Here is a 230,686-nt window from a genome sequence, read left to right on the forward strand (position 1 = left end):
TGAAATAGCTGCCCGCGCGGCTGCGAAGATTGACCGCTTTTCCGACGTAGATGACCCGACCGAGTCGATCCTTCATCAAGTACACACCGGGCTTTTGCGGAAATGTCTTGACCTTCTCATGCGGCGGAGTCATCGGCGGCGACACCGAAGAACTGTTCTGATCGCTGTTTTCTCGTTCCATGACGCGGCAATTCTACGCCTTCGACGAAGAATAAGTCACGTCGACTGTTGAGACAGAGACGGCATTTTTCGAACCGTCATGAGCTGATCCGCCAGCAGAAACGGAATCTCACTCACTTTTGAATGGACGAGTCGCTGCGAAAGTTGCCACAGTGAAACTTGCGACTTTGAGACTCTACTCGGTGCCGGCGTCGGTCGCATTTTTGGCGTTGGCAGCTTCGAATTCCTTCAGCATGGTGGTATCAACAACACACCGGAATCCATTGTGGAAGCTACTGGACGTGATTTCGCCCCGCATTCGTGCTCCGGTTCGGTAGCCGGTGCAGCTGTTGATATTGCAGAGGAATGATCCCCCTCGCTGGACTCTCTTCACGATTCCGGGTTCCTGGGGATCAACACTGAATTTCGGGCCTTTCGGATTTCGCAATGGCGAGTTTGAGTAGTAATCGATGTGGAAGTAGTCGTGACACCATTCCCACACATTCCCAGCCATGTCGTACAGCCCGAGCTCATTCGGCGGATAAGTCTTTACGGGCGAAGTCGTCAGAAAGCCATCTTCGTTCAGTCGGTTGGTGGGGAATTCTCCCTGCCAGAAGTTGGCCATGTATTTCCCGTCGGGGACGAGTTCATCTCCCCACGGATAGAGGAGGTCTTTGCCTCCACTACGGGCGGCGTATTCAAACTCAGCTTCGGTCGGAAGACGTTTTCCGACCCACTCGCAATAAGCAACTGCGTCGTCCCAGGTCACGTGAACAACCGGATGATCCATGAGACCCTCGAGATTCGTGTCCGGTCCGCCGGGTTGTTTCCAGTTGGCTCCATCGACCACCATCCAAACCTGATACTCCCAGTTCGGGACGCCAGTGATGAGTGAGTCGGGATCGAACTTGGAGTTGAAGCACATCGAGCCCGCTTTCAATGCTTCATCCGGGATGAGACTGACGTCGGCCCCGCTTTTGGCGAAGTCCTCACGAGTCGGAACTTTTTCAGCAAAGGTCACATAACCTGTGGCTTCGACGAACTCCTGAAACTGCCGGTTGGTCACAGGGGTTTCGTCCATCCAGAATCCGTCGAGTTCGACATCGTGAGCGGGATACTCATCCGGTTTGATTCGATTCGGATTCTCTTCACCCGGTTCCGGAAACGAATCGATCCCCATGCGGAAACGTCCTCCCGGCACCCAAACCATTCCTGCAGGTGCAGGTCGAGGAGCTTCCACGATGAGTGGTCTCGTATCGACAGACGGTGTCTTCGCAGAAGAGTCCTCCTCAGCAGCAGAGACCTCGGGAGGGGCTGCGTTGAAGTCGTCGTCGCGAGTTGTCGCGTCAGAACCAGTGGGAGCCAGGACGGCAGCCAGCAGCAGACAGCTGACCACGATCGTCGCAATCAAAAGGGAGTACACACTTTTCATGGGATGACGATACAGTTTGGGAAGATGTCTGAATGAAATCGAATATTATCATAGGAATCTGCGACGCAGTTGTCTTCCATTTCTCCCGGAATGCTTCGAGTTGAGAGCGCCGGGTGTATAATGATTCACAACGAATCGATGAGAGACAGCTTCTCCGTCGAAGAATTCCGTCGAGTTTGAATTCTGTCATTCTACAGTTTCCATTCACCTGGTTGAAAGACAACCCGTGTCAAACTCTGTTGATCCCAAATATCAGTCGACCGCCCCTGATGAACCGAACATCCACGAAGCGAGTGATGTCATCATCAGTTCAGACACCCGTCGGGAAAATCGCATTCCTCCCGGACAGACGCAGACTCGCAAGTGGCCGGTGCTTCACTACGGACACGTTCCCAAAATCGATTTGAAATCGTGGAGACTTCAAATTGACGGACTGGTGGACAATCCGCTGACTTTCACGCTGGAGGAATTTCAGAGTCTGCCGCGCGTCAAAGTCTTTTCCGACTTTCATTGCGTCACGCGATGGTCGCGACTCGGGAATTTGTGGGAAGGAGTTTCCGTCCGACATCTGATGGAACTTGTCGGAGTTCAAGATACTGCACGCTTTGTCATTGCGACCGGCTACGACTCCGGATGGACAACCAACCTGCCGCTCACGGACTTTGATGTTGAGGATGCGTTGTTGGTGGACCGTCATGACGGAGTCGAACTGGATGCGGATCATGGCGGGCCTGTGCGGTTGGTTGTTCCTCGACTCTACGCATGGAAGAGCGCCAAGTGGCTTCGGAGACTGACGTTTCTTGACGACGACCAACCCGGATACTGGGAGCAGGTTGGATACCACCTCCATGGCGACCCGTGGATCGTCAATCCGCAGAATCCCGACGGAGAACGTTTTCGCGATGATCCAGGCTGGCAAGGGGAGCGCCGCGAATAAACTCCCTGCGCGGTCACACGTTCTTTATCCACGCGCTCGTCAGGCACTTCTTGTTCAAGAAGCACTGATCAGCGAATCCACGTCACACTTCCGAAAGAGCGACTTGTGCGGAATGCAGCGGATTTACCGGTTCTCCAGCAGAAATCCTGAAGATCTTGACGTCGTATATTCGGAAAAACTGTCAGTGCATTCTCAGCTTTGAAATGATCAGTTTAATCCCCGTCGAGAATCTCATTGCAAGTCAACATTCTCAACGAAATAAGGGACAGTGAAGACTCGATCCAGCAATTGAGTGCGTGCATTTTCCTGCTCGCAGATTCACGAATTGATTTTGGTAGGAGCGCTCCTTAAAGTCATGAACGGACAATCTTCGTCCTTTCGTGGTGCAGCCGGCGCCTTTCGCATTTACGCCCTTTCGCACAACTGGTCATCCGATGAAGAGAATTGCTTCCAGTAAAATTCGAATCGCTTGTCTGGCCGTCGTTTCCTTCGTCGGTCTCATGCGAACCTCGGAAGCTCAAGTCTCGCGAGGATTCGACAGAACCGTCGAAGCAAACGCGCTATTCGCCGAAGTTGTTCGACAGCCCAGCTTGTGGGTCATGGAAGTTCAGTTGAAGCCCATCCGCATGGTCTGGGTCGATACGAAAGATCCAGTCACCGGTGAAGTCAAACCGACTGAAGTCTGGTACATGGTCTGGCGAGCCATAAATCGTCCGCTTCCCCCGGGAAGCACCGACGATTCGCAAGCGGTGAATACTCTCGATCCGCTTCCCGGACCGATGCAATTTATCCCGCAGTTCACACTCGTCACCTACGACAGCAAAGAATCGGAAGTTCCCAGCCAGATCATTGTCGACTCAGTCTTGCCGATGGCTGTGAAGCAAATTGAACAGCTTGAACGACGCACGTCTCCAACGCTTCTGAATTCTGTTTCAGCAGTTCAGGATGTGCCCTCCATTGTCGAGCCTTCCGCGGATGACCAACCCTGGATCTACGGTGTTGCAACCTGGACCGGAGTGGACCCAACGACAGACTTCTTCAAAGTCATTCTGCAGGGGTTTTCGAACGGGTACGAAAATCGGTCTGACGACCCGGAAAACCCGGATCTGTGGCGAAAGGTGATCATCCAGGAATTCTATCGTCCTGGTGACGAGTTCGATCCGAGCATCGTCGAATTCCAGTATGTCGGACAACCGATGTGGACTTATCAGCCTGACTCAAAGAAACCGGCTGCGAACACTCAATAGAAGCTGTCTCTTCGCGGCCTCTTGAGCCAACTGCAACGCTGAATCTCCCTGATTCCGACGAGCAAAACAGACAGGTCAGAGTAAACATTTTCAGGTGAGCACAGAGTTTCCACCGATCCTTCCTCGGCTAAAACTCCTTCTACTGCTCTTCGTCAGATTCCTCGTTTGCTTCAGGAACTCTACTGACTTCAACCTGAATCGATTTGCCGGGGCCATTCGCTTCGACGACGCGGAATTGGTAGCCCTCCCACTCGCACTCATCGTCGACTTCCGGGAAACGCTCAAACTTTTCGTAAAGAAGAGCGGAAATCGTCAGCAGTCCATCGTCGCGATCTTCGTAGTCGAACCCAACACGCTGGCCGAGATATCTCAGCGTTGTCAGACCCTCAGCGAGAAATCGATTCTCGTCGACCTGCAGAACGGGTTCCCGATCGAGAAGACGACGGGCTCGACTGGATTCCGGATTCAACAACGTATCGATGATGTCATCTTCCGTGATCACGCCAATCGCCTCGCCGAACTCATTGACCACGACAGCAGCATTGAGAATTCGAGTTCGAAGAGTCGAAAGCGTAGCCGAGACTCGCCCGCACCACGGAACATAGACAACTTCTTCAGAGATTGATTCGAGATTGGTTTCGGGGATGGCGTTCACGTCCCCCAGAGGAATGACCCGGCTGATCGATTCGGTTCCCGGGTCCATCAGAAACACATATTCGGTTCCGGGGCCAAATTGCTTGAGTTGAGCCAGATCGACCGGTGGGTAACAGGTCGCAAATGTTCCTCGCGGACGCATTAACTCTTCCGTCCGCATCTCCGACATTTCGAGAATACGACCGAGAATCTTCTGCTCCAGCAACGCCAGATCCCCACCGACTTCTGAAGAGTCGACCGCCCGTTCGATGTCCTCCACATTCAGGTACGGCTCCATTTTGAGCGAAGGAGCAATGGCCCGTCGGAAGGCGAGCGTCAGTGTACTCAGGGCGGGGAGAATGGGAGAAATCGCTCGGACCGCGAGTGCCAGCGGCCAACTGGCTGCAATCGCAATCGAATTTCGCAGATTGACAGCGATGCTTTTCGGAAAAATCTCGCCGAACAGAATCATGCCCCCGAGAGCAAACAGACTCAATACCCCAGCCGCCGTCGAGTGCCCGAATGAGACAAGTTTCTTCGCGGTCACAAAACTGATCGCGAAGTAAGTCAGGTTGATGATGAGATTCCAGAACAGGACGACCGTCAACAAACGGTCCGGTTGCCGCAAGAGCGTTGCAGCCAGTCTCGCACTCGGACCACCGCTTTTGAGCCGACGGATTTCATCACGCGTCAGATAGAAGAGTGCTGTTTCACTTCCAGAAAAGAATCCAGAACCGAGAATCAACAGTCCCATCAGAATGGCGCCGGGTGTCCAGATTGGTGATGTGTTCAGAAATTCGCTCATCCACGATCGTTTGTTGTCCTCCCCAAGGCAACGTCGAATGCACTCACCGCAGGGACGAGCATCGCAGCGACTGTGAATCCAAAGGGAACAACAACAGCCATGAAGACAGCTGCAGTGTCATTCAGCAGGAAGCTGACGATCGCATAGAACGTCAAAAATGGAAGCAGCCAGGCACTCGTCGTCAATGCGGTCGACGGATTCTTGTGAGTCAATGAGGACCACAACCCGAGCCCACCGCCAAACATAAAGAACGAGAACGGCACAAACTGAAGCGCGAACGATTTCCTCGCTTCCACGATCAAAAGCATGCAGACGAACACGCCGACAAACAGGAAAAAGAGTGTCCCCAGGCTGTTCATGATCGCCGACCGGGAATTACTGAACGTCAGACCGGAATGAAGGCCCAACGTCGTGGCGAAGACGACCAGAGTGAGATACCCCAGAAGGAGAAAGATCAACCCTTCGAGATTGTACTGCCCCTGTGCCCACGCCATCACCGCGAACACAACAGGCACGACGATGACTTCCTTCATATTGAACAACGCACCGCCGAGCTTTCCGAAGATGAACTCTTTCGCGGTCACTTCGGTCACGAGCAGCAGCTCGAGTGTCTGGCCATCTCGTTCAGACGTCAACGACGTTACCGCCTGGGCGTTGACAAGAATCAGCGCCAGCAGAGAGAGCAAAACGAACGCAACTCCGGAAGCTGTCATCACTCCTCGAATCAGAGGGGCGTCTTCCGGGATTCCTCGCAACCAGACGAGAGACGCGACCGCCACAAGAAAATAGGCAGCCTTGATCAGTCCGACCCGGTTTCCGTAAGCCTGAGTACAAATTTCCCGCCAGATGATCGGAGTGTCCCAAATCGTCCGGGAAGCTCGAACCGCAGTTGTCGCTCGATCCAGTTCCTCTTCCGCTTCCTGAGCGTCCGTCCCCTCAGCGACCAGTTGTGAAACCGAAACCGCGTCGACGTTCTCAGTCGTGAGGGTCTCAGACGCTGCGTTTTCGGCGTCTGGGGTCGTTTTTTCATCGACAGTGGTCAGAAAGACCGCTCTCGTCGGATTCCAGATTCGGACTCGCAGGCAGGTATATACCCACAGTGCAATCGCGAGCCCCAACAGACTCAACGACGAATGAATCGCTAAACTTGATGCACTTTCTCCATCCACTCTCACTGCCAGTGGTCGCAGAAGCGTCGACAGCGCATGAAATGGATTGAAGCTCAGAAAGAAGCGACCAACCAGTGTTTCGGCTCCGATCAGCGTTCCGAGAATCTGAACGGTCCCCAAAAAGATTCCGGCTCCCATGAGCGTAATGGCAATCGTCTGGAAGGTCTTGTCTCTCCAGAAAGCGACAAGCGCCCCCCAACTTCCGGCAGCGAGAGCAGCGACAACACACAAAATCTCAAACCACACGATCTGATCGATTGTGATCCCGCCCAAAATCGTCAACGACATGAGAACCGGGATCGATACCGCAATCATCGTGAAGACCGGAAGGAGACCCGCCAGCGTTTTGCCAATGACGAGTTCGGTGTTCTTCAAGTCGGTCATCAGCAACAGAATCAGCGTTCGTCGGTCCTTCTCCTGAGAGACGTTTCCAGCAGCGAACAGCAACGAAGCACCGGTGACGATGAGCAGTTGAACAAAGCACATCAGGTCGAAGACGAAGACCGAAAACCGTGAAATGTCCCCGATTCCCCGTGGAATTTCACTCGCAAACGTGCTCTGTGAACAGGTGAACATCAAAACGCACATCGCAGCAGCGTAGCCAGCTCTCAATCCGAAGTGCTGATATTTGCGGGGAGCGGTTGTCAGTTCGCGTGTGACAATGGGACCAGCGAGCACGGGAAAACTTTACTATCTCGTAGAATCTGGCGGGGGAACGCTTAACGATGCAGCGGAGTATAAGCCGTGCTGAATTGATTGGCTATGAGGGGGCGTTCAGAATTTCAAAGCCAGAGTTGATCAACTCATCTCGAATTCGTTGAAACTACTACGGTAGATACATACAGTGCTCAGATCGGGTTCCTGTTCGAATATTCCATTTTTTCCCAACGAACCGGAACTTTCAGTCGTGAATCGATGCTGGCCAGGTGGTCAGCTGAACAACATGACGAGCGATCTTTCATCAAGTCTTTATGCCGTCTTCATAACTCATTCGGTTCTTGAGGAGCCAAGGCTCCCGAACTTTGCCAGGAAATCCAATGTCAGATTCTGTCATCGAGATTCGCAATCTCTCGAAGGTCTACCGCGACTTTTGGGGTCGTGCAAAGGTCCGTGCTTTAAATTCCTTGAGCCTGGACGTCAAACGAGGCGAAGTGTTCGGATTGCTCGGTCCGAACGGATCAGGAAAGACAACGACACTAAAGCTTCTGCTCGGGCTTCTGTTTCCGACTGAAGGTCAGGTGCGAATTCTGGGCGAGCCCGCACACGACGTCGAGAAGAACGAACGGATCGGATATCTCCCGGAAGAGTCTTACCTCTACCGCTTCCTGAATGCCGACGAAACACTCGACTTCTACGGCAAGCTGTTCAAGATGACCAAAGCTGAGCGACGCGAACGGCGTGACGCTCTGATCAAGCGAGTTGGCCTCGAACATGCCCGCCGCCGCCAGTTGAAAGAATATTCCAAAGGAATGACTCGCCGAATTGGTCTCGCTCAGGCGTTGATCAATGATCCGGAACTGGTCCTCCTCGATGAACCGACCAGTGGACTCGATCCGCTCGGAACAGCGGACATGAAAGAGATGATTCGTGAACTGAAGAATGAAGGCAAGACTGTCGTCATGTGCAGTCACCTTCTCGCTGATGTTCAGGACGTCTGTGACCGAATCGCCATTCTGTTCCGTGGGGAACTGAAAGTGATCGGAAGCGTTCAAGAACTTCTCGAAGCCAAAGAAGAAACTCAACTCGTCACCAGTTCGCTCGACGACGCAACAATTCGCGAAGTCGAAAGTGTTCTCGAGAAACACGGAGCGAACCTGAAGAGTTTCTCGCATCCGACCTCCACCCTCGAAGAACTCTTCCTGCGAACAGTCAAGGAGAGCGAAGCCCGTCCTGGTCGACGATTCGAACCAGGAGAACGTCCATCAGCGACCACGGAATCCTAGTCCAGTCTCCTTGAACTTGAATCGTCGCTCCTCGTTCGCTTCGCAGAGAATTTATCATGGCTGTTGAACCACCAACATTTCAATTGGGGCTAGCCCTGCTGTATTGGCTGGCAGCGTTCACCTCCTGCTGTGTGATGGGACTGCTCGTCGGTTTCGTCGCATCGCTTGCCTCCTACGGACGGAACGGTCCTCGAGTCTTTCGCTCGACGCTGGCCCGTGGCTTCCAGGATCTCGTCAAAGTTTCCTGGCAACGCTGCCAGGCCCTCGCTTCGCTGACCTTCAAGGAAGCCACCAGTCGTAAAGCTTTCCTGATCGGCTTTCTGTTCATCCTGCTCTTTATGTTCGGCGGATGGTTCCTCTCGGAATCCAACGTTGAAAAACCAGCGATGCCTTACATCACCTTCGTGATGTCGGCAATCTATTTCCTTCTCAATATCATGGCCCTGCTGATTGCCTGCTGGGGTCTGCCTGCTGATATCAAAGCCCGTTCGCTGCACACCGTCGTCACGAAACCCGTGCGGCGCAGCGAAATCGTCCTCGGCCGAATGATGGGATACTCAGCTGTCGTCCTGATCGTCCTCGCTGTGACATCGATCTTCGGATACTTCTGGATTCAACGACAGGTCCCCGAACGCGCCAAAGACCAGTTGATCGCTCGAGTCCCGGTTTACGGAGAGATCCGTTTTCTGAGCCGTTCTGGCCAACCAGCGAAGTCGCTGACCAACGTCGGAGATTTGTGGGACTACCGAACTTACGTGGAAGGTCTCACACAAGCTCGTGCGATCTGGGAGTTCGACAGCCTCAACGTCTCTGAACTTCGGAAACAGGGATATGTCCGCCTGGAGCAGTCTTTCGAAGCCTTTCGAACATTCAAAGGCGACGTGTCCGATCAGGTCCGGTATCGAATCACGCTTCTCAATCCGGAGTCCGGGCTTCGAGTTCCGATGCCCGAGTCGTACGACGTGAACGAATTCAGTGAAGACCCGGAAGCATCGGTCGTGATCATCCCGGAAGAACTCACATACGTTGAGTCCTACGATGTCGACGCGGAAGAGAAGACTGTCAATCTCTTCGATGATGTCTTCGACGGAAACTCTCTCACGGTCGAAATCGCCTGTATTGAGAACGAACAGTATCTCGGTGTCGCCCGTGGAGACTTGTTCATCCGAATGCCCGACCGGCCGTTCTACGTCTCCTACATCAAATCGATTGCCGGACTCGGCATGATGTTGATCCTGGTTGTCGGACTCGGAACGACCGCAAGTTGCTTCCTGAAAGGTCCTGTGTCGACATTTCTGACCGGCAGCCTGATTGTTCTGGGGAATATTTTCTACGAGTTCGTCAAAGACATTTACAGCCAAAAAGTCGTACAGGGACGCGTTTTGGGTGGGGGAATGTTCGAGTCGATGTACCGACTGGTCACCCAGATGAACATGCAATCCCCACTTCCCGACAATGTCGGAACGGATATCATTAAGTTCCTGGACGAACGAGTGTTCAACCTGCTCTTCGTCGTCAATGCGGTGATTCCGAACTTCACGTACTTTAATACCAATCAGTACACCGCAAATGGATTCGACGTTCCCTGGATGGGAGCATTGGTTCCAAGTTTTTTGATCACAATCGGTTATTTAATTCCATTGATTATTCTCGGTTATTTCAGTCTTCAACTGCGGGAGCTTGAAAGCAAATGAACCAACTCACCGTTCGCCAACGGAAAATGGTTTATGCCGTTGTGGCTGGTCTTCTTGTCGTTCCGATCGTGTTTCTCGGGGCTCCGGCCGGCGAAGAAACCCGTTCCGGTGGAAAGATTTCCCAGCTTCGTCATGACTACGAACTGGGTGAGTCAAGCCTCGGCAATGTGGACCCAACCAGCGCAACCATGAACCTCGTCCTGCTCGGATTCCGAGGAGTTGCCGCCAGCTATCTCTGGCAGCAAGCCGAGCACTACAAGATGACGAAGAACTTCGCCCAGTTGCGCGATACCGTCGAGTCGATCATCCTTCTGCAACCCCACTTCAAAACCGTGTGGGAATTTCAGGCCTGGAACCTCGCGTACAATGTCTCCGCTGAGTGCGATGCTGTCGCCGATCGATATCGATGGGTGAAACAGGGAGCCAAGTTCCTGATTCGCGGAACCGAGAGAAACAAGAAAGTTCCCGAACTCCAATTCGGAACCGGACAGTTCATCGGATCGAAACTCGGTCTGGCGGACGAACGAGATGTCTATCGCAAATTCTTCGTGAGTGATCCCGATACAGACCTCTGGAACGGCGGTCCCGACGAAGAGCTGAACCCTGAAGGCAAGGACAACTACCTTGTTGCCCGGGACTGGTACCTCAAAGCCAACGACACTCTCGAAGAACCGGGAGTCGAACAGCATCGAATGGACCTCGCACTCTTCCTGGCCTACCCCTACCGGGCCTTGATTGATCATGCGAAGAACTTCCAGAAAGACGGAGTCGCGTCGCAGCTTGACGATGACACCACAGTCCAGGGAGAACAATCGCAAGCCCAGCGAGACGAAACCTACAATTCCTGGGCAGCTGAATGTCAGCAGAAATGGGCCGACGCCTACGACGAATGGACCAACATCTACGGGATGAAACGGATCGAGTCGAGCGGCGGCGGAACCATTGTTCTTGAGATCGACGACGCTGCGGATTCGGTCCTCGAAGAACTCGCCGAAAAAGACGACATGACGTTCGAAGACAAGAGTCGATGGCGAGACCGATATCGGAAGACGACTTCCTATCCGTACTGGAAACGCCACTGCGAAATCGAACGCCGCGACGAAATGACACGTGCTCGCTACTACTTGGCGGAAGGCCGCAGACTCTATCGCAACATTCAAGACTTTGAAGGATCACGCCAGTACCTTGAGCAGGGATTGGCCCTTCTGGAGTCTGTCTTCCAACAGTACGACACTGAGGAAGGCTACAACGTGATGATCATCGACGAAGGTGACACCGTCGAAGAAGCCCTCAAAGCGATGCTCATCTGGCGACAGGTCCTCGAACTTCTCGGGGAACCAATTCCCGAAGATTACCCACTCAAGCGACTTTGGGAAGATCCGAATTTCGAGTATCAGCGAGAAGACCTCAACCAACGATTCTTGCAGTGGCAGGGTTAATCGACGGTCGCAGCAGTTGCTCTGAAGGCGTTTCGCCAATTCATCAGTGACTCCTCAAGAGCGACTTCCATCCACAAGGCAAGTCCCGCAATCAGAAGGAGCCATTCGCAACAGCGGATGGCTCCTTCTTTATTAACGTCATCCAAAGCTCATGGATTTGCAAAGTTGGCTGAGTCCGTTCTCCGATTGACAAGCGTCCAAACGACGGAACGAATCGCGAGCATCGCGGACAACTTCAGAATTTCTTCGGCCCAGTTTGAGTCTCTTCCATGCGCTCGATACACTCGAATCATTCCAACAACAAAACGCACCAGCATTGGCACTTCGCTCACTGGAACGTTTTGACCTGATAGAAACTCCCTCTACGACGAGATACGTAATATGTTTGGCCTTGGTACACCGGAATTGATTGTTCTGGCAGTGATTGTCTTATTGCTTTTCGGAAGTCGTCTTCCTTCAGCGATGAGAAGCTTGGGAATGTCGGTCAACTCCTTCAAAAAAGGAATGAAGGAAACCGACGAAGAAGAATCCCCGAACAACCTCGATTCGAAACAGAACGACTGAATCACGAAACGCAGAGACTGACGACCTGTTGCCTCTGATTCGTGCATTGAGTTTTTCCAACGAGCAGGGTTGCAAGACTCTCTCTCCTCCAAGCTTCACTCCCCCGGCGCATCGCGCCCCCGCCTTCTCCTTCGAGAAACATGAATTGTCTTGCTGAGCAATTGATTCCTATGACAACTTAGAAAGTTGGGGCTCAAGATGAGCAATGCTGTTGGTCCACTGTTCGCATCCGTGGCTTCAAGTTACCTCGGACTCCATTGGATCGACTGGGCTGTGCTCGGCGTTTACCTTGTCGGGATCACTGCACTCGGCGTCTGGTCTTACCGCAAAGTGAACGACGCGACCGACTTCTTCATGGGAGGAAGACGGTTCGGAAAAGTCTTCATGATGTTCTTCGCCTTCGGAGCAGGAACGAGCAGTGAACACGCCACGAGTGTTTCGGCCGGTTCGTTTTTGAATGGACTGGCCGGGATCTGGTACCAGTTCTTGTGGCTCTGGGCGACGCCGTTTTACTGGATCATTGCTCCCGTGATGAGAAGAATGCGGGCACTGACCACCAGCGATTTCTTTGAAGCTCGATACAGCGTCTCAACTTCTGTGCTGTATTGTATTCTTGGAATCTGCATGTCGATCACCTTCATCTCCGCGTCGCTGTTCTTCGGAGCAAAGATGGTGACCGGGCTGACGGGAGGAGCTTTCCCGGTCGAGCTTGCCGTCGCTGCCATGACGACACTCTTCGTCATTTACGGACTTGCTGGCGGCTTGGGAGCAGCGGTCATCACCGATTTCGTGCAGGGAATTCTGACGATCATTTTCTCGTTCCTGCTGCTTCCTTTCGCCCTCTACTACGCAGCACAGGTGACCGGACTCGATTCCGGTTTCGAAGCACTCCATCAAGGTGTCCCTGGATTTTCCGGCGACGAAATGCTGAGCCTGACACTCACAGCTGAACTCGCACAGAAACTCGGCAAAGAACCCATCACCTGGTTTTACATCATCATGATGTCGGTGAATGCACTCATTGGAATTGTTGTTCAACCTCACATTATGGGCGTCTGCGGGGCTGGCAAGACTGAGTTCGAAGGACGTTTCGGATTCACTGTCGGAAACTTCATGAAGCGTCTCTGTACGATTGCCTGGACCTTCATTGGTCTGGCGTGCGTCATCATTTACCTGACTCCCGAGAGCGAGTTCATCACCGCAGAACGAATGGCGGAGCTGAATTCTGATCCGGCCAAAATGCGGGACTTCGCCGACAGTGTTTTCGGATATGCAGCACATGACCTGTTGCCGAGGATCAGTCCCGGGCTGGTCGGTCTGCTGTTCGCCTCTTTGCTTGCAGCCATTATGAGTTCCTGTGATGCCCACATGGTCATGGGAAGCGGACTGTTCACCGAGAACCTCTATAAGAAATTCATTCACCCCAATGCTTCCAAGACGACACTCGTCTGGGTTGGACGAATCTCCGGAATCGGGATCGTGGTGTTGGCGCTCTTGCTGATGACCCAATTCCGCGATGTGGTGCAAGTATTAACGCGATATGTGAATGCCATTCCGGCGTTTATCGGTCTCGCATTCTGGTTTGGAATCGTCTGGAGAGGATTTACATCGAAGGCAGTCTGGGTCTCGACACTTGTCGCTGCCGGATTGTGGTTCCTCACCACCGGTCACACTCCCCTCGCCTGGATCTCGCAGATGGGTGACTCTCCCATCATTCAGAGAAACATCGACTACTTCCCCGGGCTGTTTCGTGAATGGCTGTGGTCGGTCGTTCCGCAGACGAAATATGAACTCGAAGTCGTCCAGCAACTCGTCGTCAACGGCGTCCCAACCGAAGTGACGACGACACACGCGTCAACAAGCATTCCGTGGCAATATGCGATCTACCTGGGAGGTGGAGCACTTGCAGGAGTCATCACCAGTTTTCTGTCGGCGCGGACAAGCACCCCAAAACTGGATCACTTCTTCACTCTTCTCCGCACTCCAGTGAGGCTCGGTGAAAAAGTTGACGAGCCTTGCACACTCCCCGAAAATCCGCTGCCCAAAGAATCCGGAAAACTCATTCCGCTGCCTGACCTCGAAATCCCCAAACCATCCGTCGTCGGGATGGTCGGTTTCATCATTTCGTGGATCGTCGTCGGCATTCTCGTCGCCATCACCTGGCAACTCGCGCAACTGGGCGGATAGCCCCGTCACGAATGAGCTGACGAAACAGCCTTCTCTTTCGAATTAATGAATCGACCGATCCATATCGGAAAGAAGATCATCCCGATGAGGCCGAGGGACGAAAGGATCGCGCCGAGGAAATGACTTCGCGGACGGAACACCCAGCGAACGCGTTCGGGAACTTCTTCGTCTCCGCCGGTCAATTTCACGGTGCGATACAATTCCGAATCGAGTTCTTCATGAGAAGTGCAGACCCAACCGGGATAGTTCAGGTCGCGAAGTTCAAGAGTTCCTCCGGAAGAGTTGTTGACCTCAGCAATGACTTCATTGGGTGAGACGCTAAGCGTGACGACAGCGTCCGGGTCTTCAGGAACATGGCACCGGCCCGACGCGTCTGTTAACGAGTAGAAATAGAACGGTTCTCGTCGGCCAAAGGCTCGATTGAGCAATGCATCGACCGGTCGCGACTCGAGATTCACGTTCCACAAGGTTTCATTAAGGGGATGCTCTGACAGAATGTGAGTGACACCGAGTTGTTCCAGCCGTGAACGCTCCTCTTGAATGCGTTCAGGTGCCGCTTCCATCAGGTCGACACGAACCGCTTGTGTTTCGTAAATGGCAGGTCCCAGACCGAGATAAACCGGGAGCGAAGAGACGCCCAGCAGCGTGGGCATATTCTGTCCGGGGGCATAGAGACGGACATTGCCATCCAGCTGTCGAAAATATTCTCGCAGCTCACTCTCGTCTCGATATGTGATCGGAGGATCATCGAGAAGAGTCGCATAGAAGACTTGTCGCATCCAGAACGGGCTGCTCCCCACTTGAAACTTTCGACTCGCTACCCACAAATCGCCGACAACGATCAGCACAACAACGAGCCCGAAAACGTTCTTTGTTCGCTTCGACGAATTTCGTTGTGAAACAAGCGACTGAAATCCATTGCCAGCGAGAATGGCGACTGCGAACGCGGAGATCATTGAGTATCGCCCCGGCCCCCGAAAGAAACCGATTCCGGGAACGTCTGCCAGCCAGTAGGTCGGCCAGCCAGTCGCCATCAGCAAACCGACAACAAAGATCCCCCACCACCGCCATTGAACTCCCGACAGCTGTCCATGAGATCGAAAGAAGATTCCCAGAATCGCCAGGACAAGAGGCAGAATTCCGCAGTACACATACGCTTCCACCTGATTGGTTGAGTCGGGAACAGCGAGCCAGTTCGCTTCGACAAGGTATTCATCCGTGGTCATCTCTCCCGCGTACCAACTCCACGGAGTCCACAGCTGAGAAATCGCAGCTGGAGGCAGATGACCATAAGTTGGAGTGAACGCAACCGCTTCTTCCTGTCGCTGACTGACAGATTTCAGTTCCCAAGTGGGGATGATTTGAACGCCTGCGATTGCGAAACCGAGCATCAGTGCCCCAGCGATGGCGATCAGCTTCGTCACTTTCAATCCGGGCTGATCGGACTCTCTGCGCGAAATCAGCCAGGGCCAGACAGCGGCCAGTAGAATTGTGATGAACGCCAGATTGTAATGGCCGGCCAGCAAATTCAGCCCGAGGATCAGACTCATTGCCGCCAGCGACCAGCGATTCCTCGACTGTAAAAAAACAGTTTCCGCCCATAAGAAGGCGATGCTCCAGGCTCCACCCACAATCGCCCATTCCAGGCATATCCGAGCGGGGAACCAGCCATAGACGAATGTGACGGCAGCCAAGAGTGAAGGCCATCTGCCTAACCCGAGTCGGCGCGCAACTCCGTAAGTTGAAACGAACGCGATGACGTAGTGCAGCAACTGGGAGAAATTGTAGGCGGAGTTGATATCGAGAAACCGGTAAAGGATGAGGTACACCGGATAGAGCGCCCCCGTCTGGCTTTCCCCGAGAACGGGATATCCGAACCCGACGAGCGGATTCCAAAAGGGGATTTCCGTATTCGCGAGTGCGTCGGCGAGAACAGCTTTTTGTGGGAAGTAATACGGATATAAGTCTCCGCCGATGAGCCCTCCTCCCTCCCAAAGCGGCCACCAGAAGACCCATGTCAATCCGACTGCGAACAGCGCGACTACGCAAGCTGATATGGCTTTTTGCATTACGTCAACTCGGGACTTTTCAGCCCCTCTATTTCAGAGGATTTCAGGAAGTGCGGCACGCAAACTGCATTATTACGATTCGACAATTCTGTCGCCACATCCTCCCTCAACGAGATCTCACAACAGTCCTTGCCAATGCGTTCAGTGAGTCAAAACACTGGTGATTTCGCAGTTCATGAGAAACAGCGATTCGAGTATTGACAGGGTCCGTTGTGCTTTCGACAATCCTGGCTTGTAATTCGTACAAATCGGCATGAAGCCAAACACAATGAATGGAATCACACTCTTTCAAAGGACCGCTGTCGTCCTTCTACGAATTTTCCAACAACTGACGGAACGACAAATCTCTTAATCAAACCGCCACGGAGGCTCGGGTTCTCGGATCTGTGTGATGCAGCCCGAAGAACTTGACCATTGGAACCACCCTGCTCGCTTCAGTCTGAGAACGCTCTCTCTGACAGGATCGACTTCTGGAGTACATCTTATGTTACGTACAGCGACGGCCTGCATCCTAAGCCTGATGTGTTCAACTGCGCTCTGCCTGGACGATCAAAACGTCCTTTATGACTTCAGTGCCACATGGTGCGGTCCCTGTCAAAAAGTCGCTCCCGTCGTGGACCGCCTTCACCGAGAGGGACTTCCCGTCCGCAAAGTTGATATCGATCAAGAACGTGACCTCGCTGCCCGTTACGGCATCAAAGCTGTTCCAACTTTTGTGCTTGTGATCGATGGAAAAGAGGTCGAAAGACGTTCGGGATACATGTCCGAAACTGACTTGCGACGACTCGCCGGGAAAATTCCTCAATCGAGCGCAGCTCAGCCCAAAGGCTCGATGCTCGCAGAAAACCAGTCGAATGGACCATCCGGCATTGATCTCGGAACACCCGGAGCAATCCAAACACCTGCCGGCTCTTCCTCTGAAACGTCGCAACCCGCTGCCCAGCAAGACGATGCACCATCCGCTCTCGCGAGTTTGAACCCTTTCCGCAAGAAAGACGGGACGACCGAAGCTCTCGTGCGTGGCAACGACTCTCCAGCTGGCACCTCAGCAGATGGAACTTCTCAAAAAGCGAACGATCCGATGCAGGCCAGTGTTCGGATTCGAGTTTTCATTGACGGGAAGATCAATCTCGGATCAGGAACTGTGATTGCCAGCAAACCGGGACACACCGTGATCCTGACCTGCGGACACATCTTCCGAAACTTCCAGCAAGACTCGAAAATCGAAGTCGATTTCATTCGGGACGGAAAGTCAATTGAGCACGTCGCGACCGTTGAGAAATTTGACACCGAATCGGATCTCGGCATCATCGTCGTGAATACCGATCAGGCAATGCCCGTTGCACCCATTGCGATGCTGCCACACACTCCCGATGTTGGAGACTCAGTCGCCGGAATCGGTTGCAGTGCGGGAGACCTTCCGACCCGGAATGACATTCAGATCACAGCGATCGATCGCTATGAAGGCCCGAACAACATTGAATGTACTGGACTCCCCGTTCAGGGACGTTCCGGGGGCGGACTGTTCAACCATAACGCGGAAATCGTCGGCGTCTGTATCGCTGCGGATCGCGATCGTGAACGCGGTCTATATTCCGGGCTGCACGCGATTCATCAAATTCTCGACGAATGCCACCTGTCGCATCTCTACCAGCCTGCAACCCAGAACGCTCCCGAAATCCAATTTGCGGACGCGACTCGTCCATCGAATGGCCTGAATCAAGCTCAGCCGATGCCTTCAGATTTTGCCGCCACAGATACTCAGCCAGTGACGGAAATCGCGACCAATGCACCCTCCGCTCCTGTCGCTGCTGTGCAAACGACTCCAGCTCATGCCGCAACACCTTCTTCGATTCCATCTCAGCCGGTGGACCTTCAGGCGGGACGTCAGGAAGTCGTCGTGATTATTCGTGATCCTTCCAATCCAGAAGGAGCGAATCGAGTTGTGATCATCCACGATGCCAGCGAGAAATTCCTCTCGTATCTCAATGGAGAACTCGACCCCCAGAGTTCACAGCCTCAACGAATGATGTCATCCGCGATCCAAGTTCCGGAAGTTTCCCGTCAACTCCGCTCAGCGAGTGACGCATCATCCGTCGTCGCCAAGGGACTTCGCTATTCCGGAAGAACAGCTTCGCTGCAGCAGACATCACTTTCTCAGTCTTCTGGTCCTCAACGATTCGTCCGCAACCAACCTCGCGTGGCTCGATAAGACGGACTTGAGATTGACGAACCCAACAAATCAGTGTACGCTGATCCATTGACACTTCAACGCGGTCACCCCGCAGGAGAGCCATTTCTGAGCATCCCGTCATAAGCCCATTCCAGGAGGTCGGAATGAATCAAAACCCTCAATTGCGACGATGTACCGAGTTGGAATACATACTTCTCGGCGACTTGCGAGATCTCCTGGAAGAGCCAGCTGACAACGAAACGGCACGCTGGCTCATCGCGGTGCTTGATGCTCTCCTGGAGGCACTCCCCGAAGAATACTCCCTGAAAACAAGTCACGGGTACTTGTCAGACGTGGTCGAGTCCGTCCCTGAGTGGGACAATCGAGTGAACGCGCTGGAGGATGAATACTTCCGCTTGTTCCGACGACTGGGGCAGCTGCGTTCGCAAGTCGTACTTGGAGTCGACTTCCAAAGAGTCGCCAAGCAGGTCTCGATCGATCTCAAAGATTGGATGACCGCTTTTGTCTCTCATCATCAGCAAGAGAGAGAACTCGTTTCTATGGCGGCGACCTATGAAGTGGGCGGCAATGGCTGACGTTCTCTAGGACCGCCTTCGCCCCTGTGTTTTGCTGAATTGTACATTGAGTCAGAAACCGTTTCAGGACGCCACCAGGAAGATCTTCGCTATCGGAATGCGGTCATTCCCGCACGCGCGGGCCAGTCCACCGCAGGATCGTCTTCAATGCGGATGACCTATCGCGGAGTGGGAGACAGTGGTTGCGTGAATCGGAGACTCTGAACGAGGTCCAGGTCTTTCGATTCGAGCTGTTCAAGCAGTGTTGGCTCGATCGAGAAAACGAACGAGAACTGACGTCCCTGAGGGTTCACGACGAGATAATAGATCCACGACATCGGGATCTGGGCCGAAGCACTCGCCCCTTTCACTTCGTACTGACCATTCGCGACGACGCGATAAATCTTGCGGTCATCCCCCGTCTCGATTTCTTCCCGTTCTCCGAACTCCTGAAACTTGTCACCGAGCGAACTCTGAATGTCGTTTTCAAACTGCTCAAGCGGAATTCGTTCTCCGGGGGCAGCGGGAGGAAGCGGTGAGACGTTGCATTGAGAAACAAGACTGCCGTGCTCGACGAGTCGCAGAATTGAGACCGGGTTTGAGCCGCTTGCAACGGTTTGAAAGAGATGCCAGTCGCGGAGATGTGAGAGTTGCAGCCCCCATTCCGGAACGGTGAACGTCAGTTTCAACTGTGAAGGGTCAGGTTCGAAACCAATGGACTGCAGCAACTCGGGAGTGATCTCATCCTGAGAGGACGCAACTTTTCGAACGAGATTGGAAGTCACTTTCACATCCATCCCGGGATTGACGGTCCCGATATCTGCCAGAATCACATAGATGACCCGAGTCTGAGCGACGTGTGAAGTTCGACGGTCATAGATAACGGTCCCTTTGACTTCGACTTTCGTCTTCGCCCCGAGACGTTCCCCTTCAACGGTTCCGCTCAAACTGATTTTGGCCGAGATTCGATTGGCTTCGCTCAGCTTGCACTCAAAGTCTGACGTCTTGACGGCCTCGATCCCGGTGAGCATCTGAATGGCCCAGTCAGGGGGAGTCCAGCTGTCACCAATTTCCTGATCTGTTTCAGGGAGTAAGCCAATCACCGCCAACGGATCTCCTGGAAGTTCCAGCAGATCGAGACTGTCACGGGTCAAATTTCCGCTAAGAGGATAATTCTGCACACCCTCACGTCGACCGGCCGCCACAATCTTCCGCGTATCGGCTGGCAGAGTGGACTCGGTTCGGTAGTCATTGACATCGGTGACCAGATCGGCGCGTGAGAAGATTCTCAAGGATCGCAAGGCGAAGGCATCGCGTCCGGCAGGAGGCAACAGCTTCTCAAGAAACTGAAATCCTGCCTCAGCTTTGAGCGGAAGTCGATCTTTTTCCGTTTGGGATTTGGCCGTCACCACAGATCCCACGGTTTGAATCTGAGCCTGACAACTGAAGGCATGCTCAGAAAGATACGACTCTTTCAAAGAGATCGATTCACCGCGGAGTTCAGGGCAGAACGTCCCGCTAAACAATACGAATGTCACTGCGATCGCTGTTCGATACTGCGTTGATTTCCAACTCAGACCGTTCGACAGCAAGGAAAAGTTCGAATTGCGAGCCATCTGCCCTCCCTGGTACTCAAGATCCGGTGACTGACTCACCGACCGAGTCGAGACAAACTCATTCCACGCGAGAGATCGAGAGCTGAGGCCGCTCAAGTCGCTCGCGTATCGAAGAGGTTCGTCGATTATTCCTCTTCGTCTCCACCGACGGCGACTTTCGTGGCGTCTTCGTCTTCCCAGGACATCATTCGCTCATCGTCCACCTGAACGGAAACTCGATCTTCTTCCGCTGGTTCGATGACAGCGCCCCATTTGGCGAGTTCGTCGCCATGTTCGCCGGCAACAACGGTGAAATCATCGCGGATGGCTCTCCACCACTGAAGGTGAGGCCAGTCACGGCGGATGGTTTTGAGACAGGTCAACATTGCGCGACCATTGGCTCCAGCACTGAATCCAGCCCGATTAGCGACGGCCGAATAAGTTGCAATTTTATCTGCTCGCTTCAATTCCCAAAGAACCTCTGCGACAGCTGGAGCACGAGTAGAAGCCATAATCCGTTCCTTTTCTGAAACCCACTTTCCAAACAGTAATTTTACCCAATTTTGTCTACTTCTACGGTACTGAAATCGCATTCATCAGACAAGTAGGGACTTGTTCACACGAAATCATCCGCTGGTCATCTCGGATTCGAGACCCTTCAGCCCGTTCTTCAGGTTTCCCCGACATTCGTCTGAACTCGAAGCTTTGAATGAGCACTCAATTGGCTCGTGCCATCTGCTCGCGCGATTCGCAGTGAGCGATCGGGTTGGAAGCTCGAGAGATCGTTCGAAGAATTCTCTGACTGGTCAATCGTTCGCCTTTTCTGATGCGACGGAGATTCGGGCGTTTTGATTGATGAGAACTGACCAGAGAATCAACCTCGCGCGACCGGAGCACAAGGAAACAGCATCACGGAATGAGCAGGATGAGCCCCGCCGTGGCCAGCCCCTGAGCGGTCGCACCTCGCAAACTGAACGGAGGATACTCGCATGTGTAACATGCATGATCGCCCGGTTGAGTCTCCCCGAGAGTATAAACCGTTTCGTAAGAGGGATTTGCTCCGATCAGATAGGGAAGAATCGGAACTGTCCCTAAGAAGCGGACTCCGGAAAAGACTGGCTGACAGATGCCGTGAGAGAATCCGTGGCGTTCCAGGTTCGAATCTTCGAAGTAGAGCGGCTGATGATTCAGCAGCGACGCATTCCAATACTCTGTCGTCGCCGACCAGTTTCGTGAAGTTGCCGGAGGATGAGCACGTCCGTTGATTCCGGCAAACAGCACCTCTGCCCGGTTCTCGGGAAGCGACCCTTGGGGCGGAGTGATATCGAGTGAGATCTGACTCAGTGAGAGTTTGAAATCTCCTTCGACGGCCCGTGCTTCTTCCACCGAACCACCGGGCTCGATGGCTGCAGAGGAATTCAACACTCCGCCGTGAAACTCAGTTCTCGGAACGGTTTGAATGAAGTTGCCCAATGAATATCCGTTCGGCATGCAACCTTCGAGGTACATGCTGTTGTATCGCCAATTGACAAGTTTGTACTGCCAGCGACACATCAGAGACGGCTTCTCTCCGTAGGCAGCTTCGTAGCTCTCTTTCCAGCGTTTGAATTCGGAATCGGATTCCACAAAGCACCTGCCTGACTCGTGAACATCTCCAGTGGAACCACTCGCCCCCGCAGAATTTGGCTGTCCCATATACGGACAACAAGCCAGCGCTGCTGGCGATGGCCCAGCCACGCAGGAAGCCTTCTCTCCGTGAAAGCAAACCTTTCCAGAGCGGAGAACCGGCGGCGAGGAATGAGCGTCACAGGCAACGTATGGAGAACATTCTGGTTCACTCAACGCAGAGAGACACTCGTCGGAGAAGATGTCCCCAGCCTGCCCGATTTCACACAGACACAGCAGACTCCAGACACACGTCAACACAGCACTCGTTCTTCTCAGGACCCGTCCTGACTGGGATTGAGTGAGCATTTTGAAGACCTGTTGTCGAATATGAAGTGCAAGGTGAGCGAAACGACCGAACAGAGGCATAAGACACGCAATCCGTCCGGCACTGATTAGAATCGTCGAGCGGTTGCAGCGGAATGCAATAAGATTCCTACATCCGCTATCCTGTCCCTATCTCACCTTGTTTAACAGGCGAGCACCGTGTTGAACGGGCGCGGACTCGTCAAACAGGTCGAATTTGTTCTCCCGGCGACGTCAACACTATCCCCGAATGGATTGAAAGAGTGAAGATCTCTCAGTTCGCAGATTTTGGGATCGGTCCGGAAAACATCCCAACACGGAAAGTTGACGAATGTCACGCCGGCTGAATTTGGCCATCGACACAAAATCGTCGCAAATCACGACAGCTTGCCTTCTTGAAGCGGCCGCTCGCAAGCCGGGAAACGTGCATCCACAGGCTCAGTTCGACGACCTCACCTTCTCCAACTTCGAAACCGCGGCTCAGATCACCGGGCAGATTCTCGGAGACGAACAACGCTCTCTGTCTGTCGCTGCGCAGATTCTCTCGGTCGTGCGAAAAACGCGTGAACAAGTTCAGTCCAACGTGAACCTCGGAATACTGCTGCTCCTTGCGCCCATGGCAGCAGTGGAGAACCATTTGTCGCTGGAAGAGGGAATCCACGATGTGCTGGCAGCTCTCGATCCACGCGAAGCTTCGATCGTCTATCAGGCAATTCGCGAGTCACAGCCCGGGGGAATGGGAACTTCCCAGCAACAGGATGTCACTTCCGAGCCGACTCAGCCACTCGTCGCGTGCATGCAGTTTGCTGCCGCGAAAGACACCATCGCCCGGCAATACACGACAGATTTCTCCCTGATTCTCGGTCAGGGACGCGAACTGTTCTGTCAGTGGTGGGAGCGAACGCTGGACTGGGAAGTGAGCGTAATTGGAACTCAACTGGAATTGATGCATCGGGTTCCGGATACTCTCATCATCCGAAAATGCGGTCGTGAAACTGGAGAAATTTCCGCTCTCAAAGCTGCCGAAGTCCTTGAGAAAGGATGGCCAGACACGCAGCAAGGCAAGATCGCTCTCTCCGAATTTGACCAATGGCTGCGGGCCGATGGTCACCGGCGAAATCCGGGAACTACCGCTGATCTCATTGCAGCGATATTGTATGGAGCCATTCGCGACGGACACTGGGGTCCCCCTTCGCAGATCATGATTTCAGAAACGTAATCTCAACGAGTTCTCCATGTCACAGACACGCTCTTTTGCCGTCGATGTCACCAAGGATCATCTTGTCTTCTCAGCTGCGCACTTCATCACCATCGGTGACGATCTTTGCGAACGGCTGCATGGACACAATTGGCGTGTCGCGGCTCGCGTTGAGGGCGATCTCGATGGCAACGGATTCGTCTTCGATTTCATCGCACTTCGCGACGAACTCCAAAAATGGGTCGACCGACTCGATCACCGCATGCTTCTTCCGACTCAACACCGCCAGATTTCCGTTGAACCGGACGAAAAAGAAGTTCATGTCCGGTATCGGGACCGTCGCTGGGTCTTTCCGCTCGAAGAATGCGTTCTGCTTCCCATTGAACAGACGACTGCAGAACTCCTCGCCAGCTGGATTGCGGATCAGTTGATCGAGACTTTAGAGACGTCCCCGTTGACGAGTTTGTCGGTGAAAGTCGAGGAAAACTTCGGTCAATGGGCGACGTGTCGGGTCGAGTTTTAACAAGCTGATGCGGGAATTGAGAAGAGTTCGAAGGAACACCGACAACCGTTGATGCTGGACTCCGCATCCGTTATGAGTCCCTTTTGCGGGCACATTCGCGCCCAAAACGCTCATCTCGGGAATTGACGCGTTTCACTCGATTTCGTGCTTTCAAGAGCGAAATCGGTGGCGCATTCGTTCACTGAGCCGATTCATCCCAGTTCATTCACTTTCATTCAAAAAACGCTCTAAGGAGACAAGTGTGGTCGCACGGAATGGTTCCAACTCCGACGCAGACGGATCAGAAAACGGCGATCAGTTGCAGTTCGTCTCCATCAGTGGTGAAACGCGCCGCCGGTATTTGAACTATGCGATGTCGGTCATCATGTCTCGTGCGCTGCCGGACGTCCGCGACGGGCTCAAGCCGGTGCAACGGCGAATCATGTACACCATGTACCACGACCTGCGATTGACCGCAGATGCGAAGTACCGGAAGTGCGCGAAAATCGTCGGGGATACAACGGGGAATTACCATCCTCACGGAGACGAAGCTGTTTATGACGCTCTCGTCCGTCTCGCTCAGGACTTCACCTATCGAGAACCGCTTGTCGATGGTCAGGGCAATTTCGGCAACGTGATGGGACTTCCGGCTGCGGCCCGTCGATACACCGAAGCGAAGCTGACAGCGATCGCAGAACGGCTGATGTCGGAACTGCGGTACGAGACCGTCGAAATGCGTCCGACGTATGACGCCACGCGAGATGAGCCGACGGTTCTGCCATCGCAGTATCCCAACCTCCTCGTCAACGGATCTCAGGGAATCGCAGTGGGGATGGCAACGAACATGCCCCCTCATAACCTTGGTGAAGTGATCAAAGCGGCGATCTATCTCGTCGATCATCCCGAAGCGACGGTCGCCAATGTTCGGAAATATATCAAAGGGCCGGACTTCCCATTGGGAGGGCGCATCGTCACAGACTCGGTCGAGCTGCGCAAGATTTATGAAGAGGGTCGCGGAGCAATCAAGGTTCGTGGTGAGTGGAAGTACGACACTGAAAAGAAAAAGGAAATCAAGAACCGGCTGGTGATCCATTCGATTCCTTATGGGGTCGAAACCGGCGGGCTCGTCAACTCTCTGGGTGACATTCGCGATTCGCGAAAGCTTCCGCAACTCGTTGATGTTGCTGACGAATCGGACGGAGAACAGGGACTGCGGATTGTGTTGCACATCAAATCAGGGACGGATCCTGAAACGGTGATGTCGTACATGTATAAGCACACCCGCCTCGAGGAAAACTTCTCGTACAACGCAACCTGTCTCGTCCCGGATGAGCACGGAGTTCTGGTTCCGCACAGGTGTTCGCTCGTCGAGTTGCTTCAACACTTTCTCGACTTCCGATTCATTACGGTTCGCCGGCGATTCGAATATCTCCTCGCTCAACTGGAACGTCGAATCCATATTCTCGAAGGCTTCGTCATCATCTTCGATGACCTGGAAGAAGCCCTTCGAATCATTCGCAAGAGTACCGGGAAACAAGATGCGTGTCAGAAACTTGTGAAAGCGTTTCCGCTGGACGAAGAGCAGGCAACAGCCATTCTGGAACTCCAGCTGTACCGGATCTCGTCGCTGGAAATTGACAAAATTCGCGAAGAGCTTGAGGAAAAACAGGCCGAAGCAGCCCGGATTCGAAAGATCCTCAAGTCTGACGCCCAACTCTGGAAAGAAGTTCAGGCGGAACTGAAGGAACTCGGAGACCAGTTCAAATCGAAACGAAGAACAGCCCTCGGTTCCTCAGACGAAATCACCGAGTTCGACCCGCAAGCATATATCGTTCGAGAGAACACCAATGTTGTCGTGACGAATGAAGGCTGGGTCCGACGACTGGGAAAGATCTCTTCGGTCGCCAAGCTGCGCGTCCGAGACGGGGACGAAATTCTGGGCGTCTATCCGGGATCGACACTGGAGAACGTGATCATGTTCTCCTCTGACGGAACCGCTTACACGATTCCGATGGACCAGATTCCTCCCTCAACCGGGTACGGCGAACCGCTCTCAAAACACTTCAAGTTGAGTGACGGAGCCGCCATCATCGCGGGACTGACAACCGATCCGCGATTCACTCCTGAGGATGTTGAATACGAAGACTACCCGCCTGAGCCGTATCTTTTCATCGCGACAGCCCATGGCCAGGTCATGCGAATGTCGCTCTCTCAGTTCCGGGCTCCGTCGACGAAGAACGGTCGGAAATACTGTCGACTCGCCGCTGGCGACCGAGTTGTCCACGTTGAGGTGATGAACGAAGAAGACACGGTCTTTCTCATTTCGAAAGAAGCGAGACTCATCCACTTTGCCGTCGCGGATGTTCCCATTCTGAACAGTGCCGGTCGAGGAGTCCGCGGCCTGAAACTGACCGACGAGGAAGATCAGGTTCTCGCTGCAAAACGTCTCAGTCGCCCGAGTGACGTGTTAAAAATTGTCAACGAAAACGGCAAAGAGCTCAGCTTCGGACAAATGAAATACAACGTCACCGGACGTGGAGGAAAAGGAGTCAAAACGAGCCAGCGAACAGGCATTCAGGCTGTGATTCGCCCGGAAATTGAACTTGTCGACTGGACATCACTTGGCGAAGAATAGAATTGTGACGCTGTCTGAAACCCGACTGGAATCACTCCACGAAGAATTTATACACTCGTTATACAGATCACTTTACCCAAACTGAGACTCGAATGCTGCTTCACTTGTTGAAATCCAAACTCCACATGGCTGCGGTCACAGAAACGGAGTTGCACTATCATGGCAGCGTGACGATCGATCGCGAATTAATGGATGCTATCGGACTGCTTCCATATGAAAAAGTCCTGATCGCGAATTGCGAAAATGGCCAGCGGGCTGAGAGCTATGTGATCGAAGGCCCTCCCGGATCAAAAGTCGTCAAAATGAATGGCGCATTGGCACATACCTCGTCGATCGGTGACCGTGTCATCATCATTGCATTCGTTTCCGTCACAGAAGAAGAATCACGCAAACACGATCCGAGAGTCGCCATCTTGAATGAGCAGAACGAAATCATCGATCAGTTCATCGGTGAAATCTATCCGCAACAAGGTTCGCAGACACAACCACTCTCGTAGCGTATTTACTTTTTTCCGACTGAGCCTTGCAGGCCAACGACTTCGAAACAGATCATCTCAGAAACCGTTGGGGAGTTCTTCAGATGGCCTTCGAAAAGACGCGGCTCAGGATTGACGAAGACTCTGAAGATCGAAGGGAGTTCGAAACTGAACTCTCTGCCGCCGTTGCCTGTTTTGATGTCCGGCGTCTCACTCGGTGTGGCGGAGTCGCGGCCGATCCGTCACTCAAAGAGATTCAACATGTCTCGATCGAGAACCGAACACTCACTGCAATCGTAACGATCAACCTGACGGATGGAAGTCCGCGAGACTGCTCAGGATCGTGTTCTCAACCTCGCGTGACACGCAAGGAAAGTTTGTCAATCGAAATCGATCTGGATTCCGGACGAGCGGAATGGCAAACGATCGATGGAGTCGTGACAAGCCTGGACTGAAGTCCGTTTCTGTCACACTTCGCCGCGTCACACTTTGCACGAAAGACTCGTGCAAAGAGCACATGCTTAATCTCCGGTCGAATTTCCCGGAGCAGAATTGAGGTTTCTAAAGACGAACACCCCCAATTTCGAAGCCGTCAGGATGTCAACTCGCCCGTCGTCATTGATATCCTCTGCGAGGATTTGAACTCCGACGCCGGAATGTGAATCGACAAGATGAGGAATGAACCGAACGGCCCCGTCATCTCGTCGCTCTAATTCGAACCAGTAAACGACAGGGGGAGCGTTGGGCTCGATATCTCCGTCCGGCCCATGTGCCCACATTCGTTTTCCGGTTACGACATCGGTCAAACCATCGCCATTGATGTCGGCAAAATCCAAAGCATGAGGCTGAGTAAAAGCAACTCCAAACTCCTCTTCTCGGGAATGGTCCGACATGATCAGATGCTCGGGGAAGGACTTTTCCTCTCCGTCGTTTTCGTATCAGGCCAGGCCCCACTCATGGGCATTGATCGCAGAGACGACATCGGAATCGCCATCGCCATCCACGTCGAAAACGCCCATCTGTGCTCCGCCTCGATCGGTTGAAAAGAGCATCCGATGAAACGGCCAGGGCTGATCAAACTCTGTCGGTTGTTCGTACCAACCATCATTGATGACGTAATCAAGGCGACCGTCGTTGTTCAGATCCCCAACACCCTGACCATGATAAAACTGCGGCCAATCCTCGTTGTCCCCGATTGGAGAAAAGCCCCACGGTGCTCTCGGATCGCTCGAATCAGGCTTGAGAAATCCCCACTTCCCATCCCAATGAGTGACTAATTCGGGAGTGCCATCCTGATTCATATCGATGAGAACGGGAGATTCTCCCCGGACTCTTTCGAAGACGAAATGTCTTGGCCAGAGTCCGGACTCCTCACCCGGATTTTCATACCAATAGGCGGAGTGCTTGTGCACACGTCCAAGAACAAGAATGTCCGGCCGCCCGTCACCATTGAAGTCACTGACAAACGAAGACATGCTGTTGCTCGGACTTTCCTCCGGAGGCAACGGTACAGCTTCATAGAACTCGTTGGCTTTCGTGAACTCAGGCCCTTCGTACCAGAAAGGACCAGCCACGATATCGATGTGACCATCCCCGTTGATGTCGCCAGTGTCGACGCCATCGCAGTAGTAGCGGTCAGTCAGTTGCTGTTTGGAGAACTCTCCGCCAGACGCAGAGAAGGACACTCCCAGGAACAGGAGGCTCGTGAGAGAGCGAATCCAAAGAGAATGCTTGCTGTTGATTCGCGAAGGTTGTGTCGAACAATGCTCCGGGAAGCTTCTCACGATGTTCTCTCCAATAATGCTGGCGCTCTTAAGTCTCGGCGAGAGCATGTCACTCTTGCTTGTGCGTGCGCACAGACTGCCGGTTCCTCCGGTGAGACCACATGCGCATCGCGGCAATCAGGAGGCGAAGAGCCTCCGATCACAACTCGAGCGTTCAGCATACCTTGAGAGATGAAACGAGGCCAGCACCCCATCAGCCAACTTTGATCAATCAGCGCAGTGCCAACTGACTCAGAAAGCCGGGGTTGGGAGAGCCCCACATAGGTCCGATTTGTCTCGGCCGTCTTCGAATGCGCTCACACATTCACGATCAACGCACGGTCTTGGACCGTCTGACAGTGCTTAGACCGTCAGATCAGGTTGAGCTTGCTCGGCCGGTCTTGAGGTCGACGACAGCAGTTCTTGCAAAGCCCATGAGCTTCGAGACGATGGCTTTCGATTCGGAACCCAAATTCTCTCGCGACAGTTTCGAGAATTTCCTTGATTTGCTCGTTGTGGAATTCCGTCAACTCTCCGCACTTCTTGCAGATCAAGTGGTCGTGTTGCGGGTATCCGTAATCGTGCTCGTAAAGATCACGATCGTCCTGCCGGGCCACTTTGCGAATTAAACCAGCATCTTCAAGCTGTTTGATCGAGCGGTAAACGGTCGAGCGGCTGACTCGCTTGCCGTCGCTCCGTTGATCGAGTCGCTGAATCAGTTGATCGGCGTCAAAATGTTCGTGAGAAGCGAACACTTCTTCCACGATGATGGAGCGCTCGCGCGTCATGCGCAGTCGCTGCGTCGCCAGATATTCGCGGTATTTCTCCTTCGGGGAGATCGCTACCGAGACCGATTCCAGATCGGACACGATCGCTCCTTTCAATTCAAGCCAACAAGGCTCAATCCATCATGATGCGACCAAGCATTCGGTCGATCGCGAGATCAAGCTTCTCTGGGGTGTCATACGTTCCTGACTCGATTTCCGATTTAATTCGTGCCAATCGCTCGGCATGAGATTCTCCGGAACGCTCGACAGACTGCGAAGGAGAACTTTGAGAATCATGACCAGCCATAGAGTCCGATCGGTCGACTCGTTTTTGTTGACCGTCAGTCACTGACCGGTCGTTCCCAGATTCATTTTGGTCGGAAGTGGAACCTGTTTTTGAACGTCTCATGCCTTCATCATAGTCGAGGTGTGTCCCAATCATCAAGAACTTGCTGAAGCATTGTCCCATTGAATGCAGAACTGATGGGCAAGAAACGGTCTGAACTGGTGTGGATGCAAGTCGCATGGAATTTCTCCGAAACGACCGTCCTGGTGGAATTTCGCGTTTGAACGCGGCGTCATGCTTTTGATGTGATGTTCGCCTCATCCTCGAGGCTTCTCAGTACCGTTTTTATCGGTCGCAACCAGAAACACGATGAAGGCATTCGACGAATGTTCAGCTTTTTGAACTCTTTTCCACAAATTTTGCACGAATTACAGGACGAATCGCCTTCCCGACAGCCACTCACTGGGCGACCGGCCGATTTCAGCAGGTTGCAATTGACCTGATTTCGCGGATCGGATTAGATTTTCGCCGAGGCCACGTTCGTGGACCTTTTCCACAGATCCCTTCTCGAAAATCCGTCATGCAGATTTCAAGAGCGAATCGCCCCGCCTGGAGACAGCGTCTGGTCGACGCCGAAACCGGCTTTCGTATCGGCCTTCGAACCGACTCGACCCTTTTCATGTATCTGTTCGTCGGAATCGGCGTTCTTTTCTCTGGTTTCGTGTTCCGCTTGAGTGTCATCGAGTGGGCAATTCTGGTCCTCACATTCGGCCTGACGCTCTCTGTTGAACTGTTTCATCAGCTCTTGAAACTGATTGTCCACGAATTCCGGCATTATATCGGCCAGAACCTCAATCAGATCCTCAGACTCGGAACAGCTGCAGTCGTCGCCACAAATGTCTCGGCGATCATCGTGTTGCTCATCCTCTTCGGCAGCCGCATCGTCGAAGCAATTGGCTAACCGTTTTCCCCATTTCTTCGCACTCGCCGGGACTCGTTTCGCTCGAAGAATGCCGTCTTTCTCTCGTGAATCAGAACATTCTGTCCGGGAACCCGATCGGTTCTGAGTTGAGGATCTCCCAACTCTCGCCCGGCAAACAGCGCAAAGTCCCCCCGCGGGAACGTCATGTGCAGACGTCGAGATGGGGAATTTTCCGAGCATCCAGTATTCATGGATTGCGATTCGATTTCGCTTGTTCGCTGGAACAACGGATGGAATCGCGTTTAAAGTGTGTAAATCTGTTTCGGGCTGCGGGACCCCATCCTTCACCCAGAGAGACAGACTCAACCTCACCCTCGAAAATTCTCACCTGAAATCTCGACGACAACGAAGGACCCCGCGATGACTCGGATGATGACATGTCTGCTGACAGTTGTGTGTGCACAAATCAGCTTCGGACAAGACAGCCTCCAACCTCGAATGACCTTTCCAGTCAACGGTTATTCGATGACCCCACTCGAAGCCCCAGTCGGAGAAACCCCGTATCAATCACTGATCATGTTTCTATCCGCATCAGAAGGTTTCGCCCCGAACGTGAACGTGCAGATCCAACCCTATCCCGGCACAATGAAGGAATATTCAGACCTTTCGAAAGGACAGTTTGAGCAACTGAACTTCCAGGTGCTGAAAGAAGACGTCAAGGAAAACATGGCCCTTTGGGAGTACACCGGAACAACCCAGAACAAGACTCTGCACTGGTACACATCTGCTCACAAGCGAGATGGCAAGGTCTACCTCGTCACCGCAACTGCCCTCGAATCACAATGGGAACAGGCTGGCCCGAAGCTGAAAAAGTGCGTCGACAGCTTTCGACTTGATCAACCCAACGTGATTGGTGGACCCTCCAACTGAGACATTGCGGGATGCGAGTTCGGACACGAAGAACAAGCTTCTCGTGTCTTGCCGAACCGTCACGATTGAATCGAAAAGTCCGTGGTTGTTGATCTCAGTTGATCTCAACCGCGGACTTTTTCATTTCAGATCGCTGGCCCCATCGCTGAAGATGTTGCGACCGGCAACTTTCCTCGCAATCTCTTTGTCTTCGCGCGCGATGTTCGAAATCCTGTTCCCTCGAACAATCGTCAAGACAACAAGGCTGCGAGCATTCCCGAGAGCACGATTCCATCGAACGTTCCCGCTCCGCCAATCGACATGATCCCCACCGGAGTCTTGAGAACATCCCGCAGGTGCAACAGGTCAGCACCAATGACCGGCCCCGCGACTCCACCGATAAACGCGGCAGCTGTTCGTTCTTCCGGGGATGCTTCAGGCAGCAGAATCCACGCCGAAATCACGCAGAGGATCGGCGGAACCAGACCGGGCATCATGATTCCGATTCCTTCGACTGGACGGGCCGTCCGATAGCAGACTCCAATACTCAACCCCGCAACGATGAACGTTGCAAGAATCGCCGAGTTTCCGAATCCTGCCACCCGGACCGCCTGGTGAATCGCCAGAGCAACCGGAATCAAACATCCGCCAATATTGATGGCAATCTGTGTTCGCGAGAAGACTCGCTGATAGTCCCGCTCAAATGCCTGCCCGAGTGGACCGTACCTCACTTCGGGTTGCAGGTCGTCTCGTCGAAATTCATAGACCGGAACGTTAATAAACGACCCGAAAAAGACTCCGAGCACTGTCAACCCAGCGACTCCTGATGAGAGACCAAGCTTCGTCAAAATCGAACGCACGAGATCGAAAAGCAGCGACGGCAACAGGCACATCAACATCAGGATCAGAAAGAGGGGAAGACAGCCGATGAGGGTTGAAAGCGGGGATTGTGTTCGGCTTCGATATTCAAATTGAACTGGCATAGATCGTTCGGTTGTCTTTTTACTGCAAAGGGCGAACAATGACGTTTCGTTCGCCGAAAATTGTTCGCCTATCGAGTACTCATACTGACACAAAGAATTCAAGAAGATTGCTAACGAAAGATGGACTACTATCAAGTTTTAGGTGTTTCCCGATCGGCAACCAAGGACGAAATTCGCAAAGCCTTCAAAAAGATCGCCCGCGAGAATCATCCGGATGCCAAGCCGGACGACGATGCAGCAGCCAAGAGATTCAAAGATGCTGCCGAAGCGTACGATGTTCTCGGTGACGAAGAGAAACGAAAGAAATACGACCAGTTCGGCGAACACTGGAAGCACGCTCAAGGTGGAGCAGGACCGCAGCAGGGCAATCCCTTCCGAAGTGGCGGACCTGTCGATGTTGACTTGCGTGACATCTTCGGCGGAGGAGGAGCGGTCGACCTCGAGAGCCTGTTTGGAGGCATGTTTGGCGGAGGCGGAGCACGCTCGCGTCATTCTGCTCAGCCGATGAAAGGTCAGGACGTCACAACGTCAATTCAGGTCCCGTTTCAAACATCTGCCTCCGGGGGCGATTACGATCTGTCGATGCAACGTGGCGGAAAAGTGGAGCGACTGACGGTCAAAATTCCCGCCGGAATCGAGTCAGGAAAATCGATCCGCCTCGCCGGTCAGGGAGAACCCGGAAGAAATGGCGGTCCAAACGGGGATCTGCTGGTAACAGTCAATGTTGCTCCTCACCCCTATTTCCGCAGAGATGGAAATAACGTTTCGGTCGAGGTTCCGGTTTCCGTCTCCGAAGCAATTCTTGGTGCGAAAGTCGATGTCCCGACTCTCAGTGGGGAACAGGTCAGCGTAACACTCCCGGCCGGAACTTCTTCGGGAGCAAAACTCCGATTGCGAGGCAAGGGATTTCGCAATCCTCGAACGGGAACGACCGGGGATCAGTTTGTGATCATCAAGATCACTGTTCCGAAAGACATCGATGAGCAATCTCGGGAACTGATCGAACAGTTCGCGATGCTGAACCCGCAGTTCCCCCGCGACGACCAGTGGTAACAGCGGCTCCATCAATACGAGTGGCTATCAGTGCGTCGGACGCGGTCGAGTGTTGATCCAGAATCGACTGCAATACTCATCGAGTTCATGACGGTTCGATAAGCTGATCACTTCTCGAACTCCCGTCCACCGATCGGGTGTCAGTTCGATTTCAATTTGAAACGACTCCGTTGGAATTCGATCGAGGAAAGCTCTCGCGACGGCGAGTCGATACCGAAGTTGGGGATAAACCGGACAATAGCGTGTTTGGAACGACCATTTGTCGATCGAGAACTCCTCGGAATCGCTGAAGACCGGACCGGGAGTGAGGAAGTCCGAGAGACCTTCCGGAACCTCCTCTCCTTCGGCAGGAACAACTTCGATGCGCACTTTCTCTGGGCGGGAACAATAGACCGCCCAGGCAGGCCAGTGGTCATAGAGGCCCCAGTTTTCAAGGATCGGCAGTCCGACCAGCAGCCCGGTCATTGCAAAAGCAACTCGGTTGCGCCACGGATTGATCGTCTCAATCTGATCAACGATTGAAGAAGAAGCAGCACCTGAAGCGAAGAGCAATCGATTCTGCAGAATGAAATACAGGTTCCACCCCAGGACTCCGTATTCGTGATTCAGCCCCAGCGGTCCGAGCATCCAAATCAGAAGACCGTGCATCACGTACGACGCCCAGCGGCCCAGACTTCTCGTCTGCCGAAACGCGAGCAAGCCGCCAATTATCAATTCTCCGACGGGAAGCGACAACGCCATCCATCGACGCGACTCCGTTGACCAATAGTTGGTTTCAACTCCTAAGTTGTTCAAGCCAGCATTCAATAAAAGTTGACCGTGTGCGTCCAGAAAAGTCAGGTCCAGTTTTGAGACAGCAGAGTAGATATAAACGCTACAGATGAACCATCGATTGCATTTCAGTCCTCGCGAATCAGGAGCCAGCCACAGCAAAAGGCCGGAAGCAATGAACTGGAAAGTCCACGGCTGCAATCGGTGTTGATCGAGCAGCACAAGTCCCAGCGAAGCTGCATACAGAACTCCAGGAAAGACATCACGCCCGCGAATTGTGACGTTCGCAATAACTCCGAACGCTCCGATCACCACTCCGGCAAAGAGCACGTAATCGATCCAGAAGGGAACACCTGTCAGCAGCCCGAACCATGGGATTTGGGGATATCCGGGGCTCACCCAGAGTGGCCACGTCAACGCACACTGAAGTAGAAAGAAGACCGCGATGAGCCGTTGAAGTCGCGAGACAAGGGGCTTGTTCGGGGTCTCCGTGCGGGACAATTCGTTCATCTGAGTGTATTTCGCTGACACGTCACCTCTCAACTCACCTGATAGAATCTGAGAGATGGCTTTTCGTTGATCATTTGGGAAAAGGGATGCCACCTGCAGTTGGCGACACTATAATGAAAGTCGACGCCGTGTTTGGAGATTTTCATGCTCAGAAGCATCCAGTACTTCCTGATTGTCTGCTCGATCGTTGCACTCTGCGCGGAAACAGGCCTATCTGGCCCGCCGGGAAAACGCGGTCGCAGCTACCCACTCGTCTACGGCGCAACCGGTCGACCTTACGGACCAACTCAGAGCCACTATCAATATGAACGGCGATATGGTCGCCCATGGCACGGCGGCGGTTCGGGACGCGTCTATTCAGCGAGCGGTCGAGCAGTCTCCTATCCCGGTTACTCGTTCTATGTCGGCAACCCGTATTATGCCCCCGCTTATTACGGATGGGGTGCTCCCGGATTTGGAGTCTCATGGGGCGGATACAACGGTTTCTTTTATCCGCAATTTGCTCCCTGGGGTTATCTGTCTTATCAGGCATATCCCGACGCGATGCCTCCCAGCGTCGCGGAATTCGGACAATCAGGAACGATCGTCGACGATGCTGTCGCGAACGCCAACGCCAATCCCAATGTGAACGCTCCACTCTTTCAGCCGATCCCTCAATTGGATCCGATCGACCAGGTTCTCAACGCCAACAACTTGAACGACGACGAGCCGAAACGGCATGTCGCTGCGAAACCTTTCACCGCAATCGAACTTGAGCGAAGCCGTCGATTTGAAGCTCGCGGCGATCAGAAATTTGCACTCACAAACTATCTGGGAGCATCTGAGAATTATGAAAACGCGATGCGTGAAGCCCCCGGACTGGCATCACCTCGCTACCGAAACGCAATCACCTTGGCCGCTCGAAGTCGCTTTGACGAAGCAGTCGAAGAATTAAAAGCCGCGGTCTCGATCGACTCAACTTGGTTATTCTCTCCGGTCACGCTCGACGAAATGTTCGGCCCCCGCAATGAAGGGGAAAAACAGAGGGTCAAAACTCGCGTGGCAGAGTGGGCCAGTCGCGATGTGCGTGATCCGAACCGTTTGTTCCTGCTCGGCAGTTTGCTCTACCTCGATGGCGATTCCCGTTCAAAGAATCTCATCGAATCGGCAATCCGTTTCAGCGGAAGCCAGGAACACCTTGTGGCCTTCTTGCTCCCTCAACTTGACCAGGTGGAACAGCTTCCGAATCCAACTCCGACAGCAGTCGTGGCAGATCAGGATGCGATTCCGCAGAATGATCCCGAATCAGCTCCTCTTACGGAACCAGACTCCGAGGCGTTGAGTTTCCCCACAGAAGAGAACTCCAGTATCATTCCGCCACTTCCAGGCGATGTTGATCCTGTTGAAACTTCTTCTCCCGAACCAACATTAGGAGATTCCAAAGACGGTCCCCTACTTCTCCCTGCTCCATAAGCTGTTTTGGGCCAGCAAGTCTGAGGGGATGATTTTTCCCCCAGACCCGACTGATCATTTCTATGGCCACGTACTTCCGTAGACGCAGCAAGATCCATCTTCCCATCACGCTGAGTGTCAGCTTGATGGTGCTGAATGTCACTCTCATGATCTGCTGGATCATCGTGCTGGCGCAACGTTCGCTCTGGGGAGCACTGACGATCGGAGTCGTCGCGTTCACGTTGATTCTCGCCGGACTCTCCGCCTGGCTCGTGCTGACGCTGAAAGAAATTGGCCTCAACAATCGACAGGCCAACTTCGTCGATAGCGTCACCCACGAACTCAAATCGCCGATTGCATCTCTTCAGCTCTATCTGGAAACATTGCGAATGCGCAATCTCTCCGAAGAGAAGCGGGACGAATTCCACGGCGTGATGGCCAACGAGTTACGACGACTCGACAGCTTGATCAGTCAACTTCTGGAGGTCGGAAGACTCGACGCACTCGGAGACAATGACGAGCCGGCAGACATCGAAATCGCCCCGCTTCTGCATCAGTATGCAGAGACAGCGTGTCTGAACTGGAACGTCAAACTTGAGGACGTCTTCACCTTCGAAGTCGAACCGGTCCGCGTCAAAGCTAAAAAGATCGTGCTCGATCTCGTCTTTGCCAACCTCGTGGACAATGCAGTCAAGTACGCCGGAACTCCTCCGGAAGTCGTCATTCGAGTCAAACCGCACGGTCGAAGCCGTGTGATGATCCAACTCGCAAACAACGGAACCGGCATCTCACCAGACGATCGAAAAGATGTCTTCCAGATTTTCTATCGAGGAGGCAGCGAACTCGAACGTCGCCGAAAAGGGACTGGGCTCGGGCTGTATATTGTGAACACGCTGGTGAAGAAATCTCACGGAAGAATTCAAATCAAAGATCGATTGAACGGAAATCCGGGCTGCATGTTTGAGATTGAAATTCCGAACCGCACGTTCCCCGTTCCAACTGGAGCGATGTCGCTCGGAGGCTCCCGCAAAGATCTGATCCAGACTGAGCCGCCCGCAGCATCATGATTGCTTCCCGGAAAGAATGTTCTCGAATTGACGTCCCGTGCGCGGCATCGGAAGCTCCTCCAATTCCCGAAGTGTCTTCCACGCGATCTCGCCCCCGCTCGAACGGGTGGAGTCGGCCGTCTCCATTTCATGAGTGAAATCACAGCGCAGGCACAACAATCGAATTCGATAGCGCGTGACGGAATGTCGAATCTCAGTCACGAGTTCCAGATTTTCAACTTCGACCTGAAGCGTGCGAACAAGTTCATCCCGAACCGTGGCACTCAGCTTCTTCAAACCCTGCCGAGTCATTCGCGTTCGCGAACTAATGTCGGCAATTCCAAATCGAGGAAAGTCCCACATCCCAGCCCATCGTTTATCAGACTGCCGTTGCCGAACCAGGTATGTCTCCCCCGACCGAATCGCAACCGAGGCCTCGACAAGCTGCGTCACCTTCGGTCGTTCGCGTTTCCACGGAATCGAATTCTGACTCGAATCCGCAAACGCGCGGCAATGCGAACTGACCGGACATTGATCGCAAAGCGGCGAGGCCGGAGTGCAAACTTGAGATCCGAGTTCCATCAGTGCCTGATTCAACTCACCGGCGTTGCGCTGCGGCTGCAATCGTTCGGCGAAACTCCACAACAATCGTTCACCGGTTCGATCGCGAGGATCTCCGTCATAGCCCAGTAGACGGCAATACAGCCGAAGCGTGTTCGCTTCAACGATCGGTGCAGGCAGATCGAAAGCGAAAGAACGAATTGCGCCCGCAGTGTAACGGCCAATTCCCGGCAACGACTGGAGATCATCGAGCCCTTTGGGAAACTCCCCGTGAAACCGCTCACAGATTTCAACGGCTGCCTGTCTGAGATTTCGTCCGCGACTGTAATACCCCAGTCCTTCCCAAGCTTGCAGCACTTCTTCCTCACTCGCGGCCGCTAACGCTTCAACCTGAGGAAATCGAGCCAGGAACCGCTCGAAGTAGGGAACGACCGCTTTCACTGTCGTTTGCTGAAGCATGATTTCACTGACCCAAATCTGATACGGATCTCGCGTCTCTCGCCATGGAAGACTTCGCCCATGCTTGCGAAACCACGCTTTCAGCCTTCGCCGAAGAACGGTGACTTGTTGATCTTCGGGAAGGAATTGTTGGATGTCTTCCATGAACTCAGTGTGTCTGAATAACTCTCGGAAATGATCGTCGCAGCTTAAAGCAGATGAAGACACCACCATACCAAGTGATTCAACTCTGACGAGAGAACAGGCTCAGCCAAAGCAATCGGCGGGGGATGAACAAAGCCTCGATCCTCGATGAACAGTTTCGCTCGAGGTGCTCAATGGCTCACATCGGTTGCAGCCACATTGCCATTCGTGGCATCATGACTTGAAACCATCGCTCAACCTGCGGAGTCGTTCAGTCATGCCAGTCCGTTCGCGAAGTCAACGATTCCCCGTGCGTTCGATCATGCACCTCAGCATGATTGCCGCATTCGTGCTCATCTTCTCGCCGAAACAATCCCAGGCCGAAACCTATTTTATTGAGCCGATCTCAACCGAACTCCATCATCGTTTGCTTTCATCGAATGCCTCATTGTACGCAGTCGTGAACTGTAGCGACTCGCTCGAAGGGGGACAGGTCGACCTCGCGGAATTGGGGCTGCTCGGGTTGCTGAAGTCTCTCCGAGAGTTCCGCGAACAAGGGCACACTTCGATTCACATGTTTATCCGATTCGAGTCTTTCGAAAACAATAAGGACTCCGAGAAGTTCCTCGAACAGGCGCTGAAGAACATTTGTCGCAACGCCGGTTTCGAGGAATTTAAGACATCGATGACATGGACCTCTGTCTCATGGGAAGACCGATTCGGACCTGCCTCCGAGTTCGTCGAACCGGATGACAACAACGAAAATGGCGTCGGAGATTTTCATTCGAGAGCTTTTCCGTTACGCACGCGACTGTCGCGGTATCTTCTCGGAGACTTCGATTGCTTTGTGGAAATCCGACAGCCCATTGATACGACAATCAAAGAACTCTCTACATCGCTCCGAGATTCAATCAGAGCAAATATAGATGCTCTCAGTCTTCCGGAACGAAGGCGACTCAAATTTGACATTCGCAGCACCGAATTCGCGCGGGACAACGCTGACCATCTCTTTGGTCAAATCGCAGGAGTCTCTCCGGCCGAAATATTTGCGAAAGAGCTTGGCTTCAAAGAGATGATTTTCCGGCACTCTCCCGGACGAGGGGCTCCGGAGAAGTTATTGGGGAACCGACTGCCACCGGTTGAACTGACCTCGAACGATGGAGAGGCACAAACATTCGACGACCTTCGAGACGGAAAACCCGCATTGCTCACCGTCTGGTCAAATGCCGACCAGGAATGCCGAAAACTCGGCAAAGCGCTTCACAAACTCAATGGTGAGCGCCACGCCATTGCCGCTGCGATCTCATTGCCGGACGAGAAGGTCGCAAAGATTGCAGCCCAGACGAATTGGAAGTTCCCGGTCGTCTCAATCTCGAAGGAGAGTGCGCAGAAGGAATTAAACGTCTGGCACAACCCGACAACGTTCTTCATCAATTCGGAAGGAATCGTCGTCGGGTATTTCGTCAACTTCGAACCGGGGGACGAGCAATGGATTCAGGAGCAGATCACTGACCTGTTGAATCAATAGCCGGAACCGGGTTTTGCGTGGCGAAAGATCACCGACGGCTCAAGAGAACGATTTTCTCAACATGTCCAGACTCTTGGGAATCGCGGACTCGTGCCCTTCCTGCCCTTCGAACTCCAATGAGATATAGCCGTGATAATCGACTGACCGAAGGATCTCAGCGACGCGGTCGTAATCGATATCAATTGTGTACCACGTTCCGCCGCCGTAGTACGTTTTAGCTTGAACGAAGACCGCATACGGAGCGAGGATTTCGTACTGCTCGTATTGCCGCTCGAGGAAGTTGCCCGTATCGAGAGTCGCTCTTAACCAGGGCGATTGGATGGCGTCGATAATTCGGACAACCCCTTCCGCAGTACGTCCCAGCCCCCAGTGATTCTCCAGCCCGAGAACAACTCCACACTCCTCAGCTTTCTTCAGACATTGCTCGAGGCTGTCAATAACCCACTGAAACCCTTCATCTTCGGTGTAGCCATCGAGAATCGGTTCGATCCCCTTGTTCGCCATGAGATCGTCAAAACTTCCAATGGTTCCCCAGCGACCGGTATTCACTCGAATCGTCGGAATTCCCATGGCATAAGCCAATTCGATCTGATGCTTGGTCTTCTCTACATTCGCTTTGCGTTTTTCAGGATCGGGCGAGACGAACGATTGATGCGTTGAGAATCCACAAAGGTCGAGCCCATTCCGGAACGCTCGTTGTTTGATCTCCTGCAGCGCGGAATTCGATTCATCCGTCATCTGCACATGGAGGACTTCCACACCATCGAAACCCGCCTCAGCAGCCAGATCAATACAATCAACGATGGAGAGTTTTGTATCCGGGCGATAGCGCCAGTAAGAGTATGTCGACGTTGCAATTCGCGGCGTGCGACTGGGCTGCTTTTTCTGTTCGGCTGCTTGAGCAGGATCGAAACTGGCCCCTCCGACGACAGCCAGTGTTCCGGCGGCAGATGACGTGATGAGATTTCGACGCGTCAGTTTTCGTTCGCTCATAACAACTCCGGGTTGAAAGGATGTCGACTTAGATTAGCAACACCAAGCTATCAGCGGAAAGTCAGCGAACCGGATGTGTTTGATCCATTGAAAGTTGCCGATTTGATTCGCTTCAAAAATTCTCACCATCCATGAAAAAAACAGGTGGTTGGAAAGTTCCAACCACCTGTTGAATGATTCGTTTGCGAAATCCAAAGCTCCGAACTGAGCGTCGAAGAACCTTTGGACGTTTCGACTATCGTGAAAGGAAAGCCACGACCTGTCCCACGTTCACGGGAAGGCTCACTTCATCAAATGTTGGAAGTGAAGTGACGATTGCTTTCAACTCGCTGCGATCGAAGTTGATCCAGCCGCATTCTGGCTCGCCGGCAGCTTCGCTCAACTCTTTGTAGAGTTGCGACAGGTTCGGACGATTCTTGACCGTCACAACATCGCCAGCACGCACGATGAATGAGGGACGATCGACTCGGCGACCATTCACAAGGAAGTGCCCATGCACGATTCCCTGTCGGGCCTGCGGACGAGTCAATGTGAACCCTGCACGTCGAACGACATTATCCAAACGTCGTTCGCAGAGGATCATCAGGTTTTCCCCGGTGTTCCCCTTGGTGTGACGAGCTTTGTCGAAATAACGACGCAAGTGCTTCTCACGGAACCCGTAATAGAACTTGATCTTTTGCTTTTCGACCAGAGCCAACCCATAGTTGCTCGTCTTTCGTCGACGCTGAGCCATCCCTGGAGGATATTCTTTTCGCTCAGACGCACGAACAGCTCCAGCGCTTTCAAAGACTTGAAAACCTAAGCGGCGATTGATTCGGGCTTTTGGGCCGGTGTATCGTCCCATGGACTTTAGTTCCTGACTTGCCTCAACTTACGTCAAAATACGACAGACATTTCCCCTGAGAATTTGGGAAACGAGAATCATGTCAGTTGAAACCCTGACCGTCAAGTCTCTTCGCATTCCCCAAACTGATTTTGCCAGAAACTCTCTTCCATCGCTCTTCACAAAAGAAAACCGGCCGTCGCTGGCAGTAAACATACGAACAGTTCTTCGTTTCAATTCACGACGTTTCGGGGTTTCTCGCCGGTCAGCACTCGATAGCAATTCTGACTTCCCTTAATTCGCATGTCGTCCAGCCCCTCTTCGGAATAAAACGCAGCATGGGGATTGATGATGATCCGGTCGAATGCGGGGTGCGAAGGGTCTCGCCAGGCTTGCATGAGCGGATCGTTTTCCTCAGGAGGCTCGATCTCCAGAACATCCAGAGCAGCTGCTCGAAGATGGTCAGCCTCGATGGCTCTCAAGACAGCATGGGCATCGACAACGCCTCCCCGAGCAGTATTAACGAGAATCGATCCTCGCTTCATTTGGGCAATGGTCTCATCATTCAGGATGTGCTGAGTTTCTTCGGTTCGCGGACAGTGGGCACTGACCACATCGGAGATGGCGAGAAGATCGGCAAGATCTTCAATCCGCTCAATTCCCAGAGACTTGTCTCGTCCATCCGGTGCATAGGGATCGTAGTAGACGACGCGCATTCCGAGTGCCTTCGCACGCAGAGCGGTCGCTGTTCCGATTCTCCCAGCTCCGATCATCCCGAACACTCGCCCGCGCAGGCGATGCGTCGGCCTCACCTGCTCATAGACCCAAGGGCCTTCTCCTCGCTGCAATCGGCTGTTCATGAAATGCACACCGCGAGCGAGCGTCAGCATCATCCCGATCGCAGAATCTGCAACTTCTTCTGTTCCGTAATCAGGAACATTGGCAACATCAATTCCGCGTGAACGTGCGAATGCTCGATCGACGTTATCAAAGCCCACGCCACAGCGGACGATCAGTTTACAGTTCTCCAAACGCAAAATCGTTTTCTCGGACAGCGAGATGAAGTGGTAGAGCATGATCGCGTCAGCGTCTTCGATCTTCCCAACCAGATTATCTTCAGAAAACGCATTGAGCGCGACAGTGTCGGCGACCTCGCCGAGGATCTTTTCCTCGTGCGTGAGCGGAGGGTGGATGAAATCCGTGACGACGACTTTCGACCTGCTCATATTCAATACCTTACTGAAAACAATGGAATGTGCCGGGAGTGTACCGGCCGCGCAGCTTCCAAGAAACTCAAGCGTGTTTTGTCCGAACTGCCGTTCTCCTCCTGAGTGCACAATCCCGCACTCAGAGAACGCTCAGGATTCTCTGACTCCAATTGATAAGGAGTTGAGATCGTGTAGAGTAATGAACGAGTCACTCACTTGTGAGCCATGCACCTGATTGGGGAATTGGTTGTAGTAGAAAGTCCTGCATCCACAGAGCAAGATTTTTGCCCGTTGGATTGATCGAGTACATAACAACTGGCAACCGGCGCTCAAGGTGATTTGATCCACGGTCTGAAATCGATTCCTGAATATTTAACACCGGATGAGACATGATTCGTTCTCTCTCCTCGACGACTGTCATTCTGATTTTCCTTTTCGCCTGTCGGTCGGTCGATGCAACGAAAGTCGCCATTCGCTGTGCGGTGTGGTACGGGAACGAGATGAAGACCTACGGGATCGGTGGCTATCCTGTTTGCTTCAACAACGTGGACATGGGTTATGGCTCTCAGGAAATGCTCTTTTTCAAGACACGCGTCTTGTTTCCCGAGTTCTATATCGATTGGGAAGAAGGTCAGATGGACCCGAACCCTGAGACGAATCCGCTCGTACAATTGATTCGCCGGGAAGAAGTCAAAGGCTACCACTTCTATGGGGTTAAGATCTCGCGAGAGACGATCGCTGGGAAACCGCCCGGCCCCATTGAGAAAGATCAGCGAATATTATTTCCGAGTGATGTCCATGCATTGCGCCAAGTCTTAAAGCGTGCATGGGATCGTAAAATCCTCAAGCGTTTTGATTACAAACTGATTCAGATGGTCTACGAGCCTGATGAATTCGTCGACGATCCGAAAGCCCAGCGGATCGTTAAAATGATGGATGGCGTTTGCCTCGAGGTTCATCACTACAATATTTACTGGCCAATCACTGGATCGCCGTCGGGCCGCACCGAACCCAAAGATGTCGTTCGAGGCGCGAAGTGGACACTCCGCCAGCGGAACACTCAAGGAAAACGCCTGGAGTATGTTTTCTACTATGGCCCGTTCAAAGGGAAAGATTGCAAAGACAGCGACGGAAACGCATTTCGAGAATGGCTGATTCAATACTGGGATGCTGGCCTCCCCAAACGTCACCCTCACATGATTTACGACCTCAATGCATTTAAACATGCCTGCGGAAGCACAATTCCCGGGGGACCGGAAACGAATGACGATTCGATCCTTGGGTACTGTCGCTGGTTAGTCGAACAGGTGAAATAAACGCTATTCTAAACCGATCGGATTCGCAGCATATAGGACGTCGCACATCTTTATAGCTTGTCGTCGTCGACGTATCGCTTGATCAATCCGTTCGAGGGAACGGAATCTGGATCGAGCATTTTATGCGCAGCTTCAGCTCCAACGACCGGGAGTTGAGATGGATCGAGCAGCCCCACTTGAACCAGCGCCGAAGCCTGATCCCAATAGATGTGCTCTTCTTTCATCTTTCCATTCTCGAAGGAGATGATCACGACGAGGACAAGCTCAAGGCGTCGATTCGTCGGCGGGACACCCGGCAACAGCCAGTCGATTTGCCGAGAATGAGTACACCGAAAAACGAATTCGTCGACAAATCTGTCTTGGCCGACTGTTCTTGAAATCAGTTCGGTTTCGACATCCGGCGGATTGCGAGGAATGAAATAGTTTGCGTAAAAGTATTCGAGATGCTCTCGTCCCTTTCCGCCTGCCAGCGTCGGCACATGATTCACATATGGTTCGTCGACCATCGTTCCGCATGAAGCGATCGAATCTTTGTCTTCAAACTCCGCTTTGACATGATCTTCCCACAGTTGAACCATGTCTCGCTGTTCTTCGGTCAATTGACTTTGATCAAGTTCAAACATGCTTGCCACCTCTGGTATACGAATTCGCTGGTCTCCAATTGGAGCAGACAACAAGTGATGCGAGTGAAGCAAACGTTTGGGCCAGCCCATAAAAAACGAGACGCCGTTTCCGACGTCCCGTTTCAATTTATCAAAATTTCTGCCGGAGTGTTGAACCTTTAGTGATTCACACCTTCCTGCAATTTGTCCATCACGTCCTCAAGGTTGAAGCTGGCTGGCTTTTGTCGAGGTGGAAACTCTTTGAATGTTTCCAGGAACGTTCCAACATATTGCTGAGCCGGAACCAACAGGAACGCGTGGTCGAGCACCCAGTCATAATAAGTATTCGATGTGATGTCCGCTTGTTCATACGGGTCGGCATGCAGATCAAACATCTTCGGAAGTCGCAACGTTGTAAACGGCTCCGCCCAAATCTTGAGCGTTCCCTGTGCGCGCTGTTCCAGGAACACGAGCTTCCAGTTCTCGAACCGCAAACCGACGATCTGTCCATCGTCGTTGAAGTAGAAGAACGAGTTTCGTGGAGACTCTTCTTCTTCCCCGGTCAGGTAAGGCAGAATATTAAATCCATCGAGATGGACTTTGAACGACTTCCCACTCGCTTCATGTCCGTTGAGAAGCTTTTCTTTAATATCATCTTCACCTGCAGCAGCGAGAAGAGTCGGCAACCAGTCGAGACCACTCACGATCTCGTTCGAGATGCTGCCAGCCTCGATCTTTCCTGGCCAGCGAATCATCGCCGGAACGCGGAAGGCGCCTTCCCAGTTTGAGTTTTTCTCATTTCGGAACGGGCTGACAGCGGCATCCGGCCAAGTGTTTTTGTGAGGACCGTTGTCTGTTGTGTAGATGACGATTGTATTCTCGGTGATTCCAAGATCGTCGAGTTTGTCGAGAAGCTTTCCAACGTCGCCATCGTGCTCAAGCATTCCGTCTGCATACTCAGTTCGGGCAGTCAAACCGGGTTCGTCGCGGAGTTCTTCACGGACATGTGTTCGGAAGTGCATTCGTGTTGAATTGAACCAGCAGAAGAATGGCTTCTTCGCTTGGACCTGACGTTCCATAAAGTCAACGGCAGCGTCGGAGGTTTCGTCATCGACAGTCTCCATACGCTTTTTGGTGAGCGGACCGGTATCTTCAATCTTTCCATCAGCGCTTGACTTGATCACTCCACGAGGACCGTATCGCTTGCGGAACTCGGGGTCACTCGGGTAGTTCCGGTTTTCTGGCTCTTCCTCAGCATTGAGGTGATACAGATTGCCGAGGAACTCATCGAACCCGTGATTGGTGGGAAGAAATTCATCTTTGTCGCCGAGATGATTTTTCCCGAACTGGCCGGTAGCGTACCCGTGCGGCTTCAGCAGTTCAGCGATGGTTGGATCTTCTTTTTGAAGACCAAGATCCGCTCCCGGAAGACCGACTTTGGAAAGTCCCGTGCGATAGGTACACTGCCCGGTGATAAAGGTCGATCGACCGGCAGTACAACTTTGCTCTGCATAATAATCAGTAAAGAGCATTCCTTCCTTGGCGATACGATCGATGTTTGGAGTCCGATACCCCACCAAACCCATTGTGTAAGCGGAGATGTTGGACTGGCCGATGTCATCTCCAAAGATGACTAAAATGTTGGGTTTGTCCTGTGCTTGAGCGAACAAACCGCAGCTCAGCATAAGGAACAGCGTCAACGCGGATCGCGTGAACAGTCTCATAGAAATGCCTCTCTTGAAGATGACAGAAATGAAAGCCGCCTTGAATCAATCCGTGACAGTAAAGACTGACCATGAGCGACAGATGTGACTCGGATTATGTGAAGTTAGACAGGAGAAAAAAACCAACAACTCTCGTTGTCAAACTTTTTTCCGTCCTCCCTGCTTGAAAAACGGCAGAACATCTTTCGCAATCGGGCAGACATTCGGAATCGTTCATATCTTCGTTTCTAGAACGAATTCGTCGAAACTACAACAATCAGCACGATTCTTCTTTGGGAGTTCACAAATCAGACAGCAATCACATGAGCGGCTCTCTGGCGACTCCGAATCACATCTCAAGCAAGTTCAACAGTTGAACGAATGACGATTGCTGTGAGTGATCAAGAAAACAGCGAACTCAATATCAACACACGAACAGCAGGAAAGCGAATGAAGGTTTTGGTTCTCGGAGGAACAGGAGCGACCGGAAAACAGCTTCTCGATCAGCTTCTTGATCGGGGGCATGAAGTGCATGCCGTCGTGCGATCAACGACGAGTCTGACCGATGAACTCATCAAGAACGACAACCTTTCCTTGACTGAAGCGAGCGTGCTGGATCTCGATCAATCAAAACTTCAGGAACTTGTTTCCGGATGCGACGCCGTTGCATCTTGCCTCGGACACAACCTCTCGTTGCGTGGAATCTTTGGTCCTCCGTATCGACTGGTCACGGAGGCAGCCCGCAGAGTCTGCTCAGTCGTTCAGAATTCCAAATCGTCCCGGCCGCTCAAATTCGTGCTGATGAACACGACCGGTAATCGAAATCGAGATCTCAACGAACCGGTTTCCTTCGCGCAGCGATGCATCGTCGGATTGCTGCGATACCTCGTTCCTCCTCATGCAGATAACGAAGACGCTGCAGAGTATTTGAGATCAACGATCGGACAGTCGAACGACCAAATCGAATGGGTCGTTGTTCGACCGGACAGCTTGATCAATGAATCGAGTGTGAGCCCATACTCTCTTCACGCATCCCCCACTCGAAGTGCGATCTTTGATGCTGGGAAGACCAGTCGGATCAACGTCGCGAACTTCATAGCTGCGCTGATCGACACCGATGATCTTTGGCAAACATGGAAAGGAAAGATGCCGGTGATTTATAACTCGACGACATCTTCACCGGATGCACCGGAATCTCCTCAATCTTGACGAACATTGCTTACCGACGATCGGTGTCCGGCGTCAGAATTCCGATTTTCCAGTTGAAGTCCCCGTACCCTTTCAGGTGCTTGTCCTTTTCGAACATCCCCTGAAAGACGAATTGCAGCTTGTTCGGATCGATCGTCAATGTCTCGTCGTTGGTGAGACGAACGAGTTCCCCATGACTGACGTTGTCCGTCCAGGCTGTCACACCTTCCGCTGGTCGAATGTTCTTCCAACTTGCAAAGGGATGGTCCGCAGAATCGGCAAGCGGAGTCCAGTCCCCATCAAGTCGGTCAGCGAGATACGCTTTAAAATATCGACGGCCCTTCTGTTCAATCAGCGTGAGGAATTGAGTCGTCCCATCAATGCGGTATGTGTGACTCGCTTCGAAAATCTCTGCTTCGAGAGCCAGTTGGCAATCGTCGAACCCGTTCGGAAACTCTTCAAGACTCGTCTTCATTCTCCACATCTTTCCATTCAAGCTTGTGAAGAAAAGGTAGGCGTGAGTGTCATCGCAAATGACCCAATAATCGAGTCCGCCCACTTGTCGCGGATCGTCGGTGCCACCATCGAGCGCTGCCTTCGATTTCGTCCAGGAGTGTGGATCGCTGATGTCCTGAGTCGTCGAGTAAGCCACTCTCATCTTCTTTCCCGACGGATTCGCATCCTGATAGATGAGATACCACAACTTGTGCGGTCGAAAGTAGAACACCTGGGCGGCGCAAAAATAATTGCTGTCGCTGACATCAAGGAGTGTCCGCTCTGCGGTGTCCGCTTCCTCCCAATCTGAGAACGAACAGTATTCAATCGCCGACCGGCCCGGGAGTTTGACCGTCATAAACAGATGCCATGCTCCATCGTGGTAGACAACGGTGGGATCTTTCTGTGCGCGACTCGGTTCAACTTCGCGATCTTCAGGCGTGACGAGAGGCTTCGTATAGACCCAACTTTTCGGAGTCAGTTTCGACGGATTGAACTCTTCAGCGACTGACTGACTGACCGAGATCGCAGAGGCGGAGAAGCTGAGGCCGATGAACAACAGAAACATCTGACAGATTCTTTGACTTCGCGGTTTCGATTTCATGGATTCGGTTCTTGAGCAGAAATGGACATGCCTTCGCAAGTTTTCCCGATGAAACGGGATGAGAAACATGATAGCGAATTTCGACAAGGGCACAGGCGACAGCAACAGCGAGCCGTTCAATGACATGGGTTTGAAACGAAGATTCCTTCCGCGACACGATGTGGCCGCTTTTCGTCGATGACATCGGCAGCAAGAGCCGTTTTTCCGCGCTGTCATCATTGTACGTCGCACAACCAGTCGTTTATAAGTGGGAAGCGTTTCTCATGTTTTGCTGAATAGAATTGTGGATCACTTTATGAAGTCGCTCCTTTGTCTGGGAATCTGGTTCCTCTCCTTCGGCGGTTCGCTTGTAGCTGATGACCGGCCGAACATTGTCTTCTTCTTCACAGACGACCAAACAACCAGCACGATCGGTTGTTACGGAAACGAGATCATCCACACACCAAATATTGACCGGCTGGCACAGCAGGGAACTCGCTTTGAGAATGCCTTCGTCAGCCAGGCCATTTGCTGGGTCAGTCGAACAACAATTCTCACCGGACAAGTGGGGCGCAGCTACGGAACGCCCAGCGATCCTGAATCAACCCGTCCTGAAGTCGCACAGACTCTCTATTCCGACCTGTTGAGAAACAATGGTTATCGCACGGGATATTTCGGAAAGTGGCATGCAAAAATGCCGAAGGGTTATCGCCCGCAGGATCACTTCGACGACTTCGAAGCCATCGGCCGCAATCCGTTTTACAAGAAGCAACCGGACGGCAGCCTTCGTCACGAAACCGAAGTCATCGTCGATCGCGGAATTGAATTCATCAAGTCGCAGCCCGAAGGAGAACCCTTCGCGCTAAATATGTGGTTCAATGCCTGCCATGCGGAAGACTCAGACAGACGCCCGGGCATCGGTCATTTTCCGTGGCCGCGTGCCGTCGACGGAATGTACGAAGACATCACCATTCCTGCACCTCGTCTCAGTGATCCTGCCATCTTTGAAGCACTTCCCGACTTCCTTCAAACGACGATCAATCGCGAGCGGTTTTCCTGGAGATGGAACACCGACCAGAAATACCAAACAAACATGCGGGCCTATTACCGGATGGTCAGCGGAATCGATCGAGCCATCGGACGATTTCAGAAAGCACTCGAAGAAGCCGGTTTGGCTGACAATACGATCATCGTTTACTCTGCCGACAACGGCTATTACATGGGCAATCGAGGACTGGCCGGGAAGTGGTCTCATTACGACAACGCCCTCCGTGTTCCACTGATCATCGCCGACCCGCGAGTTTCTCCTGAACACAAAGGTCAAACGACGTCAGCCATCGCTCTCAACGTCGACCTGCCACCCACTTTTCTCGATTGGGCCGGTGTTGAAATCCCTTCTGACTATCAAGGTCACAGCTTGGCACCGATCGTGGGAGACGAAACTCCTGCAGACTGGCGGACTGATTCGTTTCACGAACACTTTGCCGTGCGATCGCGGATTCCGGCTTTCGAGGGAGTTCGCACGGATCGTTTCAAGTATGCGAGATACTTCGATCACGGCGGAAAAGAATTCCTTCACGATTTGAAGAACGACCCCGACGAACTGCACAATCTCGCCGACGATCCTCAACATCAAGAGATGCTCAAGCAATTACGTTCTCGAACAGATGAGTATGTGACAGCCTACGGCGGAGAACTCGATCCACTCAAGTCATTCGCTCCGTCGACTGTCCCCCATCCGGACGCTTCCGCAGAAGTCGGAGCCCGTGTGAACAAGGATGGGTTCGTCTCCGTCTTCGACGGAAAATCTCTTCGAGGCTGGTCAGGAGATGACGCTTACTGGTCCGTGGAAGATGGAGCATTGACCGGAGTGACAGACGGCTCGCTGAAAATGAACCGCTTTATCACCTGGAAAAATTCGACGATTCGCAACTTCGACTTGCGCGTGAAAGTGAAAGTGACTCCCGGAGGCAACAGCGGAATTCAGTATCGAGGAACATCTCGTCCCGACCTCGGACTCGACATCGTCACCGGCTATCAATGCGACGTGGTGGCAAACGTCCCCGAATACAACGGAATGCTCTACGAAGAGAAGGGACGACGAATCCTTTCGCACACAGGTGAACGAGTCATCATCGACCCACAAGGACAACCCTGGGTGATTGAAAAGATGCCGGTTGAGACATTCGCCCCGGACGAGTGGCATGACTACCGCGTTCTCGTGGAAGGCAACCACCATCAGCACTGGATCGATGGAGTCAAAACGGCGGACCTTATCGACCTCGACGAAGCTGGACGAGCACTCGAAGGAGTTCTGGCCGTTCAAGTCCATGTCGGACCAGCGATGAAGATCCAGTATAAGGACTTCAAAATCAAACACTTGCCGGACGATCTTCCGCTTCTTCAACCGGAAGACCATCCCATCCCGAACGGAGCTTATGGCGTGCGGCCGCAAGGCAGACTCCCCAAAGACTGGAAACCACCCGTCTACACCGCTCCATAAAGTTGAGATCCACCTGAAAGGGGAACTCGACTCCGATCGGGAGAGCAAACTGACACCAAAATCCTTCAACGAGCCGGACACACAGCGGAGGCCCGAAGCAGAACCCAGTCACAGCCAGAATCGATAGACCTCTCAATGAACGATGATCTGTATTGCGAATTTCTCGCTTTTCAGTCCCTGTAGTCATTGTGTCGAACGTCTCGCTTCGTTTTGATCACCCCATCACGGAGCCAAGAACATTCGACAGGAATGAGAATCACGATGTCAGAACCCCAAGCGTCTTTGCTTTCACCAGCCACGCTGACGAAGGATTTGACGGCAGGCGTGGTCGTTTTTCTTGTCGCTTTACCACTGTGCCTAGGAATTGCACTCGCCTCCGGAGCCCCGCTTTTCGCGGGTTTGCTCTCTGGAATTATCGGCGGGATCATTGTCGGCATCCTCAGCGGATCACATACCAGTGTGAGCGGCCCCGCGGCTGGATTGGCTGCAATTGTCGTTGCGCAGATTGATTCGCTCGGAAGCTTTGATGCATTTCTGCTGGCGCTGCTGATCGGTGGAATTCTGCAGATCGGGCTCGGAATCGCAAAAGCAGGCGCTCTGTCTGCGTTCTTTCCGACCAGTGTGATCAAAGGTCTTCTGGCTGCGATCGGCGTGTTGCTGATCCTCAAACAGATTCCTCACGTGTTCGGGCACGATTCCGATCCGGAAGGAGAAATGTCCTTTCAACAGCCCGACGATCACAACACCTTCTCGGAGTTCTTCACTCTCTTTTCAGGGGAAATTCACTACGGTGCAACAATCATTGGTCTGCTCTCGATCGCGATTCTCGTTTTCTGGGAGCGAATCAAACCACTCAAGAAAACTGGCATTCCTGCTCCGTTGATCGTTGTGCTGATCGGTGTTGGGATCCATCTCTTCATGCTGCGACTCGGCCAACCGTGGGCGATTGATCCCAGCCATCTTGTTCAGATCCCTGTTGCAGAAACTCCGTCAGACCTTTGGAACTTCCTGCGGTTTCCTGACTTTTCCAAGTGGGCCGATCCCGCGATTTATATCGGAGGAGCGACACTCGCCATCGTCGCTTCTCTTGAGACACTCTTAAATCTCGAAGCTGTCGACAAACTCGATCGTGAGGGACGCAACTCTCCCCCGAGCCGCGAACTTGTCGCTCAGGGAATTGGAAACGTCTGCTCGTCTCTCGTCGGTGGTCTACCGGTCACCTCTGTGATCGTTCGAAGTTCGGTCAATGTAAATGCGGGAGGCAAGACGAAGATCTCCGCGGTCTTTCACGGCGTTCTGCTGGTCATCTGCGTCGCGTTCTTTCCCGCCTACCTCAACATGATTCCACTGGCGGCACTTGCAGCCATTTTGTTGGTGACAGGTTTCAAGCTCGCCAGCCCAACAGTCTTTCGACAAATGTGGGCCGATGGACGCTATCAGTTCATTCCGTTCATCGTCACGATTCTCGCGATCGTCTTCACGGACCTGTTGATTGGAATTCTGGTCGGGTTGTTTGTCAGTGTCCTTTTCATTCTGAACAGCAACCTGCGCCGACCGATTCGAAGAGTTGTGGAAACACATCTTCACGGTGAGGTCATGACGATTGAACTTGCGAATCAAGTCAGCTTTCTGAATCGTGCTGCCCTTCAAAAAGTTCTCGACGAAGCTCCTCGCGGGACAAATATTCTGATCGATGCCAGCCAGTCAGATTACATCGATCCCGATATCCTGGGTTTAATCCGCGATTTCAAAACGAACAAGGCTCCGCTTCTCGGAGTGACCGTGAGCCTGCGTGGATTCCGAGAAAAGTATCTTCTCGAGGACGAGATTCAGTTCGCGGACTATTCCACTCGAGAACTTCAGGACCGCATCACGCCCGATCAGGTTCTTAAGATTCTACAGGAAGGAAACGAGAGGTTTCGGACAGACCACCGCCTTTCGCGCGATCTCGGTCGACAAGTCAACGCAACTTCCACAGGTCAAAACCCGCTCGCTGTGATCTTCAGCTGTATTGATTCCCGCGTCCCCGCCGAAATTGTGTTCGATGTCGGAATTGGCGACATTTTCAGCGTCCGGGTTGCAGGCAATGTCATCGGAACGAAAACGCTGGGCAGCATTGAATACGGCGTGGCTGTCTCCGGAGTCAAACTTGTCGTTGTTCTGGGACACACTCGCTGCGGCGCGGTGACTTCCTCTGTTCATTTTCTTGCGAACGAACAAGATGTCATGGCAGCCACGGGATGCCCACACTTGCACTCGGTCCTTGAGGAAATTGACCACAGTGTTTCACACGACGAAGCACGAAAGTTCAACCGTCTCGATGATGAGTCGAAAGACTCCTTCGTCGACGAAGTCGCCCGTCGAAATGTTCTGAAGACAGCCGACGAAATCGTTGCTCGCAGTGAACCGATTCGCAAAGCGGTGGAATCGGGACAAGCCATGGTCGTCGGGGCTCTTTACGATGTCAAAAGTGGAAAAATCAGTTTCTTCACTGAAGACTGACGAGCCGCCTGTTGACTGAGAACCAACCATTCAACAAAAGAACTCCGGAGGATTCCATTCCACCAGAGTTTTTTGAACTCATTGCACCATGAAGCGAAGCAGCATTATGCGCTAATATTATGCGATCATGTTGGATGGCTTCTTACGTCGCTTCAATCGCGATCCGCCGAAACCAAGGGCTCCGATTCCCATCAAGACCAGGCTTCCTGGTTCAGGAACAGGATTGGTGACTGGAGGAACTGCCGAATCTCCAACTGCGAAGATCAGAGTTCCGGTGTCGAACAGAGAAGGATCATTGACCGATTCTGCTCGGATATCAACGTAGTACAACCCAGCTGCTGAAAATCCGTAGTTGAAGTGTGAATGCGCCAAAGCCGCCAGCGTGATTGCATCTGGAGCAGTTGCGTCAAAGGTGGACATGAAGATGTCAATTCCACCCAACCCTGTTGATTGCCAGACCGAAAACTCACCCGGTCCGGTGACGCCTTCCAGGCTGAACTTCACGTCACCGAAGTTGGCAGGAACCTCTTCCGTTGCCAGCCCCACGAAAGGAACACCTGCAACATTGTTCTGCGGAAGAACCCAGGCGTCTCCAGTCCCTGCACCAAGACCAACACTGTTCAGCGGTGCTCCGGAAACCATCAGGCTGTCAGCGACTCGGATATATGCTTCGTCGAGCGCGTACTCCGATTCTGTCCCAGATGCTGTTCCATCAAGCACAGCATCACCACCGAAGTGGTAGTGAAGGTGCAAGTGGCCGTGGCTGCCGTGATCTTCATACTCAACGCCAATATCAGAATGCCCCGCGCTGTACTCGACCAACCCGGCTGACGCGCTCGTTGTCATGACGAGACTTGCCATGATACCCGCAAAAAATTTCCCAATCGTCACTCTCATTTGTTCTCTCTCAAAAATTGAACACAACAACCTCTTTTGCACACCTTGTGCAGTTGCACGACGATATCTCCCCGTTTCACCAAATGCAATCGCTTTGCATTTAAAAATGATATTTCGTATCGTTGTGTGAAGTTCAAGCTCAAGATTCCGTTCATGGAGCGACGAAATGTCCCCCTCACAGACCACCCCACCTTGTCGATTGTTCCGAAGACGCGGGTTCACGCTGATCGAACTTCTCGTTGTGATTGCAGTCATTGCCATCCTGATTGCACTACTCCTCCCAGCCGTTCAGCAGGCACGAGAGGGAGCGAGAAGAACACAGTGCCGCAACAACCTGAAGCAAATCGGCCTCGCCCTTCACAACTATCACGACATTCACCAATCATTTCCGTTCAGCTCGACCGGAAGCAAGATGAATGGATCGAGTTGCGGCAACGGTTTCTACAGTTGGCTTTCCTTGATCCTGCCTCAGATGGACCAGACCACGGTTCATGGAGCAATCAACTTCAACGTCGGGATGATGGACACGTGCGACCAGGCAGTTCCTGCCGACTACGCTCGACTGTCTATTTCTGACACCCACCCGAACGCACAGGCAGCTTCAACGACAATTGCCAGTTTCCTCTGCCCGTCCGATCCAGTTCGCCCGTCGGAATCAATGGGAACCGTTGGCGCAGCCCCGGGCAGTTACACAGCAAATTCCGGTTGGCCCGAGTTGACCACCGGTCCGACAGGAGAACATCCTCCGCTCCAGCAACAGAATGGATTCATCGGGCTGATGAATCCCAAGTTCCCTCAGCGATGGAATAAACCACGAATTACATTCAGTAGCGTGACGGACGGATTGTCGAACACGACGGCCGTCTCGGAACGGCTCATCAACAGCCTCACCACAACAGACGGACCGTTCGGAGTGCAATTCAACTTCGGCAATTCGCCTGTGAATGCCCTCTCTTACTGCGGAGCCAATACCGGCTCAGCTCGATCCCTTCCATTCTGGGTGCAGTACTGCGGAGCGGTCGATTACCCCGATCCGACTTACTCCATCGTTCAGGGAAGAAGCTGGATCTCCGGCTGGACATTCGCCGCCAACCACTACCTTCACACCATGCCGATCAACGACCGAAACTGCCACCTTTACGGCGGCGAAGGCTACGGAATGAACATCGCCACCCCAGGCAGCTACCACCCCGGCGGAGTCAACACACTCATGGGAGACGGCGCCGTCCGTTTCGTCAACGAGTCCATCGGCATGGAAGTCTGGTGGGCCCTCGGCAGCCGCAACGGCAACGAAATCCTCGGCGAGTTTTAGAAGCGACCACACTTCAAGATGGACGTGTGATGATGGCAAACACACATCGATTCAGGAACCGCTTGAAGGCGAGTAAAGTCATCTAGACCGACAGGCATTAGTGACTGCAATTGTACTGTTCACATTCGCTTGCCAAGTACAAACAATGAAGCAAAACGTGCCAACTAAAACAGGGAACACAATTTGTCGACGACAGAGACTCCACATCCCAGCAAAAACTGGAAGAAATTACTGATCGAAAAACTTCTTCAACTGTTTATTGATCGACTCGAGAGATTTTGCCCAACTAGCAATCCAGTTTTCACCAATCCGAACAGGGGGATCGCATTCGAAATTGAGACGGGTTCATCATAAGTGTACTCAGAACCTGCCAAATCACGGTATTCAGCGATGACATGGACGTTTGTCCCAAACATTGCTTCCCCTTTAAAGTCTGTGGTGACATCGATGTAGAACGGATTGAGACTGTTGACAACTGGAATTTGCAGCGGAAAATATTGTGGGCATTGACGGAAGTTTTCTCCGAGCGGCTCCAGACGAATTCTCACATCGAGTGCTGGAGCATTCGTCAACGCAACAACACCCAGCTGAATCACTTGCTCATTTTGAGGTTTTGGGCGGAATACATGAGCAATTCTAGGCTTTTGAAAGTATCGTTTGGACCAAATCGCCTCAACAATAAATTGCCTTGCTTTTACTGTATGAGCGCCTGCCCGAATATAAAATCGATAATCGTGAGCCATATGGGGACCGAGGGCACTTTCTGGAACTGAGATAATCGCAACGCAATTGCCTTATTCAAGAGTTCCTCGTCCAGCGGAATCTTCAATCAAAGTGATTTGATGTCCGGGTACTGGTTCCACTCTGTGGATTGCTTGATCTAACCAGTCTCGCAGACCTTGCCGCCCGACAGTGGTCGAAATCCCACCGTCAGCGTTTCCAGATTCATCAACCCCAACGACAAAGTGGCCGCCCCCCGAATTCGCGAATGCAGACATTGCGCACCAGATCTTTTCTTTCAGCTTGCTGAAAGGCGTGAGACTAGACTTAAATTTGCATTGTTGAAAACATCTCTGGAATCTGAGATGAGAATGCGCTAAAATCTGGTGATGAGTGATTCCCCACGAACGAATGTGTTGTTGGAAGTGGCAAAGCTGTCGCTTCGGATTGGACGCAAGTATGTCGAGCCGTATTCGCATGCGAAGATGCCACCCACAACTCACCCTGAACTTCCGATTTCCGTCGCCCCAACGCCATCGTTTCCTCCTTGATCAACTCCAACTGCTGAAAGATAATTCATCTCCCCCATCAATGCGAGTTTTTCAACGGGCTGCTAGACTGTTCTCATCCGCCCTGTCTTTACGGTTACCGTGTACGCGCCGGTACTCATTCCCCAGGAAGAAGGCTGCATCGACATACGCGATTCGCAGAGAACTTGAGAAGAAGATGTTTCGCCGCGCCAATGCGGAAGGACTCTCTTGAGCTCTGTCGCTTCAATAAGACTTCGCAATTATCGTGCAGCAATGATAGGATCAACGCTCCCGATTTTGTGAAAGGCGTCCCGCGAAGAGGCCATCCTGTGAGCGATTCTCATCACACGTCACCGACAACATTCCGTCGCGGTGGAGCGATCATCGCGGCCATCCTGTTTCTGTTGCTCGCTCTCTTTCTCCCGCTCATCATTTCGGGAATTGAACACTTTTGCTTTCAATCCGGTCACTTCGAAGATCTCTTGCGACGCTTGGGAGTTCATGATGAACTCGGAATGTTGTATCAACCTGTTTTGAAATGGGTGTTTCGAATTTAGATCGATCCCATTGTCCCTCCCAATCGATGAACTCATTTCATTCGAAGAAGGAAGAAGAACGTGTCCGGTGGGGCGATTGCGCGGAAGCCGTTTCGAAAATGAATGTGTCTCGTGAAAAACTTTGAGCTCTCTCCGATCAATAACGTTGTGTAAAATGACAGCCGCATCAACTGACATTTTGATCCATTGAAACGAGTTTCAGATGGCGATTAGCGATGAAATCGAACGACTTGCTCAACTTCGTGACCAGGGACGATTGAGCGACGCGGAGTTTCAGGAGGCGAAGGCGCAACTGTTGTCCGGAGCTTCGGTCGACGATCACACCAGTTCTGCGAATCAGATTTTCGGGTTGTCGCCAAAATCCTGGTGCATGCTGATGCACTTTTCGCAGCTTCTCAATTGTGCTCCAGGCGCCGGGATGATCGCGCCAGTGTGTATGTGGGTGCTCAGCAAAGATCAGTCCATTGAGGCGGACCGGCACGGGGCAGTCATTACGAACTGGGTGATTTCCAGTCTCATCTACTCGTCTGTTTTCGGGCTGTTGATGTTCGTGGTCATCGGAATCCCACTCATGTTCGCCCTCGTCATTGCATTAGTAGTCTTTCCGATCATCGGCGGAGTCAAAGCCTCGAACGGCGAACTTTGGCATTACCCGATGAGCATCGAGTTTATCACCGTTCCCGGCGGCGACGATGAATTCACCGAGGAAGATTCGTACTTCTAAACGACTCTCGCGGTTTCTCTGCTTTCGTAAGAGTTGTTCGCTTGTGAAACTCGCAACTCATTGAGAGCTTCGGTGAGTTGAATTTCAACGTCTTTGAATTTGCCGCCGAATCTGTTCGCAGGTCGATGAAGAAAGCCTCAGACCGTGCGCGAGATCTTGCAGATATTTTGATTCCCGCTCTGATGCGAGATCAACCACGATCAGCGAGAGCGAATAGACCTCCTGCTCCAGCCCGATCGGCACAGACCATGCAAACTCGCGGACATCGAGCGGCTTGTTGAATTCCGCTCGAAGAAAATCGATCGTTTCCTGATCAGGGCGGTCGAGGTGACTCAGAATGCTCTGCTGCTCTTCGCGGCTGACCTGGCCATCGCTCTTAGCTGCGTTGACCATCGCCTGAATGAGAATCATTGCTCGCTGTTGCTCATCAATCCGGTCTTCGTTCCCAAATGACGCGGAACCAAAGTCCGGCGAAAGCGGCCCACCGGGTTCGATCTGTGTTCGAGAAGTGCTTTGCGGTGCGGAAGGTGATCGCCTCGACGAAGTTCCTCCCCCGCTTGAAGTTCGACCGTGAGCGACATTCAGCATGTCTTCCAGATCTTTCGCCTGTTCTTCGATCGACTCAGTTGTCCGTCGCTGAGGAGTTTTCGGCTGCGGTTTGGGCCGGCTTCCACGACCGAACATGTCTTTGAGAATGTCCGCTCCTGATCCAGATCCCGAAGACTTCTTCTTCAACAGCCCGCCAAGAATGTCAATTGCGTCCATCTGCCACCTTCTTCCATCGTCACCAGGTTTTGAGAGGATCAGTCCGTCAGCGATGTCTTTGACTCTACATCCACGGTTTGAGATGTCAATTGACGAGTCATTTCTCAGTGAGCGCTTCGACCGGCGTTCCCCCCGGCAATCATCGACTTGTCCGGTTTCCCTCCAAGCAGAATGGCGATCCAGCGAGTGTCTTCGAATTCCTCTAACGCAATTTTCACCACCATCGTAAGCGGCGTCGAAAGCAACATCCCCACGGGCCCGAACACCCATCCCCAGAACAAGAGGGAGATGAAGACGATCAAAGGCGATAACCCCAACCCATGCCCCTGAAGACGTGGCTCAATGATACTCCCGAGAATCTGATTCACGACGAGATACAGAAACGCCACACCAACGGCCAGTCCGAGGCCGTTATCGACAAGCACCTGAGCGACAGCCGGAATTCCCGCAAGGACCGAACCGATATTGGGGATGTAATTGAGAAGGAAAGCGATAAAGCCCCACACGACCGCATTCTGCACTTCCATCAAGTGCAGCCCAAACCCGATCGACAACCCGGTGGCGAGACTGATCAGTGTTTTAATCCCGACGTAACGCCGAACATTAACGATGATCTGCGCCATCTTTTCGGCCCCCTTGCCTGATCGCCGATCAATCAGCGCCAGCTTGGTCGCCAACCAGCTACTCTCCGTTAACATGAACGCCACCAGAATCAAAACGAGAATTCCACTACTGAAAGTCACGATCACGCTGTCGAGCAAGTTCCGAAACATAAGCGTTGCTGTGGCTGGGTCCCATGCCGCTGCGAGTCCATCTTCGGAGATCTCGATTCCCCATTTGTCCAGCTGTTCAATGAGAACAAGTTCCTGTCGTCGTAGCTGTTCCTGAAAACGCGGCAACGTTCGAAGCACGCGACGCAAGGAGCCACCCACGAGAAATGGAATTCCTCCAAACAGTGAGATCAGCAACACCATCACAGCGGAAATCGCCAATGGGTATGGCATGCGTTTTGCCAGATACTGAAGGATCGGAACAAACAGCACACTCAAAAAGACGGCGAGCAAAAAAGGGATAATGAACGACGATGCCGCGCGCAGGCCGGCGATCGTCAAGACGAAGCCTCCGCTGTAGATCAACGCATTTCCATACGGAGAAAACTGAAATTCCTTGTCTCGCATTGTCTCGACTGTGATTCGTTTCGTCATTGAGTTGAAATTGCTGAGTTCGCAGCCAGAAGCGACTGAACACAATCCACTCCAGCGAACGGTAACCTACTCGAATCGAAATCTTTCCGCACCTGTGTTGAAACCGGAAATCAACTTTGAAGGAGTCCTTCCACTGCACGCATTTGAACAACCCATTGCCGATTGACCAGAGCAGAGAATTGCTCAGTCTCTTCGGCCTCACTGCTCGCAAAATGCGGGTTCTCCATTCCAGAAGAGTAAGACTTGCAACCATTTCGCAGTCGCCTGAGAATCAGGATCCAAAGAGGTCCCGATTCTTCACCGACTCATAACTCTCCACGGATTCTAGCAGTCAGGAAGTCTTCCAATGTCTGTCGCCAAAAGTTTGAGTCTCATCATCAACGGCAAAGCAGCAGATAATCCCGACTTGCGCACGGCTGTCGAGCAATGCCGATCAGAAGGGGCAGAAATCTCGGTCCACGTTACATGGGAAGCTGGCGATGGTGCCCGCTTCGCGAAGGATCTCGGTCAGCAGAAAGTTTCTCGACTTGTGGCTGTCGGAGGAGACGGGACCGTCAGCGAAGTCGTTCAGGGGCTCATGGAACTGGATGATGCTTCCTCGACATCCGTGGGGGTGATTCCATTTGGAACTGCCAACGATTTTGCGAACGGTTGCGGGATTCCGATCGGCGATCCGATGGCAGCACTGCAACTTGCGCTCTCTGCCTCTCCGGTCGCCATCGATATCGCCTGCTGCAACGATCGATGCTTTTTGAACGTTGCCAGTGGAGGATTTGGAGCCGAAGTGACGACCAACACTCCAGACGGATTGAAAAAGGCGCTGGGTGGCGCAGCTTATTCAATTGTGGGGCTCATCTCCGCACTCGGAGCATCGCCGGATCACGCGCGAATTGTTGACCCCGACGGAACAATCCAGCAAGACAACCTTCTCGTCGTGGCTGTTGGCAATGGGAGACTCGCGGGCGGCGGGTTTCAAATCGCTCCGAATGCACTCCTCAACGATGGTTTGCTCGATGTTCTCGGAATCGAAGATGTCGATGTCACTCGACTCGGACAGATCTTCAGCGAGATGAAAGAAATGAACGCCGAAACGAATGAATTCGTCCACTCATTTCAGCTACCGGCAGTTCGAATCGAGTCCAACTCGCAGATGCAGATGAATCTTGATGGGGAACCGTTTCGAGCGGAGGCGTTTGAATTTCGGATCATTCCGAAAGCGCTCAAATTTCTCCTTCCAGAAAATGCCCCCATTCAGCGTTAACAGAGACTCGACGAGCAATTCAAGAATCGTCCCAGCTTATGAACATGAAAGTGAGCGATTCGTCTTTGTCTCACTGTCGCTGAATAGCTGTCTTCGTTCGATTGCTCCACAATCTTTCTGTTTCCGCCCACATCAGCTGTCTTGAGCTGGCCGGGCGATCGGCTTCGTCATGTAAAGCCGCAAGAACCATTTCGCACCGTCCTGTCAAAAGCCAGCGGCGCCCAACTGGGCGTGCGCCGGAAATCGCTGCTACCCCGGCTCGCTTGCACACGTTATGCACCTGCGTTATAAATGCACAAGAAGCATGACTTGTCAAATTTCTCTTCTCATGGAAGTGCCAGGATGCCGAACCTCTCTCAAAAACTTCCGGTAACGATTCTCTCCGGATTTCTCGGCGCAGGGAAAACAACGCTCTTGAATCACATTCTGCGTAACCGAGAAGGCCGCAGAGTTGCTGTCATCGTGAATGACATGAGCGAAATAAATATCGACGCCTCATTGGTCCGAGGTGGAGAAGCTGCATTAAGCCGAACAGAAGAACAACTGGTCGAGATGACTAATGGTTGCATCTGCTGCACGCTTCGAGAGGACCTTTTGATCGAAGTCGCCAAACTGGCGCGTGATCATCGCTTCGACTATCTGCTCATCGAATCAACCGGAATTTCTGAACCGTTGCCTGTTGCAGAAACCTTCACGTTCGAAGATGAGAATGGTGTGTCGCTCGGAGATGTGTCGGAACTCGATACTCTTGTCACCGTCGTCGACGCGAGAAATTTCCCGAAAGATCTCGTTTCACTCGACGAACTCTGCGATCGAGAATTGGGACTCGATGAAAGCGACGATCGAGACATCTCCATGTTGCTGATCGATCAAATCGAGTTTGCAAACGTCATTCTGCTGAACAAAGTCGACCTCGTCAGCGAAGAGGAACAGCTTCGAGTTCAAGAACTTCTTCAAAAGCTCAATCCTTCCGCGAAGATCATTCCGACATCGCATTCCAGCGTTCCGCTTTCGGAAGTCATGCACACTCGGCGGTTTTCTTCAAACTGGACCGAGGAAAATGATCAGTGGATGTCCGCACCGCGAGAAGCTGTTGAGTCTGAATCGGAAGAATACGGAATCTCTCATTTTGTCTTCCGGTCTCGTCGACCATTTCATCCCGAGCGTCTGGAACGGGAGCTGAACAAAGACATCAACGAAGGACTTCTGCGTGGCGTTCTGCGAAGTAAAGGCTTCATGTGGATCGCGTCAAGAAATGATTGGGCGTGCGAATGGTCTCACGCTGGCTTGATGATTCAACTCGATCCTGCTGGCCACTGGTGGGCTGCGGCGAGCGATGAGGAATGGCCCGATGATCCGGAGTTTGTTGCAGATATTCAATCTCGGTTTCAAGGAGACTACGGCGATCGACGACAGGAACTCGTTTTCATCGGTCAGTCGATGAACGAAGACCACATTCGATCTGCCCTCAATGACTGCCTACTGACAGATGAAGAGTTTGCAACGGGACCAGAGGTCTGGTCAACGTACTCCGACCCTCTTCCCCTGTGGGAGTTCGAAACTGAAACAGTCGCCAACCCATCCTGAATTGAGGAAAGATTGGCCTTGATATGGGAGTGCGTATGAATCAGCAGGATCAGCACGTTTTCGACGTCATTGTGGTCGGAGCCGGGCCAGCAGGCATTGGTGTTGGTGTGGCACTGAGTGATGCTGAAATCGAAAATTACATCATCGTTGATCGCCATGAAGTTGGAGCTTCACTCGAACGCTGGCCAGCAGAGACACGTTTCATCACGCCATCGTTCGCAACGAATTCCATCGGAATGCTCGATCTGAATTCCATCGCGATCGGTGTCTCTCCTGCTTACAGCCTCGAAACCGAACATCCGACCGGAAGCGAATACGCTTCTCACCTCCGGGCAGTGGCAGACTACTTCGAACTGAAGGTCGAGACGGGAATTGTTGTTCAGAGAGTTGGCAAAGTCGATGATCTGTTCCTTCTCGACACTCCCGAAAAGACTCTTCGCTGCAAGAACGTAATTTGGGCAGCCGGAGAGTTTCAATACCCGAAGCTGAACAGTTTTCCCGGCGCGGAACTCTGTCGGCACACTTCGACAATTCGAAGCTATCACGAACTTGAAGGCGACGACTTTCTCATTGTTGGCGGCTATGAATCTGGAATCGATGCGGCATTTCATCTGGCCCAAATGGGGAAAGCGGTACGAGTAATCGATCATGCCTGTCCATGGGAGGACGAATCGTCCGATCCCAGTGTATCGCTTTCGACATTCTCGCTGGAACGAATCCGTGATGCGTGCTTCGAATCGCAAGTGGAACTGATTCCGGATACCGGAGTTGAAACGGTCGTCCGAAGGAGTGGCGAGTACGAAGTATCTCTGGATGATCAAAGCAAGCTAACAAGCCGCACTCAACCACTGCTGGCAAATGGCTTCGCCGGGAGTCAGACGGTGATCAGTGATCTGTTCGAGAAACGCGAAGACGGTTTTCCGGTTCTCAACGAGCACGATGAATCGACCATCACTCCCGGGCTGTTTCTCAGTGGCCCCATGGTGCGGCACGACAATCATGTCTTCTGCTTTATCTACAAGTATCGTCAACGATTCGCAGTTGTAGCCAAACAAGTCTCACAGACACTCGGCCTCAGCGGTGAGGGACTCGAAGTCTACCGAAAGTGGGGAATGTATCTCGATGACCTGTCTTGTTGCGGAGAGGAGTGTGTCTGTTGAGTGTTGATCTGATTGAAAAAAGTAAGCGCCCAACTGTTTTGGAGTCCGCCCTGACCTTCAATTGGGGAGGGCAAATGATTGCAAGCACCTGTTGGGTTCTGAGTATCTTCGCTTATGGAATTAGTACAGTAGGTGACTTATTTCAACTGGCCGCAGCGACTGCATGGATGATCTCCAATATCGCCGCTTTATGGGAAACGCAGAAGGAAGTTGCGTGATGATTGGCACGGAAGCCATTTTTCCGAACACTCACCTGTCGATTGTAAATCAGGCAGCTGCGCTCTTCAGCCAGCAAGTTTGGTGTTGGGGTCAGGATGTTATTTACCCGCAAGGGAACATCTTGATAAAGATGGGATTCGAACGGGTTCCCCCTCCAGAGAATCGAAGAGACTGTTCGAGCGTCTATTCGCTCAACGTGAATTCTTCTCAGCGAATCATCCTGCGCGGATTCGGAGTGTTTTGGGGAGACGACCAGAAAGGCGGGCTGTTGCTCCTGCGAGATCGTTTTGAAGCAAGGTATCTGAACGAATCGCGACTTCCCAAACCGTGCTGGTCTCTGCAGGATTTTCCCAATACCACCCGTCCAACCATTGAACAGCGTCCGGATTGCATCGCTCTGCTCATCGACCTGATCGATTGGATGCGTTGCTACGAACTCAGAACCCTTCGCGAATACGGCCTCAGCTATCGTCAGAAAGTTCTGAAAACCTGGAACGACGGTAAGCGACACGTCCTTCATCCGGAAGAGACTCCGGGCGCCTGGCGACGGTGCAGTCATCTCGTCGCTGACCAACCCGATCGATTCCTTCCTGTCCAAGTCCAACACGCTTGAGAACTTCCTGTTCCAGGCGATCTTCGCAGACCGTCGCTCAATTGGGTTGTCACCATGGATCACTCTGTTGTCCTCGCAAATGGCCCAAACCGGACGACTCCGGAGACCATCTTGCGATTCTCACCGATTGGTGAATGTCTTGCGATGTTAATGGGCGCACAGGCATTGTTCGTGGGAACTCTCTGGCTGACGCAGTGGTGGAACCCTTTAAGTTGGTTTGTTGCGAGCGCATCCGTTTGGTACGCACTGCGCACGATTGGTTGGATGCGTGGCAAGACGTTGACCGTCGTGATCTCAGCGACTCTTGCGACGGGACTCTATTTTTTCAGCTTCAGTTCGGCACTTCTGGAACTCCCCAACTGGCTGCAGAAGGGGCCGTTTTCGGTCAGTGCGCTGTCAGTTGCTCTCAGCATCATCTGTGTTCTTGACTGCTTCGAATGGCTCTGGCTTCGCGGCTGGACTCCCAACATGATTGCGTCATTTCTTCGTGAAACCGCATTGCATCCGAAGTCGTGGGGCTGGTTACTGGCTTCCATTCTTTTCGGATACATGGTTGTCGTCCCGGGAATCGATGCACTCCTGGAACCGTTTCGAGCCCCCGGTCCCACGTCGGAAGCACTTCCCGACATGACTTTCTCAGAAACCCTCCGGCTGAGAACGACCGAGTTGTTCATGGTCTGTTGGTTCTTTTCTCTCGGGGCAACGATCGGCAGTTTTCTCAACGTGATTGTCTACCGATCGCCTCGATATGAATCACTCATCCGAAAACGATCAGCGTGTCCCAGCTGCGGCCAGCGGATTGATGGAAGAGACAATATTCCTGTGCTCGCATGGATTCTTCTCAACGGAAAATGTCGAAACTGCTCCGCTCCGATTTCGATGCGTTATCCCGTTGTCGAAGCTGTGACAGGCGGCATTTTCCTCTTGTTGTATTTTGTGGAACTAATTTCGGGTGGACAAAACTTGCCCTCACGTTTCCCCAACTTGCACACCGGAGTCGTGTGGACTCTTCTCTATACGAAATGGGATCTCGTTGGTTATTACCTCTACCATTGCCTGCTGCTGATCTCCCTGCTCACTTGGGCACTCATCAGAATGGATGGTCAAAAAGTCCCGCTCCGAGCCATTGCAACGACATTTCTAATGGCAGGGGGACCACTCATCATCCGGCCAGAACTTCTTCTTGTCTCCTGGTCACCGGTGCAGCCTTCCCACTGGGAACTGACCGCTTCCCAAGCGATCCTGACCGCGATCATTGGTGCGTCCATCGGAGCGCTGATTGCAATTCTCGTGTTGAAGAGCCTTTTGCCGAGAACGACGAGCAACGGATACGAACGAGAATTCGTCGCAGGAGCCGCACTCATCGGAACCGTCATGGGATGGCAGGCGACATGCTCCATTATTGCACTCACTCTCTTGCTTCAGCTTCTCCAACACATACTCGCACTTTCTGGCTGGGGAGTTGCTCAAAGATGGCCGCTTACCGGTCTGATGCTTGTCGCCACCACTATTCAACTCTGTTTCTGGAGATGGATCGTGGAACACCTCTCCGCCTGCTGGCCCACCACGGGATTCAATTTGCTATCAATGATTGTCTGGGCAGCCACCTGCATCGGGTTGATCGTGCTGAACCGGAAGTTCGAGTCATCGAAGGCAACTTCAGCGCCCGAAATGATTTGACGAACAAGAGAGCGATCGTTCCAGAGATTTCGGGCAAGACATGACTTTCACCTGCGCGATCATCTTTTTGAAAGCCCGACTTCCCATTGCTTTTCATCACTCCGCGTTGCTCATTCACGAACTTGAGTGCGGCGGTGAACGCTTTCGAATTGCCGCCAACGTCGTCGCATACGAACCGAAGCGATCGCCCAAATTCTGGCAACGCAATCTGTCCTCAACAGATCTAGACACTCCAGATTTGTGAGCGACGCGCTCGTAACTTCACTCCTATTCTCCAAACAATCCTTGACGCGACAGCCCTTACCTGCATTGTACAGCTAAACAAGCATCAGGAAATCACACATTCAGTGAGCCGTAAGTCCACCCACAAAATTCCGGAGGGTATTCATGGACCAGTTGAATACACGAAACGTTCGACTCCCGCGTCTCGCACTCGTGCTGCGGTTGCTCTTTGCGTTTTTCCTGTTGGGATCGGGAATCATGACGATGGGCCTCGGCATCAACGGAATGCCTGCGAACGACTCACCAGATGCGATTGGCAGGTTCATGGCGGCGCTGCAAGAGACCGGCTACCTGATCTTTTGGGTCGGACTGTTCAAGGCAGTGACTGGCGGTTTGATGTTTTTCCCCCGGACAGCCCCGATCGCAGTCCTGATGTCGCTGCCGTACACCGTCAATATCCTGCTCTACGTGACACTCTTCGCTCAGAAATTCCTTGTCGTCGGCATTCCCGACTTCGCGGTGTCCGCACTGCTGATCTACTGCTATTGGGACTGGTATCGCCCAATTTTCGCTGGGCCGACACCTCAAGTTTCTCAGGAGGGCGAAAATGCACTTTGATTCCGAGTCGTCTCCGGGATTCGCAATCGGGCGAGTCTCTTATCTGATTCGCGCAGGGATGGCGGCGGTGTTGAAGGACGCCGGTTGGCCGTTCTCTCCGGAAGAAACGCAGACGTTGATCACGTTGTCAGATGCGGGTGCCCCACTCAGCATGAACGAACTGGCGTCGCTGATGATTCGTGATCCAACCACGGTGAAACGACAACTGAATCGGCTCGTCGATCACAAGTTCGTTCAGAGAACTGCCTCCGCCGACGATGCCCGCGTCGTCATGATCAGCTTGACGAAACGTGGTGAACAACAGCTGCAAACGGTGCTTCCCTCACTCGACAACCTGCGGAAAGTCACCCTCAAGGGCATTTCGAATGAGGAATTGAAAGTGAGTCTGAAAGTTCTGCAAGTGATGCAGAAGAACTTGTCCAACCATCTTTCCAAGGAATCAAATCATGGCTAAGAACTGCAAGCTTCATTGCTTTGTTGTCATCGCAGTGGCTGCTGTCACGACACCGGTCGTCTTCGGTCAGACGAAATTCGAACCGGCCAAAGCACTCAACATGCTCAACACGCAGGAGCAACAATTCGATAAAGGCGTGATCAAAGTCGCAGACAACGTCTTCACCGCTGTTGGTTTTCACGGCGCGAATACTTCGATGATCGTCGGCGATGACGGTGTCATTATTATCGACACTCTTTTCGGGCCGAGCAGCGCATCGGAAGCAAACAAGGCATTCCGAAAGTTCAGCGATAAGCCAGTCAAGGCGATCATCTATACTCACAGCCATGGGGATCACACTGGAGGTGCGAGCGCCTTTACTGGAATGGAACGCCCCGATGTTTACGCGACGGAAGATTTCGGCTCAGCCGAAGGTGCGAGCGCAGCGGTGGCTCCAGTCAAAGCGAAACGAAACGTCAGACAGTTTGGCCGAACGCTTTCCCCCACCGAAAGCACCAACCGTGGTGTTGCACCCTCCAACACCAACGACAGCGATCGAGGAGAAGGCTTTATCCCTCCGAATATTTCGATCCCGAACAGTGGACTCAAAACGACAATCGCGGGTGTTGATATTGAGTTTTACATCGGGCCCGGAGAAACCGACGACGCGATGTTCATCTGGCTTCCCAAGGAGAAAGTGTTGTTCTCCGGCGACAATTTTTACCGATCCTTTCCCAATCTCTATGCGATTCGCGGAACAGTCTATCGAGATGTCCTGAAGTGGTCCGAAAGCGTCGCAAAGATGGCCGAATTCAAACCACACGTTTTGGTTCCGGGGCACACCAAGCCGATTCAAGGAGAAGAAGCGACTTCTGCTCTTAGTGATTACAGCGAAGCCATTCGAAGTGTTTATGACCAAACCGTCGATGGCATCAACGCCGGCAAAAGCCCCGATCAGCTTGCACATGAAGTCCAACTTCCCGAACACCTGAAAAACAAGCCCTATCTGATCGAGTTCTACGGCTCGGTTCCGCATGCAGTTCGGGCCATCTATTCGGGGCTGTTGGGTTGGTACGACGGAAACCCCACAACATTGAGTCCGCTTGAACCGAGAACCAAAGCAAAGAAAATCGCTGAACTTGCTGGTGGCACACAGCAACTCGTTGAGCAAATGAATTCCGCCTTGGCGAATGAATACTATCAATGGGCACTGGAACTTTCAGACCACGTCAAGTGGTTGGAAGGTGCCGACAGAGAACACGCACGCAAGGTGAAGATCAGTGCACTGAGGGGACTGGCTGCACAGGAATACAACGCCCCCAACCGCAACTACTACCTAAGCTACGCCAACGAACTCGAATCCGGACAGCTGAGCGAAGTGTGGTTTTAGAACGCTTTGAAGCACTCTCGACACACATTCCTGCAAACGAATGCTGCAGCGACTCGTTAAATCACTGACTACGCATCAGGAAGTTACTTTCAGATTTCTCTCAAGACTTGCTGAACGCCACGAACGACTTCGACAGTGAATTCACTGGCCTTCACGAGATTCAAAGGCCGCATGGCTGAGAAAATCATGACATCCCAAGTGCCTTGAACTTCGAACTCCAAACGTTCGAACAGTTCAGTGAGTCCGAGAGAGAAAAGCCCCAACCCGCATCCGCCGGATGCTCCCAATAGCAAATAGCCGAGGGGGGACTCGAACCCCCACGGAGGTTACCCTCCTCGGGATTTTAAGTCCCGTGCGTCTGCCAATTCCGCCACTCGGCCTGAAAAGTCATCGAAACGAATTGGGTGGTCGACCGGTTTCGACGAGCGAATGCTAATTGAGTCAGGGGCTCCCTCGCAACCTTGATCCCTCTCGTTCAGTGGGTTCATTCTAAACTTGGAATGTGGAGGTGATTTCACCGGGAACATTTATCGAGGAGGCAGTCCGCGAGACAAGAGAGTTCATTGACTCCGCATGAAGTCGGGTTGCTTCTTAACGATTCAATCAAAGCAGACAATTTCGAAACGCCCAAAGTTCCCTTAATATCGCAGAATCGAATCATCGATTTCGAGGGACCATTGGTCGATGCCGCCTGCCATGTTTTGCACGCGTTGAAATCCCTGCTGTCTCAGCCAGTTCGTCACACGGAGGCTGCGTCCCCCGTGATGACAATGGATGATGAGATGATCGTTTTTGTGCGGTTCCAGTTCACTCGCACGATCAGCGAATTCACTCAGTGGAATCAGAACCGTTCCGTCAATTTTTGCCGTTTCGTATTCGTCCGGCTCGCGGCAATCAACGAAAACAATCGATTCCGAATTGCTGAGCAGGGAATGGGCTTCCTGAACAGAGATATTGACAGGCAGTTCGACTGATTCGTTCATGGCAAAGATTTTCAGACAGATGGTTCGGCGTCGAATGGCGATTTCGAAGGCGCCCAGACACAGAGTTTGATTCCCAACTCGTAGAGACCGATCAATGGAACCATCATGAGCAACATACTCATCGGATCGGCGGGGGTGAGAATCATGGATAGAATGGCGATCACGAGAATGGCCATCCTTCGCTGCTCACGGTACTGCTCGACGGTAAAGATCGAAATTCGTTCGAGGAAAAGCATCGCCAGTGGCAATTGAAAACTAATTCCAAACATCAACGGCAGCATGACGGCGAAGCTGATCCATTCCGAAATGCGAATCTGCGGGCTGATTTCCAACGTGGAATTGAACTTCAAAAGAAAGTTCAGCACGAAGGGAAAGACCGCATAAAAACAAAACGCTGCACCAACGAGAAACAACCCGAGACTCATGGTGCCGTACAGATAGACAAACTTTCGCTCGTGCGGATAAAGCCCTGCCGCCACAAACAACCACAGTTGATAAAAAATCCACGGGCTTGAGAGCACGAGCCCCGCAATCAGCGAGACTTTGACATACGTCAGGAAGGCTTCCTGAACGTTCAACGTGACTGCACGTCGAGACTGTTCGACGGTTGCCTGAAACTGAGCAAACTCTGGTGCTTGCAACGTCAGAGTGACAGTCGGAGACGGTTCGGCCTCAGTGTCGGTAGAATCTGGTTCCGGTGTTTGTGGAAACTGATCGGGGACAACTCTGTTGAGGGCTTTGGATAACTCTGCCGTCGAAACGCGAACTTTTACAACATCGGGATGAGCGAGTTTTTCTTCCTCATCGATGACCACCACTTCTCCGGTTTCTTCATCGATCTCCGTTTTCGGAGGTTTTCCGAAGACGAGTTCGGACAGCGTGTCGAGTCCCCAGTCTTCCTGCCATCCGCTGGCGACGTCATCGTCAACGGCAACGTCGGAATAATTCGCCAATGCCCGGTCGATAGGCCGTCGAATGAAGTCGACGAGCGCCGTCCCGTTAAGCAGGCAAATTGCTACGGCGATGACGAGACCGATAATTGCACGGATCAGATGCACTCGAAGGATTTCGAGGTGCTCCCCGAAAGTCATCGACGAATCGTCGAACAAGTCTTTAGTTTGCTGATTCATGAAACAAGCTCAGTGAATACCCAATGGAGAATGCGCCGTGAAAAGCGAGTCGGCGTGATGTGGCATTCACTCCCAGTGACCCGGCATGACAGGTCGATCGAGCAAACGATTCGTCTCGATCCTAGTACTGATCGCCGGTGAATGCAACGTCTCTTTCATTAGTCCAACCGTTTCTCCGACAATGCAATCCCCTCGCTACGTTGTCTCAAATGGTCGCGGATTCGCGGGTTGAAAGATCGCTCCACAAACTCATCCAGAAATCGGTGAATTCGGGGCGATCTCTCAAACGTCTCAATTCAACGACAACCCAGCCACAAACTTTAGACGGTCGTCAGAAGCTGAAACGGATCCGCAAGAAGATTACAGAAGGACACCAGGAATCGTGCTGCGTCCGCCCCGTTGATGACTCGGTGGTCGTAGGACAGGCTTAACGGCAGCATCAATCGTTCTTGTACGTTTCCGTCGACCAATTGCAGTTCTTTTTGACCGCGTGACATTCCCAGAATGCAGACTTCCGGGTAGTTCACGATCGGAGTAAACCCGACGCCACCGATTCCTCCGAGATTCGTCACGGTACAGGTTGCTCCCTGCATGTCGTCGACGGGGAGTTTTCGGTCTCGGGCTTTGTGAGCCATTTCGGTCAACTCTGCAGCGATGTCAAGAATACTTTTCTTGTCGCAGTTCTTGATAACAGGGACGAGTAGTCCGTGATCCGTGTCGACTGCACAGCCGATGTTGTAGAACTTTTTGAAGACGATCTCGTTGGTCTCGGGATCGAGGCTACTGTTGAACTTTGGAAATCCTTGCAGGCAGGTCGTGAGTGCCTTGATCACGATGGCAGTCATGGTGACCTTCGGACCGTTCTGCCCGATTCCTTTTGAGAATCGCTTACGTGCGGCTTCGAGGTCGGTGATGTCTGCTCGGTCGTGTTGTGTGACGTGCGGGATGACGTTCCACGAAACGGTGAGATTTTCTGCAGCTGTCCGTGAGAGCTTGTTCATCTTCTCGCGGCTGACAGCTCCGAACTTGGAGAAATCGGGCAGCGGTGGCGGAGCGATGGAGCCAGAAGCAATCATCTCTCCCGAACTTCCGGATCGGCCGACAATTAAGCCAGAAGGATCCTGCAAACGCTTTCGGACGTATGCCTGAACATCGTCTGCGCTGATCCGTCCTCCACTCCCAGTCCCTTTGACTTGAGTGAGATCGACTCCCAGCTCGCGAGCGAGTCGACGTGTTGACGGAGCCGCTGGAACGGGAATTCCGTTTGTTTTTTCCGCTGTTTTTTCGGACGCGGCAGCGACGCTCTGCTTGGGAGGTGCTTGAACAGCTGTCTGTGACTCCGACTTCGCTGGAGCTGCTGCTGGAGACTCCGAACTGGCAGCACTGGAAGATTTTTTCTCAGGCGTGGACACTGGAGCTTTGTCGCCTGATCCTGACGAGACGACCGAAGATGTCTCAAACGATATGACTTTCTGCCCGACGGAAACCGTATCACCGGAGTTCACATGAATTTTCGTGACTTTCCCAGTGTGTTCGCTGGGAAGTTCGACGACGGCCTTCTCAGTCTCCAGCTCCATGAGAGGAGTTCCGGCTGAAACAGAATCCCCTTCTGAAACGAGGATTTCCGCGACATCTGCAGAGTCGACCCCTTCGCCGAGCGGAGGCAGAGCGAAGTCGACCTCGCCTGTGACCATTTCCGTTGGAGCGGAAGCGGCTTTCGGAGCTTCTTCCGATTTCGGTTCCGCAGCCTTGGGTTCAGGCTCAGTCCCCTGCTCTTCGGTTGTCGTTGGCTCGGTTTCGGCGGGAGAACTGGCTGCGTCATCTTCCGCAGCGACCACCATGTAAACCTGACCGACCTGGATGGTATCACCCGAGTCGACGACTATTTTCTCAATTTTCCCGGCATGAGGCGCTGGAAGTTCGACAACAGCCTTCTCTGTTTCCAATTCCATGAGAGGCTGCTCGGCAGCGACAGTATCTCCGACAGAGACCAGGATCTCTGCGACGTCTGCTTCCGCAACACCTTCGCCAATACTCGGCAGTTCCCACTCAATGCTCATCTTGAATCAATCTTCGTTGAAATGACTGAGAAGGGTCAGATCCCCTTCCATTCCTACGCTTTCCAAAGCGCGCAATGCTTTCCCTGGGACTTCCCTTGGATGATAGTATTCCAGACTTGGCGTCGGTAGTGACGTCTCCCAAGAATTTCGACCAGTCGACAAGCTGAGAAACACAGAATTCTCAAATGGTCCACAAGTCATTCGCTGAGTTCACGCGGTCGCCAGCGATGAAGCCAGTTTTCGCCGCTTTTCTTGTGTGAAGATTTGATAAAACCTCGCAGGCGTCAAATTCGTCTTTCTTCGAAATCGACAACACTATTCTAGTCGGTCCGGCAACAAAGCGAATTCACGCCAAAATCAACTTGGGAACTTCAGTCGTGATCGATACATTGCACGTACGCTTTCAGAGAATCGACTTCTCATCCGTGAGATCGGCAACACGTTGACGCCATGCAGAAAGTGAACTTTCGCGAAACCCGAAGTTTCAGGAATTCATTGCCCATCAGTGAATCCGGCACCAACGGCGCACTCCCATGAACTCTCAACCATTTCAAACTCCTCCGAAGTGGTGGCCTTCCCGGCTCAACCCTCGATTGATTCGAATGGTTCGTCCCTTTCGTCTGCGGGACTTGAAGCAGAAGGGAATCTGTTCGATCGACGTGATCGGCGCAGAAGCAATTAGCAACTCTCTCGACGAAGGAGCCGGAGTTCTTCTCCTTCCGAATCATTCGTTTCATTACGACTCGTACGTTTTGATCGAAGCGGCACTTCAAGCTGGATGGCACACCCATTTTATGACGGCGTGGCAAGTGTTCGGGATGTCGACGACGCCGGGAAAGCATTTTCTCCAGCGTCACGGTTGTTTCAGCATCAATCGGGAAGGAACAGACACCAAGGCGATCAAGCAGGCGATCTCAATCCTGAGCGAAGATCAACATGCGCTCACAGTTTTTTCCGAGGGCGATATCTACCACTCGAACGACCGAGTAATGCCGTTTCGCGAAGGGGCTGCGGCAATTGCACTCAAGGCAGCGAAGCGGTCCGGACGTCCGATTCACGTTTATCCGTGCGGAATGAAATGCTTCTACACACAGGACCCGACAGAAGAACTTGTCGGGATGATGAATCAACTCGAAGAACGAATCCGCTGGCGGCCACGGCCTGATCTTCCATTGCTGGATCGCATCTATCGTTTCGGGCACGGATTTCTTTCATCGAAGGAAATCGAGTATCTCGGAGAATCCGGAACCGGAGAACTCCCTGCGAGACTTCGATTCCTGGCTGAAAACGTGTTGGAGAAAGTTCGAGAGGCCCACGGACTCAAGCAACGAACCCATGATGTCACGGAACAGATTCGAAGAATTCGCAGCTACTTAATTCGAGAGATTGAAAAAGCACAAAACAGTGCCAGCGAGAATTCTTCGAATTCGGGCATCTCAGAGCGGGAAAGCACTGAGCACATCGCCACTCTTCAGCGGCATCTCGACGATATGTTCTTTGTGACTCAACTGACGAGTTATCGCGGGAATTACACTGTTGAGAACCCGACGATCGAACGAATCGCGGAAACCATCGATAAGTTCGAAGAGGATATCTTCGACTTGCAGTGCCCAACGCCTCGCGGCAAACGGAGGGCAGTCGTCCGTTTTGGTTCACCGATCGACTTATCTCAGATTCAAACCGACACCTCATCGCTCACAGCCTTGGCCGAATCGAACGTTCAACAACTGCTGAACGAAATCAACGCCGATGCACCGGGCCAATAGAGTGTGCTCTCATTTCACGGCTGATCCGTTTTCTCGGACCGAGACGCCGATGATTCCTCGCTGACAATTCGTTCGGCCGCGACCCCTTTCGTTTTTCCGCCCAATCTCACAATCAGTAGCGTTTTCTTTCCGGTCCCCTTGAGCGGAATCGATTTGCGAAGAGAGTCGACGTCAACCGGGACATGACGACATTTGATTTCAAGTTCGTGGCAAGGATGGTCGCGAAAGTATTTGCGGATGCTTTTTCGGTTGTGTGTAAGTTCGGCCAAAACACGAAACGGAGTCACCGCCGGAGAGTCCACAAGCTGCGGACCGGTCAGATACTCTTCAGCATCGTCCAGTCGCTCAAGTTCAAGTTCATCAGCGAGCGCATCGACGAGCCCAGCCCGGACGATGGCCGGATCGACATCGTAAATGTAGTCGCTGAGCGGACCAACCCGCGGAAAGTGATTGAAGGGATCCGCACTGAGTGTGAATCCGGAAGGAAGAAGCGTCGCCCGCCAATTCTCTTCTCCAGCGAGATCTCCAAACCAGACAGTCGCTTCTTTACATTCTCCATTGAGGCTGATGAGTTCGATTTCTGCGTCGTCGAACTTTCCTCCAAAATTGCTGGCCGGAGAAAGCTTGATGGCTCCCCCCTGACATCTGTCAATCAACTCCTTCAGAAACTCGAGAGGCGGACTGCTGTCTTCCAGACGAATCGACCTCTTGCCCATCGCCCGTCGATCAGGATCACAATGGACGAACTGCAAATCCGTTTTGAGTTGTTGCACGTCAGAGCAAATTGTCTCAATCCGCTCATCAACATTGTGAGCTTCCGCATTCCACCGCGTTCTGAGACACGCAGCTTCCGACATATCGACGCTCGTCACTTCTTTTCCAATCGAAGCAATCGCGATGCTGTCGGAACCGATTCCACAACAAAGATCGAAAATCGGTCCGGCACAATTCTCGAAGCGAGCCGCTTTGTAATTCGCGACCGCCTCGGGTGTGGCCTGTTCTAAGCCGGTTCGATCGAACCACATTTCACTCGCACGCGAAAATTTGTGCTGCGCACGTTCACGAAGTTCGATCAGAGTCATTGCTGCGCGGACGATGTCAGCGGAGTAAGTCTCCCGCAACTGCGACTGAAGCTTCAGTTCCGAAACTTGCGAGTTCATGATTGCCTCGAGAAGTTCTGGAGTTCTTCGAAGCTTCTGAAGAGTATCGACGTCGAAATCGGAAGTGTGCATGTAAGCTGCGTTCAATAGACGGGCGAGAAGATAGCGCGCGGGGTGTCATTCTCAAACAACACTTCGATGACTTGAAATGATGGAAACAAAAAACGCCGCGTCCAAATCATGATGGACACGGCGAATGAGATCAAATTACAATGAGCAACTTCGAGAAGAATTGCTTCGTTCCTGAATGCTCCCTTGTGTGAGTTGATCACACACTTGCAAGGTTTGCTCACTCAAGCATTCACTTGAAAAACGTATGAGGAGTTCCAAGCGAATCCCGAATTCGAGAGCGACTTGCCTCAGAGCACTCTCTGATTTGGCTTGCACTCACTCGCACGAGCAAACTCAGCATCTAGCTGATGAAAAAGTTCAAGCGAGTGCACCGGAAAGAGCAACATGCTCTAGCGGTAAACTCCTGCGTAGTAGTAGCGACCACTCCAGGACCGTTGCACACCAAAACCACATCGGCCATTCCGACCTAAAACCCAGACGCGATGTCCGGGAGAATTGATCCATCCTTGGATACATGCAGCAGGAGTCGGATATCCATGAGCAACAACTTGCTCTCCGCCTCCGTGGTACATCACGTTCCGGTTGGCCATGTTGTTCGCCCAGGCCTGGGCGGTTTGACACAACGATTCATCCAGTTGCTGTTCGAATAGTCCGTGGCGAGCACGCTGATTCGTCGCTGCAACGTGCATCGCCTGAATCATTGCGTTTTCTGTCAACGGCTTCGCTGTGACACCTGACTCAGATGCTGCACCAGCCAGAAGAGCTGCACATGCAACCCAGCTCCAAATCTTCGATCGTTGCTTCAGTCGTGTCATTCTCAACTCCATTTTCGGTTAGACCCGCATTCAACAGAGGGCATGGTCTAAATCCCCGAATCGAAAAGTTCAACAGAATGCCAATTGTGAAGATTGCGATGTTTGCCCAGTCTCCTTGAATAGCTACTTCTGGCACGTACCTAACTCTCAAATTCCGTACAAGATAAGCTCAAATCAACGCATTCCGATTGAACAAGTTTGTAACTTCTCCAATGTTGGGAATTGCGGTTCAGAGCCCTTCAAGCTTGCTCTCGACATCGTCTCTGTCGCGACTTTTTCCCATTTCTGGAGCCATTCAACCATCCTGTTTCGGGGAAAATGATCGCCCCAAACTCAGGAGTAAGAACGCTTCTGGCCAGATAATTCCCTTCCGAAAATGCTCTCACAGCCTAGTTCAGAAGGTTTGGCGACACCTATTTTGATGGATCAGTCGCTGAAGAGTGGCGAAATCGAACCGTGCGGGTGTCTTCTTCGAAACCAGTTCTTTCGGTCAGGGACTTGAAGAGTTCGGGGCGGCGAGTCTTCAGCCAGCGTTGGCCCGTACACATTTCACGGATTTCGGGGTCCAGATCAGCGACCACCATGTCGTCCTCGATGCTCTTTGATTCAATCAACACATCTCCATAGGGATCAAGGATCATGGAGTTTCCGGTGCGGACTTCGTTGTCATCGCGGCCGACACCGTTGGCGAACACCAGAAAGAGACCATTATCGTGAGCACGGGCGGGGAGCCATTTCATCAACCAGCCACGCCCTTTCCGACCGAAAAACTCTTGCCGCAATGCTTCTTCGTTCTCGGATCGATTCTCCCAAAGGTCGACGGGAACGACGCCCATACACCTTGGACTCGGGGAATTGCATCCTCCCGTCTGGTGTGGAGACAATAAAACCTCAGCCCCTTTCAAAGCTGTCGCTCGAACGTTCTCCCCGATGTTGTTGTCATAGCAGATCAGCACCCCCACTCGGGCTCCCTGCGGAATGTCGAATACTGTGAACTCATCGCCTGAGCTCATATGCTGGTTGATAAAACAGTGCAGCTTTCGATGAGTGTGAACCTTCCCATTTGGCAAAGCCACGACAAAAGAATTGTACAGCTTGCCATCTTCTGCCGATTCGATCAGACCGACTCCAATCGACATCCCGGTCTCACGAGACAGTTCCAGGATTCGTTGAACCGAAGGACCATCTGGAACCGGTTCAGCCAGACGTTCCAGTTCTTCACGAGGTGCGTCGCGAAGATGCCAGTAGCCAGTGAGACACATTTCCGGAAACGTCAGCAAGTCGACACTCTGCTCGGCAGCCCGTTCGACAAATCGGGAAATGATTGCCAGATTCGATGCTTTGTCTCCCGGGACATGATTGAATTGGACAGCTGCAGCGCGAATTCGGTTCATTGATGATTTCCAACAGTCGAACGAGATCGGACAAGGGCCCTCATCATAGCAATCTGTTTTTCACGGAAGCGAGCGCCCACCACGTATTGCGATCGCTTCAGTGTGATCCGGTCGATTGAATCCGGAGCAGATTCCGAATTGGCTTTGATCATCCACTCTTCACCCCTTGAACTCCGGGACACCTTAAAAAGAAAAAGCTCCCCGAAGAACGAAACTTCGGAGAGCTTATTCGTGGAAGCGATCGAATTGGTCGCGAAGACACCATCGCTCGTAATTACGGAGCCACGCGGGTTGCTCGTCCGACGTGACCGAGATAATCGACGAATATCAAGTCCGTCGCGGAAATGGAGCGGACGATAAAATCAAACTCTTTGTTGACCCGATCCCAGTGTGTCGAAGTGAGAACAACAAACTTCAGCCGCCCGTTTTCAATCTTCCACGTCCCGGAAGAGACAGGTGTCTGCACGAAAACCTTCTGAAAGATTCTTAATTCCAGAACTTCACGAACCGTTGAGAAAGTCCCGTTCGGGTTGAACGTCGAGAACAAAGCTCCAACGCTGTCTGTGAACTTCCATGTTCCGATCAGTGCCTTACGGACTTCCGCGTCGGTGAGAACAACTCCCGTCGTTCCGGGGGGGACGGCACTCGGAGTTGCTGCTGGTGGAGTGGTTTTGGCCGTTTCCGTCGGCTTCGCAGGAGCGGCAGGTTTCAGCTCCGATGGTCGTTTCAGGACCATTAACATTCGCTTCGACCCTGCACTGGCGGAAAAGTCGGTCGGTCGAGCAGCTTCGGTCGGGTGACTCAAACAGAGCACCAGTCGTCCCTCGTCAAATCGAAAGATTCCCCACCCTTCGATTCCTTCTTGCGTATTGATCGTCAGTTCCGGCGGATACTTCGTCGCGTCGATGGAAAAGACTTTCACGTGCTTTTTGCCATCACTTGGCGATGTGAAAATGATCGCGTTTTCCGCAATCTCAACTTTTCCTCCCGATGGCAACCAGCTGCGGATTGCTTCTTGAGGAATCACTTTGCCGTCTTCAACGAGCTCGACGACTTCCCAGTCCCCAGAAAAGTTCTTCAATTCAGGTGAGACGTTCGGATCAACCGCCTGAAGTGAATGGCTACACAGAAGGACAATGGCGAATGCCCAAACAGACCGCAGAGAGAGTGGCATTAGGACGACTCCTTTCGAGAAAACAGAATCCTTATTGACGTGTTCGCAGAGTATTGCTGATCCGGATGTCTCAAGCAAGAACATGATCCTGTCAGAGGCATTCCGCCGACTTCAGACGGAAAGCTTATGGTCACTCAACCGATCGACGAGTGACCACAAGAATTCACTATCTATTGAATTACGCTGCTTCCGGTGTTTCTGGAACTTCTCCAGATTTTGGAATGTCTTTCGCCACCAAACCCAGCATGATCAATGACCATCCATTGAACATCATGTCGATGCCGACAAACATTCCGATAACCCAAAGCCCGGAAACTGGCCACTGGCGCCAGATCAAAATCCCAAGAATGAGCGAAATTACTCCGTTCAGCAGCACCCATCCCCAGTTCGGAAACTGATGCATGAGCGAAACGGTAATTCGAAAAATTCCCCCAAAAATCAGGAACATCGCGATCAGCAGAGTGAGAGCAATTCCCGTTTGCGCCGGGTGGGCGACAATCAAAAATCCAACGACGACGTAAAGAATCCCTGCGAGCAAATCAATAAAGAACCCGCTCCAGTTCTTGACGGTGAATGAGTGAATCGCTTGAACAATCCCGCCCCCGATCATCAGCCAGCCAATGAAAACCATTGTGACCAGACTCGTAAAGACCGAAGCCCCGAGCGCAACCGTCCCGAGTGCGACGAGAAAGATTCCCAGAGCAAGAATCCAGCCCCAGCGTTTGTGCAGCTCACTGAGGCCAACAGTTCGCAGTTCTGTGAGTGTAATGGGTAAGTCTTGAGACATGATCGAAGAACCTTCTTGAATACATCTGTCTGGACTCCGTTCACAACAATCGCTCCATGAATGGCATAGGGGCTTCGTATCGTCGAACCACGAATTCACCACCCACGAACGGATTTTGAGACTTCTCCGCTGCCACCTCTCGAATTGTGTCAAGCAATTGACGAAACTAAAAGAGCGAGCATCAATTACAAGAGAATTCCCGATAATTTTCTTTCGTTCAACGGCATATCGGGAAAAAAGTGGGAATGTGTTGCGAAGTCGAATCAGCAATCATCAAAAAACTCGCGACGGGAGATCGTCGGCGCGCGAGTTGATACGAGGAACATGCACGGGTCAACGATGGCTTCGATCATCTCTCCACCTGAGAAATTGTGATCAGAACCCACCGCCGGTTCGGAATCCACCCCCAGAGTGTGGAGGCGCGTTGTGTTGGGGTGGGCCCCCAACTTGTGGAGGAAGCGGGATGTTCCAGGTGCCTCCCGAACGATGACCAAAACCCCCGGAACCGAACGTTGGATCTGAATTCACGCGTCGTCGCCGGTGGCTTCTCTCGATCGTGTTCCAAAGCTGTCCGGAGTTTGCCATTCCCCGCAGAAACTCTCCGAGCATGGCTCCGATCATATTGCTGTTGGGGAAATCACTTCGATTGTCGTCGAAGCGATGTCGCTTGAATTCTCTTCGGACCTCTTCGAGATCTTCCAGCCGTTTGAGATGTCGCAGATGCAAACTTCTGCGATCACTTAATTCCGACTGCAACTTCTCCTGATGCGACCGCAGCTGAGAAATTTGCTCAACGATTAAGTCGTCATCGACGCTTCGAGTTTGTTCCGCTTCTCGAATCAGCTGTTCGAGCGGTTCCCGTTGAAAATGATGGACAAACAATTCGAGACATTGACGGGAATACCGATCGGCTCCGCCCGCGAACTCCGACTTTTTCTTGAGAAGCTCACTGAAGTGCTTCTCTGCGTTGTCAATCGCCTGATCCGCATCGTTCGCGGCGGCTTGTTCTTTCTCCAGTTCTTTCTGCAGCTCGGGGGTTCCATCTTCTTTGGATGCGATCTCTTCAAGCTCGCGAAGTTTTGCGAACTCTTGATCAGCCTTCGCACGCACTTCCCGGGCGTGAACTTTCAATCGTTTTGGGATTTCATGGAGCATCGCAAAATTGGGGCGAGCTTTTCGAAACTTGATCAGCGCAGCGACCCAGTCGTCGAGAAACCGGATCAGTGTTCCCGCCGAATATTCTGGAGTTCCGTAGTTCCGCCTCCAGAGATACATGAAGAGCGGATCGCCTTCATAATCCTGGCCTTTCTCGACCCGATCCTGATCGGCCTGCTCCGCTTTCTTTTCAGCATGCCTGGCGACGTCGTCTGCCCTCTTGGCCACCTCCAGTTGAGTTTGGTGAGCGGGATCGTTTGCGAGGCGGGCCTGAGTCTTCGCGTGGGCAGTGTCGATTCTGGCAAGAACATCATGCACGCGTTCTTGTTGTGCTTGACGCGTTTTCTCTAATTCAGATTGCAGTCGACTCGACTCTTCGATCTGCTTCTGAAGATCGTCGAGAGTGACCGATCTTTCACTTAGCAGAGATTGAACCTGACGGTCAGTTCGGTCCAAATCTTCAAGAATCGCGCCCTGAGTCATTACGTCGAGGCGAGCTTTGGCGAGTTCCCGAAACCTCGTCGACTCTTCTTCACTCAACTGGGAGAGCTGGTCATTGGTGAACTGAATTCCCTTGTCAAGATTCTCGATTTCCTTCCGGACATCATGCATTGCAGCATCAATGGAAGCGAGCGTTTCCAGACCTGTTGACATTCTTCATCTTTCACCAGTTAGTAATTGCTCCGCCGATTGCAGGTAAGAAATACTCGGGCTCGAGCGATCCTGATTTCTTTACGCCGAAGCGGTCGTTTTGAATAATCCCGTCGTCTTTCTTATCGTCTGCGATTTGATAGAAGGTCGACTCGTCAACGCGAATGCCCCACTTCGAGACGATTTCGGTTTGGCCGTTTTCTTCACTTTGAATTGGCAGGCTGAGAACTTCTCCGTCCGGAGCAACAGCTTCGACGATAATGTAATAATTCCGCGCAGACTGGTTGACGTCCGGGATCCGCCAAACTCCCGTACTTCCTTCTTTGACGATTCTCAAATCATAAGACTGGTTCAGCTTCGAGTTGAGCTGTTCCAACTCTGCCAGCTTCTCTCGAACCGCAACATAGTCCTGTTGTTCGAATGCCTGAGCGGCTTCATTCGCGAGAGACTGAGCTTGCGAGATTCCCTCCCCATCGTTTGAAGCGTCTTCGATCGATTGTTGAGCCGATGCAATTCGTTCGGGCAACGCACGAATCTCTCGCTCGCGAGGTCCAGCGATGAAGAATTGGAACGCGAGCCAGCCGATGAACAACAGCGAGCAACCAATCACCACCGGTCGCAGCCACTGGTCTCGGCTGACATACAGTTTCGCCAGTCGCGTCGAAAACGTTTCTTCGGGAGGAGAATAGGTAAAACGATCTTCTTTCAGTGCCTCGACACCTTCGACAAGTATCTCTTCCGGAACATCGATTCCCTGAGACGAATAGATCTGCCGAAGCTTTTCAATCAGCTCTTCATCTCGCTGCTCTTCATTAAGTTCGCGTTCAATGAGCCTGGACCGATGGCGCAATGTATCGACGACATCCATCGCCAACATCACATCGTCGAGCGGTCTTTTCTTTCCCGATTCTTCCACGACGGTCTTCATTACTCGCTGTCAGAAAATGGGAGACTGGCGGCTTTCTGGCTGAGACGTGCGAGACGCTGTTTCCCATCTTCAACGGCAGTGCGGATCTCGTTGGCATTCTGAGTGCTAAGCGTTCGCATCTCGTTGATGATCTCCAACGAGCGCTCCTGATAATTCGTCACAGAGTCGACAAGTTTCTGAACAGCTTCGTATCGCACAGTTGGCCCGTAACCTGCTTTCACAGCTGCCTCCTGAACCTTGCCACCGATTTCAGAAAGATCTTCGAGACTCTTGCTGACACCTTCCTTCATCGCTTCCAGAGTTTCGGTACTCTCATGCAGCCCAAAAAGTCCGGTGAACGAAGCAGTCAATGCGGTCAACACACTTTCATTCGTGCTGAAGAAACTGATTGCCTGCTGATAAACTCGTTCCTTCGCGCTGGTGATCTGCTTCAGCCGAGCCATCACCACTTCTGAAGTGTTGTAGCTGACTGTTAGATTGTCAGCGAGATCTTTGGCGATCTGATATCGCTTGTCTTCGTTCTGAACTTCGCGAAGTTTTTCGTCGCGGGCAAGCTCCAGTTTGGCCAGTTCCGCGCGATCCGCCTCCGAATTCTCTTCAACGGTCTTCATCGCCTCGTCAAGTTCCGTCTTCGCGATGGCCAACTTCTCTTCCGCTTTCTTTAACACATCGAGAGCGAGAACTTCGGATTCCTTGAGCGCCCCGCGAAAATCCTGGTAGGCGTTGGCAATGGTTTGTTCTCGTTCGATTTGATCGCGTGAGTCCTCCGCGACATCCAGATAAACCTCTTTGACTTTGTCAAAACGCGTCGCGATGTCTCCCCGCGAAATCTTCATCCAGACGTTTTGCACTCTCTCGATGGCGCCCAGTTTCCCGTCTTCCACCTGTTCGACCATCATCTTCGCATCGTCGCGAATGCTGTTGAAACCGTTGGTAATCTCTTCATAACGATTCCCCAGCTCCATTCCAGAAACCTGTTCCCGAACCACTTCGTTGAACAGCGACGCCTGATTGAGCGTGTGAGCAATGGCGGCCACTTTCTCTTCGTCGAGATCAGAGATCTGATTCAATAGTGCGACGATCGGAGCATCCTCCGATTTCTGATCACTCACTAAGCCCAAATCGCGGAGTTGCCCCATCGCCCGGTCAAGATATTTCAGTGAAGTGCTCATCACTCTCCCCGAGAACGCTGAAGGAATAGAACGTCAGCTTCAGAACCTGAAACCGATCAAGCGATTATGATCCTAACTCTGCGAGGAATTATCGTCTACTCTTCAGTCAGGAAAGTCTCCCCGACAGAGGCCGACTGCGAAGAATCTGCGAACATTCGATCAACACGTCCATTGATCCGAATCCGTTTTCACAGACTCAACATGAAGGCTGTCCCCCCATCGCCCACATCTCGATGCGTGGCGTTTAGAAAGAGAGTGACACCGTTCCTACCGCAAGGATTCGTGTCCGAACAGGCGCCTCAGCATGGCGATTTGCCCGACGTGCAGCATCTCATGCTTTGGAGCGAAGCGAAGAGCTTCCCCTTTCGTCGAAAACATCGGATGCACAGGATCGATTGCCTCATCCAGCGTTTCCTGACTGAGCTGCGATGTCTCCTCGATCACCTGCTGTTGAATCGCTTTCAGGCTCTTACGAATCGCTTCCGGTGCAGGATAAACCTCCGGATCGGGATTTGGTTGCGATCCCTTTCCGAACAACTTTGCGTATTCACTGACAGGGAAAAGCTGGTCGTCGTCCGAGCTGAATCCTCGAACTCGCTTCAGGCACAGCCCATATTGTGCAATCGCGATATGACCAACTTGCCACGCAATATGATTGATGCCATCCGCCGGTTGCCGAAACCAGTCGGCATCGTCGACATGATCGAGAGTGTCGTTAGTGTAAGCACTGATCTTTTGAAGATCTTCAACAATGATTTCTAACTCAGACTTCATAACAGCTTCTTCCTTTGGGCGAACTTCTTTTGTGTCTTACAATAAGTTCAAGAGAATCACAAAAACAGGATTCGTTTACTCCCCGATACAGATCAAGTATTCCTGACGGCGGGGGCCAATCCCTTTGCCGAACCGGTAGAAAATCTGATTTCCGACAACTGACGGAGTCGGAAACAAATCCGTTCCGAGACGTGTTCGAGAGACTTCTTCATAGCGATCCGGGTTCGCTCGAATTACGAAAACTTCTCCGTCTTCGTTCGCCAGATAAATGGTGTCGTTCACGAGGACAGGAGATGAACTGACATCGCCTCCTAATCGTTTCTTCCACATCTCTTCACCATCGGACGCACGCCAGCAGTACAAGATTCCGCCGTCGGCGAAGGCATAAAGATAGCCGTTATGAATCACCATCGACTGTTCGTAACACTTGCGTTTGTTCCTCCAGACGACTTCTCCGGACCCGTCAGCTTTGACGGCGATCGTCTCAGCCTTTGGGTATCCGCCACTGGCGAAAACTGTATCCTCGTTCCAGACAATTGTTCCGCAGGTCGCCTGAGTGGTTCCAGGAACACTCCATAGTTTCTCACCGGTCGCAGGGTTAAAGCTCGAAACTTCGAAGAGCCCGCTGATCAGCAACTGCTCACGTCCCGCAACATTCGCCACAACAGGAGAAGAGAAACTCACGTCCTGAGTTCGTTCAATCCGCCATGCTTCTTCTCCAGTGTTCTGATGGAAAGCAGCGAGATAGCTTCCCTGATCAGACTCAGCAGCCACGATAACAAGGTCTGAATACAACAACGGTGATGCGCCATAGCCGAACTTGTATTTCTTGGGATCATAGGCTCCCGCCGACTTTGTCCAGACAAGATCGCCTGTCACATTCAGGCAACTGACGTTCACTTGTCGATCATTAAAGAACGTCGTGAAAAGAAAGTCCCCATTGCACGCAATCGTGCTCGAAGCATGGGTGTTCTTCGGATGAATCTCCGCAGGAAACTTTCCCTGATGGATGGGAGTAATCCAAAGTTGCTTTCCGTTCTTCCGGTCAAAGCAGATCACCCCTTGAATTTGATTCTGAGTGTCAGCCGTCGCGAGAAAGATCCGATTGCCAACAACGGTCGGAGATGAATGTCCACTGCCGGGAACTTCGACAAGCCACTTCACGTTCTTTCGCTCATTGAATGTCGTCGGAGGATTCTGCCCCGAACTTGCATGGCTATTCAAATTCGGTCCGCGCCACCACGGCCAATCATTCGCAAAGTCGATCGGCTCAGCGAGCACCGCTTGAACCTGCAACACAACAAACAATAAGACCCCAAATCGAAACGTTTGCTCCTTCACCAACACACTCCTGCCAGAATCCGATTCGAATGTTTCACTTGGGACATTGTTCGCTTGAGAGCGGACAACGACGAAATCCCGGAAACGTGTGGCATCAATTGCTCAAACGAAAGTGCATGCTGGGCATTGATGAACTTTCCGGACAAGAAGATCGTAGAGTCTGGTCAATCAATGCGGAACACTTCACAGACCATGAGAGTTCGAAAGACTCGAAATCCATTTCCGCAAATGAATGAGGCCGAAGCGTCATTTCGAGACGCCCTGCCCCGCTTCCCAGCGACATCATTCTCGATTCGCTGACAGAATCACGGATCGATGGCACCTTGAAACGGTGCGGGAAGAAGCATGGAGTGATGATGAAACAGCACCAGCTTGCCCTGTTCGCCTAAGAACTGCGTAAAGAACAGAATAAAGACGTAAAAGCAAAGTGCCGCAATGAGAATCGCTCCGCAGGTCCACCGGATCGAGAAGTGAGAACGGAGCTGCGATTCACGCTTTCGAACAGCCCTCGCATAGACCGATCCCAAGAGAATTCGCGTCGGAAGAATCGTGACAACGAAGATCAACGTGATCGGCCACATCGCCTCGGGGGGCAGCAAGAACGCCTTGAAAAGATAGAGCGGAATCGTGAGCAGATAAAGCACGATCAGCGCGAGGGTCCAGGCAATCGGAGCGTGCTGCCAGAGCGATCGGATTTCTCTCAATTGCACCCCGGCAGCAAAACGTTGCTCGCATGCAAATCGTGCTTGAAGGAATGGCGCCCAGGACAGGACAATCGCCAGCATTGCTCCCCCAAGAACCGTGAAGATCAGTTGCCCTCCCTCGGGTTCCCGGGCAATCGCCAGCAATCCCGTTGGCAGGACCAGCCAAATGAACGCAACGGCGAAACCTTTCACTCCCAGCAGGAAGGTTTTCCCGACTTCAAGGCTTGCAAAGAATTCCTGAATGGCTTGATCAGCGCGTCTGAAGTAGTTTCCTTCTCGGACCTGTCGGCGAAACCAGAGCACATTCTTCAGAGGACGCAGAAAGCAGCTGAGCGAACCTCCCCGCGCAATTGCAAAAAGAAGATGCCCGGTGATAGCGATCCAACTGATGGTCAGTGCAAGTTTCCAACCCGCTTCAGCAGGCGATCCGAGAGCGATCAAAGCAGCATCGGCTGCGAAGCTTCCCAGAAAACGTAGCGGAAGAAGAAAGACCCAAATTCCCAAAGCAACGGTTGCGATTCGAGGAGCTTGGTCCAGAAGTGGAAATCCGTTCCGAATCTTTCCCGTCCGGGCAACCGCTCCTTCGACTCGCAGAAAATAGCCGAGGACGAAGAAATTGACGATCGGAATTGCTGCCAGAACGGCGAGAATCAAAACGAGGCTCGTCAACGCGAAAATGCGTCCGATCCCCCACCAGGTGAACGAGAGCGCTCGGCCCATCCATCCGCGAGTTGCCTGCACTTCCTCCGACTCAAATGAGCGAATCTCATCAGCTTCTTGAGAGAAGGAATCGCCATGGCCATCTTCCGTCTCATGGCTCGCGGTGACGGCATCGACTTGCAGTTCGTGAAGACTCGGAGTGGATCTCTCCTCCTGCATTTCCCCGCCAATGCTATTCCGAGCTGTCTCGTATGCACTCATAGACTCGACAATTCACAGGGGTGCCGATTGAGCATTGCCTGATTCAGGCGACTGCTGCTGATGGGCACCGAGATCTCGATCCAAAAATGTTCGCGTCGACTCAACGTCTCCGGTTCTCACTGGAATTTACCTTTCTGCGGTTCACTTTGTTTCATCGATTTCGTCAAACTCCGAAACTCGCGCACAGTCCCGAAGGTATCTTATGACGCCGGGGACGACTCGATCGCTGAAGTTTTCCGGCCTGTCCGCCGCCGTTCACATACGAATTTGCCACAACATATTGCGGTTTCGATGAAGATTCTTGTTCGACCAATGATGATTGCACTCGCCGTGATTGGTGTCACGACCCTTGCAGTTCGGTCATCAGCTGTCCCACACACATTCGAACGGAACGTCACCGATGTCGAAAAGGATCGAGCATCGGATCGTTCAGGAACGACATCCTCGAACTCGACTGCCAAATCGATCGCTGAGGCCCCCGTCGTCGCAGCGGCGAACGCAGAACTGGCACGGCTTTGGGAAGCAGACGGTTCCGTGCGAGCGGGTGAAGCGAGTGATCTGACACTTCTCCGACGGCTGTCACTGGCACTGCACGGCACGATTCCGTCTCTCGAAGAACTGCGACTCTTCGAACAGGATACTGCCCCCGACAGAATCAACCGATGGTGTGAGCGACTTCTCAACGACAACCGGTTCGATGACTATTTCGCCGAACGACTGGCCCGCGGTTACGTCGGAACCGAAGGAGGAAGGTTCCTCATTTACCGCAGAGACCGCTTCATCAGTTGGCTGACCCAGCAACTCAGAACAAATCGTCCGTACGACGAAATTGTTTCCGCAATGATCTCCGGCACGGGAGTGTGGACCGGACAAGGGGAAGTGAATTTCCTGACAAGCGGATTCGATGACAACGACTTCGACCCGAACAAGATCACCGCTCGGTCGGTCCGTGCGTTTCTCGGCCAGCGTATGGATTGTGCTCAATGTCATGATCACCCGTTCGACCGCTGGAAGCAAAGCGAGTTTGAAGGTCTCGCTGCCCATTTCGCTCAGGTTCAGATCAGCCTCGTGGGACTGACCGACGACAAGACGAAAGAGCATGTAATTGATGACGGAACAACTGAAGACGGCCGGGCTGTCGCTCCATCTGTTCCCTTTCATCCCGAGTGGCTTTCCGAAAGTGAATCGCGTCGGGAGCAACTCGCAGCATGGATCACACACCCTGAGAACGTGCGTTTTGAGCGCGCTACCGCCAACCGAATCTGGGGACTTTTGTTCGGCCGCCCTTTCGCAACAGATCGGCCGGTCGATGATCTCCCCGATCCCGGAACCGATCCGCGTCTTGCAATGCTCGATCTGCTGGGAGAGGACTTCCGCAAAAAAGGCTATGACCTGAAACGACTCATTCGAGTGATTGTCGCGACCGATGCCTTTCGCATGAGTTCGATTCCCCCAGAGACTCAAAACGTCGAAGGCATTCCAGACAACTGGAGCGTCTTCCCGCTCGTGCGATTGCGACCGGAACAGGTAATCGGATCAATGATCCAGGCAAACAATATTCGGACGGTTGATCAAAATTCTCACCTGTTCGTCCGGGCTTTGAAATTCTTTCGGGCCAATGATTTCGTCGACGAATTCGGGGACCCGGGAGCAGAAGAACTTCAAGCCCGAGCAGGGACAATTCCACAAGCGTTGTTGCGAATGAATGGGGAACTCTCGCGAGAATTGACGTCCATGAATCCCTTCTTCGCTCCGGGACGGATCGCTGCCATCGCCCCGACACCGGAGATGCAGATTGAGACCGTTTACCTCTGCAGCCTCACACGCAAACCGACGCCCCAAGAACGTCGCTACTTTGAAACCATGTTTCAGGAATCAGGAACGGGGACAGCCATCGAAGACCTGTTCTGGATCATGTTCAACTCTCCCGAATTCTCCTGGAACCATTGATAATTGAGAACTGACAATGATCCATCACACCGGTTTGCATTCCCTCTTTTCTTCACTGACTCGGCGACAGGCTCTTCAGATTGGCCTCGGAACCGGTCTATCATTTCTGCTTCCGACACTCGAAGCGAGATCGGCGGAGAAACGGGGAAAGGAACGTCCCAAATCGATCATCGTTTTATGGATGGGAGGCGGGCCAAGCCAACTGGAATCATGGGACCCGCATCCGGAACGTTCCGTCGGAGAGACCGTGTCGAAGATTTCGACGACGATTCCGGGACTGGAGATCGGCGACACTCTTCCTCAAATGGCGGAGCAAATCCATCACCTGTCGGTGATCCGTTCAATGGTCTCGAAAGAGGGAGACCATGAACGCGGAACCTACTATGCTCAAACCGGCTATCGCCCCGATCCCAGTGTCATTCATCCGTCGATGACAGCCGTTATTTCCAAGCAACTCAAGCGAGATGATATCGAGATCCCGCAACACATCTCTCTCGCCAGTGGCGACGGTTTCGTTGTCCCTCGCGGCGGATTTCTCGGAGCGGATTACGATGCGTTTCGGATCTATGATCCCGGACGAAACATTCACAACATGCGACCGGGAGTCGACGAAGCCCGGCAAAAACGACGACTGGAAGGACTCGACGTCGTTTCCGACGCGTTCGCATCGCTTCGACAGATGCCAGTGGCGAAGACCAATCATCAGTCCGTCATTGAAAAAGCACTGACAATGATGTCGTCCAGCCAGTTGGAAGCATTGACGCTTGAAGGGGAATCGCAATCAACGATCGATCGCTATGGCGACAATCGCTTTGGGCGAGGCTGTCTCGTCGCGCGACGCCTCGTCGAACAGGGAGTACGTGCCATTCAGGTCGTCCTGTCCGGTTTCGACACACACGTCAACAATCTCGACGGGCAACGGAAACAGTTTGGAATCCTCGATCCCGCATTCGCCACTCTCATCGCTGACCTCAAGGAACGGGACCTCCTCGATTCAACAATTGTGCTTTGCCTTGGCGAATTTGGTAGAACGCCGAAAATTAACCCACTCGAGGGACGTGATCACTGGCCGATCGGTTTCTCATGCGTGCTGGGCGGAGGCGGATTGGCTGCAGGTCATGTGATTGGCGAAACAGATCCGAACGCAGGCCAGACCAACGAACAACAACTCACAAAGACGACGCCCCCAGAATCTCCAGTCAGCATTCCAGACTTGTACGCGACGATTCTGACGACGATGGGACTGGATCCCTACGAGGAACTTCAGTCGCCGATCGGACGGCCCTTCATGCTGAGCGAAGGAATGGCCGTCACCGAGCTTCTTCCGGAACGCCTCCGCTAAAAGCCGTCAGTTTACGTCATTCTTCATGAACTCCCGCAACACCATGGTCGCGTAGACTCCCGACGGGAGATCAAACCGAAACCGAAGTCCCCCGTCGAACGGATCGACTTCGAGTTCCTCCAACCAGATGATGAGAGGGCGACGCGCTCCCGGTGTCAGTTTCTTAAATTGTTTGAAATGCTCAGGAGTGAATTGCGAACGCTCAAGAATTTCTGCCTCTTCCCTGCCGGGCAATTCGACCGGTTGCTTCATTTTGGGACCGAACAAAGGTCCCGTGGTCACCACTTCTCGCTGATCGAATCGTTGTTGATCGGTCTCCGGATCGTCCGAAATAAATGGTCCTCCCGACCGGACGACTTGCAGCACATCTCCCTTCCGAACCTGATGGACACAACCATTCCTCAGACGTTCTGAAAGCACGAGATTGAACAAAGCTGACTGTACGGAAGAAAGAGCCAGTCGAACCAGAAACTTCCGTCGCTGAGGAGGAATACTTTGTGGCGAGAGCGTTCCGCGCAGCAACTTCTCACCCGTTTCAAGAGTTTCCGAATCGATGCCGAATCGTTGAGTCCCAAAGAAATTCGGGACTCCCGATTGCAATAGCATATCTCGAATTTGCTGCGCCCGAGCGAGTGCGTCTGAGGCGACGTCCCGCACCACGATTTCGAATCGGTTTCCGACAAGATGCCCTGTCTTCAGCTTGTTCCCATGACGAGAAACTTGGAGAACACGAATGGCATCTGTGTCAATTTGCGGGATTCGGGATTCGCAATTTTCCGGAACGGAAACCCATTGCCGCGTGACTGCCTGACGATCTTTCAGCCCAGCGACACCGATCTCCCGCCTCGCGACTTCGAGGACTTTCGCAAGGTGCATAAGCAGTTGTTCTGAGGAAACCCCGGTCTTCTCGATCTTCAAATAGAGATGCGTCCCTTCACCGCTCGGCAAGTAGAGAGGAATTTCGTCGACGCGAAAATCGGAAGGAGCGGTTTTCAGCGTTCCTTGAATCCCTTGGACCTCTTCCGTGAGGTACGGCAAAGGGGCTTGAAGTTGTTGACTCAGTGTTTCCATCGTTGACCGATTGGTTCGAACCAGAGACAAACACCGCTTGGGGTGCAATGAGCCCCCGCAGCAGTGAGACCACTTTCATGGGTTCTCGGCGTTCGCCCTGGCTGTTTGAATTGGACTTCGTCCAGTTTGCTCGTGCGACTTCGCAGAGACCATTCCGAAAAATCCTGCCAGTGGATCGAAAGTGTTCCCAAGAGTAAATCGACGTGACCGAATTTCTCCAACTTGCATCGACAGTTTTGAGTCCGCAATAATCCGAAAATCTTGATCCTGTTAGGGTTTGGATGCGTTACTGGCAATAATGCGACGATGACACAAAGGAAATGTCGCACTCGTCTGTTCTTTGTCTGAGAACAAATGAGAAGTCCGAAACAAGAAGTTTTCAAGGCTGACCACACCACAATGAGCGAGCCGCCTCCCCTTCCCGGGCAACAGATCAACGATGGCAAAGGACGGATTTTTCCGTGTGAACAATGCGGCGCCGACTTGAAATTTCATATCGGCGAGCAATCGCTGAAGTGCCCGTTCTGTGGAGCAAAACGGGAGCTTTCGTTCTCCGAGAATGCCGAAATTCGCGAGCAAAACTTCGAAGAGATGGTCGCGGAGCTCAAGCGACGAAAATCTGAACAGGAACATGAGGATCCCGAGCATCAGGAAGTTCGATGCGAATCGTGCGGGACCGATGTCATCTTCGACGGCACATTGACCAGTATCGACTGTCCCTACTGTGGCTCGCCTCTTCAGCGGGAGAAAATTCACACCGGCGGCTTCCGAGTGAATGTCGACGCAGTCATGCCGTTTCAAATTGACCCGCGGCAGGCACAAGGCAAAATCGCAGCATGGGTTCAATCCCTCTGGTTTGCCCCGAACGATTTCAAAAAGATCGGCGCCAAAGGGAAGTGCAACGGCGTCTACCTTCCATTCTGGACCTTCGACACACTGACGTTCACCGTTTATCACGGTGAACGCGGGGAAGATTACACCACAACCGTTGGAACTGGTGATAAGAAACGAACAGTCACTCGAACACGCTGGTACACCGCGACCGGAAAATTCCAGCGTTTCTTTGATGACGTTCTCATCAACGCCACCGGCAAGTTTTCCAAGACCGATCTCGAGGAACTCGGCCCTTGGCCGCTCGACTCTTTGCTTCCCTTCACGCAAGAAGTGATCGCCGGGCACTTTGCAAGAACCTACGACGTCGAACTCGAAGACGCTCTGCCGATAGCGAAGCAGATCATCGACGCGGCCATTCGCAGCGAGTGTCGTGGCAGAATCGGAGGAGATCGACAGCGAGTCCATTCCGTGAAGACACGCTATGACGCGGTCACCTACAAGCATTGTTTGCTTCCGATTTACATGTTGGCTTATCGCTACAAGGGCAAGAGCTTTCGTGTTTTCGTCAACGGAGCTTCGGGAACTGTCCGCGGAGAGCGCCCCTTCAGCTGGGTCAAGATTTCCGCGGCCGTGCTTTCAGCACTAGCTGTGGTCATTACCGGTTTAGCGTTGTTCTCTCGGTAAGCACGTGACCGCGCTTCCTCGATTGGCTGCAGTCTCCATGGGAATGTGAGATTTCGAACAGAACTTTCAGAATCCCCCATCCCGCGTTCGATTTCCGCAGAGGCATCTTTTTCAATTTCGCTGGAGTCACTAATATTACGACAAAGGCATGTCGCTCTTTTGAGTACACAGGCTGCAACGAATCATGATCGACTCCGCTCTCGTGAATCGCCCACAAGAGCGAAGATCAATTCGACGAATAATTCATAAAAAGACCACTACTGCGGACGATCCAATTTCGAGGAGACATGAGATGACTTTGCCCGCTCATTCGCGCCGTTCTTTCCTGGAAACTTCACTGGCAGCTGGAACAGCAGCAGGACTTGGACTGTTCAGTTCGCCCATGAGCTTCGGTCAGGAAGCTCCCCAGGTCGTCGGTAGGCTGATGGCTCACACCACTGTCCCCATGAACGCAGAGCCCGCTCTCAAAGATCTCATTGAATCGTGGATGACCCCCACGGATCTGTTTTACATCCGCAGCCATGCCCCCGTTCCGAAAATCGACGCAAAGTCGTTCCGGCTGAAAGTCGAGGGAATGGTCGAGCAGCCGCTTGAGTTGTCGTTGGAAGAAATCGCCAATCTTCCTCAGCGGGAAGTTGTCGCCACGATGACCTGTGCCGGAAATCGACGGTATGAACATAGTCGAGTTTCGCCGATCAAAGGGGTTCCCTGGCAGGAAGGAGCAATCGGAAACGCAAAGTGGTCCGGAGCGATCCTGTCATCAATTCTGAAGAAAGCTGGCGTTCGTCCGGAAGCGTCTCACGTTTGGTTCGACGGACTCGATGTCGTGCCACACAACGAGTCAACAATCCCGTTCGGGGCATCTATTCCGCTTCGAAAAGCGATGGATGACACTGCGGAGATGCCGGGATCTTTGCTCTGCACAAAAATGAATGGCGAAGCACTGAAACCGGATCACGGTTGGCCGTTGCGAACGGTTGTCCCGGGCTACATTGGAGCGAGAAGCGTCAAGTGGCTTGGAAAGATCACGTTGAGTGATCGTCCTTCGCCGAACCATTACGTTGCGACAGCTTATAAGGTTGTCGAAGAGGGCCACGATCTCGAATGGGACGAAGAAGGCCCGATCTACCGCTACCCAATCAACTCGGTGATCTGTAATCCGAGCCCCGGCGAAGCTTTGAACGCCGGAAAGGTTACTGTGGCAGGCTATGCCCTTCCGCCAGGATACCCGGGAGTCACCATTCGAGCCGTTCAAGTCTCAGCAGATGGCGGCAAAACATGGAAGCGGGCGAGAGTCTCTTCCCCAGTCAACCAGTATTGCTGGGTTCTTTGGTCGACGACGATCGACGTCAAATCGGGCACGGAAGAAATCATCGTCCGTGCAATCGATTCTGAAGGAGATCGCCAACCTCGCAGAGTTGATTGGAACCTGAAAGGGTATCTGTTCAACGCATGGCATCGCGTCCCTGTCAAGGTTTGAGAGTTGCCAAGGGTTGATTGCAGACACGACGAAGCAATTTTCGACGACCTCATCGTCGCGACTCGCGGTATGCGAGGTCGTCGAGAATCGCGAGCTTAGAGCAAGTTGCTCTTTCCTGTGCACTCGCTTGGACTTGTTCATCAGGTCAAAGGCTGAATTTGCTCGTGCGAGTGAGCGCAAACCGAATCAGAAACTGCTCTATTCATTGTGGTCGGTTAAGATTCCCTGGCTTTCGACGATCTGAATCGCTTTCCAGTCGTCGGTCGCATCTTCGGGACGTTCAATCAAACAACCAAAGATGCGGGTTCGTTCACACTCTCGAATATCAATCGCAACCGGTTTGCAGTTGAGAATCAGAGAGCTTGTGAAGTTGAAATGTTTGCAGCGAAGAAGTTGGATCGCCGCATCGTTCTGTGTGACGGAATCGATCAGATTTCCATTAAACACAACGCCGGAACAGTCGGTGAAGTGCAGCCCGTTCTTTGATGCCGATCCATCGCCGTAGTGGTATCGAGGATTGCGATCGAAAACATTGTTCGCAACGACGATGTTTGCCGAGTTCTTGACGACGAGATTCGCTTCGTATCCCTTCCAGACAGTATTTCCGGTGATCGAAACTCCTCGTGCATCAGTCACTTCGATATTAAACACGACATCCGACAGAACGTTGTCAGCGATCGTCAGATTTCCGTGGCGAGTTTCATCCGTGATTGGACGAGCGGTACTGTTTCCGTTGAAGCGTATATTCGCCGAATTCTCCGAAACGTGGTCATGCTGAATGGTACACCCCACGATTGCCACTTCTGCGATCGAGCCATTTCTTGAGTCGAGATCGATGTTGGCACTCGCGGATTTTCCGGGGCCTCCCATGTTGCCTTCGATGTCGCAGGTCCCGATATGGACATTGCGGACGTCCCCTGCCCGGCTGACAATTCCACCGAGGTCGTTGTAGCTGATGTGACACCCGACGATGTTCGATTGATGCAGATTAACATCGTCGTAGAAGACTCCAATCCCCGAGTTATCATAGATGTGACAATCAGAAATGATGATGTTTCGATTTCGCTTCGTCAGGTGAATTCCGTGGTGAAGCTCTCTGAGAACGCATCGAGTCACAGTCAGTTGCATCGTTCCAGTGGCTTCGATTCCGTTACCTTTGGGATTCTTCCCAACGATCTCAAGACCATCCACCATCGGAGCACGCTGGTTCTCCCAGACATTTCGTTTCACGGTATTTGGTGCTGCGGTTCCGTCGTGCGTCCCGACAAATCGAATAGCTGGCCCTTCTCCGTCCATCAGGATCGTTGCGACACCGTTTCCTGAGATTGTCGTGGGCCCCACTTCGTCGAGAAGGATGGTCAACGTCTGCGTAATTCGGTGTACTCCCGGGGGAATCTGACAGTGACCATTCCCGGAATTGATCGCTTCCTGAATTTTTTCGGTCACGTCGGTGACACCATCTCCGGGAAGTTCCAGCTTGTCGGAATCAGCTCCCAAGACCGATGTGGTCGTTGCCAGGACGCCCCAGAGTGTCACTGCACTCAACAACTGAAACAGAGAAATCTTCTGTTCGTCTCTTCGCGTTCGTTTCATGTTTCTTCCGAGTTCGAGAACGGTTTGCGTCGGTGTCCCTCAAGGAACCGCAGCGAACAAAATGAAGGACTGCGACCGTCAATTCAATAGACTTCGAAGACAGTTTCTCAGTGCTTCCTTGAAGTCGACTCTTACGGCGGCACTGGACTCTATTCATGCGAATCAGTGCAGCCCTGCAAGACTCCATGGAGAACGGTGACCATCAAACGAACCGGAATGGGTGTTTTCCGTCATGGATGAAGAAAAACACCGTGCCGTGATCGCGACAGTCCTTCTTTCCATCGTGTTGGTGATTCCAGTCAAAGCTGGCTTCAAAGTTGAAACTGTGATGAAGCTTCACGATTCGAAGAGATGCTCATGAGGAACTCGGGACAGACGATCACCGTCGAGGTAAGCTTTCTCAAAAACGCCTCCCGACTGACTTCCTTCTCGCGTGCCGACACCCTCACCACAAGAACTCTCACCAATGATTGACTGGCCGAAACTTGTTGCATGCCGACTCGGTCCAGACCCCCTCGGGCGGCTGCCTGCCCGAATCCAGATTCCTCGTCCTCCGCAATCAGTCGCCCAATTTGTCGAGGTCTGCGAACGTCCTGACATCCCCTTGAGAAAACTGGCCACGATCGTCGAAGTGGACGTCGAACTCGCATCCAACGTGCTGCGACTCGTGAACTCCAGCACACTCATGCTTCAACGCAGAATCTCGTCGATCCAGCACGCAATCGGAATGATCGGCCTTCGACGCTGTAAGATGCTCGTCATGAGTGCAGCGCTGCATGCGTCATTCGTGACTCGTGATCAATCTGGAAGCACCGTCGATTCTTTTCTGATCGAAGCTCAGGAGCGAGCCATGTTCGCTGTAAGAGTCGCAAGGCTGCTCGGCATTGATCACGACCATGTTTACGTCGCTGCGCTTCTTCAGGACATCCTGCTTCATCACCTTCTCGACGAGTTCTACGACACGTATTCGAAATTCGACAGAACACGTGAGTCAATCGTTGACTTCGAACGTACCGAGTTCCAGTGGGATCACGCAGCACTCGCGGGACAGCTGCTTCAACGCTGGAATTTCGCCGAAGAAGTCGTCGCCTGTGTTTGCTATCAGCATGAGCACGACGTCATTCTCGCCGATGACGAATTACTGAAATCCGAGATTGCTGCGGTCGCGATCAGTGGGTTGCTTCCGAGTGGGTTTCCTCAAGAACCGGACATCATTTCACGTTTCGTCGCCTACCAGAATCACATTCCCGGTTTCGACTTTCTGGAAATCGCCGCGTCTGTTGACGAAGAAATTGAGCGGAACGAATCGCTTCCTGTCAATCGGGTTCGATTGGCCGATCGACTTGAACGGCTGGCACTGGTCGCTGTCCAAGCTCCTAATAGCGAAACGAATTGGGTCGAGCAGCAACTCGGCAGCTACACCCTTGAAGAAGAAATTGGACGCGGCGGAATGGGCATCGTCTATCGCGCCCGCCACACGATGCTGCACCGTCCAGCAGCAGTGAAAATGATGAAGACCTCTCGTGTCAGTCGTCAGTTGCTCGAACGTTTTCGCGTCGAAGCCCGCACTACGAGTGAACTCTCCAGCCCGCATACTGTTCAAGTCTATGATTACGGAATGACTCCTGAAGGGACGCTTTATTACGTTATGGAATATCTGGACGGATTGAGCCTCGGCGATCTCGTTTACCAGCATGGACCAATTCCGGAAGGGCGAGCGATTCACATTCTCTGTCAGGTCTGCGGTTCTCTGTCGGAATCTCATCATAAAGGGCTCATTCACCGCGACATTAAACCCGAAAACATCGTCCTGACGACATGTGCCGGTGCTCATGACTTCGCGAAAGTTCTCGACTTCGGATTGGTCGCTGTCACCGGAGAGCGAGCGAATAAAGACAAGGAAACCGGAATCACCGGTACCCCCAATTACATGTCTCCCGAGTCAATTCACTTCCCCGACGAAGTTGACGAACGGTCAGACATTTACGCATTGGGAGGAGTCGCTCATTTCCTCGTCTCTGGCAAGGTCCTGTTCGGAAATCTTCCCCTCAGAAAGGTGATTTGCGCACAAGTCGAAACACCTCCGCCGCGATTACGAAGGCACCTTAAAGCGAAAGTGAGCAGAGAATTCGAAGAGATCGTCTTGAGTTGTCTGGAGAAAGATCCTCGGAATCGACCTCAATCCGTGGTGGAACTTGCGGAGTGCTTGAACCGGCTCGAAGCATCCCATGAGTGGAATTTCTCCAAAGCAGCTGAGTGGTGGGCAATGCACGGGAATGCACGTCCCACACGAAATCGAACAGCACAGCCACAGACACCTCAAAGACATCAGCAGTCTTCAACTTCTCCCGCAATTTCTCCGAAGCAACCGGATGTTCCAGCAGGTCACTCGATGCAGTCGACCGTCATTATCGCTGAAGAGTTGAAATGAACATCCGTGGCAGGTTCGCCGGAAACTCTGCACGCCAGATTCGCACGATTGAGAAATCCTGAGCACTCGAAATCTGAATCGGGAATGTCCGTACTCGTTTTGTCGGTTGTAGGGAATTTCCTGCCGCACTTCTGATTCGAAACGCACGATCCTCACAATTCTCACGCGAAAATTCTCCCTGCACGGATTTCCGACTTTACTTTTGCAGAGACTTGAACGGGATGAAGAAACGCGTTGCGCGGCCCGTTCAACCCGAAAATATAGACTACGAGGGACAGATGCTCAGGAATCTCGTCGGAATCATCGTTGTCAGTGCTCACATCATGTACGGGTCAAGCGTCGATGCAGATGTCGTGCTCGATTTCGAACAACTCGAGCACGTGGATGCCTTCGTCGATGTCCCTCCGGGATTGACTTACAGCGAGGATGGTTACACGCTCACCACGCCCGGCCTCGGTGGATTCGCAAGCTTTGGGACACTCGACTCACGATTCACCGGGTCCACATCCCTTATCATCAACTCGCTTCCGAATCCGCTCGATCTTCAAGACCCACGCAATTCCGCCATCCTCACACGCGACGGCGGAGGTTCATTCGCGTTGAGATCGATTGATCTTGCCGAGTTAAACTTTCATCTATCGACGACCGTGACCTTTGTCGCAACAAAATCCGGAGGCGGAACAGCAACGCAATCATTCACAATCGATGGAATCGGTTTCGCTGCGGAGACATTCTTCTTCAGTACGGAGTTCGAATCCATCACTTCGGTCACATGGCGACAAGAAGGCAACTTTCACCAGTTCGACAACATCGTCGTTGGACCAGCTGGTCCGATTGTTCCTGAGCCATCGACAATGCTTTTGTTTTCCTCCGGGTTGATCGGACTGGCTTTCTCCCGACGACGTCTTTCGTCAGCGAAGCCAAAGCATGGACGAAAACATCGATAAAAAGCATCGATGAGTTACCCCTTGTCCGAGGAGGCGAAACTCAGGCTTTGCGAATAAAGTGCTCCGCGTAGGTTCGCACTTGTCGGCCATTCAGAACATGGAACATCTTAAGTTTCTGAATCGTCTCGCTGCTGAAACCGGCCAGAGGGAGATGAATCAACCGCTTTCCGCTCCGCTTCGCGATCCGTCTCCACGCAAGTCCCGGTGGAGACTGTGAAAGCAAAGCAATGTGCCGCTCTTTGGAGTGATAACAGGCAGCGACCAGAAGGCGTTCTTCCAGCGTGTCGACTGAGTCAAAACGGCGATCGTGCCAGATGTCTGGAATGGGACGCGGAGGAAACAAGAACATCGCCCCGCCGTAAGTGGACATCGCGATTCCGGGCCCGACGAACTCGTTCTCAAAAGGAGTGGCAAAGAATGAAAGCGTCGACTCATCCTGATGTTCGGCGTGCCACGTAATTCTCCACGGATAGTCACGCGGGTCAGCGGGGGAATCGAACAGCATGATGACACAATCGAGCGACCCGCGGCTCGGAGGATTCTCTTTCACATACAGTTCGCCGGTGTGCCAATTGCGGAGCGTTTCGCGGATGTCAATTCCGTCTTTGATGCTCGACGTGAACTTCTCAACTCTCGCCAGATCATTCCCGAGCATTGCCAGTGCCCGATCTTTGACATGAGTCCGGAACCGCTCAATCGCAACATCTTCGGGTGGCCAACTACAGTGACTGAAGGGATTCCACTTCATCGCCCAGGATTGTTTATCAATTTCAGGCGGTTTGTTTCGAAGCTCACAGGTGCGCCAAGTGACCGGTTGACCTGCCAGCCGACTCTTGAGATGGAAGATGTCACCGTTCGGAAACTCTCCGCGTCCGATGGACATTTTGAGATCTCCGTAAGGAAGGGTGTCGTTGAACTCGTACTCACGAGCCGTTTCGGCGAGAGAAATCGCAAAGAGATCTCCTCCAATTTGTTTGGCTGCGGTGATCAAAGTGTACAAATCCGGGGTCAGACGACGTTCGATCAAACTCAGGTTTCGAACGTATTTGAGCATTGATCGCATTGTCAGCGGTGAAATTCGTCGGCCTTTTCGCCCATGTTCGGCGACATACCGCTTTCGTGATTCGAAGAGGAGTTCCTTCACTCCATCGATGGAAAGATTGTCATCGACATCGAGCGTTCTCCGCGAGCGTTCATACAAGTTCGTAATGAACGGTAACTCTTCCAGAACAAAAACCAGAGTGCGAGGATCGACTCGGAAGAGTTCTGTTTCGTACACAGCTTCCGGTTCCGCAAGACCGAACTCCTGTGACCGGTAAGCGTCTCGAATCCAGATCCAGTCGAGGACGGAACACACGAAGAGAATTGAGGAATGCTGCTTCTCTAATTCACGAAGCGACCGAGCCATCCATTCAATGCGCGCACGATGCTGATCCCTCTCCGGACGTCGTGACTCCGGGACAACCGCAGCGGCGAACTGCTCAATCTTCACTCGTTTCAATGCGTAAGGGTCGGGAAGGACTCCTGTTGTAATCTCAAAGTCCTCGACTTCAAGGTCAATGTAACTCCTCGGAATCCGCTCCTGGAGAGCCACCCGGACTGCCTGAATCACTGGCTGACACGGGTCAATCGGGACATAGCTGGCGATGTTCTCGGACTCGCTCTCTCCTTCCGGAGACCAGGAAGACGCCGTCGGGGCTGTTTCTGGTTGCACCACGATCGAAACAGTCGGCAGATGCTTCACGCCCTCTTCAACGTGGGTGCGAAACGACTCGGGGAGAGGGAGAGCGACGCAGTCGAATTTCTGCGAAAGCATTGTTTCGCGAACTTGAATCGCAAAATCTCCGCTCCCGTGCACGACGGGCAGGCAGAAAATCTGGTTACTGAACTGCAAAACGGAATTCATCCGCGATTCCTGTGCTTCCATGAGGAGATTGAACAAACCTCTCGCAACCGCTTGATTATGATGCGTCATCCCCCTGTTGCGGAAGCGTCAACTCGCCGGTTTCGAAAAAGTGATCAACGACAACCGGATACTGAGACGCCACATCCAACACTTCCCAAAAGTCTTCCGGTTTCAGGTAAAGCGACAGGAAATGGTCGTCATCCGAATCATCGCCATCCCGAGAACGGATGAGAAGAGCGTGTTCGGTCCTGACCGCCAACATCGACCGGGATTGATAACTGATCTGCATCGCCCCTTCTGAATCGCGGAAGTTCTGGTAGCTTGCTGCGGATTCAGAAATTACTTTCAATGCTTCGACGATCAAATCGCTCGTCAGCAACTTCGTTCGACGACGAGAAACGTTCTGCCCGGGCGGTTGAATGATCAACGGAATATGCGCTGCTGCTTCTGCCACTGATCGCTCGGGATGTGCATCCAAAGTGTCGACATCGATATGCGCTCCCAGATTCGCTGTGACTATAATCGTCGAAGGTGTGTCCGAATCTGAATCACGTGTGGCGGTCTTCCAGGCGTCCAACGCACTTGCGAATGACTGATCGAGTTGTTCAGGAGACGTTTCACTCGACAAGTTGAGAAAAAGTGTCGAACCATCCGCCGCTTCAGATGCAAGTTCTGACACACTCTCAGGAATCTCTTCAATCGCGCTGACTTCGCGGAAAGAGTTTCCGCAACTCTGTTTCAATTCGTGCGTCACCGGTTGCGTCCGGTCTGCAACATAGACCCAGTCATAAACATCCGACCGGCTTGCGAATTCGTCAAAAGTCGTGAGCGGTTGGGCTCCTCCGTAAGCGCCCAGATCGGACGCAGCCAGATGCTGATAGACGATCACAAGAGTGCGCATCTGACTCCCTTTCCGTCCGTCATGACCTCGTTCGAATTCAGTCGTCGATGCATTCGGCGATGATGCAATTGTAGATTTACTCTTCATTCAAAATTGACTGGTCGAACTGACAGTCCAATGCCAGCCAGATGGCCCGGGCCTGACGAAATATGAGCACCGGAAAAATAATGCAAAAGCCGAACAGCGGCCAGATCATCGTCTTGGCAGGGATGTTCATGAAAAGTCGCAAGAACAAGAACGTTGCCGTCATCAACACGGCAGTTACCCCATAATTGATGTACGTCGATCCGAGATAGAACCCCGCTTCACGCTGGATACGCAGGTTGCAGTTGGAACAGCGCTCCGGCATTCGAATGAAGCCTTCGAACAGTTTTCCTTCGCCACATCGAGGACACCGGAGTCGAACGCCCCTCCAGATTAGAGTCTCGAATTGAGGGCGAGGCCATTTTGACTGGTCTGCCTGTTGACCATCAGGCACATCGCCTTCTGGCTGTTGCGGTTGGGTAGGCTGATTCATCCGAGACTCCATTGAACGGGATCCGTTTCGATTTCACTGGGCCGGCATTGCAAGTCGGGAAATTTTTTTGAAAGTGTTTCTGCGAGGGTCTCAACCGCTGGTCGTTCCGTGGCGTAGTGCCCGGCAAGAACCATAAAAACGCCAAGTTCGCGAGCTTCGAAACACGAATGAAAACGTGCTTCGCCAGTCAAGAACAGATCACAACCAAGCTGGTTCGCATCTCGAAGAAATTCGCCTGCCGATCCACAAGCGACAGCGACCGATTCAACCAGCTGATTCAAATCTCCGGTGTACTGAAGATTTTCGACCTTCAACGCTTTACGGACGCGATCCAGGAATTGTCCCGCCGTCATTGACTCTATGAGAAGCCCCCAACGCCCCGAACCAATGGCCGCAGAATTCGACGGAATGTCCTGCATCTTGCGAAGTGGTTGGATTTCAGCAAGCCCAAATGATTCAGCAAGCTGCTGATTGATTCCACTCTTGGCACTGTCGAAAGCTGTGTGAGGGCTGTAAATCGCGACCTTATTTGCAATCAATTCGAGAAGCATCCGGCCTTCGTGCGTCTCGGTGGTCAGCTTTTTCACCGAACGGAACAACACCGGGTGATGGGAAACAATCAAATCCGCTTTGAGTCGAATGGCTTCTTCTGCGACATCGGGAGTGAGCGTCAGGCACGTCAGAACCGTCTCGATTGAAGATTCAGGATCTCCGACGAGCAAACCGATATTGTCCCACTCTTCGCCCAAATCCAATGGAGCGAATGCTTCGAGGGAATTCGTCAACGTTTTGAGTGAATACGCCATCGATTCTATATTCAATCGTCTGAATGAGAGTTGGAGAGGCCGACCATTAGTTATCGAGAATTGTGAAGTTGAATTCCAGCAGCGACTCAGAATTGCCAGAAATGGCACTCAAAGAATCCGCCTTCGGGAACTGACCGTTGACACACTGTCCGTTGACACTTGGGGAAATGGGATATCATCAAGCGAATGCTCGATTCGCAGACATGGGGATCACAACTCAATCGAAATTGCTTCGATGGGGGCAGTGCATCAGGAGGATAGCGTGTTCGGAAGAAGAATCTCAGTCGCGACCTACGAATTCGGTCAGGATCTGCGTACGTCCCTGCATTCAGCGATGCAGATGCGTGCCCAGGGAGTCCAATTCGATTTACGAACTCAAGTTCGCGCTCAAGACTACGGTGACACAGCACGCCGTCAGTTGCAGAATTATCTCAGTGAGCGAAATCTGGTAGCCGCCTCGGCTTACTTCCCGCTTCGAGCTTCGCTCTTCGAAGTGGAGAGGCTTGAGGAACGTCTCAATGCGGTTCGCGCAGCAATGACATTTGCATCCAAATTGCGGATTCGGCAAATGACGCTTCGCATCGGTCGACTTCCAGAGGCAGACTCGAAAGCCTACACGGACTTCGTCTTGCCCATCATGAGCGATCTTGCAGAGCACGGGAATCGGGATGGCGTGACGATTTGCATCATCCCATCCGGGGACTCTTCCGAATCCCTGAGCCAACTTCTTTCAAATGTCAAAACGGGACCACTTAGTATCGACGGGGACATCGGAGGATGGATTCTGTCGCGACGCAACCCTCAACAACAACTTCGCGACCTCTACCAGTTTATCGGACAGGTCGACATTCGCGATGCGGTCTCTGACGTTGATGGAACCGGACAGGAAGTCCCGGTCGGACGCGGAGAAGCGGAGTGGGATGAAATTGCTGCAATTCTTTTTGAAATGGAATTCGCTGGCTGGATGAATGTCCGTCGCACCTCCGGCAACGACAAAATCGGAGACTCCAACCGCGCGATCCAATACCTCCAGAACCTCATGCCACTCGGCTAGTGAGGCTGTGAAATTCCGTCTGAAACTCAGCTGAAGATTTGAAGCGATGATCATCTCTGTCGAGCGGGTGCTTTGAGCGGTTCCGAGGCCCCGTTCAATTCCTTCGGCAAGAATCAACCCAGTTCGAAGGTCGATCTCGCGAAAAATCTTTCTTTGAAAACTTCCCGCAACTCCTTCTCGACCGAGAAGGGGAATGGGGTATACTTGACCAGTTGGAATTCAGTCACCTCAGCGAGAGGATCAATCAATCCTCTTTCTGAGCGGACGAGAGTGATCGGAAACCCGACTTTGTTCCGGGTCTGTGATCGCTTTCGAGATTTTTGAGAGAACCGTTGCGGGACTCTCAAGACAATGTGACCTCCAGGTTTCAAGATCACTTCTAGCACTAGGAAGCGCGGTCTCGAGATGTCGACTCATTCTCTTCGTCCCAGCATCGACGAAACGTCGTATCGAATGTTCGACCGCTCTCTCCACCCGGAACTCTTTGACCCGCTTATCGTCGGCCGAGTCCACTCTGAGTTGTATGATCTGTCGATCGGATTGTGTGAAGGAGGCTACTACCTTCAATTCAGTTCAGGAAAACAGTCGATCGTGGAAGTCACTCTTCCGGACGAATTGAAGCTGTCGACATTCGGTCTTCAGAAAACCTATTTCTACAACCAGCAAGACGAAATCCTGCACGAAACCGAACACCCACTCAACTACCATTTTGCAGGTGAAGTCGATGCCGTCGACTTTTCCGTCTTCACGCGGGTTCAACTGGAACTGGAAATTGAGTCGCAGAAGTCGTTCGTTTCACACCAGTTCCCGACTCAGAATCGCCTCTTGCCGGGCCCGTTGAGTCTGGCCCGTGTCGAAGGTAACAGCAAAATGCTGGCGGTGCAGACGTTCCACACGTTTCCGTCTGATCTTTCGATTCTTCGGACGCAAACGCTCTTCGAACTCTAAGCGTGATCGCTGAACGGCGATGCACTGACGCCACGACTTCGTTTTTGGACCGCCAGTTTTCGGTTCGAAGCAACAACGTGTCGACCGGAGTAACTCAGCCTCGCGCGTCTCACACCGCCGGTCTCAGGCAGTCACTTGAGTCAGTTGCAGTTGAGTTGAGATTCTTCAATACTCGTCCGAAACGACCACCCGCGAAGTTCGTGTCGCTCGAATCAACTGTCAACGGTTGAACGGGGCGATACTTTCCGGATCAGTATTGAAGAGAAGTGCAGGTTTATGGCCATTGTAGCTTCGGAGATTCTCACTCGGCTTCACTCCATCTATTCAGCTGAGGACCTGATCGTCAATGAAGACGAGTTGATCGTCTATGAGTGCGACGGTTATGTGGTCGAGAAGAAGATGCCTGAAATCGTCGTCTTTCCAACAACGGCTGAGCAGGTCGTCGAAACCGTTCGCTTGTGCAATGAGTTTGACCTCCCATTTGTTCCCCGAGGCGCCGGGACGAGTCTCTCTGGCGGAACACTCGCAGTCGGCGGCGGCGTGATGATTTGTCTCACGCGAATGAGGCAGATTCTGGAGATCAACGAACGAGACAGATACGCCATCGTCGAACCGGGACTGGTCAACGTTCACCTCACACAAAACCTTAAAGGGAGTGGCTTTCACTACGCTCCGGACCCTTCTTCGCAAGGAGCTTGCACTCTTGGAGGAAACGTCGCGACAAACTCGGGAGGCCCGCATACGCTCAAATACGGCGTCACGGTCAACCATGTGCTTGGAGTCGAATTCGTTTCGCCGACCGGGGAATTGATTCAACTGGGCGGACCACTGGGAGAATTGAACGGGTACGACCTGACCGGGCTGTTCGTTGGAAGCGAAGGCACATTCGGAGTGGTCACGAAGATCTGGGTTCGCCTGACACGTGACCCCGCCGCCTACCGGACAATGCTTGGAATCTTCGAAACTGTCTCCGATGCAACAGAAGCCATTTCGGGAATCATCGGTGCCGGGATCATTCCCGCAGCTTTGGAAATGATGGATCAGGGAATCGTGGGAGCACTTGAAGATGCTTTCCACTTTGGATTTCCACTCGACGCCGGAGCTGTCCTGTTGATTGAAGTGGACGGGCTCGACGTCGCCGTTGATTTGGAAAAACAGAAGATTATCGAACTCTGTAATCAGCACGGAGCACGTGAAGTACGCTCAGCTGATACCCCGGCCGAACGTCAACTTCTCTGGAAGTGCCGCAAGCAGGCCTTTGGAGCAATCGGTCGACTGGCACCAAGCTACTGCACTCAGGATGGTGTTGTTCCTCGCACCAAGCTCCCCGAAATCCTCGACTTCATTATCCAGACTCAGAAAGAATTCGGGATTCGCATCGTCAACGTGTTTCACGCGGGCGATGGCAATATTCATCCCATTCTTCTGTTCGACGAACGCGATGCCGATCAGGTCAAGAAAGTCATCGCAGCGGGAGACGCCATCCTCTCTAAGTGCATTGAACTCGGAGGCAGCGTCACCGGCGAACATGGAATTGGTGTCGAGAAGATCAACTTCATGGACAAACTGTTCACCGCCGACGATGTCAACGTCATGACCGATATTCGGTCGGCTTTTAATCCCAAAGGGAATTGCAGCCCTCACAAAATTCTTCCGACTGCTGGAGCATGTGGGATGGAGCATATTGAACGGGATAAACCCGGAAGGCAGGCAGCGATGTAGAGGTTTCTGCAATTCACAAACAAGCATTTAAGCTTCTGTTGGCTGCCCACCCAATTCCATCATGACAGTGAACGTTTCGTTTCAACGTATGACCGTTCCCCGCCTTTCGAATCCCCCACCCGCAACCTTCGAGATCTTCTCATGCCACGTCTATTTCTCCTCTTGCTGTTAGTCACGGTTCTGGCCCTGACCAGTTTCGGCCTCAACATGTCCGGTTCGCCGGGAGAGCTGACTGCCCAGTCAACGGAGAATCTCAAGTGGTACAAAGGAAACCTTCACACCCATTCTCACTGGAGTGATGGAGACGATTATCTGGAAAACATCGGGCTCTGGTATCGCAATCAGGGCTACGACTTTCTGGTTTTCACCGATCACAATGTGCTCGCAGACAGCGAAAAGTGGGTCGTTGTCGAGAAGACCAAAGGCGGCCGAAAAGCATACGAGAAGCTGCAAGCCAATTTTCCTGACTGGATTGAAGAACGGACAGTGAATGGTCAACTGGAAGTCCGAATGCGGATGTTCGACGAAGTCGTTGAGAAGCTCGAGGTTTCGGGTTCATTTCTGCTGATTCAGGGAGAGGAGATCAGCGACAGCTTTCATCGGCATCCGATTCACATGAACGTCAGCAACGTCGAGGAACTGATCGTTCCCCGCCACGGCAATAGCGTCTTTGAAACGATGCAAAACAATGTCGACGCGGTTGTCTCTCAACGGAAGCTGACGGGAAAGCCGATGATCATTCACCTCAATCATCCCAATTTTGGCTACGCCGTCTCCGCAGAAGACATCATGAAGCTGCAGGGAGAAAAGTTCTTTGAGGTTTACAACGGACACCCCGGAGTTCACAACACTGGAGATGGAACACACGCATCGACCGAACGAATTTGGGACATCGTTCTATCTCAGCGACTCGGAAGACTCGACCTTCCGCTGATGTACGGTCTCGCGGTCGACGACGGACACAACTACCACTCAATTCCAAGCCGGGCCAGCGAACCGGGGCGCGGGTGGGTGATGGTTCAGTCAGCATCTTTGACTCCCGAGAACCTCATCGAATCACTTGAGTCCGGCCAGTTTTATTCTTCATCGGGAGTGACGCTCAACGCATTTGGACACACCGAGAAATCGATGTCAGTGGAAGTCCAACCGGAACCGGGAGAAACCTACACGATCGAGTTCATTGGAACCGACAGCGACACCCCTCTCGACGGGGAACCGATTCTCGGAGATGATGGCGAACCTTTGGCTGTCACCCATCGTTACAGCTCGGAAATCGGTCGAGTCTTGCAACGCACCGAGGGCACCTCGGCGACTTATGAGTATCAGGGTACGGAACTCTACGTTCGTGCGAAAATTACGTCTTCCGCGGATCATCCCAACCCTTCAGAACTCGGCGATAAAAAGTCCGCGTGGGTGCAACCGATAGTGGTCTCTGCCAAGTGAAGATTCTCTGTTCCGCCGCGCTGAGAAAAACATCGCGGTCGGAATTCCGTTTCACTCCTCCCGAAACCCCATCACCACAAGGATGCACGGGCCGCCCGCGATCACGTTGATGCCGGCCTGTTCCGCAGACGCGACAGAAGCTTCATTCTCGGCACCTGGCTGCATCCAAATGTGCTGAATGCCAGCTTGAATGGCATCTTCGACAATCTTCTCGGTGATTTCCGGGGGAGTGATGATGGAAAGACCGTGGACCGTTTCGGGAAGATCCTGCAACGTCGAGTAGGCAGCAACTCCCTCCACAACTTCCGCATGCGGGTTCACCGGGTAAGCGGTGCGATCGTTCTGAAGATAGCACCGCAAAACTTTGTTTCCATACTTGTGCCGTTCGGTCGACGCTCCTGCGACCGCGAAGACGTCACCCGCCAGAAATGATGGAATCGCGTCTGTGGAATTCATTCTTCGATGACTCCGTCGTCAATGGGGACATCCGGTCAAGTACGTTCAGTCGACCGCTTGTCTCAATCCGTGGGGAATACATTTTCGAGAGTGGCAACTGAAATCACTTGTTAAAAGAACTCTCGAAAAGTTTCCGTCACAGCCTGAACTCCCGCCTGGAATGTTCGAACATCATTCGTCGGCGAAAGCATCTGACATCCGTGTTTTCGCAGCATCGCAGCATGTTCGGGGTTCGTCGTCACTGCTCCGAGTGCTTTATTGTGCTTCTGACAAGCTGCGGCGATTGTCTCGACCGCTTCCAGGCATTTCGGATGGAGAAAGTCTCCCGTGACTCCAAGCGCTTGACTCAAATCGGACGGTCCGATGAACAGCAGATCAACATCTTCGATCGCTGCAATTGCATCACACTCTTCCAACGCACCAACAGTCTCGATCTGAATGGCGACGAATGAGCGTTCGTTGGATTCTGCACAAAACTGAGCGACAGGCAACGTTCCGAATCGACCGTCAAAGCAACCTGCGTTCAGCCCACGGTTTCCTCGAGGAGCAAACTTCGCCCACCGGACAAACTGTTCTGCGTGCTCCGCGGACTGAATCTGTGCAGCCATCACTCCGCTTGCCCCCGACTCCAGACACCGCGTCACCAACGAGTAGTCATCGGGCGGAATTCGCACAAAGCAGTCGAGAGAATGCGACCGCCCCACTGCTGCAGCGTGTTCAATGTCTTGAGTCGAAAAATCCGCGTGCTCAGCGTCGATCCAGAATCCATCGAAACCACCGTGAAACCCGTAAACCTCGATCAGGTTCGGATGATACAGACGACTCACTGCAAAGACATTGACCAAATCGCCCTGTCGCAACTTCTGTTTTAACGACAATGAAATCTCCTCATCTTCCTGATCGAATAAGCGTCCATCGTGGCCGTTTTCACGAACAGCCATCGACACGGATCCGGACCGCACTGCGGACAAAACTGATGTGCCATCCCGTCGCCTTCAAATGATTCATTCGCGGCGAGGGATCCATCTCGTTCCCATGTCATCCTGTCCAATGCGATTTTCTCTGAGCCTGTCTCGATGTGCAAGGAAGAGACAAAGAACCGTCGTTGAAGTTTTGACCGAAGATTTGATGAATTTCGCCGGAACAAGCCCACTCTGGACGCGAAAAATCTCATTCCGAGAGTTGGTAGTCCGCCGGTTCTCTCCTTGCCGACGCGATGCGTCTTCACTATGTTTAGAAGAGCGTGGATGTGAGTTCATGCCCCACCTAATTACTAGCAAGTTCGATCTCCCCTAAGACAACCTGGTTCCACTCAGAAGAGTCGTCGAATGATACGAAATATTGCATCTACTGCTCTCCTTGTCGGGATCTGTGCATCCCTGTGCAGCATTTCCAACGCCGAAGAAAGCTGGCCCTATTGGCGAGGCCCTGACTACAGTGGGGTTTCCGGCGAAAAGAACCTTCCTGCCGAATGGGATCCCAAAGGTGGTGAAGGAAGTAATGTTTTCTGGGCGCAGGAAATTCCAATCCGTTCCACTCCGACGCTGATGAACGGAAAGCTGTATGCACTGACAACTGCCAACCCTGAAGATGAATCACAGATGGGGGAAAAGGTTGTCTGTATCGATGCAGAAACCGGAAGCACTGTTTGGGAACATGTCTTCAACGTTTATCTGAGCGATGTTCCTTCCGAACGAATTGGCTGGTCAAGTGTGGCCTGCGATCCGGAAACCGGAAACGTCTACGCTCTCGGGGTGTGTGGGTACTTCTGTTGCCTGAATGGCGAAACCGGCCAACTGATGTGGCAGCATCCTCAATACAAATCCCTTCACGAAGAATTTGGCCTTCTCAGCACGTACGGTGGACGAACCAACTTCCCGATTGTTCATGAAAACAATGTGATCATCAGCGCGGTCACAATCGGTTGGGGAGACACTGCCAAACCTGCTCACCGCTTTATTGCGTTTGACAAACGAAACGGTGTCCCGGTTTGGATGAATGGAACTTCACTGCTCCCGGACGACACCACTTACAGCGCTCCTGTTTTGGCTGTCATCGATGGCGAACTTCAGATGATCTTCGCTTCGGGTGACGGAGGAATTCACTCGATGCATCCTCGCACAGGAAAAATCCTGTGGAGCTATTTCGTGAGTGGGCGCGGAGTCAACACTTCTCCACTTGTCGTCGGCAATCGAGTTTACTGCGGGCACGGTGAAGAGAATCTCGACACGACAGACATGGGTGCGGTCTTCTGCATTGATACCACCAAACGTGGGGACATCACAAGAACCGGAGAAGTCTGGCGGAAAACCGGAATCTTCAATGGACGTTCCAGCCCGATCATGATTGATGGTCGCCTGTACGTTGCTGATGACCGGGCGAAGCTTCACTGCCTCGATCCAGACACCGGCGAAGCTCTTGGAGACCCGGTTCGAATGGGAACCATGATGCGAGCCAACCTTCTCTACGCAGATGGCAAGATCTACGCTCATGAAGCCAACGGTCGTGGATACATTATGACTCCAACCGAAACCGGCGCTGACATCATTCACAAGTTTCGTTTCCAACGCGGAGAAGAAGCTCACGGCTCGCCGATTGTTTCCGAAGGACGAATCTTCATCCCAACCACCGGGAACCTGTATTGCATTGGACTACCGGATGCTGAAGTCGAAATCGATCCGCTTCCGCCAATGCCAGCAGAGAAAAAACCAGCTGGTGCCAACAAACCAGCCGAAGCACAAATCGTCCCGGCGGAACTCCTGCTTCGTCCTGGATACCGACAGGGTTTCCATGTTCGCCTTTACAACGAACGTGGACAGTTTGTCAGAATGGCGGCCGCAGCCGAAGTTCAGTACGAGTTGACCGGCCCCGGAAGCATTGATGACTACGGACTGTTCCAGGTCGGCAGAGATGTCGATCAGCCAGTCGCGACAATCGTTGACGCCAAAGTCGGGGATCTCACCACGCAAGCGCGGGTTCGAACAATTCCTGAACTCCCGTGGGCATTCGACTTCTCCGACGGGCAAATTCCGCTTCCATGGATCGGAATGGCCTATCGCCACGTGCCGCTCGACTTCGACCTGTTGATGTCGCTTCGCAAAGACGATCCGATGGCGAGCGACCTCTACATCTACCTGATGTCCGAGTTCGAAAACTTCGCTCCGAAGCGCGTCTTCGACGATAGCACACCGCAGCTTCGCTGGTCCGGGCTCCTGCAGTTCCTCGACATCGCAGAAGGAGCAGAACGCCCCAGAGATGTGGAAGCAGCCAAAGAAAAACTCGGGAACTCACTTCAACGACTCATCGACGAAAAAGTCGTCGCATCCGCCGAATGGAGCACCTGGGATCGTCCCACAAGTGAAGAAGGTGTGACTGCTGCGGAACCACGTCTTACGGTTCAGCGCGGTCCGCGTCTCATCGACGGAAACGGAGTTCTCTGCAAAATCACAACGATCCCCAAGGGAGCCCGAAGCCAGGGCTGGATCGGTCATCCGGACCTTCATGACTACACGATTCAGTCAGACGTCTACGCCTTCGAACGGAATGGAAAACTTCCAGATATCGGACTGATCGCCCAACGCTACACCTTCGACATGATGGGAGCGTCACAGCAACTTCAGATCCGCACCTGGACGCCTCAGCTGAACCGGTTCTCCGTGAACGTCCCCTTTGCCTGGGAAGCAGACCAGTGGTATACCATCAAGTTCTCTGCTGCCGTTGAAGATGGCAAAGCAGTCTTGAGAGGAAAGGTCTGGAAGAAAGGCGAAGAAGAACCTTCGGAATGGATGATTGAAGGTGTTGACGAAGTTCCCAACACAATCGGGAGCCCCGGATTCTTTGGGAATGCCAAGGACGCAGAGATCTTCTACGACAACCTCACAGTGACACGAAACAATTGAATGGATCGAACGGAGTGATCTTCGCTCTGCGTCGAACGGCCGTTTGACATTGATGTCCTCGTTCAATTTTTTACAGAAGTTCGGTAAGAGACAAAATTGCCACCAAAGGATTCATTTATGTCCCGCTTTCTTCAGTTTCTGCAGTACTCGGCTGCCTTCAGCCTGTTGGTGACAGTCTGTGCTGCACAGGATTACGATACTGTCTCAGCTGCTCAGGAGGAGATCTCCAAAATGGCTGTTGGGTCAGGTGACTGGCCACAATGGGGCGGATGGAGCCACAAGAACAACGTCTCTGGAGCGACTGGAATTCCGACTGAGTTCGACGTCGAAGCGGGAGAGGGAGTCCTCTGGTCAACTCCGCTTGGCTCACAAACTTATGGAAACGTCGTCGTTGCCAACGGAAACATCTATGTTGGAACGAACAACCATCACGGATACCTCGCACGATTTCCGAAATCGGTCGACTTGGGTGTGCTGCTATGCATCGATGAGAAGACGGGTGAGTTCAAGTGGCAACACTCCAGCCAGAAGCTCTCAACAGGTCGTGTCCACGACTGGCCAGATCAGGGAATTTGTGCTGCTCCTTTCGCTGATGGCGATCGCGTGTGGTTTGTGAGCAGTCGCGGCGAAGTTGTGTGTCTCGACGCAGATGGATTCCTCGATGGCGAAAATGACGGACCATTCACTTCCGAAGGAAACGAGAACAAAGACGAATCCGACATCATTTGGAAGTTTGACATGATGGGCAAGCTGAGCGTGTCACAGCACAACATGTGCAATTGCTCGATTGCCTGCATTGGAGATGTTCTTTTCGTGAACACTTCGAATGGTGTGGACGAATCTCACGTCAATATTCCTTCACCAAATGCTGCCAGCTTCTTCGCGATGAATCGTGACACCGGCGAAGTCCTCTGGACCGACAGTTCCCCTGGCCTGAACATCCTTCATGGACAGTGGTCTTCTCCGTCGTATGCCGTTATTGACGGACAGGCAATGGTCTTCTTCGGGGGTGGTGACGGATGGCTCTACGCCTTTGATCCTGCAGGTGACGGGAACGGAAATGCCAAGTTGCTTTGGAAATTCGATTGCAATCCAAAAGACTCCATGTATTCCGTGAGCGGTCGAAGCGAACGCAATCACCTGATCGGAACTCCTGTCATTTACGATGGGCTCGTTTACATCGGAGTCGGCGAAGACCCTGAACACGGAGAAGGCAACGGCCACCTCTGGTGCATTGATCCGACGAAGCGCGGGGACGTCAGTCCAACGCTTGCTGTCGACAAAGATGGCAATGAGATTGAATTCAAAAACGACGGAACACGTCGGCTGCAAAAGATTCATCCTGATCAGGGAGAGTCGGTCAAAGAGAATCCGAATTCGGCGGTTGTCTGGCACTACACCGGTGACGACACCAACGGAGACGGCGACATTGAATTCGAAGAAGAGATGCACCGTACTTGCGGAACCGTGGCGATCAAAGACGACTTGCTTTACATCGCTGACTTCTCCGGAATCTTTCACTGCATTGATGCGAAAACCGGAAAATCGTATTGGAACTACGACATGTTCTCCGCAGCTTGGGGTTCCTCGTTGATCGTTGATGATAAAGTCTACATCGGCGATGAAGATGGCGACATTGCCGTCTTCGCTCATGGCAAGGAAATGGACCTGCTCGCTGAAAACCTGATGGACAGCTCTGTTTACAGTACCCCAGTTGTCGCCAACGGCGTGCTTTACATCACAACCAAAGACACACTGTACGCGATCGGTGAAAAGTAATCCGAGAGTCTTGCTTTACGACAAGATTCGAAAATAATAGAGCCTGCCAGTCGCATCGTCTGGCAGACTTTTTCTGTAGTTCGATTCGAAGTCCTTACCTGACAACTGACGACCAATGCCCACATTCGAATATCACTGTCGACAATGTGACCGAGAAATCGAGATTCTGGTCCGCTCAAACGAAGAGCCAGTCTGCCCCACTTGCAACAGCAAGAAACTGGAACGATTGATGAGTGCCCCAGCGGGCCGCGCATCAAGCAACAGCTTTCCAGTACTGGGAGACAGCTGTCCCCCTCCAGAAGCAGGACCGTGTCACCCGAACTGCTGTCGACTACCGCAATAAACCCTTCTCACGGTGTCGTCTCAATCGCCTGAGCGCATTTCGGGCAAGGCGGAAGTAGTTCTTCTGAAAGTTGAAGATCGCTCTTGAGAGTTCTTGAAGACCATCTCGAAGGATGATCCCGGAGCCCAAAGCTTGCCCTTTTGTCATCTCATCAACATGGAATGAGTGACGAGAGAATGAGCGTGTCTTAAGTCAGCCAAGTGTGCAAGTGCGTGCGTTCAGCAGAACGAGTTCAGCAGAGAGATCCAGCTTTTCATTCACTGGTCATGTGACAATTTCTCGGATCCGTCCAAGCCCGAAACTCTAATAATCTTCTGATTCAATCACTGATCGAAACTCGGCCCTCACAAGAGTGTTAGAGCGATCGATCGTCTTCATCTAACTTGTGCTGAGCGTATTCGGTGGATGAGTGATCGGCGGCCTGAAACCCGTCGAAAGCTCCTGGAATCGGTCCCATTCCCCTGCCCATCCCCGGAACATGCGAGTTCCCTGAAGGGTTTTGAGCGGGCACGAACCAAACCACGACAAACAGCATACAGGCCACCGTCAACGACACGACAGGCATCCAGCCTGCAAGATCAGACGACTTCCGGCGACCGGGCAAGTTTCCCAGTCGACCTTCAATCTCCGGCCACAGGCTCTTGGACACTTCGTAAGTCGACTCGGTATCAACCTGCTCAAGCACCGCCATCGCGCTCTTGAGTTCCTTGAAATGTTTCCGGCAGTCGAGGCATGTCGATGCATGTCGACGTGCCTGCTCCCAATCCGTGGGATCGGCTTCGTCGCGACCAAGTCGCAGCGCCATCAAACGTTTTGCATCGTGACAATTCATGATTACTTCTCGGTTCAACATTCACTGGCACCAGAGCCAATGAATTGAAATCATCTCTATTATGGCAACTCATTGTGAAAACAATGAAAAGTTCTCAAATTCTCTCTCGACTGGGAATCCGTTTATCCTCACGCCCTTCTATCGAACGATCAGTAGCTGTCCATAAGTTTCCCTGACCTTTGACCCGCTCCTCTTGATGAGTCGACACCCAAATTACTTTAGTCGTCATCCTGTTTCTGCCGCTTTTCCCACAGTTCCTGAAAGCGATTTCGTGCTTCCGCTAACCTCCAGCGAACTGTTGCTTCCTTGCGGTCGAGAATGGCGGCGATTTCCGATGTCGAAAAGTTTTCCATATCTCTCAGAATCAACACAGTGCGGTACTTCTCGGGAATCTCTCGGATGACCGCCTGGACTTCGAGTTGCAGATCACGCACGTTGCGAGGGTCTGCTTCCGGATTCTCAATCCATCGATCGGCAGATCGATCGGTGAACATGATCGTCCATACCCGACGTTTCCGACGACGGTGCAGGTCGAGTGCCAGATTGACACCAATTCGGAACAGCCACGGCGAAAATCTGCGAGAGGGATCGAACTGATCCAATCTCTCATATGCTCGAATAAACGTTTCCTGAGCCAAATCGTCGATCAGATCGAGGTCGAAAACGAAGCGGCCGATCACTCGCATGAGTCGGCGTTCGTATCTCTGAACGAGTTCGCCAAACGCCTGCTTATTCCCCTTCTTCGTTTCTTCCACTAACCGGGCATCACTCGATTGCGATCCGGCATCCACCAGAATGTCATATTCGTCGGTCAGTGATCGATTCGAAGCCATGGGCTGCCCGTTCATCTAATTTCCGTTTCCACTACTACGACTTGGCCCCAGCGTGCTGTTGGAAAATCATAAAAAAATCCGAAAAAACCGCGCCTTATTGACTCTCCCTCGCGGAAACCTGCACATCTGAACAGACAATCCTTCCCGCGGCGTTGCGGGTGTAGAGCCGATCATTCGCGAGAATCGGGGGAGTCCAGCATCTCGTCGAATTCACTTCTGTCGCTCCGAGAGGTTCGAAACTCTTCGGACTGGCTTCAAACTGGGTCCACAAACCTGATTCCCCCAGCATTCCGATTGCGTTCTCAGCGACAAGCAAGCTTGCCGGGCCGGGAAGTGGATGTTTCCAGTGGACATCTCCGGTCATCGGATTCATACAAACGAGCGCAGCCTCATTGCCTGCATCTCCATCGATTCCGAAGACGCTTCCATCCACGAGGACACCGGGGCTCATTTGAATCCGGAGATCTCGATTTCTCCAGAGTTGCGTGAGTTCCTCTCCTTTGAACTGGAACAGAGCCGTTCCCTTTCCGTAGCCGGAAGAGAGAAAAATGTGTTCTTCGTCGAGAACAATCGGATCGGCCGCATTAATTCCGTACCGTGTGATCCAGCGCTCGGATGCGACCACATCGCCGGAATCCGGTCGAACGATGTTGAAGGTCTTTCCGGAAACGATCAGGCAATAAACATTTTCTCCTGACTCAAAAATCGTGGGCGAAGTGTAACCAGCGTCTTCGTCGTTACTGGATTTCCACACGATTTGCCCATCCTCACGATTCAAGCAAAGCCCATTGCTGCCAACATTGAAGATGACTGTCTCGCCGTAATGCAGCGGAGATCCTGAAAATCCCCAGGTCGGCACGTTGAGTTCGAGTTCGTCAACGACATCGAATTCCCACTGAACAAGCCCGTTTTCCAGCCCCAGGGCAAAGATTTTTCCCCGTCGACTGATTGTGTAGACCGTGCTATCAACAATCAGAGGGGTCGACGTCGGCCCACCTTCGAACAGGTTTGGGTCCAGCGGTTCCGGATACCGGTGCTGCCAGAGAGAATCGCCGGTTGTCGCGTTCAGGCATTGCACAATGTCCTGATCATCAACATTTCCAATCGTCACGAGACGATTTTCCACGACGACCATCGATGACATTCCGGTTCCGACAGATGTTTCCCAAACCGTTGGGAGAGTCAATTCTGAACCGACGGGCAATTCGGCCGCAGAGTGACCATTTCGCATCGGACCTCGCCATTGGGGCCAGTCACCAGCGAAGGTGTCCAACTCACAAATCAGAAAAAATGTGAGCAGAACAGCGAGACGTCGAGTGGAGAAAGGGTTGTCCATATTTCAAGTTCTTGTCGCAAAAGCAGTTGTCAAACGGTCAATTTCCTGTCAGTCTTCCGCCGAACAAGTTTACAAATGATCAGTCGATCTGTCAGGCCATCACGCGAAGACGCTTGAGAATGCTTCTGAGACCAGGACGGCACTTCTCATTTTCTTTGTCGTCCGGCTATAATCTCAGGCATGCGATGGCTGAACATTTCGACAGCGGCCGAATTTACTGCGAACGAATCATTCGTGTTCAAAGAAGCGCACCAAGACTTTCCGGCTCATCCGTTTCGAGGTGATCCGAAAAAGCCGGTGGCGAACAGCTTCGAAAATAATCGATAACCTGGTACGGAACACCGAGTTGTCACCATGACGTCAAGACAGGAACTGTGAAGATGCGTAGACGTGTAGTCATTACCGGAATGGGTTGTGTGACTCCAGTTGGAAATGATGTGGAATCGACTTGGACCTCTCTCAAAGAGGGCCGAAGTGGAATCGATTTTATTACGCACTTCGATGCGAGCGGGTTCCCCACGAAGTTTGCCTCCGAAGTCAAAGACTTCAATCTCGGCGATTACATCTCGAATCCGGAGCGTTTTCACTACAGCGGACGGAACATTCGTTTTGCGATCGGAGCTGCGGTTCAAGCGATGAAGTGCTCGGGGCTTGAAGAAGGAAGCTACGATCCCACGAGATTCGGAGTTTATCTCGGAGCGGGCGAAGGACAGCAGGACTTTTTTCTGTTCATGCAACTGATTGCAAATGCCCAGAAGAACGGTGAGTTCGACATGGAGCATTTCACGCGAGAAGGATTGGAACGACTGAATCCCAACGAAGAACGGGAACAGGAACCCAACATGCCGGCTGGGCACCTCGCCAGCTTGTTTAATGCTCAAGGCCCCAATCTCAACAGTTTGACAGCGTGTGCGGCGTCAAGTCAGGCGATCGGAGAAGCGACGGAAATCATCCGCCAGGGAGATGCGGATATCATGATGTCCGGGGGATCGCACAGCATGATCCATCCCTTCGGCGTGACAGGGTTTAACCTGCTGACTGCACTCTCCACTCGGAATGATGATCCTCAAGCGGCCTCGCGGCCTTTCGATAAGGACCGTGATGGTTTCGTCCTCGGCGAAGGGTCCGGGATTCTGATTCTCGAAGAACTCGACCATGCGAAACGTCGCGGTGCCGAGATTCTGGGAGAAGTGCTCGGATACGGATCGACCGCAGATGCTTACCGCATCACCGACATTCATCCGGAAGGTCGAGGCGGGACAGCGTGCATCAAAATGGCATTGAAAGATGCAGGCAAGAACACCGACGACATCGATTACATCAACGCTCACGGAACGAGCACAGCGGTGAACGATAAGGTCGAAACTCTGGCGATCAAACAAGCACTCGGTCAGGACGCTTACGACACGCCCGTCTCCAGCACCAAAAGCATGATGGGCCATCTCATCGCTGCTGCTGGAAGTGCGGAAGCCATCGTCTGCCTGCTGTCCATGCGAGACAACATCCTGCCGCCGACCATCAATTACACAACGCCGGATCCGAACTGCGATTTGGATTACGTTCCAAACACAACTCGGGAGAAACCTGTCACGACGACTCTGTCGAACAGCTTCGGGTTCGGTGGGCAAAACATCTCGCTCATTCTTTCCAGATTCAATGGATAGGAATTCGTTCGAAGGCTGCGAATCCCCTGACATCGACTGATCGGCGTATCGGCAGAGCATTTTTGCGATTGTCAGTTCCCGCAGTGGCAATGTTTCGCTTGGACTTCGTTCAGTTTGCTTGTGCGAAGTCTTGAAGATCGATGCATCGAACGCCTTCGCATCTTTGACGTCCCGAACGTGACGGAAGCTCGAAAACGCTGGTGAAATGATCTACCTGGACAACAATGCGACAACTCCGGTTGCCGAAGAAGTGCTCGAAGAGATGGCACGTGTCTCTCGGGTCGCATACGGAAATCCGGGAAGCCGTCACCTGGCTGGACGGAAGGCGCGGCAGGTCCTCGAAGATTCTCGAGAAGTCATCGCCGAGGTCATTGGCTGCTCTCCCGATGAAGTCGTCTTCACCAGTGGCGGAACGGAATCCTCCAATCTCGCGATTGCTGGCTTAACGGCCGGACGCAAAGGCACGGTCATCTTGCCACCCGCGGAGCACCCAGCGACAGAAGAAGCCGTGAAGCGGCTTTCGAAAACGGGGTCTCGAAAACACCGCCTGCGATTGGATGGGCAAGGTCAGCTCGTCAAGGAATCACTCACCGAAGCTCCGTGGGACGATGCAGTCCTTGCCACTGCACTTTTGGCACACAACGAGACCGGAACCGTTCTCGATCTGCAAGAGATCAGTGAACTCTGCGAACAACATGGTGTTCCATTTCATGTCGACGCCGTTCAAGCTGTCGGAAAGATTCCTGTTTCATTTCGGCGTCTGAAAGCGACGACGATGTCCGTCGCTTCGCATAAATTCTGTGGGCCGCGAGGAATCGGTGCACTCATCGTTCGAGATGGAACTCGCGTCATTCCCCAGTCTCTCGGAGGACATCAGGAACAGGGACGCCGGGCCGGAACGGAAAGTGTCGCACTCGCTGCTGGAATGGCGCGAGCGATGAAACTCTTTCACCAGAACATGGACAATCACGTGGGCCATCTACGATCACTGCGTGATCATTTTCAAGCAGGACTCGCCAGCCGGTGCGCTCCGTTTGTTGTCAACGGTTGTCTCGAACGCCGACTGCCCAACACTTTGCACGCCGCGTTCCCTGGATGCAATGCGGACGCGCTCCTCGTCGCTCTCGATCTGGCCGGGATCTGTTGTTCGCATGGAAGTGCATGCGCCAGCGGGTCTTCGGAACCGGCTCCAATTCTTCTCGCGATGCAGCTTCCGTCAGAGATTTACAGCGCGTCCATTCGGTTTTCCATTGGTCCACAGAATACAATGGAAGAAATCGACGCAGCCGTTCAGATCATCAGCGAGACTGTTCAACGCCTTCGCAGTTGAAGTGAAATTCGTTGAGGATTTCGATGCGGGACTTCTTCTGGCCTCCCGGAACGTCAACTGATCCATCTTTATGGATTGGACAACCGGCGGTCAGGTTGCCATAATTGACAAATGGAACGGTACATAATGGTCATCCAATTCAGCCCGAAGCCAGATTCGCACAATGCGTGTCTCGCTTCGGGCTGAATTGTTTTAAGCTCGGCGAAATGTCGAGACAGCGCGACGGCTCATTTTCAGAGCGTCGTTCAAATGGCTCCCGTTGATTTCACTGAATTCTCAAAGCACGTTTGTCTGACGACTCGTCACATCTCGGCCACAAAAACGAGCCGGATGCTCAAGAGATCGTCCTGATTAGAACTTCACGTCGACGATTGATCTCTCGACAGCCTCGAAACTCGAACTGGAACGCACTCCACGATGTTTACCGGATTGGTCGAAGGAATAGGAACTGTGATCTCAACAGAGCCTGACGGACCGGGAATTGTCCTCTCGATCTCGCCCCAATCGGGAATGGACGATCTTGAGTCAGTTGAGATTGGCGACAGTATTTCCATCAATGGATGCTGCCTGACTGTGATTCAAAATGACGGAGAGAGTTTGTGGTTTCAAGCGGGCTCGGAAACACTTTCGAAAACGAATCTCGGCGAGTTTGAAGTCGGGACGTCAGTCAATTTGGAACGTTCGCTTCGGCCAACAGACCGAATGGGGGGCCACTTCGTTCAGGGGCACATTGATGGAACCGGGATCATTGAAGCGATTGAGACCGAAGGCGAATGGGTCAACATGTGGTTTCGTGTTCCTCAGCAGCTGACCGGCCAGATGGTGGAAAAGGGATCAGTCGCTGTCGACGGGATTTCGCTAACGCTGGTGAATGTGGAAAGCGAACGCTTCAGCATCGCACTCATTCCTCACACTCTGGAAGTGACAACTCTCGGTCGGCGACGTGTTGGAGATCGGGTGAACATCGAAACGGATATCGTTGGAAAGTACATGGAAAAGATGCTGACAGGAGCCGTGAAGTAACGCGGAAACAATGCGATGTCTGATACGGAACGTCAAACACGATCTCACCTCATGCGAAAGTTTCAGGAGCATGGGTTTCATCCCCGTACGCACCTCGGACAGAACTTTCTGATCGACCTGAACATCATCGAATTCGTCGTCCGACACGCGGACTTGAACTCGAACGATCTGGTGCTGGAGATCGGAGCAGGAACGGGCGGGATGACAACCTTCATGGCTCGTGAAGCGGGGCATGTGGTCTCGGTCGAAGTGGACCGTGACATGCATCAACTCGCTTCCGATGCCATCGCGCCGTACGACAACGTCACGCTAATTCGTCAGGATGCACTCAAAAACAAGAATACATTCGCTCCAGAGATCATCGAGGAAATTGAACGTCGGCTACGCGATTCCCCGGAGATGTCCGTCAAACTCGTGGCAAACCTTCCGTACAGCATCGCGACTCCGGTCATTTCCAATCTCGTTGCGACCGAGATTCCCTGGACCAGAATGGTGGTCACCATCCAGTATGAACTCGGACTGCGAATGCAGGCTCGCCCCAAACAATCGCATTACGGAGCCCTTTCGGTCTGGTTGCAATCTCAGTGCGACGTCGAAATGTTGAAGCAACTCGGCCCGACGGTTTTCTGGCCGCGTCCGAAAGTCGACTCCGCGATCATGAAGATCGTCCCGAACGAGAAACGCCGCGAGAAAATCCAGGACAGGGCCTTCTTTCAGGATTTCATCAGAAGGCTGTTCGGCTTTCGCAGAAAGTTTATGAGAAGCGTCCTTGTGGGGATGTATCGAAAGCAGCTGACCAAGCAGGATGTTGACGACTTGCTGACAGAAATGGATTTGCCACTCACGTTGAGAGCGGAACAACTCGACGTTCCCACGCTTGTCGAGTTGGGCAACAAGTTCCAGACGCGACTGGCATCGATGGAATGACCACCGTTTGAGCAACACTGTTCCTCAAACAGCTTCCAACAACCGGCAATGTGGCAGGCTGACGAAAGCCGCCAACAACACAATTCAATTGAGTGGCCCGCATCGACTGAACAGCGTGAGATCCGCCAGTCATGCCCCCACTGCGATGAGATTTCAGCACACCAAGACCAATCAGGAGGACTGATAGATGCACGACCGAATTCTTGAAACCGGAGTGACGTTCGACGACGTTCTGCTCGTCCCTGCTTACAGCGAACTCATGCCCGGCGAAGTGAATGTGTCATCGAAGTTGACTCGCAACATTCAGGTCAGCCTGCCCATCGTTTCCAGTCCCATGGACACCGTCACCGAAAGCGAAATGGCCATCGCTATGGCTCAGGAAGGCGGGATCGGAATCATCCATAAGAATCTCTCGATCGCGCAGCAGGCAATGGAAGTCGACCGCGTTAAGAGAAGCGAAAACGGCGTGATCGTCGACCCGCTGACGTTGCCTCCCACAGCTCGAGTGTCGGAAGCGATTGAAATCATGGACTCCCGGAACATTGGTGGGGTCCCGATCACCGATCCTTCCGGAAAGTTGAAGGGCATTCTGACCCGTCGCGATTTGCGGTTTCTCGATTCCGGAGAAACGCTTGTCGAAGAAGTCATGACAAAAGAGAAGCTGATCACCGCCCGTGAAGACACCAATCTCAAAGATGCTGAGAGAATCTTAAGAGAAAATCGCGTCGAAAAACTCCTTCTCGTCGACGATGACTATCTTCTCAAAGGGCTGATCACGATCAAGGATATCGACAAAAACCTGCGTTTCCCGTGGGCGAACAAGGACCCTCGTGGTCGCCTTCGAGTGGGAGCTGCGGTCGGAGTTCATGACATTGAACGGGCCGAGCAACTGATCAAGTCCGGAGTCGATGTGCTTGTTGTCGACAGTGCCCACGGACACTCCAAAAACGTGATCGAAACCGTCGAGGAAATTAAGCGACGTTGGGGAATTGACGTCATCGCGGGAAACATCGCGACCTACGACGGAGCAAAAGCTCTCCTCGACGCCGGAGCCGATGCAATCAAAGTTGGGATCGGTCCGGGATCAATTTGTACGACGAGAATTATTTCCGGAGTTGGCGTTCCTCAACTTACGGCAGTCGCCAGCGCAGCCAAAGCGGTTCAGGGAACGGACGTTCCGATCATCGCAGACGGCGGAATTCGATACAGCGGCGACATGACCAAAGCTCTTGCAGCAGGCGGCTTTACGGTCATGCTCGGTGGGTTGCTGGCAGGACTCGACGAGAGCCCGGGCGAAATGATTCTCTACCAGGGACGACGCTTCAAACGCTATCGCGGAATGGGTTCTCTCGGAGCGATGGTGAAAGGGAGTAGTGAACGATATCGGCAAAGCCTGACTGAAGATGAAGGCCGCGGAACGCCGAAACTAGTACCAGAAGGTGTCGAGGGGCGCGTTCCGTATAAGGGCCCCCTCACAAGCCTGCTGTATCAACTCGTAGGGGGGCTACGAGCTGGGATGGGATATCTCGGTGTTCGTTCGATTGAAGAGTTACGAACGAAAGCCCAATTCCTTCGAGTGTCAGCGGCAACGGTAAGGGAGAACCATCCGCATGACATTGCCATCACGCAAGAAGCGCCGAACTATACAACCGAGCATTCAACCGGTGACCTCAACTAGTGTGTGTCGCAACCGGGAGACTGACGTTGTTCAGCAACTTTTCATTCTCGGTATGCCCGTTCTTCTCCTCCTGATACTGGGAGGAAACCTGGCCCTTGCCGACTCTCCACTCGATCGCCTCTCGAAGCGATCAGCTGTGAAGAGATGGGAAGAGGTCAAAGAGAACTGGATTCCGGACAAGGCGTCCGAGAGCGGCAGCCAGGAAGATCAGGCGCCTCCCGCTCTTCCGAAACCGGCTCCCGCTGGGGAATACAATCCTCCCACAGTTGCCGACCCTCCGCTCGATCAAGCGGACAGTGGATCGACCGAGACACCCTCGCTGTTTCGTGAGAGCAATCAGTCAAATCGACTTGCGCCCGTTGAAATGAATTCCGATCCACAGGCTGGAGCGGACATTCTCGTTCCCGATCCGTATGCAACGCCTCCGGGGGGCTCGAGCCAGGTCGCTGAATCTTTACCGTTTCCGGAAGCTGTGATCAACACAACAACTCCAGAATCGGCAGTAATGGTGGCCCAGCGGGGAGACTCACTTCCCCTTCCCGATCCATACGCCGGCCAAAAGCTTCCATCATTCCAACGGATTGGCGAGATCCAACCGTTCTACGATTATTCGCCAACCGGTGTGGCCGAAACGAAGTTGTCGGACTTTCAGCCCCTGCCAAGCTCCGGGGATTTCGAGAGAAATTACGGCACGACTCACTACCAGTGGATGGCTTCGAATCTTGCGAGCGACCCGCTCTACTTCGAAGACGTTCAACTCGAACGTTACGGACACACTTACCCATGTGGGTTACAACCGTTCGTCTCTGCTGGAAAATTCGGTGTTCAGTTGATCGGACTGCCTTACCAGATGGCACTCAATCCAGTCTGGGATGAGCATTACGCCCTCGGTTACTACCGACCGGGTGACTGTGCTCCGAAACTCTGCTACCGAATTCCATGGAACAAGAAAGCTGCTGCGACAGCTGCGGGAGTCTATACCGGTTTGATCTTCCTCTTCCCTTGATCGATTCGTAACTGCAACTGAATCTACAGCGGTCCATCGAGAGCGAAGCGACTGGCCGATATTCGCGAACACGTCGGCATCAACCTGACTCAGGTTCCGAGTGCTCGATCGATTGACTTCCGACGCAATTAATATTTAGAAGGCTCTTGTCATCACAAGAGCCTTCTTTCATTTGCATAGAGACGCAGTGGTGTGCGAAAAAAGAACTGCGACAGAGACAAGATTTGTTTCTGAGTAGCTCTTAATCCGGGAATTCGACTACCTTCAACGAGTGAACCATTTTCTCAACAATTTGGTCGCTCGCTACTTCAACATTCCGGGATGGAATGCTGTTGACGGAGGAAGGTATTCATTGAGGTTGGAAGCTTCGTGGAACTGGCAGGTGTGGACAGTCTACCTGGCCGGTTTCGCCGTGATCGTCGGTGCGGCGTGGGTGACTGCTGTCGCGACGCGATCTCTTCCGAAACGTCTTCGTATTCTCAGTTTCGCGAGCAGATTCCTGGTCGGAGTCATGCTCGCTTTGCTCCTCCTGCAAGTTCGTCTCAAAGTTCTGACGTTCGGGAAAGCGACCATTGCAGTCGTGATCGACACGTCGCTGAGCATGCAGAATCGCGACGGAGCTGCCAATCTTTCCAGCCCCGACGCTTCCCGACTGAACGTGTTTGAAGGTGACGTGTCTCGGCTGGAACTTGTGAAGAAGATCTTTGCGGCACCGTCCCAGAACATCTCGGAACGCCTCACAGATCAGTACAACATCGATCTGTTCAGTTTCGACTCCAGTATCCACGGACCGCAGCGAATTTCAGAATCGAGTGAGTTCGATGACAACGTCAACGCATTGACCCCAACCGGTCGGACAACTGACATTCTCGGAGCGCTGAACGCAATTCGAGAGAGTTACCAGGGGCGGCCCCCTGCTGCGGTTCTACTGGTCACCGATGGAAATCAAGTCCCGAAGCTGATCACCGAAACCGGACGGTCAAATTCTGAACAACGATCCATCACCCGATCGGTCATTCGCGACTCGCTCAACGGTTTCTCGTCACCGTTCATTGTGTTGGGAACCGGAAACTCAGAACAAACTGTCGACTTGCGAATTGCATCGGTTGATGCCGAACCGATCGGGTTCGTTGGAGATGTGATCGACATTCGAGTTCAAGTGGAATCCAATCAACAGACAAGCTCCCCTGCAACGATCGAGTTGATTCACGACGGAACAGACGAAGTCGCTGACAGCACCGAATTTCGATTCGATACTGGCCAGACCATGACGACTGTCGATTTGACCATTCCTGACCTGAAAGTCGGGAGAAACACATTTCGCATCGCCATCGTTCCTCAACCTGGCGAAGTCGAAGTCGGAAACAACACGCGGACGGTTTCTGTTTACGGGCGGGAGACTTCGATCAACGTTCTCCTGATCGATTCGCTTCCTCGTTGGGAATTCCGCAGATTGAAGTCAACGCTCGAACGGGACAGGAATATCACTCTTCGAACACTTCTGCTTTCCAGCGACGCTCAATACGTAACCGAAGATCGCACCGCCGTTCTCACGTCCCCGCGGACGCTCGATGAACTCAAAGAGTACGATTCCGTCGTGATTGGAGATCTTGTCGGAGATGATCTTCCGAGTGAATTCTGGATGGCTTTGCCCGAGTATGTTGAGAAGACGGGTGCGGGATTGATTTTCATTCCCGGACGACGCTTGCTGTCTTCCGACTGGGAAACTCTTCCCTATTCGAAGTTGCTCCCAATGACTCCGGCCGGTGTTGCCGTCGAGGAACCCCGGATTCCTGTCATTCCCACACTGACTGCGGAGGGGCGTGCCCAACGCATGCTCCCCCGATCCATCCAAGAGAGTGCGTCCGAACAACTGCCGGCCGTCTATCCTCATTCGATGAACCTGCAAATCCACCCTGCCGCGATTGTGCTGCTTCAGGGAAATAGTGAAACAGCTGAGAGTCAAGGTTTGCCACTCAGCGTTTCGATGAGGTTGGGAAGAGGACAGATTCTTCAACAAGCCTTCGATGATTCGTGGAGGTGGAAATTCCTCATTCAGGGAGAACTCTATCGCCAGTTTTGGTCTCAACTTGTTCGTTACTCGGCAAAGATGAGAATGGCTGAACAACTTCCATCTGTCGAGTTGCTGATCAACCCTGAGCAAGCCTCTACGAATCAACCGATTGATATTCTAGTTCTGGACCGAGGAGGAGAATTTGATGAAAACCGTTTGCCGCAATTGCAGCTGACCCAGGATAAAATGCTAGTTGCCGAACTGTCTCTTCAACCGACTTCTGACATGGACCAACTTTACGCGCACCAGTTCTCCTCACTTGCCCCGGGGACCTATGAAGCAACGATTCTCGCTGATCAGGAGGAAACCTCAGCCCTGAAGCGACCATTTCGTGTCAGTCCCTACGATGCCGAAGCGAGTTCGCAAGCCATGGACCGTTCGTTTCTTGAGGAGTTGGCCGCTGTGAGTGGAGGAAGTTTTCAGACTCCCGATGAACTCGAAGAATTAATCCAGAGGCTTCCAGAGGGTCCAGATCGAAGCACCGCACAAACGACGATTCTTCCACTATGGAACCGATGGGAAATTCTGTGCCTCGCGATCCTCGGTCTTACCGTTGACTGGGTCATTCGCCGCCGCTTTGGACTCAATTGACCGGGATTTCGCGGCCCCTGAATTGAGATCTGTGAACCGACTCTGAACACGCCTCGGTCCTTTCATCTCCTTCATTTCTCCCCGCTGCCACGAATCACTGCTACAATATCGTCGAGACTTCCCATGCTGACTTTCCGGAGTGTTTTCATGCCGATGTTCAGTTGAACGAGATCGTTCCGCTTTAGGTCACAATAGTTACGTCATAATAGAAAACGCTCTGCTTCCGGTTCAGGATTTCATCGATTTCAACCCACCTTTCACAACATCCTCTGGAGCAGATTCGTCGACGGCTTTGGTCGCTTTACGTCGTCGATCATGTGCTGCGCTCCCTGACGGCACTTATCGTGGGATGGGGATTTCTGGGTGTGGTTGACTGGTGGATTCAACCCGAATCTCCCGTGCTTCGGTCTCTTCTTTCGTTTGCCTTCTGGGCGTGGCTCCTGGGATGCGCCTATTGGCTGATTCGCAGATTGATGCAAACTCGCATCTCAACGATCGACACGGCACTGACCATCGAAGCAGTAACTCCTCGACTTGCTGGCAAGCTGGCGCCTCCAATTGCGTTTGAGGAGTCCGCGCTCGAACTCAAAAACCATTTGGACTGGAAACAGCAGATTCAAAAAGACGTTGGGGCTCTGCAAATCGAAGCAGCAGCAATTCCACTGAGAACATGGCCGCTTGTCTGTGCGTCGTTGGTGATGGTGTTTTCCCTGATCAGCCTCGGTGTTCTTTACGCCGACCGAATTCAAATTGCCAGTGAGAGGCTGAGTCATCCCGGTTCGCAAACAATCTGGCCGAAAACGACACGTTTTCAGATTTTCGACAAGCAGAACAAACCGATCATCACCGGAGCGACGATCTCTGTTGATGAAGCTGATGTCGCCCTCTTTCGAATCATCGACCTGATCGGCGAACTGCCGGAAGACGTATGGGTTGAAACGCTTCGCGGAAGTTCTCGGCACAATCGGTTTCGGCCTCGCGAAGTTGAAGCTGGCGAAACGGACCAGCGTCGTCAAGAACTTGAATTTTCCCTCTTCCCGTCGTCCACCAAAACGACTCAGTTTCGGGTCGTCGGAGGAGACGACCTTTCTTCCGCGTGGACAACGGTCAAATGGCGATCGCGACCGAGACTCGTCGATTCCGTTTGTCACATCACCAGCCCTGATTATCTCGAAACTCCCGATCAGGAACTACGACATTGGGCCGGTCCAATTGATGTCGTCGCCGGTTCGACACTGCAGATGACATTTACGTTTGACCAACCTCTTGAGAGCTTTCTGATCCGTGACCGTTCAGACAGATCCGTTGTCCAAAAAGAGGTCGTCGGCGGGACGAATGTTGTCAGTTTCGACTGGCAGGTCCCGTCTCAATTTGTGGGACTGCTGTCGCTTGAACTGTTGGCGCAAGCCGTCATTCCGGATCAAACCGTTTCCTACGATGCGTCTCCGTTTCTGGCCCGCACGATTACGTTGAACTCAGTCGGTGACCTCGCTCCAGTGGTGACGATCGTTCATCCCAGACGAGATCTGACGTTGACTCCTCAAGCGTCATTCGAGTTACAAATGACAGCCAACGATGACTTTGGCCTTCGCAGCCTCGAAGGACTCATTGAAGGCAGCGCATCGAGAGTCCTCCCAGGAGAACTGACCAACGAAGGGCGCTACGGAGAAGTGAAAGCAATTCTGTCGGTCAGCGACCTCGATCTTCACCCCGGTGATGTGATCACGCTGAGATGCCGAGCTTCAGATGCCCGGCCCGATTCGACACCTTCCGTTTCCGATCCAATTCAGGTCTTCATCGTCTCTGAAGATGAAATGCGGCAGCAACTTTCAGCCGAGTTAACGAAAGTGACGCGGACCATTATTTCATTATCGACCTTGCAGCCCACTCTTCGAACTCGTCTCGAACCGTTGTTGGCCTCCTTTGAGAATGGGGAAAAACTTCGTTCTGAAGAGACGAACGAACTCATCTCGTTGATTGCCCAGCAGGAACTTTTGACAGATCGTCTCGCAGCCGAAGTCCTCACCAATGGGTTAGAGTCGATTCACGATCGAATCATTCAGAACAAGATCGGTCAATGTCCGCTGACGAACGCAGTCGTCATGGCCATCGAGACGCTCAGCCCACTCATGGACAGCACTCTCATTGACCTGCAAGTCCGACTCGATTTGATCCGTCAGGAAACTCGCTCGCGGTCGAGTCTTCCTCTTCTGTCTCATGAATTGCCCGCAGTCCGAGATCACCTGTCGGAAATCGTTCACGATCAAAACACGATCGAAAGAGCCCTTCGAGAAGCGTTGATCAACCTCGAATCGTGGGTCGATTCCAAGGAAAGTTTGGAACAGTGGCGGCAGATCATCGCGAAGCTGAGAACGCTGATGGAAGACTTGCGAGAACTCGGCGCCAGCACACTCGGACTTCCTGCAGGTGACGTCTCCCCAAGCCAACGAGCACACCTCATCCGACTCGCCGATCGTCATTTGGAACTTGGCGAATCTCTCGAAACCTTCGCACGCCAACGGACCATCGGCAGTTCCCCGAACCGAAATTTAGGTCAGATCCCGGACGGTGATCAGATTCTCAGGCTGAACCCACAGGAGAGAATGGCCAGCATTCGCGAGTTTATTCTCGACAACAATATTGTCACAGCGATGGATCAGGACAACGAATTGCTCGACCTCCTGTTGTCGCTCACGAACACTGAAGCCATTCGAATGCAACTCACAGACAGTGAACTTCTCACAGCTGTGACCGACTTGAAGCATGATCTCGACGCGATTCATTCACAGCGAACACAACTCGCTGAGCGATGGCGAAGTTTTCTTCTCGGGAAGAATCGACTTACTGAATCCGAACGACAACTTGAACAGCAACTCAACGACATCATTCAACGTGCCGAGGAACTTGATCTTCTACAGTTACGAGAACTCCTCTCAGAAGTCAGCTCGCTTCAAAGAGAACTTCGAAACTCACTGGATGAGAGGGCGCATTCTGAAGTTCAACAGAGCCTCGACGATCTCGCATCCAAGATGGAACAAAGCGTTGAGGCCCTGAATCGAATTCAGAAGGAACTGAACCTGCAGGAACAGAAGAATCGCTTGCGAGCGTTATGCCTCAACGCGGGTCAACTCGCCAAGCTCCAACAGGAAATTCGTTCGTCACTTCCGGCTCCGAGTTCGAACCACAACTTAAGCCGTGCGGCGAAACGACACTTTGTCGAGCAATCCGAGTCCGAATTCGAACTTCGCAACGAACTAAATTCCCTCAGTCTTCAAGCGGAGGAATTTGCGGTTCTCAAACAACTTCTCACCTCGCTCGCAAGTGAAGCCACAATCACTGCTTCGCGACTTCGAAATTTTCAACATGACGATCATGACTCACTCACGTTGAAGTGGATCGAATCAACGCTCGATACGATTTCTCAAATGTCGCCCGCAGACGTGTCGCCTCGAAACTCTGAGAACAACTCTCAACGAGACTCGTCGGAGGAGATGACAGGTTGGTCAATCGAACTTGTGGCCCAGTTGCAGGAGCAGCTTCATCGGGACACGCAAGACTGGGTGAACAGCGGGATTCTCTCGCGTGACGAGAACGATCCCAACTTCGACAGCGGTGCGGGCACTCGTCAGCAATTGTTAGACACCATTGGCAAACGACAAACCGAAATCGCGAAGCTTCTCGAGTCGATGCTCATTGATCAGTTGGAAACAGAAAACAAGTAACGTGAACTCCGAAGTCCGATCGCGTCCAAACATTTTGTGGATCTGCAGCGACCAGCAGAGATACGACACGATTCATCGTTTCGGGAATTCGCTGATTCACACTCCCAACATCGATCAGATTGCTGATCACGGCATCAGTTTCGATCAAGCATATTGTCAAAGTCCGGTGTGCAGTCCGAGTCGTGCTTCGTTTCTCACGGGACGCTATCCACGAAACACTGGCTGCCGACAAAATGGCCAGACGATTCACTCAACCGAAAGACTCTTGCCTCGCATTCTGAAAGATCATGGCTATCGGTGCGGACTTGCGGGGAAGTTGCATCTCAGTTCCTGTTCCGAAGGGAAAGTTGAAGAAAAAATCGACGACGGCTACGACGTCTTTCATTGGAGCCATCATCCGCAGCCCGACTGGCCAGAGAATGCCTACCAGCAATGGCTCGCATCGAAGAACGTTTCCTGGGAGGAATTGCTGACATCTCCGGAAGTAGGATACGTTCGGGAAGGTGTTCCCGCCGAGTACCACCAAACGACGTGGTGTGCGGAAATGGCGATCGAATTCATTCGCTCCACAACCGATCAGCCATGGATGTTTTCGGTCAACATGTTTGACCCGCATCATCCTTTCGATCCGCCGGCGGAGTACCTGAAACGCTATCGGCCGGAAGAGATGCCTCTTCCCAAATTCCAGAAAGCGACACTCGATCAAAAGCCAAGCTATCAACAACTCGATCACGTCTGGGCACATAACGACGTCGGCGGAATGAGAGTCGATACAATCACGCCGGCTGAATCGCAGCGAATCACAGCGGCCTACTACGCCATGGTCGAGTTGATTGACGATCAAGTGGGACGCATGATCGAGACACTCCGAGAGACGGGGCAACTCGACAACACCATCGTCATTTTCATGTCGGATCACGGGGAGATGCTCGGCGACCATGGCTTGTATCTCAAAGGTCCCCACTTCTATGAGGAAGCTGTTCACGTTCCGTTGTGCCTGCAATGGAATAACGGGTTCCAGAAGTCTCGACGTTCGTCAGCACTCGTCGAATTGACGGACCTTGTCCCCACTCTTTGTGAAGCTGTTGGAATTCCTCTTGAAGAACAGTTCCAAGGCAGAAGCTTTCTTCCACTCTGTGTGGACGATTCCCCAGTCGACGAGCATCGCGACTCAGTATTTTGCGAATACTTGAATTCCTGGACGCACGAACATTCGTACGCGACGATGCTTCGCACCAACACCCACAAGATCGTGGTCTATCACGGAGTCGATGAGGGAGAGCTTTACGATCTCGAAAGTGACCCGGGCGAGTTCGTCAATCTTTGGTCCAACCCATCAGCTGCGCAGCTCAAAACGGATCTGATGAAACAAGCATTCGACCGAAGTGTTCTCTCCATGGATCCTCTCCCGAAACGGCGTGGCAAGTTCTGAGGACGGCTTTGGAATCGCGATGATGAACTCGCAATCTCAGCCATATCACTTTCGTTTCGCAGCCACTGGAATACATAAGCCGATGCAAGATGCTTCCACATTACATGCATCAAAAACAGCTGATCCATACGGCTGAGCGATCAATGTTTCCGCATGAGAAAGCCCCGAGCCATTCACTCGTGTGGATGTGTCGATCGGCTGGCAGAATAGATTCAAGAATCTCGAAAAATCGGTGAACGTCTTCATTTCCAATTGCCTCTTCAGTGGTATGGTCGAACGCGAACCAAGCCCATGACGGAACGACCCGTGACGCGTCTGTTTCGCATTCTTGAACATGGATGGACGAATGAATTCTTCCGATTTGGCAATCAGTCGAAGTTCGACACTTCCGTTTTACTACGGATGGGTCATGCTCCCGCTCGCCATGCTGGCATTGGCAGCAACTTCTGTCGGTCAGACATTTGGGATCTCGACGTTCAACGCTCCCATTCGCGAATCGCTCAATCTGTCGCACACGCAACTCGCCGGTGCTTACCTGATGGGAACGCTGTTAGGGGCGATTCCGATTACGTACTTCGGTCGCTTAATGGACCGCTGGGGATTGCGAACGACAATGCTCGTCACGTTGATCCTCCTCGCTGGAGCCTGCCTCGTGCTTTCAATCAGCATGAACTGGTTCATGCTATTGCTGGCGTTCTGCTTTCTGCGAATGCTCGGCCCCGGCACGCTTGCCATGCTGAGCGGCAATACCCTGGCGTTCTGGTTTGACCGGCGACTCGGACTGGTGGAGGCGTTTCGGAAAATTGCCATCTCCGTCGCCATGGGGACTGTCCCGGCGATCAATTTGTGGATGTTGACCTTCCTCAACTGGCGGGAAACTTACGCGATCTGGGCATGTGTCCTTTTGGTCGGTCTGGTCCCGCTATTCGTTTGCCTCTTTCAGTCGCGGCCCGGGGATGTCGGTCAGGTAATCGACCACGGTCTCGATCGATCGAAATCGGAATCGATCCAGTTCAACGGTCTCACATTGCATGAATCGATGCGAACGTTCGCCTTCTGGGCGATCACATTCGGGGCCGGTTTGAACGCGCTGGTCATGACTGCAGTGGTCTTCAACCTGACACCGGTTCTCGCAGAACGAGGACTGAATGAATGGGATCACGCGCGATTCATGTCCGTTCTGGCAGCATGCATGGCGATCACGCAATTCATTGGAGGAGTCCTGGCCGACTACGTTCCCCCCAAACCACTGATGATTGCTGGCCACCTGGGATTGGCTGGTGGATTGGTTTTGCTTTACCAGTCCGATTCCTCAGCGACTGCCCTTCTGGCGGGCGGACTGCTCGGGAGTGGTCAGGGAACATTTTTCGGGATCTCTCATCCGCTCTGGGCACGCCGATTCGGTCGACTTCATCTCGGTCAGATTACAGGCTTTGCCATGACAACAATGGTCGTGTCATCGAGCGGAGGACCGTTCGCAATGGGACTGATCAAAGATTGGCAGGGATCCTTCGATCCATCCTTGATTCTGTTCGCGCTCATGCCTCTCCCAGTGATTGTCTTTACATTGCTGGCCCGAATGCCAGATCCTCGAGACCAAGACATGAAATTCGCGAACGAAAACGCTCCGACACAGGACAATTCGGCGGAAGGGTAATTTCCGCCGGAGTTTTCGTCCCGAAATCACTTCCGGAGAGATCGGCAAGTGCACGACGCTTGTGTCGTCTCCCCGGACCGATATGATGCCATCATCGTTGGAATCTTCCTCAATTGTTCATCATTTCAACCTAGCAGTCCGGCATGTCATATCGACCGAACAACGGTCCCCGTCCGCAAGCGTTTCAGCCTCCGCAAGGGGAATTGGCGATCATTGCCGGTTCAGCGAATAAGCAACTGGCCGCAAAAATCGCCAACGAATTGGGAGTGAGATTGACTCCCTGCGAGGCACACTACTTCAGCGAAGGGAACGTCTTCGTTCGCATCCTCGAAAATGTTCGCGGCTGTGATTGCTACGTCATTCAGGGAACGCACCAGCCGGTCAACGACAATTTCATGGAGTTGTTGTTCTGGATCGATGCACTCAAACGCGCCAGTGCACAACAGATCACAGCCGTCATCCCCTTCTTCAGTTATGCCAAAGGGGACAAGAAAGACGAACCGCGAGTATCGATTCGTGCTCGCGTGTGTGCCGATGCCCTTGAAGCAGCCGGGGCGGATCGATGTTTGATGATGGACCTGCACTCACCGCAGATTCAAGGATTCTTCCGGGTTCCCGTCGATCACCTTTACGCTCGCTATGTCCTTTGTGATCACATCAAGTCGTTGGGAATCGAAAACCTCGTGGTCTGTTCCCCGGACATCGGATTCGCCAAAGGGGCGTCAGCTTACGCAAACTACCTCGGCGTTCCAGTTGTCATTGGAAACAAAACCCGACGCGACCACACCGAACGGGCCGAAGTTCTGGAACTGATCGGAGACGTCGACGGGCGCAATGTCCTGATCGTCGACGACTTCACCATTTCCGGTGGGACGCTGATGTCGATGGCGGATGTCCTCAAAGACCGAGGTGCAAACGACATTTATGCTGCCGTTTCCCACGGAGTCCTTTCCAAGGGTGTCGCTCCCCGGATCGCGAAGAGTGGCATCAAGCAGTTGTTCATTACGGATACGATCGAACCTCAGAACGACCCATTGCCCCACAACATCTCGGTTGTTTCCGTCGCAGAGCTTTTTGCTGAAGCCATTCAATCCATTCATGACCGAACGAGTGTCTCACAGCTGTTCCCTGACGGGGCTGTCCCGAGCGAATAGAGTTCATCGCAATTCCCGGCTCCCTAGAATGAGGCCGGAATGTCAACAATATTTGGAATTCGCAGACCATGAGTGATCGCTTCGAACGAGTTGGTTCAACATCGGAACTTGGCGACGGGGATCGACTTTCTGTCATCCTGGGAGACGAAGTCTCTGCCCTTGTGATTCGAATCGCAGACGACTACTACTGCGTCGAAGATGTCTGCACCCATGACGGTCAACCGATGACCGATGGCGAGTTAAACGGCTGCGAGTTGACATGCCCGCGACACGGGGCGAAGTTCGACGTTCGCACAGGCAAAGCACTCTGCATGCCCGCCACGCAACCGGTCGAAACATTCGAAGTTGAGATTCGGGGCGAAGACATCTTCGTCAAATATCCGAACGACTGACCCTCCTCCGTTGTTTCACCGCTCTCGCCGAATCCCGGTTCATTCGATCCATTCTGCGTTTGGCCGCAAAAGACGCAGGAACATTCGAAGCGAGTGTGATCGACCGACTCAGCGCTGAAATTCCTGATTTTCATCGGCAATGACCCGGTAATGCGATAACATTCCAAGTAACTCCTGTTCTCTGCTCCCCAAAAGCAAGTGGATGTGCGGATGATTCTGGTTCCACTCGCAGGCGGTGCTCCGATCCATCTTGCCAAGGCGGTCATGTTTATTGGTCGGGGAAACGAATGCGACATTGTTCTCAAAACGAGCCGCAAGGTTTCTCGAAAACATTGCTGCATTGCGCAAATTGACGACACCTATCTCATTCGGGATCTCGGCAGCATGAACGGGGTTCGAGTCAATGAAGCGAGTGCAAAACCCGAACTCCCATTGAACCACGGAGACGAAGTCTGGGTTGGAGATGTGGGGTTCCGTTTTCAGGCAGCGACCGCAAAAAGAAAAGTCGCTCCCGCGCCGAAAACTTCTCCGCAGAAACCGATCATTTCGAAGGGACCGGTGAGTACAGAATTTCCTCGGGCGATTCCTGAAGAGAGCGATGACTTCATCATCGAGCAGACGGGCGCACACCTGTTTGATCAGTTGAGAGAAGTCGAACAGGCCGATTCCGACAGCGAAGAAAATTCTTCCAGCTGACGAACGTAAAATTCACTGAGTTCTTTTGCCGAATCCTGACGGACCGTTCGCGAAGTCGCAGAGAATCCACCAACAAACATTCACTGCGAAGTATGTCTTTACGAAGACGAAAACAGAGAACAATGGCTTAGAAGCCGTGCCGTTCCAACTCGCTCAGATTCTTTCCCCACATTCCGGTTTGCCCGTCACCCAAGGCGCGGACGGCCCCGATGCAAACTGCGAGGATCAACGCAAGCATGACCGCGTACTCAACGGACGTCGGCCCACTTTCGTCAGCGAGAAACTTACGAATCGAACGGATTGAGTTGCCAGTGAACACAGGATTCTTCCATTAGAAGTCAACAGATTTGAGACAGCTCGACGCATAGCTGGCCTCGACAATTCAGGGGGCTCAATACATTCCGTCATGAAACCTAGCCCCCAGTTTGGGGGAGTCAAACTGTTTCAGCGAATTTGCTTAAAAAAACGGTTGCATCACCGAGAAGATTAACGCCGTCTGTCAGATTGACAGCCTTTGTTCCCTTTCACCCGCACAGCCCTCACAAAAAACAGTTGCGTAACCATCTGCTAAAATTCAACTTACGCCCACAGGACGCTCCTCGTCGGGGTAAAGGCGCAACATTTGCTCTTTCCCTCTCCCCTCAGAAACATTGTGTGGCTAAATAGGTTGAACATGCCCGTTTTCCGATGGGGAAGTGCATTTGACGCGTTTCGCGACTTGGAACGTGAAGTCGATCGTTGGGTTCGAAGCATGGATATTGCTTTCGAGAACCCGAGAATTGGTCGCCCCTATCCAATGCTCAATCTCTACGACCTGGGATCCGAATACCTGATCACGGCCGAGCTCTCCGGATGCACAGCTGCCGAACTTGATCTCACCGTCGCCAACGGAGTGGTCACGATGCGAGGAAAACGAACTCCGGCGGGCGACGTCCCCGAAGATCGATTCCGTCGTCGCGAACGCCCGATTGGAAACTGGGAACGTTCGATTTCAGTTCCCGAGCGGATCAACGACGACGATGTGCGGGCGGAATTGAATGATGGATTGCTGAAGCTTTATCTTCCCAAGACTCCATCCGCTGCACCGAAGCAGATTCCAGTCACCAAGGGACGATCGGAGATCTCGAACGAAAACGCCACAGAGGGAGAGTCCCGATGAGTGAAACCATCGAACCGCAACAGCCTGAACGTGACGACTCCCCAAATCGTGACGACTCTTCGCTTTCACAATCGGAAGAGAGTCCACAACGATGGGTCCGGACTCCTCCAATCGACATCTACGAAACCGAAGAAGGTTTGGTGTTGTGTGCCGATCTTCCTGGCGTGTCCGCAGAGAATCTCGATCTACAAGTCCAGGACAATCGTCTCACCCTTTTCGGTCGAGTCGACATGCCGAACGATCGGTTGGAAACACTCGTTCATCAGGAGTATCACCAAGGTGATTTTCTCCGTTCATTCATCCTCAGCGATGATGTTGATCACGAACGAATTTCCGCAAAGTTGACCGATGGCGTTCTTGAAGTTCGCTTGCCACGTGTCCCGAGGTCGCAGCCTCGCAAAATCTCAATTCAGGCAGATTGAGAGTCAACCGCTTTCTGATCCATTCCCGGATTGAACTGGACTCAATTCATCTCGCCGGATTCACTTGTTGCTTCGTCAATCGACTCAATCACAACCCGGCAAAGCTTCTTCACAAGTTCCTCAGGCATAGCCGGTGCAGGCATTAAGACGACGGTGTCACCCAGGGGGCGAAGGATGACTCCACGCTTTCGGGCTGCCAAAGTCACAAGATGACCTGTTCTTCTTGTTGCAGGATACCGTTCAAGCGGAGTGCGAGACCGAACGAACTCGATACCCACCATTGTCCCTTTCTGGCGGATCTCTGTGACATGGGGATGAGAACGGAGAAGCTGCAATTCGTCCTCAAGAACTCCTGCGATTCTTTTTGCGTTCTCAATCACGGAGTTCCGTTCCAGCAAGTCCAATGACGCCAACGCAGCCGCGCATCCCAGGGGATTGCCGGTGTATGTGTGACCGTGAAAGAACGTTCTTCCGGCGGATGGATCTCCTAAGAACGCTGAGAAGATTTCTTCACTCGCCATCGTCACCGCCACCGGGAGATAGCCGCCCGTAATCCCTTTGGCCAGACACATCAGATCCGGTTCAACATCTTCTTGCTCGCAGGCAAACATTGTCCCGGTTCGACCGAAGCCAACCGCGACTTCGTCACAGATCAACGGAATCCCCGCCTTCTTCGTCAGGTCTCGAACGTGCTGCAAATAGCCGGGGGGATGAACAAGAATTCCTGCCGCCCCTTGAACGAGAGGTTCGATCACAAATGCATTCAACCGTGATCCGTATTCTTCGATGATGTTTCGCACCTGATCGAAACAGTCTGTCACCTCGCGATCGCGCGTCTCTGACGGAGAAGAATGAACCGAAGCGGGCGACGGGACACTGACTGTTTGAAACAACATCTTACCGTAGACCTGGTGGAACAGTTCAATGCTTCCCACACTGACGGAACCGATGGTGTCCCCGTGATAAGCTCCGCTGACCGTCCCGAACAGGTCTCGCTCTTCTGGCCCGGAAGGTTTTTGCCGATGGAACTGCCACGCCATTTTGAGGGCAGCTTCCACAGCCGTTGAGCCACTGTCGGAATAAAAGACGCGCGTCAGCGACTTTGGTGTGAGATCGACCAGTCGTTTGGCAAGTTCGATGCTGGGAGTCGAAGACATTCCCAGCAATGTGGTGTGGGCAATTTTCCCGAGTTGATTCTGGATGGCGAGATTGATCTCCGGGACATTGTGGCCATGCACATTGCACCACAGAGCGGAGATCCCATCGAGATAGCGATTTCCCTCGACATCGATCAGCTCAAAGCCTTCGCCGGATTCGATAATCGGCGCCTCTTCTGACTTGTACGCTTCCATCGGAGTGAAAGGATGCCAGACGTGGTCGTTGTCCCATTGTCGGAGTTGGTCGACTGTCGAATTCTGCATTGTGTCACTTATTGAATCGCAAAGAAAATCGCTGATGAATTGCAAAGCCCACCCCATCGTGCGCGAACTCGCAGAGTGGATGTCGCTCAGCGTGCAGTTGAGTGAGTTTGTGTGAAAACGACAATGCCCAGTTCCACAAGACGCAGAACTGGCGTGAGTCTCAAACGCAATTCACTCGCAAGAGTTCGCGAGAACGGTTTCGGTTCTCAGGCTGCTTCTCAATCCCCTTTGACGGGGAGCGGGCGGCCAAGCGTGTCGTAATTGGGCTCGAATCCATTGCCATCCACGTCGACGAAAATGGGGTTGGTCACTGCAGTCGGATTTTCACCGGACTTTCTTGGTCCGACGACAGGCCCGAGTTGTGTGTTCCTCCCCCCAGCCACAGCGACAAGATGCGCGTCCGTGTCGAGTTTCAGTGGAATGTTGAACGAAACATTTTGAGTCAACTTCCCACCTTTGCCTCGTTTTTTGAATGCCTCCGGATGCTCCTCGCGTGTGAAGATCAAGTCTTCTCTCGCTCGGCCATTGACGAGAACGAAGACAGTGTCGACTTCGTGCCAGTTGGGACATTGAACAGCAATCTCGAGTTCCACCTGACCGGACGGAGCTGTGAGATCCTGCCCCACTCCAGTCGACGTTTCATCCGCTGTTGCGGTGAACGAAAGAAAGGGACCATTCGACATCACAACGCGTCCCTCTTCCGATGACCGGACGATTTCCATCGGATCGATTTGACTCGGCTCGTCGGTGGAACATTCAATCCAGTTTCGCAGCCAGCCCGATCCATGAAAGTTGTAGTGTGCGTCCGTATTGACCACTCCGGGAATCCGTTTTCCCTGATTCAGCAACTGCAACCACTTGAAGATCCGATTCGACTTCGCTTCTTCTGCTGTAACGTCGTCAGTCTTGCAGAGCACTAAGGCACGATCGATTGGATGAATTTCCATCACGTCAATGAGGGAAATGGCGTGCGAGTGTCCATGGTCGTGGGTTCCGTCGCCATCCTTATCATAGACCAGCCAGCCGACATCCGGATGATTCTGCTGAATCAGCTTTTCGCTTCCATTGTCCCAGGCAGCCAGTCGTTGAACTTGTCGCTCCACATCTGTATCCGTCGTCGGACCGCCACCATCTTGACGATGAGGATGGTGATGCATCGGGAAAACATTCTGATGATTCAGCGGCAAAGGCTGTCCAGTCAATTCCATTCCGGTGACCGAGGAGATGAACTTCTTGATTCCCAATGCTTCGAAATGCGGCTCATAAGTCGTGATTCGATTGTGTTCGGTACACGGTGCGAATTCGATGTGTTCACAAACAAGATTGAGAACCCGTCCCCGCTGACTGGCGGTATTGTCTCCGGATGGGGAACTGTGGCTGTGAAAGTCACTACTGATCCAACCGGGTGTTGAAACGGAACGATGAAGAGTGACTTCATGCTCAGTCACCGATGAGACAGTGATCTCCGTCTCGAACTCTTCGCTTGAGTACTCAGGTCCGTGACTGACCCGGATCAGATAACGCCCCGTCGGAAGCACTTGTTCACAAACTCCGTTTGGAGTGTACCGAAGGTTTTGAACTGCGAATTCTGCGGAATCGGGACCGAATACGGGAGACGGTGTTCCATCGACACCGATGATTTCAATCTTGCTGGGAATCAGTGTTTGTTCTGAGTCAGCGACCTTAAGTGCAAGTTTCCCGGGTTCATATTCCGGCAACGACAGGTCGATCCGGTAGGAGGAAGTGGTTGTTGACGGAGTCACGGTAAATTCCTGGACTCCCAAACTTGTTCCGAACTGAGAGATCCGAGCTTCCCCGACGCCGACAGCCACTTGCGAGGAAGCTTCCCCGTTCTCGTTCGTTCGCAAGCTTCCCGAATGAGTTCCGCCGTTGCTGAATTCGATCAACGCATCGATAACAGGGGCTCCGTTGCTGTCGGTCACTGAGAATGTGGTTTCTTGAAACGCGTTCGTCTCACCGGTTTGAAGATTCGCGACGGCATCGGACAAAGTGCGTCCCGCCGCAATTCGGCGAACGATGACTTCGCTGGCATCCGGCCCGATCTGCTTGAGGTCGTTTCCGTCAGTTGACAGATACTTGAGCGTTGAATTTCGAGAATCGCTATTGGATTGAATCCGGATTTCAGGGGATGCCGGACTGATCACATAAGCCTGCCCCCAGTATTGATCATCGATGAAGTATTGAGCAGTTGTTCCGTTCGGAGACTTTGTCATGCGCTCGTTTCCGCCATCAGCACGAATCTTGTCTGATGGAAGAATGGTCAGAGTCTTCTTCCCCGCGTTGATGTATTGCGTGCGAATTGTCAGTGCTCTGTCGTCAACTCCCAACTCGTACGTTGTCCGAATCGCGGGACGACTGTCAGTTCCGTGAGCGATGACACTAATCGACGCCGTACTCGCCTGCGTCTCCAAATCCGCCGAAATGCTCTTTTCTGGTTGGCCATCGAAACCTGCTTCCCAATCAGAATAAAGAACTCCGTTTCCGCCGGGATAGAAGCAGCTGAGCTGATCACTTTCATCAAGAGAACATGCGAGATCGATCAGACATCCACCGACGGAACGAACGGTCATATTTGCATTTCGCGTTGGAACCGGTTTCGCAATCACCGCCACGAGATGCTGGTTCCGCAACACGATATCTCCATAGATCGCATCGACTTCTTTCCCTTCGGGAACAAACTGTTCCCAGTTTTCCTCGCTGAGGATTGCGACCTCGACGTGGTCCGTCGCAGCTTCGTAGGAGAATGCCATTCCCACGACGTAAAGAGAGAGTGTGACAATTCCCAGGATGAAGATTCGCATCAGCGGAGACCTTGCTGTCGGATGACTTGGAGTTCATCGGAGACGATACTCCAGCAGGTATCGAGACTCAATCGTCCACCCACTGACAAGCTCGAATGTATTGTTCCAGAAAATGAGGCTTTACAAAGTCTTTATTGATTCTTCGTCGATCCCCAGCCACGATACACCACGATGAACGCCTCGCCCAACCTGATTCTCCCTCCAGTCACTCAACCGGAAAATGCTCCCGCCCCGAATGGATTCCATTGGATTCAATCGAATTGAGTCGGTTCTCGAAACACCTATGGAACGAAATCCAGCTTCAACACGAGTTCAAGAACTCTTCAAAGCTTTTCCTGCTCGCGAAGAATGATTTCAAGAGCTTTGACAATCCCTCAAGTTTCCTGTTCGCCGTCCATGGACAATGTCTCACCTGCATCTCACTTTGCTCTCTGTGATTTCAACGTTCATACTCGTTGCCGGTTGCTCCGGACAAAGTGCCAAGCCTGAAAACGCTGGCGTTGAATTCTCTGCTCCGACTCAGCTTCCCGCCTTGCTGCTCAGTGAACTGCAAGGCGACACCCCGCGCACGATTCGATGCCCGGTTCGAATCCACAACAACAGCGACAGAAACCAACAGGTGGTTCTCACGGGAACTGGATGTTCCTGCTACGGCGTTGTAACAGACAACGATGAACCATTTGAGACTGGAACGGAAAGAGAAGTCGGAAGCGGTCAGAAACTGACTCTCGCCATTCAAGGTCAGTCTCCGCAAGAAGAGTCCCGGAAGACATACACTGCTGACTTCGAAATCACTGCTGAGGATGGAACCAGGAGCGTGCAGAGAATCTTGTGTACTCAACAGGTTTATCAGGATTTCAAAGCCGTTCCCGCATTGATTGAATGTGAGATGAGCCGGAACTCACCGCAGTTCGAGAACAGAGAACTTGAAATCACTCGATATTTCCGAAGTGACTCCCCAACAACGCCAACTCCCGTTCTTGATGGCGTCCCGGACGATGTCCGTGTGAAATCGATTCGCATGGTCGATTCTCCGATTGAAGTCGAAACCGGGTTGTGGCATGCAACATGGAAGATCGATCTTGAGATTGAAAGGCAAGACCTGACTGGATCAGCCGATCGAATCGACACTCTCAATGTTCGTCTTCCCTCGTCGGAAGAAGCAGCGGCTCCGGAGACGGCTTCCGATCCCGTTGCTGCACATGCTGCAATTCGTCTGGTGCGCCGATCGAGTCGCCCAATCGCCTATCCAGAACGAATTCATTTCGGTCAATTTCAAGTGGGGACACCAAAAACTCGCAGCTTGTTCCTCGTTTCAAAAGAACAGATTCCGTTTCGAGTCAGCTACGCCGCACCCGATGAAGAGACATCGATCGAAGTTCAATTCGAAGACGAAGCGAAGACGTCACACAAGTTGACAGTCACATTGAATTCGGTCCCAGCTGGAGAGTTTTCCCGGACGTTGAAACTCAACACGAACCTCGAAGAACAGAGCGTTATTGAGATTGAACTGCTTGCCCGAATTCTTCCTCCTTTAGATGATTGACCTTGTCCACCTCACCGGCAGCAACTTATTATCCAGCAACAACTTTCAAGCAGCTTGAGGAGTTTCGACACATACGTCGGACCGCTTTCCCCACGGAACACAATGTGTTGCAAGTAAAGGACCTGAAATGACTTCGGGTGAGTACGGACCAAGTGACATCTCCGATACGAATCGGATTTCTTCAAACATGTCTGTTCTGGATTCCCCATCACCAGAATCCGTGCAGGCGGCGGTGTCCAAATCTCGCGACTGGTTACTCGATCGGCAGCACGAAGAGGGGTACTGGCTGGGTGAGCTTGAAGGCGACACCATCCTTGAGTCTGAATATGTTCTGCTTCTGGTCTGGCTCGGACGAGGCCAGAGCCAACTCGTCCAAGAGTGTGCCGCTCGATTCCTTGAACAGCAACGATCGGAAGGCGGCTGGGCTCTCTTTCCGGACGGCCCGCTTGAAATTAGTTCTTCAGTGAAAGCGTACTGGGTTTTGAAGATTGCGGGTCATGACCCTGCCTCCGAACCAATGACCCGAGCTGCGAAGGCGATTCGTGAAGCGGGTGGTGCGGAACGAGTGAACAGCTTCACTCGATATTACATGGCGTTGCTCGGAATCATCTCTTACAAGCAGGTCCCGGCCGTTCCTCCAGAACTGATGCTTCTGCCGAACTGGTTCCCGATCAACATCTACGAGATGTCTTCCTGGTCTCGCACAATCGTTGTTCCGCTCAGTCTTTTGTGGGCATTTCAACCGAAAACAGAACTTCCCGCTGAACACAAGATTGACGAACTCTTTCTGAATTCTCCGGAAGAGCTTCCTGTCACAATGCCTCCGTCTGAGCAATTAGACGCGATGAAGAAGAAGTCAATCTTTCCGTGGGACAGCTTCTTTCGTGGTGTCGATCGAACCTGGAAGCGCGTCGAACGTCTGCATCTCAACCCGTTTCGAAAATCGGCTGTGAATGCGGCTCACAAATGGATTCTCGCCCGATTCGAAAAGAGTGACGGGCTGGGAGCAATCTTTCCGCCGATCATCTGGAGCATCATCGGTCTGAGATGTCTTGGATATTCCGAAGACGCACCTGAAATCGTGAACGCGCTGAATGAGCTTGAAAAGCTGACCATTCGCGAAAACGGAACCGTGCGACTGGAACCGTGTCGATCGCCGGTTTGGGACACATCCATTGCCGTCAACGCACTGCGAGAAGCGGGAGTTCCTGCGGATTCGCCGAAGATCCGAAAAGCTGTCCAGTGGTTACTTTCGAAGGAGGTTCGATCGAAAGGTGACTGGTCAGTTGCTCACCCCAACGTCCAGCCGGGAGGATGGTATTTCGAATTCAACAACGAATTCTATCCCGACATCGATGACACGATCATGGTGACGATGGCGTTGTCGCGATGCCTTCCGGGCGGTCCGTCGACCAACTGGATCGGCAAACTCATGAAGCAGCAGCACGGTCAATCGCTGACCGAAAAAGACCTTGCGTTGTCATTGAGCGGCACCACTTCGTCTGTCGAAGAAGTCATGTCGGCACTTGAGGAAACACAGCCAATTGTGGATGCAATGAAGCGGGCAGTCCACTGGGTTTCCGCGATGCAGTGCCGAAACGGTGGTTGGGCAGCATTCGACGCCGACAACGACCGCGAAATTTTGACTCGCGTCCCCTTTGCCGATCACAACGCGATGATTGATCCGCCAACTGCGGACATCACTGCGCGCGTCCTCGAGATGTTCGGTCGGATCGGTTTGACCGACGATGACCCCGCTTTCAAACAAGCTCTTCAATTTGTCTGGGAGGATCAGGAACCTGATCATGCCTGGTATGGACGTTGGGGCGTGAACTACCTGTACGGGACGTGGCAAGTTCTGGTCGGTTTGACAGAGTTCGGAATTCCGGCCACTGATGAACGTCTTCAGAATGCCGTCAATTGGCTGAAGTCTGTTCAACAGGAAGACGGTGGATGGGGAGAGACTCCGCTGACCTATGATCGTCCTGAACTTCGGGGGACGGGACCAACGACTGCGTCTCAAACAGCATGGGCCCTCATGGGCCTCATTGCCGGCGGTGCCCGAAACTCCGAAGCGGTTTCACGCGGCATTGAATATCTCATTCGAACACAAACAAGCGATGGCACCTGGGACGAACCCTGGTACACCGGAACAGGTTTTCCGCGTGTCTTTTATTTAAGGTATCATCTGTATCGACACTACTTCCCGCTCATGGCACTGGCGCGATACGCCGAGCAAACGAACTAATCACTCAACAATTAACTCACAACATCAACAGGACATCACAACACCGAACGAAAGGACATCTTCATCTCTGATTCGCAGCGATTCCTAAGCCAAAAGGTTGTTTCGATGTAAAGAAACGAATTCTGGCGAAGAGATCGTGAATCCCTGAAAATGGCAACGTGAAGCCAAAGTTTCAGCGACGGAATGATGAAGACGCAGTACGCTGAGTCGCTCGCAAAGATCGTTTTGATTTCATTAACGAACTGACCACAAGCAATCAAAGTTGACGCGTGGGATCTGCAATTCGCCAACACGATCAGCATCCGTTTCTCGTCATTTCCGAGAACCGTCTTGGCGTGGCTGCGATTAAGCGGTTGGGACCGCACACTCGCCGCCGCAACATTCAGCTCGTCACTCTATTTGGTGAACCGGGAACAGGAAAATCACGCCTTGCCCGGGAACTGATCCGAAGTTGGGATTCGAAACGCTCGGACGGAAAAACAATCTTCGTGACCGCTTCTCAGTATGCTGCGGAACTGGCGGAAGCATCGACAGACGACGCTATCCGACAATTCCAGCGCCGATATCGCCATGAAGTAAAACTCTTTGTATGCGAAGACATTCAATCGCTCGCAGGACGTCCGGAATCACAACGTCAATTGACCGCCGCAATCGATCAAGTGATTTCTGAAGGAGCGTGCGTGCTCTTAACATCCACGCTCAGACCATCACAGATTCCGCGATTCTCCCGGCGTCTCGCAGATCGCATTCGTGGAGGGCTGTCGGTAACTCTCAAACTTCCGAAAGAATCGAGCCGCGTAAAACTGATTCAACACTTTCTGAAGTCAGAGTCAATCACACTCTCCAGCGAACAGATCTCTGTCATCTCGAAGAAGTACGAAGTGTCCGCGAGAGAGATTCTGAGTTTGCTCGAGCACATCAAAGCACTCCATCGACTCAACCGGCCGACGGACGACTGGCTCGCCGAAATTGACAAACTCGCCGAACACTCTGAAGTTGAGCTAAAGCAGATCTCCGCGATTGTCGCGAAACAATTTGAAACCACCGTTGCCGATCTCAAAAGCCCGAAGCGATCGCAAAGCATCAAGACCGCACGTCAGGTCGCGATGTTTCTGGCGAGAGAGCACACGGAGTTGACCTTAAAAGAGATTGGCCAGTACTTCGGACGCGGAAACCACAGCACCGTGATTCACGCCTGCCGAAAGGTCTCCGAACTCATCGGGACAGATCCCGTTCTTGCTCATCAGGTTGAGACGGCCAATCGGGCAATTATCTAAAGCATTTTCACCTTCTGATTTTGGTGATTTGAAAAATGCTTCCGCTCGTCCGTCGACGAAGTTCGGTTTCTGGACAACTCGACCGGGCATTTCGCGTCCGATCTCTCCTTCACTGTCCCCATACCCCAAGAGATGTTTCAGGATTTGAACAATTCGTCAATCCCTTGAATCGCTCCGGCAATTCTCGCCGCCCCAAGTCGCTCCGAATCGGCACATTCGTCAGAAAAGGGAATTCCAACGCCACCCCTGTGACCGATACAATCGGTACAGTTTGACAATCGGTCTCGCTGAGGAAGTTGTCTTATTTGTCCGCAATTTCCGATCGGACGGGCGCATTCATTGGCTGTGCCTGCTCACGCGAGTTCGAGGAATTGATTCGAAAACGCTTTTAGGGTGCCGACACCTTTCCTGATTGATGTTTGTACTGCCTAAATTGCCACGGCCAGATGATCAGGGTATCAGGGGAGGAATGTTTCGACATATTGCCGAATCATTTCTTCTTCTGGGTTTGACCGTCGTGATTTTCAGGTGTTTCGCTGTCGAAGGCTACCTGATCTCGACCGGATCGATGGCCCCGACTCTGCTCGGTTTTCATCGTCGCATCATGTGCGAAAACTGTCATCACAGTTTCGTTCGCGGAGCAGCTTTCGATAGTGACAAACTCATCGGTGAAGTCAGCTCGACTGGGACATCATCTGCGAGTGCTTCTGCAGATCTCTCTGGCCTTCCTGCTGAGCCACAGCTCATGGAATGCACGCACTGCGGAAGTCCGATTTCCAACTGGAATGAGGTTCCGCGAACCGAGGGTGATCAGCTTCTCGTCGACAAACTTGCTTTTGAGTTTCGCGATCCGCGTCGCTGGGAGGTGATTGTCTTTCACAACGAAGACGCTCCCGGGCAGGCTTACGTCAAACGGGTTGTCGGTTTGCCCAATGAGATCCTCGAAATTCGAGACGGTGACATCTGGGTCAACAACAACATCGTTCGGAAACCACTGGAGAACCAACTCTCGATGCGAGTCCCGGTGCATGAATACTCTCGCGAGGCCAGCTTCTCGGATCCAGACCTCCTCCCAAGATGGGTTTCCGAAAACGGATCAGAATCCTGGTCTTTTCTCAATAGCTCGATCAACTGCTCCTCATCGAAAGCCCCCAATCAGCCGGGCGAGATTTCGTGGATCAAGTATCGTCACTGCGAGACGCAGCCCATTCCAACTGTCAACACCGTTCACCTCGCTCATTGGCCGGAGGGCTTGTCTCAGAACCATGACGATTCGCTGAAATTCGAAGCTGGCACACTGAGTTGCGACGGAGTCCTCTCTGCATTCGAGCGCGATCGCTGGAAGACTCGTACCGACGACACGGAGTTCCACCGGGCACTCGACGAGCTCTTCGAACAATCGCATCTCTCCCCGATCATTGATCGATGTGAATACAATCGACAGACACGACAGCAATACTATTTCCCGCATGACTTCATGATTTCAGCGACGCTGGAAGATCTTCGAGGCGATGGAGAATTGCTGTTCGAGTTGACCGATGGAGTGGACACCTTTCAGCTTCACATCTTACCGAGTCAGCATCTCATCACGCTCCGTGATCTTCGTCACCAACGGGATTGCTGGACAACTTCGATCGATAAGGATTCCTTAACGAAACCGATTCACATCGATTTCTCACTGTTTGACCAACAGGCAATCGTCGCCGTGAATGAGAAGATCGTCGGTTCCCCGGTCCCGTTTCAGGCATCACAAAGTCGCCCTCCATTAACCAGTCCGGTTCGAATTGGAGCCCGTGGGATCGATGTCCGAATCGCGTCGCTGAATCTCTATCGCGATGTCTACTACACCCCGAAAAGAGATCAAAGCGATCCGAGTTTCGAAATTCCCGCGCATCACTTTCTTGTGCTGGGAGACAACAGCCCCGTTTCGCTCGACAGTCGTGCCTGGGCTCATCCGACCATTCCCCGGGAGGCATTGATCGGCAAGCCATTGTTTGTCCATCTTCCGACCCAGCAAAAAGAAATTTCCTGGAACGGAAAGAAGTCGCACATCCGGATTCCCGACTTCTCACGAGTCCGCACCGTTCGTTAAGCATTTCCCGAATTCGTGCTGATCGTTCCGAGCAACTGCCCCAAAGGGACAAAACGTCGCGGGAGTTGATCAGATGACTCGGTCAGCCGTGAACTTGGGAAAAATCTCGCCGCGATGGGTTTTCTTGATCTCTCGAACTGAAACGGCACGGGTGCATGCCAGCATCAACTGTGATACTTTCCAAACACAACAGTCATTTGAGGCGTAAAATGGCTACTGTTGGTGCTGCCGCCTTACGGCAGCTTGCAATCGAATAATTCCGATTCCATTACGGCGCGACTTCAATGGTCAAGTTCCTACGAAAATACTTGCAGCGTGGTCAAAAAGAGCAATCCGAGGCAGCTGCTCCCGAAAAGCTGAAGAGAAAAGAAAGCACTCGAGATACGGTCGAGTCCATTCTCTTCGCGTTCATCCTCGCATTCATGTTCCGGACATTCGAGGCGGAGGCGTTCGTCATTCCGACCGGTTCCATGGCGCCCACGCTATACGGTCGACACAAAGAGACGACCTGTACTCAATGCGGGTTTCATATCACTGTCGGAGCGAGTGACGAAGTTGTTCGCGAATCGGGTTTGCTGGAACACGACTCACGTCTGGAGACAGCAATTTGCCCAAATTGCGGATTCGAAAACGATCAGATTCGAAACGAACTCGCTTTCAATGGTGACCGGATTCTGGTCAACAAATACCCGTATGAGTTCGGAGCCCCGGACCGTTGGGACGTCTTCGTGTTCAAGAATCCGCAAGAGCCGGAAACGAATTACATCAAGCGACTCGCCGGACTTCCGAATGAACTGATTCGAATCCGGGGCGGAAACGTTTATCGCATCAACGACGACGGTCCCGAGATTCTGCGGAAATCTCCTGATAAACAACGTGCACTTCAAATCCCGGTCTATGACGACAATTTCGCACCCGTCGAAATCCTCGCTGCTGGTTGGCCGGAACGCTGGGCATCTGTGAGAGAAGGAGAAGTCGGACAAATCGCTAACTTTGTTGAGTCCGAAGAAGGCTGGCAGCCGAACCGCGACGACCGCACATACACAATCACCCCGGAAGATGAATCACTGCACTGGCTCCGCTATCGGCATTTCATGCCGCATCCGGAAGACTGGGTCGCGTTCCGGAACTCGAAAGAACTCGATCCGCGTGCTCGGCTGATTTCCGACTTCTGTGGATACAACGCGTACACCGGCGAAGGACGTCGTTTCGACTCACAATCTGCTGAGGATGTCGATTTGGGGAGATACTGGGTCCGCGACCTGACGATCAACTTCGATCTCGAAATAGACTCCGTTTCGCCGGACAGTCGGATCATTCTTGAAGTGTGTGAAGGGACATCGTGGTACCGCTGTGAAATCAATCCCGAGACCGGAGAAGCGGTCCTTTCGGAAATCAACTCGATGCTCAATGAACGTCGCGAAGAACTTGCGACAGGTCAAACGTCGATTTCCGGACCGGGATCATACTCCATCACTTTCTGCAACGTGGATGATCGGCTCTGCCTGTGGGTGAACAACTCCCTCGTTGACTTCGGTGACGGTGCGAACCTCGCAGTGGCAGGAGCGACTGAAATTCCATTCCCGACAGATCGCGACCTCGCTCCCGTGGGGATCGCTGCTTCGGGTGTCGATGCAACCATTTCCAATTTGCTTCTGGAACGAGATATCTACTACCGGGCTGATTTCGGAATCAACGATGATCGCTACTATCGGAATTCCGCATTCGAACGCCAGTTGGCGAGCTTGAGTGACAACCCGGAAGCCTGGAGTGATCTCTACCTTGAGAAAGCCGACGAGTACGATCAGCTCGAGATTCCAATTGGCCCGGATGCGTATCTCGCCCTCGGAGACAACAGCCCGCGAAGTCTCGACAGCCGTCTTTGGGGTCAGGGGCAGCAAACAGTCCCCCGAAAATTCCTCGTCGGGAAAGCGTTCTACACCTACTGGCCTCACGGAGTTCCGTTCTTGAATGACGGCAAAGGCTTTACAGTGAGATCTCATTACCGGCAGAACAAAGGCGGGAAGGAGGAGGTCAAAGACTATCCTCGCTACGCCCTCCCCTTCTATCCGCAATTCTGGAGAATGAACCGAATCCGCTGAGCAGTCCGGCGATGCGAACATTGAGTCGACGCTGCTGTGATCGTTGACTCGAGCGAACGTCGAAACTTCACTCCCGTTCAACGAGTGGTTGATCGAATCACTCGTTGAACCGCGAGCGGTATCAGGAACAGCTTGGGGAATCTCATCACTGCAAACTCTTCATCTATCGAAAGGGGCGCGTGTCCCGATCCGGAAGAGAACGATACGATGGGATTAGTGATTGAGTAAGAACTCACTGCTGTTGAGAAGGACCCAGAAGATGTCCGCCAATGCAACTTCCTCCGATCCGAGATTGTCGGCGGAGTCATTCGACCGGGTTGCATAGTCGATCATCGCGGTGAGTTCTTCATCGCTTGGCTTTCGACTGAGTGTCGACAAGTACAACGCCTCGATTTTCTCCTGAAGCGATAAGAACGGAGCGTCAACAACTGCCGCCAGAGTTCGACTGTCCGCCAGGTCAGTTGCATCACCAACGAAATCTCCGTTCATAAGCGAGAGTGCCTGCAAAATGGTCGTGGTTCGATCGGGGGCGGATTCATTCTGAACTCCGAAAGTCGCGAGAAACTCTTGCCTCGCAGCATCGTTGTTGAAATTCAGCGGCTGTTCCGGATCGAACGGCTGTCGGTATCCCGTCGCAACAGCCAGGCTGTCGAAAATCTGCTCTGCGGTCATCCCACGAACGGGCATTCGAGCCAGAAGTGATCGGCGTACGTCAGTCGTTTCGTCCGCCACACTCGACCGCTGATAAGTTCGACTGCGGGTAATTGCTCGAATGAGTAACTTGAAGTCATAATCCCCCGCTCGAAATGCCTCCGCGAGTTCTTTGAGGAGTTCGGGATGCGAGGCCGGATTGTGAGCGCTGAAGTCATCCATCGGCTCGACGAGTCCCAGTCCGAAATGGTATGACCAAATTCGATTCGCCGCAGCTTTTGCGAAATACGGGTTCTCGGAAGAGACAATCCAGTCGGCTAAAGCTTTCCGAGTTCGATCTTCCGGAACGCTGACCGGTGTCGACTGATCGAGAAAGGTCGCAACAACAGTTCGGTCTGTTTCCGGAATCAGAATTGTCCCCTGTTCCCCGACATCATTCGTGGGCATTTCTGCTTCCTGACCCAAGGGTGTGACTTGAGGGAGATCGCTAAAGAACGCAGCATGCTGCCAGAATTGATCCTGCTTCCAGTCGTCAAACGGGTGATCATGACACTGCGCGCAATCAATTCGCACTCCCAGAAAAAGCCTTGCAGAGGCTGCAGCAACGCGTTCCGGCTTTGATTCTTTGGCGATATAAAACGCGACTGGGGTCGCAGCATCAGGTTGATTGAAGGCCGATACGTTTTGAGCGTCGACGGGTAGTGTGAGAATTTCGTCCACGATCTCCGCGAAGTTTCGGTTCTCAGCGATTCTCGATCGCAGCCACGATTCGAATCCCGGAAGCGCCAATCGAATCGTCGGATCGGCGTCCGCTTCCGGAATCATTGCAGCACGCCACAAATTCGTCTGATGGATAATATAAGAGGGACGTTCAAGCATCGCATCGACGAGCTTGGCTCGCTTGTCCGGATCGGAGTCTGCAAGAAAGTCCCGCACCTCGGAAGCATGAGGAATTTTCCCGGTGACGTCCAAAGAAACCCGGCGAAGAAACTCAGCGTCATCTGCCAGAGGGGCCGGAGTGACTCCTTCTGTTTCTAGTCGCTCTTCAATTCGAAGATCGATCAACTTCGCAAGTTGGTCGGGGTCCGGCGTCTCAGCGAAGGCTGCCATTGCCCCTGGAAAGAGAATGACAGCGATAGCGATGGTCAGAATCGGGAGCGTGAGACCCGAGCCGAATCGACCAATCGAGCGATGAATCCGAGGCCTGTCATTCATGCTTACGTTCCTCATTCAGGATGTCCGCGATTTCGAGAAGAGTCCGTTGACGCTCTTGAAGCAAAGTTGCCCCGCTTGGATTGAGCAATTGATCAACGGTCCACCACTCGACGTGAGTCTTCTGATCCAGCTCGTCTCGCCCTTGTTTTCCGTAGAGTTCGACAAGGAAGAATTCAACAACATTGAAACGTTCTTCCGTCTTTCCCGAACAGGTTTCCCGTTGAAAGACCGGTGACTCAAGATGGAGACGCGGCACGTTTGAAACAATGTAGTCCTTGCGTCTTCGCAGACCGAGTTCCCATGCGATCTCACGGTCGATCGATTCTCGAAGCGACTCTTTTTCGAGACGCTCTGCTTCAATCAGCCGCGTGGCTGACTCATTGTCATTGGACAAAACGAGCCACCTTGGTCGACCATCGAACCAACGCCGGATCAGGGCGAGAGCGGTTTGATTCAAGGCTGTCGGTCGTGATTTCGTCATCGTACACCATCTGAAAAAGGCATTTTCCTCTTCGATTCTACCGGACAACTTCCAGTACGTCGATTTTTGTTCGCCCAAGGAGATGGATGATCATAAAGAACTCCCCAGCTGCGGACGTTCCCTGACCGGAAAGGCTTGCTGTTTTCATCGCGAGATGCCCTGGCCCCGCGACGTGATTCGCGTCGAGTGCATCGAGACCCATCCATTTCCCGTCCACCCAGGCTTCTGTCCAAAGGTGTCCAACAAATGCTTCTAACTGGTTCGAGTAGACAAAACCGACCACCACGCGAGATGGAATTCCTCGTGCTCTCAATAAAGCTGCCAGAAGAACACTGTGCTCCGTACAATCTCCGGCGCGAGATTGTGCTGTTTCCAAAGCAGAACCGAGTGAAGTTGCAAAGTTCTTCTCAGTGACATAATCGTCGACGAATATTGTCAGATGGCGGGCGACAACGAGTGGATCGTCAGCGTCTCCGGCCGCTTGAGCAGCGAGTTTCTGAATCAGTTCATGATCCGATTCCACAACCGGTGATGCCACGGAAAATTCCCTTCCCGGAGAATCAGAAGAGAGAGCTTGCCCCGTTGTGGACAATTCAATGACCTCTGCGTCATCACTGGTGTTCAGCTGAGAATGTTGTTTGGAGAAAAGATCACCCGCGTTGGCCCCCGCCACTTCGATGCGATACGTCACTGACTTCGCGGAATGAAGACTCTCCTCGATTGTCACGGGAATCATCGAGTCTTTCGCAAAGTCGAAGGTGACCTTTCCGACCGGTGCCAGTGCTTCGTGCTCGTCCGATTTGCTCATGACGATGCCGAGGATGGGTGTTTCCGACTTGAGAAAACTCCATTCCGCATCACATGTCACAATCGTTTCGACAGCGGGAGACTCGTCGATGAACGTTTGAAAGCGAATTTGATGCTCACTTTCGGCCAGTGAATTTCGAGCGTCGACGCGACTTGCAGCCGTTGACGAAACCAATTCCGCAGTCATCGTTACTGCCTGCCCGAGGGCGGGTTCGAAGACTTGAAAACGGTGAACCTCTCCCGGAGTCATTCTTCCTTCGCGAACAAATCGCTCCGGCCAAACCGAAGATTTGATTCCATTGAATTCGGGATACGACTTCGTCGTCGTTTCACCCGCCACTCTCGATGTGACCGTGAGCGTGCCTGCCTGCATTTCCCCGGTCGCAACAGATTCGCTGTTTGGAGGATTCTTCAGAGTGGAAGCAAAGGAGATGAGGTCTCCCTCGATCGTTTCGACGACATGTGTTGATTGCTGAATCGACAACTGCTGACCGAATCGCATGAAAGTCATGACTGTCAGAAGGTCAGAGACAATCACCGGCTCGCCGTCCTTCTCACCGCGAGTTGTCAAAGAGTGCGCGTACCCGATTCGCTCTCCGTGACTCGACACGGTCTGCCAGCTCTCATCGATCACCTCGGCAGGACTTTCAACTTGCGCATGCAGGGAATGGCTCGACGAACCCCAAAACATCCCCAACAGGACGATCGTCCTGATGAAGAGACTTTCTGTCCAGGTACTCTTGGTTCGCATGAAACCATCCACTTTCAAGGCTCTTGCTCTGTTACGAGCAGTCAGAAGGGAGCGATGGAAGAGATTCCGCAAATGAATTGGAAATCCCCAAAAATCTCCAGCGACGCATGGCGGATCGACGTTCTTCCACTCGACGAGGTCGCTTTGATGCAATGAGCATTGTCAGCCCAGGTCCTCGCACTCGCAACCCTCATCTCGGAATGTTAAACTTGCAGTCGGCTACCGAGAACTATCGCACAACGCAGCCCGCTTCAACAATGGCGACTTCCGGAGAGTTCCGATGAAAGGAATCATGGATCAATGACGAAAGAAGTTCTTTCGTTGGCAATCATCGGATATTCGGAGGACAACGATCGTCAGCTGATCGAACTGATCAAGTCCGCCCCTCGGTTGATACTGAAAGCCATTCACGCAGACAGCCTCGAGACAGCTCGACAGGCTGCCAAGGAGCATGGCGTCTCTTACTATGGAAGTATCTGCCGCCTGATCAACTCCCCCAAAATCGATGGTCTCATTGTCAGTTCTGATCGATGGATTGGATTGCCGAAGTGGAACCCGATCAGTTCCTGCGAGAAACCCGTGTTGCTGAGGTCATCGGCATTCGGTGACTCGTCGCGCGTCGAACGACTCTACACATTGACGCAGGGACTTTCGTCGCTGATTCTTCCCGAACTTTTCAATCGCTGGACACCGTCAACGCTTCGACTGCGCGAGTTACTGGCAACGAGGCTGGGCCCGCTCAACTCGATGAAAGTCGTCTGCCAAGAGACAGAAGACCGTGCATCGCTGATCGCGAAACTTGACTGGTGCTTAGCCATGATTCAGGAAGCGCCGCTGACAATCGTCCCGGACCAGGAGCAGCAGTCTGTTTCAGTTCAGGTGGCGGACTCGCGCAACGTCACGATTGTGATCGATTTTCAAGGAAATCGTGACAGCTCACACGCAACTGTTGAGAGTTCGGTAACCTGCAAGGGCGGAGTCGCCAACCTCTTCGGAGCAGACACTCTCGCCTGGGAGTGCGGAGGACCTCAGTACGAAGAGTCCCTCGAACACGAACGAAGCTCACTGAAGGTTTGTCTGGATCTGTTCGGACGTCGTATTGCCGGAGGAATTGTTCCGATTCCGGATTTAGGAGATGCTGTCCGTGCCCATCATCTTGCTGCTCACATCTTGACGAGCCTTGAGACTGGCAAGACGATCGAGTGTTCGGGCCCGTTGCTAGATTCTCAAAACTCATGTTGAGAATTCCTCGCCGGAAAGAGAAGCATTGAAACCGCTTATTGACCATCGACAACATTAAACTCAACGGCTGATCGATCCGGTCGACGGAGTTCAAGTCGAATCACTTCCGAAGTCGTCGCCGATGAATCGATTCGCAGAGTGATCGGAGTCTTCCCTTCTTCCGCCTCCCAAGAGAACTCTGTCCCGTCTTTCATCAATTGGGTCCCCACCCAGACACTCACCCCGTCGCTGGAATTCAACTCGCCAGTCAGAAGCCCTCCTTTTGAGACCACGATTTCCCCTTGAGGATAGATCACTTTCTCACCTGTTAATCGAGTCAGTTCATCGATCGGAAGGTCTCCGTTCACTCGACTGTAGACGCTCGTCCAGGAATCGGAATTGAGAACGAGATCCTCGAATGCCGACAGTGACGGAATCTCGTTGATCAACTGCTCAGGGGGATCTTTCAGAAGCTTCCATCGTTGAATGCGAGGCGACGAGCGGACTGCGAAGTCACCTGGCTTTCCAAGTTCGGAAAGAAACTTGACGAGGTCGATGAGCTCAGAATGCGTCATGAACTTCACAAGTCCTTTCGGCATGAGAGACTTTCCCTCAACTTCTTCGTCGATGTCGTCGACCGGAATGGCGTCAATCTGGCCGGTCGCTTGTTTTAGGAACAGAGTTGTGGAGTTCCGGTTGTCGACGAGCCCCTGGTGAATCTTTCCGGATTTCGTAACGACAACTTTGGTGGTGTACGCTTCTTTGATTGATTGATCCGGATCGAGAACCGACATGAGGAGGTATTCGATCGGAGAACTCGATCCCACGGCGCTGAGATCCGGACCAATTTGCCCTCCAGCCTGATTCACCGCATGACATTTCATGCAGCTGAGATCATCGCGACGAAAGACAGCTTCGCCCCGATACGGATCGCCAGTTTGTTCCACAACTCGAACGAGTTCTGCCAATTCTTCCGGAGTGGGGAGAGCCGGTTCCTCTGAGATACCACTGATCTCGGAAAGCACATCGTTGAGCTGACGATCTGTTCGCCCGACCGAATACAAATGGCGAAGCGCCAATTTCGCAACATCTTCACTCGGCGGACTCTCCTGAATCACCGAAGCAAGAACTTCAGCCCCTCCATCACGCTCCAGAAACCCATCGAGGATCTCTCCCAGATCACAAGAGCCGTCAGCGTCAAGCAGTGTTTGGCCAGCGAGGCGTCCTGCTTCCGGAAGCGAAATCCCAGCGAGAGCCCGAATGGCCATGCTTCGAATCTCGAACGAATGTTCTTCGCTGGCGAGATCCGCGAGGAGAGCAATCGACTCCTGCGGAGAAATTCGAGCGAGTGCTTCGATTCGCAATCTCTTCTGTTCGATCGACAGTTCTTCCGACTGAATTTGCTTCGCGAAGACCGGGAACGCAGCGTCGACTTTCCACTGTCCGCACAGTTCAACTCCCAAACGTGCAATGGTCAGATCATCTGAAGAGATCAACGCGATGACCTCGGAAAGATCCCCGTCTGGTCGAACGTCGCGGGTCGTCGCAGCCTCCAATAATCCGGAGAGCGCCTGCTGACGCAATTCCAGGGGCCATCCATCTTCTTTCATTACTGAATCGAAAATGAAGCGCAGGTCGTGTTCGTTCCCGCGTTCACAGATCAGCTTAATCAGCGTCGACTGCCTCGCCTCTGGAACTCGGCCGCTCTTGAGAAGCGTAATCAGCGAGCCCGCAGCACTCGGCGGATCAGCCGCAATTCCGGTTGAGCTACACAGGATCATTCCAACTGCAACAAGTAGAACTCGCGGACAAATTCGCAGAATCATTGCAGAACTACTCCGGTCAGCTGGCGACCAACCAATATTTGAATGGGAGACAAACAGGCGTGCGGGTCTTGGTGAGTGTATTGAAGCCCCTCCCCGATGTCATTTGGAGGTGTGAACTTATTGGGCCGATTTCGAGGGCCGTTTTCGGTCCGAACTTTCCAACCGATCGCTCTCGTCCGATTAGGAAATGGCTAAGCATATGGAAAAGAGTTCTTCGATTCAGAGTTCCGAGTGCTGATCCGAATGAACACGCCATCGGCAAAAATGTGCACTTCAATAAAAGTTCAGACGATTGAATAAAAGTGCCGAACTCTTCGCACACCCAAAGACGACCAAAACACCAACCGTCAATTCCCGATGCAGAGGACGCGACGAATGCAGTCAGCGCCATCCCAACAGACTTTTCGAAGTAAGAATTTGCTCGCGATCAGTGTCGCCTGCCTGGCCGTGGCTGCGGCACACATCCAGTCCGATCCGGTTGCCATTGGTGGGAGTCCAAACGAAGGAAAACGCACGAGCGGTCCGCCCGTGTTAAACCTTCCTCCGAGCCCTTCGTTGCCGGAAAGGATCGAAGAAGAGAGCGACACAGAGTCTGCTGAAACAAATCAGCAGGAAGTGCGAAAGGAAGATCCGAACGTCTTACGAGGGATCTGGGCACTCAAAGTGACCTCAGCGATCCTCAAGAAGGGGATTGAATCGTTCGAATCCGTGCCGGACTACACAGCTTCGTTCTATAAACAGGAGCGCATGAACGGCGTTCTCGGAGATGGACAAACCATCGAACTGAAGATGAAGCACGAGCCGTTCAGTGTCTACATGAAATGGGAGAGCGGAGATTCACGCGGTCAACAGTTGATCTACGTTGATGGCCAGAACGACGACAAGCTTCTTGTGCAACCTGGAGGAATCAAAGGAAGATTGACCGGTGTGATGAAGCTCGATCCGACCGGAACGATGGCGATGTCACAATCCCGTCATCCTGTGACGAAAGCTGGCCTCATCGGTTTGGCACATTCGATCCTCGAATACCAAAGCAAAGATGTTGAACGTGCGAGCGGATTCGTCTGCGAGCTTCGCGATGATCAGGAATTCGAAGGCCGTCCCTGTTATCTCTATATCTGCGAGTACGATTCCCCCGAAATCAACCCTCTCTATCGCAAGTCGGTCATCTACGTTGACCAGGAACTCTCAATGCCGGTTTGTGTCAAGAACTTCACTTGGGGGAAAGACGTCAACCCGGAAACCATCGACGAAGAAACACTTCTCGAATTCTACGCCTACACTGATTTGCAGATTCAGCAGAAGCTCGGAGTCGCTGATTTCGACGCTAAGAATCGCTCATACAGAATGCGAGTTCGATAATCGCCTTTTCATCACGGCAATCGATTAACATAAAAACAGCCCGCACTTTTCCAGTGCGGGCTGTTTTTCGTTTTGAATCATCGTCACGTCGTTCCCAACCTGGACTGCCCAACGCAGGTTACGAATTCAGTGACAATAAAGTGCCCAAAGCAACCACTTAAAATTTTGGTCCCTCTGGAGTAGGAGACATGCAAGCGATTGAGCACTGGTTGTTGTCACATTCATCAGCGGTATCGATAAAAGCTGAACCAGCCGTAAATGCAGCAACTCCGCCCCGCCCGCCTTTCTGCTTGACAAACCCAGTGAAGAGATAGCTTTGATTAAGAGATCCAATCGCGTCAGAAACATCATTGAGTTCCTGGACAACCGCATGTTGGACTTCGCTCATTCCAACAATTAAGCCAATGACGAGGATCGTCGCCACAAGCACAAGTTCCGCAGAGACGACGAATCCCGCCTCATCACGAATTAACGCATTCCACATTGTCGTGTTCCCGATAGAAGTGAGTAAAGGACAGTTCGCGAGAATGGGCATCCTCGACGGGCCACTTACGGGGCTGATCCACCCATGAGCCAGCACGAAGTCATTTCGCTCGTACAACTCAAGCGAACGTCCTCAGAGTTCCTCACCGCCAGAAGGAGAGATGAACCCTCAAGCGGCGAAGACGAATTCTGATGACGTGCATCTGGATATTGCAGAACCAATGCCGAACCCACTCCAATTCAAATTGCTGTTCTGACTCACGTTTCCCGAAGACGCATCGAGAAACGCAATCTCTGACGCACCCAGCACTTACAACAGACTGGGGTTGCCCCGCCCTGCCCAATGGTTCAATCTGTCGGGTCGGATGTCGGGTTAACGACGTCAAGCAACTGAAACACGCGCATGAGAGTTTGATAAGACTTTCGAAACACTCTCGTCGTCAGCTTGCCACGAATCTCCACTCGGACGAACTTGTGTCCGACAATGGAGCGATCTGACGAAAACGGCTAAATTCCACGATCAGAAAACTTCTCGAATACACATGAACATTCCGGCCGCTTTCACCCTCTCTTTGACCAAGAGCCTGGGCCTTCAGGAATGACACAAAATTACCCGCCAGGAGTCGCAGAATGAGTGAACGATGGATCGCAGATCGCATGCACAAGATCGATGCCTCCGGAATTCGGAAAGTGTTTGATCTGGCTGCCAACATGAAAGACCCGGTGAATCTCAGCATCGGCCAACCCCACTTCGATACTCCTCAACCGATTAAGGATGCTCTCAAGAGAGCCGTCGATCAGGGAAGGAACGCCTACAGCCAGACACAGGGAATTCAGCCTCTGCTGAAGTTGGTTCAGGGACGGGTCAACGCCGAATACCAGCACCAGGACCGACAAGCGTTTATCACAAGTGGGACCAGCGGAGGGCTCATGCTCGCGTTGTCGACGCTCGTCAATCCGGGCGACGAAGTCATCGCATTCGATCCCTGGTTCGTGATGTACAAGCATCTCACGACTCTAGCTGGGGGAACGATTCGCCAGATCAGCACTTACCCGGACTTTCGCATTTCAATCGATCAAGTCAAAGCTGCGATCAATGAACGGACCAAAGTGATCCTGTTCAACAGCCCGTCCAATCCGACTGGCCATGTCAGTAGTCAGGAAGAAGTCCGTCAACTTGCTGAACTCGCTCAGGAACATGATATCGCTCTGATCAGCGACGAAATCTATCGGGAGTTTTGTTACGACTCTCCTTTCGTCAGTCCCGCCGAATTCAATGATCAGACGATCGTCATCGATGGCTTCAGCAAGTCTCATTCAATGACCGGCTGGCGCGTTGGTTGGTGCCACGGACCTCAGCATGTCATCCAGCAAATGATGAAACTGCAGCAGTTCACCTTTGTCTGTGCTCCGCATCCAATGCAATGGGCAGCTGTTGAAGCTTGGGACCTCGATATCTCATCAGCTGTGAACGAATACCGCGAGAAACGCAATTTTATGCGGAAAGAGTTGTCTTCGGACTTCGAGATTCACGGTGCAGAAGGCGCCTTCTACCTGTTCGTCAAAGCTCCGTGGGGAACCGGAACAGAGTTTGTGAAACGAGCGATTGAGAACAACTTGCTGATCATCCCCGGAAACGTCTTCAGCAGCCAGGACACGCATTTCCGTATTTCCTATGCGGCGACCGACGACGTCTTGCAGCGAGGAGCCGAGATTCTCAAGCGGACAGCTCTCGAAGGCCCCAAGAGCTGATTCAAACAGCCAAGAGCCCGAGAAGAGTCCGTCGCACGCAAGCGAACTTAGAGTGCGCACCTGCTGAAGACAATGCTCGTGCTTGCACAGCGAGACACAGGAGAGAGATCGGACCGGTGATTGGGTTTCCAACGACCAATCACCGTCGTTATTCATCAAGCATTGGCGACGCGGACCGGTTTCATCGATTCTGAAACCTTACCGAACCGCCTCATTCGATGACTGCGGCACTTGATCGTGCTACTCACAGAAATCGAAAGACGACGCTGAGATCTAGTCCTCGTCCTCTTCGTCGAACTCGAATTCGTCTCCGAATTCGTCATCCGCGAATTCATCGCCTTCCTCGTCAGTGAAGGCTGCGTCCAGTTGATCTTCTTCAACAGCTGCAGGAACGGCTCCCGTTTCTGAAACCGGTGCTTCCGCTCCAGCTTTCTGACGTTTGGTCCCGCTGTAATAAATCAGGATGTACCCGGGAAACAGCAGCATCACTCCGGCGACAACCAATAACAGAATCATCGCGACCATCAACACCGTGGGAAGTTTGTCGAAACTCCCGAGAACGGCCTTCAAAGCAAAGAAGAGCAGGATTCCGGCCGGAATCGCTGCAATCAACGAGGTCGTTGCAAGATTTTTCTTGTTCACCGTTGAAGCACCTTTAATCTGCTTGAAGTGGACCGCTGAACCGGCTCGGACCGACAACGAAGTCACGCGCGACGTTATTGATTAACGTGTGCAGAGAGGACATGAACACCTCAAAACGTTGTAACTCTCGGACGGAGCGCATGCAACGTCCTCTCCACACTTCCAGGACGGTCTCTTTCGAAAATCGAAACGAAACGCTGGTCGACCTGACGAAAAGTGGAAGACTGCGGCGAGTTTGTCCACCAGGATGACAGCTGACCTGTATAATTCGTTCAACCTGAAGAATGAATCGTTGACTCACAGTGATTGTGCCGATCACTCCAGCAGAACATTGACTCGACTGTCAATCTGATAGAATTCGGACAATCGCCATGACCAGCTCCGGAGAGTTCGATGCAGTTTGATTACGATCCACTCCAACTCCAAACGCGTCGCCATTTTCTCGGGCAGACCTCCAACGGTCTCGGAGGGATCGCACTGGCCAGCCTTCTCGGGGCATCGTCTCCCCTCTCTGCGGACACTTCCGACCCGCTCAGTCCGAAAACGCCACCCTTTCCGGCGAAAGCGAAGAGCGTCATCTATCTGCATATGGCAGGCTCTCCTCCTCAGCACGATCTTTTCGACTACAAGCCGAAGTTGGTCGAAATGACCGGCAAGGACTGTCCTGAAGAAGTGACCAAGGGCGAACGCTTTGCATTTATCAAAGGGACTCCGAAACTTCTCGGAACCCCACACAAGTTCTCGCAGCATGGCGAAAGCGGAGCATGGCTCTCCGATCTGCTTCCGAATCTCGCAAAAAATGCGGACGATCTCTGCTTCGTTAAGTCGATGCACACTGACCAGTTTAACCACGCCCCTGCCCAGTTGCTTCTCTATACCGGCTCTCCCCGCCAAGGCCGTCCGTCGATGGGATCGTGGGTCACCTATGGACTGGGAGCTGAAAACGAAAACCTGCCCGGTTTCGTCGTCCTGATTTCTGGTGGAACATCTCCGTCGGCGGGAAAGAATGCCTGGGGAAGCGGGTTTCTACCCTCTGTTTATCAGGGAGTTCAGTGCCGATCCAAGGGAGATCCGGTCTTGTACGTCAGCAACCCGGACGGAATGGATCGACAGGTCCGATCGCTAACAATTGACTCCATTGGCGAACTCAATCGCCTTCAGGCAGAGCAATTCGGAAGCCAGGAAACGCTGACGAGAATCGCTCAATACGAACTCGCGTTTCGGATGCAGGTTTCAGTCCCCGAAGTGATGGACATCGCTGCGGAGCCCAAGCATATTCAGGAAGCCTACGGAGCTCAGCCGGGTGAAGCGAGTTTTGCGAACAATTGCCTGCTGGCCCGACGACTCGTCGAACAGGGAGTCCGATTCGTTCAACTCTTTGACTGGGGATGGGACTTCCACGGAAACTCTGTTCAGAATGATATTAAGTTGTCGCTTCCCGACCGGTGCAAACCGATGGATCAGGCTGTCGCAGCGCTGATTCAGGACCTCAAAGAACGAGGACTGCTCGACGAGACCCTCATCGTCTGGAGCGGTGAGTTCGGCCGGACTCCATTAAACGAAGAACGGAACGGGTCGAAGTTTCTGGGAAGAGATCACCATCCTCACTGCTACACCATTTTTCTCGCGGGAGCAGGGATTAAGCCCGGAACGACTTACGGAGCAACGGACGAACTTGGCTATTTCGTCGCCGAGAATCCGGTCCATGTCCATGACCTGCAAGCGACCATCTTGCACCAACTGGGCTTCGATCACACTCGACTGACTTACCGTTTCCAGGGACGCGATTATCGTCTTACCGACGTTCACGGCCACGTTGTGGACGAGTTATTGATTTAACGCTCCTGCAGCTCGAATTGCCGGAATTTCCACAATATTGACCTGTCACTTCCTCGTTGATTCATTTCCTCAAGTATTCCTTAACGAACACGTGCGTCGCTTCGTCTTTTTGAACTCGCACGTGCAACCGGAAATCTGCTTCATCGTCGATTCATTTCAGCATTCGAATTTTTCAACTCTATCAGGGATTACCATGGCTGAAGTTCTGGCCGTTATTCTCGCTGCAGGCAAAAGCAAGCGAATGAAATCGGAAACGCCCAAAGTTCTTCATGAGGTTTGCGACCGCCCCATGATCGAACATGTTCTCGACGCTGCTCGCGAAGCGGGTTGTCAGAAAATTGTGGTTGTTGTCGGCCATAAAGCTGACGAAGTGCAGGCAGCACTTTCCCATCACGATGATGTTTCGTTCGCGCTACAGGCTGAGCAACTTGGAACCGGTCACGCTGTGATGTGCTGCCGAGACACATTGGCTTCCCACACCGGCCCAGTCCTCGTTCTGACTGGAGACACTCCATTGCTGCAGGGAGAGTCCCTCAAAGGACTGATCTCTGAACTTGAAGGCAACTCGGCAGGGTGTGTCGTGGGAACCGCGACGACGGAAAACAACTTCGGGCTAGGACGGATTGTTCGCTCAGACGACGGAGTTTTCCTGCGAATCGTCGAAGAAAAAGACGCCTCCGACGAAGAACGCGCCATCACTGAAATCAACACCGGGTGCTTTGCGTTCGACGGAGAATCACTTCTTGAAGCTCTGGATGACATCACTTCCGACAATGCGCAGGGTGAGTATTACCTCACCGATTGTGCAGAGATCATGCGAACCAAAGGCAAGACCGTTCTTGCTGCATGCCGAATGGATATCGTCGAAGCGATGGGAGTCAACACGCAGGAACAGCTTGCGGAAGTTGAGCAAGTTATGAAAACCCGTTCGGCGACTTAAAGATCTCATGACAGACAACATCGACACTCACCCTTTCACGACTCGCATCGGCGACCTTGATCAGCTTCGCGACCAGTGCTGGACGGAACTGGAAGCCGGTTCTCAAACTCCCGACCATCCGTGGAAACTCGGAGCGTTCGGGACGGTCGCCGACGATGGTCCGAGAGTTCGAATGCTTGTGGTCCGAAATGTCGATCGAGACGCCGGGCAACTCGTGTTTTATACCGACGTCCGATCATCGAAAGTGGATCAGATCGCCAAATCCCCAGCGACATCGATTTTGCTTTGGCATCCACAGCTGCGAATGCAACTCACCGTGAGCGGACAGAGTCACGTATTGAGTTCCGGTGAGATCTGGGAACGCGAGTGGAAAGAATCCGCGCTGACCAGTCGGCGTGCTTACCTCGGAGAAGACGCTCCCGGAACCGTCGCAGATGGTCCCAACGTCAATTTCCCGAGTCAGTTCACTGATCGTCCGCCGACGGGTGCAGAGTCTCTCAGCGGACAGAAGAACTTCGCTGTGATCCAAACGACTGTCACGCAGATGGACCTGTTAATCCTTCAACAATCCGGGAACATCCGCGCCCAATGGACGCTGACGAATCGCCAATGGTCCGGGAACTGGATTGCTCCGTAGACAACTCTGCATCGACACTCCATCGACATTGAAATGACTCTGCGAGCTGAACATTCGGGAACAAGGGCCGCTTAAAAAACGCTGTGTTCAGTCGTTGAAGCGACGTCCCGGCAACGCCTCAAGTGGGCCAAATCGGGCACTTGCTGCGAGGATTCGACCGGACTTGCGGCTTCGTGAAGTGTGTGAATTCGCGAGCGAATGGACATCTCTTAGAAAATTCGGCAACATTTCCTCCTCCTTCGTGGTCCAAATTTCGTAGATGTGGCATACCACCTCACTCATCACTGACCGTTGGAAGCCGTATGACGACCGAGACGAATGTTGTTTCCGTTAAGAATTTGAACGTCCACTACGGAAAACTTCACGCTGTTCGAGGAATCTCTTTCGAAATCCCCAAAGGGGAAGTCTTCGGGTTCATCGGTCCGAATGGGGCCGGAAAGTCCTCCACAATTCGCGTTCTGGCCACTCTTCAGAAGAAATTCACCGGGCAAGTCTGTGTGAACGGAATCGAAGTTCGAGAAAATCCCGACCGCATTCGGGAGATGATCGGATTTATGCCGGACTTTTTCGGGGTCTACGAAGACTTAACCGCGCGGGAATATCTGCACTTCTTTGCCGCCGCCTATCGCCTTCCAAAAGATCGACGACACAGCACAGTCTCCGATGTGCTCGAATTGACAGACCTCACACACAAAATCGACTCTCCCGTCGACTCACTGTCTCGAGGAATGAAGCAGCGACTGGCACTCGCCCGCGTTCTGCTCCACGACCCGGATCTTTTATTGCTCGACGAACCCGCCTCCGGACTCGATCCGCGTGCCAGAATCGAAGTCCGTGAGTTGCTGAAAGCAATGCAGGAAATGGGCAAAACCATCCTCATTTCGAGCCACATTCTCCATGAACTCGCGCAGCTTTGCACACGAATTGGAATCATCGAAGCCGGTCAGCTCGTGGCGGAAGGATCCCTCAACGAAATCTTTCAGCAGCTGTCCCTCAAGCGTGTCGTGCATGTTCAGATCGTCAAACTCAGCGACGAAGCCCTCAAGGAAATGGAACAGATCCCGGGAATTGATTCGGTCGAACGTCATACGGATCGCGTCGCGATTCGCCTTCGAGAAGACGAGCTTGCCGTTGAAGATCTGCACAGTGAACTGGTCCGCCTTGGTTGCAAGATTCGAATGTTCCAACCGGAAGCGATGGACATGGAGACAGCGTTCATGAAGTTGACGGAAGGAGTGACCGCCTGATGGCCAGAAATCAGACAATTGGGCTCCCGTTGCTCGCGAAAGAAATGATTGAGCAGTCAGCACGGAAACGAACGTATGTCGTGCGTTCCGTCTATGCGATTCTGCTCTTCGGGTTCGCGACGCTCATTTTTTCCGGTCAGATTTACGATCGTGTCACGTCCCCGATGCAACTTCTCGGTAAGGGCCGGGAAATGTTCTTCATTCTGACGATGCTGCAAATCGTTGGTATTGCGTTGTTCACACCTGCCCTCACCTGCGGAGCGATTACGACCGAGAAAGAACGAAATACGATCGGCCTCCTGTTCCTCACTCGGCTTGGGCCATGGACAATTCTTCTTGAGAAATACTTCGGACGTCTGATCCTGATGGGGACGTACCTGCTCATTTCTCTTCCGCTGTTCGGCTTTTGTTATGCGCTGGGTGGAGTGGAGCAGGCCCAGGTGTGGTACGGATTCTACGCGCTCACTGTGCTGGTCATCGAACTGGCTTCGCTGGCGATTCTCTGTTCAACGTATTTTCGGACGACAGTCAACGCTTTCATCGCCACGTATCTGATCGGCATCGCGCTGGCTTTCGGCCCGGTCTTCCTCATCGAAGGACTGGGGATCGAAATTGTGAGAGTATTCTTTCGAGAAGCATGGTCTCTGGTCGACATGGGATTCGCATTCTTCGGGCGAATGGGACAACTCGCGCTCGTCGGAACGGCATCGTTTTTCGGTTCCAATCTCGATGGAGTTCTCGACTGGCAACCCCATTCCTACTTTTCCGTTTACGACCGCACACTACGAAGTGGGTTTACGTTCTTCTGCCCGGTTCCCATTCTGGAAGCGTCGGACTCGGTTGCCGTCACGACACCAAGTTGGCAGATTCTGGCTATGGGGATTCCGTCTCTCGCGATCTCGGCCCTGTTTCTTCTGATGGCCAGATATTTCCTGGTTTGGCGGGCGTTTGCGTCCCCCAGACGATATCTCGTTCTGTTCTTTCAATCGCTGGATCGGCTCTTTCAGAAAGCCAATCAAAATCGCGTGACGCAGGGAATTGTGCTGGTCCGGGAAAGTAGCTCTCTTCCTGTGTATCAACCGGTCGCATGGAGAGAAACGACGAAGACGTCACTCGGATCGTTTCGCTATCTGTTGAGAATTTTTATCGCTCTGGAATTTCCCGTGGTGGCTGTTTGTGCGATTGCCATCGCCACCTCTGTCGGATCGTTTTACTCGAACCGGCATCCTGCGATCGCAATCATGGTCTTCTTGTGCTGGATTATTGCGATCCTGCTGACAGTCGTCCGCTCTGCTTCCCTTGTCGCCGGGGAACGATCTCATGAAACACTGGATGTGCTTCTAACGACTCCAATCACAAGTCAGCAGCTCATCAGCCAGAAGTTTCAGGGTGTGATGCGACTGATGTTTGTTGTCGCCACTCCGCTTCTGACAGCGATGGTCATGCAAGCCTGGTACGGAATGGTGACAGACTCCGGTTCCGACTGGTCTCGCTTTTTCAATCAGCCGGAACGTTCTCCATCTGCCTACTTATTTGCAAGCTCATTGATGGCGGTCCTCAGCCTACCGATGTTCGCCTGGCTGAGCTTGTTGATGGGGCTGTGGATGAAGTCATCCACCAAGGCGATCTTTTCATCGCTGGCAATCATTGTCGCGTGGATGGTGATCCCAATGGTGGTTCTGATCACGCTCTTTGAGATGTTTCATGTCGGCCGGCATGACGGAATTGTCACGACACTGATGATGTCGCCGGTGGTCGTACCGTTTCTCCATGAGATCTCAGAACTTGACGATCTCTTCGATTCACACTGGCCCATCGTGCTTGCGAACATCCTGATGTATGGATGCTTTCTGTCGCTGTTTCGATATCTTTGCTACAAGAACGGAGCCAGACTGCTCGGTCGATCCGAAGACAATTGGTCGTAGCTTTGAGCGACAAGCGATCGAACCGATCACTCGTCCTTACACATCGGGATAGAGTCGTTCGCCCGCAGCCCGGAACTCATTGATCATTCGTCGCATTGTTCGCCAACGGTCGTCCGGATTTCTCTCGAGCCCTTGCATAATTGTGTTCGCAATCTGTTCGTCGAGGTCAGGGCGAAGCTTGAGAATGTCTTTCGGAGGTTGATTCACATGCTGAAGAACTGCTTCCAATGAATCCGCAGCCGGCCACGGAAGCTCACCGGTGAACATTTCGAAACAGGTGACCGAATAGGAATAGATGTCGATTCTCTCGTCCGTTGGCTGTCGAGTAATCAACTCAGGTGCCATGTAGTTGGCAGTTCCGGTCCGGTTGCCCGGTTTTCGGAAATCGGGAGTATTGGGAACCATCAACCCGAAATCGATCACTTTGACCAGTTCGTCGTTGGTGACCATGATATTTCGCGGGCAAAGATCACGATGAATCCATTCGTTGGAATGGAGGTAATTCATCGCTTCACCAAGTTGAATCGCGTACCAGATGCAATTCTCACGCATCCGCTCGTTCTGCACTTCCACGAGGTAGCTGAGACTCACCCCTTCGATGAATTCCATGACGAGGTATTCCTCGTCATCGGTTGTGATCCCATGAAGATGAGTTTTCACGATATTGGGATGATTGAGAAGTACAGCGATCTGCCCTTCAGTCGGACGAGCAAGTCCCTGAAATCGTTGATTGAGCCTCACAAGTTTCGCTTTGTCCAACACCTTGACGGCGACGAGACTCTGGCTCGCTGGATCGGTTGCTTTCCAGACTTTGGACATGCTCCCCTGACCAACTCGATTGTGAAGCTGGTAGGCTTTCTGCACGTTGACTTTGTGAACCTTCTCCTGCTTCTTGAAGAGTCGCTTGAGGAAACTCATAGCATTCCGATCATCATTGGAAATGGTTTGATCTGATTCTTCGGACGACAAATCTCAACGATCGATGGCCCCGCCCAGAACTCACAGGGAAGCTTCTCGTTCGCTCATCTCAAGTGCAATAGTCCACAATACGAACGATTTCGCTGCGAAGTTCCGTTCTTGGAACAATCGTATCGATAAACCCGTGCTTCAAAAGAAATTCGCTCGTCTGAAAACCTTCCGGAAGTTCCGAACTCACAGTGGCTTTCACGACACGTGGTCCAGCGAACCCAATCAACGCTTCCGGTTCTGCGATGATCACATCGCCCAACGAAGCGAAACTGGCTGCAACGCCACCCATTGTCGGATCTGTCAACACGGAGATATAGAGTCCGCCTGCGTCATGGAACCGCCCAAGGGCTGCTGACACCTTTCCCATTTGCATCAGCGACAGAATCCCTTCGTGCATCCGTGCCCCGCCGCCTGATCCACTGACAATGATCAGCGGAAGTTTTTGACGGGTTGCCTCTTCAGTCGCGCGCGTCAACTTTTCGCCGACAACGGAACCCATGCTTCCCATGATGAATGCGGAATCGGTCAGACCGAAGACAACCGGACGACCTCGCATATACCCTTTCCCGACCACACATGCTTCGTCGAGACCGGTCTTCTTCTGCTCAGCAATGAGCCTTGTTTTGTAAGGTTTCTGGTCGTGAAAATTCAGTGGATCGACCGAACGAAGCTCCGTGTACCATTCTTCGAAGCTGTCGTCGTCGAAGAGCTGCTGAATACGAACCCGGGCTGGGACGTAAAAGTGGTGCGAGCACTCCGGACACAGGCGAAGGTTTTTCTCGACTTGTTTGCGAAAGATCGTCGCGGAACATTTTGGGCAGCGAAGCCACAATCCCTCGGGGACACCACGTTTTCGGCGAGGGGTCGAAGATTCATCATTCATAGACGGTGTCGCCGGACGTGCGATTTCGGGGCCAGTACTCATATGCAGAACATCTCACTGTCGTCATCGAGCAAGTTGTCAAAGTGAACACTTGCTTGAGAGCGAAGGGAATGCGGATCGTTTTATACGGTCGAAGGACAAGACGTGCATATCTTGTGGAAATCGCTCGGACTTGTCGAGCCTACTTCGCCGAAGTGTTATGGCTGACAGCAGTTGGAGAATCGATTTGCTGGCAGCAAGCAGACTGGCGCTGCTTCCCGAAGGAGTCTTTTAAATCGGGCGACTCCCCTCGAATTTGACACTCGATCAACGATGCAAGTGGCTCCGAAGCAACAATGGCGATAACGCCTCCCTTTTTCACCGGCTTGCGCAACGCCTCTTGAATTCTCTCACACGCATACTCGCCCGCTTCTCCTTGCGGAGGACAGACTGACCCGGGTGCTTCCCGCCATTGTTTGAAAACACGTGGCTGCTTCGCACGGATTTCTTCCAGGCAGAGCCCTTGCCACAACCCGAGATCGACATTGCTCAACTGATCGAGAACCTTCAACGGGAGATCAAGTTGGCGGCTGATTCGACGGGCTGTCGACAATGCTGGTTCGTTCGGGCCACAATAAATTCGGTCGATCCCCGCAAGCTGAACCTGCTCAATCAGTGCGTCAACCTGACTGATGCCACGCTCAGTGAGAGGCAAATTCAAAGTACCCTGAAGCCGATCCTGGACATCGTAGTCCGTTTCTCCCGGCCGAATCAGGAAGATAGCCATGTTCATCCTTTATTAAGTGGAAGGCGAGAACGACTGAGCAGTCTCAGTCATCTCGCGAATCGCGTCAGCGTAACTCGACTGATCGAAAATCGAACTGCCAGCCACGTAGACATCGACTTGATGCGGAGCGACCAATGGAATGGTTTGAGGACCAATCCCTCCATCGATTGAAACAATCGCTGTCTCGCCAAAAACTTCTCGCACTTCTGCGACTCGTTCGACGGACTCTGGAATGAAGGATTGTCCGCCGAAACCTGGTTCGACACTCATCACAAGGACAATGTCGACCAACCCCTTCAACGATGAAATTGCAGACACTGGCGTTTTCGGGTTCAACGAAATCCCCGCCAGGCTTCCTGCTTCGCGAATCCGTTTCAAAATTTCTCTTGGGTCTGGAACCGCTTCAATATGTACGGTGATCCAGTCGCATCCTGCTTTCACATATTCATCGAGGTACTTTTCCGGATCGGAAATCATCAGATGAGCATCGAGAACCAATTCCGTGCGTTCCCGAACTCGCTGGATGACCATCGGTCCATACGACAAATTTGGAACGAAGTGACCGTCCATGACGTCCAAATGAAGAAGGCTCGCTCCGGCTTCTTCCAACCGGACGATTTCACTCTCCATATTTCCGAAGTCGCACTTCAACATCGATGGAGCAACGACTGGAAATTTTGAGTTCAATTGGCGCGTCATAGAAAGCAAATTCCTGCTATGTTTTCATTCAAAGGAATTCTCTACATCGATCGGCGGGTCGTCTAGTCAAATCACTCCAGGGCCGAGTCGGATGGCGGAACTCCGGAAATCCCAGAGCAGTTTGTGATTCCGTCCACACTTCAGGGTCGTTTTATTCGAAAAACTGCCGATTGCTTGGTCCGGACAGTTGGTGCAAACTGATTCGAGCGTTTTCAATGGTTTTGCTGCCCGCGAAAATCGACTTCACTCAGTCAAAACCCTGATTCTCGCGAGGCGGATCATTCAGACGATTTTAGGAGGATTTCTGAATGTTCAATTCTAGAGCGTCTTGAAGGCCATTTCCAAACATCACTCGAATTGATTGGTGGCCTTCGAAACCGCACAATTTTTGAGTCTTCCCGCCACTTCAAAAACACCATCAGCCGTGACTGAAGGTTTTCGTCACGGCTGATGGCTCAAAAAACAGAGACCTTCGGGAAATTACATTGAAGCAAGTTTCGCGATGAGGTCTGCAGTTCGGCTTGAGTATCCGAACTCGTTATCGTACCAACTGAGGATTTTCACAAGGTTTCCGCCGATCACCTGTGTCCAGCTTGCATCGAAGACACTGCTGTGTGGGTTCCCGATCACGTCCGAAGAGACAATTGGATCTTCAGTGTACTCGAGGATGCCTTTCAATGGGCCAGTTGCAGCTTCCTTGACAGCTGCGTTCACTTCTTCTGGTGTGGTGTCTTTTCCGAGGACAGCCACGAGATCTGTCACACTTCCGGTCGGAACTGGAACTCGCAGTGAGATTCCGGTCAGCTTGCCGTTCAATTCTGGCAACACTTGACCAACAGCTTTCGCTGCTCCGGTCGAAGTTGGGATAATATTGATCGCGGCAGCGCGAGCACGACGAATGTCGCTGTGAATCTGATCCGAAACACGTTGGTCATTGGTATAGGCGTGACAGGTTGTCATCAAGCCTTTTTCCAATCCGAATTTTTCGTTCAGGATCATTGCGACAGGTGCGAGACAGTTGGTTGTGCAACTCGCGTTGGAAACTGTCTTGTGCTCAGAATTGATCTGGCTGTCGTTAACACCCATGACGCAAGTGAAGTCAGGAGCGTCTTTCGCAGGTGCGGAAATGACGACTTTCTTGGCCCCTGCTTCGAGGTGGCTGTCGTAGCCGGGTTTTCCGTCTTTGGCTCGGGAAGTGAAAATTCCTGTTGATTCCAGAGCAACCTGAACGCCCATTTCACCCCAAGGGAGGTCAGCAGGGTTTCGCTCAGCGATGACTTTAATTTTCTGATCATTGACGATCAGAGTGTCGCCTTCGACGTCGACTGTTCCAGGAAAACGACCTTGAACACTGTCGTACTTCAAAAGCATTGCCAACATCTTGGGATCGCTCAAATCGTTGATCCCAACAACTTCGAATTCGTCAGAGCGTGCCATCATCGCACGAAGAGAGATACGCCCGATTCGACCAAACCCGTTAATTCCTACTTTCACTGCCACGTTTTTGACTCCAATACAAAGTTCAGTTTCGAACGCTCTCTTTCACATGAAAGATCTGCGGGACCGTCCGGGTCCAGGATCTTTTCCCTTCCCACGTCGTTGGGTCGAATTGTAACTCCCTCCCAATCACCCCTCAACTTACTCGACGCCATCTGTCAACCCGATATCAAGAATGAGAAGCGGGGCAACGTATCAACTTACGCCTGCGCGACTTGCGTCCTAAACACCCGATTTTCTCCACTCAAATTGAAAGGGCCCGGAAACTTCTCGAAAAATGTTCTCGAGTTGACTGGAATTCTGAACATGTTTTCATCTAAACTCTTCGTTTCGATTTTTGCGAAAACGTCACGGTGAGATTATGCCTAAAGCGAAGACACACAAAGGGATTGCCAAACGGTTCAAAGTAACCGGGTCGGGCAAAAAGGCGAAGCATCGCAGCGCAAATCGCGGTCACATTCTCGGTAAGAAATCGGGAAAGCGAAAGCGACACTTGCGAAACGGGGGAATTGTAGATGGCGCGAACGCCAGAATGATTGTCGAAGCAGTGCGACCCAGCCTGTAAAACGATCGTATCTACGTGTCTCGACACGTTCTGTAATTTTCCAAATTGGCCGTGCCCGCAGCAACCTTGGCTTTCAAGACGCTGCAACAGTTTCAACAAGAGTCCGCCTTTAACACGGCGATTCTTCTTTCTTGATTATTTCTCAACTGGCAACTCAATGGAGTTCCCCAGCCTTGATCAAGCAAGCGATCCCGCCAAGTGACGGGCTCTGTTGATCCAGATTCAGCGAAATTCCGAGCAGTCCGCTGTCAGCGTCTGCATCGATCACCTCGCGAGAGCCTGTTTTCAGGTGCGGCTTCCAACTATTGTTTCAACCATCACTTCAAAGAGGACCTGCTTCGGCAGATCCGTTGAACGAGAAGTGATTTCGGTACAGGCAGTATTGAGATACTGCAGTTCAATGAGGTGAGCGAAAATGCGAGTCAGCTACGGAAAAGCACGTCGACGCAAAAAGAAGCGTCTTTTTAAAGAAGCCCGCGGAAATTTCGGGGGTCGGAGTAAACTTTGGCGAACAGTGCAGGAAACCGTTCTGCGGTCTCGTGCCTACGCTTACCGTGACCGACGAGTCCGTAAACGCGATTTCCGCGCCCTGTGGATTACTCGAATCACAGCTGCTGTCTCAGCACGTGGACTTCGATACTCCCAGTTCATCTACGGTCTGAAGCTCGCACAGATTGAACTGAACCGTAAAATGCTGAGCGAAATCGCGATTCACGACCCAGAGGTCTTCGACGAAATCGTTTCAGTTGTGAAAGAAGCCATCGAAAAGCAAACCAGCGCAGCTGCTGCAGGCTGAGGACTTTTCGAGTCGCCACTTCCGGAATTCGCATGAGCCGACAAGATCGCTTCTGCAAAACCTGATTCCCGAGAAGTGAATAAGAGAGACATCTCTGATTGGCACCACGACATTTGAAAGACCACGAACAGAAATGTTCGTGGTCTTTCTTTTTTAGGCAATCTGCAATTGAGTTCACTGATCGAATTCATTCAACGCAAAAAACCCTCGTCAACCAGACACGGCTGACGAGGGCTTCTGCATTCCTCAGGATGACGTTTGCCAGACTAGAAGGTCAGGATCGCATCGACACCGAAGATTCCTTTTCCTGCGTTCTCGATTCCTGCGTTGTCATTACCTGGATCCCACTGGTAGCGGAGTTCAGGACGAACAACGAGGTTCGGAGTTGGTCGGTAGTTCACACCACCGGTCAGAGCGTAAACGCTGGCTCCGTTTGACTTCCACCATTCTGCACGACCACCGACACCGAAGCATTCGTTGACGGAGTAGAGCAGGTATTGGTTGAGGCCAATTGTTTCGTTACCGTCTTCGAACCCGATCAGGTTGTCGTTGGCGTCGGTAACGCGGTTATCAGAGTTCAGCAGGTCAGACTGGATGACCCAGTTCAACTTGTCAGACAGAGCAACGTCGACAACGATCGACTGTGAGTATCCATCGCCGATCCATCCGAAGTCACCAGCGGTGATGATGTGGGTGAACGAGATGTTATCCCCAATTCCGAACGAGTATCCGCCGAGGAAGCTGTTTCCCTTTTTGCCGAACTGATCGAACTGGTTGAAACCGGTATCCCATCCAAGTGTCCATCCCCCGTAGAGGGTGACATTGTCGGAAGCACTGTATGTGGCCAATGCACCGGTGTGAGTAAACGCTTCACTGTTGTACATGGTGAAAGCGTGTGAGAAGAAGAAGTTGTCGGGAGCAGTCACCACTTCGTACCCGAGGAGGGTGTAGAAGTGACCAGCTTTGATCGACCAGTCTCCGAATGCAACTTCCCCGTACAACTGTGGAATGGCGAAGCCGAATTGACCGTGGTCGAATCCGTTTTCGTAGTCCCAGTTTCCTGGCTCGTTACCGAAAGCTTGTGTGTCGTTAGCATCCAGACCGTACATGAAGTCTCCGCGGAAACCCCAGTCAAATCCGTTGCTGCCGTCGGCAACTTTTTCGGCGTACAACCATGCCTGGTGTGTCGCCCATTTGTTTGGACGAGTGTTGAACAGGCCAGTTGAGCGGCTGGTGTAACCAGACTGCAACCATCCACCAATATCGATTGGGGAGCACTCACCACAAAGGGTCGTGCCCAGATCGAAACCGCAACCTTCCCACAGGTAGCAGCTTGAGCAGCTGTCACAGCCACCGCTGGCATCACAGCTATCGCTACAGAAGTTAAAGCAGTCGAGTCCACCGAACAGGTTGAAACACCCGCCGAGACCACATCCAGGTTCGCAGACACTGTCGCATCCCAGGCCATCGCACGGATCTGCGTCACACAAAGGTGCGCATTCGTGGTTGATCTGTTGAACCAGTCCTCCTTGCTGTGCGCCGAGAATAGAATCGGCTCGTTGCACAAATTGGTTCTCCTGTGCACTTGCGCTCGTCGCAAGTCCACAGGCGGCTGTCAATGTCAACAGCCATCGTGTTGTGTTGACTTTCCTCATCGTCGGTTACTCCTAGTCACCTGTTGGAATTCGCGAGCACACGAATTCCGGTTTGCAGACAGTCGTTTCGTTCCTGGTCAAGATTCCCGGAAGGAGACTCCTTTTGTGACCGACAGCAACAACTGCCATCACTCACCTCCTGAGAATATTGAGCGCATCCAAAGGAACCACTCTAGCTCGTGAAATCGGTAATCACCGCACGATGAAATCGCTCTTTCATGAGAGCGCGATTCAAGCGTTGTAATCCGCAAAGTTTCACGTCTGGAGCCCCCGACACCCTTCCAATCCGGCTCTCAGACGCGAAAATGGCAGAGAATCGGCGGATACCGCCTCCTCAGCCCTCAGGTTGGGTCTGTAATTCCACCATTTCACGGAGTGAAGATGTTTACGGTGAAAGGGATTTTCTGCCCAGTGAACGCCAAGATTGTTATATCCTGCATAATCGGACCTCTGACCTGTCTGGCCCTCACCGGATGTCGGCCGAAACCGCAGGACGGTAAGGATTTAAACAACCCGGAAACTTCCGAGACCCATCAATCAACTCCACTCTTTGAAGGGTGGGAGAACCCATCAGCGGTCTTTGTTTTTTCCGGTGATGAATCGGGCTATCTCGAACCCTGTGGATGCTCCGAACGCCAGTCCGGTGGATTCGCTCGCAGGGCCGATTTGATTCGCCAAATCGAGGACGAACGCAGCTGGCCTGTGACCGCCTTTGATGTCGGAGGAATTCTCGATCTCGATCGGATCACCTATCCGCAATCGAAGATCAAATTCTTGAGAATGCTCGATGGCTTCAATCGCATGGGCTATCAGGGTCTGGCCCTTGGTCGAGAAGAACTCCTCCTCGGTCCGGCCGCGATCTTCGAAGCTCACACTCAGCTGACGAGCAACGAAGACTTTGATGTTCCGTTCATGGCGAGCAATGTCACGTTCTACGGAACCAAAGATCTCGGGACTCCGATCAGTTCGCGAATTGTCGAGGTTGGCAACAAACGAATCGGAGTGATTGCCATCGTCGGAGAGACGACTCGCAAGAAGCTCGATGAAACAGGTGTAACTCGTGACGAGAACGAACTGAAGATTGACGCCGTTGACGAATCACTTCGCGCAGCTCTGGATGGATTGAAGGAAGAGCAACCGAATTTGATCATCCTGCTGTCCCATTCTGAAATCGATGAGTCGATTCGCATTGCCGAGCAGTTTCCCGAAATTCCGATCATCGTCACTGCAGGCGGTGCAGAAGATCCTCGACTCGAACCGACCATGGTGGGCGAAACGATGGTTGTGGAAGTCGGTCGTAAAGGCAAAAACGTGGCTGTCGTAGCTCTCATGGGCGACGGAAACTTGAAGCATGAAATCGTCGAACTCGATATGGATCGATTCGACCTCGATCCGCGAATGACCGAGTTGATGCGTGATTATCAAAACGATCTCGAAGCAGCTTACGATCAACTCATCAGCGACGATCTGGCGGTCAGCCATTCCCGGTCTTCCACATTTATGGGAGCGGAAACGTGCAAAGAGTGCCATAAAGGAGCCTATGAAGTCTGGAACAAGTCTCGCCATTCTCACGCACTCGACAGTCTTGTGGAGGGGCGGGAGAGTTATGGTGATGCCTGGGTGAGCCGAATCCACGATCCCGAGTGCCTGACGTGTCACACGACAGGCTGGGACCAGCAAGCGGCGCTACGTTTTCGTTCAGGGTTTGCAAGCTTAGAGAAGACTCCGCATCTTGCCGGGAATCAGTGCGAAAACTGTCACGGACCCGCTTCAGAACATGTTGAGCTGGAGAAGTCGATTCTCGCTGGGGCATCGCTCACTCCTGAACTCACCGCCGATCGGAACGCATCGATGCAGGAACTCCGACTCAGCCTCGCCGAGGCGAAGAAGAATGTCTGCATCAAATGCCACGATCACGACAACAGCCCGAACTTCAACTTCGAAACTTATTGGCCGAAGGTCAATCACTCGGGGCTGCGAAATTGAGAATGACGCACCGGTCGTTCATCAAATCGATTTGCGCAAACTAGTGACTCGTTCAAGAAGAGGCGACGGAAATTAGCTGACTTGGACCTCGCAGCGAGTGTCGCACTGCTGACAGCTTGGAGATTGAGGAGGGGAAACACTTCCCCTTCCAGACTCTTCCACGACCGGCGGTCACTCCGCCCACGTTGCAAGCGGCAGGACTTTCCACAAGAGATAGGCGGCTGGACCGGCGTAGATGACGCTGTCGAGAACGTCGAGGAGACCGCCGAAACCCGGAAAGAGGGCGGCGGAATCTTTCTTTCCGGCTTCCCGCTTGAGGAAGGATTCCACCAGGTCGCCGACCAAACCGACGACACCGATGATGCACCCATAGATCACTGAGAAATACCACGGAGGTGCGGTCCAGCTTGAATCGAACAGCGGAGTGGCGAATTGGAGCCACAGCAAGCCGCAGATTCCTGCTCCAAGGAATGCTCCAACTCCTCCAGCGAGTGTCTTCCCCGGACTCAGGTGTGGTGCAAGTTTTCGTTTCCCGAAGATCTTCCCGACGGAGAATGCCCCGACATCTCCGCCTTTGGCACAGACCACAAGAGACCCCAGAACCAGATACCCGGCATCCATCCCGGCCACCCATCGGAGTTGAGTGGTGATTGCAAGAAGCACGCCGACATAGCTGACGATCAAAATCTCGGTGCCAAGTGTTTCAATGTTTCCGCCCGGGCCGCGAAATCGTGCTGCTTCCGAGGCACATAAGAGCAAGACCGCAAACGAATACACAAGCGCAATCATCTCCATGGCTGCGCTGACATCGCAATCCCCTTTCAAATGGGGGATCCAGCCAGCGAACACGATTGCAGCTGCGCAGCTGAAGATGATCGGGAGCTGAAGCCGCTTCGATCGGTCGCGGAAGAGATCGGTACACTCCCAGACACTTCGAATCGCGAGTATCTCAGACAAGATCAGAAGATACAGCCCGGAACAGCCGACGTGTGCATCGAGATAGAAGACAAAAACCAGGAGCGGGATGAGGACCGCTGAGACCGCGAATCGCCAAGCGAGCATAAATGGTCAAACAAGGATTAGAGGAGACATATATTCCGCACGAAACGCTGGTCAGCACCTTCAATGGGACTCATCCAGGATTGGAATCGATCTCAACTGTGGATGTCTGGAAATTCGATCTTCCATCGTGACGCAGCGCTACGACCGACAGCGGACCATTTGAGTTCACATTTTGAGCGGGTACTGAGTGTTCGCAGTATCACGTCCGCCACGACGAAACGCAACCTGTCGTAACAGGCTTTCGAAGACGTTCTCAACGAGAGGATTCACTCCGCTGTGCGAGTTGAGTACGATTTCCTCCGATCATCACCATTCCTCGCCGCAGTTGATGCGATTGCTCGTTCAGATTCGCTAATTTCTTGTCGCTGGCCTCTTTTCGAAACAAGCCTTTTCCACATGGCTGACACTTCTCGACTGAAAGTCTGCATTGTCGCAATCAACGCCTATCCGGCGATTGACGATCAGGTGCCGGGGACCTTTGGAGGCATCGAGACGCGGTCCTGGTTGATGGCTCGGGCATTGGCTCGGTTGCCGGACCTCGAAGTTTCGTTTGTCGTCAGACATTGGGCCCCGCTTCGTCAGAATGAATATGAAGGTGTGAAGCTGCACCTGATCCGTGACCGTTTATTTCAGCAGCGTGATTCGCTCTTGTCGCGACTGGAGCGAACGTCTGGATTTCCGGGCTTCAAGCTTCGTCACCCGCACTTGAGCGACGCTTTTTATCTTCCACTCCTCGCGGGCATGAAATTCCTGCGAGGCAAAAACGATCCGCTTCGGCCTTCTCAACTGTTGCAACAAATTGACTGCGATCTCTTTCTTTCGTTTGGCGTTCAAAGCCATTCTGCAACGGTGATCTCATCCGCACATTCAACAGATCGCCCTGCGGTGCTGTTTCTCGGTTCCGACAGTGATCTCGATGAACGGTACATGCCCGGCAACAACTACACGAGTGTTTATCGCGATTCCGGAGACATCTGTTATCACGTCATCCAAGAGGCGGATGAAATCCTGTGCCAAACTCCACGTCAGCGAGAACTGCTGAGTTCAAGATTTGACCGAAACGGAACAGTCATTCCGAATCCGATTGACCTCGAACAATGGGATCGACTCGCGAAGGCTCCGATTCGTGTTCCACTCGAATCAACACCTTACGCGCTTTGGGTTGGCCGCGCGGACCCGGTTCACAAACAGCCTCAACATTTGATTGAGCTGGCCAAACTCTGCCCTGAGGTTCGTTTCCTGATGATCATGAATCCTCGCGACGACGTTTGCGAAGCCCGAATTCGCGAGACAGCCGCGAGCAACGTTCAAATTGTGGATCGCGTCCCGTTCTCGGAAATGCCAGCGCTCTACAACAAGGCTTCGATGTTCATCAACACGTCCTCGCTGGAAGGATTTCCGAACACCTTTCTCCAAGCGGCAGCGAGTGCGATTCCCGTCCTGTCGTTAAATGTCGAAGGAGAATTCCTCGAACGAACACAGGCAGGATTTTGTGCGAACGGAGATCTGAACGCACTCGCAGACCACGTCCGGACTCTTTGGAGTGAGCCGCAGGACTTCTCTCAGGCAAGACGCTACGTCGAACAGCATCACAACATTGAGCAAACGACTCGACTGCTCGCTGATTCACTCCGATCCACTTACTCGAGTTGGACTTCGCGGACCTTGTGATTCCAGCCACCGGATTGCTGTCGGAACATCCCCTTCGTGACCGCCTTCGAAGACTGTCAAACGCGTGGGACCCGCAGTGCGTCGAAAGAGAACGGAATGGCTCCGAGGCTCTTGCATTCCGCGAAAGCGTTCGGCCGTCGGAACGCTTTGTTCCTGGACCATGTGACTGATCAGTGATTCTGCAACGACTTTTTCTGCAAAACCCGACTGACTCGCAACCTGATTGAAAGCATTGATGCTATGGCTGATCGGGACGCTTCCCGTGTGCCCATCATGTATCCCGACCTGAATATCAAGCGGAACATCAACCGCCGAATCCAGCCAGGATTTAGGTGATCGGTTTCGGTACTCCGAATCAATGGTCTCGGACTCGCCGGGAGAACCGCCGGTCACTGCCTCCATTTGCTTGGCATATTTCAGTCCGGCCGCTTGTGTTTCGTCATGCCAATTCGCGAGGTCCCAGATGCCCACCCATGCAGAAACACCAGCCCAATAATCAGGGTGGCGCCCAGCCATGAGCATCGAGAGATGCCCACCGCCAGAGACTCCGGTGAGATAGACGCGGTCGGGAGCAACTCCGTGTTCTTTGATCATCCAGTCAACGGCATCAATGACATCCTGGACGGCCAATTCCGATCCACACGCTTCCGGACCGGTATTCGCCCCGCGAAAATTCGGGTGAATGACCGCCCACCCGCGATCGGCACACTCTTCGGCGGCAACCTCGATATGTCCCTTCTGGCGATAGTTACCGCTCCAGGTATGAAGCAGCACCAACAGGGGAAGGCTCTTCCGGTCGGAATCCGATTCCTTCGGAAGGAACATTAAGGCGGGCTGAGTCGTCTGATCCGCTGTGCTCGGAATGCTGACCTCAACGAGATCCTGAGAAACTCCAGTCCGGCACAGCGACAGAATGACGAGCATCGCGAGAACGAAGTGCCGCGAGACCAAGCTTGATAACCGAATCATTCCTTCTCCGTTCGCTGCGAGAGCAAGTTGCTCTTTCCTGTGCACTCGCTTGAACTCTTTCATCAGACAGAAGACTGAGTTTGCTCGTGCGAGTGAGTGCAAATCAAAACAGAAAATGCTTTAAACATGACTCTTGCATGCAAATCCGTTGACGATGCCAACTGAAACTCAACTCAACAAAAAACAGCTCGACTACGACAATCCGCCAGTTCGCGACTGGAGCGTATTGACCGCTTTGAGGAATCGTTGTTGAATATCGAGTGGAATTTCTGAGAACTGATCGAGAAGTTCTGGCGACAGGACTGTTGTCACTCTTTCGATGGCAGCAGCGGCGCGTTTATACAAATCCGCAGCTTCGGGATCGCTTCTTTCCTGCTGATCCTCACCAGCGACTTCTCCGCGTGCACCTTTGCCAAACGGAGCGTATTCCCCCTGCCCCGCTTCTCTTGGAGCAGATGAAACAGTCTCTGCACGTCCTGATGAAGCGCCCGCTCCCGCCATGGCAGGTTCGCGGCCTTCATCAACTTCCTCGACGCGTTGCAGCGAATTCTGATCGATGCTCAGATATTCTGGGGCGACGCTGAACGGCGGAAGCTCTTCGGAAGGCTCCTTGAGATCTTCCCCATGCTGGGCACGTCGCCAGGCTTTCATTTCGGCGACGGTGGCTTCGATTTCGTTGGCCCACTGGAGACACTTTGCAGCGTCGTCCCAGTTAACGGCAACGTAAAAGTGCGACCACTTCAAGTTCGGATAGTCTCCGCTGACATCTGCGAAACACTCCCAGACACGGCGGCGTTGATAAACCTGATCCCCGCTCAAACCGATCAGCGCTCCGAAATCGGCATCGGTTCGGCCACGTGAATAGCGTTCGGTCCACTCTGCAGCACACTCTCCGATGACCCAGTTGCACTGGCTCAATGCTTCTTGTGCGCGCGTAATCAGTTGGTCTTCTGACTGAATTTCCTGAGTCATGAATTCCTTTGCTCTCTCATTAGAAGTGACCAAACATGTTGATCACCTGACCATAACAACTCATCCACACAGTTTTCTATTCGATGTCCCGTGTCCGGTGACCCCTTCTGAGTCATTTTCCGGTTCAAATCAGGTTGTGGGACGTACTCACCTGCGATCTCAGGAAAATCCGCTAAACTTGCCCCGAACTTCCCAGAGTTTGATCTCCGATCACTGTGGAAGGGTTCATTAGACGAATTTTCACCGGTTCATGCTTGCGGCGTCGGAAAATTTCCGAGTCGGTCCGCAGGATTGTCACGAATCCCGGCTAGGCAGCTTCAGCATGACTACGGTAACGATGTGAAGAGAATGTCAAGGACTCCACAATGGAAGTGACAACTGAAGTCCGTGAAACGCGTCAACTTCTTCGGGAAGCGCGGCAGAAAGGTTGCCGAATTGGCTGTGTGCCGACAATGGGCGCTCTTCACGCTGGTCATTTGAGCCTGGTCGAAGAGTGTCGAAAAAGTGTGGATTTCGTGTTGGTAACAATTTTCGTCAACCCAACACAGTTCGGCCCCTCAGAAGATCTCGAACGGTATCCCCGCCCATTGGCACAGGATCTGAACGCTTGTGAGCATGCCCAAGTCGATGCGGTATTCACTCCGGAGATCTCGACACTCTACCCCGAAGGATTCGACACGTGGGTCGAATGTGGCGAAATTTCCAGAATTCTGGAAGGAGCCTCTCGTCCGGGACATTTTCGGGGTGTCACGACAATCGTCGCCAAGCTGTTGAATATCGTTCAGCCCGATGTCGCCTGTTTCGGACAAAAAGACTACCAGCAGCAAACGATCATTCGTCAGATGGTCCGAGACCTCGATATTCCGACAGAAATCGTCGTTTGTCCAACCCTGCGTGAAGCAGACGGACTCGCTTTGAGTAGCCGGAATGCCTATCTCAACGAACAACAGCGAGCATCCGCCGTCGCCCTGTTTCAAGCCTTGGAACAAGCTGAAGAACTGCTTCAAGCTGGCAACGTTTCTTTTCAGGAAGTTGAAGAGGCGATGATTGAGCGTCTGAAGTCATTTGAGGGTGTCGATCCGGAATATGCTGTGATTCGAAATCCTGACACTTTACAGGAACCGAGTGAGTCTTTGACGTCCGTTGTGGCCCTGATTGCTGCTCGATTGGGGAAGACACGACTGATCGATAACCGTACGATTCCAATCACGAAATGAGACTCAATCCTGGCCTGAATCGGTTCAAACGTTTCGGATCACTGGCAGTCTCTTTTCACTGTAGTCTTGAGCATTCATGGCCTCACTCTACATTCAAACCTGATCGCGAATCTCTCGACATTGGATTGATTGACAGTTTCCGCTGAGTGACTGTGCTGAGAATTCGAAGCCCCTGGACGGACCCTGACTGTGCGACAAACACTTTTTCGAATCTGGATGGAACGGCCCTGGGCCTTGTGGACCAGTTTTCCCGACCAAACTCCGCGAGTCGGAGTCTGCTGGGTCGTTTTATTTCTGGCAGCTGTCTTCGTGATTGTGCATCTGATTCGCGGTCAGAAAGCGGCACTGATGGATCGCACCAACTGGCTCAGTTGGGGCGCAGCCCTCATTTTGTTGAGCGGGCAACCCGTTCTGGGAATCTTTCCGGAGACACTTCCGGTCTTCGGCTACGGAACGATGGTTCTGATCGGATTCGTCAGCGCCCTCTGGTTTTCTTGCGTCCGAGCGAAATCGGTCGGCTTCGATCCCGACATCATTCTTGACGCGGCGTTCTGGGTTCTCGGTCTTGGAATTGTCGGAGGCCGGTTGGCATTCCTCATTCAGTACGGCCATTTTGTGTTCGCGAATGCACAAGGACCTTTTGATCTGCTCTTCCGTGCGGTGAATCTCTCTGAGGGAGGGTTGGTGCAGATCGGAGGACTAGTCGGAGGAACGTTAGGTTTCCTGCTGTTCTGCTATCGTCGAAATTTGAACTTCCTCGAATTCGCAGACATCATGACGCCTGCGATCTTCATTGGGATTGGGTTCGGTCGGATCGGATGCTTGTTGAATGGCTGTTGTTACGGTGACCCGTGCAATCTCCCGTGGGGGATTCAATTTCCGGCTGACAGCGTGACGTTCGGAGAACTCGCATCGCGAGGATTTGTCGATCCGGACGCTGCAATGACTTATCTCATGCATCCAACGCAGATTTACAGTTCTATCAATGGTTTCGTTCTCGCATTAGTGACGGGTGTCTACTATTGGTATCGAAAGCATACGGGAGACGTGTTCGCACTCGGAGCTATTCTGTATGCAATCACTCGGACACAGCTTGAGTTTTTGCGTGCCGATGAACTGGGGCAATTGGGAACCGGGCTCACGATTTCGCAGATTTACAGCATTGGAATTCTTGCGTTTGGAGTCATTGTATTGCTCACAGGACCGATGCGATCCAAGCCCCAGCAAACTCCTGCCGTCCCAACGACTTGATCAGCGACAACGCCCGGCTCATAGAGTCGGCGACGAGTCCGAGTCGTCCGCGAGGAAATTTTCTTCGCCTGACGCTCCTGTTCGATCCCGTTCCTGACGAACATCATCAGCGATGAGCATCCGCTGGAAGAACAACATCATCAACGTACACAGGTAGCGGCGACCCATTTCGCGAAGCTTGAGATTCGTCGAACCCCAGGTGCGGCCTTCCCAGTGAATCGGGCATTGTTTGATTCGATATCCCGCGATCAGCGCACTGAGTGACATCTCCAATGTGATGTTGAAGTGACAAGATCGATAAGGACCGCACGACTGAATGACTTCCCGTCGATACGCTTTGAACGCATTCGTCAGGTCATTGAATCTGGTCCAGAACATCACGCGGATCGCAGTGTTGACGAATCGATTGACGATCAGCTTGAAGCGGGGGTAATTGTGGACACTTCCCCCTTTGATGAATCTCGATCCGAAAACACAATCGTATTCTTCGTTGACGATGAGACGATAGTAGTTCAAGACATCCTGCGGGCGATCTGATAAGTCCGCCATGTAAATCACGACGACATCGCCTTCGGCGTAATTGAGTCCGCAGCGAATTGCTCGACCGAACCCACATGGCGCGGAATGGCGAATTAGACGGATTGCGGAGACCGACCTCTTTCTTTCCGAGACGAGTTCTTCGGTCCGGTCAGTACACCCATCTGCCACGACGATCAGTTCGACATCAAGTCCGGCCTCGGTGATGAGCGTCGTCACCAGTTCATCAAGACACGCCTGAATATTCTGTTCTTCATTGTGTGCCGGGATCACCAGCGAAAGTTGGGGGCGACTATTCAACGGACTCACTCGGGACATAAATATTGACAAAGCAGTCTTGGGCTGTGACCTGCGTTCCAACCGTTGTGCTCAGGATAGCACCATATTGTTTTGGCCATTCATCCTGGACAGCTTCTCCAGCAGCAAGCAAATATCGAAAGGGAATCTCGGCGTCTCCGTAGAAAAGTTCACGCTGTTGACACAAGAGAGTCTCACGTCCCGAAAGGTAGATGTCAAAGACATAGCTCGTGTCCGCTAAATACAGCCCCTCTTCTGGCATCTCCTCGAGAACCTGATCAATAAACTTCCCGGCATGGAATCGAGGATCCCCCCAGTTCACCCAATAAATCCCGGCCGATCGCAGTCCGCCTCCCGGAACGAAAATCACCAGCCCGACTACGACTGCTGCGGCTGTCGACAAATACCTGATCCGAACAGTGTTCGAAGTTAACCACGGTTGCAACGCCAATCCGATCGTGACGCAAACCCAAAACGTCGGATAGACCCAATACCCCTTGGTCGGGTGCATCCCTGCAACAGTCGCTGTCAGATAGAGACTTGAGCCCACAATCATCGCCAATGCTCCGGCATGTGAAGTCCGCTGCCTGAACAAAACTGCGAGGCTAAAGATTGCTCCGAAACCGAAGAATGCTGCCTGAAGCGGACCGAAGAACTCCCAGATTAAACCAAAGTGGTGACGAAAGGACGGAATCGGATTCAAGAGTCGCGAGCCGAGACCGGGGCCAGCACGATCAACGACATTCGCGAAGAACTGGCTTTGAAACTCCTGCGGAAACTTGACGATCAACGGCAACCACAACATCAACACCGCCGCTGCCGAGAACGCAAGCAGACACCCGCGGGTAATTCGTTCCCGACTGCTGCCTTTTGCCGCGAGAACCCAGACTCCACATTGAAGACAGAAGACGAGCGCGAACGGATGAAAGAGTCCTCCCAAACCACACAAGGCACCAGCGACGACGATTCTCTTCCAATTCCAATTCCAATCCTCGGAGGGAGTCCACAGCGTCAACACGGCTCCCCAACCGCACAGCATGCACAGCAAATCGGGCCGAGCCAGAATCGACGTAAACATCAACGGACGGGAGAAGGCCAGCAGACTCGCCGCGAACAGAGCCGCATTCCAGCCGCCGCCAAATCTTATCGCTGCAAAAAAGCAAAGACCGATTGCAAGGCATCCGCCGAAAAGCAGTGGCATTCGCGCGGTGGGATAGCCTCCGGGAAGCACCTGAAAGAAAGGAGCCTGAAAGTAAAACAATCCGGGCGGAAGCGCCATCAAACAGCGATCGGCGTTCTGATAGAAAGTGGCCCGATTGTCAGTCACCAGATAAGGAACACGCGGCACGCCTTCGTTCGCGACAGTCCATCCGGGAACGGCAAAGACCTGTTCATCCTGTCCCCCAGCTTGATGAACGACGAGGGGAAGTCGCAATCCAAAAAAGAGAACGATCGGGATGACACACCATTTCCAGGTTCCTCCTGACAGCAATTCAGTCATCGCCCCCTCGAAATGGTCAGCCAGTCGTTTCGCGTCTCGGCGAAATCTGCGATCTCCGTCAAAATGGCATCACGTGTCCACTCGGGTGACCAGTCCCAAGTCTTTTGTGCGAGGCTGTTATCCAGAACGACCCACGGCAAGTCAAACGGTCGAGGATTGGGATCCGTCCCGACGACATGTTCTCCGAATCGCTGATCGCACCAATGAGTCAGTTGTGCGAGTGACATTGCACTTTCAATGCCTCCTGAGACGTTGAGAAGCACCGGTCGCTCATCGTCGCTTTCGGCCTCGAACTGCTTCACGACTAATCGAGCTAAATCGAATGGGTGAAGCATATCTCTCACCTGCGCGCCTGTTCCATCGAATCCGATGTACTTCAACGGTTGTCGCTGCTGATGAGAGTGGATCCAGAATGCGAAAATTCCCTGCCCCGGATGACCGAACTGCCCTGCTCCGGCCATGACACCACACCGATTGATCCAGACAGGAAAACCGAATGTCTCCGAGTATTCTTTCGCGAGAACCTCTGAGGCCAGTTTGCTCGCCCCATAGAGAGAGACCGGTGCCTCCGTCGAAAACTTTTCAGAGATTCCACGTTCACTGAGTCCAGCGGTCTCGATTTCATCGAACCTCGGAACATACGCGTCGTCCTCTTTCCGGAGAAGCAACCCGGCCAGCGGTTTGATCGCGTAAACTCGACTCGTGCTGATCATATTGAACTTGGCAGACCGTGCCCGACAGTATTCCAGAAGGTTTAAGGTTCCAAGCAGATTGTGTTCCATCAACTGCAAGGAAGCACCGCCTCCATCGGTTCCGGCCAGCACGCTCGGCATCGCAGAAGCATCGATGACAGCTTCGACATCGGGAAACAATTCCAGATCGTTTCGGTTTCGAATATCTCCATGAACGAATTCGACTCCCAGCGACTGAATTCGAGTGCGATTCGTTTCTGCCCCTGCGCGAGAGAGATTATCGATTCCGATCACGGTCCAGTCGGAACGTTCCTGACGAATCCATTCTGCGAGGCGACTTCCGACAAACCCGCAAACACCAGTGATGAGAATCTTCACGTCCAGGTTCCATTCATTTCGATCGAAATTTCTTGAGATGCTTTTCTGAGTCCAAGTTCACCTCGATGCGATTGACTCGGTGATCGAACCAGCAATCTCACGTCTCAGTCTCAGCTGCCGGGATCAGAAAATTGTCAGGCGAAATTTTGATCAGGTTCGGATTGCGGCCTCATGGGCTTGGATGAGTTCTTCGAGAATCGACTGCAAATTGCGGGTCATCGACCATTCCGGGTATCGCTCGGAAAACCTGCGAGTATCGCTGAGATACCATTGATGATCGCCTCGCCTTGGGGTCTCTTCGAATGCGAATTCCATCTGCTCTCCCCTCAGCGACTCGATGATTCCAATTGCTTCCAGGATTGAACAATGACTGAATCGCCCGCCGCCGGCATTGAAGACGCCTCCTTGCACCGGATCGCTTGCGCAACACAAGAGCATCCTGACGAAATCGTATGCGTGAATATTGTCGCGGACCTGTTTTCCCTGATATCCAAAAATCCGATACGGAATTTTCTGGACGGCACACTTGGTCAAGTAAGACAAAAACCCGTGCAGTTGAGCCCCGGAATGTCCCGGACCTGTCAAACATCCCCCACGAAACACAGCGGTCTTCATTCCGAAGTAGCGACCGTATTCCTGCACCAGTAAATCAGCAGCAGCTTTCGAACACCCGAACAGTGAGTGAGTCGTCTGATCAATCGGCATCGATTCATCGATCCCGTGCTCGAAGTATGGATGGCTCGATTCAAGTTCCCAGCGAGTTTCTTCTTCGACAAGTGGAAGACTATTGGGGCAGTCGCCGTAAACCTTGTTTGTCGACGTGAACAGAAAACATGCCTCCGGACACCTCGAGCGCGTCGCTTCCAGAAGATTGAGTGTCCCGCCCGCGTTGACATTAAAATCTGTAAACGGGTCACTCGCAGCCCAGTCGTGAGAAGGTTGACCGGCCGTGTGAATCACGACGGAGATATCTGAAGAGTACTCCGAGAAAACAGCGTCGACGTTGTCGCGATCACGAATATCAATCGGGTGATGCACGAGGTCAGAAATCTCTTCTTTGAGCCCCTGCATTTGCGGAGTCGTCGAAGAACCCGGTCCAAAGAAGTGAGCGCGCAGATCGTTATCGATCCCCACGATCTGAAACCCAGCATTCGAAAACTGACGACATGCTTCGGCTCCGATCAGTCCCGCCGCTCCAGTCACAACTGCAATCAACCTCGACCGACCTTTCTCTCCGGGAAACGCTTTCTTTGGAATCGTAGTGAATCGTCAGGCCATTGTCATGGTTCCTGCGGGCTCGCCGGAACTCGCTGCTTCCGATGGATGCTGCGCTGGCCGCGTCAATCTTTGTAAATCAGATGTCAGAGTTCGATTGAGCGGGTTGGCAAGTTGCTTGATTCCCTCAAAGCATGATGAAAGCCAACTTGTTTCATTCACACACTCGAGATCACATCAACCGCTTCCGGTTTTGTGACTTGGTGTGAACGCAAAACCTCTCGACGACCTCCGGGGGGAATCTCTTGAAAATCTCCTTAATGGCTCGACTTTCCGCAGCCACCTTTCTTGAGAATTCTTCCCCTGCGGTTCGGGCTTCGAGAACAACGTCCCTCGCCCCAATCATCGGGAAGCCCCCGGTTTGTTCGAACAGGCGCAACGCGAGTTCAACGTCCTCCATTCCATTCCGGGAATCGAGTGACTCATTAAAGGTCACACCGTCCGGAAGTCCCGACTTCAGACCGGACAGGTTCCAGACCAGACACGTATTCCTAGGGAACTGATAACTTTCCTCATCCCGATTGCGGAACAGTGCATACCCACAACTTGACGACGGTGACAGCGCAGCTTCTTGCAACTCGGAGAGTTGAAGAGGTGTCAATCGAACTTCAGTGGACACGATGAGGACACACTTCTCGCGTGGCGGAAGATGACCGAGGGCACGATTCAACGCTTTCGACCAACCGTATTTTCGTTCCGGAATTGGCAAGTACTTCAGGTCTTCAAACCCTGAAGCCTCTTCGAGACACAAGCGTGTCGAGAAACCAAAGTTCCCTGAGGGATCTCCGTCGCGATCGGAATTGACCGGGACAATCAGCCCATCGATTCCCGGCAGATTGCGGAGATTCTCCAGCAGTCCAATGAGTTTCGGATTGTTGTAGCTTCGACAAATTGCATACATCGGCGGGTGTGATTCGTTGCTTCTCCCCGACTGAAAAAGAACGTCGTCTTCTACTGTTCGGGCCCTTGAGACGAAGTAATCACGCCCAGACGATAGGCCAGTTCGAGCAGCAATCTCTCGACGGTGTTGAGTTCCATTCTCTGGTCAATCACTTTTCGAGCCCGCAACGGAAAGTCTGTGATGATCCCGTCGACACCTTGTGACATCATCAGGGACATCTGAATCGGATCATTGACCGTCCAGCAGTAAACAGCTTTTCCGCGCTCGTGAGCACGATCAACGAACGTGTGACTGACAAGTCCCGAGTTGACAGCAAGGAAATCGGCTTCCAAGCGAGTCAAATCTCCGATGGCCGTCGCAGTGAGCAATCCGACCGTCCAGTCGGGACGCAGACTCTTCATTTTCTTGACAGCCTTCAGCTTCAGTGACATCAACACCACACTCTCGGCCATGCCCGTTTCTTCCACGATCTGCGCCACCTTTCGTTCCAGATCCTGATCGTGGCCGTAGTACTTCAGCTCAATGTTGACCACGGCGTGCCCCGAACAGGTTTCAAGGACTTCCTTTAATGTTGGAACACGTTCACTGCTAAAGTCCGGTGAGAAATGACTTCCGATATCAATTTCCGAGAGTTTCTCTAAAGTGGCGTCCCAGAGTTTCAAATTGACTCGGCTGACTTTCATAAAATCCGAATCATGAAAGACGACGACTTCTCCATCAGCCGTTTCCTGAACGTCAATCTCGACCTGATCGGCGTGTTCTTCGATCGCCTTTCGAACAGATGCCATCGTGTTTTCCGGAGCCGATCCCGATGCTCCACGATGAGCGATAATCAAAACATCGTCGTCCGGACGCACTCCGTCGACGAGCCAAACTCCAATCAGCCCGGAGAACAACGCGAGGATCACAACGCCGGAGGCAAGTCGCGGCCAGGTCAATTGAGACCAGAACTTTGATTTCGTCTCGGGAAGTGCTTCAACAGAAACAGGAACCGCTTTTTCTTCGGGCAGCGTGTGGCGATAGAAGTCCGTCATGAGCAGAGAAAACAAAATTGACTGAGTCAGACTGATCACCAGCGATGCCAGGCTGTAGATGATCAAAAGAGCCCCAAGAACCGGGATGAGAATTGTCACGGACCCCGAAAATGTCGGAACGACGCTCCGCCCAATAAAGACGGTCGCAGCCGAGAGAACCATCGACAGCAGCAGAGAAATACCAATCCACGCGACAAACCCAATACCGATGTTTTTTCGATGCCCCATTGTCCTTTGTTCGCTGACTTTCAGCGCTGTCCACGGGCCTTCTTTTTCCATCATCAAGACAGGAAGAGCAACGAACCATCCAGCGACTCGGGGAAGAAGTCGCCAGCACATCACACCAAGCACAACTCCGATCATCGCAGCAGCAAAGAGGAATTTGGGCGGCCGGTTTTGCAGGTAAAAGTTGATGTCCACATCGGTCAGCATCAGCCAGAAGATGAGCGCTCCCACGGCAAGAAACGGGACTGCGATGATCAGAACGCGCACCACGATCTGAAGTGTCAGTCGCAAGATATTTGGCGTTTTCAGAATGGTGAAATGAAGGCACGCCAGCAGCTCACCGGGCGTCACCTTTCGTTCCGACACAGCCATCACAATAAACGTTGCCTGCTCCAGCGCGAGAACACACAGAAAGACAGCTGCGACGGCGATCATCCCGATCATTCCGATCGGATGCAGCACAAAGGAAACAATCTCCATGTCAGCGACCGCCGACTGTCCAGAGAAAGCGAGGACTGCGCGAAGTGCCAGTCCGGGGAGCGGAGCGAGAACGACGAAGGAAACCAGCCGAAAAAGAATCCCGACGAGAACCATCCCCCAGCCGATACGAATCCACTCTTTCACAATACGATTGGCGACTGAATTCATCGGTCACTCTCTGATTCAATAAAATACGGGCGGTCGGAAGAGAGATTGTGACGAAAGCGCTTTCGATTCGACAGGTATTTTTCGAAAGTCGAACCTCATCGATCAAATGTCGCCGGACTCATCGGCTCGGAAGTGATCGCATCTGTTGTTTCACCATCCTCAGGGTCGAGTCCTGCGTCAACAGGCTCATCTGGACTTCTGTCACTATTGCCGAAGAGCGACAGAAGAGCCGGGAGAAAGACGAGATCGCCGAAGAGCGCTGCGGAAATTGTCAAACCGGCCATGCTGGCGAAGATCCGCTGATCACGCATATCGCTGAACATGACCGTCGCAAAACCGACCACCAGAACCGCAGTCGTCATGATGAGTGCGGTCCCTGTGCCGATGAAGGCTCGACGAATCGCTTCGCGTTCCGACCCTCCGCCGCTTGCTTGAAGTTCGGCCCGTTCCTCTTCGTAGCGTGTGAGAAAATGAATCGTATCGTCGACCGCGATCCCAAGGCATACGGTGAACGCACAGACGCTGACAATCTCGAGCGTTTGACCCGTCACCACCAGATAAACTCCGGTCACTGCCAGCGGAAAGATATTGGGGATGATCGAAATCAATCCGAGTCGAAGCGACCGGTAAGCGAGACTTAACACGACAAAGATGATCAAGCTCGCGCTACCGAGGCTGTAGACGAGATCCATCACGATTTGAAAGAGACTCTCCCACCGGCGGACTGGTTCTCCGCCGAGTCTCACCGAGAAACCCGGATGATTTCGAGCAATGGTCGCACACTCTTCTCGAACACGTTCAAAAACCGGTGCGTACTTTGCGATGCCCAGATCCTGAACTCGGAACTGAATTTTGGCTGATCTTCTTTCGGGGGAGTAGTAGGCACGCTTTAACGGAGGAGGCAGCAATTCGAGGAGCGGCATTCGTTCTTCGAAATCTCCATCACCGGGAAGTGCATCGATGAATGATCGAATCGATAGCGGACTTCCAAGGAGCGGCTCCTGACGAAGCGTGTCATCGATTTCTGTCACCACTTTCAACACTTCAGGAGAATCCGAAGGAACCTCAGCCTTCCATGTGACTTCGACGAACCCCATTTCGAGTCCTCCGAATGCCTGATCCATATGATCGATCGCGCGAGCTGCCTCTGATTTCATTGGCAGTCCCGTCGTTCGACGGTCATCGGGGCGAAGCGTCAGGGAGATCGCGGTAAACGCAAAGGTGATCACAATTCCAAGAATCCCCACGACTCGTGAATGACGCAGAACGAAATCAATGATCACGCTAATTCGGCTCAGATTTCGATCGATGAGCCCCCGCTCATGACCGTGATGAATCGACTTCCCCAACCAAGTCGAACAAGCCAGCGGAATGGATGTAATCACGGCGATAAAGGTGACAATCACTCCCAACACGCTCGCCCAGCCGAACTCCCGGATCACTCGATGATGTGCCATTGAAAGCGATCCAAAACCAATCGCTGTCGTCAGAGATGTCAGCAGGCACGCCAGCCCGACTTTCTGAATTCCCCGTTTTGCTGCCTGTTTCTCGGGGAGCCCGGATGCACGTTGCCGACGGATCTCGACCATTAGGTGAACGCCATCGGTCAAGCCGACCATACTCAACAGGATCGGCAGGACAATATCGATAAACGGGTTGTCCTGAAGATCGAAATAACTCACGAGCCCGAGCGTCCAGAACACTCCAAGCGTGGGGGCGATCGCAACGATCATCACAGCCCGAAAACCACGGAACAGGATGACCGCCATGAGAAGCACCATTCCGTATCCGATGATCTGATACTTGAAACGATTCGCCTCCTGCGAGGTGATAAACGTCAAGTACATCGGAACCGAACCAGTGACGAGAACGTCAAAGTCATTCGATGGAAAATTCTTGAGTGCCGACTTCACAGCCCGGCGCAGACCGTCGGTGACAGCTTCGTCACTTTCGACGAAGAACCAATTCAACTTCACCATCAACAGGGTTGTTTCACCGTCATGTGATAAAAGCTGTCCGCCGACAAGAGGGTGAGCTAATGCTGCTTCGCGGGCCTCTTCGAATTGACGTTCCGAGGCATGCACTCCCGGAAAGAACGACTCACGTAGTCCAAAAATATTCAGCGGGGGAATTTCATCGACCCAGAGAACGCTCTCGACGTAATCGAGTTCTTCGAGCGCAGCGACACAGGCTTTCAATGCCTGAGACCCATCGACCGTAAAGAATTGGCTGGAGTCGATGACCAGGATGACTTCGGAGTCCGAAATACTGACAACGTCAACAATCGGAGCAGCCTGCCTCGGCGTTGATTGCTGGCTCGGCTGTTTCTCGTTGACCGCAGCTGGTGCTGGCTCGAAGAGTTTCCAGACCATCTCCGGAGCGAGGTAGCCGATCGCTGCAATAGCTGTCAGACAGAGTAGCAGCGCCCAGACAATTCCACGCCGGTCGACGGTCCAGCCGAAAGCTTTCTGAAATTTTACAGACACGCGAGGACAATCTTTGTGAGTGAGACTTGCCTGAAGGAGAACGCACCGATGTAACTCGGCACTGAAGGTGAGCTCAAAGACGATTTACGAATTCCGAGTCAACTCGGCCCCGATTTAGCGACGTCGAAATTCGGCATCTGCTCGACGACGCACCTCTGAGGGATCCAGAAATCCGTCACGATTGCGATCCAGTTCATGAAATCCGTATCGATCCATTGCAATCGGCAATTCGGAACGCAAGATCTTCCCGTCCTTGTTTTGATCGAACCTTTCAAAGAACCGGGCGACGAATTGCGAGGCCTGCTCTTTTTGTTCAGCCTCGGAAATCGTGACCACCGATTTGGCCGACGTGTCTCGATAACGAACGTTCTGGGCTCTTGGAGTCGCGACAGTAAAGAACGCGAGCGCCATTTCTTCCCAGGTTTGGTCGCCCCACGTGACGTACTGTTCGGGATCGGGATTAACGGGGTTCTTTTCGGAATTATCGAAGACAGACCGAAATTTGATCCCCTTCAGCTCAGCCAGCGGCAAAGGTTCCTTGAACTGATAAAAGTGCTGCCAGTTGAAATCATAGTGTGGGACATCCAGCACGGTGTCCCGTTCTCCATCACGCACGATGTCCACTGAGAACGCTTTTCCTCGAACATGCATGTGCGGAGCGATTCCGATGAGTTTTCCCGCATCGGGAAGGTAAGTTACATCCCCATCAACAGCGTAAGACGCCTCGTTCGGCGGAATTTCGAAGTCTCGGTTGATCCCAATCAGTGTCGAAACCTCATGAGTCACGTCTTCATCGTCTGCCAACAGTAACGCGAGTTGTGAAAGATCTTCTTCCTCGGTTCCGGTCGGTGTGTAATGCATCTGAAAGACAAATCGTGATCCCGCCGGGACAAGGATGCCGTAATCTTCGGGAAGATCCATGGGCAACTGTCCGGGAACGAATCCGGTGAGCCATCGAACTCTTCGAAAGTCCTCTCCATCGGGCGGTCGAATAAAGACGAGACAGTGATGGACGACCGAACGATTGCCGGGAACGACTTGAGCACCGACCACCCATTGATCTTCTTCAAATTGGGGATCGACGACGAAGTACTGATACTCGACAGTCCCCTCAGCCGGAACATTGAAGGGTCGCGTGTGCATGTCCAGGACGAGGTCGGGCTTCCGCTTGAGCTGCCATTTTTCAGCGGGCGGAACCGGCGACGGAAGATCTTTTTCATCACCGAACGGCATTCCCCCGCGAACCCATTCTCGAAGCTGCTCGATTTCCTTTTCCGGCATTGCCCGAGCATTGAGAAATTCACCGTGATCGGGACTGGCGTGCCATGGTGGCATGCGTTTCTGATCAATTACTTCCAAAAGCATTTCACCCCAGCCCTGAACCTCTTCGTAATCCGTCAAAGCAAACGGTCCGATTTCTCCTTCACGATGGCATTCCACACATCGATTCTGAAGGATCCGAGAGATTTCCTTCGCATACGTCAGCGACGTTGGCTTTTCGACGTCGCGAACCCGTCCGATCAAACAGCCGACCGGCTCTGTTTGAGAAACGGCAATTTTCTTACCGTTCATCAGCTGTTCGATGGCGACTTTCAAATCTTCCCGTTCCGGTTCACTCCGGCTAAGCCCCGGTTGATACTGATCATCGATTCGCCCCTGATAGCGGATCACTCCGAGTGAATCGACGACGAAGACTTCCGGAGTGCGTGTTGCTCCAAAGAGATCAGCAGCGGTGCCGAGGTGATCTTTCAACAGAGGGAATTGAATTCCCGTGCGATTCACATAAACCCGCACATCTTCAATCGAGTCTTGCGAGTTGCTGTTAATGCCGACGAAACGCACCCCCTGCGACTTCCACTTCTCAGAGAGAGCTTCGAGTCTTGGCCCATAGAGTCGGGCGAGTGGGCATTCACTTCCCAGAAAACAGACAACCGAGATCGAATCGGTTTCCTCGCCCAACACGGGAACAAGTTTCCCGTTGACTCCGGGGAGCGCGAGTTCCCTCATCGTCGGAGAAGTCGGCTCTTCCGCCCAGAGTGCTTGAGATAGCAGAACCACCAGTAGAAAGCTTCCGGAGCGCCGTACCATACTCTGAAGTCCTTTAACTTGTTGCATCCTGAACAATCAGCGATCCCATCAAAGTGAGATTGTATACAAGACCGTCAAACTTTCGCAAATTTCACGGGATCCAGGACGAATCGGTTCAAATGAATAACGCCTGCAGGCTGGAATTCTCCATGAATCGCTGGGACTTTGGAAATTCAGGCAGTTGCCATCTGCGAGCAAAACAACCACCACTACGCATCCAGGCATCAAGATGCGAAACCGCTTCAAACCAAAACCCGACATGAAATACGGCCGATTGACAAATTATTCCAAAAAAAAGTCCAAGAATGAGGTTGAATTTCCGATCCTCAGATCTAGAATTCTGCACACCAAGTGAAGGCCTCTGGCCCGCTGCCTTCATTTGGAGAGTCCCACCTTAGATTTGGCCCGAATCGGTGGGACTCACTTTTTTTTACTGGCACCTCTTTTCCACATGCTTCGATTCTCAACTGACCTGCTTTGTCAGTTCACTCATCTCTCCCTGTACTCTCCACTCTCTGGAGACTATCTCAACAAGCTTTCATCTTTCCGTTTTTCCGCCGATTGATTTTCATGCCTTCTCCTTGCGCATGAACATGTTCCTCTCGACAATCGACGAAATTTCTTCTGTCTGGTCGCTGAAGATTGGAGGGGAAGGTACTCTAATTGCCTCAAGAGTTTCCTGCTGATCGGAGTGACCAAGTCCGGAAATTGGCTTCGCACTCTCTCGCAAGTCTGCAACACAATGAAAACAGAACTCTTCGCCCGAGGAAGTTTGATGGTTCGATTGACACTATTACTGGCTCTCTTCGCGAGCATTCCACATTGTGACGCCGCCGCTGCAGAGCCGGAATCAACGATCAACTTTCAGAGACTGAACCGAATTGATCGAATCGTCAGCGAGGGGCTGAAACGCAATCAGTTTCCGGGTTGCGTCGTCTTGATCCAGTACAAAGGTGCTCCTGTCTTCGAAAAGGCTTATGGAAACTTGCAGACGGTTCCGGAAGTCATCCCCATGCAGGTCGACACCGTTTTCGATCTGGCATCGCTCACAAAACCAATCGCCACAGCCTCGAGCATCCATCTCCTCGCGGAACGTGGAGAGATCGACCTTCAGGAAACCGCACACCACTATCTTCCTGACTTTCGAGGAGACGGAAAAGAAGCGATCACCATTGAACAACTCCTGACACACACGAGCGGACTGATCCCGGACAACGCGCTCTCTGACTATCAATCCGGGCGAGAAGAAGCGTATGAGAACATCAACAAGTTGTCACTCTCTGCCCAGCCCGGCGAGAAGTTCATGTACAGCGACGTCGGATTCATCGTTCTCGGGCGCATCGCCGAAACTGTGACCGGCCAGCGGCTCGACAAGTTCTGCGACGCTGAACTCTTTACTCCTCTCCAAATGTCTGAAACGGGTTATCTGCCCGACGCATCACTTCGAGAGCGAGCTGCGACAACACAGAAACGCAACGAGAAATGGATGCGCGGAGAAGTCCACGACCCTCGTGCATTTGAAATGGATGGAGTCGCCGGTCATGCCGGTTTGTTTTCAACGGCACAGGATCTCTCACGTTTTGCGGAGATGATTCTTAACGACGGGGAACTCGACGGAGTTCGCCTTTTCACTCCCGCTTCGATTCAGCGAATGACGGAAAGCGTCGACGTCCCGCGTGGCATCCGATCTCTCGGTTGGGACAAGCAATCACCTTATTCGTCCAACAAGGGGGACTTGCTCACCGATTCGGGAATTGGACATGGAGGTTTTACGGGAACGGGAATCTGGATCGATCCCGAACTCGATCTGGCGGTCATCTTTCTAAGCAACCGCGTCCATCCAGACGGTTCCGGTTCGGTGAACAGCCTCATTGGCCGAATTTCAACAGTTGCCACCGCTGCGCTCCCTGATGAATCAGACTGAACTCCTCGTCGTCATTCATGTTGACTGGCCATCCCGTCTTGATCGACAGAAGCTTTGTTGTCATATTCGCCGATTTCAATTCAGGCGAAAGTCCATCGGGCGATGACCGAACAACAATTCGACCTTATTGTTATTGGGGGTGGTGGAGTAGGCAGCAGTACGGCCTATTTTGCAGCCCTCCGAAAGCTGAATGTTCTCGTCCTCGAACAATTTCCGAGAGGACATGAGCAAGGCAGTTCTCATGGTGAGACGCGCGTCATTCGAACTGCGTATCACGAGCATCCCGATTACGTCCCACTTGCTCAGAACGCCTACAAGCTGTGGCAGCGGATCGAAGATCGATTCGAACGAGCTTTACTCTCGCCTTGCGGACTAATGCTCGCCGGTCCCCCGGATGCCGAAACTATTCACGGAGCACGAACCGCTTCCGACCTTCATGGAATCGAACTCGAGGATGTTCCCGCCCAAGAGTTTCAAGAACGCTTTCCTGGATTCAATTTGCCTGAAGGGTACGAAGTCGTCTATGAGCCAAACGCTGGCTTCCTTGACGTGGAAGAATGTGTCGAAACATTCTTCGAACTCGCACAGCTTAAAGGAGCTCAGTTCGCATGGGATTCTCCGGTCACTCATTGGGAATCCGATGGAGAATCGGTGACGGTCTTTGTGGGGGAAAAAACTTTTCACGCGCGGAATCTAGTGATTGCTTCGGGAGCCTGGAGCAATCAGCTCTTGAATGAAACTCCGGGATTTCCCTCACTGGAAGTCCTCCGGAAGTTCATGGTCTGGTTTCCCGTACGTGCAGATTCTTACGATCTAAGTTTGGGAAGTTCGATCTTTCACTACACCATGCCTTACGGGGAGTTTTACGGATTCCCATCGCTCGATGGCGAAACAGTGAAAGTGTGCGAACATTCTGGCGGCCGAACCGTCAGTCCTCCTTTCAAGGAAGCCCCAGAGATGATGGACTCTGACCTCGAACCTTTGGAACGATTCTTGACGGACGTCATGCCTGATCTGGAACCGCAAAGTGAAAGCTACAGCCCCTGCCTCTACACACTCACATCGGATCGACACTTTATCGTTGACGAACATCCGCAACACCAGAATGTCCATTTCGCTGCTGGCTTGAGTGGACACGGTTTCAAATTTGTCAACGTGATCGGCAAGGCTCTCGCAGACCTTGTTATTGACCGTGAAACCGAACAACCGATCTCCTTCCTGTCGCTCAAGCGATTCACCAATCCGGGATTTTGACGAGTCCGAAAGGTGGCTGCTTTCTCAGGATTGAACGAGATGCCTCCACCACTCTTGTCGAACGGAATCACTCTGCTGCATAATGCGATGAGTCAACGACTTATCTCTGCACGACTTCCAACGGGCATGACGATTTCCCTCTGACATCATGATCGACCGAAAGAACGTTACCCCCATGAGTTTTCACTCGACAAAAAGAACCGCTTTGTGTTTCACACTCGCACTCCTCGCAGCGGGATCACAAAGAAGCCTGTTGGGACAGGAATCAAGCATCAACCCGGGAATCAATGATTCGTTTGATGCTCCAGTCGTCGAAGAATTCGTTGAACGATTTGAGAAAGAGGGCCGCGAGGTTTATGACCACCGCAATCGAATTGTCGAGGAAGCGAAGATCACGCCTGGTCAAACGATCGCCGACATTGGTGCCGGAACCGGACTCTTCACGCGACTTCTCGCCAAAGAAACTGGACCCACCGGAACTGTGATCGCGGTCGATATTGCGAAAGAGTTCGTTGACCACACCGTTTCCTCTGCGCGAACTGCGGGCCTGACTCAAGTGCGTGGACAAGTCTGCAAACCCGATTCAGTCGAGTTGCCCCCCGGTTCCGTTGATGTCGCTTTCATTTGCGACACCTATCACCACTTCGAGTTTCCGTACAAAACAATGCGCTCCATTTATCGGGCCTTGAAGCCGGAAGGAAAATTGGTTCTCGTCGAATTTCACCGGAATGAGGGAGAAAGCTCCGACTGGATCCTCGGCCATGTCCGAGCTGGGAAGGAAGTTTTCGTCGAAGAGATTCAGAATGCGGGGTTCGAAGTCGATTCAGAAGTTGATTTTCTTGACACCTCCTACTTCATGACATTCCGCAAATCTGAAAAGACCAACGACGATGGTCAGACCACGGATTCGCTGGAGACTGTTAAGAGCCTTCTTGAAAACAAAACAGCGATTCTGATCGACGTTCGAGAGCAAAGAGAATGGGATTCCGGTCACCTCAGCCAAGCTCAGCTTTTCCCATTGAGCGATCTGCAAACGCGAGAACTCCGCGGGACTCTCGAAGACCTCGACCTCCCCAAAGATCAGATCATTTACACCCATTGCGCACGAGGTGTTCGCTCCGTCTCAGCTGCGAAACTTTTAAACAACCTTGGTTACGACGCCCGCGGACTTCGCCAGGGTTTTGTCGAACTCTCTCAAAACGGGTTTGAAACTGCCGAGTAACAACTTGCTGATCGAAGCTATTCGAACTGCGACACAAACAACTTGTTATTTCTGTAACACTTTGCTTGCGAAGTGCATTTATTAATTTGTCTTATCCTGCATTAATTGATTGACAACAAGGAATTTCACGTGCTCAAAATTCTTCCCCTTGCACTGATCGCTATTCTCCTTGGAGTTGCGGCAACTGAATTCCCAAATCCCTTCGAAATCCCGAAGGAGTTGCAACTCGACGCCAATGCCATGACCGCAGAACAGTCTGCACAGCTTGAAGCAGTCAAGAATGACAACGCCCAAAAGCATCATGCAATCATGGGGGCAATCATTGGAGCTGTCTTCGCTGGGTGCCTTGCTCTCGGAGGAAGCCTGCTGGCGAAACGCGGAATCCCCATCGCAACGATCTCCGGGGTAATTTTGGGAGGAGTGGGTGGAGCGATTGGCGGATATGCTTCGACATACCTGCTCCAGTACTTTCGGATTCACGAACAAGATCAGTTCGTCGAAGCACTTTCGATTCATGGCTCCTTCTTCATTCCCATCGCGATCGGCCTGTCCGTCGCCCTCATTATTTCCAAATCGATGCCCCCTTCGCCGGCGCTCACTCTCGTGATCGTTGCAGCGATCGGGAGCGGTCTGTACCCGCTGTTGGCTGCGATCGCCTTTCCGCTTCTTCAGTCAGATCGTGTTCCCCCAATGGGATCGGCCAACCGGGCACTCTGGCTTGGACTCCCGATCCTGTTCATCGCAGCCACGATGATTCGCCAAAAGCCAACCGAGCAGGCATCGGATGCCGAGACAACCGCAGAGAAACCCGCTCCAGTTCCCGAGCCGGAATCTGATGACAATGACTCCAGCGACGAAGCCTGAGGCACCAGTGTCAACCTGACGATTTATTCGATTCCCATGCGGTCCGTCGGACTCCGTCTATACCAAGGGCGCTCTTTCTTTAGTCGGTTCTCCTTCATTTCATTTTCGAGGCCAATCATGCCCAGTTATCAAGTCAGTCGTTCGATCAACATCGATGCTCCTCCTGAAGAGGTGTATGACAAAGTCGTTGACTACTCGACCTGGACGATCTGGTCTCCCTGGCTCTGCGCTGAGCCAGGCGCGAGAGTGACCGTCTCCGATGATTCGACGAGCGTTGGTTCGACTTATGCGTGGAGTGGGGAAATTGTCGGCGCGGGGGAACTCGAACACTTAAGCCTCGAACCCGGACAATTAATCGAAGATGAGATTCGGTTTATTAAACCATTCAAGTCCGTATCCGAGGTTCGTTTTCTGTTCACCCCCACTTCAGGAGGGACAGAAGTAACATGGCAGATGAATGGAAGTCTGCCATGGTTTCTTTTCTGGATGAAGTCGAGTTTAGAGTTATACATTGGGATGGATTACGAGCGCGGCCTGATGATGCTCAAAGAGTGGATCGAAACCGGAACCGTCGAATCGCAGACGAAAATCCGTGGGATTGAGTCCGTTGGCCCTCTCACTGTGTATGGCATCAGGAATAAGTGTTCATTCGACGACGTCGGCCCCTCAATGGAAGAAGCGATTTCCGAATCGAAGCAGCGTCTGGAGGACAGCAGTATTCCCATCGTCAGCGGCCCGCTGTCGGTCTACCACGAGATGGACTTGAAGCGGCGCACTTTCGACTTTACTAGCGGATTCGTCGTTTCGAGTTCCGCGAGACTTCCTGAAGGAATGTCGAATTGGGGCCTTCCGCCATGTAAAGCGCTCGCTGTCGAGCATCAAGGCCCCTACCGACATCTCGGAAACGCATGGAGTGCCGCCCACCAGTTTGCCCGCTACAAGAAACTCAAACAGAACAAATGCGGCGGTTACGAAATTTATCTGAACGATCCGTGCAACACGGAATCTGCCGACATTCGCACTGACATCTATTTGCCTCTGAAGTAGTCAGTGCGAATCAAACAACCTGTCGATTTCCACTGCTACGATTTCACACAGCCGCCATCGACGACACGGAATTGTCGGTCGAATGCGCGAAAAGTTTGTACACTCGAATGGTATGGATTGTTTCTTCATGAGAGCAGATTGTTCATCGTGAGGCTTTCGCCTGGGCTGTTGGACTCGAAAGATGGTCTCAATACAAACCAGTGACAGATGAAGCTGGACGAGTTTTGTGCAAACGATAGGAAATCCGTGATGATCGAAACATTGATGCTCGCATGCACCTGGGTCGCGAGTGGAGTGTCGATCTTCCTCGGAGTGGCGTATGTGATCACAGTCCGTCAGAGCAGCCTTTCCCGCCAACACCAGCCAGTCGAACTGGAAGCAACGCAAAGAGAACAGGCGAGAAAAGAACAAATCAGCGTGATCGTTCCCGCTCGCGATGAAGAGCTGGATTTGGCCAACGGGCTTGATTCGATCCTCGCTCAACAGAATGTCGATCTGGAAGTGATTGTGATCAACGATCACTCTTCCGATCGAACCGGGGAGATCGCCGACGAGTATGCGTCCAGAGATAGTCGTGTGACCGTGATTCACGATCCGCCGCTTCCGAAAGGATGGCTCGGAAAAGCGAACGCGATGGAGCATGGCCGGCTCATCGCCCAGCATGCCTGGATCGTCCTGACCGATGCAGATGTTGTTCATTCGCCAGAGTGTTTTGCAACGGCTATTCAGACAGCGCAAGACGACCAACTGGACATGCTCAGCCTCGGTCCGCGTTTCGACTTTCACTCCTTTTGGGAGAACGTGCTCCTGCCTCACGCTCTCATTGCCGGGGTCGTTCACTTTCTTTTTCAGAACGTGAATAGTGACTCATCTCCTCATGCCGCTGGTGCGGGCGCCTTCATCCTGCTTCAGAAGAAGGCCCTTGAAGAGATCGGGGCAATGGACTGCATTAAGACAGAGATGCTCGATGATGTTTCCATCGCGAATCGGGTCCGGCAAAGCGGGTTGCGCGTCAGGCTCTGGCTTGCTCCGGAGCTACTGCGTGTCCGACTCTTCAAAGGAAATCATCACGCTTTCTGGGGATTGACGAAGAATATTCTGGGAGTCGTGCCTCGTGACTGGATGGCACTGTTCGCAATGTGGCTTCCGATCTTCATGTATTGGATCCCGATTGCCACAGCGGTCGTTGGAATCGTTCAGGGGAATCTCCTGATGACGGTTTCCGGGATCGCCACTTATGTCATTCAAGCTCTGCTACTCATTCCCGCGACACAGCTTTGCACGCTACGTTTTGCAAAGGCATTGTGCTTCCCTCTGGCTGCATTCCCGATCATCTGCACGTTTTCTTCCGCGCTTATTCATCGCTGGAAGCGGAATGCCGTGCACTGGCGAGGCAGAACGATCGAACTTTCGAAATCGTAACCGCAATTCACTTCAGAGGCGGAATTCGAACCGGTCTAATCTCGTTGACGACCGATCGACCGCAATGCCGCTTTGTATGCGTTTCGAAATCCGCTCCGCGTCGATTCCAGTATCAGCTGACACGAAGGGCAGACGCGAAACTGCTTGGTCACGGGATGGCTACAACGAGGACAGGGGCGCTCTGCAGGACATTCCGGTTTCGTTGTCAACGGCGGAGATGAACGAACGTGTTCAGTCTTCGGATCCGGGGATTCCAACTGAAGTTCGTTTAAGAGGCGAAGTGCTCCCGTTTCGCTCATCAGTTCTTGTCGCGGCCGCGGGACTCTCACTGAGACTCCACAAGCGGGACAATTGACAACCTGTCCACTTTTCTGACGGCTTGCTCTAACAGCCCGTTGAACATTGCGGACTTCTGAGTAGCAGTCTGAGTTTTGGTTGGTTGCCATTGAGTGAGGTCGTGCTTGTTTTGAAGTGCCGGAAGTTGCTTTCGATGGCTCGGGAGAGACTTTGAACAGTTCAAAGTCTCTCCCGAGCCATCGAAAGCAACTTCCGGCACTTCAAAACAAGCACGACCTCACTCAATGGCAACCAACCAAAACTCAGACTGCTACTCAGAAGTCCGCAATGTTCAACGGGCTGCTAACCGAAGAGGTCGTGACCGCCCCAGGCGCGGATGCTTCCTTTGATTTTCCATGGAAGCCCATCGAGATCGCTGCCGAAGTTGGGGTCTTTCGAGCGGGTATTGACCGTCGCAGCCCAGACATGCTGGTCATTGATGCGAGCCAGAACAGAAGCTCCTCCGTTGAAGCTTCCCATGTGCCACCAGTTGTTTTGTTTGTTCACCGACCAGCCTTTGGCATAGTTCGGATTCACGGGTGACGGAGTCGTCATGGTTCGGAGGGTCGAGGAATTCAGCAGATCGGACGGATTGGGAAATCCATCGACGTGAGTCACGAGTCGCACGAGGTCTGTCGGCGTGGCGATCCATCCTCCATGCGCATCCATGCGAGTGACATTCATAATCTTATGATAGGCGTCTTCGTCCTGGCCGTAGTACGTCACCTCGTTGACTCGTTTGTCCGCGACCGAATTCCCTCCGATTTCGAATCCCAGATTCTTCATTCCGTGAGGCTGAAGGACGTATGCCTTGAAGGCATTCTCGTACGTCATTTTGAAACGCTTCTCGATACATCGCCCAAGCAGGCAGTATCCGAAGTTCGAATACGAATAGTTTTGACCAGGATCGTGATCGAGCGGGCGATTCTTCAATACCCAGCGAATGAGTCCGTCATGATCCAGATCAAGTGCTTCTCCCGAGAACATGGGATCTCGCGACTGATTTCCCCAGCCTCCGCAGGAATGTTCGAGGAGATGTCGGAGCGTGATGGCCTGGAGTCGTCTTTGGTTCGTTGCCCCGAGTGTTGCGATCTCATCCTTGTATCCGAGGATTCCGGAGCCGAAGACTTTCTGGTCGAGATGCCAGTAGTTCATCTCCATCAGCTTCATGACGAGGATCGAGGTGAGCGGTTTCGAAACGCTCGCAACTCGGAAACGGTGTTCGGGAGTGACACCGGTTTCGTGGTCAGCGTATCCTACACACATCACCAGCTTCAGCTTTCCTCGATAAGCCATCGCCAGGGAAAGTCCGGGGACGTTGTACTTGAGCATGAATTTGACCGCGTGATCTTTGATCTTCGCAGCTTCGGTCGGAGAGACTCCGTGAATATAGGAGGGAGTCTCTGCGGCTTGTGCACTCCAGCCAGTGCGGCTTCCAAGCAAGATCGATGAGGAGGCAGCAGCCTGAAGAAACGAACGGCGGTTCAATTGGAACAAGATCTTCATCCTCATCAAAGTTGCTGATCAACGGGATGGCGAAACGATTCCGTCGACGCGACTCAGCGAGATGCAGACATCCTACGGATTCATCACTGCGACGCGGCTTCCGGATTTTCCGTGACGCTTCACGACGAGAATCATCACCGGAACTCGACCATCCTTCTCAATAATCTCTTCGACCGTATACATCGAGTCAAGGAGCTTGGGATTGGCTCCTCCCGCTCCGGTCGACTCGACAACGTGCATGTTTCCTCCGGCAACACACTGGTTGCGATAAGATTGAATGACTGCCACATGTCCCGGGCTGCGCTTGACGGAGTTGCCGCTCATCCAGACGAGCAGGTGTGCCTGGCGTATTGAATTGGGATCATTCACTGCTTTGGCTGTGGAGTAATAGGAAGCGGCCCCGGTGTTCCGTTTGACAGTTGGGGTGTCCGGCTTCTTTCCGTTTGCGATCAGGTAGTTGGTCACGAATCCGGAACAGTCGATTCCCAGTCGTTGATCGCAGTATGTATGAATCTTGGCCGGTGTTGGGTTTGGGATCTTTCCGGATAGAACCGCCCATTCGAGCGCCAACTGGTAGTCCTCGGGGGAACCTTTCCCCATGGCCGCATTGCGAATCTTCTTCTTGTTGTCCTGAAACCAGGTGTTGCGACGACCACCGGATGTGACGTGGTTGTAGTCGGTCCGCTCCTCCGTTCCCTCGTCCCAGTCCATCATGAAGTACTTTCGGATTTCAACTTTGGCTTTGGCCTCCCGGCAAATCGTCCCTGTGTCCTGAACATAGGAGACGCTGAGGTTTCGGTACTGCTTCATGAATTCGACAGGTGACACCATGACTGCACTCCTCGCTGGCTGAAAGAATCGGAACTGCCCTGAGTGAGGGTGACGATCGATCTGCGAGTTCTCGACAGCAATTGCCAGAAGTTATCGTCCCTCACTTTCATAGTGCGCAGCATGGCTCGAAATGTGACACTCAGAGCGAAAGTTTCTCTGAAGAGGTCGCATTCACCGAAAGAGTGGGGCAGGGGAATTCGACTCCCAAGCTTCGCCCGGAAGCCATGGGGAGTGTGCCCGACTGGCTTCTTAGCGGAGGCTGAAAACAGTCGGTGGAGACTCGTCCGTTATTCCGGGAGGTCGTCCTGCTTTCGCGTGCGGAGCTTTTCCAGTCTTCGTTTCAGAATGCTTTCGTATCCGCGATCGACCGGGGAGTAGTAGGTCTTCGGGACTCCGAGATAGTCCTGGGCGACCCAGCCATCTTCGCTGTTGTGGCTGTACTGATAGCCTTCCCCATGGCCGAGAGACTTCGCCCCAGCGTAGTGTGCATCTTTGAGGTGTTCCGGAACCGGGAGCGATCGGTGATTCTCGACGTCTTCGATCGCGGCGTTGATCGCCATGTAAGAGGCATTCGATTTCGGACAGCTGGCCAGATACGTCACAGCCTGTGCCAGGATGATTCGGCATTCGGGCATTCCGACGCGCTCGGTCGCTTCGGCGGCGGAGTTCGCGAGCACGAGTCCGTGAGGGTCCGCGTTTCCGACATCCTCACTGGCCAGAATGACAAGCCGTCTGGCAATGAATCTCGGGTCTTCACCCGCGACCAGCATTCTCGCGAGCCAGTAGATCGCGGCGTCCGGATCGCTGCCTCGAATGCTTTTGATGAAGGCACTCGTCACATCGTAGTGTTGATCTCCCGAAGCATCGTAGACAACCGCCTTCTTCTGGATCGACTCTTGAGCAACGGTGAGGTCAAAGACCGAGTGCTTCTCCCCGAGCGAAAGCACTCCGATTTCGAGAGCGGTGAGAGCGCGTCGAGCGTCCCCTTCGGAGACTTCGGCGAGGAACTCAATCGCTTCGTCAGTCGCCTCAACGTGTGTCGAACCGAGCCCCCGCTGTTTGTCGGTCAGCGCTCTCCATAGCAGTTGCGAAATGTCTTCCTGAGAGATCGGTTTGAATTCGAAGACCTGGCTGCGGCTGATCAAGGCAGATGCCAGCGAGAAAAAAGGATTGGCAGTCGTCGCGGCGATCAGGTTGACCACTCCGCTCTCGACGTCGGGAAGGAGGACATCCTGTTGAGTGCGGTTGAAGTGGTGAAGTTCGTCCACGAACAGAATCGTTCTTCCATCCCCCCGCGAGAGTCGATCTCTCGCATCGTTCAACTCAGTGCGAAGTTCTTTGACGCCAGCCGCTGCCGCATTCAGGATTCGAAAACTGCAACGAGTCTGAGATGCAATGACTTGACCCAGCGACGTTTTGCCCGTCCCCGGAGGACCGTAGAAGATCATGGAGCCGAGGCGGTCTGCCTGGAGCATCCGCCGCAGGAGCATGCCTTCTCCAAGGAAGTGTTGCTGGCCGACGAATTCATCCAGGTTCTGGGGGCGCATCCGGGCAGCCAACGGCTGGGCAGCTGTCCGCTCCTGTTCTTCCTGCTTGTCGAATAGTCCAGCCATCATCTGTGTCCTGTGAAAACGAATCCCCCACTGTAGCTCGCGAATGTTTCACGTGAAACCAACGGGTCTGACTGTTCGAACTCCCGAGAGCATTCGCGGTCGCGAGCGAGTTCTTCTAACTCGACTGCGGATCCTTCAGGGTCGAAAGAGTTTCCTTCGCGGCACTGGCGAGGAGGATTGCATCCACGCTGGAGGTGATCAATGTGCACCCGCGCTCGATATACGGCTGCACCGCGGAAGCTGAAACTCCGAACCATCCGACAGGCATGTTCGCCCGCTGGCAGGTTTCGAGAACTCGATCAATCGCTGCGACGACTTCCGGATCGTCGAGCTGGCCCATTTTCCCCATGCTTGCCGAGAGGTCATACGGCCCGAGTTGAATGGCGTCCACTCCTTCGACCTGAACGATCTCCTCGATGCACGCCGCTGACGAAATGTGTTCTGCCTGAACGATGACCGCCACGTGTTCGTTCGCGGTGCTGACATACTCTTCGAACTTTTGTCCGTAGCGATGGGCACGCGCCAGCCCGACTCCTCTTGATCCCTGCGGAGAGTATCGCGCCCAGTTCACGATGTCTCGTGCCTGTTCAGCAGAGTTGACCATCGGAGCGATGACGCCAGCAGCTCCGAGATCGAGCACTTTCTTGATTGAGCTTTCGGTGGCTGTCGGGACTCGAATTACACAGGCGATCCGGTGGTCGACCGCGCGAACAATATTCAGAAGTTCCGCTGTTTCCAGCGGGCCATGTTCGCCGTCAATGAACAGCCAGTCGTAGCCGATGTCTGCCAGGATCTCGGCGACTGCAGGATCGGCAAGAGTGACCATGGTGCCTTGCAGGAGATTTCCCGCCTTCAATCTTGTCCGAAACGTCTGATCCATTTTCTCACTTTCCATCGAATGCTGGTCAGGCTCGCTCAGCAAGACAACGCGCATGCTGGGATTCCGTCGTGAGTCTAGATCAGACACGCTGTCGACTTCCATTCACCCGTTCACGAAGCTTCCGTTCGGTCATTCGGATGCTTCATGGACCCGGGTGTCAACGACATCATCAGACAGGTAAAGCTGCTGCCGAATCTCGAAGTATGAGTTCACCTGGTCCGAGAGTTCAGCGGCTGCCGCCTCGGCGTATCGCAAGGCATCACGGTGCAGTCTGTCTGTGAGAAGTTCAAGATTCGCTTCTTCGTCGTCTCCCAAGGTGAAGTCCCAGATCATGCCGGTGATGAGATTCTGACCGGGAGCTTTGAAGTCAAAAGAGCCCAGCAGGTTCCCGGATTCGACTTCGAACAGATAGGCGACTCCGACAATTGCTCCCAAATCATAGTTGTCATCCCCCGTTGCTTCGGGTGCGATGATCTCCTCCGGGGTGACGATCAGAACGTACTCGAGATCCTGAAACCGCTCGTAAGCCGTTTGAAGTTTCTCGGGATCGCGCATCGTCAGCTTGGGGAAGAGCTTTGTTTCTCCAGTATTGAATTCCCAAGTCTTCTGGTCGTTCACTGAGTCGTCGCCAGGAAAGAGAAACATGCATCCCGCATTCCCATAGGGGAGTTCGTCCGTTTCTCGAAATTCGATCGTCGACGGAAACGAAAGGCTTTGAGCATCGATGATTTCCTGCATCGCGGCGAGATCGGCCTCGTTGAGGTCATCCGAGTCTGAGTACAACTCCAAGAGCATCTTCGCTTCTCGGTAGGTCACGTAAGAGGTCGTTGGTTCGCCCTGTGTGGCGACGCTTTTCACAATCTGGTCGATGCGGGACATCTTCTGATCAGCCGAGCCAGAAAACTGTTCGTGGATGGAATCGATCCTTGACTGGCACCCGGTCGAGCCCAGCCAGAGCAATGCAGCGATCAGGTAGAGTTGAGTTAGAACGACGCGCCGAGCCATAATCTGTTTCGCAGAATGGAATGTTCGATCGGCTGCGAGCCCAGTTTGGGTTCTTGCTCGATTGTTGTGGTCGACAGTCGACTCACCGGAATTCTTTGGTTGGACGGGTATCATGGCTTCCTCAATTTCTGGAGATCGAACAGACATGGACGAAAGGACGGAAGAGGATTGGAATCGCATGATCGATGAAGCACTGGCTGCTTCCGACCCGCTTCTCTCCAACTTCCTGATTACACGTTGTCACCACTTGCTTTCGGAAGCACTTCGAGCTGCGATCGGTCCGGAAACCGGTGCGAACTTCCATAGCTGGGCTGTGTGGGGATCTCGAAAGGCGGGAGTCACGATTCGTCAGGAGGACCGCGATCAGGCAGCCCGGGACGCGACTTTCGTGGCAGGTTGCGTCGGCGGAGTTGTCGGACTGATCGTGGGAGGACTGACGGGCCAGTGGACAGGATTGTCGCTGTTCGTGTCTCTCCTGGTTTGGATTACTCTGGGCGCTCTGACCGGAGGCTTCTGCGGATATCAACTTGCTCGATACACGCGCCGTGCTGCGTCTCGAAGAATCCTCGACGGGAACCGGCTCGTCCTCGATGACATTGGGCGGGCGACGGCGTGCTACCTCCAGTATGTCCGGGATTCGGAAGCGAACTCGGATGAGGCGAACTTCGCTTCGGTCCTGGAGACGATCGATGAGATGTCGAGAAAGTCGCGGACCGAGAATCTGCTGGGACGGGCATTCACTCAGTACGAGTCCGCCCGGGTTGGTGCCGATCTGGACAATCGAGTCGAAGCGACGTATTTCGGAAACTGTCTGGCGATCTTGCATGAGCATATCCGTTTACAGCCTTTGATCTCTCAGTCTCTTCCGTTTCTCATTCGAAAGTGTGTCACCGAGCGGTTGATGACGTTTAGTGTTGGAGAAGAAACGCTCTCTGTCCACGAGGATGTTCCTCCGCTCGACGAGGCCATTTTCCCTCCGGCTCTGCGAGAGCTGACCAATCCTGAACTCCTCGAGTTTCTCACTCCTCCGGACGGGTGGGACACCGGCCGCTCCAACCTTGAGCAAACACGAGCTTCCGACTGGACCGTACTCAAAGAGCGAATGGGTTACATTGTGAATCTGTTTCGGACTCGCCAGCTGGAGTCAGACGTCGTTGCTGCCCCGTACGACTCGCAACAGTTCGCGTCGATTGCCAGCGGTCAATACCCGGCTCGACCGTGGTAGCCAAAGTCATTCGGCATCATTCGAGGCTGGGGGGAACGAACTCGATACCATACCGGGCACCGATCTCCGCCATCTCCTGAAGATCTGGAATCTCCGTGGGGGAAAGCCTGGAGAACTCTTCCACGAAGTTTTCGAAGCCGCTTGGCTCGCAGATGATCATGACCTGCCCCGGCTCCGATTCAAGGTTGCGAAACTGATGTGGAATGTTTCGAGGTGCGAACACCACATCTCCCGGACCCACTGTCTTCCGTTCGCCATCGATTTCGAATTCGAACCGCCCTTGGAGAACATGGAATGTCTCTGACTCGCGACGATGCACGTGCCGGGGTGGGCCAGCCAAAGGAGGAACAATCGTGTGCAGGAGTGTGAATGCTGCAGCGGTCTCCTCTCCCGTCAACTTGATTGTGATGAGGTCTCCGCCGATCACTTCGTACTCTTGACCTTCACCTGCAGGGACGATTTTCGGTAGAGGATTCATGGCTGGTTCCAATGTTGTCTGGGGGCTGTTGTACTGACTGTGTTGTCTTCTACTGAGTTGTCTTTTACTGAAATGGAAACACGAGTGCGTTCCACAGACTTAAAAAAGCCGTCGACCCTCCGGAACGAATTCCGGAGAGCCGAGCGACCTTCCCACTCACACTTCACGGCTGCGTTGATCGAGAACATTTTCTGATTGGGTGTGCACTCACTCGCACGAGCAATCTCAGCCTTTTCCCTGATAGAGAAGTTCAAGCGAGTGCACAGGAAAGAGCAACTTGCTCTAAGGAGTCGTCTGGAGTTGTTGCCAGTTGCTGCTGAACAGGTCAGAGTTTGGATCGTAGAAGGGATCGTCGGTGACCACGTAGTCTCCGAGTCCGTTGGAAAAGGCGTAGTCGTATTCGTAGGGAAGCTCGACTTCGTAGCCCGTTGACGGGTCGTAGTAGGTTTCCACTTCGCGAATCATCTCACTGAACTCACGGGCTGAGCGGTCGATCGATTCCTGTCGGTACTCCCAGGATTCCTGATTGCTGCGAGCGATCTCTTCGTAGGTCTGTCGCATGATCTGCTGTCGTTGTTGTGCTCCCTTTTGGCGGATCCGGGCGATGTTTCGATGGAACTGATTGATCGCTTTGAGCCAGGCCGGGTTCTGTCGCATCGAGCTGAGGGCAGTGGCGAAGATGGATTCGTAGTTGCTCCATTTGGCCTTGGGGGCTCTCATGAGGAACATGTTGCTGGCGGTGTAACTCTGCATTCCGGTCGAGGCAAAGTCGGTCCGGGTCAGCTGGACAACGACCACTTCCTGAAACTCAACGCCGTTCATCGTGTAGCTGATCCGCGCTTCGACGAAGTCGAGATAGAGTTTCGATCCCATCGCCTCGATCTGGTCGAGTCCGTATTTGACGAGTTCTTTTCGCAGAGCCTGAGCAAGGTCGTTTCTGGGAGTCACCGAAGTCACGACAGCTCCCGGTCGGTAGTTTGGAATGATGACGTTCTGAACGACTCCGGCCGCATCGAGCGGAGCAGCCAGGGGAGCCCCACTTTGCTGCATCATCTGTCGCATGTATGGGTCCGCAAACCAGAGCCACGAGTAGGCGGGAAGCAACTCGATCGATGCCTCCTGATTGCCGCTCATCGCGGAGAAACTTTCGTAGTAGAAGGGCTGATACTCCTGGTACGTTTGAGCCCATTGCACTCCGCCAGCGACTTGCCAGCTTCCGGGAAGAAGAAAGGTCCGGCAGACAACCGGCTTTCCGAATCCCTGGTTGTCGTAGAGCTTGACCTGTCGAACGTGAAGGGCGGGGCGTTGGCTTCCTCCGACATCAGCTGGGCGTCGTGAGTCTGCTGCCGACAGGCAAGGTGGAATCAATTTGAAGATGGAACAGAACAGAACGATCGAAACACAAAGCGTTTTGAAGGGTGGGCGGGTCAGCATTGAATTCACTCCGAAGAGGGTTAAAGGTGAGGTCCCTCCCAGTACAGCCAGCTACCGCGAGTGTGACAGGCGATTCGAGAAAAAATTGGAAGCTGGCTACGAACACAAAAAAAGCCCCCGCATCCGTCGGATGCAGGGGCTTGCCGGAGTTCACTTTGGTTTAGGCTTTGTGGAAAGCCATTGTCGTTCCGAGTTCAGGAAACTGCACGAAGAGCATTCCGTTTTCGAACCAGAAAGGAAGCTGCTGTGGTCCGTCTCCGCCGTTCAGGAACAGTGTGTTGCCTTGAACCCGGAAGCTTCCGTTGTCGTTCTCTTGTGACTTTTGTCCGTATCCGTCGACTGTCACCATTTGCAGCGAGAACTGGCCTTGAGCGTTGAAAGTGACTCCGATGTACAATTGCACTCCGTTGACGGTGTCCTGAAGGTACCACTGTCCGACGACTGGGTTGTTCTGAGCGGGAGCGTTGTTTCCGAATCCGCCGCCGTTGAAGCCTCCGCCACCGTTGAACTCGCCGTTATTGAAACCGCCACCGTTCATTCCTCCGTTGTTGAATCCACCATTCCCAGCGGGAGGGAAGTTGGAGGTCGGAGTGTGACCGCCTTGTTGAACAGGTCCCGGAGGCTGTGGGCGACCGCCAGTCGTTGGAGGGGTCTGGACCAGCGGGCCGCCCCCAGTTCCGCTCGTTGGTGTGTGGCCAGCATTCCCGGCCGGAGCACCTGAGCTTCCGTAATCCCCGAATTTTTCTGAATTCACCAGACTTGGAAGTGATCCTGGAATTCTTTCAGCCACGAGGTAGGCCACGTCCATGTCGTCAGAAGAAGCCATCAGGGTCGCTGGTGATCCCTGGAGTTCGTTCGGAGCCCCGCTCGAAAGCTGAGGAAATCCGACGAAGATTTGTTCTGCCCCTTCGACCATGTGGCGAAGCGTCACGATGATGCGTCGGTTCGAGTCAACAATCCATCCCGCAGTGTGGAACTCTTTGCCATCGGGGTAGACAGCAATGACGAGCACGGTCGCTTGTTGAACGGACTGAGTCAGATCCTGTGGAGCTGGAGGAAGATTTTGCTGAGCAGTTTGAGCGGGTTGATCCGTTGCTGGCTGAGCAGGAGTATCCTGATCGACTGGGCCGCTGGCAGGTGTTGATTGAGAAGGTGGTGGTTCGAGTCCCCATTCTTCGTATTCTGAAGCATCGATCGACGCAGTTGCTGGACCGCTGAAACTTGGCCCTGCGATGGCGTTCACAGCGGTGCTTCCGAAAGCGACTGACAAGACGAGAGCGTTGAAGAAAGAGCGACGAAACAGTTGGTTGAGTGATGGGAAAAACATGGTTGAACTCCGGTTTGTGTTGAGTGGTTATCATTCAGACACTCCCCTTACAGCTCACTTCCACAGCTGTGACACACCCGCCGAAGTTTTTCCAGAATTTTCTGTCACTCCTTGCTGAGGTTCTCCCAAACGCTCGGCAGAAACTCTTTCACCTGGTCGTAGAGCCCCAGCTGAATCAATTCGTCCTCGATTCGTTCTTGCGACGCAACTTCAATTCCGTCCATGACTTCTGCGACGAGGAATTCCGCAAAGCGAACCCGGGCCCGTCGCAGTTGTTGTCGCGTCTGGTCCGCTCGGGCGGTCTTCCCGATTTTCTCGCTGAGACGGGCTGCCAGCTCGTCTGAAGTTTCGTCGGGAAAGTCCGTCCGCAGTTTCAGCACCGTGTAGGCGATGCTTCCCGGGTGAGTCTTCTGATAGTCTTCCAGCCGATTCCAGGTGAGGTCCAAAACCTGTCGCTGCCAGCTGTCTTCCCATGTGGCTTCGGATTCGTCGTCAGATGGAGGAGCGACCTCGGCGGCATCTGAATCGACGGTTTTGCGGACCTTCTTCTTCGCCCACATGTTGCGTGTCATGTTTCGGACGGCGACTTTCAAAAGGTCTCGAAACCGACCCTTGCTCGGATCTGCACCGGCGAAATCGCCCTGCAGGAGCCGGACCATGACGTCTTGCGTCAAATCGTCCGCTTCGTCTTCGCTGCGAGTCATCGCGCGAACGTACCCCCGAATTGCGGCGGAGTACCTCATTACGAGGTATTGTCGCGCTTCCGCTCCGCCTGCCATTGACTCACCGTGAGCCCGCTGCACCATACTCCACCGGGTCGGTTGGGCATCGAATCTTGAAACAAACTCATCCGGATTCGGAGCTGTCATGTCGCTCTCTTTCAAATCTCGAGCTGGCGATTCCCCGCTCTCACATCGAAGCAGGAGACATGAAGCTAACGATATCGCGCTTGCAAGTGCACAGAGAAGAGCAATGCGCAGCGAACGTCAACGGATTTGTTTCGTCTCTCGTGACTGAAGAAGCAACCGGTCGAGTTCCTCTTCGAATCGATGTTGCTGCCGGACGTTCTTCCAGAAAGCGGAATCCTCTGGGCTGTTTTGATCTTCGCCGACGGATCGGTAAATCTGCTCAGACTCTTTGAGGAGTGCGATGGCTTCTTCGAGCGACGTAATTCGAGAACTGATTGCGGAGCGATCGTTGGCCTGGTCGACGATCAGAGTCGCTGTCAGATCGAGAAGATCTGCGAATTCGAGAGCCTGCGCCCGAGGCCAGTTTTCTGTCTTGCGTTCGCGAGCGATTTGAAGAGCCTGCCGAATGTGATCGACAGCATCGGCATATCGAAGCCGAGACTGCTGAGCTTGAGCGATCAACGTGTGCGATCGTTGGAGGAGCTTCTGAGAGTTGGCGGGATCGAGCAGCTCAAATTCCTGAGAGACCTGAAGATGCTCAGCCGCTGTCTCCAGCATGTCGTCGACGAGTTGCAACTGCTGTTCGAACTCAAAACGCCGTTCAAGAAGTTCCGCCTGCCGAGTCTTGATGATCGAGCTGTCAGGGATTTCACTGGCGAGTCGCAGCTGCAAATCGATCGCTGTTTGAATTGATTGAAGTGCTTCATTGAGCTGATTGTCAGATTGCTGAACCTCGGAAATAAAGCTGAGGCGGTCGGTCAACTCAAAGGTTTTGCGAGTGCTGTCACCTTCGGTTTGGCTCAGCAAGTCGACTCCCATCGTGAGGTAATCGATTGCTTCTCCCGACCGGTTTTGTTCCGCCGCCTGCGCGGATGCTTCGAGTAGCAGGCCGATTCTCCAAGCGAGATTCGAAACAACCTCGGTTCCTTTGTCTGAATCCGTCTGAGAATCGAGGAGCAATTGTCCTTCTTCGAGCAAGCTGAGATAAGCCTCGATTTGCTCCTCCGCGGTCAACTGTTGAAGATTGAGGTCCAACTCCATTTCTCGAGCAGCAAGTCGAGTCACTTCTCCAGCTGGCGGGAGAGGTTTCGGAAGCTGATCGATCTGCGACAAAGCCGTCGCGATTTCATCAGATGCGGAGTTCGTTTCGGCGAGCTGTTGAAACAGTCGCGCGCGTTCGAGATGCAGGTTGGCCCGGTCGATCGTTGACTGAATCGATGCTTCTTTCGAGTCATCTTGCGGAGACAGCTTCAGCGCATCCTCCAGACTTTGCAGCGCCTGACGAAGGCTTTCCGAAGTCGCGAAGGCAGGATCGGATTGGACGCGGGCGATTTGCAGATACGCTTGAGCAATGTACTCGGCCAGCTTTTCGTCGGCAGCCACATCGAGTTGCAGTTGGTGAAGGTGGGTTAATGTTTTGGCAACGAGATCACTTCGTTGAGTTCCCCCACCTGCAAGTCGGGCAAGTGCGGGGATATGGTCATTGACAAGCCACCGGCCGAGTTCCTGGCTTTCATTGAAGAGGCGTTCGTTTCGATCGAGTTCGGACTGCAATCGCTCGACATGGAATGAGACGCCAGCGAGTCCTCCCATCACCGCCAGGCCGATCATCGCGAGGAAGACGGTGAGCACCGGATGGCGGCGCGACCATTTGTAGCCTTGCTCCCAAAGCGGAGTTTTTCTCGCCCGAATCGGTTCGCTGTTCAGATACCTTTCGAGGTCTTCAGACAATTCCAATGCAGATGAATATCGCTTGCGAGTTTGTTTTTGCAGGCACTTCAGACAGATGGTTTCGAGATCGGTCGGAACGCGCGGCTGAAGTTTCCTTGGGGGAACGGGATCGGTCGTCATGACGAGCATGATGGTTTGCATCAACTCGGACGTTTGAAACGGAGGCCGCCCGGTCAGCATTTCGTAGATCAACGCCCCGATTGCATAGACATCACATTCCGGGCCGAGTTGTTTGACGACTCCGCTTGCCTGCTCCGGAGCCATGTAGCTGGGAGTTCCAATGATCTCTCCAGTCCGCGTGCGGTCACCACTTGTGCCGAGTGGTTTGGCGAGTCCGAAGTCCATCACTTTCACGATGCCATCGTTCGTCACCATCACGTTCGAAGGTTTGAGATCGCGATGCAGAATTCCGGATTCGTGACACGCATGGACTGCTTTGGCGATATCATTCGCGAGCTTGGCGGACTGTTTCGGAGTCGGAAGTTGTTCACGAATCAGTTCCGAGACCGTCTTCCCCTGAATCACTTCCATGGCGAGATACGGAATCGAACCAGCCTCGCCTGCCTCAAAAATGTGGCACACGCCGGGATGTTTGACTGCGGCGACAGCGCGTGCTTCAGCCTGAAAACGTTCGAGCATTTCAGGAGTGGAAGCTGCTCCCCCAGCGACGACTTTCAGTGCAACTTGTCGTTTCAGCTTCAGGTCTTCAGCCAGATAGACCTGTCCCATACCTCCTTTTCCGAGGATGGAAAGAATGCGGTATCCGGGAATTTCCGGTGTGATCGGAGTTTGAGAATCGTCGGATGACGTCGTGCTTTCATCGCCCCCGGCGAAAGTTCCGAGTAGATCGGTTTCAAAATTGTGGAGTCGTTCCGTCATTGGCTGACGGGTGTGAAACCCGGTATTGATTGGTTGTCGAGCGAGAGGTCATTGACTCGCATGAGGACACCTTGACGCAGAAGTCGACTGGTGAAAAGGAGGAGGTGTAAGAACGAAAAAATCTCGTAAAGGCGCGGTGAGCAACTCACCGACACCGTCACGAGAATTTAGATTCAGTTCACGTTTCCGAGATTCCGTCGTTCTCAAATCGCACGATGTTACCGGTTGACCTTTCGAGCAGTTGCTGGAAGGGTTTGGGAGAGCTTGCACAAATGACCTCATCCATTCAAAATCGCGAGAGTAGAGAAGCGACGAAAATAGTCTCGAGGAACAAGCTCTAGCGGCCGGAGGCAGACATGAGTGTTTCAACTTCCTTTCGCATCTTAATGCGGTTGTTGTGCATGTAAGCACAGGTCATCCAGACTTGGGCTGGCGTCAACGCGTCGGACGGAGTTGTGAAGTTCATGTACAGCGTGTCGAATCCTGAAGTCATGCTGAAGAATCCGAGACCGGTCGTTTCGTTCTTCGTTGCGACTGCTTTAATCACAGCGGGAGGCATCGAGCCTTCGGTTTGTGCGACGGTGGTGTACGCGAGAAGTCCGAAGACTGGCTTGCCGGAGTAGTGACCAAGTTGTCGCAGTTCGAAAGTGATCTTGGATGTTTCGCCGTCCATTTCCCAAATGAGATTGTAAAACGTGACGCCGGAGTCAGTGGTCATTTCTTTGTAGAACAGTTCGTCGACCTGATCGAGAACCGCTTTCAGTTGCTCGTGAGCTTTCAGCAAAGCGGCGTCATCGTCCTGGGCGTTGCTGAACTGACCCATCGAAAGTGACAGGAGGGTTGCCAGGGCGAGGGTTGCAAGTGTGCGAGTAGTCAACATGAGTCATCTCCAAAGGTAGTCAAAGTTGCGGTTTTCAGGATTTTGTGAGTTACTTTTCAGTTACTTCAGCGGGACGACGGAGATCACTAATTCGCTGACCACGCCATCTTCAAATTGAACGGCCAGTCCCAAGTCACGATAGAGCTGATGAAGCTCGTCGAGTTGGAACAGGTTCGTAATTTCGACATCCCAGTCGCTGCCCAGGAGTCCTTCCAGAACTCCACGATTCATTCCCATCTCGAGAGTCGCATCATCTCCGCCGAGTCCCGGACGCTGAATTTTGACTGCTGGAGCCTTTTCAGAATCGAGGATGACAGCGAGAACTTCACGAGTGGCGAGAATGGTGATTCCCAGATCTTCGTACTTGTAATACTTGATGTTTTTCCCTTCGATCACTGGAATCTCGACATCAGCGGGTCCCAACGTCTTCAAAACTTCGTTGAGTGGTTGGCTCAGGCCGATCGTCTTTCCGTCAGCGAGTTCCACCGCCGTGATGGGTCGCCAGTCCTTGATTCCAAGTTGCTTGAACTCGGACTCTTTTTTGGGAGCCTTTCCAACAGCTTCGGATAGCTGCACATACTGTTCGTATGCAATCGGCCACCAGGAACTGGCGGAGGTCATTCCGTCGAGATACTTCTCGAACAACGCCAGAGCTGTCAGCTGATTGGCCGGATCTCCCGAAGTTGTGAGAGCGCGGGCCTGGTTGAACTGAAGGGCGGTTTCGAGTGCTTCCGCAACGAGATCGTTTCCTCGCTTCGTTTTCGCTTCCGCCAGAAGTCCGAGCGTTTGGACGACCAGATCCGAATCGAACCCACGAGCAGAGCCGGAGTTGATGAGAATGGACGCATGAACCAGAGGGTCAAGTTGAGAATCTTCAGGGTTGTTTCGGAGTGCGGTGAACACTTCGTCGAACCACTGTTCCGCCTGTCCCACATCTTTCCCGGCGGGGTGAATCAGGTAAGCGACTGCCAGGTTCGCTTTGACCATCAGGAGATCATCCTTGAGGCCGAGTCGTTCCTTCAAACGCAGAGCTTCTCGGAATGCACCGACTGCTTCGAACCAGAGGTCTGGGTCGACACCTCGAACTGTTGGTTCGAGAGATCCGGGCCGTCGATAGAATCCGCCGACGACGAGGTGGCCGATATTGAAGTTCTTGAGATCTTCGGCGTCGAGTCCGTCACAATATTGCATCAACAATGAGTAGCCGAGATTTGCCCAGGCTTCGTAGCATTCGGGGAACTCGACGGTAACATTTTCGAAACAGACTTGTGCATGAAGGTGATGCTGATTCTCAAGGAACATAACTCCGGTTTGGAATGAACTCAGCGAACGCCAAAGCGACTTCTGTCGTTCATCGTCGAAGAGGAACGTCGCTCGGTCTTCCCATGTCGGATGATTGACAGACAGCCCCTCGAACCGGCAGTAAGGAGTCGTGTTTTCACGCCATGCATGGAGGTCTTTGATCAACCCCTGACGTGAGTACCCGGCTTTGAATGCGAGTTGCATTCCGAACAAGTCCGCTTCGAGTTCCTGTTCGCGATTGCACGCCAGACGGATCGTCTGGAGTTTGTCTCCGAACTTTTCTCGAAACTCAACCGACTGGTGGTTGTGATCGAAGAACAAGTGGCCGAGTTCGTGGCCCAGTGTGAATGCGAGAGTATCTGGATCGTAGTCCGCGATCTCTTCGACAGTAGTGACGGTGATTTCGACATACGGAACGTCGACACCATCTTCCGTTCGGAATCCTGCGAATGCGTTGGCGAATCCCTTGTCAACGACGGTGACTTCGGGCGGCCAGACTTCCCAGCCGTCTGGGGTTTCCATGACAGCCAGGAGTCGTTGAAAAACTTCGTTGACGACTTTTTCGTGTCGTTCTGTGACTTCGGCGTGTGCGGCACGTTCTCCGAGTGAGAACACAAGTGCGGCGCAGCACGCGATCAACTTCATCGATCGTATGCGAAACATTGTCATTGTCCTCTGATGGTGACCCGTTCAGTGCAGAGAGGTCAGGTTGGCTTGGAGTTAGTGATCCGTGGCTCGTTGTTGAACAAAAATCTCTTCATTGATTGCCGTTGGTTTGGAATCGCTGTTTCGATTTGTCGTTCTCGCCAGAGGAGTCGGAGGAGTGCTCGTGTCTCCCCGGCTGGCGATTTGAGTGACCTCAACTGTCCACTGAACGTCTTCATCAGGCACTTTCGTGTCTCGAATTTCAACGATCGCGTGAACGGTTGTTTCTGATTTTGAGTCGGCATTGTCGCTGCTTTTGGCAGCGGAGTCCGATTCGATGTTGTTTTGCTTCGGGTTCATCGATCGAGAAGCCACGACCGAAACTGTGGTCAGGGATTTCGAAATATCCCCTGCCTGAGCTGCCTTCGAGACGGGAACGTCTTCGAAATTCTGGGTCTGTTTGGACGATGATTCAGGAGGAGTGGTGACCTGTGACAACACGACATTTGTTGCACTGCAAAGCAATCCGCCGGAAACACATACCGCCAAAATGGGTGTGGACTTTTTCATTCATCTCTCCGAGTTGGAATCTTCTTCCGGCTGCGAAATCACCATATTTCGTTTCAGTGATTATGCGCAACCCGTTGACCGGCTGCAATTCCCGTCGACGCGGACAGGAAAGCGATTCGCCGGCGTTCACTCACCCATACAGGCAGAGAATGAAGTTGTGACACAACAGCACAAGTTTTTCTCAGAATGGCTCCGGTCCCGCTTTTCCGGAACTCTGTTTCACAGATCTTTGCATCGAACGAGTGTGAACGACGAGGGAAAGAGCGAAGCAGAAGAGATGTCGATGGCTGGGGAAGCTTGAGTATTTTCACTTCAGTAAGCAGTGAAGACCGAAGTCGCTGAAAGTGGACATCGCCGTTGCAATCGCCTCAATCCTGACTGTCGGCCTACTTTCCCCAGAATCTCACCCCCGCATTGAGGAGCGATGGCGGACTGAAGCTGAATGAGTCGAACAACGAAGTGTCAGATTCTTAACACTTCCATTCTTCGTTGTTTGCCATGTCAGAGACCTCAAAAAATCCGGATCCTGCTCAACAGCCACAAGAAGGAGCCGAGGGAGGTACGGGCACAGGGCACCAGCTGCGAAGTGTGCATACATCTTCCGTCCCTGAGATTCTCGATCAACTGAAGAGTTCTCTGCTGGTGACGACCTATCAGGCGGGAAAGGTCATTCTGCTTCGCAATCAGGACGGTGTGCTGAATACGCACTTCCGAAGTTTTTCGAAGCCGATGGGCCTCGCGGTGAATGGAGGGCGTCTGGCGATTGGTTGCTCTCACGACATTTGGGAGTTCCAAAACCTCCCGGCGGCAGCTCAGCGAATTGAGCCCGTGGGGTCTCATGATGCGGCGTTCCTGCCCCGCAATTGCCATATCACCGGTGACGTGCGGATTCATGAGATGGCGTGGGTCTCGCGGGATCCGAACGAGTCTCCCGAACTCTGGTTCGTCAACACAGCTTTCTCTTGTTTGTCTGTTCGGAGTTCGGAGTACAGCTTCGAACCTGTCTGGAAGCCGAAGTTCATCTCTCAACTTCGGTCCGGCGATCAATGCCATCTCAACGGAATGGCTGTTCGTGACGGTCGAGTGCGATACGTTACTGCTCTCGGAACGACCGACACTGACGGGGGATGGAGAGAGAACAAACGGGATGGCGGAGTGCTGATCGATGTGGAAAGCGATGAAGTGATTTCGCGAAAGCTTTCGATGCCTCACTCACCTCGCTGGTATCGCGATCAGCTTTGGATTCTGCATTCCGGAACGGGCGGGTTCGGCAGGATCGATCTTGAAACGGGCAAGTACGAAGAAATCACACGGCTGCCAGGATTTACGCGGGGACTGACCTTTGCGGGCAATCTCGCGTTGATTGGCCTTTCGCAAGTTCGGGAGTCGGCAACCTTCAGTGGGATTCCCCTCTGTGATGAGCTGACCGAGCGGACGTGCGGTGTGTGGGTGGTTGATATTGAGACGGGTGCGACAGTCGGGTTTGTCAGATTCGAAGACGCAGTGCAGGAAATCTTTGCAGTGGAACTGCTCGGCGGAATGATTCGACCGGACTTGGTTACGGAAGACACCGCGTTGATTTCATGTTCTTACGTCCTCTCGGATGACGCGTTGGAACAGGTTTCTCCGGAGTTTCGAAGAGTCGATTCACCGGGACAGAAATAGTTTCATTCCAAGAGTTTTTTACACAAATCCTTTCGTCGACTTGGGCGTCTCATTGCCCCGGTGACAAGCTTCGGAGCCTCACTATGACCAGTAACTTCTTGAACCGAATTGTTCGTCCTTTTGTCTCGACTTGTGGACCGTTGATGCGGGGAGCGCAACGTCGCCGTCAACGAGTCGTGGGAAGTTCGCATTCGTCCGAAGGGCTTGAATCTCGAGTCCTGCTGGCGGGCGTTGTTGTGAGCAACGCGATTGATGTGACCAACGGAGACACTTCGTCCATTGCCAATCTGATTGCATCAGACGGAGGAGATGGAATTTCACTTCGCGAAGCGATCGATGCTGCCAATAACTCTGCCGGGGCGGATTCGATCACGTTTGACGCCTCTCTCTCAGGGCAGACGATTGGAATCGGTCCGTCAGGTCAGGGATCGTCGCTTGTCATTTCGGACTCTCTCGATATTGATGCATCCGGTCTGGCGAGCCCAGTGACGATCGACGGCCAAGGAGATATCACCCCATTCGTTATTGATAGTTCAGGTAATGGCGCCACTGTCGTTCTCGACGGACTGACAATTACCGATGGCTATGCATCGGTTGGTTCAAATGGTGGAAATATCCATGTCGCAGATTCAACGGATACGCTCTACCTGCGAAACAGCAATGTTAACGAAGGACTCGCGACTTATGGTGGTGGGTTGAACAACGCAGGAGGAACGGTTTACATCACCGATTCGGTGATTTCCAACAATGATGGAGGTTTCCATGGTGCGGGGATTCAAAACTCAGGAACTCTCACCGTTCAGAATTCGACTTTCTCCGGAAACGTCTCCGTGAGTTCCGGGGGAGCGATCTTTAACACAGGGAATCTGACCGTTACAGACTCTGTACTCGACAGCAACACTGTCACGGGCGATGAATACGGCGGCGGTATCTACAATGGAAGTGGAGGCACAGCAGTCATCACGAACTCCACGGTCAGTAACAATGTGGTTGGTGATGAAGGCGGAGGAATCTACAACGTCGGAAGCATGCAGATCCTCAATAGCACAATCAGCGGAAACGTCGGTGAACTAGTCGATGGAGATGCTGGCGGCGGTGGGATCTATAACCGCGGAACTCTCGATATTACCAATACGACAATCAGCGGAAATCAAGCCGGCGGTGGCGGTGGAGGGATCTTCAATTCAACTGGGAATCTGACGATCACCAACTCGACGATCTTTGGAAACTCTGCATCACATTCAGGGGATTTCGAAGGTGGCGGTGGCGGAATTCGAATTTCTGCCGGACAGGTCTCAATCTACAATTCCATTGTCATTGGCAACGATGAAATGGCTGGAGACAACCGGGAAGATATTTCAGGATCAGTTGACAGCAGCGGATTCAATATTTTCGGTGATTTGACGGGATCGACGATTAATGTTGTCGGCGCAGGCACAGACATTACAGGTGTCAACGCGATTGACGTGATTGAGCAGACGCTTGCCGACAATGGAGGTCCAACCCTGACGCACGCACTCGTCGAAGGCAGCCTCGCTATTAACGCCGGAAACAACGGCGATGCAACCGACGCCGGCAGCAACCCGCTGGCCACCGACCAGCGAGGAATCGGTTTCGATCGTATTCTTGGTAGCGCCGTCGATATCGGGGCTGTTGAATCCGGCGTGATCCCGATGTCATTCGTCGATGCCAACAACGATGGCGTCTTCAATGAGGGGGACGTCCTTCTCGGAGATGAACTCGCCGACGGCATCTTTGACACTCGACGCACGGAAGGCAACTACACTGAAGTCATCCATGGTGCGGGAGTCGTGATCCAGTCTACGATCGATGCCAGTTTCATTCAGATCAAAGCAGATGGCGACATTATCGTCGAATCAGATTTGATTGCCGACAACGACATCACTCTGAAGTCGAAGCACGGCAGCATCGTTGTCGTCGATTCAGCTGTCGATTCGATTGACGGAAGCGTCAAGATGCGGGCGAAAGACGATATCGTTGTGTTGGACGGTCTCGTTTTCGCAGGTGAAAGCGTCAAGCTGAATGCGAAACGGGACGTCTATCTCCTGGCTGACGTCATCGGTCA

The 230,686-nt window shown here is 52.8% G+C and carries 185 protein-coding genes and 1 tRNA gene (2 of these 186 only partly in view); 94 read left to right on the forward strand and 92 right to left on the reverse strand.

All coding sequences use genetic code 11. From position 1 onward, the window contains the following. Both KOR42_RS03225 and KOR42_RS03230 read right to left on the reverse strand, forming a co-directional pair. Positions 1-181: the 5' portion of an excinuclease ABC subunit UvrC gene (locus KOR42_RS03225; protein WP_197440813.1), read on the reverse strand. Its footprint begins 1,166 nt before the window's first position; the window shows 181 of its 1,347 coding nt (coding positions 1-181); its start codon is at positions 179-181; the stop codon falls past the left edge of the window. Between the two features lie 174 nt (positions 182-355). After that, on the reverse strand, positions 356-1,591 hold the full coding sequence (locus tag KOR42_RS03230) for a formylglycine-generating enzyme family protein (RefSeq protein ID WP_146507172.1): 1,236 nt from the start codon (positions 1,589-1,591) through the stop codon (positions 356-358). A gap of 226 nt (positions 1,592-1,817) precedes the next feature. On the opposite strand from KOR42_RS03230, the gene KOR42_RS03235 reads away from it, so the two are divergent. Both KOR42_RS03235 and KOR42_RS03240 read left to right on the forward strand, forming a co-directional pair. Next, entirely contained in the window at positions 1,818-2,528 is a 711-nt protein-coding gene (locus tag KOR42_RS03235; protein WP_146507173.1) for a sulfite oxidase-like oxidoreductase, read from the forward strand. 434 nt (positions 2,529-2,962) lie between these two features. Continuing rightward, entirely contained in the window at positions 2,963-3,775 is an 813-nt protein-coding gene (locus KOR42_RS03240; RefSeq protein ID WP_146507174.1) for a hypothetical protein, read from the forward strand. 139 nt (positions 3,776-3,914) lie between these two features. On the opposite strand, the gene KOR42_RS03245 is transcribed toward KOR42_RS03240, so the two are convergent. Then, positions 3,915-5,213, reverse strand: coding sequence for a CNNM domain-containing protein (locus KOR42_RS03245; RefSeq protein WP_146507175.1), 1,299 nt, complete (start codon positions 5,211-5,213; stop codon positions 3,915-3,917). Next, a complete protein-coding gene (locus KOR42_RS03250) occupies positions 5,210-7,060 on the reverse strand; it encodes an ABC transporter permease subunit (RefSeq protein ID WP_146507176.1) in 1,851 nt (616 codons plus the stop codon). The genes KOR42_RS03245 and KOR42_RS03250 overlap by 4 nt, the downstream gene beginning before the upstream one ends. 359 nt (positions 7,061-7,419) lie before the next feature. Here KOR42_RS03250 and KOR42_RS03255 point away from each other — a divergent pair, with 359 nt between their 5' ends. The 5 genes from KOR42_RS03255 (at position 7,420) to KOR42_RS03275 (ending at position 14,209) form a co-directional block, all read left to right on the forward strand. Continuing rightward, positions 7,420-8,325, forward strand: coding sequence for an ABC transporter ATP-binding protein (locus KOR42_RS03255; protein ID WP_146507177.1), 906 nt, complete (start codon positions 7,420-7,422; stop codon positions 8,323-8,325). Between the two features lie 56 nt (positions 8,326-8,381). Beyond that, positions 8,382-10,019 (forward strand): ABC transporter permease, encoded by a 1,638-nt coding sequence (locus KOR42_RS03260; protein ID WP_146507178.1) that lies wholly within the window; start codon positions 8,382-8,384, stop codon positions 10,017-10,019. Beyond that, complete coding sequence (locus KOR42_RS03265; RefSeq protein ID WP_146507179.1) at positions 10,016-11,458, forward strand: hypothetical protein; 1,443 nt, start codon at positions 10,016-10,018, stop codon at positions 11,456-11,458. Before KOR42_RS03260 ends, KOR42_RS03265 begins: the two co-directional genes overlap by 4 nt. A 381-nt stretch (positions 11,459-11,839) precedes the next feature. Then, entirely contained in the window at positions 11,840-12,022 is a 183-nt protein-coding gene (locus KOR42_RS03270) for a Sec-independent protein translocase subunit TatA/TatB (RefSeq protein WP_146507180.1), read from the forward strand. A gap of 198 nt (positions 12,023-12,220) precedes the next feature. After that, entirely contained in the window at positions 12,221-14,209 is a 1,989-nt protein-coding gene (locus KOR42_RS03275; protein ID WP_146507181.1) for a sodium:solute symporter family protein, read from the forward strand. Positions 14,210-14,214: 5 nt separating this feature from the next. Here the strand turns inward: KOR42_RS03275 and KOR42_RS03280 are convergent, their stop codons facing one another. After that, entirely contained in the window at positions 14,215-16,278 is a 2,064-nt protein-coding gene (locus tag KOR42_RS03280; protein WP_146507182.1) for a glycosyltransferase family protein, read from the reverse strand. Positions 16,279-16,762: 484 nt separating this feature from the next. On the opposite strand from KOR42_RS03280, the gene KOR42_RS03285 reads away from it, so the two are divergent. Next, positions 16,763-18,490 (forward strand): thioredoxin domain-containing protein, encoded by a 1,728-nt coding sequence (locus tag KOR42_RS03285; protein ID WP_146507183.1) that lies wholly within the window; start codon positions 16,763-16,765, stop codon positions 18,488-18,490. Positions 18,491-18,615: 125 nt separating this feature from the next. Next, positions 18,616-19,047 carry a hypothetical protein gene (locus KOR42_RS03290; RefSeq protein WP_146507184.1) on the forward strand — a complete coding sequence of 144 codons (432 nt, stop codon included), beginning with the start codon at positions 18,616-18,618 and terminating at the stop codon, positions 19,045-19,047. Positions 19,048-19,205: 158 nt separating this feature from the next. Here the strand turns inward: KOR42_RS03290 and KOR42_RS03295 are convergent, their stop codons facing one another. From KOR42_RS03295 to KOR42_RS03305, 3 genes are all read right to left on the reverse strand, one after another. Continuing rightward, on the reverse strand, positions 19,206-20,642 hold the full coding sequence (locus tag KOR42_RS03295; protein WP_146507185.1) for a hypothetical protein: 1,437 nt from the start codon (positions 20,640-20,642) through the stop codon (positions 19,206-19,208). Positions 20,643-20,767: 125 nt separating this feature from the next. Beyond that, the gene (locus KOR42_RS26420; protein WP_197440814.1) at positions 20,768-21,133 is read right to left on the reverse strand and encodes a hypothetical protein; all 366 of its coding nucleotides are present in this window, start codon (positions 21,131-21,133) and stop codon (positions 20,768-20,770) included. A 397-nt stretch (positions 21,134-21,530) separates the two neighbouring features. After that, complete coding sequence (locus tag KOR42_RS03305; protein ID WP_197440815.1) at positions 21,531-22,655, reverse strand: hypothetical protein; 1,125 nt, start codon at positions 22,653-22,655, stop codon at positions 21,531-21,533. A gap of 268 nt (positions 22,656-22,923) precedes the next feature. Here KOR42_RS03305 and KOR42_RS03310 point away from each other — a divergent pair, with 268 nt between their 5' ends. The 5 genes from KOR42_RS03310 (at position 22,924) to KOR42_RS03330 (ending at position 27,858) form a co-directional block, all read left to right on the forward strand. Next, complete coding sequence (locus KOR42_RS03310) at positions 22,924-23,811, forward strand: triphosphoribosyl-dephospho-CoA synthase (protein WP_146507187.1); 888 nt, start codon at positions 22,924-22,926, stop codon at positions 23,809-23,811. Between the two features lie 16 nt (positions 23,812-23,827). Further along, positions 23,828-24,313: a 6-pyruvoyl trahydropterin synthase family protein gene (locus KOR42_RS03315; RefSeq protein WP_146507188.1), complete on the forward strand. Its 486-nt coding sequence runs from the start codon at positions 23,828-23,830 to the stop codon at positions 24,311-24,313. Positions 24,314-24,554: 241 nt separating this feature from the next. Beyond that, positions 24,555-26,927: a DNA gyrase/topoisomerase IV subunit A gene (locus KOR42_RS03320; protein ID WP_146507189.1), complete on the forward strand. Its 2,373-nt coding sequence runs from the start codon at positions 24,555-24,557 to the stop codon at positions 26,925-26,927. A gap of 92 nt (positions 26,928-27,019) precedes the next feature. Further along, entirely contained in the window at positions 27,020-27,424 is a 405-nt protein-coding gene (gene panD, locus KOR42_RS03325) for an aspartate 1-decarboxylase (RefSeq protein ID WP_146507190.1), read from the forward strand. Positions 27,425-27,507: 83 nt separating this feature from the next. Beyond that, positions 27,508-27,858, forward strand: a complete 351-nt coding sequence (locus tag KOR42_RS03330; RefSeq protein ID WP_146507191.1) for a hypothetical protein — start codon at positions 27,508-27,510, stop codon at positions 27,856-27,858. 66 nt (positions 27,859-27,924) lie between these two features. On the opposite strand, the gene KOR42_RS03335 is transcribed toward KOR42_RS03330, so the two are convergent. The 4 genes from KOR42_RS03335 to KOR42_RS26425 all read right to left on the reverse strand — a co-directional run bounded on the left by KOR42_RS03335 (position 27,925) and on the right by KOR42_RS26425 (position 30,342). After that, complete coding sequence (locus KOR42_RS03335; RefSeq protein WP_146507192.1) at positions 27,925-28,296, reverse strand: FG-GAP repeat domain-containing protein; 372 nt, start codon at positions 28,294-28,296, stop codon at positions 27,925-27,927. 45 nt (positions 28,297-28,341) lie between these two features. Continuing rightward, entirely contained in the window at positions 28,342-29,235 is an 894-nt protein-coding gene (locus KOR42_RS03340) for an FG-GAP repeat domain-containing protein (RefSeq protein ID WP_146507193.1), read from the reverse strand. 302 nt (positions 29,236-29,537) lie between these two features. Continuing rightward, the gene (locus KOR42_RS03345) at positions 29,538-30,035 is read right to left on the reverse strand and encodes a Fur family transcriptional regulator (RefSeq protein ID WP_146507194.1); all 498 of its coding nucleotides are present in this window, start codon (positions 30,033-30,035) and stop codon (positions 29,538-29,540) included. A 31-nt stretch (positions 30,036-30,066) separates the two neighbouring features. After that, positions 30,067-30,342 (reverse strand): flagellar biosynthesis anti-sigma factor FlgM, encoded by a 276-nt coding sequence (locus tag KOR42_RS26425; protein WP_197440817.1) that lies wholly within the window; start codon positions 30,340-30,342, stop codon positions 30,067-30,069. Between the two features lie 457 nt (positions 30,343-30,799). Between KOR42_RS26425 and KOR42_RS03355 the strand changes: the two genes are divergently transcribed. Further along, on the forward strand, positions 30,800-31,180 hold the full coding sequence (locus tag KOR42_RS03355) for a diacylglycerol kinase (protein ID WP_146507196.1): 381 nt from the start codon (positions 30,800-30,802) through the stop codon (positions 31,178-31,180). Between the two features lie 381 nt (positions 31,181-31,561). Continuing rightward, the gene (locus tag KOR42_RS03360) at positions 31,562-32,071 is read left to right on the forward strand and encodes a PsbP-related protein (RefSeq protein WP_146507197.1); all 510 of its coding nucleotides are present in this window, start codon (positions 31,562-31,564) and stop codon (positions 32,069-32,071) included. Between the two features lie 230 nt (positions 32,072-32,301). On the opposite strand, the gene KOR42_RS03365 is transcribed toward KOR42_RS03360, so the two are convergent. Next, a complete protein-coding gene (locus tag KOR42_RS03365) occupies positions 32,302-33,033 on the reverse strand; it encodes a DUF1614 domain-containing protein (RefSeq protein ID WP_146507198.1) in 732 nt (243 codons plus the stop codon). A 120-nt stretch (positions 33,034-33,153) separates the two neighbouring features. On the opposite strand from KOR42_RS03365, the gene KOR42_RS03370 reads away from it, so the two are divergent. Continuing rightward, positions 33,154-34,086 carry a DnaJ C-terminal domain-containing protein gene (locus tag KOR42_RS03370; RefSeq protein WP_146507199.1) on the forward strand — a complete coding sequence of 311 codons (933 nt, stop codon included), beginning with the start codon at positions 33,154-33,156 and terminating at the stop codon, positions 34,084-34,086. 27 nt (positions 34,087-34,113) lie between these two features. Here the strand turns inward: KOR42_RS03370 and KOR42_RS03375 are convergent, their stop codons facing one another. Beyond that, entirely contained in the window at positions 34,114-35,367 is a 1,254-nt protein-coding gene (locus tag KOR42_RS03375) for a MauE/DoxX family redox-associated membrane protein (protein WP_146507200.1), read from the reverse strand. A gap of 144 nt (positions 35,368-35,511) precedes the next feature. Here KOR42_RS03375 and KOR42_RS03380 point away from each other — a divergent pair, with 144 nt between their 5' ends. Further along, entirely contained in the window at positions 35,512-36,819 is a 1,308-nt protein-coding gene (locus KOR42_RS03380; RefSeq protein ID WP_146507201.1) for a hypothetical protein, read from the forward strand. Positions 36,820-36,881: 62 nt separating this feature from the next. After that, positions 36,882-37,865, forward strand: coding sequence for a sensor histidine kinase (locus KOR42_RS03385; RefSeq protein ID WP_146507202.1), 984 nt, complete (start codon positions 36,882-36,884; stop codon positions 37,863-37,865). Here the strand turns inward: KOR42_RS03385 and mutY are convergent. Beyond that, the gene (gene mutY, locus KOR42_RS03390; protein WP_146507203.1) at positions 37,860-39,008 is read right to left on the reverse strand and encodes an A/G-specific adenine glycosylase; all 1,149 of its coding nucleotides are present in this window, start codon (positions 39,006-39,008) and stop codon (positions 37,860-37,862) included. The genes KOR42_RS03385 and mutY overlap by 6 nt on opposite strands. A 256-nt stretch (positions 39,009-39,264) precedes the next feature. Between mutY and KOR42_RS03395 the strand changes: the two genes are divergently transcribed. Next, positions 39,265-40,515 (forward strand): TlpA family protein disulfide reductase, encoded by a 1,251-nt coding sequence (locus KOR42_RS03395; protein ID WP_146507204.1) that lies wholly within the window; start codon positions 39,265-39,267, stop codon positions 40,513-40,515. A 39-nt stretch (positions 40,516-40,554) separates the two neighbouring features. On the opposite strand, the gene KOR42_RS03400 is transcribed toward KOR42_RS03395, so the two are convergent. From KOR42_RS03400 to KOR42_RS03410, 3 genes are all read right to left on the reverse strand, one after another. Beyond that, complete coding sequence (locus KOR42_RS03400; RefSeq protein WP_146507205.1) at positions 40,555-41,508, reverse strand: sugar phosphate isomerase/epimerase family protein; 954 nt, start codon at positions 41,506-41,508, stop codon at positions 40,555-40,557. A 235-nt stretch (positions 41,509-41,743) separates the two neighbouring features. Beyond that, positions 41,744-42,352: a 30S ribosomal protein S4 gene (gene rpsD, locus KOR42_RS03405; protein WP_146507206.1), complete on the reverse strand. Its 609-nt coding sequence runs from the start codon at positions 42,350-42,352 to the stop codon at positions 41,744-41,746. Positions 42,353-42,564: 212 nt separating this feature from the next. Continuing rightward, positions 42,565-43,557, reverse strand: a complete 993-nt coding sequence (locus tag KOR42_RS03410; protein ID WP_146507207.1) for a C-terminal binding protein — start codon at positions 43,555-43,557, stop codon at positions 42,565-42,567. Positions 43,558-43,928: 371 nt separating this feature from the next. Between KOR42_RS03410 and KOR42_RS03415 the strand changes: the two genes are divergently transcribed. Next, the gene (locus KOR42_RS03415) at positions 43,929-44,855 is read left to right on the forward strand and encodes a hypothetical protein (protein WP_146507208.1); all 927 of its coding nucleotides are present in this window, start codon (positions 43,929-43,931) and stop codon (positions 44,853-44,855) included. 50 nt (positions 44,856-44,905) lie between these two features. Here KOR42_RS03415 and KOR42_RS03420 read toward each other — a convergent pair whose 3' ends face one another. Together KOR42_RS03420 and KOR42_RS03425 are read right to left on the reverse strand one after the other, a co-directional pair. Continuing rightward, positions 44,906-45,478, reverse strand: coding sequence for an ester cyclase (locus KOR42_RS03420; RefSeq protein WP_146507209.1), 573 nt, complete (start codon positions 45,476-45,478; stop codon positions 44,906-44,908). Between the two features lie 158 nt (positions 45,479-45,636). Beyond that, positions 45,637-47,142 (reverse strand): arylsulfatase, encoded by a 1,506-nt coding sequence (locus KOR42_RS03425; RefSeq protein WP_390620860.1) that lies wholly within the window; start codon positions 47,140-47,142, stop codon positions 45,637-45,639. Between the two features lie 411 nt (positions 47,143-47,553). On the opposite strand from KOR42_RS03425, the gene KOR42_RS03430 reads away from it, so the two are divergent. Continuing rightward, positions 47,554-48,369: an NAD(P)-dependent oxidoreductase gene (locus KOR42_RS03430; RefSeq protein ID WP_231740613.1), complete on the forward strand. Its 816-nt coding sequence runs from the start codon at positions 47,554-47,556 to the stop codon at positions 48,367-48,369. 10 nt (positions 48,370-48,379) lie between these two features. On the opposite strand, the gene KOR42_RS03435 is transcribed toward KOR42_RS03430, so the two are convergent. Further along, a complete protein-coding gene (locus KOR42_RS03435) occupies positions 48,380-49,411 on the reverse strand; it encodes a non-reducing end alpha-L-arabinofuranosidase family hydrolase (RefSeq protein ID WP_197440818.1) in 1,032 nt (343 codons plus the stop codon). 331 nt (positions 49,412-49,742) lie between these two features. Between KOR42_RS03435 and KOR42_RS03440 the strand changes: the two genes are divergently transcribed. Continuing rightward, positions 49,743-51,929 (forward strand): sulfatase-like hydrolase/transferase, encoded by a 2,187-nt coding sequence (locus KOR42_RS03440; protein ID WP_146507212.1) that lies wholly within the window; start codon positions 49,743-49,745, stop codon positions 51,927-51,929. Between the two features lie 249 nt (positions 51,930-52,178). Then, entirely contained in the window at positions 52,179-54,431 is a 2,253-nt protein-coding gene (locus KOR42_RS03445) for a SulP family inorganic anion transporter (protein ID WP_146507213.1), read from the forward strand. Between the two features lie 117 nt (positions 54,432-54,548). Here the strand turns inward: KOR42_RS03445 and KOR42_RS03450 are convergent, their stop codons facing one another. After that, positions 54,549-55,328: a choice-of-anchor M domain-containing protein gene (locus KOR42_RS03450; RefSeq protein ID WP_231740614.1), complete on the reverse strand. Its 780-nt coding sequence runs from the start codon at positions 55,326-55,328 to the stop codon at positions 54,549-54,551. 166 nt (positions 55,329-55,494) lie between these two features. Between KOR42_RS03450 and KOR42_RS03455 the strand changes: the two genes are divergently transcribed. Further along, complete coding sequence (locus KOR42_RS03455; protein WP_146509975.1) at positions 55,495-56,640, forward strand: DUF1559 domain-containing protein; 1,146 nt, start codon at positions 55,495-55,497, stop codon at positions 56,638-56,640. Between the two features lie 248 nt (positions 56,641-56,888). Here the strand turns inward: KOR42_RS03455 and KOR42_RS03460 are convergent, their stop codons facing one another. Next, entirely contained in the window at positions 56,889-57,383 is a 495-nt protein-coding gene (locus KOR42_RS03460) for a hypothetical protein (protein WP_146507215.1), read from the reverse strand. Positions 57,384-57,434: 51 nt separating this feature from the next. Further along, complete coding sequence (locus tag KOR42_RS27770; protein WP_390620861.1) at positions 57,435-57,821, reverse strand: AlbA family DNA-binding domain-containing protein; 387 nt, start codon at positions 57,819-57,821, stop codon at positions 57,435-57,437. Between KOR42_RS27770 and KOR42_RS27285 the strand changes: the two genes are divergently transcribed. From KOR42_RS27285 to KOR42_RS03475, 3 genes are all read left to right on the forward strand, one after another. Beyond that, complete coding sequence (locus KOR42_RS27285) at positions 57,750-57,911, forward strand: hypothetical protein (protein WP_231740616.1); 162 nt, start codon at positions 57,750-57,752, stop codon at positions 57,909-57,911. The two genes, KOR42_RS27770 and KOR42_RS27285, sit on opposite strands and share 72 nt — an antisense overlap. A 308-nt stretch (positions 57,912-58,219) precedes the next feature. Further along, on the forward strand, positions 58,220-58,447 hold the full coding sequence (locus tag KOR42_RS03470; protein WP_146507217.1) for a hypothetical protein: 228 nt from the start codon (positions 58,220-58,222) through the stop codon (positions 58,445-58,447). Positions 58,448-58,649: 202 nt separating this feature from the next. Further along, positions 58,650-59,171 (forward strand): DUF4870 domain-containing protein, encoded by a 522-nt coding sequence (locus KOR42_RS03475; protein ID WP_146507218.1) that lies wholly within the window; start codon positions 58,650-58,652, stop codon positions 59,169-59,171. A gap of 84 nt (positions 59,172-59,255) precedes the next feature. On the opposite strand, the gene KOR42_RS03480 is transcribed toward KOR42_RS03475, so the two are convergent. Together KOR42_RS03480 and KOR42_RS03485 are read right to left on the reverse strand one after the other, a co-directional pair. After that, on the reverse strand, positions 59,256-59,936 hold the full coding sequence (locus KOR42_RS03480) for a tellurite resistance TerB family protein (RefSeq protein ID WP_197440821.1): 681 nt from the start codon (positions 59,934-59,936) through the stop codon (positions 59,256-59,258). 104 nt (positions 59,937-60,040) lie between these two features. Then, positions 60,041-61,141 (reverse strand): AI-2E family transporter, encoded by a 1,101-nt coding sequence (locus tag KOR42_RS03485; protein ID WP_146507220.1) that lies wholly within the window; start codon positions 61,139-61,141, stop codon positions 60,041-60,043. A 346-nt stretch (positions 61,142-61,487) separates the two neighbouring features. On the opposite strand from KOR42_RS03485, the gene yegS reads away from it, so the two are divergent. From yegS to KOR42_RS03530, 9 genes are all read left to right on the forward strand, one after another. Continuing rightward, a complete protein-coding gene (gene yegS / locus KOR42_RS03490; protein ID WP_146507221.1) occupies positions 61,488-62,402 on the forward strand; it encodes a lipid kinase YegS in 915 nt (304 codons plus the stop codon). Between the two features lie 342 nt (positions 62,403-62,744). Next, positions 62,745-63,989 carry a GTP-binding protein gene (locus KOR42_RS03495; RefSeq protein WP_146507222.1) on the forward strand — a complete coding sequence of 415 codons (1,245 nt, stop codon included), beginning with the start codon at positions 62,745-62,747 and terminating at the stop codon, positions 63,987-63,989. 35 nt (positions 63,990-64,024) lie between these two features. Continuing rightward, on the forward strand, positions 64,025-65,149 hold the full coding sequence (locus KOR42_RS03500; protein ID WP_146507223.1) for an NAD(P)/FAD-dependent oxidoreductase: 1,125 nt from the start codon (positions 64,025-64,027) through the stop codon (positions 65,147-65,149). Further along, positions 65,137-65,367: a hypothetical protein gene (locus KOR42_RS03505; RefSeq protein WP_146507224.1), complete on the forward strand. Its 231-nt coding sequence runs from the start codon at positions 65,137-65,139 to the stop codon at positions 65,365-65,367. Before KOR42_RS03500 ends, KOR42_RS03505 begins: the two co-directional genes overlap by 13 nt. Beyond that, the gene (locus KOR42_RS03510; RefSeq protein WP_146507225.1) at positions 65,367-65,981 is read left to right on the forward strand and encodes a hypothetical protein; all 615 of its coding nucleotides are present in this window, start codon (positions 65,367-65,369) and stop codon (positions 65,979-65,981) included. The genes KOR42_RS03505 and KOR42_RS03510 overlap by 1 nt, the downstream gene beginning before the upstream one ends. A gap of 54 nt (positions 65,982-66,035) precedes the next feature. Then, positions 66,036-67,661: an A24 family peptidase gene (locus tag KOR42_RS03515; protein WP_146507226.1), complete on the forward strand. Its 1,626-nt coding sequence runs from the start codon at positions 66,036-66,038 to the stop codon at positions 67,659-67,661. A 387-nt stretch (positions 67,662-68,048) separates the two neighbouring features. After that, positions 68,049-68,501, forward strand: a complete 453-nt coding sequence (locus KOR42_RS03520) for a hypothetical protein (RefSeq protein WP_146507227.1) — start codon at positions 68,049-68,051, stop codon at positions 68,499-68,501. Then, a complete protein-coding gene (locus KOR42_RS03525) occupies positions 68,491-68,955 on the forward strand; it encodes a MarR family winged helix-turn-helix transcriptional regulator (protein WP_146507228.1) in 465 nt (154 codons plus the stop codon). The genes KOR42_RS03520 and KOR42_RS03525 overlap by 11 nt, the downstream gene beginning before the upstream one ends. Before the next feature lie 100 nt (positions 68,956-69,055). Next, the gene (locus KOR42_RS03530; protein ID WP_390620862.1) at positions 69,056-70,324 is read left to right on the forward strand and encodes an alkyl sulfatase dimerization domain-containing protein; all 1,269 of its coding nucleotides are present in this window, start codon (positions 69,056-69,058) and stop codon (positions 70,322-70,324) included. A gap of 294 nt (positions 70,325-70,618) precedes the next feature. Here the strand turns inward: KOR42_RS03530 and KOR42_RS03535 are convergent. The 4 genes from KOR42_RS03535 to KOR42_RS03550 all read right to left on the reverse strand — a co-directional run bounded on the left by KOR42_RS03535 (position 70,619) and on the right by KOR42_RS03550 (position 74,497). Beyond that, positions 70,619-70,704 (reverse strand) — tRNA-Leu (locus KOR42_RS03535). Between the two features lie 258 nt (positions 70,705-70,962). Further along, a complete protein-coding gene (locus tag KOR42_RS03540) occupies positions 70,963-71,307 on the reverse strand; it encodes a rhodanese-like domain-containing protein (RefSeq protein WP_146507230.1) in 345 nt (114 codons plus the stop codon). Between the two features lie 11 nt (positions 71,308-71,318). After that, positions 71,319-72,437, reverse strand: a complete 1,119-nt coding sequence (gene tatC, locus KOR42_RS03545; protein ID WP_197440823.1) for a twin-arginine translocase subunit TatC — start codon at positions 72,435-72,437, stop codon at positions 71,319-71,321. 320 nt (positions 72,438-72,757) lie between these two features. After that, positions 72,758-74,497, reverse strand: coding sequence for a 2-oxo acid dehydrogenase subunit E2 (locus KOR42_RS03550; RefSeq protein ID WP_146507231.1), 1,740 nt, complete (start codon positions 74,495-74,497; stop codon positions 72,758-72,760). Between the two features lie 533 nt (positions 74,498-75,030). On the opposite strand from KOR42_RS03550, the gene KOR42_RS03555 reads away from it, so the two are divergent. Next, the gene (locus KOR42_RS03555) at positions 75,031-76,263 is read left to right on the forward strand and encodes a 1-acyl-sn-glycerol-3-phosphate acyltransferase (RefSeq protein WP_146507232.1); all 1,233 of its coding nucleotides are present in this window, start codon (positions 75,031-75,033) and stop codon (positions 76,261-76,263) included. A gap of 14 nt (positions 76,264-76,277) precedes the next feature. On the opposite strand, the gene KOR42_RS03560 is transcribed toward KOR42_RS03555, so the two are convergent. The 11 genes from KOR42_RS03560 to KOR42_RS03610 all read right to left on the reverse strand — a co-directional run bounded on the left by KOR42_RS03560 (position 76,278) and on the right by KOR42_RS03610 (position 89,311). Then, on the reverse strand, positions 76,278-77,495 hold the full coding sequence (locus tag KOR42_RS03560) for a class I SAM-dependent methyltransferase (protein WP_146507233.1): 1,218 nt from the start codon (positions 77,493-77,495) through the stop codon (positions 76,278-76,280). A gap of 389 nt (positions 77,496-77,884) precedes the next feature. Further along, entirely contained in the window at positions 77,885-78,310 is a 426-nt protein-coding gene (locus KOR42_RS03565; RefSeq protein WP_197440824.1) for a CAP domain-containing protein, read from the reverse strand. A gap of 413 nt (positions 78,311-78,723) precedes the next feature. Continuing rightward, positions 78,724-79,704, reverse strand: a complete 981-nt coding sequence (locus KOR42_RS03570; protein WP_146507235.1) for a nitrilase family protein — start codon at positions 79,702-79,704, stop codon at positions 78,724-78,726. Positions 79,705-79,978: 274 nt separating this feature from the next. Beyond that, positions 79,979-80,878, reverse strand: a complete 900-nt coding sequence (locus tag KOR42_RS03575) for a TIGR03067 domain-containing protein (protein ID WP_146507236.1) — start codon at positions 80,876-80,878, stop codon at positions 79,979-79,981. A gap of 178 nt (positions 80,879-81,056) precedes the next feature. Continuing rightward, a complete protein-coding gene (locus KOR42_RS03580; RefSeq protein ID WP_146507237.1) occupies positions 81,057-81,665 on the reverse strand; it encodes an HdeD family acid-resistance protein in 609 nt (202 codons plus the stop codon). 375 nt (positions 81,666-82,040) lie between these two features. Further along, on the reverse strand, positions 82,041-83,474 hold the full coding sequence (locus KOR42_RS03585) for a coiled-coil domain-containing protein (protein ID WP_146507238.1): 1,434 nt from the start codon (positions 83,472-83,474) through the stop codon (positions 82,041-82,043). A 10-nt stretch (positions 83,475-83,484) separates the two neighbouring features. Further along, the gene (locus tag KOR42_RS03590; RefSeq protein ID WP_146507239.1) at positions 83,485-84,399 is read right to left on the reverse strand and encodes a DUF6384 family protein; all 915 of its coding nucleotides are present in this window, start codon (positions 84,397-84,399) and stop codon (positions 83,485-83,487) included. Next, positions 84,399-85,571 carry a cell surface protein gene (locus tag KOR42_RS03595; protein ID WP_146507240.1) on the reverse strand — a complete coding sequence of 391 codons (1,173 nt, stop codon included), beginning with the start codon at positions 85,569-85,571 and terminating at the stop codon, positions 84,399-84,401. Before KOR42_RS03595 ends, KOR42_RS03590 begins: the two co-directional genes overlap by 1 nt. A 267-nt stretch (positions 85,572-85,838) precedes the next feature. Beyond that, positions 85,839-86,345 carry a DinB family protein gene (locus KOR42_RS03600; protein ID WP_146507241.1) on the reverse strand — a complete coding sequence of 169 codons (507 nt, stop codon included), beginning with the start codon at positions 86,343-86,345 and terminating at the stop codon, positions 85,839-85,841. A gap of 75 nt (positions 86,346-86,420) precedes the next feature. Continuing rightward, entirely contained in the window at positions 86,421-87,686 is a 1,266-nt protein-coding gene (locus KOR42_RS03605; RefSeq protein ID WP_231740617.1) for an outer membrane protein assembly factor BamB family protein, read from the reverse strand. Positions 87,687-87,991: 305 nt separating this feature from the next. Beyond that, entirely contained in the window at positions 87,992-89,311 is a 1,320-nt protein-coding gene (locus KOR42_RS03610) for a DUF4013 domain-containing protein (RefSeq protein ID WP_146507242.1), read from the reverse strand. A 291-nt stretch (positions 89,312-89,602) separates the two neighbouring features. On the opposite strand from KOR42_RS03610, the gene KOR42_RS03615 reads away from it, so the two are divergent. Together KOR42_RS03615 and KOR42_RS03620 are read left to right on the forward strand one after the other, a co-directional pair. Beyond that, positions 89,603-91,261, forward strand: coding sequence for a DUF1549 domain-containing protein (locus KOR42_RS03615; protein ID WP_197440825.1), 1,659 nt, complete (start codon positions 89,603-89,605; stop codon positions 91,259-91,261). A gap of 16 nt (positions 91,262-91,277) precedes the next feature. Continuing rightward, positions 91,278-92,603: a DUF1501 domain-containing protein gene (locus tag KOR42_RS03620; protein WP_146507244.1), complete on the forward strand. Its 1,326-nt coding sequence runs from the start codon at positions 91,278-91,280 to the stop codon at positions 92,601-92,603. A gap of 6 nt (positions 92,604-92,609) precedes the next feature. Here the strand turns inward: KOR42_RS03620 and truD are convergent, their stop codons facing one another. Continuing rightward, positions 92,610-93,674 carry a tRNA pseudouridine(13) synthase TruD gene (truD, locus tag KOR42_RS03625; RefSeq protein ID WP_146507245.1) on the reverse strand — a complete coding sequence of 355 codons (1,065 nt, stop codon included), beginning with the start codon at positions 93,672-93,674 and terminating at the stop codon, positions 92,610-92,612. A gap of 354 nt (positions 93,675-94,028) precedes the next feature. On the opposite strand from truD, the gene KOR42_RS03630 reads away from it, so the two are divergent. Together KOR42_RS03630 and KOR42_RS03635 are read left to right on the forward strand one after the other, a co-directional pair. Further along, complete coding sequence (locus KOR42_RS03630) at positions 94,029-95,192, forward strand: hypothetical protein (protein WP_146507246.1); 1,164 nt, start codon at positions 94,029-94,031, stop codon at positions 95,190-95,192. Positions 95,193-95,484: 292 nt separating this feature from the next. Further along, the gene (locus KOR42_RS03635; RefSeq protein ID WP_197440826.1) at positions 95,485-96,672 is read left to right on the forward strand and encodes a molybdopterin-dependent oxidoreductase; all 1,188 of its coding nucleotides are present in this window, start codon (positions 95,485-95,487) and stop codon (positions 96,670-96,672) included. A 198-nt stretch (positions 96,673-96,870) separates the two neighbouring features. On the opposite strand, the gene KOR42_RS03640 is transcribed toward KOR42_RS03635, so the two are convergent. Then, positions 96,871-98,265 (reverse strand): right-handed parallel beta-helix repeat-containing protein, encoded by a 1,395-nt coding sequence (locus KOR42_RS03640; protein ID WP_146507248.1) that lies wholly within the window; start codon positions 98,263-98,265, stop codon positions 96,871-96,873. A gap of 466 nt (positions 98,266-98,731) precedes the next feature. On the opposite strand from KOR42_RS03640, the gene KOR42_RS03645 reads away from it, so the two are divergent. Beyond that, a complete protein-coding gene (locus KOR42_RS03645) occupies positions 98,732-100,696 on the forward strand; it encodes a protein kinase domain-containing protein (RefSeq protein WP_146507249.1) in 1,965 nt (654 codons plus the stop codon). 221 nt (positions 100,697-100,917) lie between these two features. Then, positions 100,918-101,643, forward strand: coding sequence for a PEP-CTERM sorting domain-containing protein (locus KOR42_RS03650; protein WP_146507250.1), 726 nt, complete (start codon positions 100,918-100,920; stop codon positions 101,641-101,643). A 40-nt stretch (positions 101,644-101,683) separates the two neighbouring features. On the opposite strand, the gene KOR42_RS03655 is transcribed toward KOR42_RS03650, so the two are convergent. The 4 genes from KOR42_RS03655 to KOR42_RS03670 all read right to left on the reverse strand — a co-directional run bounded on the left by KOR42_RS03655 (position 101,684) and on the right by KOR42_RS03670 (position 105,773). Then, positions 101,684-103,549 carry a hypothetical protein gene (locus KOR42_RS03655; protein ID WP_197440828.1) on the reverse strand — a complete coding sequence of 622 codons (1,866 nt, stop codon included), beginning with the start codon at positions 103,547-103,549 and terminating at the stop codon, positions 101,684-101,686. Between the two features lie 55 nt (positions 103,550-103,604). Next, positions 103,605-104,450, reverse strand: a complete 846-nt coding sequence (locus KOR42_RS03660; RefSeq protein WP_146507251.1) for a hypothetical protein — start codon at positions 104,448-104,450, stop codon at positions 103,605-103,607. A 76-nt stretch (positions 104,451-104,526) separates the two neighbouring features. Continuing rightward, positions 104,527-104,967 carry a DUF983 domain-containing protein gene (locus KOR42_RS03665; protein ID WP_197440829.1) on the reverse strand — a complete coding sequence of 147 codons (441 nt, stop codon included), beginning with the start codon at positions 104,965-104,967 and terminating at the stop codon, positions 104,527-104,529. Further along, complete coding sequence (locus KOR42_RS03670; protein ID WP_146507253.1) at positions 104,964-105,773, reverse strand: Nif3-like dinuclear metal center hexameric protein; 810 nt, start codon at positions 105,771-105,773, stop codon at positions 104,964-104,966. The genes KOR42_RS03665 and KOR42_RS03670 overlap by 4 nt, the downstream gene beginning before the upstream one ends. A gap of 262 nt (positions 105,774-106,035) precedes the next feature. Here KOR42_RS03670 and KOR42_RS03675 point away from each other — a divergent pair, with 262 nt between their 5' ends. The 4 genes from KOR42_RS03675 (at position 106,036) to KOR42_RS03690 (ending at position 110,940) form a co-directional block, all read left to right on the forward strand. After that, on the forward strand, positions 106,036-106,827 hold the full coding sequence (locus KOR42_RS03675; RefSeq protein WP_197440830.1) for a sugar phosphate isomerase/epimerase family protein: 792 nt from the start codon (positions 106,036-106,038) through the stop codon (positions 106,825-106,827). Positions 106,828-107,232: 405 nt separating this feature from the next. Beyond that, positions 107,233-107,775, forward strand: coding sequence for a DUF2617 family protein (locus KOR42_RS03680; RefSeq protein WP_146507255.1), 543 nt, complete (start codon positions 107,233-107,235; stop codon positions 107,773-107,775). A 276-nt stretch (positions 107,776-108,051) separates the two neighbouring features. Further along, positions 108,052-109,497: an FAD-binding oxidoreductase gene (locus KOR42_RS03685; RefSeq protein ID WP_146507256.1), complete on the forward strand. Its 1,446-nt coding sequence runs from the start codon at positions 108,052-108,054 to the stop codon at positions 109,495-109,497. Between the two features lie 141 nt (positions 109,498-109,638). After that, positions 109,639-110,940, forward strand: a complete 1,302-nt coding sequence (locus KOR42_RS03690; RefSeq protein WP_146507257.1) for a CehA/McbA family metallohydrolase domain-containing protein — start codon at positions 109,639-109,641, stop codon at positions 110,938-110,940. 51 nt (positions 110,941-110,991) lie between these two features. On the opposite strand, the gene KOR42_RS03695 is transcribed toward KOR42_RS03690, so the two are convergent. Further along, entirely contained in the window at positions 110,992-111,396 is a 405-nt protein-coding gene (locus KOR42_RS03695) for a CoA-binding protein (RefSeq protein WP_146507258.1), read from the reverse strand. A gap of 110 nt (positions 111,397-111,506) precedes the next feature. Next, complete coding sequence (locus KOR42_RS03700; RefSeq protein ID WP_146507259.1) at positions 111,507-112,337, reverse strand: HpcH/HpaI aldolase family protein; 831 nt, start codon at positions 112,335-112,337, stop codon at positions 111,507-111,509. Between the two features lie 387 nt (positions 112,338-112,724). On the opposite strand from KOR42_RS03700, the gene KOR42_RS03705 reads away from it, so the two are divergent. From KOR42_RS03705 to KOR42_RS27775, 3 genes are all read left to right on the forward strand, one after another. Continuing rightward, the gene (locus tag KOR42_RS03705; protein ID WP_146507260.1) at positions 112,725-115,295 is read left to right on the forward strand and encodes an outer membrane protein assembly factor BamB family protein; all 2,571 of its coding nucleotides are present in this window, start codon (positions 112,725-112,727) and stop codon (positions 115,293-115,295) included. A gap of 117 nt (positions 115,296-115,412) precedes the next feature. Further along, entirely contained in the window at positions 115,413-117,074 is a 1,662-nt protein-coding gene (locus KOR42_RS03710; protein WP_146507261.1) for an outer membrane protein assembly factor BamB family protein, read from the forward strand. A gap of 115 nt (positions 117,075-117,189) precedes the next feature. Continuing rightward, the gene (locus KOR42_RS27775; RefSeq protein WP_146507262.1) at positions 117,190-117,417 is read left to right on the forward strand and encodes an FmdB family zinc ribbon protein; all 228 of its coding nucleotides are present in this window, start codon (positions 117,190-117,192) and stop codon (positions 117,415-117,417) included. 355 nt (positions 117,418-117,772) lie between these two features. Here the strand turns inward: KOR42_RS27775 and KOR42_RS03720 are convergent, their stop codons facing one another. The 3 genes from KOR42_RS03720 to KOR42_RS03730 all read right to left on the reverse strand — a co-directional run bounded on the left by KOR42_RS03720 (position 117,773) and on the right by KOR42_RS03730 (position 120,418). Next, positions 117,773-118,249 carry a hypothetical protein gene (locus KOR42_RS03720; RefSeq protein WP_146507263.1) on the reverse strand — a complete coding sequence of 159 codons (477 nt, stop codon included), beginning with the start codon at positions 118,247-118,249 and terminating at the stop codon, positions 117,773-117,775. A 218-nt stretch (positions 118,250-118,467) separates the two neighbouring features. Continuing rightward, on the reverse strand, positions 118,468-119,082 hold the full coding sequence (locus tag KOR42_RS03725) for an RNA polymerase sigma factor (RefSeq protein WP_146507264.1): 615 nt from the start codon (positions 119,080-119,082) through the stop codon (positions 118,468-118,470). Positions 119,083-119,176: 94 nt separating this feature from the next. Next, positions 119,177-120,418 (reverse strand): outer membrane protein assembly factor BamB family protein, encoded by a 1,242-nt coding sequence (locus KOR42_RS03730; RefSeq protein ID WP_146507265.1) that lies wholly within the window; start codon positions 120,416-120,418, stop codon positions 119,177-119,179. Positions 120,419-120,798: 380 nt separating this feature from the next. Here KOR42_RS03730 and fabF point away from each other — a divergent pair, with 380 nt between their 5' ends. The 13 genes from fabF to KOR42_RS03795 all read left to right on the forward strand — a co-directional run bounded on the left by fabF (position 120,799) and on the right by KOR42_RS03795 (position 139,764). Continuing rightward, complete coding sequence (gene fabF, locus KOR42_RS03735) at positions 120,799-122,082, forward strand: beta-ketoacyl-ACP synthase II (protein WP_146507266.1); 1,284 nt, start codon at positions 120,799-120,801, stop codon at positions 122,080-122,082. Between the two features lie 205 nt (positions 122,083-122,287). Continuing rightward, positions 122,288-123,412 carry a cysteine desulfurase family protein gene (locus tag KOR42_RS03740; RefSeq protein ID WP_146507267.1) on the forward strand — a complete coding sequence of 375 codons (1,125 nt, stop codon included), beginning with the start codon at positions 122,288-122,290 and terminating at the stop codon, positions 123,410-123,412. 417 nt (positions 123,413-123,829) lie between these two features. Continuing rightward, positions 123,830-124,435: a riboflavin synthase gene (locus KOR42_RS03745; protein ID WP_146507268.1), complete on the forward strand. Its 606-nt coding sequence runs from the start codon at positions 123,830-123,832 to the stop codon at positions 124,433-124,435. A 15-nt stretch (positions 124,436-124,450) separates the two neighbouring features. Further along, positions 124,451-125,362 (forward strand): 16S rRNA (adenine(1518)-N(6)/adenine(1519)-N(6))-dimethyltransferase RsmA, encoded by a 912-nt coding sequence (gene rsmA, locus KOR42_RS03750; RefSeq protein ID WP_146507269.1) that lies wholly within the window; start codon positions 124,451-124,453, stop codon positions 125,360-125,362. A 187-nt stretch (positions 125,363-125,549) separates the two neighbouring features. Next, a complete protein-coding gene (gene guaB / locus KOR42_RS03755; RefSeq protein ID WP_146507270.1) occupies positions 125,550-127,040 on the forward strand; it encodes an IMP dehydrogenase in 1,491 nt (496 codons plus the stop codon). Next, on the forward strand, positions 127,027-128,046 hold the full coding sequence (locus tag KOR42_RS03760; RefSeq protein ID WP_231740618.1) for a hypothetical protein: 1,020 nt from the start codon (positions 127,027-127,029) through the stop codon (positions 128,044-128,046). The genes guaB and KOR42_RS03760 overlap by 14 nt, the downstream gene beginning before the upstream one ends. A 382-nt stretch (positions 128,047-128,428) precedes the next feature. Next, complete coding sequence (locus KOR42_RS03765) at positions 128,429-130,711, forward strand: VWA domain-containing protein (protein WP_231740620.1); 2,283 nt, start codon at positions 128,429-128,431, stop codon at positions 130,709-130,711. 317 nt (positions 130,712-131,028) lie between these two features. After that, positions 131,029-134,433 (forward strand): coiled-coil domain-containing protein, encoded by a 3,405-nt coding sequence (locus tag KOR42_RS03770; RefSeq protein ID WP_146507273.1) that lies wholly within the window; start codon positions 131,029-131,031, stop codon positions 134,431-134,433. Position 134,434: 1 nt separating this feature from the next. After that, positions 134,435-135,865, forward strand: a complete 1,431-nt coding sequence (locus KOR42_RS03775; protein WP_146507274.1) for a sulfatase family protein — start codon at positions 134,435-134,437, stop codon at positions 135,863-135,865. Between the two features lie 346 nt (positions 135,866-136,211). Beyond that, complete coding sequence (locus KOR42_RS03780) at positions 136,212-137,522, forward strand: MFS transporter (protein WP_197440831.1); 1,311 nt, start codon at positions 136,212-136,214, stop codon at positions 137,520-137,522. 143 nt (positions 137,523-137,665) lie between these two features. Then, a complete protein-coding gene (locus KOR42_RS03785) occupies positions 137,666-138,676 on the forward strand; it encodes a ribose-phosphate diphosphokinase (protein WP_146507276.1) in 1,011 nt (336 codons plus the stop codon). Between the two features lie 68 nt (positions 138,677-138,744). Next, positions 138,745-139,068, forward strand: coding sequence for a non-heme iron oxygenase ferredoxin subunit (locus KOR42_RS03790; RefSeq protein ID WP_146507277.1), 324 nt, complete (start codon positions 138,745-138,747; stop codon positions 139,066-139,068). 210 nt (positions 139,069-139,278) lie between these two features. After that, a complete protein-coding gene (locus KOR42_RS03795) occupies positions 139,279-139,764 on the forward strand; it encodes an FHA domain-containing protein (protein WP_146507278.1) in 486 nt (161 codons plus the stop codon). A gap of 127 nt (positions 139,765-139,891) precedes the next feature. Here the strand turns inward: KOR42_RS03795 and KOR42_RS03800 are convergent, their stop codons facing one another. Beyond that, a complete protein-coding gene (locus tag KOR42_RS03800; RefSeq protein WP_231740623.1) occupies positions 139,892-140,083 on the reverse strand; it encodes a Flp family type IVb pilin in 192 nt (63 codons plus the stop codon). Positions 140,084-140,437: 354 nt separating this feature from the next. Here KOR42_RS03800 and KOR42_RS03805 point away from each other — a divergent pair, with 354 nt between their 5' ends. Beyond that, positions 140,438-140,923, forward strand: coding sequence for an Hsp20/alpha crystallin family protein (locus KOR42_RS03805; RefSeq protein WP_146507279.1), 486 nt, complete (start codon positions 140,438-140,440; stop codon positions 140,921-140,923). Continuing rightward, positions 140,920-141,345, forward strand: coding sequence for an Hsp20/alpha crystallin family protein (locus tag KOR42_RS03810; protein ID WP_146507280.1), 426 nt, complete (start codon positions 140,920-140,922; stop codon positions 141,343-141,345). Before KOR42_RS03805 ends, KOR42_RS03810 begins: the two co-directional genes overlap by 4 nt. Positions 141,346-141,386: 41 nt before the next feature. Here the strand turns inward: KOR42_RS03810 and bioA are convergent, their stop codons facing one another. After that, the gene (bioA, locus tag KOR42_RS03815) at positions 141,387-142,766 is read right to left on the reverse strand and encodes an adenosylmethionine--8-amino-7-oxononanoate transaminase (protein ID WP_146507281.1); all 1,380 of its coding nucleotides are present in this window, start codon (positions 142,764-142,766) and stop codon (positions 141,387-141,389) included. A gap of 218 nt (positions 142,767-142,984) precedes the next feature. Next, a complete protein-coding gene (locus tag KOR42_RS03820; protein ID WP_146507282.1) occupies positions 142,985-145,588 on the reverse strand; it encodes a CehA/McbA family metallohydrolase in 2,604 nt (867 codons plus the stop codon). Positions 145,589-145,991: 403 nt separating this feature from the next. Between KOR42_RS03820 and KOR42_RS03825 the strand changes: the two genes are divergently transcribed. From KOR42_RS03825 to lepB (KOR42_RS03845), 5 genes are all read left to right on the forward strand, one after another. Further along, positions 145,992-147,134, forward strand: coding sequence for a hypothetical protein (locus KOR42_RS03825; protein ID WP_146507283.1), 1,143 nt, complete (start codon positions 145,992-145,994; stop codon positions 147,132-147,134). 127 nt (positions 147,135-147,261) lie between these two features. Continuing rightward, positions 147,262-149,382: a terpene cyclase/mutase family protein gene (locus tag KOR42_RS03830; protein ID WP_146507284.1), complete on the forward strand. Its 2,121-nt coding sequence runs from the start codon at positions 147,262-147,264 to the stop codon at positions 149,380-149,382. 269 nt (positions 149,383-149,651) lie between these two features. Next, entirely contained in the window at positions 149,652-150,659 is a 1,008-nt protein-coding gene (locus KOR42_RS03835; RefSeq protein WP_146507285.1) for a helix-turn-helix domain-containing protein, read from the forward strand. 469 nt (positions 150,660-151,128) lie between these two features. Continuing rightward, positions 151,129-152,751: a signal peptidase I gene (gene lepB / locus KOR42_RS03840; RefSeq protein ID WP_197440832.1), complete on the forward strand. Its 1,623-nt coding sequence runs from the start codon at positions 151,129-151,131 to the stop codon at positions 152,749-152,751. Between the two features lie 284 nt (positions 152,752-153,035). Then, complete coding sequence (lepB, locus tag KOR42_RS03845) at positions 153,036-154,853, forward strand: signal peptidase I (RefSeq protein ID WP_146507287.1); 1,818 nt, start codon at positions 153,036-153,038, stop codon at positions 154,851-154,853. Positions 154,854-155,066: 213 nt separating this feature from the next. Here lepB (KOR42_RS03845) and KOR42_RS03850 read toward each other — a convergent pair whose 3' ends face one another. Genes KOR42_RS03850 through KOR42_RS03860 form a run of 3 tightly spaced genes read right to left on the reverse strand, consistent with a single transcriptional unit; the run spans position 155,067 to position 158,758 of the window. After that, on the reverse strand, positions 155,067-156,719 hold the full coding sequence (locus KOR42_RS03850) for a DUF1553 domain-containing protein (protein ID WP_197440833.1): 1,653 nt from the start codon (positions 156,717-156,719) through the stop codon (positions 155,067-155,069). Then, positions 156,712-157,200 carry a hypothetical protein gene (locus KOR42_RS03855; RefSeq protein ID WP_146507289.1) on the reverse strand — a complete coding sequence of 163 codons (489 nt, stop codon included), beginning with the start codon at positions 157,198-157,200 and terminating at the stop codon, positions 156,712-156,714. The genes KOR42_RS03850 and KOR42_RS03855 overlap by 8 nt, the downstream gene beginning before the upstream one ends. A 37-nt stretch (positions 157,201-157,237) precedes the next feature. Then, a complete protein-coding gene (locus KOR42_RS03860; protein WP_146507290.1) occupies positions 157,238-158,758 on the reverse strand; it encodes a transglutaminase-like domain-containing protein in 1,521 nt (506 codons plus the stop codon). Between the two features lie 300 nt (positions 158,759-159,058). Here KOR42_RS03860 and KOR42_RS03865 point away from each other — a divergent pair, with 300 nt between their 5' ends. Next, positions 159,059-160,000 carry a Gfo/Idh/MocA family oxidoreductase gene (locus tag KOR42_RS03865; protein ID WP_146507291.1) on the forward strand — a complete coding sequence of 314 codons (942 nt, stop codon included), beginning with the start codon at positions 159,059-159,061 and terminating at the stop codon, positions 159,998-160,000. Between the two features lie 35 nt (positions 160,001-160,035). Here the strand turns inward: KOR42_RS03865 and KOR42_RS03870 are convergent, their stop codons facing one another. Then, a complete protein-coding gene (locus tag KOR42_RS03870) occupies positions 160,036-161,805 on the reverse strand; it encodes a hypothetical protein (RefSeq protein ID WP_146507292.1) in 1,770 nt (589 codons plus the stop codon). Between the two features lie 375 nt (positions 161,806-162,180). Between KOR42_RS03870 and KOR42_RS03875 the strand changes: the two genes are divergently transcribed. Next, positions 162,181-163,167: a DUF1571 domain-containing protein gene (locus KOR42_RS03875; RefSeq protein ID WP_197440834.1), complete on the forward strand. Its 987-nt coding sequence runs from the start codon at positions 162,181-162,183 to the stop codon at positions 163,165-163,167. Between the two features lie 157 nt (positions 163,168-163,324). On the opposite strand, the gene KOR42_RS03880 is transcribed toward KOR42_RS03875, so the two are convergent. Further along, positions 163,325-163,651: a hypothetical protein gene (locus KOR42_RS03880; RefSeq protein WP_146507294.1), complete on the reverse strand. Its 327-nt coding sequence runs from the start codon at positions 163,649-163,651 to the stop codon at positions 163,325-163,327. Between the two features lie 629 nt (positions 163,652-164,280). Here KOR42_RS03880 and KOR42_RS03885 point away from each other — a divergent pair. After that, entirely contained in the window at positions 164,281-165,402 is a 1,122-nt protein-coding gene (locus KOR42_RS03885; protein ID WP_146507295.1) for a pyridoxal phosphate-dependent aminotransferase, read from the forward strand. A 273-nt stretch (positions 165,403-165,675) separates the two neighbouring features. Here KOR42_RS03885 and KOR42_RS03890 read toward each other — a convergent pair whose 3' ends face one another. Continuing rightward, on the reverse strand, positions 165,676-166,044 hold the full coding sequence (locus tag KOR42_RS03890) for a hypothetical protein (protein WP_146507296.1): 369 nt from the start codon (positions 166,042-166,044) through the stop codon (positions 165,676-165,678). A 393-nt stretch (positions 166,045-166,437) separates the two neighbouring features. Between KOR42_RS03890 and KOR42_RS03895 the strand changes: the two genes are divergently transcribed. From KOR42_RS03895 to KOR42_RS03915, 5 genes are all read left to right on the forward strand, one after another. Beyond that, complete coding sequence (locus tag KOR42_RS03895; RefSeq protein ID WP_146507297.1) at positions 166,438-167,883, forward strand: DUF1501 domain-containing protein; 1,446 nt, start codon at positions 166,438-166,440, stop codon at positions 167,881-167,883. A 193-nt stretch (positions 167,884-168,076) separates the two neighbouring features. Continuing rightward, positions 168,077-168,823 (forward strand): NTP transferase domain-containing protein, encoded by a 747-nt coding sequence (locus tag KOR42_RS03900; RefSeq protein WP_146507298.1) that lies wholly within the window; start codon positions 168,077-168,079, stop codon positions 168,821-168,823. A 7-nt stretch (positions 168,824-168,830) separates the two neighbouring features. Next, complete coding sequence (locus KOR42_RS03905) at positions 168,831-169,460, forward strand: pyridoxamine 5'-phosphate oxidase family protein (protein WP_146507299.1); 630 nt, start codon at positions 168,831-168,833, stop codon at positions 169,458-169,460. 302 nt (positions 169,461-169,762) lie between these two features. Continuing rightward, complete coding sequence (locus KOR42_RS03910) at positions 169,763-170,707, forward strand: ABC transporter ATP-binding protein (protein ID WP_146507300.1); 945 nt, start codon at positions 169,763-169,765, stop codon at positions 170,705-170,707. Continuing rightward, entirely contained in the window at positions 170,707-172,632 is a 1,926-nt protein-coding gene (locus tag KOR42_RS03915) for a hypothetical protein (RefSeq protein WP_146507301.1), read from the forward strand. The genes KOR42_RS03910 and KOR42_RS03915 overlap by 1 nt, the downstream gene beginning before the upstream one ends. A gap of 36 nt (positions 172,633-172,668) precedes the next feature. On the opposite strand, the gene KOR42_RS03920 is transcribed toward KOR42_RS03915, so the two are convergent. The 5 genes from KOR42_RS03920 to gap form a co-directional block, all read right to left on the reverse strand. Then, on the reverse strand, positions 172,669-173,550 hold the full coding sequence (locus KOR42_RS03920) for a serine/threonine protein kinase (RefSeq protein ID WP_146507302.1): 882 nt from the start codon (positions 173,548-173,550) through the stop codon (positions 172,669-172,671). A 109-nt stretch (positions 173,551-173,659) separates the two neighbouring features. Next, a complete protein-coding gene (gene accD / locus KOR42_RS03925) occupies positions 173,660-174,526 on the reverse strand; it encodes an acetyl-CoA carboxylase, carboxyltransferase subunit beta (protein ID WP_315861338.1) in 867 nt (288 codons plus the stop codon). A 139-nt stretch (positions 174,527-174,665) separates the two neighbouring features. Further along, on the reverse strand, positions 174,666-175,250 hold the full coding sequence (locus KOR42_RS03930; protein ID WP_197440836.1) for a histidine phosphatase family protein: 585 nt from the start codon (positions 175,248-175,250) through the stop codon (positions 174,666-174,668). Between the two features lie 12 nt (positions 175,251-175,262). Continuing rightward, positions 175,263-175,949 carry a ribulose-phosphate 3-epimerase gene (gene rpe / locus KOR42_RS03935; RefSeq protein WP_146507304.1) on the reverse strand — a complete coding sequence of 229 codons (687 nt, stop codon included), beginning with the start codon at positions 175,947-175,949 and terminating at the stop codon, positions 175,263-175,265. Positions 175,950-176,429: 480 nt separating this feature from the next. Continuing rightward, positions 176,430-177,449 carry a type I glyceraldehyde-3-phosphate dehydrogenase gene (gene gap, locus KOR42_RS03940; RefSeq protein ID WP_146507305.1) on the reverse strand — a complete coding sequence of 340 codons (1,020 nt, stop codon included), beginning with the start codon at positions 177,447-177,449 and terminating at the stop codon, positions 176,430-176,432. 358 nt (positions 177,450-177,807) lie between these two features. Here gap and rpmI point away from each other — a divergent pair, with 358 nt between their 5' ends. Both rpmI and rplT read left to right on the forward strand, forming a co-directional pair. Next, positions 177,808-178,011 (forward strand): 50S ribosomal protein L35, encoded by a 204-nt coding sequence (rpmI, locus tag KOR42_RS03945; protein ID WP_145195813.1) that lies wholly within the window; start codon positions 177,808-177,810, stop codon positions 178,009-178,011. 415 nt (positions 178,012-178,426) lie between these two features. Then, a complete protein-coding gene (gene rplT, locus KOR42_RS03950) occupies positions 178,427-178,807 on the forward strand; it encodes a 50S ribosomal protein L20 (protein WP_146507306.1) in 381 nt (126 codons plus the stop codon). 266 nt (positions 178,808-179,073) lie between these two features. On the opposite strand, the gene KOR42_RS03955 is transcribed toward rplT, so the two are convergent. After that, entirely contained in the window at positions 179,074-180,462 is a 1,389-nt protein-coding gene (locus tag KOR42_RS03955) for an outer membrane beta-barrel protein (RefSeq protein WP_146507307.1), read from the reverse strand. Between the two features lie 381 nt (positions 180,463-180,843). Between KOR42_RS03955 and KOR42_RS03960 the strand changes: the two genes are divergently transcribed. Continuing rightward, a complete protein-coding gene (locus KOR42_RS03960) occupies positions 180,844-182,448 on the forward strand; it encodes a multiheme c-type cytochrome (protein WP_146507308.1) in 1,605 nt (534 codons plus the stop codon). A gap of 171 nt (positions 182,449-182,619) precedes the next feature. On the opposite strand, the gene KOR42_RS03965 is transcribed toward KOR42_RS03960, so the two are convergent. Further along, positions 182,620-183,510, reverse strand: a complete 891-nt coding sequence (locus KOR42_RS03965; RefSeq protein ID WP_146507309.1) for a phosphatidate cytidylyltransferase — start codon at positions 183,508-183,510, stop codon at positions 182,620-182,622. A 396-nt stretch (positions 183,511-183,906) separates the two neighbouring features. Between KOR42_RS03965 and KOR42_RS03970 the strand changes: the two genes are divergently transcribed. After that, on the forward strand, positions 183,907-185,181 hold the full coding sequence (locus KOR42_RS03970; protein ID WP_146507310.1) for a glycosyltransferase family 4 protein: 1,275 nt from the start codon (positions 183,907-183,909) through the stop codon (positions 185,179-185,181). On the opposite strand, the gene KOR42_RS03975 is transcribed toward KOR42_RS03970, so the two are convergent. Continuing rightward, positions 185,137-186,150, reverse strand: coding sequence for an alpha/beta hydrolase family protein (locus tag KOR42_RS03975; RefSeq protein ID WP_197440837.1), 1,014 nt, complete (start codon positions 186,148-186,150; stop codon positions 185,137-185,139). The two genes, KOR42_RS03970 and KOR42_RS03975, sit on opposite strands and share 45 nt — an antisense overlap. A gap of 192 nt (positions 186,151-186,342) precedes the next feature. Next, positions 186,343-187,122 (reverse strand): hypothetical protein, encoded by a 780-nt coding sequence (locus KOR42_RS03980; RefSeq protein WP_146507312.1) that lies wholly within the window; start codon positions 187,120-187,122, stop codon positions 186,343-186,345. Positions 187,123-187,487: 365 nt separating this feature from the next. On the opposite strand from KOR42_RS03980, the gene panC reads away from it, so the two are divergent. Further along, positions 187,488-188,339, forward strand: a complete 852-nt coding sequence (gene panC / locus KOR42_RS03985; protein ID WP_146507313.1) for a pantoate--beta-alanine ligase — start codon at positions 187,488-187,490, stop codon at positions 188,337-188,339. Positions 188,340-188,528: 189 nt separating this feature from the next. Then, the gene (locus KOR42_RS03990) at positions 188,529-189,590 is read left to right on the forward strand and encodes a prolipoprotein diacylglyceryl transferase (protein WP_146507314.1); all 1,062 of its coding nucleotides are present in this window, start codon (positions 188,529-188,531) and stop codon (positions 189,588-189,590) included. 18 nt (positions 189,591-189,608) lie between these two features. On the opposite strand, the gene KOR42_RS03995 is transcribed toward KOR42_RS03990, so the two are convergent. From KOR42_RS03995 to KOR42_RS04030, 8 genes are all read right to left on the reverse strand, one after another. Then, a complete protein-coding gene (locus KOR42_RS03995) occupies positions 189,609-190,436 on the reverse strand; it encodes a glycosyltransferase family 2 protein (RefSeq protein ID WP_390620863.1) in 828 nt (275 codons plus the stop codon). Then, complete coding sequence (locus tag KOR42_RS04000; protein WP_146507316.1) at positions 190,420-191,925, reverse strand: glycosyltransferase family 39 protein; 1,506 nt, start codon at positions 191,923-191,925, stop codon at positions 190,420-190,422. Before KOR42_RS04000 ends, KOR42_RS03995 begins: the two co-directional genes overlap by 17 nt. Beyond that, complete coding sequence (locus KOR42_RS04005) at positions 191,922-192,995, reverse strand: NAD-dependent epimerase/dehydratase family protein (RefSeq protein WP_146507317.1); 1,074 nt, start codon at positions 192,993-192,995, stop codon at positions 191,922-191,924. The genes KOR42_RS04000 and KOR42_RS04005 overlap by 4 nt, the downstream gene beginning before the upstream one ends. 150 nt (positions 192,996-193,145) lie before the next feature. Beyond that, positions 193,146-194,207, reverse strand: coding sequence for an NAD-dependent epimerase/dehydratase family protein (locus tag KOR42_RS04010; protein ID WP_390620864.1), 1,062 nt, complete (start codon positions 194,205-194,207; stop codon positions 193,146-193,148). Positions 194,208-194,442: 235 nt separating this feature from the next. Beyond that, on the reverse strand, positions 194,443-195,171 hold the full coding sequence (locus KOR42_RS04015) for a hypothetical protein (RefSeq protein ID WP_146507319.1): 729 nt from the start codon (positions 195,169-195,171) through the stop codon (positions 194,443-194,445). 50 nt (positions 195,172-195,221) lie between these two features. Beyond that, positions 195,222-197,078, reverse strand: a complete 1,857-nt coding sequence (locus tag KOR42_RS04020; protein WP_146507320.1) for a glycerophosphodiester phosphodiesterase — start codon at positions 197,076-197,078, stop codon at positions 195,222-195,224. 95 nt (positions 197,079-197,173) lie between these two features. Further along, positions 197,174-199,564: an efflux RND transporter permease subunit gene (locus KOR42_RS04025; protein ID WP_231740625.1), complete on the reverse strand. Its 2,391-nt coding sequence runs from the start codon at positions 199,562-199,564 to the stop codon at positions 197,174-197,176. 114 nt (positions 199,565-199,678) lie between these two features. After that, positions 199,679-201,652 carry a redoxin domain-containing protein gene (locus KOR42_RS04030; protein WP_197440839.1) on the reverse strand — a complete coding sequence of 658 codons (1,974 nt, stop codon included), beginning with the start codon at positions 201,650-201,652 and terminating at the stop codon, positions 199,679-199,681. Between the two features lie 775 nt (positions 201,653-202,427). Here KOR42_RS04030 and KOR42_RS04035 point away from each other — a divergent pair. The 6 genes from KOR42_RS04035 (at position 202,428) to KOR42_RS04060 (ending at position 209,385) form a co-directional block, all read left to right on the forward strand. Next, the gene (locus tag KOR42_RS04035) at positions 202,428-203,576 is read left to right on the forward strand and encodes a serine hydrolase domain-containing protein (RefSeq protein WP_197440840.1); all 1,149 of its coding nucleotides are present in this window, start codon (positions 202,428-202,430) and stop codon (positions 203,574-203,576) included. A 57-nt stretch (positions 203,577-203,633) separates the two neighbouring features. Then, entirely contained in the window at positions 203,634-204,830 is a 1,197-nt protein-coding gene (gene solA / locus KOR42_RS04040; RefSeq protein WP_146507323.1) for an N-methyl-L-tryptophan oxidase, read from the forward strand. Between the two features lie 175 nt (positions 204,831-205,005). Continuing rightward, positions 205,006-206,052, forward strand: a complete 1,047-nt coding sequence (locus tag KOR42_RS04045) for a methyltransferase domain-containing protein (RefSeq protein ID WP_197440841.1) — start codon at positions 205,006-205,008, stop codon at positions 206,050-206,052. A 129-nt stretch (positions 206,053-206,181) separates the two neighbouring features. Continuing rightward, positions 206,182-206,916: a hypothetical protein gene (locus KOR42_RS04050; protein WP_146507325.1), complete on the forward strand. Its 735-nt coding sequence runs from the start codon at positions 206,182-206,184 to the stop codon at positions 206,914-206,916. A 117-nt stretch (positions 206,917-207,033) separates the two neighbouring features. Next, positions 207,034-207,963: an SRPBCC family protein gene (locus tag KOR42_RS04055; protein WP_197440842.1), complete on the forward strand. Its 930-nt coding sequence runs from the start codon at positions 207,034-207,036 to the stop codon at positions 207,961-207,963. Between the two features lie 249 nt (positions 207,964-208,212). Then, on the forward strand, positions 208,213-209,385 hold the full coding sequence (locus tag KOR42_RS04060) for a glycosyltransferase family 2 protein (protein ID WP_197440843.1): 1,173 nt from the start codon (positions 208,213-208,215) through the stop codon (positions 209,383-209,385). Between the two features lie 35 nt (positions 209,386-209,420). Here the strand turns inward: KOR42_RS04060 and KOR42_RS04065 are convergent, their stop codons facing one another. The 6 genes from KOR42_RS04065 to KOR42_RS04090 form a co-directional block, all read right to left on the reverse strand. Further along, positions 209,421-209,831, reverse strand: a complete 411-nt coding sequence (locus KOR42_RS04065; RefSeq protein ID WP_146507328.1) for a hypothetical protein — start codon at positions 209,829-209,831, stop codon at positions 209,421-209,423. Positions 209,832-210,024: 193 nt separating this feature from the next. Continuing rightward, positions 210,025-211,218 (reverse strand): serine hydrolase domain-containing protein, encoded by a 1,194-nt coding sequence (locus tag KOR42_RS04070; RefSeq protein ID WP_231740627.1) that lies wholly within the window; start codon positions 211,216-211,218, stop codon positions 210,025-210,027. Between the two features lie 81 nt (positions 211,219-211,299). Next, positions 211,300-212,058, reverse strand: a complete 759-nt coding sequence (locus KOR42_RS04075; RefSeq protein ID WP_146507330.1) for a hypothetical protein — start codon at positions 212,056-212,058, stop codon at positions 211,300-211,302. A 287-nt stretch (positions 212,059-212,345) separates the two neighbouring features. After that, entirely contained in the window at positions 212,346-213,671 is a 1,326-nt protein-coding gene (locus KOR42_RS04080; protein WP_146507331.1) for a replication-associated recombination protein A, read from the reverse strand. A gap of 115 nt (positions 213,672-213,786) precedes the next feature. Continuing rightward, positions 213,787-214,605 carry an HpcH/HpaI aldolase family protein gene (locus KOR42_RS04085; protein WP_231740628.1) on the reverse strand — a complete coding sequence of 273 codons (819 nt, stop codon included), beginning with the start codon at positions 214,603-214,605 and terminating at the stop codon, positions 213,787-213,789. Between the two features lie 75 nt (positions 214,606-214,680). Beyond that, on the reverse strand, positions 214,681-215,670 hold the full coding sequence (locus KOR42_RS04090; protein ID WP_146507332.1) for a hypothetical protein: 990 nt from the start codon (positions 215,668-215,670) through the stop codon (positions 214,681-214,683). A gap of 31 nt (positions 215,671-215,701) precedes the next feature. Between KOR42_RS04090 and KOR42_RS04095 the strand changes: the two genes are divergently transcribed. Then, the gene (locus KOR42_RS04095; protein ID WP_231740629.1) at positions 215,702-216,781 is read left to right on the forward strand and encodes a hypothetical protein; all 1,080 of its coding nucleotides are present in this window, start codon (positions 215,702-215,704) and stop codon (positions 216,779-216,781) included. 16 nt (positions 216,782-216,797) lie between these two features. Here the strand turns inward: KOR42_RS04095 and KOR42_RS04100 are convergent, their stop codons facing one another. The 8 genes from KOR42_RS04100 to KOR42_RS04135 all read right to left on the reverse strand — a co-directional run bounded on the left by KOR42_RS04100 (position 216,798) and on the right by KOR42_RS04135 (position 226,935). Continuing rightward, a complete protein-coding gene (locus tag KOR42_RS04100) occupies positions 216,798-217,259 on the reverse strand; it encodes a cupin domain-containing protein (protein ID WP_146507334.1) in 462 nt (153 codons plus the stop codon). 282 nt (positions 217,260-217,541) lie between these two features. Further along, a complete protein-coding gene (locus KOR42_RS04105) occupies positions 217,542-218,693 on the reverse strand; it encodes a hypothetical protein (protein WP_146507335.1) in 1,152 nt (383 codons plus the stop codon). 160 nt (positions 218,694-218,853) lie between these two features. Continuing rightward, positions 218,854-220,020, reverse strand: a complete 1,167-nt coding sequence (locus tag KOR42_RS04110; protein ID WP_146507336.1) for a hypothetical protein — start codon at positions 220,018-220,020, stop codon at positions 218,854-218,856. Between the two features lie 104 nt (positions 220,021-220,124). Then, a complete protein-coding gene (locus KOR42_RS04115; RefSeq protein WP_146507337.1) occupies positions 220,125-220,889 on the reverse strand; it encodes an RNA polymerase sigma factor in 765 nt (254 codons plus the stop codon). A 117-nt stretch (positions 220,890-221,006) separates the two neighbouring features. After that, positions 221,007-223,538: a serine/threonine-protein kinase gene (locus KOR42_RS04120; protein ID WP_146507338.1), complete on the reverse strand. Its 2,532-nt coding sequence runs from the start codon at positions 223,536-223,538 to the stop codon at positions 221,007-221,009. 337 nt (positions 223,539-223,875) lie between these two features. Continuing rightward, complete coding sequence (locus KOR42_RS04125; RefSeq protein WP_146507339.1) at positions 223,876-224,418, reverse strand: hypothetical protein; 543 nt, start codon at positions 224,416-224,418, stop codon at positions 223,876-223,878. 60 nt (positions 224,419-224,478) lie between these two features. Next, on the reverse strand, positions 224,479-226,383 hold the full coding sequence (locus tag KOR42_RS04130; RefSeq protein WP_146507340.1) for a M48 family metalloprotease: 1,905 nt from the start codon (positions 226,381-226,383) through the stop codon (positions 224,479-224,481). Between the two features lie 57 nt (positions 226,384-226,440). After that, positions 226,441-226,935: a hypothetical protein gene (locus KOR42_RS04135; RefSeq protein WP_146507341.1), complete on the reverse strand. Its 495-nt coding sequence runs from the start codon at positions 226,933-226,935 to the stop codon at positions 226,441-226,443. A 498-nt stretch (positions 226,936-227,433) separates the two neighbouring features. Between KOR42_RS04135 and KOR42_RS04140 the strand changes: the two genes are divergently transcribed. Further along, positions 227,434-228,600, forward strand: a complete 1,167-nt coding sequence (locus KOR42_RS04140; RefSeq protein WP_146507342.1) for a TIGR03032 family protein — start codon at positions 227,434-227,436, stop codon at positions 228,598-228,600. A gap of 83 nt (positions 228,601-228,683) precedes the next feature. Then, a protein-coding gene (locus tag KOR42_RS04145; protein WP_146507343.1) for a right-handed parallel beta-helix repeat-containing protein crosses the window boundary here: on the forward strand, positions 228,684-230,686 show its 5' portion. Its footprint extends 619 nt past the window's final position; the window shows 2,003 of its 2,622 coding nt (coding positions 1-2,003); the start codon lies at positions 228,684-228,686; its stop codon lies beyond the right edge, outside the window.

Source organism: Thalassoglobus neptunius (assembly GCF_007859735.1).
GTDB lineage: Bacteria > Planctomycetota > Planctomycetia > Planctomycetales > Planctomycetaceae > Thalassoglobus > Thalassoglobus neptunius.

Coding starts and splice junctions, on each gene's coding strand:
- KOR42_RS03230 (WP_146507172.1), bottom strand. CDS start 1,591: ATGAAAAGTGTGTACTCCCTTTTGATTGCGACGATCGTGGTCAGCTGT.
- KOR42_RS03240 (WP_146507174.1), top strand. CDS start 2,963: ATGAAGAGAATTGCTTCCAGTAAAATTCGAATCGCTTGTCTGGCCGTC.
- KOR42_RS03245 (WP_146507175.1), bottom strand. CDS start 5,213: ATGAGCGAATTTCTGAACACATCACCAATCTGGACACCCGGCGCCATT.
- KOR42_RS03255 (WP_146507177.1), top strand. CDS start 7,420: ATGTCAGATTCTGTCATCGAGATTCGCAATCTCTCGAAGGTCTACCGC.
- KOR42_RS03260 (WP_146507178.1), top strand. CDS start 8,382: ATGGCTGTTGAACCACCAACATTTCAATTGGGGCTAGCCCTGCTGTAT.
- KOR42_RS03265 (WP_146507179.1), top strand. CDS start 10,016: ATGAACCAACTCACCGTTCGCCAACGGAAAATGGTTTATGCCGTTGTG.
- KOR42_RS03270 (WP_146507180.1), top strand. CDS start 11,840: ATGTTTGGCCTTGGTACACCGGAATTGATTGTTCTGGCAGTGATTGTC.
- KOR42_RS03275 (WP_146507181.1), top strand. CDS start 12,221: ATGAGCAATGCTGTTGGTCCACTGTTCGCATCCGTGGCTTCAAGTTAC.
- KOR42_RS03280 (WP_146507182.1), bottom strand. CDS start 16,278: ATGCAAAAAGCCATATCAGCTTGCGTAGTCGCGCTGTTCGCAGTCGGA.
- KOR42_RS03285 (WP_146507183.1), top strand. CDS start 16,763: ATGTTACGTACAGCGACGGCCTGCATCCTAAGCCTGATGTGTTCAACT.
- KOR42_RS03290 (WP_146507184.1), top strand. CDS start 18,616: ATGAATCAAAACCCTCAATTGCGACGATGTACCGAGTTGGAATACATA.
- KOR42_RS03295 (WP_146507185.1), bottom strand. CDS start 20,642: ATGGCTCGCAATTCGAACTTTTCCTTGCTGTCGAACGGTCTGAGTTGG.
- KOR42_RS26420 (WP_197440814.1), bottom strand. CDS start 21,133: ATGGCTTCTACTCGTGCTCCAGCTGTCGCAGAGGTTCTTTGGGAATTG.
- KOR42_RS03305 (WP_197440815.1), bottom strand. CDS start 22,655: ATGCCTCTGTTCGGTCGTTTCGCTCACCTTGCACTTCATATTCGACAA.
- KOR42_RS03310 (WP_146507187.1), top strand. CDS start 22,924: ATGTCACGCCGGCTGAATTTGGCCATCGACACAAAATCGTCGCAAATC.
- KOR42_RS03315 (WP_146507188.1), top strand. CDS start 23,828: ATGTCACAGACACGCTCTTTTGCCGTCGATGTCACCAAGGATCATCTT.
- panD (WP_146507190.1), top strand. CDS start 27,020: ATGCTGCTTCACTTGTTGAAATCCAAACTCCACATGGCTGCGGTCACA.
- KOR42_RS03330 (WP_146507191.1), top strand. CDS start 27,508: ATGGCCTTCGAAAAGACGCGGCTCAGGATTGACGAAGACTCTGAAGAT.
- KOR42_RS03335 (WP_146507192.1), bottom strand. CDS start 28,296: ATGTCGGACCATTCCCGAGAAGAGGAGTTTGGAGTTGCTTTTACTCAG.
- KOR42_RS03340 (WP_146507193.1), bottom strand. CDS start 29,235: ATGCTCTCGCCGAGACTTAAGAGCGCCAGCATTATTGGAGAGAACATC.
- KOR42_RS26425 (WP_197440817.1), bottom strand. CDS start 30,342: ATGAGACGTTCAAAAACAGGTTCCACTTCCGACCAAAATGAATCTGGG.
- KOR42_RS03355 (WP_146507196.1), top strand. CDS start 30,800: ATGCAGATTTCAAGAGCGAATCGCCCCGCCTGGAGACAGCGTCTGGTC.
- KOR42_RS03360 (WP_146507197.1), top strand. CDS start 31,562: ATGACTCGGATGATGACATGTCTGCTGACAGTTGTGTGTGCACAAATC.
- KOR42_RS03365 (WP_146507198.1), bottom strand. CDS start 33,033: ATGCCAGTTCAATTTGAATATCGAAGCCGAACACAATCCCCGCTTTCA.
- KOR42_RS03370 (WP_146507199.1), top strand. CDS start 33,154: ATGGACTACTATCAAGTTTTAGGTGTTTCCCGATCGGCAACCAAGGAC.
- KOR42_RS03375 (WP_146507200.1), bottom strand. CDS start 35,367: ATGAACGAATTGTCCCGCACGGAGACCCCGAACAAGCCCCTTGTCTCG.
- KOR42_RS03380 (WP_146507201.1), top strand. CDS start 35,512: ATGCTCAGAAGCATCCAGTACTTCCTGATTGTCTGCTCGATCGTTGCA.
- KOR42_RS03385 (WP_146507202.1), top strand. CDS start 36,882: ATGGCCACGTACTTCCGTAGACGCAGCAAGATCCATCTTCCCATCACG.
- mutY (WP_146507203.1), bottom strand. CDS start 39,008: ATGGAAGACATCCAACAATTCCTTCCCGAAGATCAACAAGTCACCGTT.
- KOR42_RS03395 (WP_146507204.1), top strand. CDS start 39,265: ATGCCAGTCCGTTCGCGAAGTCAACGATTCCCCGTGCGTTCGATCATG.
- KOR42_RS03400 (WP_146507205.1), bottom strand. CDS start 41,508: ATGAGCGAACGAAAACTGACGCGTCGAAATCTCATCACGTCATCTGCC.
- rpsD (WP_146507206.1), bottom strand. CDS start 42,352: ATGGGACGATACACCGGCCCAAAAGCCCGAATCAATCGCCGCTTAGGT.
- KOR42_RS03410 (WP_146507207.1), bottom strand. CDS start 43,557: ATGAGCAGGTCGAAAGTCGTCGTCACGGATTTCATCCACCCTCCGCTC.
- KOR42_RS03415 (WP_146507208.1), top strand. CDS start 43,929: ATGATTCGTTCTCTCTCCTCGACGACTGTCATTCTGATTTTCCTTTTC.
- KOR42_RS03420 (WP_146507209.1), bottom strand. CDS start 45,478: ATGTTTGAACTTGATCAAAGTCAATTGACCGAAGAACAGCGAGACATG.
- KOR42_RS03425 (WP_390620860.1), bottom strand. CDS start 47,142: ATGCTGAGCTGCGGTTTGTTCGCTCAAGCACAGGACAAACCCAACATT.
- KOR42_RS03435 (WP_197440818.1), bottom strand. CDS start 49,411: ATGTTTCTGTTGTTCATCGGCCTCAGCTTCTCCGCCTCTGCGATCTCG.
- KOR42_RS03440 (WP_146507212.1), top strand. CDS start 49,743: ATGAAGTCGCTCCTTTGTCTGGGAATCTGGTTCCTCTCCTTCGGCGGT.
- KOR42_RS03445 (WP_146507213.1), top strand. CDS start 52,179: ATGAGAATCACGATGTCAGAACCCCAAGCGTCTTTGCTTTCACCAGCC.
- KOR42_RS03450 (WP_231740614.1), bottom strand. CDS start 55,328: ATGAGAGTGACGATTGGGAAATTTTTTGCGGGTATCATGGCAAGTCTC.
- KOR42_RS03455 (WP_146509975.1), top strand. CDS start 55,495: ATGTCCCCCTCACAGACCACCCCACCTTGTCGATTGTTCCGAAGACGC.
- KOR42_RS03460 (WP_146507215.1), bottom strand. CDS start 57,383: ATGGCTCACGATTATCGATTTTATATTCGGGCAGGCGCTCATACAGTA.
- KOR42_RS27285 (WP_231740616.1), top strand. CDS start 57,750: ATGAGTGATTCCCCACGAACGAATGTGTTGTTGGAAGTGGCAAAGCTG.
- KOR42_RS03475 (WP_146507218.1), top strand. CDS start 58,650: ATGGCGATTAGCGATGAAATCGAACGACTTGCTCAACTTCGTGACCAG.
- KOR42_RS03480 (WP_197440821.1), bottom strand. CDS start 59,936: ATGGACGCAATTGACATTCTTGGCGGGCTGTTGAAGAAGAAGTCTTCG.
- KOR42_RS03485 (WP_146507220.1), bottom strand. CDS start 61,141: ATGACGAAACGAATCACAGTCGAGACAATGCGAGACAAGGAATTTCAG.
- yegS (WP_146507221.1), top strand. CDS start 61,488: ATGTCTGTCGCCAAAAGTTTGAGTCTCATCATCAACGGCAAAGCAGCA.
- KOR42_RS03495 (WP_146507222.1), top strand. CDS start 62,745: ATGCCGAACCTCTCTCAAAAACTTCCGGTAACGATTCTCTCCGGATTT.
- KOR42_RS03500 (WP_146507223.1), top strand. CDS start 64,025: ATGAATCAGCAGGATCAGCACGTTTTCGACGTCATTGTGGTCGGAGCC.
- KOR42_RS03510 (WP_146507225.1), top strand. CDS start 65,367: ATGATTGGCACGGAAGCCATTTTTCCGAACACTCACCTGTCGATTGTA.
- KOR42_RS03515 (WP_146507226.1), top strand. CDS start 66,036: ATGGATCACTCTGTTGTCCTCGCAAATGGCCCAAACCGGACGACTCCG.
- KOR42_RS03520 (WP_146507227.1), top strand. CDS start 68,049: ATGGACCAGTTGAATACACGAAACGTTCGACTCCCGCGTCTCGCACTC.
- KOR42_RS03525 (WP_146507228.1), top strand. CDS start 68,491: ATGCACTTTGATTCCGAGTCGTCTCCGGGATTCGCAATCGGGCGAGTC.
- KOR42_RS03530 (WP_390620862.1), top strand. CDS start 69,056: ATGCTCAACACGCAGGAGCAACAATTCGATAAAGGCGTGATCAAAGTC.
- KOR42_RS03540 (WP_146507230.1), bottom strand. CDS start 71,307: ATGAACGAATCAGTCGAACTGCCTGTCAATATCTCTGTTCAGGAAGCC.
- tatC (WP_197440823.1), bottom strand. CDS start 72,437: ATGAATCAGCAAACTAAAGACTTGTTCGACGATTCGTCGATGACTTTC.
- KOR42_RS03550 (WP_146507231.1), bottom strand. CDS start 74,497: ATGAGCATTGAGTGGGAACTGCCGAGTATTGGCGAAGGTGTTGCGGAA.
- KOR42_RS03555 (WP_146507232.1), top strand. CDS start 75,031: ATGAACTCTCAACCATTTCAAACTCCTCCGAAGTGGTGGCCTTCCCGG.
- KOR42_RS03560 (WP_146507233.1), bottom strand. CDS start 77,495: ATGCACACTTCCGATTTCGACGTCGATACTCTTCAGAAGCTTCGAAGA.
- KOR42_RS03565 (WP_197440824.1), bottom strand. CDS start 78,310: ATGACACGACTGAAGCAACGATCGAAGATTTGGAGCTGGGTTGCATGT.
- KOR42_RS03570 (WP_146507235.1), bottom strand. CDS start 79,704: ATGAACCGAATTCGCGCTGCAGCTGTCCAATTCAATCATGTCCCGGGA.
- KOR42_RS03575 (WP_146507236.1), bottom strand. CDS start 80,878: ATGCCACTCTCTCTGCGGTCTGTTTGGGCATTCGCCATTGTCCTTCTG.
- KOR42_RS03580 (WP_146507237.1), bottom strand. CDS start 81,665: ATGTCTCAAGACTTACCCATTACACTCACAGAACTGCGAACTGTTGGC.
- KOR42_RS03585 (WP_146507238.1), bottom strand. CDS start 83,474: ATGTCAACAGGTCTGGAAACGCTCGCTTCCATTGATGCTGCAATGCAT.
- KOR42_RS03590 (WP_146507239.1), bottom strand. CDS start 84,399: ATGAAGACCGTCGTGGAAGAATCGGGAAAGAAAAGACCGCTCGACGAT.
- KOR42_RS03595 (WP_146507240.1), bottom strand. CDS start 85,571: ATGAGCACTTCACTGAAATATCTTGACCGGGCGATGGGGCAACTCCGC.
- KOR42_RS03600 (WP_146507241.1), bottom strand. CDS start 86,345: ATGAAGTCTGAGTTAGAAATCATTGTTGAAGATCTTCAAAAGATCAGT.
- KOR42_RS03610 (WP_146507242.1), bottom strand. CDS start 89,311: ATGAGTGCATACGAGACAGCTCGGAATAGCATTGGCGGGGAAATGCAG.
- KOR42_RS03615 (WP_197440825.1), top strand. CDS start 89,603: ATGAAGATTCTTGTTCGACCAATGATGATTGCACTCGCCGTGATTGGT.
- KOR42_RS03620 (WP_146507244.1), top strand. CDS start 91,278: ATGATCCATCACACCGGTTTGCATTCCCTCTTTTCTTCACTGACTCGG.
- truD (WP_146507245.1), bottom strand. CDS start 93,674: ATGGAAACACTGAGTCAACAACTTCAAGCCCCTTTGCCGTACCTCACG.
- KOR42_RS03630 (WP_146507246.1), top strand. CDS start 94,029: ATGAGAAGTCCGAAACAAGAAGTTTTCAAGGCTGACCACACCACAATG.
- KOR42_RS03635 (WP_197440826.1), top strand. CDS start 95,485: ATGACTTTGCCCGCTCATTCGCGCCGTTCTTTCCTGGAAACTTCACTG.
- KOR42_RS03640 (WP_146507248.1), bottom strand. CDS start 98,265: ATGAAACGAACGCGAAGAGACGAACAGAAGATTTCTCTGTTTCAGTTG.
- KOR42_RS03645 (WP_146507249.1), top strand. CDS start 98,732: ATGATTGACTGGCCGAAACTTGTTGCATGCCGACTCGGTCCAGACCCC.
- KOR42_RS03650 (WP_146507250.1), top strand. CDS start 100,918: ATGAAGAAACGCGTTGCGCGGCCCGTTCAACCCGAAAATATAGACTAC.
- KOR42_RS03655 (WP_197440828.1), bottom strand. CDS start 103,549: ATGAATTCCGTTTTGCAGTTCAGTAACCAGATTTTCTGCCTGCCCGTC.
- KOR42_RS03660 (WP_146507251.1), bottom strand. CDS start 104,450: ATGCGCACTCTTGTGATCGTCTATCAGCATCTGGCTGCGTCCGATCTG.
- KOR42_RS03665 (WP_197440829.1), bottom strand. CDS start 104,967: ATGAATCAGCCTACCCAACCGCAACAGCCAGAAGGCGATGTGCCTGAT.
- KOR42_RS03670 (WP_146507253.1), bottom strand. CDS start 105,773: ATGGCGTATTCACTCAAAACGTTGACGAATTCCCTCGAAGCATTCGCT.
- KOR42_RS03680 (WP_146507255.1), top strand. CDS start 107,233: ATGTCGACTCATTCTCTTCGTCCCAGCATCGACGAAACGTCGTATCGA.
- KOR42_RS03685 (WP_146507256.1), top strand. CDS start 108,052: ATGGCCATTGTAGCTTCGGAGATTCTCACTCGGCTTCACTCCATCTAT.
- KOR42_RS03690 (WP_146507257.1), top strand. CDS start 109,639: ATGCCACGTCTATTTCTCCTCTTGCTGTTAGTCACGGTTCTGGCCCTG.
- KOR42_RS03695 (WP_146507258.1), bottom strand. CDS start 111,396: ATGAATTCCACAGACGCGATTCCATCATTTCTGGCGGGTGACGTCTTC.
- KOR42_RS03700 (WP_146507259.1), bottom strand. CDS start 112,337: ATGGCTGTTCGTGAAAACGGCCACGATGGACGCTTATTCGATCAGGAA.
- KOR42_RS03705 (WP_146507260.1), top strand. CDS start 112,725: ATGATACGAAATATTGCATCTACTGCTCTCCTTGTCGGGATCTGTGCA.
- KOR42_RS03710 (WP_146507261.1), top strand. CDS start 115,413: ATGTCCCGCTTTCTTCAGTTTCTGCAGTACTCGGCTGCCTTCAGCCTG.
- KOR42_RS27775 (WP_146507262.1), top strand. CDS start 117,190: ATGCCCACATTCGAATATCACTGTCGACAATGTGACCGAGAAATCGAG.
- KOR42_RS03720 (WP_146507263.1), bottom strand. CDS start 118,249: ATGAATTGTCACGATGCAAAACGTTTGATGGCGCTGCGACTTGGTCGC.
- KOR42_RS03725 (WP_146507264.1), bottom strand. CDS start 119,082: ATGGCTTCGAATCGATCACTGACCGACGAATATGACATTCTGGTGGAT.
- KOR42_RS03730 (WP_146507265.1), bottom strand. CDS start 120,418: ATGGACAACCCTTTCTCCACTCGACGTCTCGCTGTTCTGCTCACATTT.
- fabF (WP_146507266.1), top strand. CDS start 120,799: ATGCGTAGACGTGTAGTCATTACCGGAATGGGTTGTGTGACTCCAGTT.
- KOR42_RS03740 (WP_146507267.1), top strand. CDS start 122,288: ATGATCTACCTGGACAACAATGCGACAACTCCGGTTGCCGAAGAAGTG.
- KOR42_RS03745 (WP_146507268.1), top strand. CDS start 123,830: ATGTTTACCGGATTGGTCGAAGGAATAGGAACTGTGATCTCAACAGAG.
- rsmA (WP_146507269.1), top strand. CDS start 124,451: ATGTCTGATACGGAACGTCAAACACGATCTCACCTCATGCGAAAGTTT.
- guaB (WP_146507270.1), top strand. CDS start 125,550: ATGCACGACCGAATTCTTGAAACCGGAGTGACGTTCGACGACGTTCTG.
- KOR42_RS03780 (WP_197440831.1), top strand. CDS start 136,212: ATGAATTCTTCCGATTTGGCAATCAGTCGAAGTTCGACACTTCCGTTT.
- KOR42_RS03785 (WP_146507276.1), top strand. CDS start 137,666: ATGTCATATCGACCGAACAACGGTCCCCGTCCGCAAGCGTTTCAGCCT.
- KOR42_RS03790 (WP_146507277.1), top strand. CDS start 138,745: ATGAGTGATCGCTTCGAACGAGTTGGTTCAACATCGGAACTTGGCGAC.
- KOR42_RS03795 (WP_146507278.1), top strand. CDS start 139,279: ATGATTCTGGTTCCACTCGCAGGCGGTGCTCCGATCCATCTTGCCAAG.
- KOR42_RS03805 (WP_146507279.1), top strand. CDS start 140,438: ATGCCCGTTTTCCGATGGGGAAGTGCATTTGACGCGTTTCGCGACTTG.
- KOR42_RS03810 (WP_146507280.1), top strand. CDS start 140,920: ATGAGTGAAACCATCGAACCGCAACAGCCTGAACGTGACGACTCCCCA.
- bioA (WP_146507281.1), bottom strand. CDS start 142,766: ATGCAGAATTCGACAGTCGACCAACTCCGACAATGGGACAACGACCAC.
- KOR42_RS03820 (WP_146507282.1), bottom strand. CDS start 145,588: ATGCGAATCTTCATCCTGGGAATTGTCACACTCTCTCTTTACGTCGTG.
- KOR42_RS03825 (WP_146507283.1), top strand. CDS start 145,992: ATGTCTCACCTGCATCTCACTTTGCTCTCTGTGATTTCAACGTTCATA.
- KOR42_RS03830 (WP_146507284.1), top strand. CDS start 147,262: ATGACTTCGGGTGAGTACGGACCAAGTGACATCTCCGATACGAATCGG.
- lepB (WP_197440832.1), top strand. CDS start 151,129: ATGTTTCGACATATTGCCGAATCATTTCTTCTTCTGGGTTTGACCGTC.
- lepB (WP_146507287.1), top strand. CDS start 153,036: ATGGTCAAGTTCCTACGAAAATACTTGCAGCGTGGTCAAAAAGAGCAA.
- KOR42_RS03850 (WP_197440833.1), bottom strand. CDS start 156,719: ATGAATGACAGGCCTCGGATTCATCGCTCGATTGGTCGATTCGGCTCG.
- KOR42_RS03855 (WP_146507289.1), bottom strand. CDS start 157,200: ATGACGAAATCACGACCGACAGCCTTGAATCAAACCGCTCTCGCCCTG.
- KOR42_RS03860 (WP_146507290.1), bottom strand. CDS start 158,758: ATGCGAACCAAGAGTACCTGGACAGAAAGTCTCTTCATCAGGACGATC.
- KOR42_RS03865 (WP_146507291.1), top strand. CDS start 159,059: ATGACGAAAGAAGTTCTTTCGTTGGCAATCATCGGATATTCGGAGGAC.
- KOR42_RS03870 (WP_146507292.1), bottom strand. CDS start 161,805: ATGATTCTGCGAATTTGTCCGCGAGTTCTACTTGTTGCAGTTGGAATG.
- KOR42_RS03875 (WP_197440834.1), top strand. CDS start 162,181: ATGCAGTCAGCGCCATCCCAACAGACTTTTCGAAGTAAGAATTTGCTC.
- KOR42_RS03880 (WP_146507294.1), bottom strand. CDS start 163,651: ATGTGGAATGCGTTAATTCGTGATGAGGCGGGATTCGTCGTCTCTGCG.
- KOR42_RS03885 (WP_146507295.1), top strand. CDS start 164,281: ATGAGTGAACGATGGATCGCAGATCGCATGCACAAGATCGATGCCTCC.
- KOR42_RS03895 (WP_146507297.1), top strand. CDS start 166,438: ATGCAGTTTGATTACGATCCACTCCAACTCCAAACGCGTCGCCATTTT.
- KOR42_RS03900 (WP_146507298.1), top strand. CDS start 168,077: ATGGCTGAAGTTCTGGCCGTTATTCTCGCTGCAGGCAAAAGCAAGCGA.
- KOR42_RS03905 (WP_146507299.1), top strand. CDS start 168,831: ATGACAGACAACATCGACACTCACCCTTTCACGACTCGCATCGGCGAC.
- KOR42_RS03910 (WP_146507300.1), top strand. CDS start 169,763: ATGACGACCGAGACGAATGTTGTTTCCGTTAAGAATTTGAACGTCCAC.
- KOR42_RS03915 (WP_146507301.1), top strand. CDS start 170,707: ATGGCCAGAAATCAGACAATTGGGCTCCCGTTGCTCGCGAAAGAAATG.
- KOR42_RS03920 (WP_146507302.1), bottom strand. CDS start 173,550: ATGAGTTTCCTCAAGCGACTCTTCAAGAAGCAGGAGAAGGTTCACAAA.
- accD (WP_315861338.1), bottom strand. CDS start 174,526: ATGAGTACTGGCCCCGAAATCGCACGTCCGGCGACACCGTCTATGAAT.
- KOR42_RS03930 (WP_197440836.1), bottom strand. CDS start 175,250: ATGGCTATCTTCCTGATTCGGCCGGGAGAAACGGACTACGATGTCCAG.
- rpe (WP_146507304.1), bottom strand. CDS start 175,949: ATGACGCGCCAATTGAACTCAAAATTTCCAGTCGTTGCTCCATCGATG.
- rpmI (WP_145195813.1), top strand. CDS start 177,808: ATGCCTAAAGCGAAGACACACAAAGGGATTGCCAAACGGTTCAAAGTA.
- rplT (WP_146507306.1), top strand. CDS start 178,427: ATGCGAGTCAGCTACGGAAAAGCACGTCGACGCAAAAAGAAGCGTCTT.
- KOR42_RS03955 (WP_146507307.1), bottom strand. CDS start 180,462: ATGAGGAAAGTCAACACAACACGATGGCTGTTGACATTGACAGCCGCC.
- KOR42_RS03960 (WP_146507308.1), top strand. CDS start 180,844: ATGTTTACGGTGAAAGGGATTTTCTGCCCAGTGAACGCCAAGATTGTT.
- KOR42_RS03965 (WP_146507309.1), bottom strand. CDS start 183,510: ATGCTCGCTTGGCGATTCGCGGTCTCAGCGGTCCTCATCCCGCTCCTG.
- KOR42_RS03970 (WP_146507310.1), top strand. CDS start 183,907: ATGGCTGACACTTCTCGACTGAAAGTCTGCATTGTCGCAATCAACGCC.
- KOR42_RS03975 (WP_197440837.1), bottom strand. CDS start 186,150: ATGATTCGGTTATCAAGCTTGGTCTCGCGGCACTTCGTTCTCGCGATG.
- KOR42_RS03980 (WP_146507312.1), bottom strand. CDS start 187,122: ATGACTCAGGAAATTCAGTCAGAAGACCAACTGATTACGCGCGCACAA.
- panC (WP_146507313.1), top strand. CDS start 187,488: ATGGAAGTGACAACTGAAGTCCGTGAAACGCGTCAACTTCTTCGGGAA.
- KOR42_RS04000 (WP_146507316.1), bottom strand. CDS start 191,925: ATGACTGAATTGCTGTCAGGAGGAACCTGGAAATGGTGTGTCATCCCG.
- KOR42_RS04015 (WP_146507319.1), bottom strand. CDS start 195,171: ATGTATGCAATTTGTCGAAGCTACAACAATCCGAAACTCATTGGACTG.
- KOR42_RS04020 (WP_146507320.1), bottom strand. CDS start 197,078: ATGAATTCAGTCGCCAATCGTATTGTGAAAGAGTGGATTCGTATCGGC.
- KOR42_RS04030 (WP_197440839.1), bottom strand. CDS start 201,652: ATGGTACGGCGCTCCGGAAGCTTTCTACTGGTGGTTCTGCTATCTCAA.
- KOR42_RS04035 (WP_197440840.1), top strand. CDS start 202,428: ATGGTTCGATTGACACTATTACTGGCTCTCTTCGCGAGCATTCCACAT.
- KOR42_RS04045 (WP_197440841.1), top strand. CDS start 205,006: ATGAGTTTTCACTCGACAAAAAGAACCGCTTTGTGTTTCACACTCGCA.
- KOR42_RS04055 (WP_197440842.1), top strand. CDS start 207,034: ATGCCCAGTTATCAAGTCAGTCGTTCGATCAACATCGATGCTCCTCCT.
- KOR42_RS04060 (WP_197440843.1), top strand. CDS start 208,213: ATGATCGAAACATTGATGCTCGCATGCACCTGGGTCGCGAGTGGAGTG.
- KOR42_RS04065 (WP_146507328.1), bottom strand. CDS start 209,831: ATGGCAACCAACCAAAACTCAGACTGCTACTCAGAAGTCCGCAATGTT.
- KOR42_RS04075 (WP_146507330.1), bottom strand. CDS start 212,058: ATGGTGTCACCTGTCGAATTCATGAAGCAGTACCGAAACCTCAGCGTC.
- KOR42_RS04080 (WP_146507331.1), bottom strand. CDS start 213,671: ATGGCTGGACTATTCGACAAGCAGGAAGAACAGGAGCGGACAGCTGCC.
- KOR42_RS04085 (WP_231740628.1), bottom strand. CDS start 214,605: ATGCGCGTTGTCTTGCTGAGCGAGCCTGACCAGCATTCGATGGAAAGT.
- KOR42_RS04090 (WP_146507332.1), bottom strand. CDS start 215,670: ATGATACCCGTCCAACCAAAGAATTCCGGTGAGTCGACTGTCGACCAC.
- KOR42_RS04095 (WP_231740629.1), top strand. CDS start 215,702: ATGGACGAAAGGACGGAAGAGGATTGGAATCGCATGATCGATGAAGCA.
- KOR42_RS04100 (WP_146507334.1), bottom strand. CDS start 217,259: ATGAATCCTCTACCGAAAATCGTCCCTGCAGGTGAAGGTCAAGAGTAC.
- KOR42_RS04105 (WP_146507335.1), bottom strand. CDS start 218,693: ATGCTGACCCGCCCACCCTTCAAAACGCTTTGTGTTTCGATCGTTCTG.
- KOR42_RS04110 (WP_146507336.1), bottom strand. CDS start 220,020: ATGTTTTTCCCATCACTCAACCAACTGTTTCGTCGCTCTTTCTTCAAC.
- KOR42_RS04115 (WP_146507337.1), bottom strand. CDS start 220,889: ATGACAGCTCCGAATCCGGATGAGTTTGTTTCAAGATTCGATGCCCAA.
- KOR42_RS04120 (WP_146507338.1), bottom strand. CDS start 223,538: ATGACGGAACGACTCCACAATTTTGAAACCGATCTACTCGGAACTTTC.
- KOR42_RS04125 (WP_146507339.1), bottom strand. CDS start 224,418: ATGTTGACTACTCGCACACTTGCAACCCTCGCCCTGGCAACCCTCCTG.
- KOR42_RS04130 (WP_146507340.1), bottom strand. CDS start 226,383: ATGTTTCGCATACGATCGATGAAGTTGATCGCGTGCTGCGCCGCACTT.
- KOR42_RS04135 (WP_146507341.1), bottom strand. CDS start 226,935: ATGAAAAAGTCCACACCCATTTTGGCGGTATGTGTTTCCGGCGGATTG.
- KOR42_RS04140 (WP_146507342.1), top strand. CDS start 227,434: ATGTCAGAGACCTCAAAAAATCCGGATCCTGCTCAACAGCCACAAGAA.